Source organism: Salinivibrio sp. SS3 (assembly GCF_001722105.1).
GTDB lineage: Bacteria > Pseudomonadota > Gammaproteobacteria > Enterobacterales > Vibrionaceae > Salinivibrio > Salinivibrio kushneri.
Genome location: NZ_MEBQ01000043.1, coordinates 1 through 230,686 on the forward strand (window position 1 = coordinate 1; position 230,686 = coordinate 230,686).

The following is a 230,686-nucleotide window of genomic DNA, read 5'->3' on the forward strand; positions in this document are numbered from 1 at the left end:
GAACCATAAGTGCCGGATGCTGGTGATTCCGCAAGCGTTGGGCTATCGTCGCCATCAACATCACTGATCGCAATGGTGCCGGTGGCAGTCACCGCGGCATCGCCCACATCACCCTCGGTGACCGAGCCAACAAATTCACCGGTGACTTCAGGGGCATCCTCGCTACCGGTAATGGTGATCACGATATCTTGCGGAGTGCCGTCAGAGGCATTGAGAGTAATGGTATCGGTGACCTGGTCGCCGGCATCTAAATCCTGCACGCTGGCTTGATCAAGGGTGTAAGTCCAGTTGCCATCGACCAGCTCTAGCGAGCCATAGGTACCAGTCTCTGTAGTATCGGCAAAGCTCGGTGCATCGTCACCGTCGATATCACTGATCGTAATCGACCCAGTGGCAGTCACAGGCGCATCGCCCACATCACCCTCGGTCATTGAACCAACAAATTCACCGGTGACTTCAGGGGCATCCTCGCTACCGGTAATGGTGATCTCGATATCTTGTTGCGTGTTATCGCTCGCGGTGAGGGTAATGGTATCCGTCACCTGATCGCCTGCGTCTAAATCCTGCACGCTGGCTTGATCAAGGGTGTAAGTCCAGTTGCCATTGACCAGCTCTAGCGAGCCATAGGTGCCCGCTTCGGTGGTATCCGCAAAGCTCGGTGCATCGTCGCTATCGACATCACTGATTGCAATCGTACCACTTGCAGTGACGGCGGCATCGCCCACGTCACCTTCGGTCACTGAGCCAACGAACTCACCGGTGACTTCAGGGGCATCCTCACTACCAGTAATGGTGATCTCGATATCTTGTTGGGTGTTATCGCTCGCCGTCAGGGTGATAGTATCCGTGACCTGATCGCCGGCATCTAAATTCTGCACCGCAGACTGATCGAGCGTGTATGTCCAATCGCCGTTCACCAGCTCGAGCGAGCCATAACTACCCGTTTCTGTGGTATTGGCGAAGGTTGGATTATCGTCGCCATCCACATCACTGATCGTAATTGACCCAGTGGCAGTCACCGCCGCGTCACCTTCATTGCCTTCGGTCACTGAACCGACAAACTCACCGCTGACGTCGGGGTCGTCATCCGTCCCCGTAATGGTGATAACAATATCTTGTTGGGTGTTATCGCTTGCGGTCAGGGTGATAGTATCCGTCACCTGATCGCCGGCATCTAAATCCTGCACGGCAGACTGATCGAGGGTATAGGTCCAATCGCCGTTGACCAGTTCCAACGAGCCATAAGTGCCGGTCTCAGTGGTATCCGAAAAGGTTGGGCTATCGTCGCCATCAACATCACTGATCGTAATTGACCCGGTAGCGGTGGCAGGCGCATCGCCCACGTCACCTTCGGTCACCGAGCCAACAAACTCACCACTGACTACAGGGTCGTCATCCGTCCCGGTAATGGTGATGACAATATCTTGTTGCGTGTTATCGCTCGCCGTCAGGGTAATGGTATCGGTGACCTGATCGCCGGCGTCTAAGCCTTGGATAACGCTACTGTTATTGTCGAGCGTATAAGTCCAGGTACCATTCACCAATGATAACTCACCATACTGACCCGACACATTGCCATCGGAAAAGCTCGGTGCATTGTTGTCATCTGCATCCGAAATACTGAGGGAGCCCGTTGTTGCTAATGTGGTGTCTTCGATGACATTGCCGCGAGTTTGGCCACTAATCACAGGATCATCATTGGTGCCTGTGATCGTTATCGCGATCACTTGGGTGCTGCCGTCTGATGCGGTCACAGTGAAGTTTTCCGAAACGATATCGCCTTCACTAAGAGACTGCACAGCATCGCTATCCGCGGAGTAAGTCCAGTTGCCATTGGTGAAGATGAACTCACCATACTGGCCGGATTGCGTGCTATCGATCCACGTGGGATTATCGTCGGGGTCGGAAATTGACAAGGTCCCGGAAATGGCATCTCTGGCTATCAAACTTCCGTCAGAGCCATCGATTTCACCCTCTGAGAGCGTGCCTGATGTGTCTCCTGTGATGGATGCGGGATCGTCAATACGTTCCACGGCTGAGGTGAAGGTTTGAGAGGTGCTTGTTTCGCCGTCTGAGGCGGTGATGGTGAATGTCAGCAAGGCGATATCCAGTGCATCGTTATTGATTGCATCTACGCCTGCCTGAGTGAGAACGACATTATTGCCCTGCAATTCGACATAGTTTTGGCCGCCATCGGCCAACGACAGAGTGAGGACATCGCCTTCTATGTCATTGGCAGACACGGTGCCGACGGTATCGCCAGCCGCAACTGCTTCCTCGGTGACCGTGGTGGCAGAAAATTGCAGCGTAGGCGCATCGTTGACTGGATTCACGGTAACCGTGATATCAGACGGCGTTTCTGCTTGACCATCAGAAACGATAACCGTGAGGTCAAGGTCGCCATTGAAATTAGGCGGCGGTGTGATGACGATATTACCAGACTCATCTTCATCGATATCGACATCTGGATTGCCACTGGTGATGGAAGCAATGGTGAGGGTGTCACCATCGGGGTCGTTGATTTGCTGTAGTATTTGATTCGGTGTCAGCACTAATGGCTGATCCTCATCGGTACTGAAAGTGAGTGATTCGGCACTCGGTGTTTCATTGGTGGCTGCGGTAGGAAATACAGCGTCAGCACTTGCCAATCTAAGTGCGGTTAGAGCAAAAAGCTGTTCGTCGCTAATGCCAAATCCTGAGCTGGCAAGCCCCTCGGTTTGAAAGCCTGCAACGATCTCGCCAATACGGCCGTTCGCTTCAATAATCGCCATGGCGGTGATCGCAGACCCAGAGGCTGCCGCACCAGCGGCGGTAGCAGCATCTTCAATAGCACTGGGATCGTCACCTTGTTGGATGGTTTCAATGATTTCAAGCACATCCTCAGGTAAATCTTGTGCCAGCGTATCGTCTTCGCCTTCGCCGACAAGCAAGGCGGACAACGCGAGGTTCGCATTGGCACCATTTTCAAGGCGCACTGAAGCTGGCTCGTTGCCGACCGCGGCGAGTAGCTCTCCTGTCGAAACCGTTTGATTAGCCTCTATTTGACGTACTTGGCCATCAGGCTGAACGGCAGCAACCGTTCCTTGTGTCTCGGTGACTTGTGTCTCTGTCGCCATGCTGTCGGCTCCTTCGGTAACTGCATTGTGCCAACGCGTTGTTTTTGAATGATTTACATTCTTTTGTCAACTTGTTAGGTGCAGCTTGGCGCATTATCGATACATATACCCTCTGTAAATATAGTTGATAGTTTGCAGAGAAGTGCAAAATTTGCGGGTTTGGTCATACTCGAGTAGTGCTTAAAAAGCCCTTGTCGAGACAAGGGCTGAGTGGTGTTGGTTAAATAGCGCGCGAACGGGAGTGTATCGCCGCGGAGGGCTGTTAGGTCCCGATTACGCCACCGTCGTCTTTGGTGATCATGATAACCGAAGAGCGAGGAATGCCGTCACCGCCTGCAGGGAAGTGCGCGCCTGGATGTTGCACGCCCACAAACATAGTGCGTGAGTCGGGCGTAAAGGTCAGTCCTGTGATCTCGCATGATGTAGGCCCGGTGAGGAAGCGACGAATTTCCCCCGTTTGCGTGTCGGCACAGAGCATTTGGTTATTGCCCATGCCAGCGAAGTCTCCCTCGTTGGAGTAATCACCGTCGGTTTGAATCCAAAGACGACCGGCACGATCAAAGCCGATACCATCTGGGCTGTTAAACATGTTGTCTTTATTGATGTTATCGGTACCCGCCATCAATCCAGATTGCTTTTCAGGATGGCCGGCCATCACGAAAATGTCCCACTCAAAAGTAGGCTGAGTATGATCGCCTTGGGTCGGTGCCCAGCGAATAATATGGCCATACGGGTTTTTGGTGCGTGGGTTGGCCGCATTTAATGGTTGGCTGTCTTTCACGCCACGGTACTTGTTATTGGTGAGGGTGCAGAAGACATGCTTGTTGTCGGCGTGCACGGCGACCCACTCAGGACGATCCATGGTGGTTGCACCCACTTGCGTCGCGGCTTCGCGGGCAAAAATGAGCACGCTGGCTTGGTCGGGAAAGCCATTTTCTGGGGTCAGGCCATTTTTACCAAAGGTGAGCTCTAACCACTCTCCTTGGCCTTTTAGCTCGTCGTCGCTGCCAGTAAATTTGGCGACATATAAGGTGCCATTTTCGAGCAAATCGCGATTAGCGCTACCTTTACTCGGATCGTATTTTCCTTCAGAGACAAACTTATACAGGTGCTCGCCACGTTCATCATCGCCCATATACACAACGACATGACCATCATCATTGACCGTTAGCGCGGCATTTTCGTGCTTAAATCGACCCAGTGCACTGCGCTTTTTCGGGGTTGAGTTGGGATCCATAGGATCAATTTCTACCACCCAGCCAAAGCGGTGGGGCTCATTGGGATGCTTGGCGACATCAAAGCGCTCGTCGTGTTTATACCAGTCGTATCCCCAATCACTATCGCTGATGCCGTAGCGCTGATAGGTTTTGCCTAAGGTAACGGTTTTTTCGCTGGCAAAATAGCCGTTAAAGTTCTCTTCGCAGGTGAGATAGGTGCCCCAAGGCGTTTCGCCGTTGGCACAATTGTTAAAGGTGCCGAGGATCTTCTCACCCGAGGGGTCAGCCGCGGTTTTAAGCAATGAGTGGCTGGCAGCAGGACCTGTCATTGCCATTTCTGTATACGCGGTAATACGGCGGTTTAAGCGGCCTTGTGGATTCACTACCCAACGACCATCGACTTTTTTGAGCTCAACCAAGGAGACACCGTGCGCTGCTTGTGATTTACGCGCATCATCGGCTGAGATGTTTTCTCCACCGTGCGTAAACAAATACTCATCGTTGATGTACTCGTTATTGACCGCGAGCAAGGCGCGATCATTGGCGAGCGGGAAAAATGTCATGCCATCATTATTGTCGCCAAACTGCTGCGCTTGCGCATCGGCGTTGTTTTGTTGAGAAAACGCAGGGGCATTGGCAAAAATAGGATCTCCCCAAGACACAAGTACATCTGCCTTATAACCCGCAGGGACGCTGACTGTATCAGCGGTTGAGGTGGGGATGGCTTCAAACCCAAGCAGTTCACTTTTGCTCATGCTGCCAGCCACGGCCTTTGCGACAGGGTTAGCGGCAAAAAAAGCGACTGTACTGGCTGCGCCCGCGCCTTGTAAAAAGCGGCGACGACTGACGGCGGCATCAATAAAGCGATTGAATTCGGGTTCTGCGTCCAGCGGACGTTGGTCAATATGCTTGCTCACGACAATTCTTCCTTTCTGTTCGTTATCGTATTTATGATTTAGGTGATAGCGATGCGCTAGAAAGTACATCGCAAAGTCGGTCGAAAGTGTGGCGAGGCAATATGAAAACGCGGTGACTACTGGGTGACAGTCTTGGGACAGTGAAGGAAGCTGGTATCAAGATCACGTATTGGTTGGTACAGACAAATTAGTGTTGGTCAAAGTAATCTTTGCGTCGGATGTATTTATCCATGTAGTGATAAGCGATGGGGCGTGCGAGCCAGCTAAATAAAACCCGCAGCACGCGAATCAGTGACGACGTGTCGGTATAGATTTTGTTTTCATGTAGCCATAGAAGCCGACCGACATGCCAATACAGCAAAGGAATACCGGGTAAGAAGGTAATAATGTCGACATCACAACAGATACGGTAGGTTTTGGTGTGAAAAGGATAGTGCTGCTTAAAGCGCCACATACCGGCAGCGGGTTGACCAAAGGTGACGATGCGTTTAATGGCACTGCTCATTGGTGTTGGAAGCATCGCCGCGGCAAGGACCGCCATCGCGCCGCCTGACGAGTGGCCAATAAAAGAGACTTTTTTGTTGGCCTGGACCAAAGGCGAAAGGGCGGAGCAGAGTTTATCGAGCACCGTATTACCGTCTAAGGAAGCCATATCCGCGGCATGTGCGACATCAGCAAACTGGCTGGTCGTCATTGCTTGGTAACGACGTTTGTGCTGTTGCCATGGCAAACTTTTTTGTGTCAGTAAGTAGTGAAACCCCCAGTGTACGCAACAATAAGCGTTAGCCATGCGAATACGCTTAGGACCACAGGCACAATTTACCAGCCAGTCCCACAAGGTTTGCGAGCCGCGAAATACCACCACCACATCGTCATCATCTCGCCATAGCACGCGAATAATACAGCGCCCCCAGCGATCGTAAATATCACGTCGCCCACTCGGACTGAAGCCGTACTGCGTGTGATTAAAATAGGCAGGATAAGAGGCGCGGCATAAAATGGCATACCGCTCGTATTGATACCGCTTTAGTCGCTTCATGGTGAACCTTGTGTCATCGTCATGGGCCTAGGCTAGCGAATAAACGTGACGAAATAGCGAAAGCAGTGTGTGATTATCAATCAGTCGATAGCTGAGATCTCTGGGCGTGGCCAAGGCATGACTAATAATTAGTAAGAAAAGGCTCGAGATGTGTATCGTAAGTCAGGGCTTGGATTGGCCCTCGGTGCGTGATCAAAAATTCCGCATTGGTGCAATTCCCGACACCGATAATGACTTGTACCAGCAAACGTAAGTCTCTTAACCAACGTTGCGACTGCTCTTGGCTCCAATCGTCACGATACAGGCTCATGTGATAGTCCACCCACCAGTAGGCACCACGAATAAAGGCCTTCATCACTGATTCAGCCGCCAAAATTTGCTCGGCAGTCCCAGAGAAATCAAAATCAGGCGAAATGGGCTTGCCTTGTGTAAAGGCCACATAATTGCGGCAATGACGGAATAATGCGAGCTGAAGCCCTGCAGCGGAGTCGTAGTGGGTAAGCGCCAATGTGGTCACGGGGAGGTGTTTAATTGACCGACGGAATAACGCGGCAGTGCGCTTCCCGGGCATAAGGTGCTCAATCGCATAAAACAAATCTAGACTGATAAGCTGATTACTCAAAGCAACTCTTCTCTAACTGATTCAACCGACTCATCCTGCCTGAAATGGCGCGTCGAGTATACAGTATTACGGACTGAAAGGAAGCAATAAACCTTCATTACTCAAGCCCATAACGCGCTTTCAACTCAGTGACCTTGGCATGATTATCGGCTAAAAATTGGTTAAATTCTTTAATCAGTTTTGGATAGTGAATTGTCGAAAGGTGGTGTGTTCCTTTCACATGTGGGAGGGCATCATCAAATTTGACGGAGCCTTTTTTTAGCCCCATTTGGTCAAGATAAAACTGTGCGACGTCAATATTGGTATAGCCTCCATCAACGCGACCACTGATGACCTTCATTAACAGCGAATCATATTGGTAGCTTTCATCAACACGTATTTTCCCTGCGTTGATGCGAGATTGATAAGGATGAGGTGTGAAGCCAGTAACGGTACCGAGTAAACGGAATTCATTCAAAGGCCGGCCATAATATTGGTCAATGACCATGACGCCATTCGTATAGCTCACCACAGAATCACTGTATGTGACACTGGCTTTCTTTTTAATTTTTTGCCCCCAATCTGGACTGTCGGGATATTTTAGATCAAAGGCGCCTTCAACAAATCGACGATCGAGCCGTCTTAACGGTAGCGCTTTATAAACGAAACGGTAGTGATATTCATTGGCAAACATATCCAAAAGCTCTCGGTTAAAGCCAGAATAGTTGCGATTAGAATAGGCTGAATACGGGTAATACTGTGAAAAACTCTGTACGCCAACCACATACGTGGTCTTAGCGCTCACCGGCCATGTAACCGCTAATGTTAACAGTAACGCCCATAGTCCTTTCATCACTGACTTCACCCCTTACCATTTCTACCTCTCTTCATTGTAGCCATTGCGTTTAAACCTGTCTTTGAACCTTATTCTGTTATTTTACAACACCCACTTTCATGCCTTTTTTCTTCCGACGCCTTGGTGTTGAGGAATTATTCGGTTATCGGTCACATTTTACCCAAAAAAAATTGAATGAACATTCGGTATGTTTTATTTTTTCATCTGAACTTTCACTTTTGATCAAAAAACGATGAACAAAAACGAAATTGCGTCGCGTGCTATGCGCCAACATATTCTTTCGACTACGCTAGAAATCGTTGGAAATGAGGGGCTTGCTGCGTTAACGGCAACAAAATTAGGGAAGAAAGCCGGGATCAGTAAAGGGGCGTTGTATCATCATTTTGACAACCTTGATGCCGTCAAATATGCAGCGGTTGATGAATTAATCTCTATGTTTCTTGCCGTGGCCGAGCCTGCCAATTTTGATGATTTTGAGAGTTATCTCGAAGTGACAGGGGATACCTTGTATCTCACCATGCAATGTGAGCCCTATGCGATGAAAGCGATGTATAGCTTTACCACCCAAGCCTTATTTGATGAACAGTTTAGGGTCGCTATTCAGCGTTTTTCTCAACATGGGTTAACGGAATATACACGCGCAATTGAGTACTTCTATCAGGGAAAAATCCCGCAGCATCAAATTGATACGGCGATTCGTGTCGTGGATGCGTTTTTCCTTGGAGCGGGGTTGCAAAGTTATGTCTTGCAGGGGGACGATCAGTTTCGTCAAAATTGGGCGTTATTTTCGCAAATGTTACTCACGCAACTGGGTGAGCGATAAGGCGCCATGATGACATGGCGCTTAGTCATTGTGCTTAGATTAGCTCTGCGTTGTGGTAGACATTTTGCACGTCGTCGCAGTCGTTAAGCATATCGAGGAACTTTTCAAAACGTTCAACATCGTCGCCGCTGACCTGAGTGTCGATTTGAGGCACAAAGGTGATCTCTTCAAGATCAATCGGCGTGTCGCCAAGAAAGTCACTTAGCGCATTTTTCACTTTGAAAAACTCTGTATGAGGGGCAAAAACGGTAATCACTCCTTCGTCTGCTTCGATGTCTGACACATCCACATCAGCCATCACCAAGGCCTCGAGGGTGCCTTCTTCATCCTCGCCTTTAAACTGGAAAACAGCTTGGTGCTCAAACATATGAGACACCGCACCGGGCGTGCCAATTTTCGCATCGTTTTTCACAAAGCACTGGCGTACGTCCATATAAGTACGGCTGTTATTATCCGTTAAGCAATCCACTATCACCGCGCAGCTACCTGGCCCAAAGCCTTCGTAACGCGCCACTTCATAGTTTTCGCCACCTGTGCCATTGGCTTTATCGAGCGCTTTGTCGATCACGTGGCCAGGCACCTGGTCTTTTTTGGCCTTCTCAATCAAACGACGCAGTGATAGATTGCTCTCAGGATCCGAGCCACCATTTTTAGCACAGACGTAAATCTCTTTACCGTACTTTGAATACACCTTAATTTTCGCGCCCTGGGTTTTCGCCATAGACGCTTTACGAACTTCAAAACTTCGTCCCATTCGGAATCTCTCTTAATAACGCTTACGCAGAAACCGGTTGATTCTATCAAGAGAGTGATCCTTTGTACCAGTCAATGCACTGACCTTGAACAAAGTCAGTGCGATGGGTACTCAGAGAAAATGATGCCGCTCGATTAGGCTTGTTTGCACTGAAATTTTTGCGTGTGGCCTTTTAGTGTATGAGAGAGTTCGCTGAGATTGTGTGTCGCTTGAGTGATTTGATCCATTGCTTGACGGTTTTCACCTGTCATGGTGTTGATCTCTTCCAAGTTTTGGTTAATCTCCGTCGCCACGAGAGATTGCTCCTCTGAGGCACTGGCCATTTGCATCGCCATGTCTGCAATTTCATCCACCGCATTCACCGCTTGCTTGAGCGACGATAAGCTTGTTTCTGCGCGTTCTGAAACATGGTTGGCGGTTGTCGCACTCTCTGAGATAGCTTGTGTTGTGGTGCTGGAGTTATGCTGAAGATTATCAATCATCTGCGTGATCTCACTGGTCGCTTGTTGTGTGCTTTGCGACAGTGTGCGCACTTCGTCGGCGACGACCGCAAAGCCGCGACCTTGTTCGCCCGCGCGTGCCGCTTCAATGGCTGCATTCAATGCTAACAGGTTGGTTTGATCAGCAATTTGGCCAATCGTTTGCAATATGCTGGAGATATCTTCAGCGCTTTGCCCGAGCGCATCTGTTTGCTCTTTGGCGTGATTGAGACGCGTGACAAGATCTTGCATCGCATCGACAGACTCGGTCACTTGTTGGTCACCGTTATGGATAAGTGAACGCGCCTTTTCGGTAGCATCCGCTGTCGAGGCGGAACTGGAGGAAATTTGATTGGCAGTCGCTGTCATTTCTTCCATCGCTGCCGCCACTTGCTCTGTCCGGGCGTTTTGGGCTTCAAAGTTAGTGAGTGTTTGCACGCTCGAGGAGGATAACTGCTCAGCCGCAGCCGCTTGTTGGTTAGTGGCGCCGATAATATCGCACACCATGGTCGTGAGGTTGGTTGCCATCGCACGCATGGAGCGATAAATCCCCGTTGCTTTAGGGCTTGCGTCAAAGCGCACTCTCAGATCACCGTCGGCAATTGTTTGTACTATCTTGGCCATCTCAGCCGGTTCGCCGCCTATTGGGCGGGTAATCGAACGCGTCAATAGAATAGCAGTGACTACGATCGCAGTCACCGCAATCACCAACACGGTGATAATGAGTCCTTGCAGTTCGTTGAGTGCTGCGAACGCCTCTTTAACGTCCATTTCCGCAATGATTGCCCAGCTGAGTCCACTGACCGTCAGCGGGGCGTAGGCAGAGAGAACGGGATTACCGTTGTAATCATTAATGACATCGATACCGGTTTCGCCTTGCATCGCACGCTCAACGGCCAGTGTTTCAACGCTGCCTTGCGCAGGTTGCATAAAGGAGGCGAAAACCGACCGATGCTCGGCATCTAAGAAGGAGTCTGAGCGCATCAAGTTATCTGGTCCGACGAGATAGGTTTCGCCTGTGTTTCCCAGTCCATCTCGCTCTGCCATAATCGCACTGAGCTTATCTATCGGGAATTGATAGGCGAGCACACCAATGACGCTACCGTTGTGATAAATCGGCGATGCCATAAACCCTGCTGGTGCGTTGTTTGAGGCGGTGTAGGGTGAGAAATCAATAATCACGGTATCGCCATCTGCTAACGTTTTCGCTTGACGGAAAGCGTCAGCTAGGCCGGAGGTACTAAACAGACCCGTTGTTAGCGACGTGCCGAAATCAAGCTCTTTAGCGGCGGAGTAAAGGATGTGGCCTTGGTTTGCTTCGATCATAAAGATGTCGTAGTAACCAAACTTTTCTTGAACATCGCGTAAGTAGGGATGGATGGTTTGATGCGCTTGATCGTACTGAGACAATTGGCCACTGGTTTGATATGCGCCTTTTTCTCCCACGGGGTTAGGGTTGTCGATTAAGTAGGCTTTTTGTAGCGCCACCGTTTGTGGCGTTAGATCGTTCACCAGATCCTGTGCGCTGGGTAGTGTCTCTGTGCTGATCTCATCAAGTGGATCAATGAGGTGACGCTGATAATAGCGGGTCAGTTGTGAGCTTGCCTGGGCGGTATGAGAAGGGAGTGTCTCCATGGCATCAATCATGCTGGCCATGGTGTTGGACACGGAAGGGGTTTCAGCGGTGGTAATTATTTGCCCTTCGGCGGTTTGGAAATAGCGTGTGACCGCTGATTTTTTTACCTCTCGCAACGCTTCAAGCTGACTAAACGTTTGATGCTCGAGTGACGACGAGGCGGTATGAAGAGAAAGCAAGCTAATGATCAACGCGGGGAGGCAACCCACACCCAGTAAGCTAACTAGCATTTTATATTTGAGCTTCATGATCTCACCTCAACGTCAAATTGGCTAAAAAATAAGCAGTCCGTTGGGTAAGGATAGAAGCTTTTGGTAAGTGTGTATGGAAATCTAGTCTTTTTGTCTCCTGCTTACAAATAAAAGCCCCGCACTCGGCGAGGCTGGATTAAGGCTACTCTTGGCTTAAATGGCTGGCATAGAGCTTGGGCCTACGGTGTTTCAAGTTCGTCACCGAGCCTCGTTCATGCAGCATTTTGAGCTTGTCCAAATCGACGTCAGCGAAAATCATCATCTCGGTATTAGCGTTCGCTTCCGCAAGTGTTGCATCGTGCGGGAAATAGACATCCGAGGGTGAAAATACCGCAGACTCAGCGTACTGGATGTCGACATTATCTACCCGAGGAAGGTTGCCCACGCTACCGCCAATCGCGACATAGCACTCATTTTCAATCGCGCGAGCTTGGGCACAAAGGCGCACACGTAAATAACCGTTTTTGGTATCGGTCCAAAAGGGCACGAATAGGATCTGTACACCTTGCTCGGCAAGAATACGCCCTAACTCAGGAAACTCGGCGTCATAGCAGGTGAGAATACCCACTCGGCCCGCATCGGTTTCAATGACTTTGACCGTATCCCCGCCATCGATGACCCAGTCACGTTGTTCGTGCGGCGTAATATGGATTTTGTATTGCTCATCAATACTACCGTCGCGATGCATTAAGTAGGAGACGTTATACAGTTTGCCATTTTCCAACACGGGCATACTGCCAGCGATAATATTGATGTTGTAGGTGACGGCCAATTGCGAAAAACGTTGCTTAATTGCTTGGGTAAATTCACTGAGAAAGCGGATCGCCTCGACGGAGCGCTTATCAGGTGCAAGCCCCATTAATGGCGCGCAGAAGAACTCGGGAAATAGCGCGAAATCTGACTGATAGTTGGCTAAGGATGAGACGAAGAATTCGGCCTGATTCAAAAGATCATCCACTGAGAGCACATGACGCATCTGCCATTGCACGACCCCGAGGCGGACGATGGTTTTTTCAATATCATGCACAGAGGATGCGTCTTCTTCATAGAAGAAGTTATCCCACTCCAACAGTGTGGCATAACCTGCAGACTTATCGTCTTCGGGTAAATAGCGATTCATCAAACGCTTAACATCAAAGTCATTAGACAGCTGAAACGAGAGGATAGGATCGTGAACCTCTTTTCTTCTGACTTTATTAATATAATCCGTCACTGAAACATCATTGTGTTTGTGATAACCCGGTATACGACCGCCAGCAAGGATCGCTTTTAAGTTAAGCGCCTGACACAGATCCTTTCTCGCTTCGTAAAGTCGGCGGCCAAGACGATGGCCACGATAATCAGGGTGTACAAACACGTCGAGGCCATACAGTGCATCCCCTTTTGCGTTGTGGAACACCACACCATCATCCGTAATGATGTTGGCATAGGTATGCGGCAGCGAAAAGCGGTTGTAGGATACTTTAAGCGTTAACGCGGCGGCGACGATTTTTCCATTATCTTCAATGCATATCTGGCCATCCGGGAAAGCGGTGACCAGTTGCATGATCGTGCTCTTAGGCCAAGCACCGCCGACATCCGGGAAGACGAGATCCATCAACTCTGCTAAGGGCTGATAGTCGCTGACTTCAATGACACGTAGATTCAGTAGCGTGGCGGTGTTCTCATCCATTACACGTTCTCCTAGTACGGGCTGAACGCCTATTATGACAAAGATTGACGCTCGAGATAACGTTTAGGTAGAGAAGGGCTATCAGTTTCCTGGCTGATGGGCGATTGATTGGATGTTGGTGATATGCTGGACGGCGCATCACCATGTTCAGTTAATGCGAATTCAATGCGGTTTCGCCCACGGGCTTTTGCTTCGTATAAGGCGGTATCCGCGCACTCAAATAACTGATTCATCGCGACATATTGCTTCTGACGCTTGATGCCGACGCCGATACTCACCGTAAACTGGATGTGATGGCCGTATTCGGTCGTCACCTGGCATGCCTCGATTTGGCGTTTCAGTTGTAGCGCAATGTCTTGTACGCGACGCACAGACTGACCACTGAGTAGCAAAATAAATTCTTCGCCCCCCGTTCTGGCGCAAAACGCGCCTTCTTGTTGGGTGATCCTCTCTAAGTGTTGACTGAAAGCGACCAATACTTGGTCGCCAGCAAGATGCCCATAGACGTCATTAATACTTTTGAAGTTATCCAAATCAGCCAGGATAAGGGCATTTGGTTGATTAGAAAGAAGGCGCTGTGCGGATTGCGTCACAAAGGCGCGTCGATTCGGAAGCTGCGTTAAGGTATCACGGAGCGCAAGCTGACAAAGCGTGTGCTCTAGTCGCTCAAAACAAAGGTAAATGAAGGTCATAAACTTGACGAATTCGGCCATTAAGATCAAGTAATACACGGCAATATAGCGTTGAGATAGGCCGGTGTTCTTCATCGGAGTGTCAAAGGCGAAGTAGGCGCGAAGCCCATAAAGTATCAGTAAGAGGAGGAGCACGGACGCATAGAGTTTAAAGCCTATCCGCTTTCTCTCTGGGCTCTCTACAATGAGGATTAAAACCGCAAGGTGCATTGCCACGTAGAACGCACAATACCAAGTAATACGGAGAGCAAGCGGAATATGATTGGCAAGAATGAGTGTATAAACCCCTACACCTAAGAGTGCGGCCAGCGAAGCCGTCCGCCATGACAAGGGTTTGCCCACGAAGGATTTCGTTCCTAACCACACCAGAATATGCGAGCAAATCGCGGCTGTGGTGCCTATCCAAACGAGCCCCGACGTTTCAGTGACATTGCCAATGTTATACACCGACGTGCCCGTCGAGATCAGCAGACAAGCCAGCCCCCACAGCTTGATGTCTTTGTGTTGATTAAATTGCCACCCAATCAACAACACGCCAATGGTGAGTAGCCAGAACACACTGATGTAAGCCAGGGTAAGTGTGGGAAGGTGAAGATTAAACACGTGACCGAATCCATCCGATAAAGGTGAAGGCGTAAAACGCCTTCAACGAGCCAATGTCAGTTATACGACTGACAGAGGCATAATATATCAGACAACTGCCTGAATTTTTATCACTCAACGTCTGGTTCGTTGGTTTTTCACTCAGGTCGTCGGATGGATTACAAGGATTGTTGAGCAAAAAGCCAGGCAGCGAGCGCCGCAAAAACGAGCGCCATTATTTTATGCTGATACATTTGGACGCGGGTATTGGTGAGCATTGCATTGCCAAGCTTGCCGACTATCGCCACTAAAAGCAGATTAAAAACGAGCCCTAATATGTTGAGGAGCAGCCCAAGCGTTAGCAGTTGCGTGCTGGACGAGGCTTGAATTTGCTGCGAAATAAACTGCGGTAAAAACAACACAAAAAACAATAGTGCCTTTGGGTTCAATAGGTTGGTCATCACCGCGCGTTTATAGAGATATTTGCCCATGCCTTGATGATGCGCGAGCTCGGCGCTGTCTGTTGGACAGGCGCGCCACATATCTATACTCATTTTTAGCAAATACGCGGCTCCTACGTACTGCAGAATGGTGAGGGCCGTTGGTGACATCGCAATTATGGCTGACACGCCGGTTGCGGCTAACCCGGTCAGGATCAATCCTGATGTTGCATTACCCAAGCTCGCGGCCATACCAACCCGTCTGCCATAGCTAAGACTGGCGCTCACGATTAGCAACATATCCGGTCCGGGCACCAGCAAAAGTGCGACAACGGCGGTTAAGTAAACGGGGAGCATATTGGGATCGATCATAAAGGCACTACAGCTTTCCAGATAAAGTGCGGAATTTTACCTTTTAACTAGACTTTATCAACACGGATAGGCGATTAGGTTGGTTTTTAATCGTAAATAGGGGTTCTAGGGTAGCCTATAAAACTAAAAAACCCCCTTAGGTAAGGGGGGAGGGTTTCTTGCTTGTCATGTGCACCGAGAGTACTAAGCGGCCCGAATGGTTGGCTTAGGCGTAGGCTCTTCAATAAAACAAGCATGTAGTGCACAAATCGACGCATGGTAGAACTTATCGAGTACTACATATTGCACATCCACATCGCGCATTGATGAGTGCGCCGCCTTAGGGTTTATCTCTGCGTCAAGCAACGCCAGCATACCCTTGCTCATGGTTTGGTTTGAGTCGATGCGGCTACCAATGACAGAAATCAGTGCGACCATTTCACCCGTAATCTTCGCTTTCGGGTAGAGCTTCTCAACACGACTAATCACCTTGTCTTGACTGGCTGTTTTGCCGTCTAAGTAGTAGGTAATTGAGTTGGCATTCATCTCTTTACTGATGAGCTGCACGTTCTCTTCGCGAATGATTTCCATCACGTCATAGCTGACCTGATCAACATGCCCAACCATTGATTGGTCAAAGATATGGAGAGCTAGCACCTTATCTCGACCCGCAATGATCTCGATCTCTTTGTCTTTTGGACGATATTTGTGTGAGATCACCGTACCCGCGTGCTCAGGCTCGAAGGTGTTTTTCACGACCAATTCGATACCCACGGCGCGCATCCCCGAGGCTGCGTTAGGGTGGATGGCTTCCATCCCTAAGTTGGCCAACTGGTCAGCCACATCGTAGTTACTAAGACCCATAGGCTGGACACGTTCTGGACCCACAATGCGAGGGTCGGCGCTGCTTAGATGATATTCTTTGTGGATCACCGCGCTGCTAGCTTTGGTCAACACCGCAATACGGCTGAATGTCATTTCACTGTAACCGCGGTCATAGGTCTTCATCAGACCTTCATCACAATAGACGTAGCCGGTAACGATGGGCAGCTCAGTACTGAAATCAATGTCTTCCATGGCATTGGCAATCACCGTATTGAGGTCGCCTTTGCCTTCATCGGGATTATCCCAGCCAGAGAGGTCAACAAATCGTGAGTTTATCCCCACACTCTCAAGCAGTAGCGTTGAGTTGTGCGCACTGTGTGCCTCACCGATAGAGGAGAGAAACTCGCGAACTTGTGGGAGATAGCTTTCCAGAGAAAACTGCCCATAGTTACAGGTTTCGAGTATACCTTCGATACAGCTATGTGCTTTTTCCATGCGTTGACGGATAAAGTTGTCAGCACGTTCACGGTATACAGGATCGGGGAACATATTGCTATTAATAAGCAGCATACGTTGCTCTAGCTCGTCCATCGCATCACGCCACTTTGGATTATTGGCGGCGAGAAGGCGATAAATGCCGGGCTTGCCCGAACGCTTACATTCTAGCAATGCATCCGTGATGCCAGCGTAAGCAGAAACAACAAAAATGCGGTTGTACGGGTTTGACGGGTACAAAAAGATATTATCCATGACAGCGTCGTAGGCTGACATCGACGTACCGCCGATCTTTTCAACGGTATGATTCATGTGAGCTCCTTGTGGGCTTTTATGAATTAGGGAGTCGATTGGGTTTACAGGGGCAGCATCCGGCTGCCCCGTGACGGTTAATCGACTAATGGATAAACACCGTTTTCATCGTGTGTTTCCTGCCCAGTAATCGGTGGGTTGAACACACAGGCCATGACCATATCAACACCTTTGTTTGCGCGAAGCTGGTGCTCGTCATGTTTGTCTAGGATATACAGTGTGCCAGGTTTAATAGGATAAACCTTACCGTCATCCGTGGTTTCAATTTCACCTTCACCCGACATGCAATACACAGACTCTAAGTGGTTCTGGTAGTGAATGTGCGTGTCAGTATTGGCATAGATGGTGGTAATATGGAAAGAAAATCCCATATTATCATCGCGTAGCAACATGCGTACGCTTTCCCAGTTTTCTGCCACTACGCGGCGCTCGGTTTTCTGGCACTCTTCTAATGTGCGGACAATCATGTTTATTCCTTCAACGTCTCTTCGTTAAACAAGGCTTATTATCTTAGCGATTACGATGCTTTTTTAAGCTTCTCTTTCTTGTACTGCTCGACCGATTTAACGAAGATCTGCAAGCCTTTTTCCATCTCTGCTTCACTGACTGTCAGTGGCGAGAAGAATTTGATCACTTCATCATCTGGACCCGCGGTCTCGATAATCATGCCATTGTCGAAACATAGGCTAGTGATGTCGTCAGAAATGTCACCGTTTTGACAAGCGATACCCTGCATCAAGCCACGTCCTTTGATGGTGTCAAACAGATCACTATGCTCGTGCAACATCTCTTGCAAGACCTTGTTTAGCTGATCCGCACGCGCTTGAATATGCGTTTGGAACTGATCATCACGCCAGTATGTGTCAATCGCTTCCGCTGCAGTTACAAACGCGTGGTTGTTACCACGGAATGTACCGTTGTGTTCACCCGGTGCCCATTGATCCAGCTCAGGTTTTAGTAGCACCACGGCCATTGGTAGACCATAACCACCAATTGATTTGGACAGGGTCACAATATCGGGCTTAATGCCTGATGGCTCAAAGCTGAAGAACGTCCCCGTACGGCCACAACCAGCCTGGATGTCATCGACAATCATCAAGATGTCGTGTGCCTTACAAATATCTTGCAGGCGCTGCAACCACTCATTAGAGGCTGCGTTTAGGCCACCTTCGCCTTGGACGACTTCAAGCAGCACTGCAGCAGGTTTATCACCGCCTGTTAGGCCACTTGATGCGTCATTAAGCATGGTTTCAAACAGGGTTAAACCATCAACGTCTGCATAGCCATCGTACGGAAGACGTGTCACCGCGTTATTGACAGGGATGCCGCCACCACCACGGTGATGATGATTACCCGTCACTGCCAATGCACCATATGTACAGCCGTGGAAGCCGTTGGTGAAAGATACAATATTTGCACGGCCTGTCACTTTACGAGCAAGCTTCATTGCCGCTTCAACAGCGTTAGTGCCTGTTGGGCCAGTAAATTGGAACTTATAGTCCAAATCACGCGGTGCCAAGATGTGTTCTTTAAATACTTCGAGAAAGCGTGCTTTTGCACCTGTGTACATATCCAGGCCGTGTGTAATGCCATCTTTCTCGATGTACTCGATAAGAGCTTTTTTCAACGTTGGGTTGTTATGCCCATAGTTGAGTGAGCCGGCGCCAGCAAGAAAATCGAGGTAGCGCTTGCCGTCGACGCCTGTGATCCAGCAACCCTTAGCGCTTTCAAACACCACCGGGAAGTTGTTGGCGTAACATTGAACATTTGACTCCTGCGATTTAAAGATATCCATAACTCATCCTGTTATTTTTTGAGTGGAATTCGGAAAAGGTATTCGGTGTCGTGTTCACCGTTGAAGTGCTCTTGTTCGTCAAGGAACACAGAGCGCTGACCACCTGTACCGTAGAGGCGGTCTACCTTTTTAAACAGCGCCCAAGATCCGGCGTTGTCTTCAGTGATAGTGGTTTCGATGAAGCGAATATTGCTTGAGACTTTGCGTGCCATCAGCGCTTCGATCATCGATAGGGCAAGCCCTTCTCCACGTGCTTTGGGTGACACGGCAACCTGCCAGACAAAAAAGGTGTCTGGCTGCTCAGGGCGAATGTAGCCCGAGATAAAGCCTTGTACATCACCCTCACGCTCTGCAACGACACAGGTCTCTTTAAAGTGCGTCGCCTGTAAGAAGTTGCAATAAGCGGAATTCACATCCAACGGTGGGCACTGTGTGATTAATCGATAGATATTGCCGCCATCCTTGATAGCTGGCTTACGAAACACAAACTGCGTGTTGGTCTGGGTCTGTTTACGGTCACGTACTTCAGATTCCAGTACTGCCGTGTCTGTCGTTTTTGATCGCCACATAATTGTTTTGTGCTCTAACGAATTCGTTTTATATAATAGGCGATGAATTTGGTTTATCAACCCCAGATTTTAGTGTTGGGTTTATCATCTGTAATTAAATTGATGAAATATATGAATTTATTTATTGTTAAATTTTTTGTGAAGGTAAGTGTTTTGAGAAGTAACATTTACTGGCCTAAAGGTGTGGGCAGGTTCCCACATCCCATATATGTGGCGGAATAGGGGCGATAGGCTAGGAACAGATAGCTTGGATGTATGTCTCGGTGCCAACAGGCAAAGAGCACTGTGGGCACCGAGGTGGGCTAGCGACTTAGTGTGCTAGGGGCCCTGTAGTAAGAAATCACGATATTGGGTATCTTCACGCACCACATGGTGAATCCACCAATAACGTAGAAACTTAAAAAACTCTGAGCGGTATAGCTCTGGGTCGGCTTGGCACTGTAGCAGCACATATTGCGCTTGCCGGGCGAGGCGTTGGTGAATCGCAGCATGCGCTTTGTATTTGGGGTAGGCGCGCGCTTCGAGAATATCTTCCTCGAGCTGAAAGTGCGAGTCAATGTAGTCACGAAAGCGTTGCGCGAGGGCCTCAAAATCCGTCTTAGTCTCGTCCTCATGGTGGTAGGCAATGGCCTCATACGTATCGTTGATGATAGAGAGCAGCTGCTTGTTACTCTCATCCAATGATTGATGTCCCACTGTATACTTTTCTTGCCACCGAATGAATTTCCGATCTTTCGACTCTTCCTTGGGTGGGGCTATGGATGGCTCTTTTGGCGTCAGGTGCGGTTGCGCTTCGTTTTGTGGCTCGGTAATGCCCTTTATTTTTTGTTGTTCTTCTTCGGTAAAGACGATGACTCCATTGTGCTCAAACTCCGTTGATTTGGCAGGATCTGACTGGTACATCTCAAAGTAGAATGTGGGGGGCTTTTTAGCTTTGGTCTGCTTCGATAGCTGCTTGACACGGTTTTCTAGATCTTGTTTTTTCACCGGCTTAACCATAAAAGCATCGACGTCATAGCGAATGCACTCGCTGATCACTGCCTGAGACGCGTTAGCGGTTAAAATGATGATGGGTGTGTCATGACGCAAATGATAGCGACCGCTCCGCATCAGTCGTAACATTTCCAACCCGTCAATGGGATCCATTTGTAAGTCGGTAATGATCAGATTGGGCGCTTCATGGTATGCCTTTGATATCGCTTCGGCGCCATCTTCTGCCGTGATCACCGACTTAATACCCAGTGCTTGGGCCATCAATCCAATGGTGTCACGAATCATTTCATGATCGTCAACAATTAAACACGGAGATAGCATACGTCCTCCTGACAATGTCTATGTTTTCAGCCTAGTGGATGGTGGCAAGAGCGTCTATAGCGCGTGTGAAAGGAATGCGACTTGGATGAGGTTTTGCTTAAAAATGATGGGTAAGAGCAAACAACAAATGATAGCGACAAAAAAGGCGCCCAGTTGGGCGCCTTTCTCTTAAATTTGGTTTGGCTTACAGGCGAACGACGTTCGCAGCCTGTGGGCCTTTCTGACCTTGCTCGATATCGAACTCAACCTGTTGGCCTTCTGCTAGTGTGCGGAAGCCTTCACCAACGATAGCACGGAAGTGAACGAATACGTCTGGACCGTTCTCTTGCTGGATAAAACCGAAACCTTTCTCTTCGTTAAACCACTTAACGGAACCATTAGCTTTGGACATGGTGTCTCCTGAATATATTAACTAGGTGTTGCAGTGACGCGAGTGCCGTTAATCGACTCTATGGGCAAATGTAGCGAATATCTTCAGGACAACTAACTTTCCAGCCTAGCGGTGGGGTGTTTCGATGTATCTATATTCAATTGCTGCATAAATTTCCGATTATCGAAGCTGCTAGGCAGCCTCAACAGGACCACGCGTTATTTGCGCGTCAGTTTACTATTGGTTGCGACTCGGTATGTCTACGACCAACAGTCCGTCAACCAACACGGTTGAACATTATCGAGAATACACCCAAAAGAATGTGAGGTAAATCTATTTTGCGGATGAAAGCGGCAACTTTGTGCCAGCGTATTGTGAAAATGAGAGCAAGGCCAGATAACTGTGATATATCGGCGTATAGTACATCGTAGAAAAGCGATCTAGATTGCGAGGAGTGTCAAATCACTCGTTGGATGATGTCTTTTTATGCTGACAATAACGTATCATGAAAGACGACGAGTAACGCCGCAGACACGTTTGTGCGCGCGTTTGGGTTTGTTTATGCCAGTCATAATTGTGACTCGCAGTGATAGGGTTTCTCCATGGATACGATTTTTTTAGAAACGTCGAGTTTTATTGGCGTCTGGGTCGTGCTGGCGGTCTTAGTGATCGTGGTGCTACGCGGTGCGATTAAGTTTGTGCCACAAAATACGGCGTATGTCGTCGAGCGGTTTGGTAAGTATTACAAGACGATGGAAGCGGGTCTCAATTTCATCGTGCCATTTATCGATCGTATTGGGTATACCAGGACGTTAAAAGAACAAGCGTATGATGTACCCAGTCAATCCGCGATCACGCGCGATAATATTTCGCTGGTTGTTGACGGTGTCTTATACATCAAGGTATTGGATCCGTATAAAGCGTGTTATGGCGTCGACGATTATGTGTATTCCGTGACTCAGCTTGCGCAAACCACCATGCGTAGTGAGGTGGGTAAAATGGAGCTGGATAAAACCTTCGAAGAGCGTGAAAGCCTAAACACCGCGATTGTTTCTGCCATCAATGAGGCCGCTCAGCCCTGGGGCGTTCAGGTGCTGCGTTACGAAATCAAGGATATCGATCCACCTCGCTCTGTTCTCGATGCCATGGAGCGTCAAATGAAGGCTGAGCGAGAAAAGCGTGCGGTGATTCTTGAATCAGAAGGGGCGCGTCAATCGGATATCAACGTTGCTGAAGGTCAAAAGCAGGCCCGAGTCTTAGCGGCGGAAGCGGAAAAGTCAGAGCAAATCTTGCAAGCGGAAGGGGAAGCGCAAGCCATTATTGCGGTTGCCGAAGCGCAAGCCGAAGCACTTGAAATCGTCGGGACACGAGCGATTACAGAGGAAGGCCAAAAAGCCATCCAGTTGGAGCTTGCAGAGAAAGCGATCAAGGCGAAACAGGCGATTGCCAAAGAGTCCTCAGTGGTACTGCTGCCTGACTCCGGGACAGGTGCAGCGAACGTGGTTGCAGAAGCGATGACAATTATTGATACACTCAATAAGAGCAAAGCGTAAAACAGGATGTTTAGTGTGAGTATCTACCTTGCAGAATTAACCGTGATTGTGGGCTTGTTACTGTTAGCCGTTGAAGTCTGGCTACTGGGTTTATCGACCATTGTGTTATTGGCAACCGGTGTTGCTGCTATTTTGGTGGGACTCTTGGCGATGGTCGGCGTTGTGCCAGAAACGGTGACGGCGTTATTTAGCAGCACCGGGATAGGTGCAGGCTTGTTAACTGCCATGCTGTGGCGGCCACTTAAACAGTTACAACGGGGCGGACGACGCCCGGATAATCGCCATAGTGATTTTATCGGATTGACCTTGACGCTCAGTGAGCCGTTGAGCCGAGAGCAAACATCGACGGTAAAATACTCAGGTGTCACTTGGCAACTGCAACTAAGTTCGGCCGCCAGTGATTGCACATTGCTGGCTGGCGATCAGGTCAAAGTGGTGGGCGTTGATGTTGGACGATTTACGGTGGAGCCTGCATTGCCGGAGTGAGAGACACGTTCAGTGCCCGAACACGACCAATCGCCGTTGATGACATGAAAAAGCTCGGTCACAGTGCCGAGCTTTTTATTGCGTATCAGCCTGTGATTTAGGCTTTTTTTAGTTGCTTTTTAAGCTTCTTCAGCTTGTTTTCCTGCTTCGCAACTTTCGCTTTTGTTTTCTTAATTGATTTTTTCAGATCTTTTTTCGACGCTTTCGCCATGATTTCTCTCCTTAATGAGGATTTGCCGAAGCGTTTGCCACTGCAGTACAGCTTCAATGCTGTGGACGGGGCCGGCATGTCCACCCCAGGTGTGATCACGATGATTTATTCGTTTCGTGGTCTTTTAAAAACTGTTTAATAAATCGGCGTATTTCACGTGCTGCGGATGTGTCCAGTTCGTCGCAGGCCTCTAAGAAGGCATCGCGTTGCTCGCTATTGATTCTTACTAGTAACTGGCTGTCTTTCTTTGCTTTTTCTTTTTTTGCCATGCCAATACGCCTATCTTTTAGATATACAATGTATATACGTTTTTATAGTGGTGCCAGGAGAGAATAGCGAAACTGTGATCTACTTAGTACTGTAATCAATATGGATCGCGAATATCAATAGGCTGAATGAGTTAGTGCTGAGCGCTATGACATATAGCCAAATCGATGTCATAAAATCTATTTTTAGCCATCTAAATGTCTTTACTGCCTTTGTGTAAACCCGTAGGCTATAAGTCAGTCAACCTAGGATGAGTGAACGATGGAAAAGAAATACAGTCGTACACAGCTAATACATGCTGGACGCCGTAAAGCCTATACCCTTGGTGGGGTCAACCCAGTCGTACAACGTGCCTCTTCAATTGTTTTCGATACGTTAGCTGAGAAGAAGCACGCGATTGTCAATCGTCACCAACAAACCTTGTTCTATGGTCGACGAGGAACCACCACCCATTTTGCGCTGCAAGATGCCATGACCGAGCTTGAGCAAGGTGCGGGATGCGCACTCTTTCCCTGTGGTGCAGCGGCCATCGCAAACAGTATCCTCGCGTTTGTGAAAACCGGTGACCATATTTTGGTCTCAGGATCGGCGTATGAGCCAACCCAAGATTTTTGCCAGAAAATTCTCGCCGATATGCAGGTGAAGACTGAGTATTTTGATCCTCTCGAGGGCGCGGAGATTGGTCAACGTATCACGCCAAATACACGGGTTGTGTTTCTGGAGTCACCCGGCTCTTACACCATGGAAGTGCACGATACGCCAGCAATCGTTCAAGCGGTAAGAGAAAGAGCGCCAGATGCAATCATCATGATGGATAACACTTGGGCAGCAGGTCGCTTGTATCAACCGTTAGTGCAAGGCGTAGATATTTCGATTCAGTCCGGGACCAAGTATATTATTGGTCATTCGGATAATATGCTAGGTACCGCGGTTGCCAATGCCCGCTGCTGGCCAACCTTGCGTGAGCGTGCCTATTTAATGGGGCAAACGGTCGATCCTGATACTGCTTACCAAGCCGCTCGTGGATTAAGAACGCTCGATGTGCGACTTGCCCAGCATCAGGAAAATGCCTTACAGGTGGCTAATTGGTTGAATGAGCAAACGGAAGTGGCAAGCGTGCTCCATCCTGCATTTGCCGACTGTCCCGGGCACCGCTATTTCGCGCGAGACTTTATAGGCAGTAATGGCCTCTTTTCGTTTGTGTTTGCGCAGCGTTTGTCTGATGCGCAATTAGACGCTTTTTGTGATCATTTGCAGCATTTCAGTATGGCTTATTCATGGGGCGGCTTTGAGTCGTTATTGTTGGCCAATCAGCCAGAGCAACTCAATCGCATCCGCCCTGTGGGTAAGGTGGATTTTTCCGGCACGCTTGTCAGGCTACATATCGGCTTAGAGGACGTTGACGATCTGATTGCCGATCTGGCGGCCGGTTTCGCACGCATTAAGAATGCTTGAGCCAAATCGCCCCTGTGAAAAAGGGGCGTCCTCTATACCCTGTGAAGCGGTTATCAAACCAGGCCGTTAGGTTTGAAATTGGTCAGTTAATTGTGTCAACGCGCTGGATTGATGGCTTAACTGGCCACTGACATCACTGGTAGTATCGATTGCATCGGTGAGTGACTGGCTACCTTGTTTGAGCGCGCGACGCTGCTGGGTGAGGTGAGCAATTTCTTTATGCTGAGAGTCCAGAGCGGCTTCCACTTCCGCACTGAGCTGTTCAAGCCCCTGGAAGGTGGTGTGCATCTCGCCTAAATAGCTCTGCAGTCGGACACTGGCTTGCTGATTGTCAGCACTGGCTGACTGTGTTTCCGTTAGCAGGGTATTGGCGGTATCGACTTGGCCGAGTAAATCATTGATCCAACCTCGAATGTCGCCAGTTGATTGAGCTGTGCGTTGAGACAAACTTCTCACTTCATCAGCAACGACGGCAAAGCCTCTCCCATGCTCACCGGCGCGCGCGGCTTCAATCGCAGCATTGAGGGCGAGCAAGTTGGTTTGTTCTGCAATGCCCTCAATCACATCCATGACGCCGGCGATTTGGTTACTGGTTTGTTTCAGCGTTGCCATGGTACTCGAGACGTTTTCAACCACTTTGACGCTATGGGCAATTGAGGCTTCTGTCGCACTCATTTGTGTTTGAATTTCATCGTTGTCTTGAGAGACTTTGCCGATGTATTCACGGGTATCATGAATGGCGTTGGCAATTTCCGTGGTTGCGCTTTCCATAACGGTCAGCGATTGCGCGACATCGTTAACGTTTTGCCGTGTTTGCTGGTTAATCGTCGCCACTTGCGTACTTTGTTGGTCTAACGTATCCGACTGTTGATCAAGCGCTGATGTTCGCGATTGTATATCGGTAACAAAGTGACTGAACTTATCGAGCAAGTTATTTGATGCGCGAGCGACGGCACTGACTTCATCCTGATACTTATCGAATAAACGCACGGAGAGATCGGAGCGCTTATCGATATCCGTCAGGGACGTAGCAATATGATCCAGACGCACCACCACGGTTTTTCGCAGCCACGTCATCAGTCCCAAGGCCAGCAGTAGTGTGATCCCACAACCGATATAGACAATGTTCGATTGCTGATGCAAAAAAGTAATAAGCGCACTGGCAGAGTTTTTCGCGTTATCTTGACGCTCGGTCAGCTTTTCGTTGATGGCTGCTAACATGGGGTCAACGGCAGGATAGAGATCAAAGTCCACAAGACGCCCTGCATCGTAAAAGCTTTTACTGTCGACCGTTTTAGCAAGCTTGGTGAGGTATTGGTCAAACTTCTTTTTACCTTCTTGCTGTTCGGCACGCCAGTCCGACAAAGACGGATACTGTGATAGCGCTTGCCAGCTCTGTTGATAACGCTGCTGAAGTTTTTCAAACTCAGGGGTGATCTCGTTCCAAAACAAGACTTGTGCTTTGATTTTTTGCGACAGATTGACGAGGTCGCGGTGATCCCGCTCAAGAGCTAAAAGCGCCCATACTTCGGGAAGTTGATGATTCACATATTCGGCTGAGGCATCTGCGGAGCGAGCCGATATCCAAAGTGCGAGACTACCAAGTCCGATGGTCGAGGCGATAAAGAGGGTGAAGGCGATCAATAACCGCTGTCTTACGCTCATGTTACTTCCTGTCAACTGCCTAATCTAATGATGCGCCGCAGATTAAGGAGCCACTGTTTCATTAGAATGACAGGTGTCTCAATAATGTGATTTGGGAGTGAGATCACCGTTCATTTATTTGAACGTGGCGCAGGTGCAGCCCCAGAGGAGGGCTAAAAAAGTGTGCAAAGCAGACGTAACGACAAGAAAAAAGCGCCCGACTGGAGGGGCGCTTTAACAGCGAATGATGGTGTATTGGTTGCTAGCTGGCCTTTTTCGGTGAGTTTTGATCCTCAGATAACGCAGACCCTTTCTGAGCGCTTTCACTGAGAATGTTTGCGACCGTCTGTCTGGATAGATGGCCTATAAGCTCGCCTTGATTATCAAACACGGGGAGCGGCCATTTGGACTCCAATGTATCTGGGATGACGGTTTCCAATAACGAGTCTTGCTCAATGGCCGGTACGTCTTCAAGGAGGCTTGCCTCAATATCACCGCTTGGATCTTTATCACTGAGGGTTTTTTGGCTTAATGTGCCTTGATAGCCATCTTCTGTGATGTAATAGCCATAATTGGCTTTTTGTTGACGCATCTGCTGAATCGCATCGCCAATCGTATTGGCACTGATGCGGCAGATTTGTGGCTGCATCACGGTTTCGACCGTTAATGCGCGAGCACGGTTAACGTCTTTTACGAAGGCTTCGACATAGTCATCGGCCGGTTGGAGCAAGATATCGACCGGCTCACCCACTTGCACGAGCTTACCATCACGTAAAATGGCAATACGGTCGCCCAGCCGCAAGGCTTCATCAAGATCATGGGTGATAAAAATGATGGTCTTGTGCAATTTTTCCTGCAGTTCTATCAGCTGGTCTTGCATCTCACTGCGAATGAGCGGATCAAGCGCGGAAAATGCTTCATCCATCAGCAAAATTTCTGCATCGGTGCAGAGGGCGCGCGCGAGGCCGACACGTTGTTGTTGTCCGCCAGATAATTGTGCCGGATATTGATCGGCGTAGCCGTCAAGACCCACAGTCGACAACCATTGATCCGCTTTTTGATCGCGTTGCGTTTTTCCTTCCCCTTGGATTCGCAAACCAAACCCAACATTTTCTCTTACTGTGCGGTGCGGGAGTAGGCCAAAACGTTGAAACACCATGGACATCTTATGGCGTCGAAACGCCTGCAACTCTTTTTGCGAGTGCTTCATGATATCGGTGCCTTCCACGCGGATTTCACCTTCGGTGGGATCTATCAAACGATTGAAATGACGAATTAAGGTTGACTTGCCGGAGCCCGATAGGCCCATGATCACAAAGACCTCCCCGCGGCGAATAGAGAGGTTGATATCACTGAGGCCAATGGTGTGCCCTGTTTCTTGCAATAAGGCGTCTTTACTTTTTCCTGCTTTGACCGCAGGCATCACCTTTTGCGGGTGGTCGCCAAACACTTTATATAGGCCCTGGATCTCAATTAAGATGTCCTGCACTGGCTTAGTCATGATCGCCTCCTTTGAGATGCTGCTGGGAACGTTTGGCGTAGCTTTGAGACACACGATCGAAAATAATCGCAATCACCACAATGGCGAGACCGTTGAGAAGGCCCAAGGTAAAGTATTGATTGGTAATCGATTTAAGCACAGGTTGTCCAAGGCCTGAAACGCCAATCATGGAGGCAATGACCACCATCGCCAAGGCCATCATAATGGTTTGGTTAATGCCTGCCATGATGGTTGGCATTGCCAGGGGGAGCTGGATCTGGAATAAACGTTGAAAACCATTAGCGCCATAGGCGGTCGCTGCTTCTAGCACATCTTTGTCGACTAACCGAATACCCAGATTGGTCAAACGAATGACTGGCGGGATGGCATAGATAACCACCGCGATAACCCCGGGGATTTTGCCAATACCTAATAGCATTACCACTGGGATTAAGTACACAAACGCAGGCATAGTTTGCATAATATCCAGTAACGGCGTGACCATGGCCTGAGTACGATTGGACTTGGACATCGCAATGCCTATCGGCACACCCACGCCAATCGCGACCAGTGTACACACCAAAATGATACTCATGGTGCTCATGGTGTCCTCCCACATCCCTAAGTAGGCAATCAGGGTGAAAGAAACAACCACAGCTGTCGGGAGCTTCCAAGAGCGACTGGCGAGGTACGCGATACCGGCCAGTACGGCAATCACCAGCCACCAAGGTGTGGCGAGGAGCAAATCTTCGAACCAAACAAGAAAGTGGAGGAGAGGGTCAAAGAAGGCTTCAATACCTTCACCATATTCGCGAGAGAAGTTGCGATATGCGCCGTCGAGTGTTTGTCGAATAGCGAGCAGATCGCGCCTGCTCATTTCTGGCACTTCCGTTAGCCATGAATCAGCCATTGTTATTGTTCCTATACTGCTAAAGGAGAGTCAGCGCAGCGGCAGTACCACGCTGACTGTTGCAAGGTTACAGAGCGTCTTTTACTTTTTCAGCGACGTCACTGGGCACCCATTGTGTCCAAATGTCTTCATGATTAATGAGGAAGTTGGTCATCGCATATTCCCCATCGGCCTGGTTGTCCTCCATCCAGGCGAGTAAACCATTCATTTGGTCATTGGTAAAACCACGTTGTTTTAAATATGTCAGCGCCTCGGGGGCGCGAGTAGCAAAGCGTTCTGTTACTACGGTATCGACGTCAGCCGCCGGATACATGGTCGCTTTCGGATCCATACAATCATTGGCGGTAATACAGTCTTTATAATGCTGTACGTCTGTACCTGTTTCAAAGTCCACCTTGACCATATCATATTTACCCAATACCGCTGTCGGTGCCCAGTAATAACCGAACCACGCTTCTTCGCGTTCGTAAGCTTTGGCGATTGAGCCGGCAAGGCCTGCACCAGAGCCCGGATCGACAATTTCAAAGCCGCTGTCAGCCAGATCTAAAGCCTCAAATTGGTTTTCTGAGGTAATTTGGCAGCTCCAGCCCGCGGGGCAGCCATAAAAAGCAGACTTTGAGGCATCTTCTGGGTGGGGAAATAAATCAGCGTTCGCTTTGATCCCTGAAATAGTCTTCAGTTCAGGATGCTTTTCGACCATATAACGCGGGATCCAAAAGCCTTCTTCGCCGCCTTCAACAAATGCACTACCTGCGTAGCGAACTCGCCCTTCATCGATACCGCGTTGTAGGCCTTCGCGCATCGAGTTACTCCAAAACTCGGGCGCAATGTCGGGTTCACCTTTTTCAATCATCGAGGTGCCCGTTGGCATGGTATCACCAGGCACAAGCTCGGCATCGCAGCCGTAGCCATGCTCTAAAATAAACTGATCAATGTTGGCAATCAGGCTGGCAGAGTTCCAATTCATGTCAGCGATAGTGACTTTGCCACAGGCGTGATCATCTGCGCTGGCCGGTAATGCCGAGAGCGAGAGAATAGCGGCTGAGAGTAATCGTTTGTACATATGCTTCCTTTCCTTTTCAAACATGCGTTCCAAATAATATTAGACCACTAATTAAATTGTTAGGAGGATAATGCGGCACAAGTCTCATTTTTCGTTTTCTTAAATCGATATTTGCGCCTAACGCCCTCCACTACGTGATACAAATCATTAGAGATCTACTGAGTGCTCACTTGATGAGTGACAAAAACGCTTTAAAGTCTGGGCCCCCTGCGTGTTGTTGCCATTCAAACAACAAGGCTTCGACCACGGTGACCCAGGCGCCATGCTGTTGCATCATCGTGATGCCACTTTGGTAGTGAGCAGGCTGACAGGATGACGTCGCATCGGTGACAAGGTGCACATGATAGTGATGGCGAAGTAGATCACAGGCGGTTTGATACACACAAACATGTGTCTCAATGCCACATAAAATCACTTGTTTGCGGTTAAGTGAATTCAGTACCTGCTCAACTTGCGGCTCGGCAAAAGCACTAAATGTATACTTAGCTATCGGCGTGTTGTCTGGCATGAGGTCAGCGAGTGCTGGCGTTGTTGCGCCAAGCTTTTCAGGCAGTTGTTCTACCCAAACGACAGGTATATCGAAGTGTTGGCACCCACGTAATAGTTGAGCCACGTTTTGGTGTAACTCCTCGCTTCCCACTACTTTTTGCGCCAACTTGCCTTGCATATCAATCAACAAAACGACGGCATTTTCGGTGTTAATCATTCTAGTATCCCCCTGTTTTACCGATAAATAAGCATAGCAGCTCTACATGATTACGCTGGCGTTCTTCGCCCACAACCATTTATCTTTTTGTAAAGATACTTGATGCTGATCAATTTTTCGGCTAATCTATCTTCACATAAAGATAAATGGAGACAGGTGATGCATTATTTTATTGCGATTCTCGCCCCCATTTTTTGGGGAAGTACTTATTCGGCAGTTGCATTGTACTTGGGGGATCTTTCCCCTTACTGGATGGCGGTCTGGCGGGCGCTGCCTGCCGGGATCTTAATGCTGTTGATCAGTCGCCGTGGTTTACCCTTGAGTTTGCCGAGAATGCTCGCAGTGAGCTTTTTCAATATTGCTGCTTTCTTTTTACTGTTATTTATCGCGGCATATCGACTACCGGGCGCAGTGGCGGGCACGTTAGGGGCCACCTTACCGCTCGTTCTGATGCTCTTGCAGTGGTTAACGGAGGGAAAACGGCCAGAGCCTAAGCTGCTTAGCTTGGCATTACTTGGGCTTGTCGGGGTGGGATTGTTGCTTAACCCGTCCACAAACATAGACTGGGTAGGGGCGGGCGCCATGCTGTTAGCAACCTTCTTTGTCGCACAGTCAACATTGTGGATGAAGCGATGGGAAGCCAAAGATATCTTTGGTTTGACCGCGTGGCAGTTGGTACTGGGTGGTGCGATGTTAATCCCCTTTGCCTGGATCCTAGCGGGGCCACCACAAGCGCCAACACTGCACGCGGTGCCAGGTTTAATATGGGTGATTGTGCTCAATACGGCTGTCGGTTATTGGGCCTATATCCGCTCTATTACCGTGCTGGGGCCTAATCGCCAATCGATTATCATGTTCCTTAATCCGCTCACGGCCGTGACCCTGGGGGTACTCTGGATTGACGAGACGCTACAACCGCTTCAGTGGTTGGGTATTGCGATGATTCTCGCGTCTCTATTGTGGATGAAATTCTCCGATAAGTTAACGCTATCGCGCAGTGCGAAAACGGCGGCGGCTCCCTCACGATAGTGGGAGAGGGAATCGCACTATTACTAATAGCGATAGTGCACGGTCCAGGACGCGTAACTATAAGTGTTATCGATCGCTTGCTCATAATCCTTGGTATGCAGTACGACGCTGATATCCGTGCCCCAGCGGGGTTGATAAAACGCCACGCCCGCTGCGGCACTGGCTTGCCAGTGGGTCATGTCGATATCTGCATTTTCTGGCGGTTTATCGCCATTGATGGTGATGTCATTGGCACGATAGCGTCCTTGGATAGCGGTATACAAGAAGGCGCCTTTTTCACTGGCTTCAAACAAGCGGCTATCGAGGTGCCGGCCAGGCTCGAAACTAATGCCACCGTAGGTGTTAGCAAGATCCAGCCCCACTCGGTAGCTAAGGCCTGCTGACAACTCACTACGGAAGTTGCCGATATCCGCTCGGCCTGTCACCCCCCATTCTTGATGCTCGCTACGGCGTAAAAGCTGGTGGCGTTCATAGGCAAGCTGCGCTACTGGGGTATTTTCCACTTGATAGTTCCAGCCTTTTGGGTCGGGCGAGTCGATGAGGTCATGAACGTAAGACTGTCCTTCTTCGGTTTGTGAGGCGGGGCCAACCATACCAAGCATCAGTGACCACTTATCGACCCGTTCTGGCGTCTGCTGGTAGAGACCGGGCTCGATAAATATCAACCCTGCATAAGGACGTTCCTCGGGTTGAGGTGTGGTATAGGTAATATCATTGGGCGTCCACATCATTTGCCCAATATCCACACTCCAGCCTTGCCTTGCCGACTCGTTGAGCGGAAGTTGCTCGGCAAACCAACGAATCGGCTTAACCGATTTGGCGCGCAAATCATCAGACCAATCCGCATGCCAGTGGGCATAAACGCCGCTGGTGTATTGGTTGTCGACCCCCAATGGGCTGTCGTTTTCAATCGTTAATCCAAAGCCAGCCGCCAAGGCTGCACTTGGCGCAAGTAGCAAAGTGGGAAACAGTAAAATAGTGCCACTGATCACGCGAGACGGTGTCATTCACATCCTCATTGAGTTGCATCTTCAATGCGAGGCTCTCAGTATGAGTAAAAACGCAGGCTGACACCAGATGAGAAAGGTCAATATCTTGTGAAAGGGTGGTAAGCCGTCAATCAACGATGAAAAGGAACTGTCAACATGTCAGTGTTTGTAACTGCCGAGTGGCTGGCCCAACGCCTTGATACCGTGATCCCTGTCGATGCCAGTTGGTTTATGCCAGATGTATCGAGAGACGGCTTTCAGGAGTGGCAACAACGGCGGATTCCGGGCGCCGTGTATTTCGACTTCGACGGTCGTATTAAGGATTCTGCCTCGAGCTTGCCCCATATGCTGCCTGATGAGGACAGCTTCGCCCAGCAGATGGGCGCACTAGGCATTGCGTCGCAAGATACCTTGGTGGTGTATGATACCCAAGGATTGTTTTCTGCCGCGCGGGCATGGTGGATGTGCAAGGTGATGGGTCATCAAGATGTGTTTATCCTGAATGGTGGCCTACCTGCATGGATGGCCTCAGAGGGGCTGATTGATAACACCCCGCCGCAGCCACGTGTCGAAGCGACCTATCAGACGCAGTTTAAACCCTACCGCTATATGGATGGTGCCACCTTGGCAGACAAACTCGCGGTGATGAATGTGATTGATGTGCGTCCTGAAACGCGCTTTTGTGGCGATGTCCCTGAACCGAGAGAGGGTGTGCGTAGCGGCCATATGCCAGGCGCAACCAACCTCCCTTTTGTCAGCTTGACTGATCCACGTGGCTTTGTGATCAGTGAGGGTGAAGCGCGATCGACCGTGTTACCTCACCTAAGCGATACGCGGGTCAACGTGGCGAGCTGTGGCTCGGGGGTTACCGCGTGCATCTTGGCCGCTGTCGCTGAGCACTATTTCGCCTACCCTGTGGCGGTTTACGATGGCTCATGGACCGAGTGGGGCGGACACTCACACTGGCCCGTTGTCAAAGCAGGTTAATCCGCAAGCAACGACAAGGAGGTGTGTCACAAGATTGACTTGAGAGTGATCTATGTCACTATCTGACAAGTGTGCTAATGATATATCGATACATTAATTAATATTATTTTACATAGTGGTGTGTTTTTTGTGCGGTTAGTCGGCCGGTTAATGGTAAATAGCGCTTGGCTTGCCATGATTAAATCAACAAGCGCTTCGAGGTTATCAAGCACAAACATACCCCATATAGCGATGAAAATCGGAGTATCACTTGTCTCAAAACCTTGCCACCGTCAGTCAACGAGCTTTGCTACCTGAACGTATAGCCAGCCTCATCAATGCGCTTTCTAGCGGCGTGTACGAACGCGAACATACTATCAAGATGTGTTTGTTGGCCGCGCTTGCCGGTGAAAGTATCTTCTTACTGGGTCCGCCCGGGATTGCGAAAAGTTATATCGCTAAACGATTGATTGAGGCATTTGATAACAGCCAGTTTTTTGAATACTTGATGACTCGATTTTCCACGCCGGAAGAAGTATTTGGCCCGCTCTCGATTCAGGCGCTGAAAGATGAAGGTAAATATGTACGCTTGACCGATGGCTATTTGCCCAATGCCGACGTGGTCTTCTTGGACGAAATATGGAAAGCAGGGCCGGCGATCCTCAACACCTTGCTGACCGTGGTCAACGAACGCACCTTCAAAAATGGCGAGCATGTTTATCCTGTTCCTATGCGTTTATTAGTGACCGCGTCCAACGAATTACCCGAGCCGGACAGTGGGCTCGATGCCTTGTACGATCGCATGTTGCTACGAGTGTTCGTCAATCGGATCCAAGAGAAGAAAAACTTCAAACTGATGCTTACCGAGCCCAGCCAAGATGAGGCAACGGTGGCCGATAAGTTGAAAATTAGCCATCAAGAATATCAGCATTGGCAGACCATTATTCCCACACTGGATCTGCCCGATGCGATATTCGAAAAACTCTACACCCTAAAACAACGGGTAGAAAATGCCGGCAGTGAGCAATCACAGTTTGATCCAAGTGAGCTTTATGTGTCGGATCGCCGGTGGAAAAAAGCAGTGCGTTTGCTAAAAGCGGCCGCTTTTTTCAATGGTCGTGACGAAGTCGCTCCACTGGACTTATTGTTACTGGAAGACTGTCTATGGCATAGCCCAGAATCGCGCGATGTAGTGCAAACCGTGATGCAGGCATTTGCCAAAGAGGTGCTGTTCGATCAACAAGAAGTACTCGCTTTGATCGATGACGTCAAAGTGGCGTTAGAAGAGATTGAGCAAGATACGGCTGAGGCGCTGACCTATAGACAAGAGACGGCCACCGCTGGACTCACGCGCAAAGCAATGATTGACGTGAGTCAGTCGCCTCGCTTCACGGTCAACCAAAGTCGAGACTTGGTGCGTTTTGTCCTACTTCGGGCCAACCCATCGGTGTCAGAGCAAGAAAAAGGTGACAGTCGCTGGGTGTATCTCGATGCGGCCGACATTGAGAAAAAGTTAAAAACAGGCAGCACAGACTTGTATGGCTATGTGAATAAAAACAATCACCTGTGCCGGCTCACGTTAGAGTGGGATGCGCAGCACGCCTTGGTCATTAAAGATATCGCTAATCGGCCGGTGCCGATGGCCTTGGTGGGGGTTAACGATCCCAGCGAATCGCAGCTAGCAGATTGGAAGCAACAAACCGATCAGGCGCTTGAGCAATTGCAACACGCACAGTTTTTAATTCGTCGCGCGCGCAGTCAACTCAATGCTGGGTTACCGCATTTATTTGCGCAACCGGATCTGCTGGAAATCGCATCAGCGAGTTTGGTGGATGTTGAACATGAGGTTAAAACGCAGATCGATAACCTAGAGCGCCAAGTTAATCGTTTAGCGCGCTTAGGTGAGTTCTTCTCAGGGGCGAGCCATGCTGAGTGCTGAGAGCCTGAACATGGGGTTGATGCTCGCCGAGTCTGGGTTACTGGATGCGGCGATGACAGAGTTGATGTCTCACCCCCAGTTGCTGGTGTTGACGGAACGAAGCCCAGCGATTAAGCGAGCCGTAAAAAAACAGCTTCACCGCTGGCGAGGGCAAACAAAACGCAAGCTGGTGCAGCAAGGGTTGTCAGCTTCCCTGAAGCAAGAAATTCAATACTACGAGCAGGCCACCGAAAAAACCGCACGCGCGTTTGAAAAAGAGATTGATACCTTACTGAGTCAGTTAAAATCGGTCTCTTCGTTCTATCCGCAGGCGGAAAAGCTCGCCGCCCATCAAGCTCAGCACGCCGACCCGATGTTTCAGTCGTACTTTTGCAACAAATGGCATGCGCATTTAAAAGCGGAAATACAAAAAAATCAGTCCGACAGTGTTGAGGCGCAAAAACAAAAGCTACTTGAAGACTTGTATCGGCGAATAGCCACCTATCAGCAAATGGATGGTGTCGATCAGTCAGGCGATATCAGCAAAGTGGGGCGGCTGTGGGATATGGCGGCAAGCTCTCTTTCTCAGCAAGACGTCACCTTGCTTAAACGGTTTATTACGTTTCTAGAGAAAAACCCGGAGCTTCAAGCTATTGCGGAACAACTTGGGCGCATGGCCAATCAGGTGAATCTTTCTGGGCCCAGCCAACAGCCCATTGAAACCCTGAAAACCAAACCAGAGCGCCAGGTGGATGTGCCGGACGATATCACGGGGATTTGTCAAAGTGATCGGGTTGATCGCTTGTTGCCCAATGAAGCGGTGTTACTCGCGGATCCGGCGCTTGAAGTGGTGTTTTACAAGCAACTGGTCGACAAACAGCTCCTTAATTATCAGTTTTCCGGCAAGGCCTATCGTCGTAAAAAAGTCGAGACACAGGCGCCGAGTCAATCTAAGCCGGAACAAAAGAAAGGGCCGTTTATCATTGCCGTGGATGCCTCAGGCTCAATGAGTGGCTTTCCAGAGCAGTGTGCTAAAGCCCTCGCGTACGTGCTGATGCGAATTGCCGCCACCGAACACCGAGACTGCTACGTGATGCTGTTTTCCACTGACCATATTAGCTACGAGTTAACCGGTGAGCGTGGTTTGCAAGAAGCGATGAGCTTTCTCTCCTACCGTTTTCATGGCGGCACAGATATGACGCCAGTCATTGATAAAGCGCTCAATCTGATGGAAAGCGATCGTTATCAAAACGCCGATCTAGTGGTGGTGTCAGATTTTATCGCGCCTAAGCAATCGGATGCGATGATCAGCAAGGTTGAGACACTGAAAGCCAACCACAATCGCTTTCATGCCGTCAGCCTGTCCAAATATGGCAATCCCAGCCTAATGGCTATGTTTGATTATTGCTGGCGGTATCAGCCGTCGTTGGGTGGCAGGTTGCTTAATCAGTGGTGGCCGAGTAAATCACTTACAGCGCAGAAGTAGGTCTGGCACGGGTTTTTAGTCCCAACCAGCGGCCAATGCGCCGACCTAATACTGACAGGCTCAAGCCAGTAACAATCAAGGCCGCCCCAATCCACTCGATCAGCGATAAGGATTCTCCCAACCCGATCGATGCGGCCGCCATACCGACAATCGGGATTAATAGCGCAAACGGGGTAACCGAAGCCGAGGTGTGCTGGTTGAGTAACCACCCCCAGATAGCGAACGCTACCAGTGTAGACAAGTAACCCACATAAGCAATTGATATCCATCCGGATAACGGTGTCGCTTGTAACAGCGCAAGAGGTTGATGACTCTCAAACCAGTACGAAAGGGCAAACAGTGGCAGCGGTGGGATTAAGCTCACCCAAACCATAAAGTGCATCAGGTTGACGCCTGGCATTTGTTTCATCACCATGTTTGCGATGGCCCAGAAAAAGCCAGCGGCAACGATCATCGCCACCCCTGTGAGTGTTGCGCTCCCCGTTGACGTGACGAAGAAGAGCCCAAAGCCGACAAAGGCAACAGCAAGTCCGATGCGTTGCGGCAAGGTAATATGTTCTTTAAGGAGCAGGGCGCTTAATGCAATGGTAAAAATCACTTGTGATTGTAATAGCAACGAGGCGATACCCGCTGAGGCATCGTCCTGCATGGCAATAAACAACAAACTAAATTTAATCACGCCCAGGCTTAGTCCTACCGCGAATAGTTGCCAAAGTTTTACCTTAGGACGCGGAATAAAAAATACCGCCGGCAAGGCGACGATAAAAAATCGTAACCCTGAAAACAAAATGGGTGGGAGGGTTTCCAGCCCAACTTTAATGACGGAAAAGTTGACGCCCCAGATCAGCACCACCAATAAAGCGAGCAGAACGCTTTTAATGTTCATAGCCAGTCCCTTACTAAGATACCGCTACCCTAGCATGGAAGACTGGCTATCACGAAAAATCTGGCAACCAGAATAGAAAATTGGGCGCTTATTCGGGAATAAGCGCCGTCTGTTGTCCTTGAAGTGAAAGGCTGTGTCAGCCGAGCAGCAAGCTGTCGTCGGCAAGGGTTTCGCCACGCACTTTGTTGAACATTTCCAGCAGATGTGGGACATCCATATTCTTGCGTTCATCACCGTGTACGTCGAGGACGATATTGCCTTGGTGTAACATCACGGTGCGATCGCCACAGGCCAAGGCATCTTTCATTGAGTGAGTGACCATCATCGCCGTGAGGTTAAACTCATTGACGATGGTTTTGGTCAAATCAATCACGAACGCCGCCATACGTGGATCCAGGGCGGCAGTATGTTCATCAAGCAGTAAGAGCTTACTGTCTGATAGAGTGGCCATCACCAAACTGACCGCCTGGCGTTGGCCTCCTGAAAGCAGGCCGATGCTGTCACCGAGCCTATCTTCTAGCCCTAACCCCAAAATCGCAATGCGCTCTTGGAATAATTGACGCCGTTTACTGCCCAGCGCACGTGTCCAGCCACGCCCTTTTCCGCGCCGAAAGGCCAGGGCTAAGTTTTCTTCAATGGTTAATGAGGCACAGGTGCCTGCAAGTGGATCTTGAAACACGCGCGCGGCGAGGGTGGCACGTTGGTGAACGGCTTTTTTCGTCACATCGATGTCGTCAATCATAACCTGACCACCAATCATCGGGGTTTCCCCTGTCACTGCCCCCAGCAAGGTCGATTTCCCCGCGCCATTGGAGCCAATGATGGTGACGAACTCTTTTTCAGGAATCGTGAGATTGACGCCTCGTAACGCGCGGTTCTCCAGCACGGTCCCAGGATTAAAGGTGACTTGAATGTTGTTAAGCGTGATCATCCTGACACCTCCGCCTGCTTGGCACGTTTCGACTTTTGATATTGCTGGCGCATTTTGGGTGCAATCAATGCGATGGCAACCAGTACCGCGGTCACCAAGTTGAGATCAGAGGCTTGTAAGCCAAACATGCCACTCGATAAGGCGAATGCGACGGCGAGACGATAGAGGATAGAGCCTAAAATAACCGCGATAACGGCCACCCAGACTCTACGCCCAGGGATCAGCGTTTGTCCCAATATCACCGCGGCGAGCCCTACCACAATGGTGCCGACGCCAGAGGTGACATCAGCAAAGCTATTGGTTTGTGCAAATAACGCCCCGGCAAAGCCGACAAAGGCGTTGGATAACGCCAGGCCAAAGTAGGTATACATCGCGGTACTCCCACCTTGCGCCTTTACCATGCGTGCATTGACGCCAGTGGCGCGTAGCCCAAGGCCGAAATCACTGGCTAATAAGCGGATCACGAGGAGGCCACTAATAATCACCAAGACACCCACCACTAAGGGGCGAAGATACGCTGGAGCAATCCCCAGTGATTCAAATGGTGTGAGGATGGTTTCTTCCCCGAGTAAGGCGATATTGGGGCGCCCCATGATGCGGATGTTGATAGAGAAAGCGGCAATCATGGTCAAAATACTCGAGAGCAAATTGAGGATGCCGCATTTTACGGTCAAAAAGGCGGTGACGAGCCCAGTGATCCCCCCGGCCAAAATAGCCACGGCCGTCGCTAGCCATGGGTTATAGCCGGCAACGATCATGGTTGCTGCAACGGCAGCGCCCATTGGGAAGCTGCCGTCAACGGTCAGATCGGGAAAATCCAAAACACGGAATGTCAGATAGACCCCGAGTGCGACCAAGCCATAGATCAGCCCAACCTCTAAGGTGCCGAAGAACGCAATTGCAGTCATTTACTACTCCAAGACTGATACAAACTAGTCTACGATGCGTGAGGCGCGATCTAAGAGAGACGCAGGCACCTCAAGGCCGAGTTTCTTAGCCGCTGCGCGATTGACAGCAAGGTCTGATCCTTCGGCCACTTTGGCTGGCAATGATGAAATCGGTTTGCCTTCCAGCACTGCGGCAACATAATCTGCGGTTTGTACCCCAACCGAGTAGTAATCAAAGCCTAATGCCGCTACTGCGCCGTTGGGAATATAAGACGTCGAGCCACCGATAACTGGTGTGTCCGCTGCGTTAGCAGCGGCGACTAAGCCATCAATAGCGCTAGCGACTGTGTTGTCTGTTGGGGCATAAATCACATCAGACTGTGTCGCCACGACCTGTGCGGCTGACTGGACGTCAGCACTTTTTAGTGCTGTCCCTTCGATCACTTTAATCCCATGTTGCTCAGCGGCTTCTTTTAGCAGCTCAACTAAGGTGACGGCGTTTGCTTCGCCTGGGTTGTACACCACGCCAATAGAAGAAAGGTTGGGTAAAAGTTCTTTGGCCAGTGCGACATGTTGTGCAACGGGAGAAAGATCAGACAGTCCTGTTACATTGCCGCTAGGGGCATCCATGTTTTTGACCAGCTTTGCGCCGACAGGATCGGTCACGGCGGTGAAAATCACTGGTACATCGCGGGTAGCGGCCGCGAGCGCTTGTGCAGAGGGGGTCGCAATTCCGACAAGGACATCCGGCTGTTCGCCGACATACTGGCGAGCAATTTGTACCGCAATCGCGGGGTTACCTTGCGCCGTTTGATATTTAAAATCGAGATTCTCGCCCTGGGTATAACCTTTGGCAATCAGGCCATCCAATAGACCATTGCGGGCGGCGTCAAGCGCAGGGTGCTCCACAATCTGAGAGACGGCGACACGCGCCGTTTCAGCCAGGGTGGAAGTGGTCGTTCCCACTGACAACGCAGCCGCGCAGACAACGGCCGCGAGTTTAGATGCTTTCATAGTGACTCCCTTCTTTGAACTGTGCATCCCAGCAAGATAGCAATGATGCGTTTGCGATGTTGTGTAAGTGTTATTTTTTGGTTTTTTCAATGAGGATGACTAAAATCATTCACTTTTTGTTTAAATCTAGTCGATTTTTGCCGACTATGACAGCGATTACCAACGAGTAAGTTGATATTATTAATCTTGACAGTAACCCATGTCACCTCTTTTTTACGGTTGAAACGTGCTTAGTAATAGACGTTAACGCCATATTTGTTAATATTATGTTCGTTTTTGTTCTGCGGTGTTCTATCCGTGCAAAATAAATAATTGATACATTGCACGATTGCCACAGAGCACGCTTTTTAAACTGTCTTTTAATGGTGAGAAAGGTGTCACTGCGCCGAGGCGACGCGATGTGTCTCTATGGTGGGTGGTCGGTCAATAAACAGTCGGAAACAGGCTGATTAACACGACGTAATTGTCATATCAGAAGTAAGGAAACAACATTTGGAGGCTCAAGGATGAAGCGTTTGGTTGCGGCGTTGGCGATGGTATCGCCAACGGCTTTTGCCGCTACAACAGGACAAGGGCTGGATTTAACTCAGTCCTGGGTGGGCTATGCGTCTTTGGCAATCTTTGCGGTTGCCTACAGCTTAGTGATGCTAGAGGAAAAGCTTCACTTGCGAAAATCGAAGCCTGTTTTGCTGGCGGCGGGCTTGATTTGGCTGCTCATTGGTTTTGCCTACTCGCAATGGGGCAATATGGCACCGGCGCATGCCGCGCTAGAGCACAATCTGTTGGAGTATGCCGAGCTATTGCTGTTCTTGTTGGTGGCCATGACCTACATCTCGGCGATGGAAGAACGGCGTTTATTCGATGGATTGAAAGCGTGGATTTTGAGTAAAGGCTACGATTTGAGAAGCCTGTTTTGGATTACTGGGATCCTATCGTTCTTTATCTCGCCAGTGGCGGATAACCTTACCACTGCGCTGCTGATGTGTACCATTGTGCTAAAAATTGGCGGTGATAACCCTCGGTTTATTAATCTGGCTTGTATCAACATTGTTGTGGCGGCAAACGCCGGCGGTGCGTTTAGCCCCTTCGGCGATATCACCACCTTGATGGTGTGGCAGGCGGGCAAAGTCACCTTTGCCGAATTCGGCGCTTTGTTTATTCCGTCTGTAGTCAACTACGTGATCCCTGCCTTTATCATGTCGCTCTTTATCCCGCGGACGCAGCCGGATGTGATGCAAGAGCATGTTGAGCTAAAGCGGGGCGCGCGCCGCATCATGGTCTTGTTCTTGCTCACTATCGCCACGGCGGTTGCTTTCCATGGCTTTATCCATTTCCCGCCGGTGATGGGTATGATGATGGGATTGGCTTATCTGCAGTTTTTTGGTTTTTATCTGCGCCGCACCCTGCCACGTTCGTTAGCGCGTAAACGTGCTATCGCTGAGGCGAAGAATGACGAAGCGGCATTACGTCGACTGGGGTCAGTGGTACCCTTTGATGTCTTCCGCCGCATTTCCCACGCTGAGTGGGATACCTTGCTCTTCTTCTACGGGGTCGTGATGTGTGTTGGCGGCCTTAGCTTGATTGGGTACTTATCGTTAGTCTCGAATGTGATGTATCTCGAGTGGAATCCTATTTGGGCGAATACACTGGTAGGGGTTTTATCTGCGGTAGTGGATAACATTCCGGTCATGTTTGCGGTATTAACCATGAGCCCTGAGATGTCCCACGGTAACTGGCTATTGGTGACGTTAACAGCGGGTGTGGGGGGGAGCTTGTTGTCCCTTGGCTCTGCGGCCGGTGTCGCGCTGATGGGGCAAGCCCACGGCAAATACACCTTTTTTGGCCACCTAAAATGGGCACCGGTGATTATGCTCGGTTACTTGGCCTCTATCGGTGTCCACCTGGTACTGAATAGTCATTATTTCCACATGCAATAAAAGCGCTGGAAATATTGAAAAAAAGGCCAGCATCTTTCGATGCTGGCCTTTTTCTTATTGTGATGACTGGGTGTGAACGACAACGTGTGAAAAAACGCCATCACAGGCGGTTAAACTACCATCGTAGGGCAATGTGCCCGCCCCGCCACACGATGGGAGACACTGCCAAGAAACATCCCGTCTTTGTCTGAGTGGGTGCCATGCGCGCCCATCACAATCAAATCAACCTCTTTGTTTTTGGCAAACTTAATAATGGTTTTGGAAGGGCGCCCGCCTTTGACAAACCCGCGTACACTTTCGCCACCGTTCTCTAGCGCATGTTGTTTGGCTTGCTCAACGATGTTGCGCGCGTATTCGCTCAGGGTCTGATCTGGGATTTGCAACCGATCGGGGCGAACCATCGATAGTGACGCCTCAAACAAACTGTGATGTTTAAACACACACAATAAGTAAAGTTCAGCATGAGTGAGTTGTTGCAACTCAATCGCTTTATCTAACGCATTTAACGCAGAATATGAGCCATCGACGGCAACCAATATTCGTTTAAACATCCAATTACTCCTGTTGTTTAGTTACCCAAACGCGATATCACGTAGGAATAACGCAATCTGCGGGAACATCACCAATAGCGCGGCTGATAGAAGCAGCATGGCGATAAATGGCCCCGTTCCTCGGATAACTTCCCAATAGGGTTTTTTGAAAATCGCAATAGCGGTGAAAATATCACAGCCAAACGGAGGCGTTGCTGAGCCGATCGCCACTTGTAAGGTGATCACAATCCCGACGTGCACAGGATCAAGACTAGTGGCTTCTATCGCAGGTGCAAATATAGGCGTGAGCACCAGGATCACCACAATCGGATCAACGAACATACAGGCGACAAAAAAGGCAATGGAAATAGAGGCTAGCACGCCCATCGGACCCATTTCACTTATCCCGACTGCCTCGAGAATAGTTTGCGGGATTTGCGCGAAAGAAATGATCCAAGAAAAACCGTTGCCCACGCCGACCAGAATAAAGACCACAGCCGTAATTAAGCCTGTTGAGCGTGCGATGGTGAACACATCTTTGCTGCTAAGTGAGCGAAAGACACCAAATTCCAAGATCATCGCATAAAGCACACACACCGCGGCCGCTTCTGTGGGACTAAAGACACCGCCATAAATCCCGCCGACGATGATCAGTGGGAACATCAGTGGCCACAAGGCTTTTCGGGTAGCGGTAATCCGCTCACTCCAGCTCGCTTTAGGCTCAGTCGGCACTTTGTGGACAGTGGCGTAATACAAGCAGTAGAGCGAGAAAAAGGTCAGAATCATCAATCCAGGGCCGATCCCAGCGATAAACAGTTCGGCGATAGAGGTTTCTGAGATCACCCCGTAAATGATCATCCCGATGCTGGGAGGAATCAAAAAGGCGATATCACTGGAGTTGATGATTAACGCGAGCGAAAAAGAGTCGCTATAGCCGGCTCGAAGCAGCTTTGGACGCAATGCCGAGCCAACGGCCACCACGGTTGCCTGTGTTGAGCCAGACACGGCACCAAACAGGGTACACGAGGTGGCGGTACTGATCGCCAACCCGCCGCGAATATGACCAATAAAGGTCATGACCATATCAATCAATCGGTTGGCGGATTGCCCCCGCGTCATAATGTCGGCGGCGAGAATAAACATAGGAACAGCAATCAGTGAGGCAGGGCGGATGCCTCCCAGCACTTGCTGAATAAACGTGTCCATTTGACCCACGCCGCCAAACATCATGTAAAAACCGGTTAGCGCGGCAGTAATCAAAGGGACCATCATTGGAAAGCCAAGCACAAGCAAGACAATCATGATGAACATTAACGTCATGGCCATAGTGGTAGGTGCCTATTTAAACTTCACTTTCTGTCTCAGCGTAACCATCGAGGACGCCAGCGGAGAGGTAAACATCGGGCGAGGTGAGATTTTTATAGACAGTCAACCCGTACTGAATGCCGGTGACGATAAAGCCCAGTGGTACCCAGATATAAATCCACCAAATCTCGAAGCCAAGTGCTGGCAAAATACGACCGCGGTCATAAACGGAGACAATGTATTGATAAGAAAAATACGCCAACACCAGCATGATAAGGCCTGTGATCAGCGCGATGCTTGTCATTAAGATTTTTCTGCCTTTGAAAGGCAGGGTGTCATACAGAGCAGACATACGAATGTGGCGACCATGTCTCGCCGCGTAGCCAATCCCTGCAAAGGTGATTAAAACAATTAAAATACGATTGATTTCGCCAGAAAAAAACAAGCCCTGCCCAAAACCAAAGCGTGCAATAACGTTAACACAGGTATTCAGGGCCATTAGGAGCACACCAGCGGCCAACATGAAGGATTCGATTTTACAAATCAGGGTATCCAATTTGCCAAGAAGGCCAGGAAGCTCGGAGTGGTACGTGAGAGAGTCGGAATCGGTCATTACGCATTCCTCAGGTAAAACAGGCACCGTGTGACACGGTGCCTGAGTGATTAGCGACTAGTTAGTAACAGCGTCCAAGTCTTTCTTAAACTGGTTAAGAAGGGCTTTGCCGCTTTCGCCAGTCATTTCGTAGAAGGTTTCCTCTACCTGTGGCGCACGTGCTTTAAACTTCTCGATTTGCGCATCAGTCAAGCGAGTCACAGTGACTTCATCACTCGACGATTTGATTTTCTCGAGTGATTCATCAGCCAAGCCGCGGATGTGTTCAACGGTTTGGTTAAATGCATAGTCAGCGGCATCACGGATCATCGCTTGCTCGTCGGACGACAAGCCGTCAAAGAAGTCCTTATTTGCCATTGAGGCGGTGGTAAACCAGCCGTGGTGCGTAAAGATTAGGTTAGGTGATACTTCATACAAACCGCCTGACTCAATCCAGAAAATTGGGTTTTCTTGACCTTGAATCATATTGGTTTGGAGTGCACCGTATACTTCACCCCATGGCAATGGCGTTGGCGTTGCACCAAAGGCTTCATACGTCGATGAAAGCAGTGGGTTAGTCATGACGCGAATTTTCTTACCTTGAAGATCGGCAGGCTCAGTCACAGGCTCGTCCGCTGTCATCACCATCTCGCCTTCAGGATACATTTTGAGCAGCTCGAGACCTTGCTCTTCATACAACTCTGGGAAGTCTTCATTCACCGCTTTACTCTGACGGAAGAACTCAATCACGGTTTCCATATCCGTCGGCATCAGGTAAGGGATAAAAAAGATTTGTGCTTCTGGGATCAACGAACCGGTAAAGCCAGGTGATTGGTTAACAAACTGAAGGATACCTGCCTGCGTTTGTTCCATGATGTCGTCGGATTCACCGAGTTCACCGAAACGATAAATTTGCAGCGTATGCTCAGAGTTGTCCTCAATATACTCCTTGAACTTGTGTGCATAGACGTCTTGCACGTCACCTTCGTACTCCTCGTGGGCATAACGCCAAGTGTCGGCATTGGCCATGGCTGAGAAGCCTAGTGCGGCGGCAACGCATGAAATTGCAGTCAATTGCTTAAGGTGGCTGTAAATGGACATCATGTCCCTCCGATATGTGGATTAGCTTTCACTCGTGGTTAACGAGAGTGTGATTGAGATCTGTTTCTCATCGAGTGAGGTGGCAGTACGTGCCTGTCTCTCCTATACCCGTAAAAGCATCTGCCGATGTTTTTAAACAAATAGCAGATAATACAGACAGCTTAACCATCAGAGGTGTAAATATTAAAGTCAGATGAATATCAATGTGCCAGCAGTGTGACTTAGATCTCTTTTTGATGCTTTTTGTGATGATAAACGCTGCTTTCTCCAATCTGTTTTTTACATCAAAATGCGATCAAATCAGCGTTTTAAGAGATTTTTTAGCCATGGCGGCGGAAAGAAATTAAACGCACTTGGTTATGACGAAACTGAATAGAGCTGGCAGCGAAAAGGCCGGAAAGGGGGACTTTTATCTATTTTATCCTTCCACCCCTAATGAATTTTCGCCGGCTTTTCGCGCAACGCCTCTCTCGCCTAGACTCACTCCCTCTGCATCGATTGTGGTCGCCTTATTATGGCTGTTATCCAGTAACAGAAATCCGGTATACTGAGCGGCTTTAATTTGACGAGATAGCTCGATGGCCAAGAAAGCAGCAGCCCTTCATATATTGGTGAAGGATAAGTCGCAAGCAACCTCTTTGCTTGATCAGCTTAAAAAAGGGGCAAATTTTCAAACGCTCGCGAAGAAGCACTCGCAATGCCCGTCGGGTAAGCGAGGCGGTGATCTAGGCGAATTTCGCCGCGGTGACATGGCACCGCCTTTCGATAAAGCCGTTTTCAGTGGCGAGTTATTGCGCCCGCTTGGGCCGATAAAAACTAAATTCGGCTGGCATATCATTAAAGTCTTGTATCGCAACTAATCCTATCGCTCACGATCGGTGAATAGCGCAAGCACGCCGAAACTGTCATAAAGATTAATCGCCATAAATTGAAGCCGCGCACATTGATTACCGGTAAACGGCCACGGATAAAGTGGTAAAATCGAAGTGCGCCCTAATTAACGTATCGCTGATGTTTAAACTTGATGCACCGACACTGCTCATTACGCTGACTGCAATCCAATGGCTGCTAGCGGGTTTTTTGTTGGTACAAAATCGTAAAGAACCTGGTATCAATGGGTGGGCGGTGTCCCTGTTTATCCATGGTTTTAGCAACCTATTCTTATTTGCCCGCCCGCACCTTCATCCTTACATCGGGATCGTTTTTTATAATGCTTGCGTGATGGTGGCCTTTTCGTTTAGCCATTGGGCGCTGGGACAAATTTTTGCGCGCGACGTACCGCGTTGGCAGTTGATGCTACCTGTTATTCTGTCCGTGATATTTATGGCATCGCACCTTGATGACATCGGGAGTCGCGTGGTTTACGCGAGCTTGATCGTCAGTATGCAGTTAGGGCTGATGACACGAACCATTGTGAGTAGTACGAACACCGGCGGCCAGCGTTTAAAGCGTTGGCTGATGATGGTGATGGGGGGATTCAGTGCTGCTTATGTTGGCAGAGCGACATTTGCCCATCTCTATCCTGATCTATTTACGCAACTGCTGGGTACCTCGCTAATACAAGCAGGGCTGATTCTATCGGGCATCGCCTATAGCGTGATTAACACCCTGATTATCTTTCTGTATAAGCTGGAGCGCGTGCACGAGAAGCTCCACCGCGAAGCGACTCGAGATAGCTTAACCGGACTGTTTAATCGCCGCGCCTTTTTGGCGAGAGCGAAACGGCGTGTTGAGACCGCCGCTTTTCCAATCAGTGTTTTGATGATTGATTTGGATGACTTTAAAGCCATCAATGACTCATTCGGCCACTCGGTCGGCGACAAAGTACTGATACATTGTGCTGAGACTTTTGAGCAAGTCGTTGATGATAATGGGATTGTCGGACGCTTGGGGGGAGAAGAGTTTGCGGTCGTGGTGCCTTACTGTGATAGTGCTAGTGCGCAACAGTTATCGGCAGAACTGCTCCGCGCGGTTCAAAACAGTGGCTCAGCGCTTGAAATGACCCTCTCTGCCAGCATCGGGATGACCACCACCACCGAAGCGCTCGATATTGATTGCTTGTTAGCCCAAGCTGATGATGCGCTTTATCAGGCTAAGCATGGAGGAAAAAACACGTTCAAAGTGTTCCCCCTACGCTCTATTCCTTAGCCAAAGCGGGTAGCTAACCCACTTGAAGGCCCAACGCTGCTTTCCCCTAACCGCTATGAAGTCCGGTACACTGGGTAACGAGCGTGCCTGTCCCTTAGCTAAACACCCACTACGCCTTACTTATCATCCTTACACAAGCGGACAAAGGAGGAGGGCGGCACGTATATAGCGTTTATAATTTTGGTCATTGAATAAGCCCATCTACAACGGAAACACGGTGATGCGCGAACGCGATAAGGAAGATATGAACGGTTTACAAGACACCCAATCATCAAGAGCCAACGTTATCTTGCATGCTTTTGATTGGAAGTACGCGGATATTGCCCAGCGCGCGGCGGAGATTAGGGCGTTAGGATATGGCTCGGTGCTGGTGTCCCCTCCGATGAAAAGCGAGCAAGATGAACGTTGGTGGCTTAGGTACCAGCCGCAAGATTATCGTGTCATTGAAAATGCGCTCGGAAACACAACGGATTTCAAAGCCATGGTGGCAGCGTTAAATCGTGTTGGTGTGTTTACGTACGTCGATGTGGTTTTCAATCATATGGCCAATGAAGCGCACGCTCGCACTGACTTGAATTATCCCAGCCAAACGGTGATGGCAACCTATCAAGCACATGAAGAGCGCTATCGCGAACTGACATTGTTCGGTGATTTATCTCAGCCACTGTTTACTGAGCAGGACTTCGTTGATGCGTTTGGCATACAAGATTGGAAGGACACCTGGCAAGTACAAAACGGGCGTATTAGCGGTGGGCCCAGCGATCCAGGGTTACCAACACTGCGAGTGTGTGATCATGTGATCGCTCAGCAACGTGCTTACCTTAAGGCGTTGAAAGCAATTGGTGTCAAAGGGTTTCGGATTGATGCGGCTAAGCACATGACCTTAGAACACCTCAAACGCGTGTGGACCGATGATATTACCCATGATGCGCATATTTTTGGTGAAATCATCACCGACGGTGGCGCAAGCAAAGAAGAATATAAACTCTTTCTGGCTCCCTATTTACAAGAAACATGTTTAGGTGCCTACGACTTTCCGCTGTTCTCAACGCTTTATCAGGCGTTTTCCAACCAAGGCAGCCTCAAATCATTGATTGACCCTTATTGCTTCGGCCAAGCCTTATCGAAAGGGCGTGCAATCACGTTTGCCATTACCCATGACATTCCCAACAATGAGGTTTTCTTGGATTTGGTGATGGACGAAGCGAGCGAGTGGCTGGCTTACGCGTATATCTTGGGGCGTGATGGTGGCGTGCCACTGATTTATACCGATCTTGATACCAGTGGTATCAAAGGGGGAGACGGCCAACCACGCTGGCAAAATGCGTGGAAAGATCCAAAGATGGTGCAAATGATCGCCTTCCATAATTTGACCCATAGTGAGCCCATGCGTGTCTTGGAGGCGACCGATGACTGGTTGGTGATTCAACGGGGAGAGGCAGGCATATTGGTGTTAAATAAATCCCTGGAGCCGCAATCACTCTCAGTGACGCTGGAAAATGATTGGCGCGATATGCTAACGGGCGTCACGGTCTCGAGCGAGCAGGGCATTGATGTCGCCGCCCAATCGGCAATGATGCTCGTGCCGGCGTAATGCTGTTGCGAGCGGCCATTCTATTGGCGATAAAGTACTGATTCATTGTGCTGACGTGTTCGAACCAGTGATTGATGGTCAAGGTGTTGTTGGCCCAAGCCGATGATGCGCTTTATCAGGCGAAGCATGATGGAAAAAATACCTTTAAAGTGTACGTCTCGGCACTGGAAAGCGTCCCTCATGACGCAGAGCATATACCTAATATCGCTTGATGTGTGTATCAAGGCTGTATGTATAGGATTGACTTCACCTCCTCGGTTTATTACTCTCCGTCGCTCATGTTGATATTTCGACTCTCTATTATGGCTTATATTCTATTTAAGAACTTCGTAAGAAGGCTGGGCTTCGCGCAAATACACGATGAAGTGTTGCTCGGAGCTTAACATCAAATCTTCATCAGGTATTGTCATACGCCATCCGCGTAGGGCTCTCAGTATCTGATGTAAAGGCGCGATAGAGAGGTAGGCCGGTGATGCTTCATCACCGGCCTTTTTGCATTCTGATCACAGCAGAATGCATTCATTTTAATGATGACGAAAGGCCGGTACTTGTTACCGGCCTTTTTTTATGGAAAAGAAACATGAGTTTATTAGTGATTGAAAACATCTGTTTTCAAATTGAGGAAAAAGTGTTGTACCAAGGTGCGAGCGTGGTGCTACATCATGGTGAACATGTTGGCGTGACGGGTGCGAACGGTGTGGGGAAAAGTACCCTGTTAAAAATGCTGCAAGGGGAACTGCTGCCGGATAGTGGCGAGATTGTTTGGCAACCGAATATCCAAGTCGGTTATTTAGACCAGCATTTAACGATCGACCCAACACTGTCTATCTATGACTTTATGGCGTTGGCATATCGCGATCTTGTGGAGGTTGAGCGAGCGTTAAATGCTATCTACGCATCGATGTCGGTGGACACGTCAGACGCGGTGCTTGCCAAAGCGGCACGACTGCAAAGCCAATTAGAGGCACAAGATTTTTACCGTATCTCTCATCGTATTGAACAGGTAGCGGCTGGGCTGGGGATCGCGCCATTGGGCATGCAAACCGCAATGGGCCAGTTGAGTGGCGGTCAACGGCATAAAGTGATGTTGGCAAAACTACTGCTTGAACAAGCCGAGGTGATGTTACTCGACGAGCCGACGAACTTCCTCGACGCTGAGCACGTTGCTTGGTTGGCGGAGTTTCTGAACCACTATACGGGTACCTTTATGGTGGTGTCACATGATGAGGCTTTCCTTGAGTCGATCACGACAGCGATTGTTGATATCGACCAGAGCAAGATACGCAAATACAAAGGATCGTATCAGCAAGCGATGGCACAAAAAGCGCAGCAAAGTGAAACACAGCACAAGCAATACGTCGCACAGCAGAAAAAAATGGATAAGTTGGCCACGTATATTCGCAAGAACGGCGCAGGTGTGAATGCGCGTATTGCCAAGGGGCGCAAGAAACAGCTTGCGAAAATGGTGCCGATTGAAAAAAAACAGACGCGTGAGTCGATAAGCTTTGCGTTCCAATACAAACCATTAAGGTCGCAACATGTCTTGGCCGCCAAGGGCTTGCAGATTGGCTATCGAACGCCGCTTTTGCCTCCACTGTCACTTCAGATTCAACGGGGCGAAAAAGTCGCGATTATTGGCTTCAATGGCTTGGGCAAATCGACATTGTTAAAAACCTTATTGGGAAAAATCCCTGCACTACGGGGCCACATTGACACGGCAAACGGCATAAAGTGGGGGTATTTTGAGCAAGGCTTACAATGGCGCTATCCGGAAAGCTCTCCGGTTCAGGCCGTGTGTGGGGTGGGCGGCCAGCTCACAGATAAAACCGCGCGCCAGAAACTGGCTGAATTTGGTCTCAGTGGTAAAAAGGCGGTGCGGCCATTGCGTAGACTGAGCGGGGGTGAGCAAACCAAAGTAAAGCTTTGTTGTTTAGCCGTGATGGCAACCAATGTACTGGTGTTAGACGAGCCCACCACACACCTTGATGTCGATGCAAAAATGGCATTGCAACACGCGCTTAAAGCGTATGCAGGCACCGTGATTGTGGTGTCTCATGAGCCACAATTTATCGAGCACTGGCCGGATAAGGTGATCGATATGACCCAGCTTTAGTCCCCTGCCTCGTTAGTAACGGCCACGTCAGTAACGGCGAGGTCGCGTGATGCGGCCTCGCTTATCTTTTTGCTATTTATGGGTAAATTTGTATTTTTTGCCAAAAAAGGCTAAATTTGACGGAGTTGGTGAACAAGGATGAATGATGGTGACAGAAAGCAAGGCACCCATTGCGGTGATCAGTGGCGATCTGGTGGATTCGACTGCCTTAAATCGAGATGAGTATGAGCGAGTACTCGCGCAAATCAAAACCATACAAGCCCATATTTCACAAGCGCATCGCGCTAATCAGCACAGCATTATACGCGGTGATGAGTTTCAATCTGTGATCCATGATGTGGCGAACGCGCTTCATTATGTCGTGATGTATCGTGTTGCCATCAAAGCACTGGGAAAACCGTTTGATTGTCGCATCAGCTTTGCGATTGCTGAGCAAGCGGATTTGCGTGAGGTGGTGTCAGAGTCAATGGGGCAGGCGTTTGTGCTATCTGGTCGTGGCTTAAAAGCAATGAAACACCAGCAGCTGGTCTTTTTCTGCGCCAATACCGATCTTGAAGACAGATTTGCGTTGCTGATCCGTTATCTTGACCGGCAACTCAGCGGTGTGACATCTCGTCAATGCGAAATGATGTTGCCTTTATTACAGCGTGATCAACCACTTGCGTACGGCGAGTTAGCGGCCGCGCTTGGGGTCGCGAATGCAACCGTGAGTAAGTCCCTTAAAGCGGCGGGCTGGGAGCTTATCGAGGTATTGTTGGCCGAGTTTCAGCAAACTGTGGGGGCACACGTATGATGGCCTTCCTTTCTTTGCTGGTTCCCTTGTTACTGACCCACCTTATTTATGATTTCTATCTACAGCCTACGAATTGGTGGACGAAATCGACACCACGCGCGCGAATAATGGATTGGACGGTAGGACCGCTCCTCTACGGTTTATGTTTACTGGTGCCTGCGGTGTTTTGGACTCAAAACATCTCGCCGCTGTTGGGCGTATTGGCGGTTGGCATAATCACCAAGCGCGTAGTGGCCGTGCTTGATGGTCAACTTGTCGCGCAGTCATCACTGGTCCGTTTCACGGTGAGCCAAGGCATACACCTTGTGGTACTAGGGCTAATTGCCCTGAGTTTTGTGGCGCAGCCGCCTTGGGTTGGACTGACCGAGATGCCTCTGTTTAGCGAGGTCGTCGTAATTGGCACGGGCTATTTATTGATCTTAAAGCCGACATCAGTATTGATTGGTCATGTGTTACAGCGCTTTACGGTTACGTTGGACTCACCCTCTGATCATCAACACGATTATCATGGCCTCGTGGCTGCGGGGGCGTTGATTGGCTATTTAGAGCGTATTTTGATCCTGACCTTTACCTTGCTTGGCAGCTATACGGCCGTCGGTTTTGTCCTGGCAGCCAAGTCGATTTTCCGCTTTGGTGAGCTGACGCGTTCTGCCGATCGCAGCCTAACCGAATACGTTTTAATTGGTTCGTTATTGTCGGTAGTGATCACGACATTAGTGGGCGTTGTGATCACACAAAGCCTCACTTTGCTATAATTAGCCTTTTATAGCTAAAAGATAAGAATTAGCTTTTTTAGGCTTAAAACATGGACTGGTATTAAGAAACGATGCGTCAGCCAATCGTTTGACGAACGATAAAAAGAACATTATTGATTGGAACTTGCTTGATGCCCTCAGGTCAGTAAAGAGATACTTGTTTGTTAAATTACTGTTATGGCTAAATAAACCTGAAGGAAAAGTATGTCCCGACACATTTTACTCACCGGAGCACTGGCGGTGTCTTTGCTCTCAGGGTGCAGTTTTCAAGGAGAGTCACACGTGAAAGCTTCCAGCCCAGGCGAACTGAGTGCGCCTGTCGCGAAAAAAATCCCTCATGAAATGACCATTCACGGCGACACGCGCGTAGACAACTATTATTGGATGCGTGACGATGCACGCCAAGATCCCGATGTGATCGCCCATCTTAACCAAGAAAACGCCTATGCCGATCAGGTGCTCGCGCACACTGAGCCAATGCAGGCCAAACTATTCGATGAAATCAAAGGGCGTATCGTCAAAGACGACGCCTCAGTTCCCGTCAAAAAAGGCAGTTATTTCTATTCCAGCGAAGTGGAAGGCGATAATGAGTACCGTACTTACGTGCGTGCGAAAGACTTTGCCGGCACCGACAAAACGGTAATTTTGGATGTCAACGCGCTCGCGAAAGGGCATGAGTTTTACAGCATTGGCCAACTCAGTGTCAGCCCAAACGAAAACCTATTAGCCTATGGGGAAGATACCCTTAGCCGCCGCGTTTACACCATTCAAGTCAAAGACCTCACCACCGGTGAGTACCTCGATGATAAGGTTGAAGGCGCGTCGAGCAGTATTGTGTGGCAGAACGACAACCAAGCCTTTTACTACATCAAAAAAGATCCGCAAACCTTGCTAGGGTTTCAGGTGTATCGCCACCGTTTGGGCACCCCGCAATCCGCTGATGCGTTAATTTACGAAGAAACGGATACCAGCTACTACACCGGCTTGAGTAAAAGCAAAGACGGTGAGCAAATCTTTATTTGGCACTCCAGCACCGAAACCAGCGGTGTATCGCTCGTGGATGCTAATGATCCAAATGCCACCGCTCAAGCGTTTTATCCACGAGAAACCGGCATCGAATACGATGTTGCCAAGCGCGGTGAGTGGTATTACATCTATACCAACTACCAAGCGGTGAACTTCCGCTTAATGAAGGTACATCAAAGCGAGCGTGACGATCGCAGCCAATGGCAAGATGTGATCGCGCCAAATGATAAAGTGCAGCTGGTTGATTTCACCTTGTTCGACAACCACTTGGTCTACGAGCAGCGCGAAAATGGCTTGCCGCGTACTACGGTGCGTAACCTCACCACTGGAGAGGAATATCAGCTCACGTTTAACGATTCGGCCTATGCGTCTTACCTGACCGGCAATGCGGAAATGGACAATACCGCCGTGCGCGTGTATTACACCAGCTTGACCACACCGGGCACTTATTACGAGTTTGACTTGGCGTCGGGCGAGCGTGAAATGCTCAAACAAAACCAAGTGCTGGGCGATTTCAATCCGGACAACTACCAGTCAGAGCGGGTGATGATCACCGCGCGCGATGGTGCGAAAGTCCCTGTGTCTTTGGTGTATCGTAAAGACCGTTTCAAAAAAGACGGCACCAATCCACTCTATCAATACGGCTATGGCTCCTACGGCGCTACCATGGATCCCATGTTCTCCACCACGCGTTTGAGCCTGCTAGATCGCGGTTTTGTCTTTGCGATTGCCCATATCCGTGGCTCTGAAATGCTAGGTCGTCCTTGGTATGACGATGGTAAAAAGCTTACCAAAAAGAATACCTTTAACGACTTTATTGATGTGACCAAAGCGCTGACTGCGCAAGGCTATGGCGATAAAGACAAGGTATTTGCCGTCGGCGGCTCAGCCGGTGGCTTGTTAATGGGGGCGATCATCAACCAAGCGCCAGAGCTGTATTTAGGGGTGGCCGCGCATGTGCCGTTTGTGGATATTGTCACCACCATGTTGGATGAGTCGATTCCGCTGACCACTAACGAGTATGACGAGTGGGGCAACCCCAACGACAAAACTTACTACGAGTACATGCTCAGCTATTCACCGTACGACAACGTCAGCGCGCAAGATTACCCCAACTTGCTGGTCACCACAGGCCTGCATGACTCACAAGTGCAGTACTTTGAGCCAATGAAATGGGTCGCGAAATTGCGAGAGCTGAAAACCGATAACCATACGCTGGTGTTTAAAACCGACATGGAAGCCGGCCACGGCGGCGCATCGGGGCGCTTTAAGCGGATTAAAGAAGATGCATTGGAATATGCCTTCTTCTTTGATTTGCTCGATAAGCAGGATGAACAATAGCTTGCCATAGAGTGTATTGACTTATGGTTGAGGTATGAGCCTCAACCATAATGATTGGCGTGTGGCAGTTTATGATGCAGCTTTGGTTTTTAGTTCCTCTTTCATGAGCCGTACTGCTGGTATTGCACATAATAACGTGACCAGGGTTAAGCCCATCAGTACTGGCTGAAATGAACCCGAGTGTGCGCCCTGCACATACAGTATCGCGACTATCGCCGGTCCGACAGAGGCACCCAGCAAGGTTAGGAGCCGTGATAACGCACTGGCATCCGGGGTTTGTGTTGGCTCCAAGTCATGATAAGCATGCGACATCCCCAACAAGGTCAACAACCCAATCCCGGCCCCACGCAGAACCATGATCAACGCGATGAGGGGATCGCTTCCCTGAATGCCCGGCCATAGAAACGGCACGGTTCCCATAACAGCAAGGCTGCAGCCCAGCAACGCGGTATTCCCGACGCCAAGCCGCTCACACAGGGTTTTTAGGTGGGGACGGGAAACCAACGCCCCAAGGCCATGCGCGCCGACCCACACACTGGCCAGCCATTCACTGTGTCCAAATCCCTGAATAAACATCAGGGGCAGCGCAAATAGCCCACCGTAAAAACTGATACTCGAGAGAAATAGCAAACCCATTGAGGCACTAAAGGATCCCACGCTAAAAACTTTTAACCGGATGAGCGGCTGCTGGCTTCGTTTTCGTGTATGCCGCACAAACAGGAGCAACAAACTGGCACCGATAAAAGATGCTCCTCCAGTTTCAAGCCAATGCCCCCCTCCCTGGTGGCCGAGATCAGACAAAGACGACAGGCTGTACATCAATAAGACCAGTGCCGGCGCGAGTAACATAAATCCAAGTCCGTCGAACCGGTTGTTCGCCTGTGAGGACGCGTCGCTAGGCTGCCGCACTTGCTGAAAGTCATCATTGGTAATCATCACCCAACCCAGCACAATGCCCACCAATCCAATTGGCAGGTTGATATAGAAAATCATTCTCCAGTCGCCAATATGAAGGAGGTACCCCGCCAGAAGCGGCCCGGCGATCGGGGCCAGGACTGTCGGTACCGCCATCGTCGCCATCGCTGTTTTCAGCAATGGTTTACCCACGGTTTGGACCAAAACGGTCTGCATCACGGTCATTAGGATCCCGGCCCCGACTCCCTGTACAGCGCGGCTCACCAGCAGCCAGTTGATTGTTGGCGAGACTGAACACAATCCAGAGCCTACAGTGAAAACCACCAGTCCGGTGATCCAGAATGTTTTCGCCCCCCACTGCCGGGTTGCCCAAGCACATACCGTCACCGTCACGGCAGCAACCAGGGTATACAGCACAGAAACCCACTGTATTTGGGTGACGGACGCTGAGAGGCTGGTGGACAGGTCCGGCAGGGCCACCCCCAGAATCGTGGCATCTATCAGTGGTAAACAAACCCCGAAGATCAAGCTGACGATGACCCAACGCTGCGCTTTGCTGAACATAGTGTTTTCACTATTGTTTGCGTTTTTCATGTTAAGCCTCCATTGCTAACAGTCGTTGTGCTATATCGCCCTGGGCTCGTCTTATGCTCTGAAGTTGAAGTAGATAACTGACTCATGTCTCACTCATATAATTGTTTATAAAAGAAAAGTGTGTTTTGCTTGCATGGTCGGAGCTCGATGACTCTCCATGTCAATATTCTCGAGTTACTATTTATACTAGGAATGGAACTGAGTGAATTTCGTATATATGGCAAAAAGTATCGATAATCAGTCAATCCGCCATGATCCGTCCATGGAGCCCATGACGCATCTGGATTTGAACGAACAAACGCCGATCCGGGCAATCGCCAAACAGGTCGTTGAGCGGGCGGAAGTCGAGCTTCATCACCACCCCTGGGGACAGCTGGTGTTCTCTGATACTGGCGTCGTGCAGGTCAAAACCCCGCAGGTTGCGTACTTGGTGCCGCCGCAACATGCAGTCTGGATCCCCCCTGGTGTTGCCCATGACTCTTCACTACTTGAAAAGGCAGAAATATTCTCGGTCTATATGTTCCAAACTAATTGTTACTTTCACGGCGAAACATGGCGTAAAGAGTGGGGAGTCTGTCGCTGTTTTCAGGTCAGTACTTTGCTCAGTGAATTAGTCAGGCGTATTGCAACTCAGACGACCGAAAAGATCGGAGAGCAGACATACAGTGCAATGTGCACACTCATAAGCTCAGAAGTGAGGCAAGCTAAAAAAGTCGCTCTTGGCCTACCGATGCCAGAAGATAAACGGTTGCGACATTTATGCGACTTATTTCTTCAGTCACCGTTACAAACGACAACACTGTCTGCCCTCGCGGGTCAAGTAGGCGCAAGTGAGAGCACGGTGGCGAGGCTATTTAGACAGGAATTACAAATGACGTTTAGGCAGTGGAAACATCAAGCTCTTTTGTCGAAGGCTATCGATATGGCGGCGATGAGAGTGCCAACGGGTATCATAGCCCAAGAGCTGGGCTATGCGACTCATAGTGCGTTTTCTTATATGGTAACGTCTTTGGTTGGTAAGCCACCTAAAGCATTTTTATATCAAGATAAAAATGACGATAGTACGCCTAAAATGAACAAGTAGCGTGTTTTACCATTCTTTTTACAAGACCTTAGTTAAAGGTGAGGGTCTCGATTTAACATTGTCTCTCCGCATCTTCACGCTTGATCACCTTGTGGCCTTCTTCAGTCACGCCATTTTTCCAATAGCTGCTGATGTAGATAAATTCACGCTCGACGTCATGGTCATTGCGGAAATATTGGCGCATTGCGCGCATGCTTTCAAATTCACAGGCACACCACACGGACACTTGCCCGGCTAACCAAGGCTGTGCTTTTACCGTTTCGGCCAATGTCGGGGTGGTTAGCCAAATAATCTCCATGCCTGCGGGGGCGTCGAGTGGTTGGGCATCTTCCGCGGTATCGAGCTGGATCACCGCATAGCCTTTGGCATCGCGAGGTAGGGTTTTGATCTTGGCTGATAGTGCCGGCAACGCGGTCATGTCGGCAACCATAAAGAACCAATCCGCGTCGCGATTAATCGGCGCAATCGTTCCAGGGCCGGCAATGTTAATGGTATCACCCACTTGGGCATTCAGCGCCCAGCGCGCGGCAAAGCCACAGTCGGTTCGTTCGATTTGGTGGCGAACCATATCCACTTCAATTTGCTGCTGATCAGGCATAAAGCGGCGAATGGTGTAGGTGCGCATCACGGGGCGCTCGCCCTCAGCTACGCTACTGAGATCAGTGCGTCCCGCTTTATCAAACAGTAACTTGATATAGCCGCCTTCACAGTCAGCGGGGAAGTTCGCGAATGCGTCGCTTTGTAAGGTCAAGCGTTGCATATTGGGTGTGACGGTTTGGGTATCGATAACGTGAGTGAGGTGATAGTTTGGCTGTTTCATATTATCTAACTTAAAATCATTATCATTTACAATTAATCATACCATCTGGATGCGGGATGTGTAAGTGCTTTACATTGTTTTACGCTTCCATGCTAGGCAATGCGCCGAGAAGTGAGTAAGATACAGACGCATTATTATTACTAAAAAACAATCACATGGAGCGAAAATGAAGAAAGTCATACTCACGGGCGCGATGGCGGTGCTGCTGTCGTTGAGCGTTTCAGCCTCTGAGCTTAAGCCGATCATGAAAGAAATGAAAATGACCTTCAAAGAAGCCGCCAGTGCACAAAGCATTGAAGCCATGCAAGCACCGGTCGCGAAATTAGAAACCTTGGTCGCGCAAGCCAAAGCCGGCAGCTACCCACCAGAAAAAGCGGATACCTTTATGGAAGGGTTCGATAAACTGGCGGTGACCCTGGATGAGATTGAGACGGCGCTTAGCCAAGGTGACCTCGACCAAGCAAAACAAGGCATGCGCCAAATCGATGCCTTGCGTGAAGAGTACCACGACAAACGCAACCCAAGCATTTGGCAGCGTTTATTCGGTTAATCGCGCAATTAGTGAACGAGACGACAGCGAGGGCATGACGGTGACTCAAAAAACGATTCTGCGCTATCCCTCGCTGTCGGTAGCATCTGCATTTGAGAAAGAGCAGGCGCTGATCCACCGAGTAGAGCAGGGCGAACTCAATGAGGCATTACTGCTTTGGCAGCCAGATGCGCAAACCTTGGTACTGCCAGCGGGGCAAAAATGGCCCCAAACGCCTGAATTACGCCGCGCATTATCGTCGTTAGGTTGGCAAGTGCAAAGCCGACGGACTGGCGGCGCGCCGGTGCCGCAACTGCCCGGCATGATTAACGTGTCTTACCTGACGGTGTGGCCGGCTAACACGCCGTATCATATCCAGACGGCTTACCAGTATTTTTGCACCATTTTACAGTCTTTTTTCCATCAGTTAGGCATTACGACCACGGTGGGTGACACGCCCGGATCGTATTGTGATGGTGACTACAACCTCAATATTGCCGGCAAAAAAGTGGTGGGAACCGCCCAGCGTATTCTTCATTTAGGCGCGGGGGCAGACGCCGGCGAGACCAAACAAACCGTGATGCTGGCGCAAGCGTGCCTGCTGATTGATGCGGATTGTCAGCACATTGTTGCCCCCGTGTCGCTGTGTAATCAGCTTTGTGGTCACGCCGAACGCATTGAGGCCGAGGTGCATACCCCATTATCCGCGCACCTAGGTGAACTGCCGACAACCGAACAGCTATTTCAGTTGCTGACTCAAGCGTTTGTGGCGCGCCCGCCACTGGTAGTGGGCAAGGCTTGAGGCCGACGCTCAATATAGTATGCTTAGCCGCAATCGTGCGTAAAACAAATCCCAAGGAGTGAGGAATGCGCGTCCATCTTGTTATTCACGAGGCGTTTGAAGGCCCTGGTGCTATTTTAGATTGGTGTAATGAGCGTGCTTATCATGTGACCACCAGTCATTTGTATCGGGGCGAGCCATTGCCGGAAAGCGGTGAAGGCATTGATCTGCTGGTGGTACTCGGCGGACCGCAAAGTCCAGATACGCCACAGTCTGAGTGCCCCCATTTTGATAGCCAGCGCGAGCAAGCGCTGATTAAGCAGTGTATCGAGCAAGGTAGTGCGGTATTAGGGATTTGCCTCGGTGCGCAACTGATTGGTGAAGCCTTGGGCGCACCGTATCAGGCAAGTCCTGAACCCGAGATTGGCTACTTCCCCATCCAGTTAAGCGAAGATGGCCACATCGACGAGCACATTCCGCACTTCGCACCGCAAGAAATTGTGGGCCATTGGCACCATGATATGCCGGGGCTGACACCAAATAGTCGTGTACTGGCTAGCAGCGAAGGCTGTCCGCGCCAGATCGTGAAGTACGGACCACGGGTGTATGGCTTTCAATGCCACCTTGAGTTGACGCCTCTGGCGGTTGAAGGCTTATTGCACGCCGCCTATCCAGAGGGTGAGGCCGCTGACAAGCGCTTTATTCAAGACCCTGCCTCCATTCGCGCCTTTGATACGGCACCGATGAATGCGCACTTGTTTGCTTTTCTCGATAGCGTGCTGACTGACAACGATCTCGTCACTGAGTGGCTGTTTTAAGCAATTAGGTTAGGAGCACGGTAGCCGCCACTGTGCTCCACTTACTAAGCGTCATTATTTGAGCTTCATCGTCTGAGCGCCATCTACCTCGTGTTAGTGCAACATGCCTTCACACACGGCGGTGACATCATCATCCAATAAACTCAACTCGATGGCTATCTTCATTGCTGCCACCACATCAGCCACCGGCATGCTCGGGGCGCGGTGCTTGCACGCTTGTGCTGGGCTGTAGGGAATATGAATAAAGCCGGCGCGTACCTCGGAATGATGAGCCAGCGCATGCATCAAGCCATAAAACACCTGGTTACACACAAAGGTGCCCGCGGTGTAAGATACACTGGCGGGATGATGGGCTTCGTTTAACGCGTTAACTAAACGGTTGAGGGGCAAGGTAGAAAAATAGGCATTGGGCCCAGATGACACCACCGGCGTACCATGCGGCTGCTTACCGGCGTTGTCGGGAATGGGCGCGTTCTGATAATTGATCGCCACCTTCTCAAAGCTTATCTCGGCGCGGCCACCGGCTTGGCCAAGGGCGATCACCATCACCGGACTGAGCGATTCTAGCGCGCTGTGTAACGTCGGTAAGCTGTCTTCAAAGGTGCAGGGCAGCCGGACGGCTTTAACGATGCACTCCTCATTGGGCTGCCAGCCTTCTAATGCTTTTGCCACTTGCCAAGACGGGTTATCGCTCTCGCCGCCGAAGGGTTCAAATCCGGTTATCAATATCGTATGCATCCAATGCCTCGCGTAAAAAAGCGGTAGAGCTGTACTCTACCGCAGGTTTTCAAGCCAATCACGCAAAGGTTGGTTTATTCAAACAGATAGAGATAATCCTCATAACCCGCCTCGGCCATTTTATCGACGGGCACAAAGCGCATCGCGGCTGAATTCATGCAATAGCGCAAGCCAGTGGGTGCGGGACCATCCTCAAACACATGGCCAAGGTGCGAATCGGCGACTTTGCTGCGGACCTCGGTGCGCGTGTAGAACAGGGAGTTATCCGGCTTGGTAACCACATACTGCTCATTAATGGGCTGCGTAAAGCTCGGCCAGCCGGTACCGGATTTGTATTTATGGGTGGAGGAGAACAGCGGCTCACCCGAAACGATATCCACATAAATTCCCGCTTGCTTGTTGTCCCAATACGGGTTTTGGAACGCAGGCTCAGTGCCGTCTTCTTGTGTGACCTCGTATTCCATGTCTGACAACATCGTGCGTATTGTTTCATCCGAGGGGCGCGAGTAGCGGGTGTTCGTTGATGTCGTATCCTCCGCTTTTTGCGCATCAATCATCTCACGCAAGGTGACCGGATTGTCTTTGCGATCATCACCAAAAATCTCGTCCAGATACTGGTCACGCCCTGATGCATAGCGGTAGTAGCTATAGCGAATGCTGTGGTTTTTGTAGTAATCCTGATGATAACTTTCTGCTGGCCAGAATTTTTCAAACGGGATCAACTCGGTTTTCAGCGGCTTTTTAAACACGCCTAACGCTTCAATTTCCGCCATAAAATCCGCGGCAATTTGTTTTTGTGTTTCAGAGCGATAAAAGATCGCGGGACGATATTGCGGGCCACGGTCAACGAACGAGCCTTGGTCATCGGTGGGATCGATATGACGGAAAAACTGATCCAGCACCTGTTCATAATTCACGATGTTAGGGTCATAGGTGACATCAATCACCTCAATATGCCCACTGGTGCCGGACGAGACCTCTTTATAGGTGGGGTTTTCAAGCTCACCGCCTGAGTAGCCAGACACCACATCAATTACGCCGTTGAGCTTTTCAAGGTCGGCTTCGGTACACCAAAAGCAGCCGCCAGCAAGGGTCGCCTTTTGATAGCCTTGGGCTGAGGTGGCGGTATCTTTCACCGCCGCATAACTCGCTATCGATAGCAAACTGAATACTGTGAACGCGATGACTCGCCAAATTGACTTACGCTGTTTCATTATTGCCTCGTTATTAGAGTTGGTGAGAATCAAGACCTGCGCGCCAAGCACAAACTTTCATCCTCTCCCACTTTTCTGTTGTTACAGATAACGTAGCGCAGAAAAGCCCTTAGCGATCACCTACCAAAGGAGCTGACCCAACACAGGTGCAAGCAACACAGTGACCATACCGGCAATCATCATTACCACGCTCGACACTACTCCTTCGGCATTACCGATTTGATAGGCTTTAGCGGTGCCCGCTCCGTGTGCCGACGCGCCCAAACTTGCGCCGCGTCCTAAGCGCGAGCGAATCGCAATCACGGTCAGAATACTTTCACCAATCGCCATGCCAATCACCCCAGTGAGAACCACAAATAGCGCGGTGAGGTCGCTTTGCCCGCCAATCGCTTTAGTGGCTTCTACGGCAAAAGGGGTAGTGATTGAGCGCATCGCCAAACTGCGTTGCAGCAGTTCAGACAGCTCAAACACCCGTGCTAGCACCACAGTACTGGTAATCGCGACTAGCACCGATACAGTCACACCTATCGACAGTGACAACCAATGGCGGCGGATGAGCGCGCGGTTATCATACACAGGGATCGCAAACGCCACGGTCGCTGGGCCCAGCAGCCAAAGCAGCCAGTAAGATTGCGCCATGTAGTCTTGATACGGGATCTTAAACCCAACCACCACCGCGACAATCAGCAAGGGCGCGAGTAACAATGGCATCACCAGAATGGAGGGGTGGCGGCGATACAGCCATTTGCTCATGTAATAAAAGCCGAGGGTCATTAAAAAGCAGGTAACGCTTAATAACGAGGCATGAAGCCAAGCAGGTAAAGTAGACATCATGGCTTAGCACTCCGGTTTTAGATCAGGGTGGTGTGTGTGGTGGTGGTTACTGCGGCGGCGCGCCATTTTAACCTCAAAACGATACACCTTATCGACCACCCAAGCGGTTGACGCAATCACCATCGCGGTACTTAAAATCAGTACAACCATGATCTTACCGCCCTCTTGCAGCAATAAATCTTGGTAGTTGACCACCGCCACCACCGCCGGCACAAAAAACAGCAACATCTCCGCTAACAGCCACGCTGCCCCGCGGCGCAACCAATCGGCACGGACAATTTTCAACATTAATGCGCCTAACAACAGCAACATACCGGTGAGGTTGGCCGGTAATGGAATAGCAAAGGTTGTGACCAACCAATCAGACAAGAACCAAATGCCTGCTAAGACAAAGACTTGCAGTAAGGTAAGTAAGGCGTTTTTAATCAATTGCATCGAAGGCGAGCCAAGAATTTGTGAGATGGCTCATAGTTTACGTCTTGGTAGAGAGTGAATAAAGTGACTTTTTTTTATTTAAACTATGCCAAAATGGAATGATTTGTTGAGCGATAAAGCTGCGTTAGCGACGAACCAGTCCCGTGAGGAATCAGTTTTTCGTCATGCATGCCTAGCACTAAAAGTGAAACTATATTTTCATATATTTTCATATATTTTCATAAAAATAATTTATAGTTTCATTTTATGGGAAGTCCGTCATGTTGGCCTCGGCAAAATCGAGTCCTAGCGGATTGTCTTTGATTTCATTGTGATATGAAACTATAATTTCATAAATTTAATATTTATCGAGTTTTAGTATCATTATGATGAAGTATGATAAGGAAGCGCCGCCCAAGCGTGGCGCCACTGTGTTCCCGCGGCAGATGAAAATATTGCATCAATTGGGTGAAAACATCTTATTGGCGATGAAACGTCGAGGGATCAGTCAAGATAGAATGCATCAGCGCACAGGGATCTCGAAACCAACGCTACGAAAAATTACAAAAGGCGATCCGACAGTGTCGTTAGGCCATTATGTTAATGTGCTCGCCGTACTCGGTTTATTAGACGATCTGGGTAAAGTCGCGCTCGATGATGAGCTTGGTAGGAAGCTGCAAGATATCGAGTTGTTAAAAACGAGACGATAGGGCATCAAACGAATGGAAATCTTTGTCTACGCTGATTGGATTGAAACTGAGCCGCCCTTGTTTATTGGGACATTGAGAGCATCGCGAATCCGTGGTAAAGAGCATTTCAGCTTTTGCTATGACAAGACCTGGCTTAAATCTAAGTATGCTTCTCAAATCGACCCTTGCCTTCATTTATATAGTGGCGAGCAGCACGCTGAAGATGACAAAAACTTCAAGGTATTCTTGGATTCTTGCCCTGATCGATGGGGACGCTTGCTGATGCAACGTCGAGAGGCTGTTATAGCCCGCATTGAGGGACGTAGAGCGAACACATTATACGAAACCGACTATCTCCTCGGTGTTCATGACTCTTTTAGAATGGGCGCTTTAAGGTTTTGCACCGAGCATGGTGGCAATTTTCTTGACGACAATGACGATCTGGCGGCTCCAGCTATGACTTCACTCGCGGAGCTAGAATGTGCAGCGCAAGGCATCGAGGACAAACCCGACTTTGATAATCCTGACTACCTCAAGTGGTTAAATATGCTTATCTCGCCAGGCTCATCGTTGGGCGGAGCTAGGCCGAAAGCTTCTGTAAGAGATATCGATGGTACTTTATGGCTGGCAAAGTTTCCAAGTCGGTATGACGATTATGATATTGGCCTGTGGGAATACTTGGTGTACCAAATGGCCTTGGACTCTGGGATCAATATGGCTGAATGTAAAGTGCAGGCCATTGGTTCAGACCACCATATTTTCCTGACTAAGCGATTTGATCGTACCGATGACGGCAGGAGACTGCAATTTACGTCAGCAATGACACAGCTTGAATATTTCGATGGCAATGATGATGGAGCGAGCTACTTAGAGTTAGCGGAATTTCTTATCCAGAACGGCTCTAATACGCGGGCGGACTTGGCACAGCTTTGGAGGCGTATGCTGTTTAATATCATGGTTGCCAATAGTGACGATCACCTACGTAATCATGGCTTTATTTTTGACACGACAGGTTGGCGACTGTCACCCGCCTACGACATCAATTCAACACAACATGCCCACGGTCTGCACTTAAATATTGACGACAAAGATAACGCTTTAGATATTGACCTAGCGTTTGAGGTGGCAGAGTACTTTCAACTCGATGTGAAAACAGCTGACAAGATTTATCATCAAGTCGCCCAAGCCGTGTCGAAATGGGAGCGCTTGGCAAAAGAAGCAGGTATCAAACGCGGTGAGCGAGACTTAATGAGAGACTGCTTCATGCTGCCAAAGGTGTAACCAAGTGACGCATGGTAATAAGTGCCAGTTCCTCTGCTTTTTTCGCCATCAACTATGCCACAATGGCATGGTTAACGACTAGCTTTTAAGGGCCGTTTATGGATATTCGTGCGTTGCGCTATTTTATTGCCTTGGTGGAACAGCAGAGCTTTACTGCCGCATCGGCGTCGTTGCATGTGACGCAACCGACGATCAGTAAAATGGTGCGTAACCTTGAGCAAGATGTGGGTCAGCCGTTGTTGCACCGAGAGGGAAGGCGGTTTTGGTTAACCGATGCTGGTGAGGTGGTGTATCAGCGTGCGCAGAGCATTATTGCTGAGTTCGAGCAGCTAAATACCGAGCTGGACGATCTTAACCAACTGGCGCGCGGCCAGCTTAGATTGGGGATGCCACCGATGATAGGGCCGCTGTATGCCAATGTATTGCGTGAATACCGCCAACGCTACCCGAATGTGGCGCTCAGTATTGTTGAATACGGGGGGCGGCGCACCGAACAAGCGCTTATCAATGGCGAGATTGATGTGGCAATCACCATGCTCACCGACACCCAGCCTGAGTGCTTGCAAAGCTTACCCTTACAAACTCACCCCATTTATGCGGTGCTGCCTAACCAAGCCGCGTGGCGAGCGCAAAAAAGCCTGACATGGCAGGCAGTCAAAGACGAGCCGTTTTATCTGTATAGCGCTGAATTTACTCTAAGCGATCGGATTATTGCCCGTTGTGAAGAGTATGGTTATCAGCCGACCATTGCCGCGCGCAGCAGTCAGTGGGATTTTTTAGCCGCCTTGGTGAAAAGTGGTGCAGGGGTAGCGTTTTTACCCGCGCCCTTATGCCAGCGCCTTAGTGCCAGCTTGGAAGACAGTGAGTTATTGCTGGTGAAACCGATAAGCCCAGCAATTGAATGGCAACTGGGGTTAGTCTGGCACGGTGAGCGCTATGTCTCACGCACCGCCGAGGCTTGGATGCAGTTGTGCCAGTCGACAGAGGTGCATCGATAGACTCAGTGCTTTGAGCTACAACGCCTTGTAGTGCGCAATATGGTGGTGATCTTAAATTCGATGCATAGAGACGGCGTGATGTGGGATGAAAAAACTCGCTAAAAGTTAATGATTGAGGACATAGTTGATTGTTATACAACGCAATTCACACTAAATTGCCAGCTGCACACTTGAATTACATTATCTTATCCCTAACACTGCACACATTAGTTGGGCTGTTCTGTTTATCATTTGTCATTCCTTGCAAGCCAAGCACTAAATGATCTAGTATTCGTTGTAGAATAACATTGTTGAACAGAACATACGGCCTTTGGCGACTCCTCCCACCATACGGGATGTGACGACCCAGAGGCTTTTTCGTTTTATGAGGCTAAGATGTCCCGTCGTACTGTTGCAACTCTTAAATTATGTGCGTACTAAATTTTTACATACAATCTCAGCATGTCTTTGTGTTGAATGCCATTTTCAAAGATTGCTATTAAGCCTTTGATTAAGCTCCCATAAAGCTATCCTGTTTGAATCATATTTCAAAAGATCGCTAGCCTCTTGAAAGTCGCACCAATGAAGTTTTATATGCTCATTTGATAGTTGAGGCTCAGTAGACACCCGAACCGAAAAAGAATATTCAGGCACAACAAACTGATGATTAGTCCAATTCTCATGACCAGCATAGTATACTCTTGGGAGCATACACATTGAGTCTAATTGCTGCCAATCACAGCCAGTTAAACTAGTTTCTTCTTGAAGCTCACGTTTTGCTGCCTCGAGAATGGATTCACTATTTTCACCGCCACCTGAAATAGCTTGCCATACACCATTATCACTTCGTTTTCCGATTAAGTAACGAGGTTTTTCATTGAGTATTTTATACGGAAATACTAATACTTGAAATGGTGCTCTCATTGATCTTTTCTCTAATCGCATAACGCCGGCGTAACGGGCCGATTTGTGGAGCGGCAGCGGAACGAAACGGTCCCGTTGACGCACTGTTAACTTTTTTCTCGGTTTTCCATAAATTCATCTACTTTGAGAATAGCTCTACGTATTGCACGATAATCATCGGGAGGGACCTCAATGTATTCATTTTGTGAATTGTCTTCTAAAGGCAATAGAACTTGAGGAGCTTTTGAGGTATTTAACAGGTTCACGTAACAACCATAGTCAAGTTTGTAAACATCGTATCTTACGCCGGGTTGATCATGAGATGATATTCCTCTTTTGAGAATATGCAAAACGCGAGAATCATACAGTGATTCAATGACTTCGCTATCATCGTCTGTTCTCAGCAAAAATGCCCGTGCTTTACGCTCGCCAATAACCTGATCAATTATCCAGTGCAAAAGGTCCCTTGCTATCTCATTGGAGCTTACAGCCTTCTCTTTATCCCGTTGATACCAATTATTCGCCGCAGTGCGTATATCACTTACAGAGATTGCGTTGTCTACTGCTTTTTGAGCAGCGAGGGAAATAATATTGATCCCATCTCTCGGTACACCCTCGCATGCCCGAACAAACTCCTCTGCAGCGCGCTTTTCGGTGAAAATTTTCCCCATTAGTTTTCTACTTTCTTTTGGAATAGAAGACCCTATTCCAATTTCATGAGCTGCCGCAACAATGTGTTGAGAAAGGAGTTCTTGGAAGAAAATTTGAGATCTGTGAGAATCGTTATCAAAGACCATAAAGTCGTCTAAATTAACATCCGCAGAGGCATCAGCCCCCGTCTCTATACCTGTATAGTCGCCACTTTCCTTGTGGAACATAAAATAAGAGCGATGTTCAATCGCTGCAATCTTGACTGTTACACCTTGAGTCGGAAATAAAGACCTTCTCAACAAATCCGCCAAGTATGGCTGTAAATCAAGAGGAATGCTGCTCCACTCGTCTAGCAAAATCCAAAGCTGCTTTCCATTCAGACACGATATTATTTCTCTAAACGCAGAACTAGTTGCACCAAAATTTACATAAAGTTTTTCTTTGCCGATTCTATTTATTTTTTCTTGCCCACTTTCATTTTCTGATTCTCCACTATAAGCCCCAAGTTTTGTGGAAGGCGCCGTTTTTAAAGCTAGATCAAATCTAGTTTCCGAGTTTTGGCTTCGGGAATGTGATACAGTCTTACTAGTTTCTACGTCACCGACAACTTTTACTTCAGTGATTGCGTCGGCTAATCGATCTAACGCTGGCCCACTACGAGAAAGATCTAACTCTTCCGAACGGTCTACAAAGAACTCATATAATGATGAATGTATTGAAAGCAATGTATCAACAAGGAGTCTTGTAGCTCGTTCCGGCAAAGGAACTGTTGCGTCAGCATATATCCCTGCGCTGGAGCCGATGTTCCTGAGGTCTGTGACAACTACAGCGTCACCTTCTTTCTCTCTAGTATCTGCCAAATAATTCAATACGTGCGTTTTTCCAGTACCTCGCCTCCCATAGAGAATCTGATGATCTATTCCACTAAGGAGAGAAAACAAGGGCCCAACATCCACGAAGGTTTGGATGAGCTTTGGCCTCGCCGATGATTCTGCTCGTTTTGGTAGCCGTAAAATTGCTTTATTTATTGCAGAAGTCATTTATTCCTCTCTCATAAGTTAACGCCTTGCTTAACGGCAGCCGAAGCGAAGTGTAGGCTATCCGGTGGAGACCATGCTTTTTGCGGCCGGAACGAATTACAGCAACTGGTTACCTGTTTGCTGGAAAAAACATTGGGGGCGGTGTCTCGCCCCCTTTGCCCACTACCTAAACCAGCAAGGTGATAGCTATGCGAATAGCCCACTTAACTAGCTCAGGGTGTATTCTGACTGTCAATTCAATCGTCATGAATAGTCCTCAAGAGCAGATCCAACGTATAGATGAGGAACGGTAATTAGCCGCTCTCAGCACCATGACGAACCAAGACGCCTTGCTTGGTCGGTGGATGATAGATGCCACCTAATCAGAGCCACTTTTGCCTACTTTTATACTTGAAGAGTCAGAAATTCGCCTTTCTCTGCTTACATGTAACATTGTATTAGTATGCACGCGAGATTTCCCAAAACTGGTACACGCACTCTTTTTCATCTACTAACTGAAATATCTACAGTCTATCGCCTCTCATACATATCGCTTTTCCGCGAAAGCGCGCATGCCGGCTATCTCTACTCAGGTATTCGCACTATTCCCACGCGTTAAGCTGTAACCGCATGACTTATCGACGCTTTTAATCATCCACTCTGCGAAAGTGTGCATCTGTCACGGATAAACGCGCACGTTTTTCCACGCTACCACCAGTCAGTTGTCGGCACCTAACACGCCATTGAGTTGGTAGATTTGGGATTAGTCTATCAAGGGCTGTTTGGGTTTTCGTGCGCTATTGTCCAAAGTGTTAGGTAAGCCATGTTTGTGAGGTGGGTACAAGAAGTTGGTTAGAACACAAGGAGAGTCGGGTTGGTGGGGCGGTGCGCGATTAGAACGAGGGCTCCGTTTCGCGCACTGCTGAGGTTGGGGTGTTGCTGTGTCCGTCGATAGAGAACGTATAAGTGACTACGGTGGACTAAACACCCAGTGCTGGATTCACATCCATGCTTTTATGCAGGATTCGAACGACTTTAATGTGATGATTACCCTTGGGTTGGTAAAAAACAATATGGCTGCCAAGAGGAAATTTACGATATCCTGATCGGATGTCATCACATGGTTTCCCCATGTCTGGGTTTTCAGCTAATAACCAAAAGGTGTCATCGAACTGTTTTACATATAGATTGCGCTGTCCCTTTCCCCAGCGACTCTGGGTAAACAACGCGATATTCCTCAAGTCCGTTTTGGCGGCGATAGTCAGCGTAAATGGCTTCATTGCGCGTCTTCGGCATCGACTTCTTGGATAAAGCTATCAATGTCATACTCAGCATCGCCACTCTGTTCGCCCTCTACGAGAAGTTGACGCAGTGTATGCAGTTTCGTCTCTTGGTTTTCGAGTAAACGCAGTGCGGCGCGAACGACTTCACTTGTCGAGCTGTAACGCCCCGTTTCGATTTGGCTAGCGATAAAGCCATCGAAGTGTTCACCTAGGGTAATACTTGTATTCTTTGCCATGGTTAGAACTCGTTGATACCAATATATACCTAATTATGGTATTTGGCGTGCGTGAAGGCAAGATGACGGCCATGGGCGATAAAACCTATGCGACGAGCAATGTGCGCGAGCTCTGTCTCGCGCACTGCTGAGGATGCGGTTGTGTCCGTCGATGCCGATTAGTGCGATTGCGCTGAATGGGTGGTGGCAGAGCGCGTTGATTTTGTTGCTTGCTGCGTCGGCTGCGGGCGTTGTTGGTTGCGGTGGATTTGATATTGCTGCCATGCAAAGGTCACTACAAAGCAGCCGGTGAGTAGCAATACAATAGTCGGGCCGGGGGCGCTGTCGAGATAAAACGATAAGGTCACGCCGCCCACGGCGGTGACTAAAGCGATCGCACAGGCAATCCATAACATACGGCTAAATTGCTTGCTGAGCATAAAGGCGGTGACGCCCGGTGCAATTAACATCGCCACCACTAAGATGATCCCCACGGCATGTAACCCCGCGACAATGGTGGCAATCATCACCGAGAGCAGGAGCCAGTGAAGCTTTTGTACGGGGAGCCCGAGCACGCTGGCTTGTGCGGGGTCGAACGATAGCAGCATTAAATCTCGCCCTTTAAGCAACACCAGCGCAAGCACGACTAAGCCGGTAATGGCGGCGGTGAGCAACTGTTGGTGGTTAATCCCCAACAGGTTGCCAAATAGAATATGATCAAGGTGCAAATCAGACGGGAATTGGCCTTGCAAAATCAGCCCCAGCGCGAAAAAGCCAGAAAACACAATCCCCAGTAAGGTGTCTTCTTTCACACGGCTATTTTGTTTGAGCCAATGCACACTGGTGGCGCATGCGGAGCCGGCGGCAAAGGCGCCGACAATCAGCGGCAGGCCAAATAAGTTTGCTAGTACCAATCCCGGCAGCACCGCGTGTGCCACGGCATCGCCAATCAGTGACCAGCCTTTTAACACCAAATAGCAAGAAAGCAGCGCACAAGGCAGCGCCACTAAGACGGCCATGAGCAAAGCATCTTGCATAAAAGTCAGTTGATACGGATTCATTGCAGTGCCTCCTGACGTTTGGCGCGCCGCGCGAGGATCCCGTGTTTGGGGCCAAACACAAAGGCGGCTAAGAAGAGTCCCACTTGGGCCAGCACAATCAGTGCGCCGGCGTTAAGGTTGGCGAAATAGCTGATATACACCCCAAATAGCGAGGTGAGTGTGCCGATGACACCGCTCAGCACCAACACGGGCCCGAAGCGATCGCTCAATAAATAGGCGGTGGCGCCGGGGGCGATCACTAAGCAAATCACCAAAAAGGCACCGACACTTTTAAGTGCCGCCATGGTGCAAGCACTGAGCAGCGCAAAAAACAGCACCTTGAGCCCCACCGCAGGTAAACCAATGCAGCGGGCGTGACTTTCATCAAAAAAGGTCAGCATAAAATCACGCCATTTCACCGCCAGTACGGTGAAGCTGACCAAGGCAATGATCAGCATTTGCGCTGCATCGAGTGGGGCAATGGCGAGCAAGTTGCCCAGCATAATTTGTTGAATATCGACCGCGACGGGCGAAATCGAGACTAAAAAGAGCCCGAAGGCGAAAAAGCTCGAGAAAATTAAACCGATGATCGCATCTTGTTTGATGTGGCTGCGTTGATGCAAAAACAGCATCACGCTCGCGGCCATGCCGCCGGCAGCAAAGGCACCGAGCGAAAAGGGCAAGCCCAGCATATAAGCGCCGGCAACGCCCGGTACAATCGCATGGGAGAGGGCATCGCCCATCAGCGACCAGCCTTTGAGCATCAAAAAGGCTGAGAGCAAGCCGCACACGCCGCCAATCAAGGTGGTGACCAGCAATGCCTTTTGCATGTATTGATAGGCGAGGGGGTCGAGTAAGCTCATTCGCGCCGCTCCTGCGCGCTTTGTTCGCGCTTGCCATATACCACCAAAGGTCGTTCATCGTCGGAAATGACCGACAGTTCGCGCGGATCGGCATCTTGATGGAGCTGATCGCTGGGCATCACATACTGGCGCAGTTTGCCGCCAAAAATGGCACTCAGGTTCTCGGTGGTAAACACATGCTCGGTGTGTCCGCCTGCCACCACTGCGCGATTGACCAACACGGTACGATCGCAAAAGTCGGGCACAGTGCCAAGGTTATGAGTGGCAATTAAAATGGTTTTGCCTTCGTCTTTGAGCTCGAGCAGCAAACGCATAATGGACTCTTCACTGGTAACATCTACGCCAGTAAAAGGCTCATCCAGTAAAATCAGCGGGCTGTGCTGAGCCAGAGCACGGGCGAGAAAAACGCGCTTTTTCTGTCCGCCGGACAGTTCACCAATTTGGCGCTGGCGAAAGGCTGTCATACCAACGCGGGCTAAGGCTTCATCCACCGCTTGATGATCCGCCGCTTTGGGGCGACGCATAAATGACATCTTGCCGTAGCGGCCCATCATCACCACGTCTTCCACTAACACCGGGAACGACCAATCGATTTCTTCCGATTGAGGCACATAAGCGACCAAGCCTGCTTTTTGCGCTTGCTTTATGGGGGTGCCGTTAACCGCAATGCTGCCACTGCCGGGATTCACAAACCCCATGATCGCTTTAAATAAGGTGGATTTGCCGCTGCCATTGGCACCCACCAAGGCAGTGATGGTTTGCGCGGGCAGCGAGAAGCTGGCGTGTTCAAGGGCACATAAGCCGTTTCGATAGACGACACGTACCTCGTTGACATCTAACACACTGGGCGTGCCGTCGGTTAAATCATAGTGCGTCATGGCGCAACCCCGCTAACACGGTTTCTGTGGTAACTGTCAGTAAGGATAGATAGTCAGGCACGGGTCCGTCAGCGGTGCTGAGCGAATCGACATATAAAATGCCGCCATAGTGTGCGTCGGTTTCCGTGGCGACTTGTTTGGCGGGCGCATCAGACACGGTGCTTTCAGAGAAGACAGCACGCACTTGGTGTTCTCGCACGGTATCAATCAGCGCACGAACTTGTTGCGGTGTGCCCTGGCGCTCGGCGTTAATCGGCCATAAATAGGCTTCGTTGAGGTTTAAATCACGTGCCAGATAAGAAAAAGCGCCTTCGCTGCTTACCAGCCAACGCTGTGATTCGGGGACTGCGGATAAGGCATCTTGCGCACGCGCGAACACGGCTTGAATTTGTGCCTTGTAGGCTTTGGCATTGGCTTGATATTGCGTTTGATTGGCAGGATCGTACTTAATCAGGGCTTGCTCGATGTTATCAACGTATCGCATTGCATCAGAGGGCGACATCCACGCGTGGGGGTTGGGTTTGCCACGATACGGGCCCGAGGCAATCACAATTGGCTCCACTCCCTCAGATAAGATCACATTCGGTACCTTGTCGATGTGCTGGAAAAAACGTTCGAACCAGCGCTCTAGGCCTAACCCGTTCCACATCACCACATCCGCACCTTGTGCACGCAGAATATCCCCCGGGGTGGGTTGGTAATTGTGGATCTCAGCGCCGGGTTTAGTGAGCGATACCACCTCGGCATGCTCGCCCGCCACGTTGGCGGCCATATCAGCGAGAATGGTAAAGCTGGTCACCACTTTTAACTTGTCCGCGTGTTTTGATTGGTCGGCGTGCGCCATCGGAGAGAGCAAGAGCGCGACGATAATGATGATGTTCTTCTTCATAAGCCTTTATCTCTTTTACTATGCGTGTGACTACGGCGTGAGGTCGCCAGCCGATCATACATTAAAGATAACGGTTATGATAATCATTCTCAAGTGAGTGTTAATAAAAAAGGCGCGGATAGCGCCCATTCATTGCGGCAATCAATCATTGCCACCGCCCATATGGGGTTGCTGACAGTGAGCATGCACACTCAATCACGAATGGTATCGTGCCTGGCCCACTCCATTATAGTCCAATCTTTTTCTTGCGCATGCAGGCTTAAGTGTGGGTCGGGGTTGACTGCAAATGCGTTATCAACTTGCTCAAGCAAGGGGACATCCCAGTGCGAGTCACTGTAGCCGTAGGTATGGCCGACAGTGTCATGGCGGTCAGATAGCCATGCCTGCATATAGTCATGCTTACCACGAAAATCGCGCACACAATGAGAAATGGAGCCGGTGTACACCCCATTTATGGTTTCCAGCTCAATCGCAATCACGGTATCGAGTTTGAGTAGTTCGCCAATCGGTCTTGCCAGGTGTGCGGCGGTATTAGACACCAGCACACAGTGGTCACCACGGTTACGGTGCCATTCAATCCGCTCTAATGCTTGGGGCACCACGACTGGCGCGACCTGTCTATCGATAAAATCAGTGACCCAGCTCTCGACTGTTTGGGTCGATTGCCCCTTCACTGGCGTGAGCTGAACGTGCATATATTGCTCAAGATTAATCCGCGCTTTTTTGAAATCGAGATAAGCTTGCCGTTCTTGTTCAACCACATTGTGTGGGGCGAGATCGCGCTGGCGAAGATACTCAAGCCACGCTTGCTTGGTGTCAGTGGCGATAAGGGTTTCGTCGAGATCGAAAAATGCGATGTTGATAGGTGCCGTCATAGCTACTTGCTGATTGTTTTTCATGCCGTCCATCCTAGCCAACAACTATGACGATTGGGTTTCACTCTGCAGTGGTATCGTCTGGTAAGATCAGCCGGTATTTTTTCTTCAAATCGTCAAATGTGCCATTTTGTTTGATTATTTCTAATCCGCGATTAAAGGCTTGGATGTATTTGCTGGCGTTGGGGTTGGCTTTGGCGGCAGTGACATGGATGTGCTTTTTTATCATCGGCGTGGGTGAAAAGTGAAAATCATCAGCGTCGAGGTTTAACGGTTTGAGCTCTTGTAGCATCACAAAGCGATTGCCAATCGCAATATCAATACGATCGGCGGCGAGCATTTGTAAGCTCGATCTTAGCGAGGTGGTTTCCACTCGCTGAAAATATTCTGCGTCTAAAAACCATTGATCATAGCCATAGTCACGTATACTGGCGATCCGTTTTCCCGTGAGGCTTTTAGGGCCGCTATAATCAAAAATTGTATCTTTTCGCATCATAATATCGATATTGGTTGCGAAATAGGGATCACTGTAAACGAGATATTCACTGCGTGCGTCGGTGTACCAGGTGGTGGTAATTAAGTCGATGCGTGCGTTTCTGACTTCGTGTAAGCCGCGCGCCCAAGGGAAGAGTAGAAATTCGATATCGTAGCCTTGCGTATGGAGTGCCGCGGTGACAACTTCAACAGAAAAGCCGGGTCTTGCATTATCGCGGGTGACGTAAGGTGGCCAGGCGTCGTTCACTGCGGTAATGATTTTCATCTTGCCATACGCAGAGAGAGTGAAGATACAGAGAGCAAAAACGAGGAAAAAACGCTTAAAAAAGGGGGGCCTCATAGACAGTCATCCTTATCGAACAATGGATATCATCGCCAGACCAAGGCGTCGCTTTTCATGAGTATAGTGAATGTTTTAGTGGTCGATAAAAAACACCCCAGCAGATGCCGGGGCGTTTGTATTCGGATGGTGAGAGACTCGCCGCTTATTGACGGATACCTTCGACGTGAAGCTCCATATCAACATAGGTGGCAGGGCCCATGGTAGGAATCCCGAAGTCTTCTAGCTCCAGGCGGGTGTTACCCATAAAGCCTGCTCGGTAGTTGCCCCAAGGATCCTCACCGTGACCAACCAGCTCTGCGTCGATTTCAATCGGCTTGGTTTGACCATGCAAGGTGAGATCGCCTGCAATGGTCATTGAGCCGTCGCCGTTGTCGGTGACCTTGGTGCTTTCAAAAGATGCTTGGCCATACTCGCCCACATCCAAGAAGTCACCGCTACGAATGTGCTTATCACGTTCGGCGTGGTTAGAATCGACACTGGTGGTATCAATCGTCACCGACACGCTCGATGCGCCAATATTGTCTGGGTCGAATTCAAACTGGCCGTCAAACGTATTAAAACGACCTTTGGTAAAGCTGTAACCCAGGTGTGGCACTTTGAAGTTGACCGAGGCGTGTGCGCCCTTGGTGTCAATCATATAAGTGTCTGCCAGTGCAGGCCCAGATAAGAGTGTCGCGGCGCTCATTCCCATGGCTAACATGAGTTTTTTCATTTCGAGTTTCCTCCGATCATCTTCCGTAACGTGTTGTCTTTATCAATAAAGTGGTGTTTAAGTGCCATGAGTGCATGGCCAGCGGCCAACACAATCAAGGTAATGGCAACGTAATAATGTACATCCCCAGCAATGTCTGACTGATTGGGGAAAAGCTCACCGGCGCTTGGCACGGTAAACCAGGTGAATACATCGATGCCTCGTCCGTCTGATGTTGAGATCAGATAGCCGGAGACAAATAAAATAGCGAGCAACAAATAAATAGTATGATGCCCAGCCGTTGCCGCTTTACGCTCCCACACTTTGCCCTCGACCGTCGGCATGGTATGAGTGGCTTTCCACACCAATCTAACCAGCGTGGTGAGCGCAAGTAACAACCCGATTGATTTATGCCAATGCGGCGCCGTCTGGTACCAACTACTGTAATAACTGAGATCGACCATCCAGAGACCAACAGCGAAAAGGCCGATAATCACAATCGTTGATAGCCAGTGTAGCGTACGCATCACCAGATCGTAGCCCGTTTTCGTTGTCATCGTTGCTGCTCCTATTCACTATGCCAACACAGTATATAGGGTGAATGATAATTCAGAACCGTTTTCCCTTGAACAAGATGTTCGAATAATTCTAACGAACTCTTTGCTGGGTTACGACTCTTCGGCGGTCCAGCTTAAACTGAGTGAAACAGAATCGGCGAACCGGAGTGCGTGGGGTTTATCAATGGTGACTTGCGCATAGCGCACCCAATGGTGATCACGCGCAATGTCTAGTACGCCGGCGACAAGCTTCTCCAGCAATAAAAAACGACCATTTTCGACATAATCGATGATCGCTTTGGTGATCACTTTATAGTTGAGCGCATCATCCACGTTGTCTTCTTCACAGGCTTTGTGGCCGGGATAGTGGATCTCAACATTGATCACTACATCTTGCTTTTTCTCTTGCTCGTCAGGATTAAAACCAATGTAAGTACGCAGGCGCAGGTTGGTTACTTTAATAACAGCGTCGTTCATAATCTTTCCCTGGTCACAAAATTAAATGAGATGGCGTCCGCCATCCAACTTGATAGACTGGCCAGTCATATGCTGACTGGCGAGAATAAATTCGCAGGCGTTCACGACTTCCTGTTCACCCGGTACGGTGCCCAAAATCGATTTACGGCGAGCTTTGTCACGATAGGCGTCATCATCTCCCTCGTTAAACATGATCAACGCAGGTGAAATGCTGTTTACCTTGATATGTGGCGCTAGCTTTTGGGCGAACGAAAGTGTGAGATTTTCTAACGCGGCTTTGCTAGTCGCGTAGGCAGTATGTTTTGCGCTGCCCTTTTGTGCGACATAGTCGGTAAGGTGAATAATATCGCCCTGCTGCATCCAGCGCGACACAGCCATGTCTATGAGATAAGGCGTTTTGGCATGAATTTGCATCATGTTATCGAATAACGTGGCAATATCTTGGCTTTGCGTTTCGCTATCCCACGACGATGCGTTGTGTATCACGGTATCGAAGGTCGGATGCATCGCATCGAGCGACGTGATAAATGCGTAAACGCCCTCATCAGAGGAAAAGTCCGCTTGGAGGCAGTGTGCGCCGCGCGCCCGTAAGTCAGCCACTTGAGGCCGCTCGGTGCGATAAGATAGAGTCACTTGGTGGCCTTGATGAAGAAAGTGGCAGGCCAGTGCATAGCCGATACGCTGCCCGGCGCCGGTGATCAAGAAATGCTTTTTTGTCACGGGGTTTCCTTTCTGTTTATGAGTGTCATCAACAACACGGAGCAACGGGTTTATTACGTTTCAAAAACTTATCGCGATCAAAGATAGCGTGATCTTCCGAGAAACGATAGCCTTTACATGGTTAAGTCGCTGATTTCTTGCCACAAGCAACAAAACGTTGGCGTAAATTTGTATAACAAGGGTGAGGTCAAAGATGGACATTTGCCAATGGGCACAACAAAGCGAGGCTGAGCGTGCGTACCACGATAGCGAGTGGGGCGTGCCAACGTTTGATGATCAAGCGATCTTTGAGTTTATTTGTTTAGAGGGCGCACAAGCAGGACTGAGTTGGCGTCTCATCCTACAAAAGCGTGCGGCTTATCGTGCCGCGTTCTCCGATTTCGACTTCTATCAACTCGCTAACGTGGCCGAGCCGAATATCGCGGCGATCATGGCCAACCACGAGATTGTCCGCAATCGCTTGAAAGTGGCCTCTGTGTTTACCAATGCTAAGGCGGCGGTGACGCTGGTGGAAGAGTATGGATCCTTAGCGAAGGCACTGTGGCAGTTTACCGGCGGTGTACCGATTGTGAATCAGCACCAATCGGATGCCGATGTGGCGACCGCGACCGACGAGTCCCACGCCATGAGCCGCTTTTTGAAAAAGCGCGGGTTTAAATTTGTAGGCGAGACGATTTGCTATTCGCTGATGCAAGCACTTGGTATGGTCAATGATCATGTCGTCACGTGCCCGCGCTATCAACCCTGTTGCGAACTGGCTGACTCGGCAAAAACCTCGCCTCAGAAATAACGGCGGAATTGCCAGAAGCGCGCTTGCCAATAGGGATTATCCAATCGTGACACTGTCACGCCTTTTGATGCGGACGCATGCATAAACCGCTGTCCACCCAGAAATATGCCGACATGACGAAGGCCAGGGCGAATATGAAAAAACACCAGATCGCCTTGGCGTGCAGATTGATAGTCAATGGCATAGCCGGTTTTTGCTTGGCCGTGGGTGGTGCGCGGTAGTGGCGTAGCGAGCGCGTCTTGATAGACGCGTTGCGTATACGCTGAGCAATCGATACCTTGGCGTGAGGTGCCTCCCCACCGATAAGGTGTGCCTTGCCACTGACGATAAAGCTGAGTGAGTACCTGGTCTAGCGCCTGATCGCGAATCGTTTTGTCCGAACTAGGCATATCAGATGTTGTTGCCGCGTCACGCTGCGTCGCACAGCCTGCCAGAAAAACGGTAAAAACAAATATCACTAACCAATGTTTCATACACTGCCCTTAATGCAGTTACGCCCGGCCTCTTTGGCTTTGTACAAGGCTTTATCTGCCAACTGTAATACCTCGTCGGGGGTGTCGGCTTGCGAGGCATCAGCATAGCCAATGCTGACAGTTATATTGACCGGTTTGTTTTGGCTTGCATGTCCGCGCTTTTGCCGGCCTTGTTTGTCATCATGGGGACGAGACGCATCACGTAGAACCAAGGGGTAATTGGCGATATCCTCACGCAGGGCGTCAAGAAACGGTAGGCAGTGTTCGGTGGTTTTTCCTTTAAACAGCAACGTAAATTCTTCGCCGCCGTAACGAAAGGCACTGGCGCCTCCTTCACAATGTGCCATATGTTTGGCGACGAGCTTAAGGACATCATCGCCTGTTTCGTGACCGTATTTATCGTTAAATTTTTTAAAGTGGTCAACGTCGAGCATCGCGAGGGTATATTGGCGGCCCAGATGCTTGAGCTCGTCTTCAAGTGCGCGACGCCCCGCAATTTCGGTAAGCCCATCAATAAAGGCCAGTTGGTGGCTGAGCGATACCTGGTTGGCAATCAATAACACGCCCGCCAACGAAAATATCAGCGAAGAAATGAAAGGCACGTTAAAAAATACGAGGGTTGTGACACCGCATAACACGCTGACAAAAGCAGCATGATCCTCAATGCTATTTTTGCGCAACAGTCGAATGATACTGACACAGACCAAAATAGAAAGCAGCACGATCAGCAGCAGTGGCATGGGGCTGACTGACGTTACTCTGACTAATACCGGGTGTTGATGGAGAGAGATAGACAGCTCACCGAATTGCTGCACGAGAAGCGCACACCAGCCGATTTCCATACCAATGGCGAGGAAAAAGAACAGGCCAAATCGAGAGGTGAGTTTTTGATCGCGCACGATGATCATATACAGCAAGTTAATCGGTAGCGCGACCGTGAGCAGCAAGTACTCCATATAGGTCGTGCCATGATTGAGTGGCGATTGCAGCCGTGTGAGGATCACTGTGTATCCCACTAATAAGATCACCACCATCATACCGACGCGGGCGCTTTTGAATAAGTGGCTTAAAAGGAGCGCGGTGAATAACAGAAAATACGGCGCTGCGTAAATTAAGTTGTAATAGGGAGCTAGCGAGGCAATCAAGGGTTGATAGCTCGCGGCAAGCAGCAGCAGTAAAACAATGGGCGTCCCCATACGGACCACGGATGAACGCAAAAATCCCATGAAACCTCTTATTGGGTTGAGGTAACACCATTAACGTACCACGGATAGCTGCTTAGGGAGTGGCCTGACGCTGAGAATGTGATAACTGTAATGGTCTAGCGAGTCAGTTTATTTTAATGATTAGACTATCATTTTGGGGGCAAAAAGAAAGCCAAGCGATGCTTGGCTTTCTGCGGACATTTTGCACGACGGGCGTGGTTAGAGTGAGAACAGGTCTATTCGCTCTGTGACGCCTCAGGCAGGGTAAATACTTGGGTCGGTTTGGCCACAATCGAGCGTGTTGTCTCTTTAATATCGGCAATTACCACTTCTAGGCTATCACCGAGCTTGAACTCAACGTTACCGTCGATAGTCACTGTGCCCGTCTCTTTATCACAAGCGATACGCGTTTTGTTATCCATAATCAACGACGATGGAATAAAGGCAGGCGCGCCATTTTCCAGCAAGCGTACACGCATTCCGGCTCGGTTGATGTCAAAAATCTCCGCGGTGTAGCGGGTTTGCGCTTCAACTTCTGGCTTGAGCAAGCGGGTATAGAGCCAATCAGCGACATCGCGCTCGGCCATCCGGTGATGCTTACGATGACCGGCAAGCTCTTCACCCACGGTATCGGCCGGGGCATTGGCCTCTGTTTCGCCGCGAATAATCGCTTTGAGCAAACGGTGGTTGATCATATCGCCGTATTTACGAATAGGTGATGTCCACGTGGCGTAGACATCTAGGCCCATCGCGTAGTGTGGTGCTGGCTCATGACCAATTTCGCTGTAGGCTTGGAAACGGCGCAAGCGATTATCGAGATAGGTGGTATCTAGGCTGTTTAACCAGCGACGGAGTGCGCTGAAGCCTTCGACGGTGGCTAGGCTTTCGCTGTCCGCCTCGCCGTCGTGCGCTTTCACCAGCTCGACCACATCGTCGAGCTTTTCACTGTTAAAGCCGGCGTGTGTGTTAAAGATACCAAACCCGAATGCGTCACGAAGCTTGCGGCCTGCGCAGATGTTGGCGCTGATCATCGACTCTTCCACGATCCGATTGGCAATGCGGCGCTGATCGGTGTGGATGGCAATCACATCGTTGTCTTCGCTGAGCTCAAAGCGATAATCAGGACGGTCGGGGAAGGTCACCGCATGCGTCTCACGCCACTCAATGCGAGCAAGTGCAAACTGGTGAAGCTGATGAATTTGGTCGGCGATGGCCGGTGTTTCTGGTTGCCATGCAGCCTGTTCGCCTTGTTCGATATAGTCAGATACCTTGTCGTAGGCCAGCTGGCCATGTGACTGAATCCAAGCCGAGAAGAACTCTGCGTCATCGGCAATGGTACCATCGGCAGCGATATTGAAGGTACAGCAAAGCGCCGGGCGCTTTTCGTTGGCTCGCAGTGAACATAAGTCATCACTCAGATCACGCGGCAGCATTGGTATATTGCGCCCAGGCAAGTAAATCGTGAACCCGCGGTCACGCGCGACTTTATCAAGCGCCTCATCGGCATCAATGTATGCCGTTGGATCAGCAATGGCCACTGTCATGGTAAAGCCATCTTGTGAGTTAGCTTTGACGTACAGGGCGTCATCCATGTCTTTGGTGGATTCACTGTCGATGGTCACAAACGGTAAATCAGTCAGGTCGCGACGTTCGAGTCCTTGCTCCAGCAGTGGCCACTCATCTTTTGGTGCCGGCTCTTGGTTGGGCAAGTTATGTTTTGCCAGCGTGACCCACCAAGGCGCAATTTTATCGTCCGCATCAGTGATTTTTTCACTGACCTGGCACATAAAGTTGTCATCGCCTTTCAGTGGATGGCGGATGAGGGACGCGACGACCCAGTCACCTTCTTTCAAGTTGTCTTGCGACAAGCCACGCTGCGTTTTTGCGCGCAGGGCGTCTTTCATTTGCGGGTGATCGGGGACCACGTTGAGACGATTACGGATCCACTGCACACGGCCAATAAAGCGATCTAAGCTGGCTTCTACCAGCGTATCCGGCTCAGCCACTTCGCGGTCTTTCTCGGTGCGAACAAAGGCTTCAACACGGTCACCGTGGAGCACTTTCTTCATATAAGGAGGCGGAATGAAAAGGCTGGTCTTGTCATCAACTTCGAGGAAGCCGAAGCCTTTTTCGGTGGCTTTTACCTGGCCTTCTTTTTTCGGCAAGGTTTCTTGGATTTGTTGCTTTAGCTGTGCTAGCAGGGGATTGTCTTGAAACATAACTCGGGTCTCGATAAACGGATCGCCACACTATACGGATTCACTGTTTCAAAACCAACCCGTGACACTAAAATCCTGTGACTCGATTTAAACGTATGGAAAGTGCGGAGAATTACCGTGACCTTTGTTGCCTCTATGTACAAATTGCTATAAACCTGCTCACATGCCGCAAATTTTGTGAACTTGTTCAACTTTTTCTGGCTTTTTTAGTGTAAATAGCGCAGAATGCACATCCTTAATGACCGAGGCCCATGGCGCTGGTGACTGACACTGTATGACAGACAGTGTTGCATGGTTGAGCAGAACGCTTGAGGGGCCCCGTTTCGCTACACTCTATAGATTGGGATCCCAATGCAAGAATCTGTAACCAAATTTCGCCAGTTAGATCTGGCCGACACCCTTTTGTCTGCGCTTGACTCAATGGGCTTTGAAACCCCCACACCTATCCAAGCCGCTTCTATCCCTGTACTCCTCGAAGGCCGTGATGCGCTCGGTAAAGCACAAACCGGTACGGGTAAAACCGCTGCATTCTCGCTGCCGCTGTTGAACAAAGTCGACTTAACCCAGCGTAAGCCACAAGCTATCGTTATGGCACCAACGCGTGAGCTTGCCATCCAAGTCGCGGCGGAAATGAAGACGCTGGCACAAAACATCAAAGGCTTAAAAGTCCTTGAGATTTACGGCGGTGCGTCCATTGTTGACCAAATGAAAGCGCTGAAAAGCGGCGCGCACATCGTGGTCGGTACGCCAGGACGTGTGAAAGACTTGATCAACCGCGATCGCTTGAAACTCGACGAAGTGCATACCTTTATCCTCGACGAAGCGGATGAAATGCTCAAGATGGGCTTTGTGGACGATGTTACCTGGATCATGGAGCAAGCGCCGGAGAGTGCTCAGCGCATTCTGTTCTCGGCAACCATGCCGCCTATCGTTAAACAAATCGTTGATCGCTTCTTGCGTGAGCCGGCGCGTATCGACGTCGCGGGTAGCAACCGTACGGTTGAGAAGGTTGAGCAACAGTTCTGGGTGGTTAAAGGTGTTGAAAAAGACGAAGCGATGAGCCGTCTGCTAGAAACGCAAGACACTGATGCATCTATCGTATTTGTGCGCACCCGCCAAGACACCGAGCGTCTTGCTGACTGGTTGTCAGCGCGTGGCTTCAAAGCGGCGGCACTGCACGGGGATATCCCACAGTCACTGCGTGAGCGCACGGTTGATCACTTAAAGCGTGGCGTGATTGATATTTTGGTCGCGACTGACGTCGTGGCACGTGGCCTTGATGTACCGCGCATCACTCACGTATTTAACTATGATATTCCGTTTGATGCGGAGTCTTACATTCACCGTATTGGTCGTACTGGCCGTGCTGGCCGCGCGGGTAAAGCGATTCTGTTGGTGCGTCCGAACCAAATGCGCATGCTGCGCACGGTTGAGCGTGTCACGCAGACCAAGATGGAAGAAATTCAGCTGCCAAACCGCGATAAAGTGGCGGAAGCACGTGTCGCTCAACTAGCCGGCGAGTTAGCTGAAAAGAAAGATGGCGATGCCATGGCACCTTTCGTTGAGCTGATTGAGCAACTGCAAAACGATATCGACGTGGATGCAACCACTTTGGCAGCGATGTTGCTACAACGCCAGCAAGGCAAGCGTCCATTGTTCTACAAGGGCCCAGACCCGATGATTGCGGCGATGGAGCGTGAGAAACAACGCCGCGAACGTCGTCGTGACGATCGTCAAAATGGCACTGACCGTCGTGACACCAACCCAGCTGATTGGGATACGTACCAATTGGACGTGGGTCGTGAGCAAGGTGTTCAGGTTAAAGATATCGTGGGCGCGATTGCTAATGAGCTTGGATTAAACAAGCAAAACATTGGCGCAATCAAGCTGGCCCCGGCACATACGTTTGTACAGCTGCCGAAAACCATGCCGAAAGACGTGTTTGCACAGTTGCAAAAACTGCGCATTCGCCAAAAAGAAACCAACGCACAGCGTGTTGAAGGTCAGATCATGCGCGAGCGTCGTGGTGGTGACCGCAATGGTGGCGGTCGTGGCCGTAATGAGCGTGGCCGTGGCGAACGTCGTTTCAACCGTGACCGCGGCAACGAGCGTCGTGGTGGCCCTGCGCGCGGCGAACGTCGTCAAGCACAGTAAAATTAGGAAGCCGGGCAGTGAAGCCCGGCTTTTTTGTAACGTGTCTGCGATGTAATGCCTTGTATGCAGGGTATTAACGACGTAGATATGAGGTCTTTAATCCACCATGACATTCAGGAATAAGACCGATATAGTTAAACGGTGAGGTGATAAGCGTCACGCCACTGTTTGTCGCTACGCGTGGTGGCGATGGATCGATAAACCACGAGCGTGTTAATGATGAGTTGCCTCTGTCATGATTAACTTTAAAAATACCCTGCGTCTGCTTGGCATGCCTATTTTATGGATGGGTGTTGTCCAATTTTTTTTTGGACTCTTATCGCTTTTTATTTTCCGCGATGGTGTCTCAACTGACTTCTTTTACCCTTCCTTGCTAATGATGATTTCATCATTGGCCATCTCGTGGCTTTTTCGGCAAAGCAAACTCAATCAGGTCACCTTTCGCGATGCGTTACTGTTTTCGACGCTGACCTGGATATTGGTGGGGTTGCTGGGTGGTATTCCGATAGAGTTGGTCACTGGGGTTAACTTTACTGATGCCACGTTTGAGTCGATCAGTGCCTTGAGTACGGCAGGGGCCACCATTTTAAGTGGCTTGGACAATATGCCTGCTTCGTTCTTGCTCTACCGCCAATTTTTGCAATGGATGGGGGGGCTTGGCGTGGTGATCTTCGTGGTCGCGGTATTGCCAATGCTCAACGTGGGTGGCATGCGGCTATTAAAAGCGGAAACGCCCGGGCCAATCAAAGACGAAAAACTCTCCCCCCGAATCTCAAAAACGGCGCACTATTTGTGGGGGGTATATGTGGTGATCACCCTTGTATGTGCGCTGGCCTATTACATGGCTGGCATGAGTGCATATGATGCGATTGCCCATAGCTTTTCTACTGTCTCAACCGGTGGGTTTTCTACCCACGATGCCAGCATGTGGTATTTTCAAAGCCACCTTATTTTAATGATTTCTAATGTGTTTATGCTGCTGGGCGCGATCAATTTTGGTTTGCATTTTCGTATTTTCCGTATCGGTTGGCGCGGTTTAAAACTGTATATCGATGATGAAGAGTCACGGGTATTTTTGATTGTGGTGGCGTGTCTCTCCCTAGTGCTGGGTTTTTACCTTTATGGTGAAGCTCGTTATGAATCGCTCTGGGTATCACTAAGCTTTGCGGCGTTCCATGTGGTCTCTTTTATTACCAGTACCGGGTTTGGGGCCGCGGATCTTAGCTCGTGGCCAGCGGCAACCGCCTTATTTTTGGTGTTTTGTGCCTATCTTGGCGGCTGCTCGGGGTCGACTGCCGGCGGCAACAAAATGATCCGTGATATTGTCACTTTTAAAATCATTCGTCGTCAATTACACCAACTGGTACACCCCTCGGCCGTGATCCCGATTCGTTATCAAGACAAGGTGGTCTCGAACGATGTGACTCAAGCGGTGATGGCATTTATGTCGCTGGCAGCGCTGACTACCGGTGTGTTTACCCTATTAATGATGATGACCGGGCTCGATTTTTGGTCGGCATTTACTGCCGTGGTCGCTTGTATCAATGTGCTTGGGCCAGGTTTTGGTGAAGTAGGCAGTAACTTCCAGCCAGTGACAGATACGGGCATTTGGATCCTAAATATTGCCATGATCCTAGGGCGTTTGGAGTATTTCACCGTATTGGCGCTGTTTATGCCGCACTTTTGGCGTTGGTAACTAGACCAACTGTTCTGTGTATTCGGTGCATATCGAAGCGACAAACTCATCAATATGTGTGTAACGCGTGTACGGATTTAAAAAAACGGCTTTCTCACCGGGAATAAACAGGCATTGACCGTTGGGGTCAAACTCTGTGTGTGCAATGGACTCGACCCAATTGGTTTGTAGCTTTTTGCCTTGTCGGGCAAGAAAATGCTGACGGTGGAATAAGCTATGTTGGGTAATGCTGTCAATGCGCGCCCCGACTTGATGTAAGGTTTGTTCTTGTTGGAACATCGCATTCACATCCAGTGTCGGGGAGGGTTGATAGAGGCGAAACGCGACCGTCGGCCCCAAGTTATCACCAGCGACGACCTTGCAATGGGGGAGTGCGTCTAGGTGTGCTTTTAAATACTCGGCATTTTGCAAGCTATGCGCAATCATGGTTTGATAGCCGCGTTTACCCAGCATATTGAGGGCGCAATAACTGCCATAAGCCCCTGCGGCGCCACGCGAGCATTCTATTGTCGACTGTAGATGGGTTTGTTGTGTTTTGCTGCTTTCAAAATAAGAAAAGTAATGCGGATCTTGCTTGAGATGCTCCATGTCTGTGTGTTGTTTGAACATTACCAGGCTGGCGGTATAGGGCACGAACCCCCACTTTTGAAAGTCGATAGTGATGGAATCGGCAAAGCGTAGCCCGCGGATGCGTGGTATTAATGCTTGAAGTTTGTTCAATGTCGCAGCGTTGATCCCGATGGGGTTGGCGGCGAAATCATAATCATTGAACATCACTAATGGCCAGCCCACTGCCGCATCAACATGGATATGTGGTTTTACGGACGTGTCAAAGCGCTGACAGGCTTGCGTCGTGATTTGATACACGCGCTCAATGTCGTCAATCGCGAAGGTATCTGTGGTACCAAAGGTCAGCAAAATGGTAGGCACCGGTATCTTCTCGGCTAAACAATGGTTGAGCGAGTAGGCAAAATCGTCCAGATCAAGTCGGTTGTTGGCATCCACTTTAATACGCAATACCTGGTTGGGGATATCTATGCCCAGTAAACCGAGGTTAGTCATATTTGAATAGTGGCCGGCGAGTGAGTTAATCATGCGAAAATCTTGTCCTTGCAACCCCCGCTGGCCTGATAGCGGGAACTGCTTTCTCAGTCCCATCAAGTAACCGTACAAATTGCCGAACGTCCCGCCTTGGGTAACAATTCCTGTTGCTTGGTCAGGATCATAGCCAATCAAATTAGCGACTTGGCGCACGAGTGTTTTTTCTAGCTCCACAGACATTCCCGCGTATTCGCTATACACGAGATTGGGGTTCGCCATGGTAGCAAGGAGAGCCCCATGTATCGCCGGATCGCAGGGAGCGGTGATCACGTTTTCCACCGCACGAGGAGATGTCCAATCTTTGGAGTAGGTGGCGGCTTGCCGTGCCAGATGAGGCAGTATCGTGGCGCTAATGTCACTTTGTTCGGGAACATGCGTTTGTTGGCTCAATGGATTCGCCGTGTCGGCCACAACAGGATGCATGCCGCTCTCCAACCAATGAGCCAGCTCTGGCGTCCGATAGACGGGCCAGCGATCAGGGTCACGATCGAAAAAGTGTTGGCGAATGGTTTGGTATTGTTGGGCAAACGTCGTGGTTAACGCGTGTGTTGGAAAAGAACGAGACATAGGTACAACCCTCGCCAATAGGAAGCAGGCAGTCATGTACTGCCTAATCGGGTGAACGTCAGCCATAGTCGGCTTGTGTCGTGCTGAGCCGAGTTTTGCTTGGTACGGGATATGGCGCCGCGGCCTTGCAACGCCAATCCCGCTGAGCTACAGGGCTTTGCTGACTTATTGCAATTTAAAGTTGTGAACCATGCGGTCTAACTCTTCGTTCGAGTGAGTCAGCGACTTGGTGGCCGCGGTGGTTTGATTGCCACTGTCTACCAGCTTATTCACCATATCCCGAATCGACAGCATGTTTTTGCTCAGCTCTTCGGCGACAGAGCTTTGTTGCTCGGTGGCCGTGGCGATTTGGGTGCTCACATCGTCGATTTCGGTGACAGATGAGCTCATGATGGTCAAGCTGTTGGACACTTCTGAGGTTTTGTCTGCCGTGGTCTGACACTGCTCTTTGGTTTTCTCCATGGCTTCGACCACACTCGAGGTGCCATCGAGTAACGCGGTAAGCATTTCGGAAATTTCCGTGGTGCTGCTTTGCGTGCGAGCGGCGAGGGCTCGCACTTCATCGGCAACCACCGCAAAACCTCGGCCTTGCTCGCCAGCGCGCGCCGCTTCAATGGCCGCGTTGAGCGCCAGCAAATTAGTTTGTTCGGAAATTTCGCCAATTACCGTCAGCACGTCACTAATCCGGTTCGCATCTTTGTTCATGCTGGTGATTCGGCCAGACATTTCTTCTACTTCATCAACCAGTGCACTGACCGTGACGACAGCGTTATCAACCACTTTGAGTGACTGGTTGGCCTCTTTACTGGCTGAGGCGGTGATGCTGTTTGACTGAGAAACGTTTTCTGCAATGTTTCGCGCGCTCTCACTCATTTGAGTGATAGCGGTGACCACTTGCTCGGTTTCAGAGGAGTGCGCGTCGAGCACAGATTCGTTTTCGCTGGTCGTTTGGGAAAGCTGACTGATATTGGCGGAGATCGCCTGACTCGACTCGGCGACGCTCAATATCATGCCTTGTAAGTTCTCGACAAAGCGGTTGAAGCCGTCACTGATTTGCGCCAAATCATCATTGCCGTTCACGTCAAGGCGAGCGGTGAGATCCCCTTCGCCGCGCGACAGATCCAATACTGCTTCTTTGAGTTTGAGTAAGGGGCGATACGAAAACTGAATAATCGCATAAATGGCACCCAGACTGGCGATAAGGAGGACAACACCGGTGCCAATCGATTCGAATTGGGCATCGCGAACTCCCGCCAGGGCGGTTTCTTGGTCAACAAAAACCATCAGGGTCCAATACCTGTTTTCGGTTAGGTTGACTCGCTGGAAATAGCCATCAAATTGAATGCCTAAATAGGGGAACGTGAGGTGACCTTGCTCGCTACTGCGGAACATGCTCTCCATTTGTGAAAAGTTAGGACTAATTTGAGAGGGGGTTTTACCGATATCATTGGGGTCATCACTGGCAAAAAACACCGCGTTTTGATCCGTCAATGTCGCGGCCCCACCGGCAAAGCGCATCTCACTGACTTGCGTGATGACATCTTCTAACGGAATATCACCAAGCAGCGCGCCGACAAACTGGCCGTTTTCAAACACTGGTGCCACGGCGCTGATCACTTTTCCACCGGTGACCTTGTCCGTGTAAATGTCAGTCAAGTGAATGGACTGATCGGATTTAACCGTGCGGTACCAGTCTCGGTCTCGGAAGTTATATTCATTGGTGGTCACACCATTACCATTGTGATTAGACATGTACGACGCACCGTTTTCGTAGGTCATGATCACATTGGCAATACCGGCGGTGTCCGCGAGCATACGGACTTGTGCGACATTCTCAGGCTCGGTCAAATTTCTCGAGAAGTGCCCGGCACCTTGCTCTACCGCAGTGAGCTGAGACTGCACCAGCTGCTCTAACGCGGTAACATGATGGTCAAGTTTATTTTGAGTTTGGGTGACCAAGGCACTGACCATTTTGTCACGTAATGACATCGCATTGATCGAACCGAGAACCACCAGAGAGAGCGTGACGAGCAGCCCTACCCCAAAAATGATACGAGATTTAAACCCTAAGGTCATGACAATTACCCCTTACTGAGCACGTGTTTGCCTGTCTAAAAAGTAAGGGTGCTTCCTGTGCTTGGTGTGCGTGTATTGTCCGCTTTTTTATGCGGTTTTTTGTTGCCCAACAAGGAGTCACCCAGCCAACGTTTATTTGAAATTAGTGCTTATATTGCCTTTATGCCAAATAAAAAAAGAAATTTTTGATAAGAATAACAATAGAGGGAGGGGGCGGTTTTTGCTAGTTGATAGATGAAAAGTGTATAACAATTTGGTGCTGTTTTGATGAAGGAATTATTAGGCAATAAAGACAAAGATTCGGGTTTTAAACGCCGTGTAAGAGGCTTACTGATATAAGCGCTTTATTTTCAGCACCTATCAGCAGCGAGTAAGGTAAAACCAAACAGTGGTGAGGGGTTGAGACGTATGAAAGCTTGGCGTAATGATGTCGGCGATAAAAACCGTGTGGCGTACGCTGACTGACAGGTTCCAGCACCGATGCGAAGGTGCTGGTAAAACCTTATTCGGAGGAAGCGGTCTCAGGGATGATAAAGGCGTCAGGTTGTGCACGGTATTTTTCTACACTGGCGAGATACACCTCGCGCTGCCAATCGACTAAGGCGCTGGCCCCCTGCTGGTAAAGGGTTTGTGGCGCTTGGTTATTCACTACCTTCCATACGGCGTAGGCAGCTTGTTTATCGAGTTCAATTTTTTGTTTCTCGTCGGCAGGTAGATTCGCCAAGTTGACGTCCATAGCACATCTCTTATCTGATCAGGGCTTTTGGATCCTAACCGAGCTGCACGATTCCAGCAAGATTTACTCGCCGTTTACCCCGTGCTGACATTGTGGCGTACTGGGTTGCTAGGCTAGTGGCTTTAAAACGATAGCCAGTGGACACCGTGATGACGTTTAATGATCAAGACAGACAGGCTTTGTACGAAACATGGATGTCTTATAAAGCGAAAGCTCGGATTACCCAGATAGAAATGGCAAAAAAGCTTGAGATCAGCCACCTTAGCTTTTCGCGGTGCATTCACGGCGATGCCGTCCTTGACAGCCGGTTTGTGTTTGCGTTTTGCCAGGTGATGGGCGTTGAACCGAACAAGATTCTCCCCAGCTTGCGCGACCGCGAACAGGTCGAGCAAGACGTGCTCGTGACCAGTAAAGTGATCGTCGATGGGGCGATTGAAGCCGTGCATTATGAGGGCAGCACGGTGATTATCGAGTATCGCAAACCGCTTGCCCCTTCAGCCAGTACGGCGCTTGAACGGGTTTCGTGAGCGGCGAGGCGGGTCAGTAGGGCAAGGGTCTGGTCGATTTTCCAGCTCTAACATAATGGTTTCGCGCTCAGTGTCCGTCATTTTTCCCCAGCGAACAATTTCGTCAAGCGTGCGCTTGCAACCGAGGCAAATGTCTTCTTCACGCCGACAGTGACCAATGCAAGGTGTTAACACGCGACCTCCTCAAAACGACCAAACTAGCAGACAGACAGCTGATAGGCTGTCTGTCTGACTCGAACATGACGCGTTAGTATAGCGAGTTTGCTATCGCGTCACCATGCCACGTACCTGCTCGGCCCGTTCATCGTCCGTTGCCTCATCAGGCGCGGGAGTCAGTAATGCTTTTTGACAAGCAGGACGCGCGGCGAGTTTGTCTAGCCACGCTTGTAGCGCGTCTAATCCGCTAACATCGACACCGCTCCATTCATGGATCCTCGCCCATGGCCACGTGGCCATATCAGCGATGGTATAGCTATCTCCTGCCAAGTAAGGGTGCTGTTGCAGTTGCTTATCGACCACTTCAAGGAGGCGGCGGCCTTCTTTTTGATAGCGTTCAATCGCGGCGGGGATCGTCTCTGGGAAATAGCGATAGAAGACATTGGCTTGCCCCATCATTGGCCCCACGCCTCCCATTTGGAACATCAGCCACTGAATCGTCTGTGAGCGCGCCTTGGGATCGCTGGGTAAGAACTGTCCCGTTTTTTCGGCGAGATAAAGTAAAATTGCCCCTGACTCAAAGACAGGAAAGTCGCCATTGGCTCTATCGACAATCGCGGGAATACGACCGTTGGGGTTGATGGCTAAAAAATCGGGCTGTTTTTGCTCATTGGCCATGAGATCAACGCTGTGGAGTTGATAATCCAGCTCCATTTCTTCTAACGCAATCGCCACTTTTTGTCCGTTAGGTGTCGCGGCAGAATAAAATTCAATCATATTGGCTCCTTGCTCGGGGTTGTCACGCGATGAGTGATCCCGTAAAAACCGGTCCCTTATCAATATAGGGCATTGTTAATCAGTATTGGGGCCAATCTGTTTAAGATCAATCAGTGTGTGATTGACTGTGTATTGGGCCATATAAGTGACAGCGTCACGCCATCTCCGTGTGGCCGGTTGGCAGCGACAAGCTCGGCTTGGTGAAAGTCGGCGATTAACCGTGCGATATACAGTCCTAAGCCAAGGTGAGGCTTATCCGCGCTCTGACCATCAGGGCGGACACTGACCATAGAGTTAAAGAGTTGCTCGCGCATATGCTCGGGGAGCAATGGGCCGCGATTACTGACGGTCATCGCGATCTGATGCGCATTTTGTGACAGCGATAAGGCAATGGGGGCGGTGCCGTTATCAAACTCCACGGCATTGGCGATAAGCTTGTCGAGTAATTGCGCGAGATAATCAGGGACACCGCATACCTTTACGGTGTGGTGGGGCAGGCTTAAGGTAAAGGTCTTATCTGGGTAAGCGAATTGGTAGCCTTGGGTACAGCCTTCCAGCAGGGCATTGAGATCCACTGTCTCCTTGTCAGCGTTATCAAAGCTCTGCTCTAGGCGGGTGGCCTCGGTTAACGTCGATAAAATCCCCGCTAGGCGGTGAACCCCATCTTGCGCGCGATTAATGTAGGTTAAATGCTCTGGGTTTTCCTGGGTGTAGGCCATGTTCTCAAGCGAGGATCGCACCACGGCAATCGGCGTGCGTAGCTCGTGGGATAACCGCGAACTCATGGCTTCCAAGTAGTGATTATACCCGGCAATTCGGCTGACCATGTCGGCCATGGTGCGTGACAGCCGGCCAATCTCGTCATGGCTATGCGTGGTGGTTATGGCGCCGGTGACTCGGCCTTGGCTATCGATAGCGTGGTCGGCCTCGTGTTGGAGGCGGCGTAAGCGCTTGGCGATATGGGATCCAAATAACAGCAGCAACAGCACTCCGGTACAAATCACTGCCAGCATGACGGAAAACAGGGTTTCCAATGCTTCATTACGTAAACTGCGAATGCCGTTGGTGGTCTCTTCGACGATCACCGCACCGGCGACACGGTCGTCGAGCCAGATAGGATAGGCGGCCGATAAGATCATCGCTTGGTTATCGTCCGAGCTGCGCCAACCCGCATAAGGCCGTCCTTGCAACGCTTGCTGTGCCTGCACGCCTTGGTAAATAGAGGCTTGCTGCATGGCGTCGATGAAGTGATCGGGTGGCGTTACGAGCAAGCGGTCATACCAGGGGCGCAGTAGTGTGTCGGTTATCCAGGGGATCAACCCCTCTGGTTGGCCTGAAGGCGACTGAGGCTGCCAAACGCCATTGGAGGTTTGAATATCGCCATCTTTGGCGAGCACGCGACTGTGTTTGTCGACGACCCAAACCCGCGAGGCGTCGTTATTCATTCGCTCAATCAGAGACTGGATCGCGGCCGAGGGCATCATAAAGCTGCCCAGAGTGGTGGGAGAGCGCGTTGAAGCACTGCCGATGATGGCGTTAAGAGGCCGCTCGAAACCATTGCCGCGATCATAATAGGCAAGCGCCAGCTGCTGGCCAATCCAATTCGCAGGGAGTTTCACTTCAATGCTGTAACCTTTTTCTGTCGCTTGCCATTGTGCCGCGATGGGCAAGGGCTGAGCGGGGCCTTCCATCGTGGTCTCATCAGCCCGCTCAGGCAGCCCATTGGCGAGATGAGTGATATGGGCATTATCGCTGTTGCGGGCTTGGCTGAGCGCGACGCGATAAAACGCCCCTTGAGGGGATGTGAGCGCGATAATCAAGTGATCTTGGCTGGTTATATCCCCCTTTTTCTGAGCTGGGGTTGGCGTCGTATCGGTGACATTGAGACCGAAATAAACAGAATCGGTATTGCTGCCGGTGAGCACTGATAACGCCAATTGGTCACTGTGGTAGGGGACTTGGTTAAAAATCAGGCCATCACGCTGGTAAAGGCGTTGATGATGGCGATCTGGGTGCCAGTCGCTCAAGTCGCCATCCAACCTGATGGGGTGGTTAAGACGAAAAGCGTGGAGATCCTTTCCTGGTTCCAGCTTTGAGGGCGTTTGCCGATAAGCAAAGAGCGCCGGTCGGTCATTCATCCCCATGGCAAAGGCGCGTGCCGTCCCCATCAAGGTTTGCTCTTGCCCTTGTCGTAGTACGGTTTCCATCTCCCACACATATTGGTACCCCAGATAGGGCAACAGCAGCAAAAAGCTCGATAGCACCACTATTTTGGTACGGATCCCAGCCAGGTGTTGCCATACGCGACGCGCAAGCGGGTGTAACTTCGCGATCATTCGGGGGCCTCATCCCAACGGTAGCCCATGCCATAAACGGTACTGATGCAATCAAACTGCTTATCAACCACCATGAATTTCTTACGAATTCGTTTAATGTGTGAGGTGATAGTGCTGTCATCTACCACAGCATGTGCTTCATCCATGAGCGCTTGACGGCTTTTAACATGCCCGGGTCGTTTGACGAGGGCGTGTACCATCCAAAATTCGGTCACGGTGAGATCAATCAGTTGGTCATGCCAATAGACCCGCATCCGGTCCAGGTCGAGGTCAAGAGGGCCACATTGGAGACGCTTATCCGCTTTAGACGGGCTTTGTGCCAATAAGTCTGAGCGACGGAACAAGGCGGCAATACGTGCCATTAAATGCGGCAAAGACACATCCTTGGTGAGGTAATCATCCGCGCCCATCCGCAACCCAACCACGGTATCAATATCACTGTCGCGCGCGGTGAGGAATATAATCGGCACCGTCGCCGACAAGGCGCGGAGGGATTGGCAAAGGGCAAACCCCCCATCGATTTCATTGCCTAAGCCTATATCAATGATCGCTAGGTCGGGCAATTGCCGCTCAAAGGCCGCCTGCGCGCTGGGCCGGTCTTGGTAGGTATGGACTTGGTAACCTTGGCGGCGAATAACATCGGCGTAGTTTTCTCGGATCGCCGCGTCATCTTCCACTATCGCGATGTGTTTCATAACTCTGTCTTCGTATCTTGCGTTGTGATGACTATACCCAAACTGTGTGCAGAGAAAACCCTCTTCGCGCATGAAACGTCAATTGCCATTTTTTTGCCACTATTGATCGCCAGATTGCCATTTTTACTCCCGCAAAATGCCTTAAGTGCTTGCTGTAATAACGCCATATCAAACAGCACGATTCACCGTAAGCGAGGATAAAATGGATATTAAAAAACAACTGACGCACTCTGTATTTGCCGTTTCAATGTTCGCGGTCGCCACGCCACAAGGGATGGCCGCCAGTGAGGTTGAACGCAATAAACAGCCTGAGTTGATCGGGATGGGAAGCGGTGCCATCGCGGGGGCGGTGGTGGCAGGCCCTGTCGGCGCGGTTGCAGGGGCCATTATTGGCACCGTGATGGGACAAAATGCCAGCTATGAAGATTTGGCCCACGAGCAGGGTGAGACGATTCAAACGATCCGAGACGAGAATCAATCACTGAGTCGGATTAGCCAAAAATACAATGAAGCGCAGCTTGAACTCGCGCGTTTGCGCAGTGCGCAGCATCAGGTGGACGATCTTGCCTTGGCGATGAATATTCAGTTTCGCACCAGCTCAGCGGATATCGAGCCGCACTTTATGATCCAGCTCGACGAGCTAGCCGGGTTTATTCAACAAATGCCAAATGCGCAATGGCAACTCGCAGGCTATGCCGATCCAAGAGGGCGTCAAGGCTATAACCAAGCACTGTCGGAACGCCGCGTGCAGGCAGTCAAAGATTATCTCGTCTCGGTAGGTGTGGATCCGCATCAGCTCAACACGGTGGCATATGGGGACAGTCAGCCACTGGATAATCACGCGGGAAATGAGGGCTTTTTCTTTGACCGCCGTGTGACGGTAAGCCGTATGGCGGATACGCCAACCGCTCAGCGTTAGTCACCCATCTCCGCGCTTTTTACAACATAACGCCTCATCGGTAGATTGAGCCAGCAGTCTGCGGGTGGGGTAACCCAAACAAGGAAGACGATAATGATAAGACAAGCCATTGATAAAGACATCGATGCCATTAGCCAACTCTGCGCACTTTGCCAGTCAGATAACGTAGACAAGCGTCAGATGCATCGCCATATCAAGCACTTACTTAATCAAGACTTGGTGTCAGTCAGCGTGGCCGAGCTTTGCGGCTTGGTGGCGGGTGTGGTGGTCTGTCAGGTGATCCCACAATTAGGTTTATCAGGCCACATGGGGCGCATTAGCACCATTATTGTTGACGAACCATTCCGTGATATGACGTTGGGGCGTCAACTGCTCGTCGCTGCCGAGCAGGCGCTGATAGCAAGAGGGTGTGATCACATTGAAGTGGTTCCAAGTTACCACAAGGAAGATGCGCAGAGTTTTTATATGCATTGTGGTTTTCAGCTGACCCCAGAACGGTTGATTAAACCGCTGGCCGCGTGAGCAGATGCTAAGGCAGGGCGGGATCTGTGCTGCTCAGTTCGCTCGAAACAGCGTCGGGCCACTTGCCTGTTGCTTCCCAAGTCAGCAATGCGCGTTTGGCGGTTAATCCCCCTCCATAGCCGACCAACTGTCCTTGGCGGCCAATAATCCGATGACAAGGGATAATAATAGAAATCGGATTTTTGCCATTGGCACTGCCTACAGCTTGGTTGGCTTTTGGGTTGCCGATCAGATGCGAGATCGCTTGGTAACTGGCCGTTTCACCAAAAGAGATCGATTGCAGTGCCTGCCATACGCGCTGCTGAAAGGCTGTCCCCTGAGGGGCAAGTGGCACCGAGAATAACTGTCGCGTGCCCGCAAAGTACTCATCAAGTTGTTGGCAGGCCAGCTCGAGAATAGCGGTGCTTTCCGGCGAACTGAGGTGATCAGTATGATTCGGTGCGCGGTTAGGGAGGTACAGAGCGGTTAATCCCTGGTTATTGGCTAGCAATGTTAATGGCCCCAGAGGGGAAGAGTAGGTTCTCTTGCTCATGGTACCTCCGTGTTTGGCACGTTATTTCTTGTCTTGATTACTATTTTTTGTCTTTATTACAATAGGCGCAAGCGGTAAGAAAGGCATTTTCCTGAAATTGCTTTAAGCCTAGCTCTTTTAAGTTTACATCGATGGGATGACGTTTTAGCGTTTGTTTCATCACATTGGAGGAGAAGACTTCGGCGTCAACGCCTTCGATCAGTTGCAAAACAGCTTCCATTTTAAAGCCCGCACTACTACCTGCAAATTTGCCTTTGGTCTGGCGCTCACGGATAACGATTTTATCCACTTGATAGTCTTCGATGAGCTTGCTCATGGTGCGATGGAAATGTTGAATACTCTCTTGGGCTTCTGGCGAGGGCAGCGTAATTTTCTTGGCTCGACACTCAGGCACCGAAAACAAATGATTGTCACTATCTAGCAAGACCAGGTTCGCTTCATTCGCTTTTAAATCAACCGCGCAAACTCTCATTTTTCTCTCTCTATCTTAAAGGCATTGTCACTGAGGGAGGGCAGTATACGCAAAAGCCTTCGCCTCGTCACAGGATTAACGAAATGCATCGACATTGATATCAAGCGCTGTCTCGCTGGTGGCGCGGGCGATACGCAAATCATGGCGCTTATCGAGATCAATATACTCGACGTCGCGAAACCGCTGACTCCGAACTGAATAGAACAACTTGACCACAGGGCGGGTCAACTCGTCGAGGTTTTCTTGCCATACCAAGCCGACACGTCCATCCGCCAACTCAACGAGAGAGCCTACAGGGTAAAAGCCAATACACTGAATAAAGGCGCGTAATAAAGTAGGATCCAAATGAAACGGCGTGAGTCCCATCATGATCTTAAAGGCTTCAGAGGGCGACATCGCCCGCTTGTAACAGCGATCAGCCGTCAGTGCGTCATAAATATCAACAATCCCACTCATGCGGCCAATGGTATGTAACGCTTCCCCTTTAAGCCCATTTGGATAACCATTGCCATCCAATTTCTCGTGATGCATCAAGCTTACATCGCGAGCGATTTGTGAGAGGTCAGGGATACTATCCAGTACTGGCTGAGAAAAAACTTGGTGGAGTTTCATGTGGTCGAACTCTTCAGCGGTCAGTTTTCCCGGTTTATTGAGCACGTCATCGGCAACCAGCACTTTACCGATATCGTGCACTAATCCACCGACGGCAAGCTCTTGCAAAGTCGCGTGATCAAACCCCAGATGCCTGCCAAAACTCACCAACAAAAAGGCCACATTGAGCGAGTGCTCCATCAGGTAAGCACTCTTGTCGCGAATACCGCTGATCCAGGCAACCGCGTGCTGACGTTCAAAAATATTATCAACAATGTCACTGCCCAATGCCTCAAGGGGCGCGACATCAATGGGTTTATTGGCATAAATGTCATTTAGCAAGCGACTCAGCTGTTGCTTGGACGAATCGATGAGTGCGCGTGCTTTGTCGATATCTGCACCGGTTGAGGCGTATTTCCCTTGGTAGACGGCACCATTGTACTGGATTTCATTGATATCTAGGATCTGATCAGCATCTACCCAAACATAGCTCACGCCGCTTTGTTTCAGTTTTTGGATGGTCTCGGGACGGCGAACATAGCCAGGCTTAGCCATGCGTGTGCGGGCATGTTCAGTTTCTATTCGCTCAACATACATACCAAGGGTTAGCTGTTGTATGTCAATTTTTTGCAACATCCTAGACTGCCCTTCCTACATCATCATCCCGGTCCGCACACCAAAATCAGTATTACTTAAATCGCTCGCCAAGGATATTTAAATGCGGCGAAAATTAAGTTTTTGTGCGCGCAAGATCATCCGCTCTGTTATGCGCTATGTGTGGTATCCTTGTGCGCCTTTTTTTAATGACGCGAGTAACTATGCAAATCATAGCCAAACATACGGATGAGCGGGTGCTACCGCTGGAAGACAAAGCCATTATCAAGCGAAATGCTGCGCGAGCCATCGCGTTAGATGGTGATGAGATTTTGCTGATGTATACCGCACGCTATGATGATTACTCACTGCCAGGTGGCGGTATGGATGAGGGCGAAACGCCAGAGCAAGCCATGATCCGTGAGTTAGAAGAAGAGACAGGCGCGCAACAGATTCGAGATATTCGCCCGTTTGGCTGTTTTGAAGAATACCGCCCTTGGTATCGTGATGGTGCGGATGTGATGCATATGCTGTCGTATTGTTTTTACTGCCGCGTTGATCGTGATCTCGGCACACCGACCTTTGAGCACTATGAAATCAATAACGGTATGCGGCCCGTGTGGGTGAGCATTGACCATGCAATTGCGCATAACAAAGCAGTGATGGCGAACAGCGAGAAAGCTGGCCAGTCGTTGGTGCGAGAAACCATGTTGCTTGAAATGATTGCTCAGCAGCGTGAGAACACCCAACAAGCCACGGCGTAATCGACAAGGTATGCTTCATGGACAAAGCGCAACTGATTAAACTGGCCAACATGCCCATGCCGTTTGGCAAGTACGCAGGCCGTGTATTGATTGATCTGCCTGAAGAATACTTACTGTGGTTTCAAAACAAAGCCGAGTTTCCGAAAGGCGAGTTAGGAGAGCTGATGAAGCTGTGCCTGGCCCTCAAAGTGGAAGGGCTTGAGGAAGTGGTTCACCCTCTCAAGAATTTTCGTCCCGCCCACTAGCGGTCGATGACCCACAGCCTGTCGTCGCCGTTGATCTTCTGACTGAGTGCATAAAGAAGTTGTGCGCGGGCGTCGTCGCTGGGGGCAATCAGATCATAAATACCACTGACCGTTTGACCGTCTAACACTGTATCGACTCGCATGGCGGCGGCACAGGTTTCCCCGTTTTGAGTGCCGATGCATAGCGTTACCGTGGCGTCGTCAATTTCAACGCCATCTTCAAGCGCAAGCTGAGCAAAGTAGGCGAGCATAGTGGCGCGATCTGATTCTGGCCACTGTTGAGCCTGAAGCTTGGCGTATTGAATCATCAGTGGGTGGTTGTTGACCCAATATAGCGTTAGCGGTTGCTTGTCCGGTACGCTGGGTGGCTCGAAAGGTTGAGGAGGCTGAGCGGCGGCGTGATAGATATCAAAGCCCGTTAGGCTTTCTTTGGTTGGGAATTGCGCTTTTTTTACGTGGCATGCCATCCAGCGTTGTTTAACATCAAAATGGGAAATAATTTCAGACGCGTCCATAAACACCACATGCGATAACAACAATCAACAGGCATCATAACGGAGTGAGCAGAAATAACAATCGCTGCGCGATAGCACGCGACAATAAAGCCTGCCAGAGATCACAGCCCCGATCTGATTGCGTCCAAACTGGGCAGACGGAGCGGCCGTTGTCGCGTAAAATAGGAAGTATCGACAATGACTGATACTGCATTTAGGTTCCCCTTTTATGTCTGGACAGCGGCTACGTGCACAGTTCTCCCGCCTTTATCATCATTTCAATGGTGAAAGCACTGATACAACCTTGCAAGCTGTGGCGGATATTTTGGTCTGTACGCGGCGTAATGCGCGAATGGTGCTCAGCAAGCTAGAAGAGCAAGGGTGGCTGACCTGGCAGCCTTCCGTAGGGCGAGGGAAGCTCTCTCGTTTAGCGTTTTTGCGAAGTGAAATGGCACTGCGAGAAGAGCAGGCAGCACATTGGTTGGCGCAGGGCAAAATGGATCAAGCCTTGGCGTGCCTTGATCATGACTCGACCAAGCTCGCCGCCTTAATTCAAAAACAAATGGGGCCGAGTACGCAAAACGGGCGGCAAATTGTTCGCCTGCCCTATTACCGTCAACTCGAGACGCTGGATCCACGCGAACCTTTGCGTCGTTCAGAGCAGCACTTGGTCGGGCAAATTTTTAATGGCTTGGTGCGTTATCGTGGTAGTGAACGTATCGTAACGCCGGACTTAGCCCACCATTGGGAGGCGTTGTCGCCGACTCATTGGCGGTTTTACTTGCGTCCTGGTGTCCGCTTCCATGATGGTCAGCTAATGCGCGAGAACGATGTGATAGCGAGCCTATCTGCGCTTTCTACGCGGCGTTTTTTTGCTCATCTTTCGCGCGTTGACTCGCCGGGTCCGCGGATGATCGATGTGCACCTTTCGTCCCCCGACCCAAGGTTTGATCATGCGCTTACCTTGCCAGAGGCAGTCATTCGTCCTGCCGATCACCACCAAGCTCAATCCAGTAGTTATCAACCGATTGGGACGGGCCCTTATCGCGTGGCAGAGAAACAGCCACACCGCTTAGTTCTCGAGGCATTTGATGATTATTTTGGTTATCGTGCCCTGACCGATGAGATCCAGATTATGGTGTTTGATGAGGCGGCAATGTGCTATCTCACTCCCAGTACCTCACTGACGCCGGAGCGATTAGCCAGCCATCAAACGACCTTGAGTCAAAAGTTAGAAATGGATCAGGGGGCCGGTTATTTATTGTTGAATTGTCGCGATGGATTAGCAAAGCAACCCGCATGGCGTGAATACCTACATGCCAAGCTCTCATCGCTGCAACTACTTCCACGCTTGGCGCATTGTGGCATGGGTGAATACCGATTGTTCAATGCGTATGGACTGATGCCAGGTTGGATGCATCATGGCCTTTCGTCCATGTCACCGGTCGTGCCGTCGCCAACGTCATTGACCGTGGCGTATTTATCTGATCATCCTCTCTACCCGCTTATCGCCAAGGCAATACACGCGCACTTACTTGAGGATGGTATTCAAGTGAAAACCCTGGCATTGTCACCCACCGACTATTTTAGTGGTCAACATGGCCGCAAAATCGATATCTGGTTAGGGGCGATGAGCTTTGGAGAACGCGGACAGGCAGGGTTATTCAACTGGCTGGGGACGCATGATCTGGTATTGAGTGCCTGCACGGATCCCATGCTCAAAACCATTGAAAGTCACACGCAGCGTTGGCGAGACACGCAAGATGATAGCTGTGCTGAGCACTTAGCCCGTTGTCTGGTTGAGCATCAAATGGTGCCGTTGTTTCATATTTGGATGGGTGTCATGGCAACGCCAGATCTCCAAGATGTGGCATCGAATGCAGTGGGTTGGTTTGATTTTAAATCCGTGTGGCACAAACCGCATTAAAGACTGTTATTGTCCTCTTCAACACCGAGCGGAAACGTGGCGGTGAGTAAAAGGTATTTGTGCAACGGTAAGCCATCTTTTTTGCGAAACAAAGGGTGAAAGATACGATATCGCCCCTCAGTTAACCCTAAGGGTGCGATGGTTTCAGCAAGGCTCGATGTCGCGCTGGTCAGGCGTATTCCTTGCGCGCGATAGGCGTCTGCGTGAATAGGCTGGTGTCCCAACCACCATGAAGGAACGGCCTTACTGGCGTTGGTGCGATCAATCCAGTGATCACTGACCACAATCACGCGTCCAGGCTCAGCCGGGTTGGTGATGCCATGATTCAGTAGCCAAGCAACGTCACGCACCAGGGCATCACGACAAGCGTTATTGCCGCTGAGTAGGCGATGGGCGAGTATGTATATCGCGCTGCCATCAAGTTGTAGTTGATAGACGGTTTGGCTATGTGGGCGGGTATCGTCGAGCAAATGAAACGTTGCGGGCTTGTCGTGTGCATCAAGCACTCGCATGAGTCGGCGTGCGAGTGCTTTGCCCATGTGGGGATCACGCATTCCCCGGTTGTGAACCGTCGGATAGTGATGCTCGCACAATTTGACACAATCTTGCTGAAACTGGCGCAGTGCCAGCGAGACCAGATCATCTAACAAAAACCCGTTACTCCTACCAAAAACGTCTTGAAAGCGGATGCTGCCTTGTCACGCATACTCGCAAAGGCGCACAGACTAAAGTATGCAGTATATCACTTAAATCGCCCAATAAATCAGGGAGAAACGCTACTTTGTGCGCACTTTCTCATCGCGGGGAGGAGCAGAACGGCGATCGGTACCATGTTGTGACCAATCAAGCGGCATGGTTTGTATGTTTTTGTCTACCCGTAATGGCAGATTATTGCCTCCTTCGGTGGGGACGGGGTGATGCGTTGACCCAGTCACCTTGACGATCACCGACTCATTGCCTTGTTTGGAGACACACCTGTGCCTGTTCAATTTGCTATTTCATTTTGGCACTAAAATTGCTTTTGTCTGTGTGCATGTCACAGTAATACAACGGAATACCATGAATTTAAACCTTTGGCTTCGTGCAGCAGTCTGGTTGACGGTTGCCTCATTTCCCGTTTCTTTATACGCGGCTGATGGCCTTGCCGCGGGGGTTTTCCTTGGTTCGCCGATGTCGGGCGTGACCTTGAAACAAAACCAATTTAAAATTCAAGCGGGCATCGACAAGGTGGGCGTTGCCGTCGATGGGACTTGGAATTTGGGTGAATGGCTTGGGCGGATGGAATATGCGCCTATGTATGTCTATGCGGGGGGTCAGTGGGTAGATGATTCAACGCACCAGTGGGGACCACGCGCAGGGCTCGGCGTCACGCTTCCGGTGGGTACGGGGGAGGATGTGGAACTGTTCGCCGAGGCGGGCACCACTTGGTATTGGGAGGAAAAAGGCGATATTGAGTTTGAAGGTGCCGCTGGGGCGCGGATTTATTTCTAGCCGACTCCCGTCTGTGATTAATAAAAAGGTTGCATCGCTGGGGTTAGCCTGTGCGATGCTTTGGGCGTTAGCGGTGCCAACAGCGTTTGCCACCCAGTATCCGTTACCCACCGACGGCAGTCGACTGGTTGGCTATCCAGAGGCGCACATCGTCAAAGAGGGCGAGCACTTAGAAGCCATTGCCAAACACTATGATGTGGGGTTTCTAGCGCTTTTAGCGCTCAACCCAGGAATGGATCCCTACTTGCCTGAGCCCGGCGCTTTGGTGCGCTTACCCAATCAGCTCTTGCTGCCCTCACCGCCTCACTCGGGGATCGTGATTAATCTTGCCGAGTTACGCCTTTACTATTTCCCTGAGCCAGCCGCTAGAGCAGGAGGGGAAACAACAGACGCTCAACGTGCTGTTCATGTATTTCCCATTGGGATTGGTAGAGTGGGGCGCGAAACCCCCACCATGAACACCTATATTAGCCAAAAGCGCGAACATCCGACGTGGACGCCACCTCAGAGTATTCGTGAGGAATATAAAAAACAACGCGGCATCATTTTGCCTGATGTGGTGCCGGCAGGGCCAAACAACCCCTTAGGTGAGCATGCGCTAAGGTTGGGCTTCGGTAACGGTGAGTATTTAATTCATGGCACGAATAAGTCGTTTGGTATTGGGCTGCGAGTCAGCGCGGGCTGTATCCGACTTCGTACTGACGATGTGGCATGGCTGTTTGAGCAAGTGGACGTTCATACTCCCGTGAGGGTGATTAATCAACCCGCGAAGCTAAGCGTTGAGCCTGATGGGCGCGTGATGGTAGAAGCCCATCGTCCTTTGTCAAAAAATGAAAAAGAGACCAAAGCGCGTTTGTCGATTGAGCCTGATCCTCAGGTATTAGCGATTTTGGAGCGATTGGAGCTGTCGACTCAGCGCTACCGCGCCGCTCTAACCGTGCAGGAAGGAACACCGATCGAAGTAGCAGCGTTGACCCCAGCACAGTTGAAAGCCTGGCAGCGTCTCGAGCGTGCGGACCTAGATGTTAAGCCAGTGAGGCGAACGGAGGAGTAAACGTCAGATAACAGCATGAAAACGGCGCATGGCGCTGCGCCGTTTTTGTTTATTCAATGCGTCGTCGGTGCTTAAGTCGATACGCTACTTGGTATACGACTGCGCCATATTATCAATGCGCTTGTTAGCACGTTTGGCTTCGTCATAGGCCATTTGAGAGGTACCTTTGGTATCACTCACGTCGCTTTTCATCATAGAAACGTCGTTAGAGAGCGCATCGACTTTCGCGGATAAATCATCAACACTTTGTTGTAGTGCGGTGTTGCTAGTACAGCCGACGAGCAACACGGTTGAAGCTATTGCTGCTAGCGCCATTGGACGGATTTTCATAGAGAACCTCGCTATTGTTGTTGGAGATAGCAATCACGTCAAAAGGGTCACGCGCAAGCGCGACTACCTTTTACCATAGACGCTGATAGGGGATTTTGCTGCTGAATCCTCAACTTGGCGGCCATACCTTGACACAGTTAACATTTAACGCGCTGTTTGACCCATCCATCGAGACACGTTAAAGACTATTCGTGGTGATGATTTCCTTCATCGCTATGGTGCTGCATACCATCCATGACTGATTTCACTGGGATCTGCTTGGTCAGTGAATGACCGTCTGCGGTGTTTAAGGTCAACGAAATGTGCTCGCCTACTTTGAGTGGCTGGGTAAGATCAAATAGCATCACATGCAGGCCTCCTGGCTTTAATGTGACTTGCTCGCCTTCAGGCACCAGGATTTGCGCAATTTGTCGCATTTCCATCATGCCATCTACCATGGCATGCTCATGCAACTCTACCCGTTTCGCCGCCGGTGTACTTGCACTCACCACCCGTTTTAGCACCTTGCTTTGATTATCGAGCACCATGAAAGCGGCGCTATTTGGTGCGCCAGGTGCAGTGGCACGCGCGTAGGCATCATGAATAAAAAACTCACCATGGGCATGCACCAATGGGGCAACCATAAAAGCGATAGCGGCAATAAAAGATTTGAATGATGTCATTGTTGTTCCTTGTTTTGACCAGTCACCCGTTCAATCGCTGCGATCAGCATCTCAGGGTTTAAGGTGTGAGGGACTTTCTCTACGAGTTCACCGTTCGGTGAGAGAAAATAAAAAAAGGAGCTATGGTCAACGGCATAGTCCATGGCGGAGCCTTCCAGCTCGGTGATGCGATATAAAACTCCGTAGCGCTTTGCCAGCTGGGCGATTTGTGCTTCTGAACCACTGACGCCGGTGATGGCCGGATGGAAAAAATGGGCATACTCCGCGGCTTTTTCGCTGGTATCACGCTTTGGGTCGAGTGTGATAAAGACTGGCGACACCGCGTTTCGTGTCGACTCAGGGAGCGATTTTAACGCAGCAGATAGTACGGCGAGCGAGGTGGGACAAACATCAGGACAATGGGTATAACCGAAGTAAACAATGCGCGGACGTGGGTCATCGGTATTGTAAAGGTTAAACGGTTGCCCTTGTGATTGTAATGCACCCGCTTGTGCCTGCTTTTGTGACGTTTGATAGTGATCAAATAGCGCGCGGGCACCCAAGCCAAAACAAACGGCAATAATGGCGACAAGCCAAGCTTTCTTACTCATAGTCGCTCCATGCTTACTTTAATGGGGAATAGCGTGTTTGCATCATCATTAAGTGTAATGGTTCCCGCCCAGGTCATGCTGTCTTCAGTGCAAACGGGCAGCATCAATTGCCCTTGGTAAGTCAGTTTATCGGTTTGTTTAAGCACCAGCCGATATTCCCCCATATTCATTTCGACGCCTTGGAGCTTCACGAGCAAGGTATCCGTGTTAAGCGCCTGGGGGGCGGTTACCGTGAGGGTATTGGCGTGTAGTGGATGAACCATTGGATTGCCTAAGTGGGCTTGATAACCCTTGTATTGGCACGTTTGCTGATTGAGCGAACAGTAGGCGGCTGGCGCGACGTTTGAACTCGAAGCGGTCGAGAAAAAGCCAGATAGCCAAGAGGGAAGAAAAAAAGCCATCACTGCCAGCATTAAGAGACCGACAGTGATAAACAATGGGCGACTCACGGGTGATTGTGAGGGTGATATATGCATTATTTAGTCCTGCTTAGGCGAGAAACGCTCCAGCAATAATACCAGCACAAAGCCACCTATCATGGCAATGATGGCCAAGCTAACTTGTGCCGGGTGTCCCACGATTGCCTCATAAGCACCGGGCAGAAGGTTATCTTGCATCAGAGGCACTTGCTCACCGGATGAGTTGGTACGCCATGTGAGCGTGTGTTTCCACGGCCAGATTTTACCTAGCGTGCCCAACATCAGGCCGGTCAGAAACGCGAGTGTCAGCGCGTAGTAGCGGCGCAGCAGCCATGACAACAGGTGCGAAAAGGTCAATAAGCCAGTCACCGCGCCCACCGCAAATAATCCCAGTAAGCCAAACTGCGTTTGATGAACCGCATCTAGGATCGGACTGTACATTCCCAGCAACAGCAGAATAAAACTGCCAGAGATCCCTGGCAAAATCATAGCGCAAATCGCGATGGCGCCGGCGAGAAAGACGGTGAGCGGCGAGGCGGTGAGCTGCAACGGGTTCGCAATAGTAATCCAGTAGGCAAACCCGACCCCTAGCAGTGCGGCGAGAACGGTTTTAGGCCTTATTCTGGGGGCGGGCAATTGTTTGGCAATATGCAACGCTGAAGCGATGATCAAGCCAAAGAAAAACGACCACAGTGGGATGGGGTGATGGGTGAGCATCCAGCTTATCCCTTTGGCCAAACTGGCAATACTGGTCAGAATGCCGGCTAAGAGCACACAAAGAAAGGTGCCGTTGATATGGTGCCAGACGGCCTTGAACCCTTCCTTGCGCCAGAGTGTGAAAAGGCGAGGTGTGATACGCCGAATACTCTCAAGTAACTGCGTGTAGATACCAGTAATAAATGCGATGGTGCCGCCAGAGACACCAGGAACCACATCTGCAGCCCCCATCGCCATGCCTTTGAGGTAAGTTGAGACCAGGTTCTTGATCATAATGCTATTCATCGATAAAAAGCTGAAACGCGCATTATACCGAGATAAATGAGCAGCGATAGGTTTCGCTATTTTTCCCTTGCTTAACTGCCCTCTTCATTGAGGTTTTGAAGCGCATCGGCTAATGCGCGAACGCGCTCGTTGGTTTGGTCGACCAGCCGGCGGATCTCTGCTGCAGACTCTCCCGAGCGCTGAGCCAGTTGACGTACTTCATCTGCAACGACGGCAAACCCTCGGCCTGACTCGCCTGCACGTGCAGCCTCAATGGCGGCATTTAACGCGAGAAGGTTGGTTTGATCCGCGAGCCCATTAATAACGCCAATAATCTGCTGAATTTCATTACTGGATGTTTCCACTTTATTCATTTCCTGTTCCGTTACTTCGACGGCTTGGGCCCGATTCGTGACATCGATTCCGTAGGAGACGAGGTATAAAGGATTGCCTTCTGAATCAAAAATCGGGGCAACCACGGTGTCAAAGCGGCGTTCACTGCCATCGGCGGCTTTAAAAGGAAGGACGTCTTTGATCTGAGAGCCCGCAATCACTTTTTGGAAGGTTTGTTCACCCAGCATTATTTTCAGGTTGTTAGTCGCGATCTGGGCGTTGGTCGAGGTATCAGCGTGTAAACGTGTGAGCATATAGGAGTTAAAGGATTCAGGTGTCCCGTCAAGCCGCCATTGCATAATCCCGTTACTAACACTGATGGCTTCGAAGCGTCTTTCTGCTTCCAATGAGCGTTGCTTGGCTTCGGTGATATCGGCTTGAATAGAAATAAAGCTAGATAAGTGCCCGTTGTCATCAAAAATCGGATTGATAGACACAGAAATCCAATAGGCCTCACCCTGTTTGTTATAGTTGAGCAGTTCGTCGTAAAAGGGCTCGCGATTTTTTAGTTTCTGTGAAATTTTTGCGACCGTTTCTGCGTCGGTGCCTGGTCCTTGCAATATGGTGCCTGGCTTTTTACCGCGCATGTCTGACATCGTGTAACCGGTGAGCTTTTCGAACCCTTGGTTTACATAGCGTGTACAGCCGTCGGCATCGGTGATGATGACTGAGTTATCGGTCTCATCCGCTACCATCGACAGCATCTTGAATTCTTCTCGACGCTCTACTTCTTCTGTCACGTCTTTCACAAATGCGGTGTATTGGATTTCGTTGTCGAGTTCTATTTTTGAAATAGAAAAGCTGCCCCAACGGTGCTCACCATTTTTACGCACTACAGGCACTTCTCGCGTTGAACCCACTATTTTATTGATGCCAGTCCGACGGTTTTTATTGACCAGTTCATCGTGCTCATGGCGGTGTTGCTCTGGCACCAGCATCTTGACATTGTTTCCTAACATCTCGTCACGTGTGTATCCCCACAAGCGCTCTGCAGAGCGGTTGGCGAAGGTAACAATGTTGTTACCGTCAATGGTCACCACGGCATCTAATGCTTGGTCGAGCGTTTGATTGACTATTTCTTGGGCTTGTTTTTGAGCCGAAATATCGTGCACAAAGGCGGTATAAGTGGACTTGCCCCGATGTTTAATCTGGTTGAGTGAGATATTAACCCAAACGCGTGAGCCGTCTTTTCGTTCGAGCTGGACGTCGCGAGATGTCCCCACGATACGATCTTGGTTAGTGGTACGATGATGTTCAATGAAGCTATCATGACTGGCGCGAATTTCGCTTGGAACGAGCATTTTCACGTTATTGCCCATTACTTCATTACGTTGATAACCCCACAGTGATTCCGCAGCGTCGTTGAAGTAGATAACTTGATTTTGCTCATCGATAGTGATGATGGCGTGTATCGACTGATCCAGCGTTTTTTTATAGCGCCCGTCAACGACCAAATCTTTTAACATTAACTTATTCCTTGTTGACCGCTCACTTTCATCGTTAGCGGCCGATGAAGTGTGATTTCGGTTCCAATTAAAGATAAATACCGTACCACATCCTGTACTCGGGTGTTGAGTGAACCGATCAGCATTTATACCAATAGCAATACAAAAAATGAGGAAACACTGTCAAAACGTGTTCAAGTACTGATATCGCTATGAATAACGCGAGCGCGGAGCAGAAAACTCGTGTATTTAACGGCTTTTTAAAGGAAGGCTAGGTTGATGATGATGGTGTTAAGCCTGTATGTCCGGGCGGCAAGTGGAGTAGGGGAGCCGCACTCCCCCAAATGATGGTTAAGGCTGATGAGGTTTCTCGAACACGGCGACGGACCAAGCGGGTACAGTGAGTTTGCCGTTGGTTACGTGAGCGGCCTGTTGGTTATACGCGATCGAGCTGTTGCCCGCATTGGCTTGCAAGCTGTGAAGCTGATAGTCGGTGGCGTCGATGTTGGCAAAGTCATTGACGGCCGTGCCCGAGGCATTGATCGCGACGATAATGCCGTCACGCGTTGCATCCTTCGAGCTGTCGTGCAGACTGCCACTGTTATCAAGCTGCATCACAATTAGCCCTGGAATTTGTGAGGCGCCGGTGTTGTGAAAGCTGACACGTTGGTTGATCACGTTGCCTTGTCCCAGATTGAACAGCCCTGACGACGCACGCAGCGCCACCAGCTCATTAAAGTAGCTGTCCATGTTGCTGATTGCCTGTGGCGTTGGTTTGGCCTCGCTGTTGTGGTTGACAATCACGGTTTCAATCATCGGCCAGTTGTAGCCGTCTTTATCTTCACGTGGCAGCCCTTGATCCCACTGCGTGGTTTGTTGGGTAAAGTCGACGCGGTTATACCAATCGCCCGAATCATATGAGTCACGTTGCATCGATTTTGAACGAAGCAGTTCGCTGCCCATGTGGATAAAAGGCACCCCTTGTCCCAACAGAGCGGTTGAGAGTGACACGGCTTGGGCGCGGACGCGTGTTGCGAGCGGCATCGCGTAAGGGAATTTGTATTGATGGTTATCCCACAAGGTTTGGTTGTCGTGCTTGGAGACATAGTTTTGAATCTCCCACGCGTCTTGCGCGTAGCCAGCCGGTTGACCGTTGTAATCAACCTCGTCACCGCGCACGACATCACCATTGGCAATTTGTAACTGAAAATCTTTTAAGTTACCCGCCATACCCAAACGGACTAAATCCGCGTTATGCAGGGCGCTGGCTCTTTCCCCGCTGCTTTGCTGTTGCAGATCATTGGGCGCGACCCATTGACCATTACCAAAGCCTTGGTTTTTACGCAGGTACTCGCCGCCATCGAATGGACCGCCGCCGCGAACCGCATCACGAAGTCGGTCAGAAAACGAGCCAATACCGGTGCCTGCTAGGTTTGCTTGGGTGGCTTGGACAAACTGGCGATCGTTGGCGACTTCACCGAAGTTCCAACCTTCACCATAGAAATACACATCTGGGTTAATGGTGCGGGCAACGGCAAGTGTGCGCTCGATCTGGGCCAGCGGATGATGCCCCATCAAATCCCAACGGAAGGCATCGATTTTGTAGTCTTTCACCCAGGTGGCAATCGAGTCATCGATCAGTTTGGCAAACATACGATGCTCAGGCGCTGTATTCGAGCAGCAAGTAGATTGCTCGACGTCACCAGTGACGGGGTTAAGACGCTGATAATACCAAGGCACGACTTTATCTAACACAGAGTAGGACCCTAAGCCCGCTTGGTGGGTGTGGTTGTAGACCACGTCCATCACCACATTCATGCCGATATTCTGTTTGATGGCCATGATCATTTTACGAAACTCAAGGATACGCGCGGTGCCCTCAGGTTCGGTGGCATAACTGCCTTCGGGTACAGTGTAATGGAAAGGATCGTAACCCCAGTTAAAGCTGTCGTACTGACGCATCGCCGCCATCACCGTTTGCACATAGGGGGTGTTAGCACTGTCTTCGGTGGCTAAATCCGTTAATGCTGCTTGGATGGTTTGATGGTTGTCGCACTCACTGGCCAGTCTGGGCGTCTCTTTCAGTGAAGGTGCTTTGTCACATAGCGTGGAGAAGCGGTCGGTTAAATCGATACGCTGGGCCGCGTCCTCGTTGATGGAGGCGATATCAAACACGGGGAGCAGATGTAAATGGGTGACCCCGGATTGCGCGAGCGCGGTTAAATGCTTGACCGGCTCAGTGGTGTTTTGGGTAAAAGCTAGGTACTTACCGCGCAGGTTTTGGGGTGTAGATTGATCGAGCGCGGAAAAATCACGCACGTGCGCCTCATAAATCACGCTGTTGGTGGGGTTTTGCTGTGAGTGAGGCGTACTCAGCGTATCCCAACCACTGGGTTTAAGCGCAGGCGCATTTAGATCGACCACCTGTGAATAGCTGGAGTTGGTCGACAAGCTATGTGAGTAAGGATCCGTGACTTCGAGACGCTCGATGCGATGTGTTTCAGGGTGATAAACCGACAGTTGATAACGGTAATAGTCGCCATGATTTAGCGCAGTGGTGGCGACATGCCAGCTTCCTGACTCGGTGTCGAAGTCCATTTTGATCGGCGTTTTGCGCTGCTTTGGCCCGTTTTTTTCGCTCGCCGATTGATAGGGCACCAGCGAGACTTGCTGTGCGGTAGGGGCCCAAAGACGAAACTCAGTGTGTCCAGCGTTAGGCGTGGCACCATAAGTGAGTTTTTCCGCGTGTTCGGCATACAAGGCATCGAGCGCGCGGGCCGGTTGAACATCGGTTGCGGTTAATACGGTATCACCGTCTTTGGCGATAGCGAGAAGCTGTCCTTTAAGCCATTGCCTCAGGGCAATATCGGCGCTAGTAAAGTCAAAATCGAACCCTTTGACGTCGTCTTGCAAATGAGGGAACGATAGTTGCCAATGATCGTGCGTGGCAAGGGTGGACTCGACACTCGCAGTGGCGTTTTCCACCTGCTGTGTGTCCGGGTTATAGCGCATGGTGCCATCGGCGGAGTAATACAAGGTGAGCGAGGTAGCGTTGGTTTGATGGGTGAGCAGGGTATCGGCGTCAGCAAATAGCACACTGGCGTCTGTGGTACCGATGTCTCTTGGGGGGAGGTTGGTTTCTTTATCGGTATTACAACCCGTTAACGCCATGATAGTCGCGATGGCAACCGATGCGCCGAGCGGTTGCAAAAAGTGAGTGCGCTTCATTGATTATTCCTCATGTGTCAATACTGAGGCGCAGCATACTGAAGGGCGACACCTACCATGCGTGATCGGGTTAAAACTCAGCGTGTCATGGCAGAAAAGATGATGAAATTCAGTAAAGTATCACGAAAGGTAGGGGGAGAGCGAAAGGCCACTACGCCCCCACGAAAAGTCTGGGGGCGTAGGCATAGCTGACTAGTTACCCATAAGTTGAAGGAGGTTTTCGGCGGTGACGACCGCTTCTTTACGGTTAGCAATATTGAGCTTTTGGTAAAGGTTACGGATATGGGTTTTGATGGTGGTGCCGGCGACATCCAGTTCATGAGCAATTTGCTCGTTACTAAACCCGGAATAAATCAAGCCGAGCACTTGCCATTCGCGTTGCGTCAGTGAGCTGGTTCGCACTAGCTCTGGCACGTTAGGGTGCTTGACCAGTTTTTCGACAAAGGCTTCATCAAAGTGGGTGGAGCGTGAGCGCTGATGGCTGGCGATTTCTTTTAATAGCTGCTGTGCCCGGTGGCGCTCTAATGCGCCGAGCGCATGTTGTTCAATCAACGCGTGCAGCAATGATGAGAGCGCATCACCTTCGATTAAAAAGTTACCCATCATCCCGGTTTGATTGGTTAGGATCAGGGCATCTTGCAAGAGACTTTTGGCGTATTCCGTCTCTTGCACTTTACTGGCGAGCACGGCCTCGACGATGAGATTGCGGTTTTTATCCGTCACTAAGTTGGCCCGGTTCGCTTCGCGGCGCAGAAAATCGACCGCTTGACGTGCTTGATCATACTGACCCAAATGCAGGTGCGCGCGGGCAATGTTTCGCCACTGAAGCTGGCTAAAGTGGTTGCAGGCGGTCGCGGGGCGAACGGCTTGATGTAACCACTCATCCATATTGGTCAGTTCGTTTTTGGCGTGCCAATAGAGCAATAGCGAGAGTGACGCGTTAGCGGTCCAATCAACATGATAAACTGATTCTCGTAGAAGGTGCTCTATGTGCTCAATGCTTTTGGCCGCTTTATCTAACTCACCGCGACTAACAGCCACGCGCGCGAGCATAGAGTAGCTATGCAAATGCTTGCTCGGCGGTTGGTTTTCCAAAACCTGTAGCCCCTTATACGCACAGGCTTCAGCTTCATCCAGACGGTTCCAACACCAGAGTATTTGGGCGCGAAGCCGTAGAGCAAATTCATGTAAAGGAACTTGATGCAATTGCTGATCTTCAATGAGCTGATCGGCGCTGTCGAGCAACTCAAACGCGGCTTGCACATAGCCTTGTGCCAGGAGAATTTCACTTTGCTGTAAAATGGCCCACAGCGCTTGGTGATATACCTGATGCTGGCGCGCTAACTTTTCCGTTTGTTGCATCATGGATAAAGCGCGATCCAGTTCGCCGAGCACATGATTCACCTCGCCAACCACGGAAGTCGCGACAATACGTCCTCGGTAATTGGCGCTATCGAGTTGCTCGAGTGCTTTTTCTGCCAGCTGCATCGCTTGCTCAGGCTCATTCGCATTAATGGCTACTTGGGCAAGCAGGGCATTGGCATTGCCTTGGTAATCAATATCCAGTGGAATGTCGCGGGCTTGATACGCCTTTTCGGCACTGGCCAATAACTCGCCAACTTCGTGATACCTATGTTGGCTTTGTGCTAACCAAGCACGCAGTAAGCTCAAATTGGGGTATTGGTATAAAAGCTCATCACTGAGCTTGATAATCGCGGATTCGAGTGTGGATAGTTCGCCACGATTGAACATACGCCAGCCGTGTTGATTGAGGATATCGGCCAGCAACGCATCGTCTTTGGCATAGCGTGCGTGGCGCAAGGCTTGATGAGGGGACTGCAGCTTTAGCCAAGCCAGTGCCGCGTGTCGATGCAAGGTTTGTTGCTGGTGGGGGATCCTGGCTTGGCGCTCGTGGGCCAAAAACTCCGCGAATAAATGGTGAAACCGGAACCAATTGTTATCCCCCTCCAGCGCATAGATAAACAAACCATAGCGATTCAGTGACTCAAGCATGCCCAGGGCGTCTTCTCGCTCGGTCAAGGCGAAAACCAGTTCATCATTGAACATTTCTAACACTGAGACTTTCATCAGAAACTGACGTGTCTCCGTGTCAAGCAAGTCGAAAACTTCTTCCGCTAGATAGTCCCAAAGATGGGCATGGTTGAATTCTGCACACGAGGCGGCGCTTTGCATTAGCGTGCGTTTTTGGTGCTGCGCTTGAATGGCGATCAGTTGCAGCGCGGATGGCCAACCTTCGACGTAGGTACATAAGGCATTTGCGGTCGATTCATCGACGCCATCGTCGATACGTTGGTTGAAAAACCGGGTTGTCTCTTCGTTATCGAACGCGAGAAGCTCGTTGCCTATCTCGATCATCAGGTCTCGCACGCGTAAGTTCGCGGTGCCCAGTGGTGGGTTAGCGCGTGACGTCACCACTAACGTGAGGTTCTCTGGCATGTGCTTGATGAAAAAGCGCATCGCTTCATGGATTTCTTCGTTATCAACTAGTTGATAGTCGTCCAGCACCAAATAGCTGCTGGCGTGAAACCCGGCCAGTTCGGCAAAAACATCAGACAAGAGCGCACGAAGTGATGAGAATTGGCGTTTTTCCGCCAGTTTTATCGTATTAGCGCAGCCTTCTTGGGTGGCTTGGTGCAACGCTTGTAATAAATAGTTTATGAAGCGAAAGCTGTCGTTATCACTGTCATCAATGCTAAACCAACCGACATTGGGTTGATCGGCGAGCCACTGGGCAGCCATGGTGGTTTTGCCATAACCGGCCGGAGAGCGAAACAGCACCAGCTTATAGTGGGGGGCTTGTTGTAAAATATCGAGCACTCGCGGGCGCAATATCGCGTTATAAAGCCGTCCAGGCCGAGTCAGCTTTGATGGGATCCACATAAGACACTGTCCTTCACTACAAATGCGGTGCGTCATCTTTGGTGCGCACCTCTGTCCTGATTGCAGTGTATGTAACTTCAAAGACACAAACTATGATCTATCCCTGATCTCTTAACGGGTGCCCTAATTTAGTGCAACTACGCCTTATAATTGTGATATATATCACTTAATTGCCTTGTTCTTGGCTTTTTTTATCGTCGGTGTACACATTGATGTTGGTTTGTAAGGGTTTAATTTGCGCTAGCGCACAAAAATCACCAAAGGCTAGACGGTTTTTTTCATCGCCGGCTTAGACAGGCTTTTGTCTCATAGCGTGATGAAGATCACCAGTCAGTGGGCTGTGCTTCATTTTGATGAGAGCCCGCTCACTGTTGATGTGTGACCTGGCTCTCTACGCCCTATGGTCTCCTCCTTTGATGAGAACGACGTGGGAGGATGTTTGCCGTGCTCGGGTTGGGCAGGATGACTAACCATCAAGGTTTCATTCCATTATCGAGAGCAACGACATGACACCAAAACAGCAACATGCGTTTGATAAAAGTGCGTTTAAAATCAGTATGGTTCAACACTTAACCCAGCTAGGTCACGCACCAGATACTGCTCAACTGCGTGACTGGTACCTCGCGCTTGGCCGTGCATTAGCCGAACACACGACGAGTGACTTGGTGGCCACTGAACACGATCAAGCCATTAAACAAGCGAAAAGTGTTAACTATTTATCCCTCGAGTTTTTGATTGGTCGTTTAACCGGGAACAACCTCATTAGCATGGGCTTGTACGATGCTATCGCCGATGCCGTGAGTGAGCTTGGGCTTGGGTTAACGGATTTACTCGAACAAGAGCGTGATCCGTCTCTGGGTAATGGCGGCTTGGGACGTCTGGCGGCCTGTTTTATGGACTCTTTGGCGGCACAGCAGTATCCAGCAGTGGGTTACGGATTACATTATGAATATGGGCTTTTCCGTCAGTCTTTTCATGAAGGGGCGCAGCAAGAGGCACCTGATGCGTGGCGCGAACCGGAAGGCTACCCATGGGAACTGGTACGTCCTGAATTATCCCAAATTATCGGCTTTTATGGCCATGTTGAGGTCGTTGAAGAAGCAGGGCATACCTATCGTCAATGGGTGCCGAGCTTGAAAATCCAGGCAATGCCTTGGGACTTACCCATTGTCGGTTACCAAAGCAACACCGTTTACCCATTGCGTTTGTGGGAAGGTCGAGCACTGACACCGTTCGCGCTTGATGCTTTTAATGCAGGCGACTACACCCATGCGCAGCAAGCTGATATCGATGCGGGTAATTTGACCAAAGTCTTGTACCCGAACGATAACCACGACGCAGGTAAAACGCTGCGCTTGATGCAGCAGTACTTCCACAGTGCCGCCTCGGTCGCAGATATCCTCCGTCGTCACCTAGAGGCTGGTCATGCTCTAGCGGCGTTGCCAGAGTATGAAACCATTCAATTAAACGACACCCACCCCACCATCGCGATTCCTGAGCTGATGCGCGTATTGCTGGATGATTATCGTCTGGGCTGGGATGAGGCGTGGTCAATCGCCAGTCGTACTTTTGCTTACACTAACCACACCTTACTGCCCGAAGCGCTGGAAACCTGGAGTGAGGCGTTGATTGCGCGCTTGCTGCCGCGTCATATGGAGATCATTTTTGAGATTAACCATCGCTTCATGCAAGAGGTAGAAGCGAAGTGGCCCGGCGATGTGGCGAAAAAGCAGGTGTTGTCAGTGATTGACGACAAAGGTGAGCGCATGGTGCGTATGGCGAATCTATGTGTGGTTGGCTCTTATGCGGTAAATGGCGTTGCGGCGTTGCACTCTCAGTTAGTTAAGCGTGATTTATTCCCAGAATTTGATGCGCTATATCCGGGCCGCATTCAAAATGTGACCAATGGCATTACACCGCGTCGCTGGTTGAAGTTCTGTAACCCTGACTTGTCCAACTTGATCAGTGAAAAAATCGGTGAGCAGTGGCCAGCGCAATTAGAGCAACTCGAGCAGATTGCTCAATACGCCGATGATACTGCGTTTCAAAAGATATTCATGGATGTCAAAAAGCGCAACAAGCAGCGTTTGGCGGGATGGGTTAAAGAGCACCTCGATATTACCCTCAATACCGATGCGATTTTTGATGTACAAATTAAGCGTCTGCATGAATATAAGCGTCAGCACTTGAATCTATTGCATGTGATTTCGCTCTATCAGCGTTTGCTTAACGAGCCAGACTTTGACATGGCGCCACGAGTGGTCTTTTTTGCCGCGAAAGCCGCGCCTGGCTATGAATTAGCAAAATCGATCATCTATGCAATTAATAAGGTCGCTGAAACCATTAATAATGATCCACGGGTCGGTGACAAGCTCAAAGTGGTATTTATTCCTGATTATCGTGTCAGTATGGCGGAAATCATTATTCCTGCTGCCGATGTGTCTGAGCAGATTTCTATGGCCGGTAAAGAAGCGTCTGGCACGGGTAACATGAAAATGGCACTCAACGGCGCGCTCACCATTGGCACCATGGATGGCGCGAACGTGGAAATCCGTGAAGAAGTGGGTGACGACAACATCTATATCTTTGGTCTTGATGTCGATGGCGTCACGGCGTTGCGCAAAAAAGGCTATCAGCCTGAAGCGGTCTATCATAGCCAGCCTCTATTGAAGGCCGCCTTGGATAGTCTGTTGGATGAGACGTTTACGCCAGGTCAGCCTGGGGCGTTGCGCCCTGTCTTTGACAGTGTCATGGGTAGCGGCGACCCGTACCTGTGTTTGGCTGACTTTGCCGATTACGTGCGCGCACACAATGACATTGACCGTGATTACCGTGACGCGTCGCAATGGGCACGTAAAGCGATTCTGAACACCGCGCTGGTCGGTAAGTTTAGCTCAGACCGCTCAATTCGCGATTACGTTAATAACATTTGGCAGTTAGAAGCGATTAAGCGCTAATTGCAATATAACGGGTTAACAACCTCATCGGTGGCAAGGAATGAGCCTTGCCACCTAACAATGATGACAACAATATTGCCCAATAAAAGAAGGGGGCAGACCCCTCGGAGAAAGCGATGAAAGAATCTGCATTGAAGACAGTCGCACAAATGGCCAACCTCGCTGATCGCTATATCAGTGCATGGGGCTCAGAAGCGGCTGTGCCGGACAGTACCTTACATGACTTACTAACGTCACTTGGCTATGACACACGAAACGACGAGGCGTTATTGGCGTCGGCGGAGAAAAAACACAAAGCGGATGTGCTCGCCCCCGTGCAGGTGGTGCAGGAGAATGAGCCGGTTGAAATTGCGCTTCATTTAGGTACCAGTGCGCGAGAAAGTGACTTTAGTTGGCGTTTGGAAACCGAACAGGGCGAATGCTTTGAAGGTTACTTACAGTCACAAATCGTTCGCGATGAGCGCAGTAATGGTGGCCCATTGGTGTTTAGCCTGCCTTGCTCCCTACCGTGGGGCTATCACCGCCTTTCCGTGATACGTAAACGGCGCAAAGCCCCGTATCAAATGACACTCATCATGGCGCCCACCCAATGTTATAAGCAGCCAGAATTGGATCAACACAAGAAAATGTGGGGGCCGAGTATTCAGCTCTACACATTACGTACCCCTCATAACTGGGGTATCGGTGATTTTGGCGATCTCAAACAATTGGTCAGTGAGCTTGCCTCGCGCGGCGCTGACTTTGTTGGCCTTAACCCTATTCATGCGTTGTTCCCTGCCAATCCAGAAGCCGCGAGCCCGTATAGTCCGTCATCACGCCGCTGGCTTAATCTTTTGTATATTGATGTGAGCAACGTTCGAGAGTTTTGTTTGAGCGCCCGTGCCCAGCAACTCGTGGGCAGTGCCGAATTCCAGCGTCGCCTGCAAGCAGTACGCGACACGCATTGGGTCGATTATAGTGAAGTCGCCGCCTTAAAGATGGCCGTACTACCGCTTTTATTTCAAGAGTTTAAGCAACGCGAGCTACTGCAACAGACACGACGTGGCCGTGCGTTTTTAGACTTTATCGAACAAGGGGGAGAGAGCTTAAAACAGCAAGCGACGTTTGATGCTTTGCACCAGTATTTACGGGCCGATGATCCTCACGCCTGGGGTTGGCCGGTGTTTCCTGAAAAATATCGCCGTTATGAAAACGCGGCGACGCAAGCATTTATCGAGCAGCATAGCGATGACATTCAACTGTACATGTATCTACAGTGGATTGCCGAAGGTCAAATGGAAGAGGTACAAGCTATTGCAGAAGAGCAGGGGATGTCGCTGGGCTTGTACCGTGATCTCGCTGTTGGGGTGTCAGACGCGGGAAGCGAAACCTGGTCGGATAATTCACCGTTAGTGTTGGATGCTAGCATTGGTGCACCGCCGGATGTGTTGGGACCGCGGGGACAAAACTGGGGCTTGCCGCCATTTGATCCGCAAGCGCTGCAACACACCGGTTACCATGCCTACATCGAATTGCTACGTGCCAACATGCGTCATTGTGGGGCGTTGCGTATCGATCACGTACTGGGCTTGCTGCGCTTATGGTGGATCCCTAAAGGGAAAAATGCTACCGAGGGCGCTTACTTGTACTATCCCGTTAAAGACATGCTCGCGATTTTAGCGCTTGAGTCGCATCGTCATCAGTGCAGTGTGATTGGTGAGGACCTGGGGACGGTACCCGATGAAATTGGCGCGTTACTTGCGGATGCGGGCGTGCATTCCTACAAGGTATTCTTCTTTGAAACCTCAGAAGAGGACGGTGGCTTTATTTCTCCGGCGCATTACACCGAGCAAGCGATGGCGACGCTTTCCACCCATGACATGCCAACCATTCGTGGTTTTTGGCATTGCGACGATTTAAAGCTGGGGCAAGAGTTGGGCCTATACCCAGATGAAGCGCAACTCCAACAACTGTTTGATGATCGCTTAAAAGCCAAACAAGGCATATTAGACAGTGTAAGCTGGCACGGCATGCTACCGGATGGCGTGGGGGCTGATGCGCGCTATGTGCCGATGGATGGCCACTTGTGCCGCGCATTGCAATTGCATGTTGCCGCCGGCCAATCGGCGCTGTTAAGTGTCCAGTTGGAAGATTGGTTGGAAATGGAGAAACCGGTCAACATCCCAGGCACGGTGGATGAATATCCTAACTGGCGACGTAAACTCTCGGTCAGTTTAGAGGCGCTTTTTAGTCGAGACGACCTCAACCAACTTGCCAGAGATTTATCTCGGGTGCGTATGCAAGCGAGCCGCCAAACTGTGTAACCACCATACCATGCTCTAACGCTCTATCCTCAGTGCCAGCCAACACGTACAGGATGGAGCGTTTTTTGTATAAGGAGCCTCCAGTGCCAGATTCTTCCCATTCGATACAGCCCCAATCTATTCAGCCTGATCACTTTGCAATGGATATGGCTGCTTTATATAACCCGAGCGTTGCACATCAGTATATGGGCGCGCATCCGGTGACGTTACCCGTCGCGGGTAAAGCGGTCGAGGGGGTTCGGTTTGTGGTTTTTGCCCCGCATGCACAATCAGTGAGCGTGATGGGTGATTGGAACCATTGGCAAGCCGACGCCGCTTACATGACGCCGATTGAAGATGGCTTTTGGGTCGGGTTTATTGCTCACCTTGGCATGCAGCAGCGTTATAAATACTCCCTAACGGGGCCCGATGGACAGTGCTTACCGCACAAAGCCGACCCTTACGGGGCGTATGCCGAGCAATACCCGTCCTTTGCCTCTCTGACCTATGATCAACATGCTTATCAATGGCACGACCAGCACTGGCAAGCGCGTCCCGTCACCGAAAAACACACGCAAGCGTTATCGTTTTATGAGCTTCACCTTGGCTCCTGGCAGCGAGATGCATCGGGTCAGTGCCTAGGCTATCGTGAGCTTGCTCACCGTCTCGTTCCTTACTTGGTAGAAATGGGTTATACCCATGTGGAGCTAATGCCAGTCAGTGAGCACCCCTTTTATGGTTCCTGGGGGTATCAGCCGGTTGGCTTGTTTGCGCCGACCAGCCGCTATGGCTCGCCAGATGATTTTAAGTATTTTGTCGACCAATGCCATCAAGCGGGTATTGGTGTGATCCTTGACTGGGTGCCTGGACATTTCCCTACCGATGATCACGGTTTAGCTTTTTTCGATGGCACTCCGCTATATCATGACCCCGACCCACGACGTGGCTGGCACAACGACTGGCATTGTCATCTTTACGATATGAGTAAAGAGCATGTACGCCGCTTTTTGGTGAATAACGCCTTGTATTGGCTTGACCAGTTTCACATCGATGGCCTGCGTGTCGATGCCGTCGCGTCGATGCTGTATCTCGATTACTCGCGGGAGCAGGATCAATGGATCCCCAACGTGGATGGCGGCAACGAGAACTATGATGCCATCGCCACCTTAAAGTGGATGAACGAGTCGGTTTATCATTATTTCCCAAATGCGATGACCATTGCCGAGGAATCGACGACATTTCCGGGGGTATCGGCACCTACGTATGCAGGCGGACTTGGGTTTGGGTTCAAATGGAATATGGGCTGGATGCATGACAGCCTCAGTTATATCCGTGAAGAGTCGGTGTATCGAGGCTATCACCACGACACGCTAACATTTCCATTGGTTTATGCGTTTGGCGAGAATTACGTATTGCCACTGTCGCATGATGAAGTGGTGTATGGAAAAGGTTCGTTGATCGGTAAAATGCCCGGTGACGAGTGGCAGCAAACCGCCAACTTACGTGCCTTTCTTGGGTATATGTATGGTCAGCCAGGTAAAAAGCTTAACTTTATGGGGGCGGAGATCGGTCAGACCGCAGAGTGGAACCATGACAGTCAGCTTGAATGGCATTGGCTACAATACGGTCGCCATCAAGGTATCCAAGCGTGGGTGAAAGCGCTGAACCACCTGTATGTCTCAACGCCGGCGCTGCATCGCCTCGACTGCGATCCGGCAGGGTTTGAGTGGCGATTAAAAGACGCTGCCGATCTCAGTGTCATGGCACACGAGCGGCTTGGCGATGACGGCTCGCGGATGCTGGTGGTGAGTAATTTCACCCCGGTACCCCGAGATGGTTTTCAGCTGGGTGTGCCGATGGGTGGTGACTATCAATTGGTATTAAATTCGGATGATGAGGCGTTTTGGGGCAGCGGGTACCCCGTTTACGTAGCGCTTAGCACTGATAAAAGCGCGGCGCACGACCAGCCCCAATCGCTGACACTGAACCTGCCCCCATTAGCCACTGTGTTTTATCGCTGGCAAGGGTGAAAGCAATGACGCCCTTTGGGCGACAAAGTGAAGATTGCGCCAAGTTAATCCTTGGCGTTTTTTCTGTCTGAGCCGATACAGTAAAAAGGCCGCGAATGCGGCCTAGTCGTTGTCTCTTACAAGGTGATATTAGGCGGCATCTTCTTCATCAACGAAGGTGACGCCATTTTCACGATGCAGGCGCTTGCACGCTCGACCGTCACTGTGGAACAGATGGCAGCGGTGAGCGGGAATACCAATCGCGTACTTGTCGCCGGGCTCAATCTCAACGGTATCGAGCTGGCGATAGATCACATCGGCGTCTGCGCTTTCAAGGTTGAGATAAATTTGCGTCTCGTTGCCCAGCTTCTCAACAATGGTCGCTTCCCCTTCAATTTGTGCATCACCGTCTTTGGCGGCCACCAAATGCTCAGGACGAATGCCGAGAGACATGCGATCGCCGCGCGTGACGGTTTTGCCATCGACTGGCATCCAGAAACTGGCCCCTTCACTCAGCTGTACTTTGACACGGTTTGACTCGACATCTTCAATAAAGACACTCATGAAGTTCATTTTGGGCGAGCCGATAAAAGAGGCGACAAAGCGGTTTTGTGGGTAATGGTATAGCTCGAGCGGCTTCCCGACCTGTGCGACTCGGCCTTCATCCAACACCACAATTTTGTCTGCCATGGTCATGGCTTCAATCTGATCGTGGGTGACATAAATCATGGTACAGCCAAGCTGACGTTGTAACTTAGTGATTTGCGCGCGCATCTGCACCCGTAACCCAGCATCGAGGTTGGAAAGTGGCTCATCGAGCAAGAAGACACGAGGCTGAGACACCAGGGTGCGTCCAATCGCAACACGTTGACGTTGCCCGCCAGACAACGACTTAGGTTGTCTGTCGAGTAAGTGACCGAGTTGTAAGATCTCCGCCGCTTGATGCACGCGCTTATCGACTTCCGCTTTGTTCGTTTTTGCTAGTTTCAAGCCAAACGACATGTTGTCGTAGAGGTTTAGGTGGGGATACAACGCGTAAGATTGGAATACCATCCCGACGCCACGCTTAGATGGCTCAATATCATTTACTCGCTGATCATCAATGTAAAGGTCGCCCGATGTAATATCTTCCAACCCGGCAACGCAGCGTAATAGGGTGGATTTGCCGCAGCCAGATGGACCGACAAAGACAACAAATTCGCCATCTTTTATCTCTAGGTCAACGTTTTTTGAAATCATTACATCGTCGTCATACGCTTTACAAACGTTTTTAAACGTGACACTTGCCATGTCGCTCGCCCTCAATCGCTTTTCATTAATTCGGCTCAATACGCATTATAGGTGGCTGTGCTATTCAATATCGGCCATTTTCGAGCGTTATCGTTTTTGTTGAACGCTGTTTGGTTACTGACTAAGCACATTGGATAGATTCCACCCGATGCTTTTTTGATGTCAGGCAGTGTCGCGTATCTTTGCAAATGGCGCATCCTCCCGTGGACAATTATTACGGGGGGAGTAGGCGGGGAGGAGGATAATCTCCTCCCCAAATTGATTTGAGGGTGTACATCACAAAATTATGAGCAAATTAGTTGAAGTTGATCACGTACCGTTTATTTTTGTGAACCGCATCATTAGCGACGAGCGATATGGATCACGAATTCGCTCGCATAGAGGCAGGGCGTAGAGGCCAGGATGATGAGGAATGCGCGGGAATTACCCATGATAGACCGTGAAATACAGCTCATCCTCCATGGAATCGTGCTACACCTCAGTAGAAGAAGGATAGAAAGATGAAAAAATCACTTAGCGCTGTTGCTCTCGGTACCCTGATTGCACTGGGTTCATTTGGCGCCAATGCCAATATCGAAGAAGGCCAACTGACGATTTGGATTAACGGAGACAAAGGTTACAACGGCCTTGCCGAAGTGGGTGATCGCTTTGAACAAGATACGGGCATTCCTGTCACCGTCGTTCACCCTGATGGTCTGCAAGACAAGTTCCCTCAGACTGCTTCAACGGGCGATGGTCCAGACATTGTATTTTGGGCGCACGATCGCTTTGGTGGCTATGCAGAATCAGGCTTGCTGGCAGAGATTCGTCCATCTGAGCGTCTTAAAGACGGCATGGTCGACTTTGCTTGGGATGCGGTGAAATACAAAGGTAAATACGTCGGTTATCCGGTGGCCGTGGAATCGCTTTCTCTCATCTACAACAAGGATTTGGTGCCTAACCCACCAGAAACGTGGCAAGACGTGGTTGAGATGGATGCCAAGCTCAAAGAGCAGGGCAAGTCAGCCATCATGTGGAACCTGAAAGAACCGTACTTCACATGGCCACTGATGGCGGCTGATGGCGGTTATGCATTTAAGCAAACGGCAAACGGCTATGATGTGAAAGACGCGGGTATCAATAACCAAGGTGTACATGACGCACTGCATTTCATGAAGCAGATGGTGAAAGATGGCGTGATTTCATCTGATATGGACTACTCGGTCTCTGAGTCTTCTTTCAACCAAGGTGATACAGCGATGACCATCAACGGCCCTTGGTCGTGGGGCAATATCGAAAAGTCGGGTATCAACTATGGTGTCACCACCTTGCCAACCTTCCAAGGTGAAGCCTCTAAACCCTTTGTTGGCGTGTTAAGTGCCGGTATTAGCACCGCGTCGCCAAACAAAGCGCTGGCGGTCGAGTTTTTGGAAAACTATCTGTTGACTAATGACGGCCTATCAACGGTGAATGCTGATAAACCTCTGGGTGCGGTGGCGTTGAATAGTTATCAGGCGGAACTTGCCAAAGATCCGCGTATTGCGGCAACCATGGAAAACGCCAAACATGGCGAAGTGATGCCAAACATTCCACAAATGAATGGGTTCTGGGCAGCGGCCAAAAACGCCATCATTAATGTGGTCGATGGCCGTCAAAGCGTCGAGGAAGCACTCGACGATGCGGAAACGCAAATGGTCAAATAAGCTCTATCTGCAGGGGGGCTTGCCTCCCTGCATTTTTTAAAAACTATGTGAGTAGCGTTCCTTATGCAGTCAGTCCAAGGTTCCCAAGCTATGACAACGTCAGGCTCTTCTTTGCCCAGTAGTACAAAAGCGTTCATAAAATGGGCGTTATTGGCTACTGTGGCCATTATCAATGGCTATGCCACCGTCTTGATGTATTCGCGTGGTGAAACCGCCTTTGCCCTGTTAACTGTGGTATTAACCGCATTAGCGCTGTACATTTTTGGCAGTAAAAAAACATACGCCCATCGCTATATCTATCCAGGTATCGCGGGGATGATCCTTTTCATTATTTTTCCGTTGGTTTATACCGTTGGGCTGTCATTCACCAACTATAGCGCCAAAAATCAACTCTCTTTCGAGCGTGCCCAGTCCGTATTATTAGAGCGAACCTTTCAAAGTGGCGACAGTTATCCTTTCTCGTTATATCAAACGGATCAAGGCGTTCGCATTGTGGTGGAGGGCGAGAATACACGCTATGCCACCAAGCCATTTGAATTTGCAACCTTGGCTAATGACAGCTTGTCACTTAGCCCGATTGACAGTGTTGAGGGACAAAAAGCGTCACTACGCGACGTGATTCAAAACCGCGACGCGCTTGGGGAGTTAGACCTAGCATTGTCTGGTGACAAAACCATTCGTATGAGTGGTTTGCGGAAGTTCGCCGCCATTCAATCGCTTTATAGCTTGCAGGACGATGGCCGCACGCTGATCAACAATAAAACGGGTGAGACGCTCAAACCTAACGATGAGGTAGGTTACTACCAACCGGTTAATGCCTCCGGTGAATTTGTTGGCGATACTGTTTCACCCGGTTATGTGGTGCAAATTGGCACGGATAACTTTGAGCGCGTATGGACGGATGATGGGATTAAAGAGCCGTTTATTGGCATCTTTATCTGGACGATTGTCTTTTCCGTACTCACCGTGGTATTCACCCTGTTTATTGGCTTGATATTGGCGAGTTTGGTGCAATGGGAAGAGCTGAAAGGTAAGTCGATCTACCGTTTGTTATTGATCCTTCCTTATGCGGTACCCGCCTTTATTTCAATTTTGATTTTCCGAGGCTTGTTTAACCAGAGTTTTGGCGAAATCAATATGGTCTTGGAAGCCCTGTTTGGCATTAGCCCGAATTGGTTCTCCGACCCATTCTTGGCGAGAAGCATGGTGCTCACCGTTAATACCTGGCTGGGTTTCCCTTATATGATGATCCTCTGTATGGGCTTGCTTAAAGCGATTCCTGATGATCTCTACGAGGCATCCGCGATTGACGGCGCGAATTTCATTCAGAACTTCACCCGTATTACGCTGCCGATGATGATTAAACCACTGACTCCTCTGCTGATTGCGGCCTTTGCCTTTAACTTCAATAACTTTGTGATGATTATGTTGTTGACAGAGGGTGGGCCAAACCGTATCGGCACCACGGAGCCGGCTGGTTATACCGATTTGCTGGTTAGCTATACCTATCGCATCGCCTTTGAAGGCAGTGGTGGTCAAGACTTTGGCTTGGCAAGTGCCATCGCCACACTGATCTTCTTGATAGTCGGTGCACTGGCGTTAATCAACCTTCGTATGACGCAGAAAAACGAGCACTGAGGAACCTAAATATGGCAATGGTACAAGGTAAATCCTTAAAATATCGCGTCTGGGCAACCCATATTGGCTTGTGCTTGTTCTTGGCGTTGATCCTATTCCCGCTGTTAATGATTATTGCGATTTCATTCCGCGAAGGGAACTTCGCCACTGGGAGCTTGATCCCGGACAATCCATCACTGGAACACTGGAAATTAGCACTGGGCTTCCCGGTGACTAACTCGGATGGCACGGTCACGCCACCGCCATTTCCCGTTTTATTATGGCTGTGGAATTCGGTAAAAGTGGCCGGGATCACCTCGCTGTTTATCGTGGTGCTGTCTACCACCTCGGCGTACGCCTTTGCCCGTATGCGATTTAAAGGCAAGCAGACCATCTTGAACGCGATGATGATCTTCCAGATGTTCCCAGCGGTGTTGGCATTGGTCGCTATCTACGCCTTGTTTGATAAGTTGGGACAGTACATTCCATTTTTGGGACTCAACACCCACGGTGGCTTGATCTTTGCGTACTTAGGCGGGATTGCATTACACGTTTGGACCATTAAAGGTTACTTCGAGAGCATTGATGGTTCACTGGAAGAAGCCGCTGCACTAGATGGTGCCACCCCGTGGCAGGCGTTTAGGCTGGTGCTGCTTCCGCTCTCCGTGCCTATCTTGGCTGTGGTCTTTATTCTGTCGTTTATCATGGCGGTAGGTGAGGTGCCAGTTGCTTCGATTCTGTTGTCGGATGTTGATTCGTATACCTTGGCGGTCGGCATGCAGCAGTACTTGTATCCGCAAAACTATCTGTGGGGCGACTTTGCGGCGGCAGCCGTACTGTCAGCGGTACCGATTACCGGGGTTTTCTTACTCGCCCAACGTTGGTTAGTGGGTGGTTTGACCGCAGGGGGCGTGAAAGGCTAGGGCGTTACGCCCTTAGGCGAAGCAAGAGCGCGAACGTAAAGGCAGCTAACATTAGCTGCCTTTTTGATGCGGGTAATATTGGGCTACAGCCAGTCACCGTCGATACAGACCAAAAAGCTCTTTGCTGCCAAGCGTTGGCATGACGCTAGTGTGGCGACGGTTGTCTTATCGGTCGCGGTGTCACAGACAATGCACCACTGATGATTTGGTGGAAGCCGTAGGTCGTGCGCGGTGTCGCTGCTGTTGATGGCTATAAGCATTGATTGACCCGCGTCAGGGTGATGCGCGCCGAGCGTGATCTGACAGCTGAGCGCTTGCAGCTTTGACCATTGATGATCGTGAATCGGATCGCCATTCGGGTGCCGCCACGTAATCTGATTGCAATGGCGCTGTGTGCCACTTAACGCATCGATAAAGCGTGGTACGATGGCATTGCGGCGTGCAATCATAGTGGCTAGCCAGTTTGACCAAGTGTGATCCTGCGTTTGCCAGTTTAACCAACTGATAGGGTTATCTTGGCAATAGGCATTGTTATTCCCTTGTTGCGAGTGGCCTAACACATCGGCCATTAGAATGTGTGGCGTCCCCAGCGAGAAGAGGATGCTTGCCATCATATTCCGTTTTTGCCGACTCCTTACCTCAATAATGTCAGGATTTTTTGTCGGCCCCTCGACACCATAATTGGCGGAGCGATTGTCACCATGACCATCCCGGTTATTCTCGCCATTGGCATGGTTATGCCGCTTGGCATAACTGACCACATCCTGCAGGGTAAAACCATCATGGTAGGTTACATAGTTAATCGGCAAATGATCGGGCCAATGCGCTGCGCTGAAAACGTCGCGCGAACCCATCAATCGCGTGGCGAAATCTTGCAGTATGCCTGGATCTCCTCGCCATAAACTGCGCGTGGTATCTCGTATTTTATCGTTACATTCGGCCCAGTTAATCGGAAATTGTCCTAGCTGATACCCATCGGGGCCTATATCCCAGGGTTCCGCAATCAATTTGACCTTAGAAAGGATCGGATCCTGGGCAATGGCGAGGAAAAACGCATTGTGGGGGTTAAAGGTATCGCCATTTCGCCCTAGGGTCGCGGCGAGATCGAACCTAAACCCATCCACGTGATAGTCGGTGACCCACATGCGTAAGGTGTCGAGCACCTGCTTCAGTGCGGCAGGGTGGCGTATATCAAGGGTATTGCCACAGCCGGTATAATTGCGCAGTTGTTGGCCATCATGTAAGTACATGGCATGATCAAACGCTTTATAATGAAGAATCGGCCCACCTTCTCCGCCTTCTGCCGTGTGATTAAATACCACATCCAAAATGACTTCGATATCGTGGCGGTGTAGTTCGCGTATTGCCGTCTTTAGCTCGTTAACCGCACTTTTCTCCGCGTAGCGTGGATCCGGTGCCATCCAAACATATGGGTTGTAGCCCCAGTAGTTGGTTTTTTGCTGGCTGAGTACATGCGGCTCAGGTAAGCAAGACGTAATCGGAAGCAGTTGCAGGCAATTAATCTGATGTTGTTGATAAAACGCCAACATCGTTGGTGAGACTAAACCCAAATAACGTCCTTGCTGCACTGGGGCGACATCTGGATGCTGCTGAGTCAGCCCTTTAACATGGGTTTCGAAAATCACAGTGTCTTGTATGGCGCGCTGAGGCGATGACACGCCTTGCCAATCAAAAGACTCATGATCGACGACTTGGCAGCGCGCCAGCAATGTGCTTTGCGATGGTGAATAAGGAGGCTGATAGCGTAAGGGACCAGTCACCGCTTGCGCATACGGATCGGCCAAGTACCATGTTTGACCATCCTGTAAGACCTCAAAACTGTATTCTTGCCCCGCAACCACATCAGCGACATCTCGTGTCCAGTAGCCACGCTTGTATTCGCGCATGGCGAGCCGCTGAGGCTGGTGCCCTTGATGCCACAACAGTAAATGCACGCAGTCCTGATCGGGTGCATACAGCGTAAACCGACAGCCTGATGGGTGTAGTTGCGCCCCTAATACATAAGGGGATGGGAAGCAAACCGACATAAATAACACCATTAAATGAGATGAATCGCTATTAGAGCGTTTACCTATAAATAATTCAATCTGACGTCACATTTATGATCATTGTCCCTCATGTAATAAAGTTTCACACCTTTAAGAATAAATCTATTAATAGTGATCGTGTCGACATTTTGTAGGCCTGTTTAGCGAAAAATAATTACCAATTACGCCCTCGTTCAGTGACCCAGCTCGACAAGTTTAGATAGTCAGCTCTCACTCCTCCTTTCTCCTCCTCCCCCTGAAATCGCACGGTTGGATGACGCGAATATGACCGCTCAGGGATAGGATAATTCCAGGATAACGAAGAAAGCTAAGCCTTGGACACACTGTCTTTTTCCACTACCCACTGCCGGTGTGAAGAGACACGTAAAAAAGGCGCATTATGGAGTAAGGTATGAGAAAAGTAAGTTTAATTGCGGCGGCTGTCGCAGCTGCTGTCACTGCCACCTCAGCATTTGCTGTAGATTTTAATGGTTATGCTCGTGCGGGTGCTGCGATCGGTGGTGATGGTGCAGGTGATAGTGCTTTTGAAAAGAATAAAGTTGGTCGTTTGGGTAACGAAGACGACAACTATTACGAGTTCGGTTTTTCAGAAGAACTTCAAACGGGTGAGCAATCATGGAAGCTGGAATCGATGATTGCCTCCAGCGATAAAGGCCAAAGTGGTTGGGAAAGTAGCGAAATAAACGTCGCGCAATTTAATGTCCAAGCCAAAGGTGTGATTGCATCCGACCCTGAAGCCGTTATTTGGGCGGGTAAGCGCTATTATCAACGAAAAGATATCCATATTACTGACTTCTATTTCTTGAACACCTCAGGTACCGGTGGTGGTATTGAAAATATTTCACTGGGCGATCAAAAACTTTCTTTAGCGTTTATTCAAGATGGAGAAAATGATCAGTCTTCAGGCTATATTTTTGATGCGCGCTTAGCCAATATCGGCTTGTGGGAAGACGCGAGTTTAGAGCTTGCCACTGCCTATAACTTTGCAACAGAAAAAGATGACCAAACCGAAGCCGCTGATGATGGTATTATGCTTACCGGTATTGTGCATCAAAATATGGACAACGGCTTCAACCAAACAATCTTGCAATATGGCTCTGCAGGATACGGTGATCAGATTGCTGGCTTTGGATCTGGTGCATGGTACAGCCGTGGCTCCGACGATAAAAACGATGCGAAAGGCTACCGTATTATTAACTGGGGTGTGATGAATGTTGGTTCGTCGATGGAACTTGGACATCAGCTTTCTTATCACAACGGGTCGGACTTAACAGATGGTGAGGGTGACTCTGATATGTTCACCGCGGTTGTGCGCCCTGTTTATAAGTGGAACGACACGATGCGCACCATCGGTGAGGTCGGCTTCTTTGATGGAGAAAATCAAGGAACAGACCAAGGAGGTCACAAGTTTACTTTAGCTCAAGCATGGGCAATGGGTGATAGCTTCTGGTCGCGTCCTGAGATTCGCTTCTACGGTACGTATATTACGGATGAAGAAGGAGATACGTTTGGTGACAAAGGTGACTCAGAGTTCGTAACGGGTGTGCAATTGGAAGCTTGGTGGTAAGCCTTTTTTAAACTGTCTTTTTTCATAGCCGACAATTGTCGGCTATTTTTTTAGGTGTTTTATATGAACAAAAAAGTGTTATTTATCTCTGGATTATTACTGCTTAATGGGTGCTCGACGATCGTTGATAACCAATATCAGATTGCACCTACGGGAGAGGCAGTGACGCAGATTGAGAAAGCGAAACAACTACCGCTAGAGATGAATAAAGAGCTCAAAGTAGCGGTCACCACACAAACACAAGTCCTAGATATCCATAGCATTGATAGCCCTGGCGTTATTTTTGAATTACCGATGGTAAAAAATGGATTGGATATCAATATCGAGGCAGAAATAAACGATAGTGTTTTTGTCCCAAGTGCCAAAGTGATTAACCAGTCTGGCGATATTCGCGCGGAGCTTGATGATCGAGGCTTAGTTTATCTAAAGCCCCGTCTAGCCAATGGAAACCGTTTGCAAGGTAATATTAAAGCCCACCCACAAGTAGGTGACAGTGCGCTCTATTTGGTTATTTTTACTGATAAAGATAAACTTGACGAAACGGTGGCGGTCAGCCACCCAGCGAAATTGGACGCAGAGGGAAGAGGGAATTACTTTCCAGAGGTAGGCGATATTCAAGTGCCGCGCGCGTTGACCGGTACGTTTTCCATCGAAGCAACCGCATTGGGCGCACGTACCAGCGATCAGTCTATCGTACTGCCAGCACTCTCCGCCACTGAACGTCCGCAACAAGAAAGCGTGACTTTTTACCACCAGGCTATTCGAACCGCGATTGCAGATAACGATGTCGACAAAGCAATGGGATTACTGCGTGATGCGGAGCAATTGGGTATCACTGACGCTGACCAAGTCTTTCGTGACGCGATGAAAGCACAGTTAGACAAGCAGTAATCTCATCATTTAATCTACATTTTACATCGCGTCTATAACAAGACGTAACCTCAAAAGGGCAACGTTGGTTGCCCTTTTTTAGTATGAGAGAAAAAGCTGGGGACTAAACGGTATACGTATCGACCAGTTGGCGAATCGTTTTGGCCTCGTGGTTAAGGGTCTCGTTTGCGCCCTGCGCTTGCTCACTGAGTGACAAGGTTTGTTCAATACGTTGTGAAAGGGCTTGGATATTTTCGGCCACCTGCTGAGAGACGGCACTTTGCTCCTCCGCCGCGCCTGCGGTTTGATAATTGATATCGCCTAGCTGCTGCACCAAATCAACAATCTCGGTTAAGGTCTCCTGCACGGAAACACTCGCTTGATAACCTTCTGCCGCACCACGCTCACCTTGTTGGATGACGGCTTCAATATCGGTCAGTAGTTGGTTGAAGGTCTCAAGCGTCGAGACGATTTGGTCGACAGATTTTTGTGAATGCTGGGCCAAGGCGCGCACCTCGTCAGCGACCACCGCAAATCCTCGACCAGCTTCACCGGCGCGTGCCGACTCAATCGCGGCATTGAGCGCTAGCAAGTTGGTTTGATCTGAAATGCCGCGAATGTCGTCGAGCAACGCGGCAATATCGCTACCACTGGCTTTGACTTCGCTGACAAAACTGTTGGCTTTTTGCAGATCTGTGTTGGCGGTTTGGTTACGTGCCACATTGTTAGCCACATTCTCCATGCATTGATTTAGCGATGAAACCACTGCGGTGTTTTTCTCTTTGGAGGCTTCAGAGTTGGTTGCCACATCTTTTGAGGTCGCGGTCAGTTGCTCCATTGCCGTCGCGGCTTGGTGTAATGTCTCGGTATTTTCAGACAAAGCTTGGTGGGCATCGGTGATGGCGTTATTGGCGGTCGTTGATGTGTCGGACAAACGTCCACCTGCTTGTTGAATTTGTCCCACCATCGATTGCAGCGCATCCAGCATCTGATTGACTGAGTGTTTAATTCGATCAATCTCGGTTTGACCGTTAACCGATAAGCGTTGAGTTAAGTCACCACCACCTTGGGCTATCGCTTGGATAGACTGTTCTACGCTGGTCAATGGTGCTAATTGGCGTTTGATAACGACTTGAATGATCCCAAAAGCGAGAACAAGGACGAGGCCACTCACCCAATAAATGGTGTTTTGAATATCGCTTTCGGCGTTAGTCATCATCTGATTCAGTTGTGTGACGGGTGCCATCGCGGCTTGCTTGGGGGTCACAATCATCACTGACCACGTCTGAGACATATTGCCAAACTCGATCGGTTGCGACACATAAAAGTGCGAATCGGTTTGTTTGAATTGGTTTGTTGCGCTCTGGCTTAGAAGGTTAGAAAGTGGTTGGTAAGCAGGAGGGGAAAGTCCCGAGACCGCAGCGCCATGTTGAACGTGCTGATCGGTGCTAGCAACGACTCGTCCATCTTGACTGATAACAAATAGTTCCCCGTTATTATCGGCACGTTTGGCTAAGAGTGATTGGATTTGCGAGGTTTTGAGCGTACTTCCCACCATAGCAACCGTTTTATCAAAGCGAAAAACGGGAGTTGTCACGTCGAACACCGTTTGCGTCTTACCATTAATCTGAGTCGTTCTTGGATCAGTAATACAATCTTTTTGGGTGCTCACTGGGCATTGATACCAAGGATTGGTTTCAGAGAAATTTTGTGCAGCGGTAAGGCGCATTTCCCCGTTTTCATCCACTGACACCGACGGCACATAGCGGCCATCCGCTGCACTGGTTGGATCGCCGTAGTAAAAAGCATCGGCGCCTAAGACGTTTTTTTGCCACTCGGTATAGATGTTGTGCCATTCAGGTTGGCGTTTCAAAATCGAATACATGATCCGAGGAATATCATCTCGGTCGAGGATCCGGGCTGACTTATTCTTTTCCGCTTCAGAGGTATAAATCTGGGCGATAGTTCGCACCGTATCGAGCGGAGAAGCAATGTAAGCATGGATCTCCTCGCTAATCGCAGTCGCGCGATTTTGCATCTTGATCACTTGATCACGCTTTACGTTTTCAGTGACCTGGGATGACATGGCCGACTGGCTGCTATTCAGCGTTGATAAAGAAACCGCACTCACTGCCCCAAGACCGATCAGAACGATGGACGAGGCAGCCAAACTTATCCGTTGACTTATAGAAAGGTTACGCAACTTTTTCATAATCACTATCCGCACAAAGAAAACCGCACAAAGAAATATTCTGAGTCGTCGAGTGGCGAGACAATGGCGTCGTGCGAAATGTGATGGCACAACGGGTAGCGCGCCGACGGAGACGATAATTGACACTAGTGTTACTTAAATAAGAAAAGGGCACATCCTCCTTATTTAACGGCATGAGGGAGGAATGCAATCTCTCGCTGACTTGCGAATGTCCTATGATCTGTCTCATATTTTTATGGGAACAGCGGAGAGCAAATAGGGCTGAGATCTCAATTCTTATAACTGAAGCGGGGACTATAAAGCCGTAGTTCACATTTCTTCTATGTGTTGTTTGGGGCGTAGGTAAAAGGCGTAGGTTTAAAAATAGCGATGAGGAAGGCGTGACGTTTTACAGTGTAAACTGTGCGGAGGCGTGATTAACGCGGCGCCGCCAGGACGCCGCGTTGGAGTATCAAGACAGTCCACCTATTTATTTACGGCGGCAGAACTCCGCAATCACAAACAGGGTTTGGCCGTTGACTTTGCCCTGTACATGGGTCGGATCGTCGGTCAAATTGATGCCGCGGATCACGGTGCCTTGTTTGATCACTTGGCTTGAGCCTTTAACGGGCAAATCTTTAATTACGGTCACGTCGTCGCCTTTTTGCAGTGCGACACCGTTAGCGTCCAGCACTTTGACTTCTTCGATATCTTGCCCCGTTTCTGCCCACTTACGGACATCGTCTTCCATGTACATCATGTCGAGATTATCTTGCGCCCAGCTTTCACTAGAAAGACGAGAAAGTTGGCGATAGGCAACCACTTGAACCGCAGGCTCTTGGCTCCACATGCTCTCGCTTAGACAACGCCAGTGGTTCACATCGATATTGTCTGGATGTTGAAGCTGATCGTGACACGTGCCACAAACCAATACGCAACTGTTTGCTGTGGTGTCGGGCGAGTAAGGGACGTCATACACAGATAAGTTGTCTTGGCTGGCGCATAGTTCACATTGGCCGCCACTGCGCGCCTGAAGCGTTTGTTCAATACTCATGTTTTATCTCACAACGGGCAGGAATGTCCCTGCATTAACAATCAGGCAGAGTGTAATCGCTGACATAAATTCTTACAAGTTATAAGGGATTGAATCAGCGAATAGAGTGGCTATATATGTCGAGTAACGCAAAAACAAAAATGCCACGCAAACGCGTGGCATTGTCTCAATGAAGGTCGCGTAACGTTAGGCGTTAGCCGAGTCTTGCTTTACCACTTCATGGTGATCGAAAACATTTTTATCTTGGCCACCGGTTAAACGCGAGGTAAGGGTACCGGCTGTCATTGAGCCGCTCACGTTTATGGCAGTACGACCCATATCAATCAAAGGCTCGATAGAAATGAGCAAGCCGGCAAGCGCAACAGGCATATCCAATGCTGAGAGCACGATCAGTGCCGCAAAGGTGGCGCCACCGCCTACACCGGCAATGCCGAATGAGCTTACGGTGACAATCGCAACCAAGGTGGCGATAAAGCCCGGATCGAGTGGGTTGATACCAATGGTGGGCGCAATCATCACCGCCAGCATGGCAGGATACAGACCGGCACAGCCATTTTGCCCCATGGTGGCACCAAATGAGGCAGAGAAATTGGCGCTGGCCGGGTCGTTACCCAAGTTCTTCATTTGTGAATCGATATTGAGCGGAATCGTGGCCGCGCTTGAGCGAGACGTAAAGGCGAATGTCAGCACCGGGAGCACTTTTTTCAGATATTGAATTGGGCTCATACCAACAAGGCCAATCAATACCAGATGCATCACTAGAATGGCACCTAAGCCCACATAGGAGGCGGCGACAAAATTGGCCAGCTCAAGAATTTCACTGACGTTTGAGCCAGCCACCACTTTGGTCATTAGAGCCAAAATACCATAAGGCGTGAGGCCGATGATCATACGTACGAGCGTGCGCACTAACTCCTGAGCCACATCCATAAAGCGTTCAAAACGCTCGCCAAGTTCAGGCTGAGTGCGTGAAAGCGCTACACCGGCTATACCCACTAGCGCAGAGAAAATCACCACAGCGATGGTCGAGGTAGGACGGCTACCGGCCAAATCCGCAAATGGATTTTGTGGGAAGAAAGAGATAATCATATCAGCCAAAGATAAGTCTTCGACTGAGCCCAAGCGTTGCTCTAGAGCGGCCCCACGTGCCATCTCTCGTGCACCTTGCACGATATCTTGCGCTGATAGCCCAAACAAGTTGCTAACCAGCACACCAATGAGCGCGGAAGTAGCGGTGGTGGCAAGTAAAATGCCGATGTTTAAGCTAGAGATTTTGCCTAGAGAACCTGAGTCTTTCACTTTCAAAATCGCGCCAATAATCGACACGGTGATCAACGGCATGATGATCATTTTGAGTAGGCTGACATAACCGGAGCCGACGATATTGATGTAGTTAATGGTTTCGCGCGTGATAGCGCCGTCAGCACCGTATAACGCTTGCAGCGCAGCACCGAACGCAACCCCCATGCCGAGGCCGGTAAACACGCGTGTGGATAAGGATTTTTGTTGCTTGTGCAATTTGACAAGCATCGCCAGCAGCAGCGCAAAAGCAATCAGGTTTAAAAGGATAACTGTCATAATCGGCGTTCCAACCTAGAGAATTATAATGATTTGAGTGCCTAACCCCGTTTAAACGTATTAAAGAGTTAGTGATTGGTTGGCATCATATGCCGGAAGGTGCATGCAATGAAGACCTATGTCACATTATTACTAGATAAAAAAAGCACTTGTTAAAACTAAAAAGAATATGGAATGTGGTTTCAGCAATTTTTGTCGATAAATTGCGCAACCTCATGAAAATGCGCTTTCTTACACACCTTACGGTGGTGGAGAAGGCAAACAGATCCACATATCGACTGGATAAAAACGAACGTTCGTACTATTAATAGATAGACGGTTGCGGTAAGGTAATAAACGTTGACTGCCAAGGTGTCCTGGCGTAGTCATTTGGTTTTTAGCAATCCGTTTTTGAAGGTTTAATGAGATGGGCGTATCTAGTGAACCGACGTACTCGCTCTCGAAACGTGAGCAAACCAGGTTGCGTATTCTCGAAGCCGCGTTTGAGTCAGCCAGCGTGTATGGATTGGAAAGCTTGACGATTGGTAGCTTGGCGCGCGACGTAAAAATGTCAAAAAGCGGGCTATTTGCCCATTTCAACTCGCGTGAAAACTTACAAATCGCGGTGGTGCATTTTGCCGGTGATCGCTTTGTCGAGCGGGTGATTAGCCCGATTCGTGAAGCTGACCATGCGAGTATTGAGGCCAAATTGCAACATTTGCTGCGTAATTGGATGGGTTGGCATCAGCACTTTCAGGGTCAGTGCTTATTTTTAGATGCGTGGCATGAGCAGCGTGCGAGCAATGATCCCATCCATCAGGCGTTGCAGCATGTTACCCGTCAGTGGCTCGACTACCTAGCCGCACAGTTTGAAAAGGGCAAGCAAGCCGGCGAATTTCGCGCCGACCTTGATACCTGGCAAGCTGTCTATCAGTTGTATGGGCACTATTTGAGTAGCCAGTTATTTCTGCGTTTGTCACTCGAATCGCCGGAAGGGACACGCTTTTGGCATGGTGTCGAGCAGTTGCTCGCGCAAAGCCGCCGCGAATGTTCCCGATAAGAATGAACATTGTGTCGGTATCGAACCAACGATATTTTTCAGCATAAAAACGAACACTCGTTCGATTTTAAGGATTCAATGACCATGAGTAAAAAAGTGTATTTTTCAACGCCGGGCCGCTTTAGCGCCAAACGTTCTCTCGTGGGGGCGGTGAGCCGGTGTCATCACCGCTTGGCACCTCGTCATGCTAAAAAAGTCGCACGAAAACTCTTTCTCACCCCAACACGCAGTCCTATGGTGAACGCAGAGCCTGAAGGCGTGGTGCGCTCTCGAGTGCAAAGCCAAGAAGGAGAGCTACAAATGTATAGCCTTGGCGCTGGGCCAACCTGGTTGCTGACGCATGGTTGGTCGGGATCCGCCAGTCAGTTCTTTCCACTCATGGCACATATCGCGTCACTAGGCTTTCGTACGGTCGCATTTGATCATCCAGCACACGGTCAAAGTGGCGGGGAAGAAAGCCACATTCCCGGCTTTGTGCAGGCGATCAATGATGTATTAGATCAAGTCGATAATGTGTCTGGGGTGATTGCGCATAGTATGGGCGCTGCCGCGGTGTTGGAAAGCGAGCACCCTCAGGTGGATGATTTACCGCTCTTTTTGGTCGCCCCCGTGCTGAATTATCGCGAGAATTTATATGCCACAGTCCGAAAATCGGGGTATTCACTGAAGCTGTTTGATGAAATTGTCCAAGAAGTGGGTGAGCAGCACGGTTATCCCATCGAGACCATTGAGCCGCTAGAAAAATTGTCGCGCCGCCGCCATCCGGTGGTGATTGCCCACGACAAAAATGATCGTTTTGCCTCCTTTGCCGTCACCGAAAAAGCCACTGACTACCCGCATGTGACTGTGCTAGCCACCGAAGGGTTAGGGCATGGGCGTATTCTTACCAGTGACGTCGCCATGCAGGCATTTACCGACTTAGCGGCGAAGATGAACCCCGCGGTACAAAGTGTTGAAGCACAAACTGAGAATAAAAAGGCATCGGTCTAAGCCGATGCCTTTGGAGGGTTCGCCATTACTCGCCGGCGATGGATAAGCGGGCGAAGCGGATGCGTGGCGCGAAGAAGGCGCCATCATAGTTGGGTAACACGGTATTGCCGATAGCATCTATCTCATTGAGCATGGTATAGAAGTTACCGGCCACTGTGATCCCGCGAACCGGACGAACGCGTTTTCCCTCTCGGCAAACAAACCCACTTGCACCGAAAGAGAAATCGCCACTGATGGCATTCGCGCCTGAATGCACACCTTGTAGTGACACCAACTCAAGGTATTCACCGGCATGCACGTCCGCATCACTGTGTTGACCTGCGGCAATCACATCATGACGAGACGTAACATCCAAACCGCCCTTGGGACTGCGGCCCGCGTTCGCCGTATGGGGAACACCAAAATGCTGTGCTGTGGCGCTGTTGTGTAAAAAGCCGACTAAGACGCCGTTTTCAATCAAAGGCGTGTCGGCGGTGGCAAAGCCTTCGCTATCAAAGGCTTTAATACGCATCCCGCCATCAAGTCTTGCCACATCGGTGATGGTGAGCGCCGTATCTGCAACGGACTTGCCGACTTTTTCACGCCACGGGTTAGTCCCGCGCTTAGCGGCATCGCCGGAGAAGCAGCTGCCAAAGGCGCCCAGCAATTCGCTGAGACAATCATGCTCAAAAATCACCGGATACGAACCCGTTTTCACTGGGCCACCCTCGAGCAAGGCGTCAGCGGTTTGGTAGGCCAGTTGGGTCGCATGGGCGAGATCTAGGTCAGCAAAGCGGCGTGATACTGACGCGCCCAGATGCATCGCTTGCTTACCGTCGTGATTGAGCAGTGCTGCGGTGTAGCAACTAAAGCTACGCTCACTGTGATAGCAGCGCGTGCCTAGAGTATTGGCAAGCAACTGATATTGGGTTTGCTCACTGTACCCATTGTAGGGCGCACCCGTTGCGCGGGGTTGACTGACTACATCTTGCTCAAGGGCAAGCGCTAACGCGATCTTGTCTTCAATCGGCGTGTTATCTACTTGCAGTAAGCTAGGATCTTGCTGAACAATGTGCTGCCCCTCAGCGCGAATTTGCTGATCTGGGTCGGCTTTGGTAAAGCTTGCGTTAGTCAGTGCGGCGTTCACCATGCTGGCCAAACTGTCGCTATCTAGCGATTCTGAGTAGCTGGTGGCAACTTGATCCCCTTTGATGACACGTACGCCAATCACTTGACCGGCGGTGACTTTGTGCTCAGAGAGATCGCCTTGGTCGGCTTTGAGTGACAAGCTTTCGCTGGCATTGGCAATCACGTCAGCTTGCGCCTCTTGCTGTTTCACCAAGCTGAGGACCTGATCGACGGCATCGCTTAGGGTTGCTTTAATGGTTGGCTCACTCATGCGTTACCGCCTCCTACTAGAATGTTATCGACTTTCAATGCAGGTTGGCCCACCGTGGTGGGGACGGCGCCGCTCACCGAACCACACATGCCGGCGGCAAGAGCAAGATCTTTGCCGACCATGCTGATTTCTTTAAGCACCTTAGGCCCCGTACTGATTAAGGTGGCAGATTTGAGTGGCGCGGTGATTTGGCCATCTTCTACCAAATAGGCTTCTTGCACCGCAAAGTTAAACTCGCCGGTGCCGGGCTGTACTGAGCCACCCCCCATTTTCTTGGCATAGATGCCACGCTCCATCGAGCCAATCATGGCGTCTAAGCTGTCGTTACCGGGCTCAATAAAGGTGTTTCGCATCCGCGAGGTCGGTGCGAATTTATAAGACTCACGTCGGCCAGAGCCGGTGCGCGCATAACCGGTTTTCAGGCTACCCATGTGATCGACCATAAACGAGGTGAGCTTACCGTCTTTGATCAACTGGGTATGCTGGGTTTCCATGCCTTCATCATCGATGTTGATTGAGCCCCACGCATTCGCCAAGGTGCCATCGTCCACCGCACTCACCACGGGGCTGGCAATCATTTCGCCCATTTGGTCATGGAAGACGGAGGCCTGTTTCGCCACCGAGGTGGTTTCTAACAAGTGGCCACAGGCTTCGTGGAAAATCACGCCACCAAAACCGTTGCCAATCACCACCGGCATTTCGCCTGATGGACAGGCTTGGGCACCAAGCTTAACCAGCGCCTGCCGTGCCACACGCTCGCCCATCTCAACCGGGTCGATATCCTGGTGGAATTCCCAGCCTGTGAGCGCACCGGGAGCATCAAAGCCCGTTGACTGCTCTTCACCGTTCGTGGCGACCGCTGTAGCGGCAATACGCGTGTAGTGACGGGTATCTGTGACATGCAGGCCATGAGAGTTAAAAATCTCGACTTGTTGCTCACGTTGGCCAACACGACCAATAATTTGGGCAATTTTATCGCTCTCGGCACGAATGCGCGTATCTACTTGGCGTAAGAACGCCACTTTATCGGCCACATGTTGATCAGACGATAACGGCTCAGACACGGGGTGCTTGTCATTTAAATGGGATAAATTGAGCGGCCCAGCGGTGGCAATTTGATCGCGCTTGTCGCGCGCGCACAGCAAGCTGGTGACTTTTTTCAATTGTTCTTCATCGCGGCTGTTGGTATAGCCATAAAGCACTTTATGACCGAAGAACAACCGGATACCAATACCAAAATCAATCCCTGAGCTCACTTTATCCACCTCACCAGACAACAGCTCTACGTTGCCTGAGTGATGGCGTTCGACAAAGAGTTCGGCGAAATCCGCGCCTAAAAACAGAGCATGGTCAATCACCGACTTTGCCGTTGATGGATTCAGCATACTTCCTCCTAAGAAGTGTGTTAGCGAACCTCTTATTCTACCAAGCTTTTATTGGTAATGATCACCACTTGCAGTGAGTGCATGATATTTCATCATTTTTTGTGCCATTCACTGAGCTACACATGGACACGTTCCATGCGTGTGACCAAAAGGCGACGCGTGTGGCGCAATCCGTTACACTACGCCGATACAAGTAAGGAGCGGATAGAATCATGAGTCAGATCGCAGCCAACATTATCACTGGGTTTCTTGGCGTGGGGAAAACCACGGCGATTCGTCATTTATTAGCGAATAAACCCGAACATGAACGTTGGGCTATCTTGGTGAACGAATTTGGTGAGGTGGGTGTCGATGGCGCTATCCTCTCTGAACAAGGCGCGCTGGTAAAGGAAGTGCCGGGCGGATGCATGTGTTGTGTGGCTGGCTTACCCATGATGGTGGGGCTAAATACCTTGCTCGCCGAGCAGCCGGATCGGATTTTGATTGAGCCGACGGGACTGGGTCATCCTAAAGACATTATCGGTAAGCTGACTCAGCCGCCTTTCGATACCACCTTGTCGCTGGGCGCGACTATTACTTTGGTGGATCCGCGCTGTATTGATGATGTGCGCTATCGTGAAAATCAAAACTTTCATGATCAAATCGCGCTCGCGGATGTGGTGGTGGCCAACAAGCTTGACCAGTGTAGTGAGGCGCAAATCGCCACCTTTTATGATTATGTCGCCGCGTTTGATGGCGAGAAAAGCTTGGTTACCGGCGTTGAACAGGGCGCGCTCGAGACCGCGTGGCTTGCGTTACCGCGTCACGCTCGTCAAGCGCACTATCATCACCATCACAATGATGCCGAGCCCATGACCACGTTAGCACTGGGTCCGGACGATACCTATACCCGCAAAGAGAACCAAGGGCAGGGCTATGTCAGCTGCGGCTGGTTGTTTGCCGCGCACTGTTGCTTTCCGTTTGATGCTTTATACGGACTATTGAGCAACATCAACGCCCAACGGATTAAAGCAGTGGTCAATACTGACGAGGGTTTTTACGCGTTTAACGTCGCCAATCAGGTGGTTACTGTGACGCCTATGTCGATTGAATACGCCGAGTCGCGCATCGAAGTGATCGATACCGACGCCTTACCGTGGGATGAGCTGGAGTCGATTCTGCTCTCTTTCCTGACCTCGTCCTAATAAAGGATATAAACAGATCTTGCCAGCGGTGCGTCCGTGCCCGCTAAAAAAAAACCGGCCCAAGTGGCCGGTTTGGTGTGTGTCGCGTGCTCGTCGCGTCTAGCTAGCATATTTGGCGGTAAGCACCTGCCAGCTGCGTTTTTGTTGCTGAAAACGCACCTTTAAATCTTGGTATTGCTGGGTTAGCTCGGCGTTTTCGACTTTTTCGCGCAGCTTGTCACGCTCGAGCGCTAACAGCTGTTTTTTCAGTGTGTAGTAGTCCGCCATTTTGGCGACCAAGGCATCATATTCTTGTTGCAAGATTTGCAGACGATGCGACGCGTGTGGCTTGTCACTAAGCTGTTGCGTGATGCGCTGCAATTGCATGGTCGCTCGCGCCTTTTCAATCTTCTCTTCGGGGGTCACGCGCAGCTTTTCCGCGAGACCCAGCCAAGAAGCGGTTTTGATCAGCCATTTGGTAGGATCAAACTGCCACCAGCGAATGCCATTGCGGTAGTCATTCTCAAAGATATGGTGAAAGTTGTGGTAGCCCTCGCCAAAGGTCATCAAGGCGAGCACGCCATTATCCCGCGCGGTGTTCTTATCGGTATAAGGTTGGCTGCCCCACACATGCGCCAACGAGTTAATGAAAAAGGTGGTGTGGTGGCTTAGCACTAATCGAGTAAAGCCGACCAGTAAGATAGCGCCCCAAACATCGCCATGGAGCAAACCAAAGGCGATGGGGAAGCCAAAGTTGGTGGCTAGTGTTAGCGCAAGGTAGTGCTTGTGTTGCCACATCACGATCTTGTCTTTTTGCAGATCGCGGCAGTTGCTGTAATCACCGTAACGGTTGGGGTGGTACTCTCGTAACATCCAACCAAGGTGTGAGAACCAAAAGCCGCGCTTAGCGGAATAGGGATCAACATCGTTGTCATCGACATGGCGGTGGTGAATGCGGTGATCCGACGACCAATGAAGCGCACTGTTTTGCAGTGCAAACGCCCCACCAATGGCGAAGATAAAGCGCAGCACCGGATGGGCTTGATAGGTTTTGTGGGCCCACAACCGGTGATAGCCGGCGGTGATCGACAGGCCACAAAAGCTAAACGCAACAATCAGCGCGGTCATTTGCACCCAATCAAAGCCGTGATGCCACGCCCACAATGGTGTTCCTATCACTGCAATCAAAAACGTGAGGGTAAACACGCTAATGTTTAACCAGATTAAGCGTGGTTTCTGAGGGGGAGAGGTTGAAGCCTTGGTATCCATAACTCGTCATCTTCATTTAAGCGTACACTTGTACGCTAGAATAGATGCGTGCTATCGCTTGGTCAAGCATCCACCGTCGCCTTTGTGGGCAAAAGTGTTTCAGGGTTTGTCCCGGCTTGCCAAGTCAATGGAAGCGCTCTACTTTTTAACATCACCCAAAGGGGTCATGTCTTTAATGGCCGACGCTTCCGAACGGTATAGTTTTCCGCGCTGATGTCGATACCATAATAGATGCCTGAGCACGTATTGATATCTGTGAACGATTAACACAAGGTTAGGAAACGATGATGTCCTATCCGGCTATTCCGCATTTTGTCAAAGCGATGGGCCACCGCGTGGTGAGCTACATCCTGAATGTGACAGAAGCGGAAGGCCGCTTAATTTTGATGCAAAAGCTGGGTTTGAGCCGGATTCAGCGCGACACACTCAATCAATATATTGAGCTTTGTCGCCACTTACGTGTGTCTGCAGTGGAGCAAGGAGAAAGTGAACAGTCCTTCTTCTATCGGTTGCCGCACGTGATGCAAAATGGACGCCACGTCTTTAATGTCTGGCGTGCGCAACAGGGTGGTGAGCTGGCGACGCGAATTAATAGTTCGGACCCTTTAACCAGTGCGTTTTGCCAACTGGCGGGTGAACTTTATCCTTTATTTTTGATTAAAGCTGGACAGCGGCCGCACCTTTTTTACCGAGGGGCTGGTTATCTCACCGCGGCGATTGAGCAATTTCCGGTCAGTAAGCAGGTTCAAAAACGTATGGCTGCTGACCCTGCTCTGTCTCGCTTATTCACAACGTCGGGGAAAGAGCCGCAGCAAACCTGCGGCGACTACAAAGATGCCAGTGGCCACCGCGGCGTGGTTAGTTTGGCCAGTTTACCCGTGTCGATTCTGGTTAATAGCTATGACTTGATGCGCATTCGCGGGGTTGTTAGCCCTGATACGTTCGTGGAAACCGTGCAAGAAATGCTGGAGATGGCACGTAGCTTAGCTGATGGCGAAGTCGCTCATATTCCGATGTTTGTGGGCTTTCGCAATGCGGCACTCACCAATTTGGCTGAATTGGATACGAAATGGGGCAGTGTGCGCCGCTATACCCCTGGGATTGCGGAATATGTTCTACAGGCGGCGCGTCTAATGGCCAAACGTCGCGATAACGGGTTCATGCTCGAGTCGGGTTATGCGTTTGCGATTAACTTTGGTGATTTTCTAGAGGACGATGATTGGCCTGAAGAGGTATTAGATGCCGAGACGGAACAACAAACCACTGAGCTGAATATTGTTTTGTGTATGGCGCTTTGCTATCTCGGGGAGCATAAGGCTTTTGTTGCCCCCGAATGGGTGTGGCGCATCGATCCTTTCTCGCTTGATAATCGGCGCCAAGACTTTGGTTCGGTAGCAGAAACGGACGACCCGGTGGCGATCAGTGAGACAGACTTAGTTGATATTGAACGCTGGAGTATGCTGGTGGATGACACCGACTCGCGTGGTATTCGCTTGGCTATGTCTCGTCTTTATAATGCGGCGAAAAAGCCAGATACACAAGACGCATTGGTGGATGTGATTATTGCGCTGAGAAATATTTTTGCCGCGAGTGAAGATATCACCCCGATAAAAAAGGCCTTGAGCCATATCCTTGCGCCAGGGAGAGACATTACTATGGTCGATAGGTTTGCCGAGGATTGGCAAGCGTTAATCACGGGTGAATTTGACGACTCGCCTGAGATCATCAGCGAAAAAGTGTACCAATGCGTTCAGCTTTGTTTGACATGTTTGCATTATTTTTACTTGCATGCCCCCAACCTGATCAGTCGCTCAGATCGCCTTACTCATTTATGCCAGAGATAAAAGTAGCCTCCTGATATCAAAAGAATCATCGCATTTTGACTGGTTTGCCCTCATTCCTCGCTATCTTGGTTTATGCTTACAGTGTTAACCCAGCCACACTCTCAGCAAAGAAGTCGGAAAGGAGAGGCTTTTGACCACACAAATACTGATCACTGACGATTCTGCGCTTGCGCGCAAGCAGCTAGCGCGAACACTCCCCGATGATTTGGACGCCGATGTACATTTTGCCGAAAATGGTAACGTGGCGTTGGACGTCTTAAGGAGTCAGCCGATCGACATCATGTTTCTTGATTTGACGATGCCGGAACTTGATGGATACCAAACGCTCGAAGCAATGCAAGAAGCCGGGATGACGGTGCCTGTCGTGGTGGTCTCAGGCGACATTCAGCCGCTTGCTCAGCAGCAAGTGCTGGAGCGGGGCGCGAAAGACTTTGTTAAAAAGCCCATCAGTCGTGAGCGCGTCGACGCATTAATCAAAGCGTATTTATCCACTGCCTCTGCGTCAGAGACCAAGCGTTCACACGCGCCAACAGAAAAACTCAGTCGCCGAGATATTTACATGGAAGTGGTGAATATTGCCATGGGGCAGGCAGCAGATAAACTTGCCCGACATTGTGGGGTGTTCGTCCACATGCCGCTGCCACAGGTGAACGTGTTTGAAGTGACTGAGCTGACCATGACTATCCGGCACTTGGCACAATCAAATACTATGAACGGTGTGTGTCAGGGCTTTAGTGGGGAAGGGATCGCTGGCGAAGCACTGATGCTGATCAGTGATTCCAGTATTACCGAGATGGTGAAATTGCTGGACTATCCCGAGGATGGGTCGGTCGACAACGAGCTCGAATTGCTGGTAGATATTAGCAATATTCTGATTAGTGCCTTTTTAAAGGGCTTAGGCGATCAAGGCGCGTTAGAGTTTTCGCAAAGCTATCCGGCGCTCTTGGGTCAGCACGCTGAAGTGGATCAGTTGATAGCGGCGATGAAAGGGTCTTGGAAACGCACAGTAACCATTGAGGTGAGCTATCAGATAGACGGAACAGATATAAAATGCGATTTGTTACTATTGCTACTGGATGAGTCTTTGCCGCTGCTCGATGCGAAGTTGGCCTACCTAATGGATGAGGAGTAATGCGATGAGCACAGAAGATTTTGACCAATTCCATTGGATGCTCGACATGGTACAGCACATCGACATGGGATTGATTGTGTTAGACAGAGACTTCCATATCCAAATGTGGAATGGCTTTATGGTTCACCATAGCGGTAAACACGCCAAAGACGTGCAAAACCGCTCGTTATTCGAGGTGTTTCCGGAGATCAATGAGCCTTGGTTTCGTGCCAAGTCGCAACCCGTGTTCGATCTCCGTTGTCGCAGTTTTATTGTCTGGCAGCAACGCCCGTATTTGTTCCGTTGTCGTCATGTTCGCCCGATCACCGGTCAGCTCCCCTTTATGTATCAAAACGTCACCATGCACCCAATGGCGAATACGCGGGGTGAGGTCAATCACATGTTTATCTCCATCCAGGATGTGACTAATGAGGCGTTGGCGAGCCAAACGCCGCGTGCCACAGCACCATCACAACAAGCCGCGCAAAAATAAGTATCTCAAAATAGTCAACTGTGAGTGTCTAGAGTGATTGTTTCCCGCGGTTGTTACTCGTGGTTGCATGATTATCAGGGTCACAGACGGCATAAGTGCCGCCTTTTAGTGATTTCTTCGCATAATACATGGCGGCATCTGAGCAATTGAGCAGCTGTTCGACCGATTCTCCATGATCTGGATAGCAAGCGATACCGATGCTGGCGGAAAGGTGTGCGTGTTGCTGGTCATCTATTGCAAATGGCTGATTGAGACTCGAGATAATTTTCTCGGCGACGCGTGCTGCGTCTTCTGAGTGGCTGGTATATTCTAAAATCACCGCGAATTCGTCGCCGCCCAGGCGAGCGAGGGTGTCCGAATTACGGATACTCTGTCCCATCCGTTCGGTGGTTTCAATGAGCACACTGTCACCGGCATCATGGCCGTGGGTATCGTTTATTTTCTTAAAGCCATCGAGATCGATAAACAGTAGGGCAAAATGTGCGCCCTGTTGGCGTGCTTGCGTCAGCACAATATCCGCGCGCTGCTTAAACGCAACACGGTTGAGGGCACCTGTCAGGGTGTCGGTATGCGCCATGTGCTCAAATTGCAGATAAAGACGCTTGGTTTCGTTGATATCTTGGTGGGTGCCCGCCATGCGAATCGGGTTGTGGTCGCGATCCCACTCCATGATTTTGCCTTTTGCCAAAATCCAGACCCAAAAACCCTCTTTATGTAGCATACGAAATTCGCACTCATAAAAAGGGTTAGTGTCGCTGAAGGCGGCATCAAGCTCGTTAGACGCGCGCGCGAAGTCGTCGCTATGACAAAGCTTTTCCCAGGTTTCAAAGGAAGCGGGCATTAGCTCGTGCTGTTGATAACCCAAAATTTCTGCCCAGCGCTCGTTAATGACCAGTTCTCCGCTAGGGATATGCCACTCCCAAGTGCCCACATGGGTGCCGCGGATTATTTCATCTAAGCGCTTACGCTCCAATTGCCGCTCATACTCGGTGCGTCGTGACTTAGTGAGCACAAACCACATTGTCGCAAGCCCTGCGCCGAGTACAACGATAATCAAGGATGTAAAAATCAGTTGGTCATTTTTTTGCTTGGCAATTTGCTCGGTCTGTTGTGCCACCATTTGCTCGAGTCGATTTTGATAGTGCCACAATGACTCTTGGGTGGCACGATAATCGCTGATATCGGTGATAATTGAAAAAAGGGTTGGCTCATCGTGGTAGACAATAGGTATCGACGACACCCTCACTGTTTTGGTTGTGCCGTCCGATAGCGTATGACTAAAAATGAAATAGCTTCGATCCTCCAATGCCGCCAGCTTACGTTCTTCAGCGATCGCTTCGGGGGACAGCGCATTAATGCTGGCGATATTCATTTGGCTCAGCGTCTGCTGTGAATACCCGTAAAACTCGCTGGCGGCTGGATTAGCCGCTTTTATCTTCCCCGTATCAGTATCAAGGAGCAGCATGACTAATGCATGCTTCTCAAACAGCTGCTCAAAAAGATCGTTTGTCTCTTGTGCCGTTGCGAAGGCAAACGGCACCTGCAACATCAAAAAAAACAAGATGAAAAGCGGCTTCATCACGCGTGTCGTCACTCGTCCTCTAATAAAACTTAAGCGTAACATATAGGTTAATTTTTTGTGTGACGACGACGGGCTGTTCTCACGCTATGACGCGCAGCCCGCGTTTGTATGCAGGCTTTGTGATGATGTTCACTTTGTTAAGGAAATGTTTGTTTTTATTGCGTTGATGGCGGTCGCTGACAGTTTGCAGTTAAGCGATGAGGGATATTGGGCAATTGGCTGACGCCCGTTTGTAACGCGTTAATACGGGTATCAGTTGATGGGTGGGTTGAGAGCAACTCCGGAGGTGCGCCCTTGGACGCTTTTGCCATATTTTGCCACAGGGCAACGCTCGCACTTGGATCGAACCCTGCTTGGTGCATTAATTGCAGGCCAATTTTATCTGACTCTGATTCTTGAGCGCGGTTATAGGGCAGCAAAATACCGACTTGCACGCCAAGTCCTAAACCTGCCATTGCCATGGCGGCATGAGGGCTATCGGATAGAGACATACCAGTAACCGTTAGCCCCAGTGCGGCAAGTTGAGAGCGAGAAAGACGTTCATTACTGTGGTCGGCTAAAACATGACCAATTTCATGACCGATCACCGCGGCTAATTGATCCGAGGTTTGTGCCACATCGAGCAGTCCGGTGTAAACGCCGATTTTGCCGCCGGGAAGGGCAAAGGCGTTAACTTGATCGCTGTCGAATACCACCACTTCCCATTCCGAGAAGTTGGTTTGCGGTGGTACGACTTTTAAGATGGCGTTGGTGACGCATTGCACGTAGGCGTTGATGGCTTGGTCGTCACTGATAGGTTGCGACTTTTTCATCTCCTCAAACGAACGCTGTCCTAGGTTCGCCATGTCATCACCGGAAAAGAGCAATAACTGGTTTCGTCCTGTTGGTGAGTGAGAGCAAGATGAAAGCACGACCATCAGGCATAGAGATAACATGACGGTTTTGGCAGTGCGTAGCATGATCATTTCCTGTATCGTTTTGCGCCACAGTCGCAGTGATTATTAGCAAAGCTATCAGAGTGCTAATGTACTGGCTTCTTGGCTTAACGTCTACTGATGCGCGCAGGCAGCGTTGGGCGCAGCTTGGTAGTCCGCGTTTCGCGCAGCGATTTCGTTTCCATCGGGACAAATGGCAATGGGTGAAAGTATTGTGAGTATTTGGAAAAAAGACATGTCGTTAGTGGGGTTAAATGCCTCTTCAGCCAATACATTGGTCGCGCATTTGGGTATTGAATACACCGCATTTGACGATAACAGCTTAACGGGCACCATGCCGGTGGCCCCGCACACGCATCAGCCGCTGGGTATGCTCCATGGCGGGGCGTCAGTTGTGCTCGCGGAAACATTAGGCTCCTTGGCGGCGAACATGTGTGTGCCGGAAGGAAAGTACTGCGTCGGGTTGGACATCAATGCGAATCATCTGCGTGCGATGCGAGAAGGCACGGTGACTGGCGTAGCAACCCCTGTGCATCTCGGCGCAACTACGCAGGTGTGGAATATCACCATCCAGGATGAACGAGGCCGAGATGTGTGCGTGAGCCGGCTTACGATGGCGGTGCTTAGCGATAAACGCGCCGATAAGCCTTTGGAGGAGCGCGCTAATGGTGGTTGATATCGAGCAAGGTAAGTTGATCGTGACCGCCCATGAGGTGGTGATCAAATTACCCGCAATGAAATTGAGCATGCAGGTGCAATCCGACTCGCTACAGATTATCGCCGACGCCAATGTGCTGGTGGCCGATGCCGGTGATGTCCGTTGGTCACTGCCGTTAAGTGCACAACATATTGCGTTAATTTCAGATATGACGGGCATCCAACCTCAGTAGTCGCCTCACCAACACGTGCCAGTGGCCGCGACCACTGGCACGGTTTGTTTGATGCTGATTGATGCGCCGTTAGCTGTGCGAGGCGGTCACTTCGTAGCTGGTAAACTTGCGCACGTTGATCACGCCCGTATCAAATATCAGATACTGACCTTTAATGCCTTGCAACACTCCACCCACTTCTGGATTTTTATCAAAATTGTGTGAGTTTATCTTGGTAGGGTGTTCAGTGACAGGGTAACTAAAGCTCAGGGCATCCAGCTCGGCGGGCAGCACGGCATCGCTACCATATTGCAGGCGAATATCAGCGAGATCTGACTCAATGGCTTGGGTCAGACGCGTTGCTTCGGCATGGAGATCAAGCTGAGCATTATCGCCTTTTAAAAGAGCACGCCAATTGGTTTTATCCGCGACATGTTGCGCCATCGCGACTTCAACTAGCCCGGAAATCTGGCGCGTTTTCACCCGAAACAGAGGGAGCGCTTGCGTGGCACCTTGATCATGCCAACGTGTGGGCATTTGGTTGGCGCGGGTAATACCCACTTTCAATCCCGAGGTGTTGGCAAGATAGACAATATGATCGGTCATACAAAATTGCTCGCCCCACTCGGGCTCGCGACAGGTACCTTGTGCATAGTGACAGGTTTCCGGTTTCATAATACACATGTCGCAGCGGGCGAGTTTTTTCATACAGGGGTAGCAGTGACCTTGCGAATAGCTTTTCTTGGTTTTTCGCCCACAGGCATCGCAAAAGATATTGCCAGTGTGGGTCAGGGTTAGTGTTTGTCCAAGGAGAGGGTTGAGATGCAGCTCTTCGTCACCGACACGCAGAAAGTACTGTACCTCTGCGTCGGCTTCTGTGCGCATCTTATCTAAGGTTCCAATCACGACATTGCTCATTCTAGTTTTATTAAGAGCGGCAAGTGTAGCAAATGGGAGAGAGCGGAGTAAGGCAGAGAGGAAAACAGGCAAGCGACAACCTGCCTGTCTCGACAACGGATTAGCCGAGGCGAGCTTCTAGGCTTTTTTGCGTGTCTGTGGTGTGCTCACGATAAAGCGTCACCGAGACCACTAAGAGATCTTTCTTGGTATCTTCGCTAACCTGATCGATCACGAAATAATCCGCTTCTTCTTTTTCCACCCCGCGTTCGGCCAGGCGTAAGACATCTTCTTGAATATTGCCTTGTATCTCTACATTGGCCGTTTCTTCAAAGTCGCCAAAATCGAGTGTGGATTTGGCGATAAGTTCAGGTGCGGCAGAGGCGTGGAATGATAAAAAAGAAAGAAAAAAGAGCGCGATAGAAAGACGTTTTTTCATAGTGCATCAGGTATGTGGGTGAATGTACTAACAACCTACTACGGCGCGAGAGTGTAGTTGTCAGCGTGATGTTAGAAACGCAACATCGATGCCTATCGTGTGGCGTCCTCGATGTCGTCGCTAAATACGTCGTTGTCACTGCGCGCATCTTGGCCGTGAAGCACGCCAATATCACCGAGATAATCGGCTAATAAATCGTCATCGGTCGGGATGACTTGATGTTGTAAGCTATCCATTTTTTCTCCTTGGGTGACTTCAACAGTCCATATGAAGGGAGGCTAACGACCCTTTATGTCATCACCATGACAATGCGCTAGCCTCTCGCAATCTTTTGGGGAGGTCAATCGCTTTTAGCGCTCATTGGCTTTAAACGTCGCCACCACCGGGCAGTGATCGCTAAGTCGATAGTTCATCACCTTGTGATAGGCAAAATGATGCTGAAAGCTGTATTGCCACCGAGAAGCCAGTGATTCAGACACCAAAATATGATCGACCAAACGGCTATACATCACTTGATTCCACGTTTGGGTGCGCCAGTTGTAGCGTCTCGCTTTGCACCGTGCACGCACGCTTTGGGTGACATTAACAATATCGGGTGGGGCGGAGGTATTTTCAAGGAGGGCTTGGCGAAATTGTTGCCAATAGGGATCCTGTTTATCACTGATATAGCGATTGAAGTCGCCAGCAATGAGAATGTTTTTATCACCATGTGCGATGACCCAGTCTGCTAGTGCGCTAAATTGCTTGCGCAGTTTGTTGCAACTTCGTGAGGCTTGGGTTTGTTTGAAACACCCAGATTTAAGGTGTATCGATAGAATATGTATTGGTGCTTGATTAGGCGGCGTAACTACTAAATAGGTGCCATATCGCAGTGATGGGACGCCAAAAAAACCCGGCAGCGCGATTTGACGCAGATCGTTAGGATCCTCCACCTTCCAACCTTTGCGCACGGCAATCCCGGTGAGCTGCTGGCTTTGGGATCGTGCTTTAAGTTCTGCATAGCGGTCGGAAAAATAGACAGTATAGTCCTCCGCGGGAACGACGCGTGCCAGCGCCTCAGGACTATCAACCTCCTGAAAAGCCAACACATCGGGAGCGAGTTGAACAAAGATCGACGACAGCTGTTGATAATCATCTTGATGACGGATGCCTGCCCGCTGATCGTCCTTTAAGGTCAGCCACTCAAAATTCCATGTTGCTACTGTCAGCCCATAGCTAGGGGCTGAAAATATCCCGACAAGGACGAGCAGGCCTAAAACTCGAAGTACGATGGTGGATACCTCATTATTACGCGTTTCTCTGTGATCCTACTGGAAATGTTGGGCATGCACTGGCGCATTGTAGCACTTTGCGGAGAACCTTTGATTTTAACTGATAACTATCATAACGAAGATCAGTGAGATTGCGGCACAGATAGGCATTTAGTTCGCCTAACGAAGGTTATTCGAGACTTCGATGATCTGTGTCAACACAATGAATCCCCTAATTGCTATCTAATGCCACATCTTGTGTTTTTATTTTATTGTATATCCTATATATGGTGTGGAGGGCATATGCCAGCGGTAATTAAACGCGATGGAACGCGCGTCCCATTTGATGCAGTTCGAATCGTCCAGGCGGTGACTTGTGCACGCGAGTCAGCGCAGTCGATGCGTGATGCTGAGCAATGTCAACTGAGCGACGATGAGATCCGACGGTTAGCCGATACGATTGCGACGCAGTTTGCTGGCGATGCCGAAGTGGATATCGATCATATCCAATATGCCGTTGAAGATGTGCTGATGGCTGGGCCGCACAAAGCGGTGGCGCGCGCCTATATTGAGTACCGTCATGATAGAGACATCGCCCGTGAGCGCCGTGGCCGTTTGAATCATGAAGTACAAGGGCTGGTAGGGCAAACTAACACTGAATTGCTGCACGAAAACGCTAACAAAGACAGTAAAGTGATCCCGACGCAACGCGACTTGCTTGCGGGAATTGTGGCCAAACACTACGCCAAACAACATATGCTGCCCAGTGCCGTAGTAAGAGCCCATGAGTCAGGTGAAATTCACTATCACGATTTGGACTATTCGCCTTTCTTCCCGATGTTCAACTGCATGCTCATTGACTTGGCTGGCATGCTGCAAAAAGGCTTTAAGATGGGCAATGCGGAAATTGCGCCGCCCAAATCTATCGCAACCGCCACCGCGGTGACCGCCCAAATCATCGCGCAAGTCGCCAGCCATATATACGGTGGCACCACCATTAACCGCATTGATGAAGTGCTGGCACCCTATGTGGAAGCCAGTTATCAAAAGCACTTACTGGTCGCGCGTGAGTGGGCAATTAAGGAGCCTGAAGCGTATGCACGTGCGCGCGCCGACAAAGAGTGTTTTGATGCCTTTCAATCGTTGGAGTATGAGGTTAACACCTTACATACCGCCAACGGACAGACTCCCTTTGTGACCTTTGGCTTGGGGCTCGGTGAATCCTGGGCGGCGCGTGCGGTGCAACGTGCGATTTTAGCCAATCGCATTGCGGGTCTGGGGGAGAATCGCAAAACAGCGGTATTCCCGAAACTCGTGTTCTGTATCCGAGAGGGCTTAAACCGTCGGGCCGATGATCCCAATTACGATATCAAGCAATTGGCGCTCGAGTGTGCGTCTAAGCGCATGTACCCCGATATTCTTAACTATGACCAAGTGGTATCCGTCACCGGATCCTTTAAAACCCCAATGGGGTGTCGCAGCTTTTTAAGTGCTTATGAACAAGACGGTGCACTGGTGCATGAAGGGAGAAACAATTTAGGCGTTGTGAGTGTAAACCTGCCGCGTTTGGCCATTGAAGCGGAAGGAGATGAGGAAGAGTTCTATGCCCGCCTTGAAGCGACACTAAACCTTGCGCGCCAAGCACTCGATACCCGGATTGCTCGCTTTAAAGGCGTGAAAGCGCGGGTGGCACCGATTTTATATATGGAAGGTGCATGTGGTATCCGCTTGAACCCAGACGATGATGTCAGCGAGATTTTTAAACACGGACGTGCGTCCATTTCGCTCGGTTACATTGGCCTGCACGAGACCATCAATGCGCTGTACGGTAGCGCGCCGCACATCTACGACAGCGTGGTGAAACAAAAGAAAGCCAAGGCGATTGTGGCTTATCTTCACGATGCCACTGAGCGTTGGAAAGCCGAAACAGGCTATGGGTTTAGTTTGTACAGCACCCCAAGTGAAAACTTGTGCAGTCGTTTTTGTCAGCTCGATACCCAGGCGTTTGGCGTGATTGAGGGCGTGACCGATAAAGGCTATTACACCAACAGTTTCCATTTGGATGTGGAAAAGCAGGTGACGCCTTACGATAAAATCGATTTTGAGATGGATTACCCACGCTTAGCCAATGGCGGCTTTATTTGCTACGGGGAATATCCCAACATTCAACACAACTTAGAAGCGTTAGAGAACGTTTGGGACTACAGCTACGATCGCGTGCCTTATTATGGGACCAACACGCCTATAGACGAGTGTTACGAGTGCGGGTTTACCGGTGAATTTGATTGTACGAGCAAAGGCTTTACCTGTCCTGCGTGTGGCAATCACGATCCGGCACGTGTGTCAGTGACACGACGTGTGTGCGGCTATTTAGGCAGCCCTGATACACGACCTTTTAATCCGGGCAAACAACAAGAAGTGATTCGCCGTGTGAAACACATGTAGGGGGAAGACGTGAATTATCACCAATACCTTCCGGTTGATGTGGTTAACGGGCCTGGCACACGTTGTACCTTGTTTGTGTCGGGGTGCGAACATCAATGTCGTGGTTGTTACAACAAAGCCACCTGGCCGCTGAACAGCGGCCATCCTTTCACTGACCTGATGCAAGAGCAGATTGTTCAAGACTTACTCGATTCACGGATCCCGCGCCGAGGATTATCATTAAGTGGCGGTGATCCGCTTCATCCTGCCAATATCGACAGTGTAAAAGAATTGTTACAAGAGGTGGTCAGCCGCGCACCGAGCAAAGACATTTGGCTGTGGACAGGCTATACATTGGCAGAATTGTCATCAAAACAGCGAGATGTTGTCGATCTGGTTGATGTATTAATTGACGGCAAGTTTATCCAAGATGAGGCGGATCCTCATTTGGTGTGGCGGGGAAGTGCCAATCAATGCGTACACTTTCTGTCCGAGCGAGCCCGAAAAGGGTAAGAGAATCATGGTTAAGAGGTTGCCAATTTCCCCGCATGGGGTAGGGTATAGCGTATCTTGAGCATCCAAGCTTAAAAGGACGTAATACTATGTTAGATCTGCTCTCGCCTGCTCAGCAGGATCCGATTCTCTCCTTATCATTGGCGTATCGTGACGATCCGCGCGAGCATAAAATGGACTTGGGCATTGGCGTTTATCGTGACAGTCACGGTCAAACGCCGATCATGCAAGCGGTTAAAGCGGCGCAACAATCACTGGCACAAAGCCAACAAACCAAGGCCTATGTCGGGCTGGCGGGTAATGAAAATTTCAACCAAGCCATGGTTGATCTTCTGCTCAAAGGGACAGATGCCTATGATCGCTGCGCTGCGGTACAAACACCAGGCGCAAGTGGTGCGCTGCGTATGCTGGCCGATTTGATGAACTTGGCTAAGCCGGTGACCACGGTATGGCTGACTGATCCTAGCTATGTGAATCACAAACCTGTCATGGAAGCGGCAGGCCTGACGGTAAAATTCTATCCCTATTTTAATCGCGACACCAAAATGGTGGATACCGATGCCATGCTTAACGCCTTGTCACAGGCCGGTGCGGACGATGTGGTCTTGCTACACGGTTGTTGTCATAACCCCACGGGGGCTGATATCAGCCTGAAAGAATGGGAAGCGATTACCGAGCTTGCAAACCGTAATGGCTTTACACCGTTTGTGGATATTGCCTACCAGGGCTTTGGCGATGGAGTAGAGGAAGATGCGCGTGGTTTGCGTATTCTCGCCGATAACGTTGAGGAAATGTTGATTGCTACCTCGTGCTCTAAGAGCTTTGGCTTGTATCGAGAACGCACTGGCGCGGCGATTGTGGTGGGTAAATCCGCCAAAGAAGCCCAAAACGCCAAAGGGCGTATTTTGCAGCTGGCGCGAAGCACCTACACCATGCCACCCGATCACGGCGCCGCGATTGTTGAAACCATCCTCACCGACGACGCTCTCACCAAACAGTGGCGTGATGAAATTGAGGCAATGAATACTCGGATTAACGCATTGCGTGAAGGGTTGACAGCAGCACTGCGCGACCGCACGGGCGATGGTTATTTTGATTTTATTCAGCACCACCGTGGCATGTTCTCCGTCTTGGGGTTAACAGGAGAGCAAGTCGCTACGTTGCGCGACAAACACGGCGTGTATGCAGTCGGTGATAGCCGGATTAACATTGCCGGCCTAGCAGAACGACACATTGATAGGCTGGCCGATGCGCTGGTGGATGTGACTCGTTAGGTCATTGGTCAGGTAGAAGTATTCTCATAGGCTCGTCATACTTTGGTAAGACGGGCTTTTTTTATAACTGTGCACACATAATGTGATGTTCCCCCACGCTTTTTTTACAACATTAGAGTTTGGTGTCTTATACTCGTGTCCCGAAGCTGGAGACAAATAGGGAATGTTCATGCAGACTACTCGATCACCGTTTGCCACCATACAAGGCCGATACAGTATCGGATTGGTCGTATTTATACTGATTGCGACGATCCTGACGATATTTAGCATTCAGACATGGATTGCTCCAACGCTAAAAAAAGAGGGAGAAGAAAGGCTTAAGCTGAGCCTGAATGAAGTTGGGCGTGATATTACCTTTGCACTGCGTGAGGTCAAAGCGCAGCAACGGGCTATTACGCAACTAATCCCAACGTTAACCAGCGCCCAAATCGATACCCAGTTACCGCACCTGATTGATCAGTACGGCAACCCTTTGGTATTCGGGGGCGGTATATGGCCGCTGCCTAACAAACGTCTCGCAGGCGTTGATCGCGCCTCCACCTTTTATCATCGTGATGAAAGTGGGCAACTGGTTGAGAATACCTACTGGAATAGTGACGAGGCCCCGAATTATTACACCCAACCTTGGCACCGTGCGGGCCAAAATGCCCCTCAGGGAGAATGTGTTTGGGCCAATGCGTACAAAGATGGAGCGAGTGCGCAGCCTCGTACTAACTGCGCCATGGGAATTTATCAACAAGGTGACTTATACGGTGTGGCCACCATTGATGTCACGCTTGGCTTTTTTAATCAATTGGTCGCCGAGAAGCAAAAGGCATTAGATGCCAAGATTGCTATTGTGGAATCTGATGGAAAGATCCTTAGCCAAAGCCGCGGGGGCTTCACGCGTGATGATGTACTTAAATCGGTGTCAGGTTTTAACACGCCTTTTGCCAAAGCCATTGAGACAGCCTTGAATCAACAAACGCAACGTGTGACTTTTCAAGGTAAAAGCCAAGAGCAAACCTTATTGTTGTCGCCAGTCCCTGGTACGCCCTGGACGCTCGTCGTTGCTAAACCAACCTCGGCACTCACGGCGCTGAGCGATAAAATGCTCACTACCCTTGCTTGGATCCAGTTACCCTTGATTGGCCTATTGCTCGTGATCATGCTCATTGCCTTTAAGCGACTTCATAGCCGCTTTGAGACGTTTAAGCACAACGTGGATAGTTTATCTTCAGGCGATGCGGATCTCACACTACGCTTGCCAATTAAAGGTAATGATGAGCTTGATAATATTTCTCACTCAGTGAATGATTTCATCGCGTACTTGCAAGATTTAGTACAGAAAGTGATGAGCGCAAATCAAACCTGCTCCAACTATGTTGAGCAAATTGCTCATGACGCCAGCCAAACACTATCGACGTTAGAGGCTCATGTGCGAGAAACCGAAGGCGTGGCTACCGCGATTAATCAGCTGAGTGCCTCTGCCTCTGATGTGGCGGAAAACGTGAATCAAAGCCATGATGTCACGCGTCAGATGCAATCAGAAGCGCAGCAAGCACGTGAAGAGACACAGGCATCGACACGCAGTGTTATAGCACTCGTCGATAACGTTGAAACCAGTGAGGAAAAAGTCGCGCAAATGCGAGAGCATGCTACCGCGATTGAATCCATTCTCGGTGTGATTGGTGATATTGCTGAACAGACTAACTTGCTTGCCTTGAATGCGGCGATTGAAGCGGCTCGGGCGGGTGAGCAAGGGCGTGGTTTTGCGGTCGTTGCGGATGAGGTAAGAAACTTAGCCTCGCGGACACAACAGAGCACGGGTGAAGTTGATAAGATGTTGGTACAGGTAAGCGAGGCTGTGACACAGGCTAGTCAATCCATGCAAAATACTCGAGAGCAGTGCGTCTCATCCTCAGAGCGGAGCCAACAGGTTGAACAGAGGATCGACACCATGACCCAATCGGTGACGCAGGTTGACGAACTCAGTACGCAAATCGCCACGGCGGCCACCGAGCAAAGCCAAGTCACCGAGGATATCAGCCAAACCATGACGTCTATCCGTGATATCGTTGCCAAACTGCATCAACACGGACAAACCACCGAGCAACGAGCACATGATTTACAGGCCGCAAATACGGCGCTGCAACAACTAGTGGGGCAATTTAAAGTCTAGTATATCTTTGCCAAAGGGGACGAATGCCCCTTTGGCATATGACGTGTTGTCATGTCACGAGTTGTATTAACGTTTGTTTTTGAGGTAACGCTTACGACGGGCCTCTTTTTTAGCGGCTTTTTCTTGTTCTCGGCGGGCGTTGTCTTCTTCAACCTGTACCAGCTCGGTTTCAATCATATCCGGTTTTTCTAAAGTGAGGCCACCTAGCGCACCGGTGCGTAAGTCGTGCAAAAGCACTTCTGAGGCTTTATGGAGGTCAACTCGTCCACCCGCGCGCAAACAACCGCGTTTGGCACCAATCGCTTCCATTAACTCAATGTCTGTTTCGGGTAATGCATCAAGCTGATAGCGTTCTTTAAGCCGCTCGGGATAGGCGCTCGCCAAGTATTCCACGGTATAAAAGGCGACTTCGTCATAATCCATTGCCGTGTCTTTAACGGCGCCGGTTGCCGCGAGACGAAAACCGCTGTGTGGGTTCTCAACCTTTGGCCACAAAATCCCCGGCGTATCAGAGAGCACGACGCCGTTTTGCAGGTTGATCCGCTGTTGTTGGCGCGTCACCGCCGGTTGGTTGCCGGTTTTTGCGATCACTCGGCCAGCAAGACTGTTAATGATGGTGGACTTGCCGACGTTGGGGATCCCCATGATCATTGAGCGAATGTTTTTCCCCATGGTTTCCCGATGCGGTGCCAGTGCGCGGCAGCGATCCATAATCTGGTTCACTTCATGCGGGTGCGAGGTAGTAATTGCCATCGCTGACACACCCTGTTCTTGCTCTAGGTGCGCCATCCACATTTCGGTCATCGCCGGATCGGCTAGATCGCGTTTATTCAGTACCTTGATCACTGGCTTTTCACCACGAAGCGTGCGGATCAGGGGATTTTCGCTACTAAACGGAATGCGCGCGTCGAGCACCTCGATGATCACGTCGATCTTAGGGACGACCTCTTCGATCTCCTTGCGAGCTTTATGCATATGCCCAGGAAACCACTGGATTTTGTTGTTAACCATGTTTGTACAACCTTGCTGATGCCAGTGCGCCAACACGATACCAGTCAGTGGCGCAAGAATGGCGCGCATCATACCACTTAATCAGAGGGATGAGAAAAGCTGGGGGTTATGGATTATCGATGACAACGCGCGGTATCGAAATAGCCACTCTCACCTAATAGACTACGTACGCAATTTAGATCCTAGTCTAGTTATTCGACATGTTTATACGTTCAGTGTTTACCTGCTGCTATTAAGGGGACATTATAAAAGCTGTCCGATCTTGAGACAGACTCGGTTGAATCAAAGTCGATAAGTTGGTGGGTAAGGGAGTGAAATGGTCGCACCTAAAAGTCTCATTTTTCAGTTACACCAACATTGGGAGGTTACTGAGCAGCTAACGCGGCTTTCGCGAGAGTTTCCAGCTTTTGATCTGAGAGTACTCGAGCAGGTGATCAATCAATACAAAAATAAGCAAACAGACAGCAATACTGTGCTCACTAGCCTTGTTAATGCAGATATATTGCAACCTATCAACCGAAGTAGTGACTATCAGCTAAATACATTAGTCGTGGATTTTGTGAGAGGCTTGACGCAAGAGCATGAGCTTGGCCTATCAGCAGTACTTAGAGCGCGAGTCGACGCGATTAAAGACGCTACCAGCCAGGTGTTAGAAGGACTAGATGGGTCGGACAATGATTTGTTGCGTGCCGGCGCGAACAGACTCTCAGAGCTTGTCAGAAAGATCACCCAACAGCTAATCCAAGACAAACAAGCAATTTTTGAAATTGCAGAATTAGCGAAATCGGCGGATACCAGTATGCCAATTGAACGTCGTTACCGTGAAGTCCTAGAGGTGTACGATCAATATGTTGAGCCGATGAACGAAATGATGGACAGCGGCCTTGGTGGTAGCTTCTATCCTTTGTTGGAAAAAGCAGAAGAAGCGCTGGATGATGCGGTCGATCTACTCTCGATACGTGGCGCTTTATATCAACAAAGGCTGGCAATGCGCCAGATAGCTTATCAAGTTAAAGAGCTTCGTTATCAAGGACGCGTCATTGCTCAACAATGTGCCGACACTTTGCTGCCATTACGAGAGGAAGCAAGACAGCATAACCAGCTTTCAGCGGTGATTAGTAAGCAGCTCAGTCAAGTTCGTAAAAAGGGATTAGCGCGAGGGCTCAACGCCAAGGGACTACCTTTGTGGACAAGTAGCCGCGTCACCAAAATTCAATTGGGCAATGAGGTGCGCGAGTTGATGGCTGAATTTATGAATTTTGAGCCTATTGCTGTTGTTTTCCCTGATGAAGAGGATGGACCGACGAGTTCAACAGTCAGCTGGGTGGATGAAGCGCGGTTGAGAGAACAGTTGAGCGATTCGTTGCCGGTTGACAATCTTATGATATGGCTGAGGGAGCACTATCCGCATTTACCGGACGCAGCGTTATTAAGACTTTACCATGAACTTGTACAAGATCCTCAATGGGAAAGCACGTTAGGGCCACACTCGGATACTACAGCGTTAAACACCGTCGCCGTTACTTATTACCCTCATAAAATCAGAGCATTAACTGATCCAACTCCTGCAAAGGGTATAGATCATGCAAAATAGTAAAATCGATTTAAATGAACTGGCACATTTGACCGAGTTATTTCACCTTTTTAGTTCTGGACGACACCTTAACCGCTCGGCGGATGCCGCGCTATGGCATGAGCTTGAATTGCAAGCAGAACAGTATCAGTATCTATTTGCAAACCTAGGTTTTGAGTTGCGCATTGATGGACGCGGCTTTGCTTGGTTTCATGATAAAGAAGGTAATCAGAACATCAATAAACAATCACGTCAGTTAGCATTATTGCTGATGGTGCTATTTGATCACCAAGCGGATAGCGGTCGCTCCCTTGGCCAGTTTTACCAATGGACAATTGATAATCCTTTACTTGATGACATTTACGAAAAGCATCAAGGACTTTTGGATGCAGAAGAGCTAGACCGAGATGCACTCGCAAAGATACTCGACAACGCTGTGCGAAAAGGTTTTGCCGTTCAAGAGAACAATCACTGGCGTTTGCTGCCGTCGGTATATCGCTACCTTGATCACTTCCAAGCAATTACAGAGCACGCATCTGAGAATGATATAGCGGCTACGGCTTATGAGGAAGATGAATCATGTTAAGTTATGGTTTTCAACGTGTAGCGTTAATCGGCAGTGCGGGATACCAGCGTGCTGAACTTCCTCTCGACGATTCTGTGTCATTAATCGCACCCAATAACCATGGCAAAACAAGCCTTATCAATGCGCTTCAATTTCTACTTATCATCGATCAGAGAAAAATGGATTTTGGCTCGCACACGCGAGATCAAACGCGTCGTTTTTACTTCCCAAATAATAGCGCCTACATCTTGCTAGAAGTAATTCTACCGCAAACGGGCACAGTAGTATTTGGGTGTGTCGGTAAAGGGGTGGGCCATGACTATGAGTACTTTGCCTACACGGGAGAGTTGAATTTAGACGATTATCGTTTAGATGATGGTAATATCGTCAGCCAACCAAAGCTTGTCAGTCACTTAGCAAAAAAGAAATACAGCGTCTCTCGATATAACGAGAGGGACTTCCGTCACTTGATTTATGGCGGTGCAAAAAGTAAGAAGACGAGCGATATTGATTTTACCGTATTCAAGCTTGAGCACATTAGCGATGCCCGTTCCTTTCAGCAGGTACTCACCAAGACGTTGCGACTCGACAAACTAAACTCTAGTGATGTGAAAAAATATTTGTTAACGATATTTAGTCGAGAGTTACCCAACGCCAGCATTGATTTTAAGCAGGAATGGGAAAAAGCGTTTCAAGACATTAATCTAGAGCGCGAGCAGTACCTAGCCGCTTTCAATAATCGAGAGACGATTCAACAACTCGAGCAAAAGTTTGAGCGAACCTTATCTTTACGAGGAAAGATCACCGTATGCCAACCGAAAGTGGATGAGTTGCTAAAAGACTGGCATGGTCACGTTCAAACGACGAGGGAACGGCTAGTTAAGCAAAAGGCTAAGCTTGAACAAGCCTCGCGCGAACTTCGAGACTATGATATCGCTCTAGCTGGAGAACGCCAGGACTTAGCCAATAAACTGGCAGAGCTAGATCGTACGGAGCAGCATTATCAAGAGCTTAAAGCGCGCTTTGCCCTGATTCCGAATCAAGAGTTCCTAGAGAGTCAGTTACGATCCGCCGAGAAAGAGTATGAAGCGCAGGCCACATTATGTGTTCAGTCCCAGCGCTCCTCTTCCGAGATGCTTAGCAAACAATTGCAAGAAAAAGAACAGCAGCGCCAGCGGTTGCAGTCTCAACAGCGAACCTTAAATGACAATTTATACCTTCACCTTTCTGAGACGCTCAATACACACGAGTTAGATAATCTAAACAAGGTGCTCAGCCAACAAGTCCTGCAACTGCCCCCTTCGCAGTACTCGCTTAATGCTGAGCAGTTGCGAAGCGTTTTTAATTGCGAGTCCTCACAGCAATGCTTGCTCCCCGGCTTAACATTGTCGGTTCATGAGCTATTGCCTCAGCATGTGCAAAAAACAGAATCAGAGATTTTGGAGGAAATTGGTAGCATTAATGAGCAGATAAACGAGCTCAAAGAACTACTTCAAGCAAGTAGAGAGCAAGAGGCGGCTGAGAGGAAAAAGGCCGAATTAAATAGTGCCGTTAGGCAGTGTGAACAAGAGCTAAAAGAATTCCAACAGTTACAAGAGTTAACACACAATCAAGCACAGCGAATCGAGCAAAGACAGGCTGTTGAGAAACAGCGAGTAGCGATTAACGATGCGCTTAACAACTCAGGAGAAAAGCAAGCCGATCTTTCAAGGCAATTAAGTGAGGTAGCGGATAAGCTTAATAAGCTGGCTTCAGACGAGAGCAGTGTTGAAAAACTAAAGAAACAAAGAATAGATGACCAAGCGCTATTTAGCGGACTTTCTGACCAGCCACATTCGCCCTGGATAGCGGGGGATGATTGGTCTTTGGCGTCACTTCCGGATCGTCTTCAGGACTACATTGAAGATTGCAAAGCCCTTGATCAGCTATCAAAAGAATTGCGCCAAATGAAAAATGAATTGGGTCAAAAAGGGCTGACTAAGTTTCAGATGGCGCAAACACAAGATGAAGAATTAGAGGGTATTATTCAATTCAATCATTGTTTGGACGATGAGAAAAAAGCACTGGAAAGGCGGGCACGATCGGCCGTCGTCAACGTCACTGCCAGTTTAAGAGAGCTGCGCAGTGGTTTATATGCATTGCAAAGTAAGATGAAGGAATTCAACCGCCTGATCAGCCAAAGGCAGCTGTCAGATCTTAAAATTTTCAAAATTGAGCCAGTCGAACAAAGTCTGCTTGTTGATGCGATGAATGTGCTGATCCAACAAGCAGAGCAAACTGAAAGTGGTCAAAGTTTTGAGCTATTTGATCAGGGCAGTATCCTCGATGATGCTGATTTAGAGCGCGCGAAGAGCCTGCTGATTGATGAGGGCAATGCTCGCCAAGGTTTAAGAGTAGCAGACTTATTCCGGCTTGAATTTGTTGTTGCCAAGCACGACCAGCAGCAAGAGTCATTTGAAGAAATTGATAGTGCCGCCTCTAACGGAACCGTATTGATGGCGAAGCTTGTGACGGGTCTGGCGATGTTGTACCTCATGCAAGATAAACGCCACCAAATGAAAGCAGTCTGTTATTTGGATGAAGCGTCAGCTTTGGATACCCAGAACCAAACGAGCTTGATAGAGATTGCGGATCAATTCGGTTTTGCCTTGATATTTGCCTCACCAGCCCCCTTAACCACCGCGCGTTATTGTGTGCCAATTCACCAAGCCAATGGCAAAAATCATATTAGTCGAAATAGCTGGCAGATTTTCGAACCACTAGAGAGTCAAGAGCTGCCCCAATCATATGCAGAGCCATCGCTATGAGCCAGGCGTTGGTGAAAGCACTCTCGCGACTCGTTGAGGTTTACCCTGATTCCGTTGCCGGGAGTAGAATGACACCGTCTCAAAAGAAGCAGCTTGAAGCGTTCAATCACAAAACGCGGTGTGTGCAAATTACGCCTAAAGGCCGTGGTGTTGTTTATCGAATTCAAGACATGGATGTAGCCGCCGTTGAACTTGAACGATTAGCCCCCGAACAACATGTATCTTCCAGTGTACCGCAACGAACGGTAAACATAGCCTCGACACGCAGCAGCAAACAAGGATACACAGCTCTCGATGTCAGTTACGTGCTGGCTAAAACGGTTGCGAACCCTTTGTGGGAGGTTTCCGGAGTACCAACCGAGCACTTAAATGCAGCCACAGAAGCGTTTGGTGTATTCTCGCTTGAAGTTGGCGGAGAGCGAAATAGCCATCTTCACACAGAACATTCCATTTGGCTGGTGGAGAACCAAGCGCTATTTGACAGACTAGATTGGTTGCCCAATAACGACCCTACTACCGTTATTTGGTACCGCGGACAGCTACACAACAAACTGATTGATTGGTTATCGGTGCCTGAAAGGGCACCGATAGTCTACTTTTTTGCTGACTATGATGGAGTTGGGCTGAATAACTACCGCCGCCTCAAAGAGAAGCTTACAGAAAGAGCAGAGTTTTGGATGATGCCGAATTGGAAGGCGTTTTTGTTACGTTATGGACAAAACCAGCTTTGGGTTGACACCGCCCGGGACTTTGTCTCTTTCGAGCGCAACAGCCAAAAGCTTTTAGCACAGTCATCAGAGTTACGAGAGTTGGTGACGGAAATGCAGAAGCATGGCTTAGCTTTGGAGCAAGAGGTGATTTGGTTGAATGACTAATATCTGTGATTTCATCTTATATTTACAGGTATACATTAGTGGATTGGTGACAGGGCGAGATCGCGAACGTTTTTTGACCAAAAAAGGATCGGTTTGACGATCACCTCTGGCTGTGATCATATAGGCCGATTCTAAAATAGTTCGGGATAGATACCGTGGATATCGATACATTTAAAGACTATTTCAGCGCCGTTGATGATCATCGCCAGAGTGCCAAGATAACCTACCCGCTATTCGACCTGCTTTTTGCTTCATTGTGCGCGGTGATTGCGGGGTCGAAAGGATGGTACGAGATTCGAGAATACATCCTAGGGCACCATGAGTGGTTTAAGTGTAACGGTATGTTTAAAGACGGTATTCCTGCCGATGATACTATCGCTCGCGTCATCTCTTCGATTGAACCGAGTGCCTTTCAAGCCTGCTTTATCGATTGGATGAAAGCTGTCCATCAAATGACGGATGGTCAGGTGGTCGCAATCGACGGTAAAACGCTGAAAGGCTCTTACAACCGTGAAGATAGAAGTAGTACGATCCACATGGTCAGTGCGTATGCCAGCGAAAACCACCTGGTGCTTGGGCAGCTCAAGACTGAAGAAAAAAGCAATGAAATCAATGCGATTCCCGAGTTAATTCGCCTACTCGATTTACGCGGTGCGCTGGTCACTATCGATGCCATGGCCTGCCAAACGACGATTGCCAAGACGATTCTTGAGCAGGGTGGCGATTACTTATTAGCGGTGAAACAAAACCAGGGCAAGCTAGCGAACGCGATCACCGAGGCATTCAGTGAGCAACGTCGAACCTTCAATGACGATGTCGAGTTTGAATATGGTCACGGTCGTATTGAATCACGTCAGTGCTATGTGCTTGATAAAGCGTGTTTATCAGGCGACTTTACCCGTTGGCCATCACTGCAAAGCCTTGTCATGGTTGAGTCTTTGCGTGTTGAAAAAGGGCGTCCGATGTCGCTGGAGTATCGTTACTATATCAGCTCAAAATCACTGACTGCCGATGAGGCAAGCCGTGCTATCCGCTCGCATTGGGGCATTGAAGCCATGCACTGGGTCTTGGATGTCAATATGGGTGAAGACGCCTGCCAAATTTATAAAGACAATGGGGCCGCGAACCTTGCCTGTCTGCGACATATGGCCTCAAACATGGTGCGGGCTGAGCCGACCAAGATAAGCTTGGTGGTCAAACAGAAGCGCTGTCTCATGAATCCCAGCTTCTTAGAAAAGGTTTTAGCCGCAGGCATACCGGCGATGGTTGAAAAATGAACACTCTTGCGCTCGCCCTGGTTAGATATCAATGCTTTAAATGAACTATTATAACTAAACAATTGTTTTTAAAGGATTTTTTTGGAATTTAGCATTGACAGGTTCGATATCGTTGACGTAACCTTTTGGTATAGTTCTTCGTCAGTCCCACTTAGGGCAGTTGATTACGATGTCGAATGCTACAACCTTTCCAACCACGATTGAATACATGTATGAAGGTACATACTTCTTCAATAAGGTTGGGCTGTGGTTCGTGGAGCAGTTTACAGTTTGCAAAAAGGAAGATTGAAAAATGGATACTACCCTGAGGTATGAATTTAAGTTTATCGCTGATGACTTGAACTTGATTGCCCGCGATGATGAGTTGACTAAACTGAAACAGCTATTAGTTGAGCTATCTCTAGAAGCAGATAGCAGTGCTAGGGGGCGTTGTTTCCTAAATCATTGAACTTATCATCCGAGCCGCGATCAGATCATCAACGCCTCAAACAGGTCACCGATGATGAGCAAAGCCAAGTACAAAATCAGCAATTGGAAGCAATACAATCAAGCATTGATTAACCGTGGTTCGATTACCTTTTGGGTTGATGACGCCGCTATCCAGACTTGGCAATGCAAAGAGCATCATGGTAAACGAGGCAGAGGCTTTACGTTTACCGATGGTGCCATTGAAACAGCGCTGATGGTTAAAGGTATTTTCAAGCTCCCTCTTCGCGCCCTTCAAGGCTTTCTCGACTCGATATTTAATTTGATGGACGTACCGCTCAAATCGCCGTCATACAGTTGTATCAGTAAACGGGCGAAGACGGTTGAGGTTAACTACCGATTACCCAGTCGTGGGCCCGTTGCTCACGTCGTCATTGATGCCACCGGTTTAAAAGTGTTCGGCGAAGGAGAGTGGAAAATGCGCAAGCATGGCAAGGAAAAACGCCGTGTTTGGCGCAAGCTGCATCTCGCGATTGACGACAGTACACACGAAGTGATTTCTGCCGTCGTTAGCTTAGCGTCTGTCGGCGACAATGAAGCGCTACCGACGCTGCTCAACCCGTTACGCCGAAACATCGCCCAAGTCAGTGCTGATGGCGCCTATGATACAAAAGCCTGCCATCAAGTGCTCAGGAGAAAAGGCATCAAACCGACCATTCCACCGCGCAGCAATGCGGGCTATTGGGAGGACGGCCACCCTCGCAATGCAGCCGTCAGCGCCTTGAAATCGGGTAACTTGGAAGACTGGAAACAAGAAGAGGGTTATCACCAACGCTCTCTGTCAGAAACAGGTATGTCCCGATACAAAACGTTACTTAGCCCTAAGCTGACTCTGCGTAATTACAATGCACAAGTTGGCGAAGCATTAGCCAACGTGAAAGTGATGAACAAAGTCATAAGACTCGGTATGCCTGTTAGCTATCGAGTTGATTGATGAGAGCAATCCTATTGGGATCAGTGCGTTAGGTGAATGATTTGATCAACAACGCCGTGCTAGGGCTTCAAGGACAGGTCAATTCAGAGGTGCTGCATATTGCACAGATGCTAATGATTTGCCTTTTTACGAAGTGTTTTATGACACACCATATCCACATCTTGGTTGCTTTCAAACTTTCTACGATTGGATAGTTTCAGAAACAGATCCCAACAAGATCAATTATAAGCTAAGTACACCAGAGCTAGTACTACCGTGTATTTTACCTTTGCCAGCTAATGATATGATTAGTAAAGAATTAGTTTGGGAATTATACGGTACTGTCGCCAAAAGTCTTTGCGATCAAGTAATACGTATGGAGAATTTAGATATTCACCCTGCAATTCAAAATAAAGGTATTTTTAAACTATTAGTGGAAAAATTATTAGATAGTTATTCATACGTACTAATAACCGCTGTAATCAATAAAAAATGGGCTGAAAGTCTTAAATCCAAAGCATTAGAAACATATGAGGAAATTCGAGGAGACTGTTTCCTGTTAGACAAGTCTTTCTTGGATTGAGCGTGATTCTATGGGCATTGAGATTTACGCATTCAACGAGGGTGTTCATAGTTCTGTGTCACCCAACGTTTAAAGATCTACGTAGTCGTCGAGCCGTCCTTTGAAGTGGATGCTTAGTTGGGACAATGTCAGGTTCCAATTCTGCACCGTATGCGTCCACTTCTCTGACGCCTTCAACATACCTGCATACAGCAACTTGAGCAATGCGTTCTCGTTGGCAAAGCCACCCTTGGTCTTCGTCAGTTTGCGGAATTGGCGATGAACAGCCTCAACGGCATTGGTCGTGTAAATCGCTTTGCGTACCTGTTCTGGGTACTTGAAGTACACCGATAGATTTTCCCATTTGCTGCGCCACGACTTTATGACCAGTGGATATTGAGCACCCCATTTGCTTTCCAGTTCATCTAACGCTTGCTCTGCGGCGTTTTGGGTCGTCGCTCGGTAAACGCACTTCAGATCGGACATAAAGGCTTTCTGATTCTTGCTGGCCACGTACTTCACGCTGTTGCGTATCTGATGGATGATGCAGAGCTGAACTTCCGTCTTGGGATAGACAGTTTCAATGGCTTCAGGGAAGCCCTTTAATCCATCGACCGAGGCAATAAGGATGTCTTTGACGCCACGGTTTTGTAGGTCTGTCAGTACATTTAACCAGTAACGGGCACCTTCACTTTCTGAGAGATAAAGGCCAAGTAATTCCTTTTTGCCCTCGATATTCAGCCCTAAGATTGTGTACAGAGCTTTAGAGACGAAGCGGCCATTTTCTTTGATTTTGTAATGGATAGCATCTAACCAGACGAAGGGGTAAACCGCCTCCAATTCGCGCTCTTGCCAGGCGCGTAGCTCGGGCACCAAACGGTCTGTAATGGCGTTTATCGTGCCATTGGACACCTCAGTCCCATACATCTCAAGAAGGTACTCACGAATGCTTTTGTAGCTATTCTCAAGTGCAAATAATGAGATGATATTACGCTCCATCTCATCGGTTAGCCGAGTCTGATTCTTCTTAACGGTCTGCGGCTCGAAAGATCCGTTGCGATCACGGGGCGTGTCTAGTTCGAACGAGCCTGAAGCGGTTTTGATGGTTTTCTGAGAGACACCGTTTTTGCGGTTAGGCTGACCCTCTTTGGTCAGGTGCTCATCCATCTCAGCGGCCAAAGCAGCTTCGGTGATCTGTTTGATCAACGGCGTTAGCAGTCCATCTTTTCCGTTGAGATCTTGTCCAGATTGCAGTGCCTTAGCAAAAGCTTGAATATCAATTTCGTATTTGTCGGACATTGATGTATCACTCCCTGTTGAGGGTTAACTATAGGAGTGACACAGATTTTTGAACACTAATAGCGAGAATAAAAATAATACGCCCACTTATGTCATAAACTATACTTTGAACTGGCTAACTACTGAAGACAAATTCTCCGAAAGTTTTGTAAGCTCTTTGCTTGAGCTACTTGTTCTTTGAGAACTTCCACTCGTTTCTTGTGACAAATGAACTATATTCGTAATATTCATAGATATTTCTTCTGAAACCGAAGATTGCTCTTCAGTTGCTGTAGCAATCTGAACCATCATATCGTCTACTTTTTTAACTTCGACTACAATGTCGCTAAGTGATTCAACAACATCAGAAACAGCACCCTTCGTTATTTCTATGTGTTCCAAGTTTTCATTCATAGAATCTACGGCTGCTTTGGCTCCTTTTTGTAGACTAGCTATCATCCTTGATATTTCGTTTGTACTTTCCTCAGTGCGATTAGCTAATGCTCGAACTTCATCAGCCACAACGGCGAAGCCTCTTCCTGTTTCACCTGCTCTAGCTGCCTCAATTGCCGCATTTAAGGCTAATAGATTAGTTTGTTCGGCAATACTATGTATTACGTCTAACACTGTACTAATATCATTACAATCCTTATCAAGTTCACTTATCACTTTAGATGAACGGTTAATGTTATCGTAGAGGCTTTCGACAGCACTCCCAGTGTTAAGTGCACTTTCCTTCCCTAACTCAGTCGACCTAAATGTTTCCTTAGTAGATAGGGATACTCTATTAGAGTTGCTTGCAACTTCTTGAACACTGCTACTCATTTCATTAATAGCTGATGCAATTTGATCTGTTTCGTGGCATTGTTTATCAATAGATATATTATTCTTATCAGTAGCTATAGCTAAATTTTCTGCAGCTAGAGAAACAGAAGATGTAGAATCTCTTACTTCTTTTACAATCCATTGTATTTTCCCAACAAAATAGTTAAAGTTCCGACCCAGCTCTGAGATTTCATTATTACCATTTTCTGGTAATCGCAGAGTTAGGTTACCGTCTCCGCTACCAATCTCTCTCATTGCTGTGACAGCGTTTTTTAAAGGGATAGTGATTGATCTACCAATTAAAATAGTGACTATAGACAACACCACGATCATTCCCGCTCCATAAGAACCAACTTCTATAAAGCTATCTATAACTATTTCATCTAAGTCCTTATCTACGTAAATACCACTACCAACAACCCACTCCCAAGGCTCGAAATACCCCGTATATGCAAGCTTTCTTAGTTGCGGTCCATCCTCGGATCTTTTCCACCAGTAGCGAGTAATTGCCTTTCCTTCAGATACTGTTTCGTCAATAAAGCTTTTTACAAAACTATTACCCTTCACATCCTCAATATCTATCCCCTCCTTACCTTCTATATGAGGGTGAGTGACAAAAAGCCCCTGAGCATCGTTTATCCAAACATAATTATCTCTATCGTAACGAATATTTCCAATAGCTTCCTTGGCGAGGGTTTTTGCTTCTTTCTCAGATATCAATCCATTTAAATGCTTCTCATGATACCCCCTAATCTGACTATGTGCAGATTCGATAAGGTGGCGAATTTCCGTTATCTTCATTTTTTCTAGGTCATCGCGCATATCCCCTAAGGCTATCCCCAAAGTCACAAATATAACAACTAGCGCACCGATATTCAGGCACCAAATTCTAGTTTTTATATTTATCTTATCAAAAAAACATTTTAAACTCCTAATTTTTACACTACCCATAAAAACTCTCCGCCAAACCCTTTATTAAAAAACTAGTTATTTTTTCATGATGAATAAAATGCTTCATCTTCCTAATCAAATCACCTCCTGCAGCCAGCCTAAAAACCCGTCTTCTATGTTTCACTCTATTTTTATAGAGCACTAAGCTAGTTATAAAAACAACAATGTTTTTTAAAAAACCTCACCACTAGAAAACAACCAGGAACAAAAAAAACTGCCATAGGAAGGATTAAACATTTAACTTATCTAGTTTTTGTTAATAACATTTGACCCCGACGTTTCATTGTTTCGGAGTATATCACCTAAAGATTCCAATGCTAGTGAAAGATCTTTAATGCTACTGAAAGATTTTTCGGAAGTATACGCTATAGAATTCGACTTCTGATGCAATTCACTCAACTCACCATTCACTTCTTTGGTCACTTCACTTTGCTGTTTGGCTGCATTTAATATAATAGAACTATACTCCAAAATCTCCTCAGAAGATTTTGATATTTTATCAACATCTTCTCCCACTAAGTTTATAATCTCCAGACACTCATTCGCTTTCTTTCTTTCCTTCTCTGATAAATGAGATATTTTATAAGATTCACTTTGAACATCACTAACCATAGCTTTTATGTTTATTGTTGACCGTTGAGCTTGTTCCGCAAGTGTTCTTACTTCGCCAGCTACAACAGCAAAGCCTTTACCTTTATCGCCTGCTCTAGCCGCCTCAATCGCTGCATTGAGTGCCAGTAACTTAGTTTTTTCTGATATTTCATCTATCGTTGTTATGATGTTGCTTATACTTTCAGACTTAAGATTCAGTTCTTTCACCGCAGATAAGACAACATCTGAGTGCTCAGCCATTTCAGTTATAACTTCGATCGCCTGTTGAACTCTCTTGAAGCTCATACTGATCATTTTTACATCATTTTGAATATAATCTTTATACTTTAGTGCGACGCCCTCCATTTCTCTACCAGATGCAGACATCTCCTCCATAGCAGTAGCTACTGCTTGTAATGACTTATTCTGATAATTGACTTGATTTTTAGAATGCTCTGAGTCTGATGCAAGATCTGATGCTGACTTGTGGAGTGTATCTGAACTAGTTTTTACAGTATGAATTAATTGGGAAATAGTATCCATAGCACGATCAAGAGCTGAACCTATACTTCCAAACTCATCTCGTCCTTCTCTTAACCCCAGCCTAGATGTTAGATCACCAGCTGCTATTTTATTTGTTGCTTGATACATAACCCACAAAGCACCTCCTAAAAAAGTTGAAATCCAATACAAAAGCAATGCTATTGCTAAAAGAGGGCTTAGATATATTAATAGAGTTTTTCTTGAACTTTTTTCATAGTTACGCATCTTCCCACTTATGTCCTTCTCAAAAGAAGCTACGCTCCCATTTCGGGTTTTAATAGAAATACGTAAGACACCAGATTCTATTGAATTTGATAGGTTCGTTGACCCTATTTTAACACCCTTATCTTTTAGAAAAACTTTCTTTTCCTCACTACTCATCACTCCCATATCGATCACATCAACAATCGATTTCAACTCTTGCCGATTTCTCTCTATTAAGTTCATCCTCTCACTTTTTATAGAAGAATAGTAGCTATCGAAAGAAATGAAACCCCATGGAATAGCAACACAAATAAAAACAATCCAAAACTTATCATTGATAGATGTTTTTATGAAAATCTTATCGATATGTCTGAATTTTACTTCTTTCACAGAAAACCTCTTTAAGACGTCACTAAATAATTACGCTTCACAATATAGACTTGAAAGCCAAAACCATTAAAAATGGAATACTATTTCGGCTGTTTTGGTTCACTCCACTGTGAAAGTCTAGTAAGTTAACCGAGCCTGGTGAAAACATCACTCCAATAGCATATAAAAATATCAAACATGCTCATCTCTACTTCTAATTATTCAACGTTAAATAAAGTTACTTGAATTTTTATTAGAATAGTAGCTTGGCAACCATAAATATAATTAAATCATACCTAATCTATGATGATAAAATTAGCTCTTTAATAATTCCCACCCATTAAAAAACTACACCCGCATCAAAAACATGATGTCATCAATATCATGTGTTGATATCTTTTTTATTCCCTTCAAATGAGCATACCGCATCAACCTTTTAAGATTGAAACAACTACCTATCTGACATCGCAAGCACTCAAATGGAATAGCACAGTGAATACAGATATCGTTATTAACGACGTCAATCACTTCGCTGTATATAAAATCCTCAAGCGATTGAGAACTATGGGCAATAAAAGTAATACAATTATAGTTTTCCATAAGAACCCTTTAAAACCCATACGAGGGTCAAAATCTATTTTACCGCTTATTCATTCTTCAGCCCAAGTCTTACTCTATTTTCACTATAGATGAGTGAAATAAGCATACCTTCGCAAAGCACTACAGGAATCCAAATCAATAGCTCAAAAAAAACAAGAAGCAGAGGTTCGTGAAACATATTAAATACAGGCGAGATCGCGAACGTTTTTAACCACTACAAGTCTAAGATACTGACTTATCAAGTCGCCTTAGAAGGTTGGTTAAAAACATTATGCTAATCACACTCCAAAATAGCTTTACCCATCAAAGATCCATTTTCCATTGCTTCATGTGCTTTATATGCTTCTTTAAGAGAAAACCGGGCTGAAACTCTAGGTTCAATTTTTCCTTCGTCTAATAACCTTATCAAATAAGAAAGTGTCAATCTATACCATTTGTTATTCCTCTTTACTTCAGCTGGAAGCGCACAAATCCGAACACGTTTCCCATCCGGAATGATATTGAGCATACCAACATTTGTTACACCGAGTATCATTGGAATATAGCCACCAAAACTTTTTCCAGCAAAGCCATAACTTACTACCGTCCCTCCCTTTTTTACGAGACTATATGTCTTTCTCAAGTTAGCCCCCCCTATTGGGTCAAATGCAGCGTCAATACCTTCAGGGTATAGATCAGACATTACTTTTTTAAAATCCATTGATTTGTAGTCAATAGGGATTGCACCAATGCTCTCTACAAATTCATGCTTTTCAATAGATGCAGTTCCATAAACTTTGATATCAGAAAGACGCGCAAGTTGTATTAGAGCAGAGCCGACCCCTCCAGCAGCTGAGTGGACTAATATAGTCTGCCCTGCCTTTATATTGGCTTTCTCATACAAAATACTATAAGCCGTTAGATAATTAAGTACTAGACTACATACATGAGCAGGATCTAAATGCTCTGGGAAAGGTACTAAATATTTTTTAGGAATGCATAAATATCTAGAATAGCAACCGAGCTCAGGACTAAGACCTACGACTCTGTCACCCAAGTTTAAGCCTGATGCCGATTCACCCAATCTTTCGATAGTGCCTGCAAAGTCATATCCAGGTGTGAGCGGTGGTTTTGGTGCGAGCGGATAGCCTCCTCTTTGTGCCATAACATCAGAGTATCCAACACCAGCGGCATGAATTTTTACAAGAACCTCATCAGCAGCGATTTCGGGCAATGGTTCATAGATAGGCTTGAGAACGCTAGGTTCTCCATGCTCATATATGGTAATTTTTAAGTTTTCATTCATAGTAATTCCTCTCGACTATCGAATGTCTCTACGACATATGTTTACATGTCCCATACTAAATACTATTCTATTCAGATAGATCATGAAGATCGTTTATTATTTAGTGGGTATGCGTGTATGAATAACGACTGGGATGCATGGAAATTATTTTTAGTTTTAGCTGAATGTGGAAGTTTAAATGTAGCGTCACAGAGATTAGGTTGCTCTCAACCAACTCTTAGTAGACGTTTATCACTTTTAGAAGATAGAGTGGGAAAGAACCTATTTGATCGCAGCACACAAGGTTTGTCACTCACCGAATTCGGAAGCAACTTACTGGAAGAGTGTGAAAACATGGCGGATTGTGCCGATAGGATACAGAGGATAGTTCATGGACAGGATATCAGTCTTTCAGGGACTGTGAAACTTTCTGTAAATGAAATGATCGCACAGTATTATCTTCCTCCAATAGTGCCAACCTTTATGGAGACATATCCGGATCTACAGCTCAAGACTATTGTCACAAATACTGCAACTAATCTAGATAAAAGGGATGCTGACGTTGCAATAAGAATGTTTCGACCTCATCAACCCAATTTGGTCACAAGACACTTAGCTAATTTAGAGCTTGGAGCATATGCTAGCTCAGCGTACATTGACAATTATGGAGAGCCTAAAAAACTTCAAGACTTCAAAGAAAGAAGGATTTTAGGTTTCGACAAAGATAAACAGCTAGAAGAAGATTCTTTAGCCTTGGGTTGGCCAATTAAAAATAGAGAGCTTTCGTTCCGAACTGATAACATGCCATTTATGGTAGAAGTCGCTGTAAACGGTGGAGGAATAATTTTTACCCATTCAATTGTTGCGAGAAAAAGAAATTTAAAAAGGCTTAAATTTGAATTAGAAATACCACCCATACCTTTATATTTAACATGCCACCGTGATGTTCGTCAAAATAGAAAAATAAAAGCTCTTATGAAATTTATTTCTGAACAGTTTGAAGATTTGAGTACCTAGGAGAGGCAGAGTGAGATAGCGAACGTTTTTAATCAAAATGAGATCTTTTTGACGATCACCTTTGGCTGTGATCATATAGGCCGATTCTAAAATATTTCGGGATAGATACCGTGGATATCGATACATTTAAAGACTACTTCAGCGCCGTTGATGATCATCGCCAGAGTGCCAAGATAACCTACCCGCTATTCGACCTTTTTTTTGCTTCATTGTGCGCGGTGATCGCGGGGTCGAAAGGATGGTACGAGATTCGAGAATACATCCTAGGGCACCATGAGTGGTTTAAGCGTAACGGTATGTTTGAATACGGTATTCCTGCCGACGATACCATCGCTCGTGCCATCTCTGCGATTGAACCGAGTGCCTTTCAAGCCTGCTTTATCGATTGGATGAAAGCTGTCCATCAAATGACGGATGGTCAGGTGGTCGCAATCGACGGTAAAACGCTGAAAGGCTCTTACAACCGTGAAGATAGAAGTAGTACGATCCACATGGTCAGTGCGTATGCCAGTGAAAATCATCTGGTGCTTGGCCAGTTCAAGACAGAAGAAAAAAGCAATAAAATCAGTGCGATTCCCGAGTTAATTCGCCTACTCGATTTACGTGGTACGCTAGTCACCATCGATGCCATGGCCTGCCAAACGACGATTTTTGAGCAGGGTGGCGATTACTTATTAGCGGTGAAACAAAACCAGGGCAAGCTAGCGAACGCGATCACCGAGGCATTCAGTGAGCAACGTCGAACCTTCAATGACGATGTCGAGTTTGAATATGGTCACGGTCGTATTGAATCACGTCAGTGCTATGTGCTTGATAAAGCGTGTTTATCAGGCGACTTTACCCGTTGGCCATCACTGCAAAGCCTTGTCATGGTTGAGTCTTTGCGTGTTGAAAAAGGGCGTCCGATGTCGCTGGAGTATCGTTACTATATCAGCTCAAAATCACTGACTGCCGATGAGGCAAGCCGTGCTATCCGCTCGCATTGGGGCATTAAAGCTATGCACTGGGTGTTAGATGTCAATATGGGTGAAGACGCCTGCCAGATTTATAAAGACAATGGCGCAGAGAACGTAGCCTGTCTGCGACACATGGCCTCAAACATGGTGGGGGCTGAGCCGACCAAGATCAGCTTGGTGGCCAAACAGAAGCGCTGTCTCATGAATCCCAGCTTCTTAGAAAAGGTTTTAGCCGCAGGCATACCGGCAATGGTTGAAAAATAAACACTCATGCGCTCGCCCTGGGATTGGTGATAATTCAAAATGAATTCTCGTGAACAGCTAAATTAAGAGTGATTAAAAGGGAAGATGACTTCCCTTATATTGTAATTACATTTCAGATTGTCTGCTTTTACTTAGTCCAACACATGTAGATTACGATATTCGTCATAAGCGTACTGATCGGTCATGCCGCTAATATAGTCTTGGATGAGGCGGACTCGAAAATAAAACTCCCAAACATCGTCATCAAAGTTATAGGGTAAGTACGTAAGGTCAGACGGTTTATTTTTTTCTTGCTCTAACCTTTGCATAGCGATTTCGTATGCTCGAAGGTGCTTGTTCGGTAGTTTTTTGTAGAGTCTTCTCTCGTATAGAGGGGCTTCTTTAATGTTGGTAAAAGTCTCTTTTCTTAATAGTAATAATGGCTTATACGCTTCAAGTAACCCCGTAATGATTCTATATCCTTGTAGCTCACTTTTTTCTACTTCTGGATCGCAGAAAGCATAGTTCATAGCAACATTCTTAAGAGCTTTCACTAATGCATGATTATCACTATGATCTTCAATTAGCGCTCTATTGAAGTTCCCGTGAAATACCTTCTCTATGTTATCTATAAACTGTTTGCATGCATGTTTTGGTAGGCGTTTGTTTATTTCCACGCGAAGAGTAATGAAGAAGTGGCTGTTCGCACAGTTATCGGATTTTGAAGCGCTTTCACTGGCGACATCAACGATCTTTTTCATCTCTTCACTGTTTTGCAAATCGTACTCTTTTACAAGAGATTGGTATTCGTCGTTTAAAACTTCTTTGAGTTGATCTACTGTGATAATGCCTTTTTCAACAGCATCCTCAATGTCTGCAATGCCGTAGGAAATATCATCCGCAGCTTCCATTATGTATGAAAATGGAGAGCGGCAATGAGAGTCCATTGACAGCACCGTTTTTAGTGACTCTATGTAGCGGTGTTCACTTAAGTAATAACCCACTTTTTTCATCAAATAGTCATAGTCATGTAATTCCGAGTTGCTCTTTGTTTTAGGCGATGGTTGATCCCCACGGCGAGTATACTTGAACACACCAGATACTTGCGAATAGGTTAGATTGAGCTCGAGTAGAGTGTGAACTAGGCGGATAGCCTGTGCGTTACCTTCGAAATTGGTAAGATCTTGTTGGATTGGCTTTGGCAAGTCGATTGTGGGCTCACCGTTCTTATCCATTACAAGAGATAGTAAATTTCTAGAAAACCAATCGTTTATAGCTTGCTCTCCAAAATGTCCGAAAGGTGGATTGCCAATGTCATGCATTAAACATGACATTTCGACTATCGACTCAAATTGACGTTCTAATCCGGTTAGCTCGTATTCTTGTTTAGATTCTTCAGAGAGCTCTTTAAAGATTAATTGAGTGATGTATCGACCAACTTGTTGAACTTCGAGAGAATGAGTGAGACGGCTGCGAACTGCAGCATTACGTTCGAGGGGAAAGACTTGAGTTTTTTGTTGAAGCCTTCTGATTGCAGCTGAGTTGAGGATCCTACCTCGATCACTTTCGAAGCTTTCTTGTGCTGCAATTTTGCTGGATTCAGTCAGTGGACGAGGTTTAATGGCTTTTCCGCTATGATATACCCTTGTTCCTCGAACTTTTTCTTTGAAGTTGATAGCCATAATAGTTCCTCTTTGTTTAACGCGCTGAAGAAACTATACCTAAGATTCTAGTCGGCTCATATTAGATTGGATAAATAATGTGATTAGGGATTTAGTCATTGTGAAGAACATTGACTAGGGGAGGATGACCAAAAAGCTGGTTTTTAGCTGTATTTAGTGAGATGTTCCGGTATTTATCTATTGACTTTATTGTTAACATTAATCAAGGGGTTGCTTTTTTGGCAAGTTATAGGGTTTTAATATACTTGGTTCGAGAACAACTGGATTTTGTTGTTAACCATGTTTGTACAACCTTGCTGATGCCAGTGCGCCAACACGATACCAGTCAGTGGCGCAAGAATGGCGCGCATCATACCACTTAATCAGAGGGATGAGAAAAGCTGGGGCAGGTGTGAATAACTAGGTATCTTTCTTTCTCGGGCTTAATTGCTTATCACACCATTTTTCAATAGAGGGTGCGGATAAGGTGAACAGGCCAATTATCATGGCGATGGCGCAGATTACATAGATAGCTGTCATTGCAACCCTCCTTATTGGTTAATTTTAGTATACTCCTTGTTTCGCCTTTCCTCGGCCTCAGGTGCCGAGGATTGCCGTATTTTTAAGATGAATTGGTATCTGTATCAAACTGCTTGATCAGGACCGAGGTGTCGCAACGGCCATAGCCGCGCGCTTGTAACTTGTTGTACTGTTGATCCACCTGCTCGGTTAAAGGAAGGTTCACGCCTAATTTGGCGGCTTCTTCTAAACAAAAGCCTAAATCTTTACGCATCCAATCAATCGCAAAGCCAAAATCAAAACTGTCTTCCGCCATGGTCAAAGCACGGTTTTCCATCTGCCAAGAGCCTGCGGCTCCATGCTTAATGGCATTGAGCATCTTTTCGATATCGAGATCAGCGGATTGCGCGAAGGTGAGTGCTTCGGATAAGCCTTGTAAGACGCCGGCAATACATATTTGGTTGGCCATTTTACAGCGCTGGCCACTGCCATGCGGGCCAATATGTTGGATGGCACTGGCATAGACGTTTATGACGGGTTCAACCTCACTGAACACAGTCGGGCTGCCACCGACCATAATGGTGAGTGCGCCTTTTTCCGCGCCAGCTTGGCCGCCTGAGACGGGGGCATCGAGAAAGCTTAGCCCTTGACGCTCGCATACTTGTGCCAACTCAAGGGCAAGCTCAGCAGAGGTGGTGGTGTGATCGACCAGCGTACTGCCTTTTTTCATATTGGCTAACACACCAATGTCGCCATACACCACACTGCGTACGTCATCATCGTTTCCCACGCACATAAAGACGATATCAGCATCAGCCACAGCTTCGGCGGGCGTCATTCCATATGTGCCTGAATAGGTGTCGCACCAAGCTTCGGCTTTATGCGTGGTGCGGTTATAGACGCGAGTTGGGTAGCCGTGGTGTTGAAGGTGCCCGGCCATTGGAAAGCCCATCACGCCTAGGCCAATAAAGGCTACCTTGGTATTGTTGAGTTGCATGGTTATCTTGCTTCCTTGTCGTTAATTTGGGGTTAATTTATCAGAAACTTAACCTTTGTTGTATTTGTCGATGATAAGCTTGTATCATCTTCTTTTGTGTTGTGGCACGGATAATTATGACAGCACGACAACCTTTCTCGTTAACGATCGCGCATATTAACGACACCCACTCTCACTTTGAGTCCACCCCTGTCTCACTGAACCTGGACGACAAGGCGACACCAGTTTATGCCAATAGCGGCGGGTTCGCACGCATTGCATCTGCGGTATCACATTTTCGCGAGCAGGCTAAGCAGGATGATCATGCCTTCCTTTTTTTACATGCTGGGGATTGCTTTCAAGGGACTCTGTATTACTCCTTATTCAAAGGTAAAGCGAATGCAGATTTGCTGAATCGACTCGGCATTGATGCGATGGCGATTGGTAATCACGAGCTTGACCAAGGGAATGGCCCCGTGGCCGACTTTCTTGATGATATTCAATTCCCTTTACTTGCGGGGAATTGGCATGTGGCGGATGAGTCAAAAGACAAGGATAAGCGTGTCAGTGACAAACCCGCTTTATTGCCATATATCGCTCCGGAGGAGCGCGCGAGTACACTCATCAAAACCTATGCCGGGCACAAAGTGGGCATCTTCAGTTTAGCGGTTGAGCAAATGGCGGCACTGGCTCACCCTGATCACGATACTCCTTTTTTGCCGGCAACACGCATCGCCGAAAACACCGTGGCTTTTTTGCGCCAACAAGGCGTGAATACCATTATTTTATTGAGCCACTTGGGTTATGACAAAGACAAGGAACTAGCGGCTGCGGTTAATGGGATTGATGTGATTGTGGGTGGTCATACCCATGTGCTACAGGGAGACTTTCAAAACCTTGGTTTGGCGCAAGAAGATCCCTATGGCTATAAAGTCAAGGATACTTGGATTGTGCAAGCAGGTTGCCATGCACAAGCCATTGGCCGATTTACGTTATCTATCGATGAAAACGGTCGACCAGCTGCCTTTGATGGCCAGAACTACTTGTTGCTCGGTCGCAGCCTCGCGATGGATGCCTCGCGGGAGCAGCAATTGACCGAAGGCTCGTATCAAGCAGTGAGAGCCTATCTCAACCGACAAGACAATGTATTGATTTTACCCAGTGATCTCGCGTTGAAGCAGTATATACAGCGGACCTACCGTCCCCATGTGGCGCAACTAGAAAGTGACATTGTCACACATGTGCCGCAACGACTCCGTCATGTGCGTGTGCCTGACAGCGAGGGGGGCAGTGAAGTGGCCCCATTGGTGACAGAAAGCTTTCTGTGGGCCGCGCGTGAGCAAGGGATTGAAGCCGATTTTGCTATTCACAATGCGGGTGGTGTGAGAGTCAGTTTAAACGCCGGGCCGCTCTCTGCTGCTTTAATTGCAGGCGCGTTGTTACCGTTTGCTATCGACGTGATCGCCTACCAGGTAACCGGCGCACAGATCCGTCGTGCGATTGAAGGCGCGATCAACAATGCGACAGATAATGGCGTAACGGGCCTCGGGTCGGGCAGCTTTCCGTATTGCGCCGATATACGCTATCGCTACGAAGCCTGGCAGCCGATGGGGGCGCGGGTAACACAACTCGAGATAAAGCGCGGTAATCACTGGATAGCCATCGATGATCAGCGACAATACACGGGTGTGTCGTCATCTTATACTGCCCAAGGTAAAGAAGGATACGATGCCATTCAAACCGGCCACCGCCGCTCGATTGGTTTATCCATGGCGGAGTGCTTTATTGACTATGCGCGTCAACAGCCAGTGTTGGCACTGCCTACTGAGCCTTTAGTGTGTTACCTCCGAACGTCTAATGAGAGAAAAACCTGCTGGGGGGAATAACTTGGCCTGCCCCTTGCTTATTGATAGTCAGCTTGGTGTTGACGGCAGACAATTGCCGTTTAAGTTTTTGACAAAATTGTCGATACATAAAGTGAACCTGAATTGATCGACACACTATCGAAAGGTGAGGGGTTATGGAAAAACGTGACTGGTTTGATATCGGCTTGATCAGTTTTTGGTTGGTGGCTTGGGCATCGATTGTTTACTTTGTGCCAGTCATTTAACTTATTTACTGATCCGCGGATTGCGGGGGAACCTGTTTGCGTCGGGTTCCCCAGCGCACTAACAACGGCTGTAAATAGATTGGCAGCTGTATGGCGCCGATTAATGGTAGAAATGCCGGCCCCAGCGCGGCACCAGCAACGGTGTACGTTAGCAATACATTCCGATTGACCGCTGACACCGCGGCGATCATGCTCGCTTCTCGCCCCTGATGTCGATATAGCCCATACGCAATGATGAAAAAAAGTATGCAAATTGCAACTGAAATGGCTAAAAGCTCCAACGCGTAGCCTGAATCCTTTTGCCACATTGCCCCGAACGGCCCTACTAGCCCTAATGGAAAACTGAACACCAGCACAATGGTAAACTGTGCCAGTTTGCTGTGAATGCGTTTGAGTTTTTCGGGTTTGATCAGCGCGTGAAAAAGCGCGGCAAACAGCATGGGACCAAAAATAAAGATCACCAATCGCACCGCATAGCTTTTTAGATCCAATGAAAAATCATCACCTGACAGCACCGTGAGATTGATGAATAAGACGACGGGCATGAGCAATGTTGACGCGATGGTGTAGGCCATGGCGATGAGCGCGTCCATTCCCAAAGAACGAATGATGGCAGGCGTTGCAAACAAAGACCCAGTGGCGCAAATGCCACTGATTGCAAGTAACAAAGGGGTAGACGCGCCGAGTAGCCACGCGAGAGAACAAGTGAGTACGGTGAGTAGCACTGAGTGAACTAATGCGTACACCCAGACCTGCCACCGGGCTAACGCTTTCACTAATAGACCTTGATGAATGCCAAGCAGGGTAAACAGCATCAAGGCGAATAGCACATAAGGTAAAAACGGAAATAAGGCTAACGAGACGCTCGGAAAGGCAAAGCCAATCAATGCGGCAATAAAAAGACACAACGCTGAATGTTTGGCGAGAAACGCGAGCATGGTCAACACCTTGGTCACATGTGTAATCACGATGTTATCAGGTTTACACAACTAATCGAGTGAAAAATAGTCTTTTTCAATGATTAATACACTGTGTCGTATAAAAAGTCAGACAGGATGAGGGCGCGAGCGGTGAATTCAAACAGACAAACTGAACTCATTGAAGGCTTGTCCGTCAGGTAAGTGATTCGCTTATTTTACTGCAACTTAACATAATGAATACGTGCAAACCGGCAAGTATGTTAGATTAGAAAAACTAATCCATTGGTTTAATTTTCATCAGTTTAAATCTCGGGGTAGCACCTTATAATTTGCGCCGAGTGATTAAGACAACAAAGCGAGGATCTGATGACGACTGCAACGGTTAATATGCCCCGTTCTCGTCGATCTTACGCGGTAACAATCAAAGGACTGATCGCTCACGCCATGGATGTGCTGTTTACTCGCAGCACGCACGCTCCTGCTTATGATGCCAGTCGTTTACCGGCACATTTGCAGCGTGATATTGGTATAAACCGATAAGACGACTTAAAACGGATAGAACGCGAAACGCCACATCATCGAGATGTGGCGTTTTTTTTATGGTTTAATCGTCTCCGAGCGTTTACGAACAATGAGTGGCTTACCAAGCCGACGAATGCGATTAATTGAGGAGTACAAAAGATGGGATGGTTCTCTGCACTGTTTTCCAAGGGAAGCGAAAAACAATCACAGGCGTCAGTCACCCCGACGGAATACCAAGGGTATTTAATTTATCCTGAATCGACCGCCGAAAACGGCCAATATCGTGTCAGTGGCCGCATTTGCAAATCACTTGATGACAAGATACTCACCCATAGATTTATTCGCTCAGATTTGCTGGGAAGTCAGGAAGATGCCAACAGCTTGATGGTCACAAAAGCAAAAATGATGATTGATCAAAACGGTGATCGACTATTTGATTGAGGGGCGTCAACGAATCGCGCGATAGCAAAAATAATGCATAACTATGAGCAATTAATTCGGATAAAGTGTAGCCCAGATCACATTTATGCCCCAATGGCGATCCCCGCCCTGTGGTGATTAAGGAATAAACTCGTTAAGTTAACACTGTTGCGTTGCTAAGCACGAAGCACTGATAACAGACCGCAACAGCGTGATAAGCGAATAAAACCGCTTGGAATGCTTATTTTTATCAGTGAACCTATTTCAGGCCGCGGTTTTCGCGCCTGTGATAACCAAAAAAATTTCTTATAAGCCAACATTCAGGGAATAGCTATGCAGATTGGTGTTCCAAAAGAGAGGCTCGTTAATGAAACGAGGGTAGCTGCGACACCTAAGTCGGTTGAGCAGCTTATCAAGCTCGGTTTTGACGTCGTAGTAGAGAAGGGAGCAGGCGAACAAGCAAGCTTTGAAGACACTGCGTACGAACAAGCTGGTGCGAGCATTGTTGATACAGACGCTGCCTGGCAGTCTGACATCATCTTTAAAGTTAATGCACCAGGCGTAATTGAAGAGACTGGCCAAGATGAAGTGGCGTTGCTGCAGGCAGGCACCACCTTGGTTAGCTTTATTTGGCCCGCTCAAAACGAAGAATTACTCGAACGTTTGTCAGCGCAGAACGTGAACGTGATGGCCATGGATGCGGTCCCACGTATTTCGCGTGCGCAGTCATTGGATGCGTTAAGCTCGATGGCAAACATCGCCGGTTACCGTGCAGTGGTTGAAGCGGCGCATGAATTTGGTCGCTTCTTTACCGGACAAATCACGGCAGCGGGTAAAGTACCGCCTGCGAAAGTCTTTGTTGCGGGGGCTGGCGTTGCCGGGCTGGCGGCGATTGGCGCAGCGGGTAGCTTGGGGGCGATTGTCCGTGCTTTTGATGTTCGTCCTGAAGTGAAAGAACAAGTCGAGAGCATGGGCGCGGAGTTTTTAGAAGTCGACTTCAAACAAGACAACTCAGGCAGTGGCGATGGTTATGCCAAAGAAATGTCTGACGAGTTTAATCAGGCGGCGGAAAAGCTTTATGCGCAGCAAGCAGAAGATGTCGACATTATCGTCACAACCGCACTGATCCCCGGTAAGCCAGCGCCGACGCTGATCACCAAAGAGATGGTTGACAGCATGAAGCCGGGCAGCGTGATTGTTGATTTGGCCGCAGCCAATGGTGGCAACTGTGAGTACACGGAAAAAGATCAAGTGATCACCACGCCCAATGGCGTAAAAGTGATCGGTTACACCGATATGGTCGGCCGTTTGCCCACCCAATCGTCACAGCTTTATGCGACTAACTTAGTCAACCTCACCAAACTGCTTTGCAAAGAGAAAGACGGCAACATCCAGATTGATTTTGATGATGTGGTCGTGCGTGGCGTGACCGTAATCAAAGAAGGCGAGATCACCTGGCCGGCGCCACCGATTCAAGTCTCCGCGCAACCTAAAGCAGAGCCCAAAGCTGAACCTGCTCCTAAGCCGGCACCCAAAAAAACCTCTCGGGCGACCAAGTATGGTCTAATGGCCGCCGCCGCAGGGGCGTTCGGATGGATTGCCAATTATGCCCCTAGTGAATTTCTCTCTCACTTTACCGTTTTCGTACTGGCCTGTGTGGTGGGCTACTACGTGGTATGGAATGTGACTCACGCGCTGCATACCCCGCTGATGTCTGTGACCAATGCGATCTCTGGCATCATCATCGTTGGGGCGTTATTGCAAGTAGGACAAGGCATTGGCTTTGTAACCTTCCTTGCTTTCATTGCCGTGTTGATCGCCAGCATCAATATATTTGGCGGCTTTACTGTTACAAAGCGCATGCTTGAAATGTTCCGTAAAGGGTAAGGAGAAAGAATGTCTGAAGGATTGGTACAAGCGGCGTATATTGTCGCTGCGCTTTGTTTTATTCTCAGTTTGGCTGGGCTATCAAAGCAAGAGTCAGCGCGCGCAGGCAACTATTACGGGATTACCGGGATGGCGATCGCTCTGGTTGCCACTATTTGGGGGCCGGAAGTGCAAGGTGTGGGCTGGATTATTCTGGCCATGGTCATTGGTGGCGCGATCGGTATTTATTACGCCAAGCGCGTAGAAATGACGGAAATGCCGGAGCTAGTGGCGATGCTACACAGCTTCGTGGGTCTGGCTGCGGTATTGGTGGGCTTTAATACCTACATCGATCACCCGCCGCTGACGGGCGCGATGCTTAACATCCACTTGGTTGAGATTTTCCTCGGTGTCTTTATCGGTGCAATTACTTTCACCGGCTCGATTGTCGCCTTTGGTAAACTTCGTGGCGTGATTTCCTCCAAGGCGCTGATGTTGCCACATCGCCACAAGCTTAACCTGGCCGCTGTGGTTGTGTCGTTCTTGTTGCTAATCAGCTTTGTCAACGCTGAAGGCTCAACAGCGGCACTGCTGATTGTGACCGTCATTGCGCTAGCATTTGGTTATCACTTGGTGGCTTCGATCGGTGGCGCAGACATGCCCGTGGTGGTGTCGATGCTCAATTCCTACTCAGGATGGGCAGCGGCGGCGGCTGGCTTTATGCTGGCAAATGATCTCTTGATTGTGACAGGCGCGCTAGTGGGCTCATCGGGGGCGATTCTGTCTTACATTATGTGTAAAGCGATGAACCGTTCTTTCATTAGTGTCATCGCCGGTGGCTTTGGCTCTGATGGCGCTGCGTCTTCGGGTGATGACGAAGTCGGTGAGTATCGAGAAAGTACAGCCGAAGAAGTCGCCGAAATGCTGAAAGAGTCAAACAGCGTGGTCATCGCCCCAGGTTATGGCATGGCAGTCGCGCAAGCCCAATATCCTGTTTACGAGGTGACAGAAAAACTCCGTAGCATGGGCGTCGAGGTGCGCTTTGCCATTCACCCTGTTGCGGGTCGTTTGCCCGGTCACATGAACGTATTGTTGGCTGAGGCCAAAGTGCCGTATGACATCGTGTTGGAAATGGATGAAATCAATGATGATTTCCCTGACACAGATACCGTTTTGGTCATTGGTGCCAACGATACGGTGAACCCTGCGGCGACGGACGACCCATCGAGCCCGATTGCGGGCATGCCGGTTCTTGAGGTTTGGAACGCCAAAAATGTGGTGGTGTTTAAGCGCTCAATGAATACAGGTTATGCCGGGGTGCAAAATCCGCTGTTCTTTAAAGACAACAGCAGCATGTTGTTCGGTGACGCGAAACAAAGTGTAGAAGCGATTTTTAAAGCGCTATAATTAGCCTTAATGCTTGATACTCTGTCAAAAAGAGCCAGTTCCGACTGGCTCTTTTTTTTGGCGTGTCTTGATTAAGCGAGGAATGATGGAACTTACACGGTACTGACATTTTGATAAAAATTGATGATAAGCTTGCGATCATGCGAATTCTGCTGCTACTCACTCTCACATTGGCTGGCTGGCCAACCTTGGCCGCGAGCACGTTCTCAGAGCAGATGACTGCCTTTCGTGCGCAGTTATTACTTGCCGATCCTGTCGCTCGCTACAACCTGATCGGCATTAACCGTGCTTTCCCCCGTGTGTTGCTCAGCCCAAAGAGTTTGCTGCCGCAGAGTGCTCAATACCCGTTAAAAGACATTCGCCGCCTCTATCAAGCCGCACAAAAATGCCAAGGGCCGTGGCCTGTTAATCCGCAAGTGACCGAACCGTTGGTGTTTACGCGCGCGATGTGTAATCACACCCAGCTTCCTGTGGCGTGGTTCTCGCGGTCTGGCTTTATTCATCCCGGTGGGGGGAGTTACGCGGCAAAATATGCTGAGCAGTTTCCCGAGCGGCGTAGCGAATTAATGCGCTTCTTTCATATTCAAGAGCGACCTCAAGCAGAACCCGATAGCTTGTTGGGGCGATTGCAGCGGATGGAGTCTCATGCCGTTGATGCCTTAAATAGCGGCGCTAAATCGTTAATCAGTCAGGATGAGATGTGGGTGCGCGTTGGCAGTTATTATCATTTATACCAAGCCTCGCAATGGCAGCCATTACTGGCCGAGTTTGATTTAAGGATCACCCCTCGAGGAGAGCAAGACTTCTGTTTGGCGCGGGTGGGCAACATTTGTTGGAACGAAGAAAAAGCGCCCAGTTATTGGCCCTACTTGGTTGGAACATTAATTATTATCAACCTCGTTGCACTGGGCGGTTGGGCGTTTAACCGCTGGACAGTGCAGCGCCGGTTGATGCAAGAGCGTATGCTGGTGTTGCAAATCCTCACTCATGAGCTTCGTACCCCGATTGCGAGCCTATCCATGACAGTGGAGGGTTTTCGGCGCAAATTTGATAGTCTACCCGATGATTTTTATGAGGAGTTCCGCCGGCTTTGCGAGGATTCGCGACGTCTAAAACAATTGGCGGAGGCAAGTAAAGATTATTTACAATCCAACCAGAAGCCTCTCAGTAAAGAGACAATTCCGTCTGTTGAAGAGTGGTTGGGTTATATTTGCGACGAACACCAAGTTACGTTACACGTAAGCCAAGATGGGGCGGTGCGAGCGAATGTTTATTGGTTAACAACATCATTGAACAATTTGATTGCTAATGCGGTCAAATATGGCGTAGCACCTGTCGATGTTCATGCTCACGTGTCTGAGGATCGTTTTACGATCGCGATACGCGATCAAGGGGAACTGACGGCCAAGGACTGGAAACATATACGTAAACCGTTTGTCAGCCAAAGTGGACTTGGACTGGGGCTGACGATTGTAGAATCCATGATTGAGCGAATGGGGGGAAAGTTAATTTTATCTGGCCCACCCACCACATTTACTTTGGAGATTCATTGTGACGCAAGCGACGTTACTTCTGGTTGAAGATGATGCCAACCTGGCTGACGGGTTATTGGCAAGCTTGGAACAAGCAGGCTACCGCTGCTTATATGCAGAGAACGCGACAAAAGTGGCCGAATTATGGCGCGATGCTGATCTCGTGATCCTCGATCGTCAATTGCCAGAAGGGGATTCAATTGAGTGGCTAGCGGATTGGAATAAGCTTAAAACTATTCCTGTGATTTTACTGACAGCCATGGTCTCGGTGCGCGATCGTGTTGGCGGGTTGGACTCGGGGGCCACTGATTATATCACCAAACCTTTTGCCGAAGCAGAGCTGCTCGCGCGAGTGCGTGTGCACCTTCGTCATCCTGTGGGGGAGGTAGAAGTCTCAAGCAATGACATCGTTATCAATGATGTGCGTATCGATACCGCGAGTCGAGCCGTCTTTTGTGGTGACGAAGAGATGACCTTGACGCGCACTGAGTTCGATCTTTTGCACTTTCTGGCTAAAAATGCCGGACGCGTATTCACGCGTGATGAACTATTGGATCAAGTGTGGGGCTATAACCATTACCCGACGACTCGTACCGTCGATACACACATATTACAGCTGCGCCAGAAGCTACCCTCGGTCAATATCGAAACCTTGCGTGGCGTTGGCTACCGTATGAAAGCATGATGAAAAAATGCGCTCTCTTTGGTCTATTCGCAACAACACTGGGTGCTGGTGGCACGCAGGCAGCATGGTTTGACGGCAATGATGCATTAACCAGTGCCCATCAGCGCCTGTTAGAGGGGAAAACCGCGGCGAGTGTCGAATCGATGATTGAGGCTTGGCAACAGCCTAGCCTTTCAGCGTCGCGTCAGAATCACCTGGCTAAGCTATTGGCACTGGCCATTACCGAAGATTGTGGTCGCAGCTTGAGCCGTCAGACATTGCCAGATTGGTTAAGCAACGTGTCCATTCGTCGAGAAACGGTGCAGACCACCAGTCGCGTTTACTATCGCGTCCAAGTCGCGGGAGAGTCGCAGCTTGGCGTTGACGCCTTTACGATGAAAAAATGGCCCGACGAAACCGTCATCAGTGACGATTTATCGGCAGAGCAGCAACACCGCTGGCGCCTTGTGAAAGATGGGCTATCAGAGCCAGTTTCTGAAGGGCTCTATCAGTTAACCGCTCAGTCAGTGGCTGGAGAGACATGGTCTAGCTGGTTATTGTTGACACAGCCTCAGCCGCGTCAAACGCTAAGTTGGAAAGACACTCGTAGCTGGCACATTGCGCCTTTTGATGATTTTAACTCAACCTGTCAGCGTCCTTTCTTGACGCTGAACCTTTATCCGCAAAACCAAACTGACGGTGCACCGATTTGGTCGGCAGAGAAGCACAAACGACTGCCGACTCAGTTACCTATGCTGGATGTCCCCAATGGCCAGTATTGGTTCAGTGTTGCCTTGATTGAGCGGCGCTGGCAGGGAGCGCTGTCAATTGAAGAAGTGCAACGCATCGGGCGTGCGGTTGATTTGCCGGACTTGGAGCCAGGGGCCCTTGAGGCGATTGCGCCTGAGACTGATAATCCGTAAAGCGACGTTTAGGCGTGTGGGATTTTGATAAAGCTCACAGGTTTGAGTGAGGGCTCTCCACCCATTCGTTTTTGCCTCTATCCTTGCTGTTAGTTGCGAAACAAACAATATAGAGGCTGCTCAATGACTTTTAAAACAAAAGCACTTGTTCTAGCGTTAGCCACTTGCTCTGCCAGTGTGATGGCCGCGACCAATCCAACCGATGCGCGTGGCAATGCCATGGGCGGAGTGGGTGTGGCATCGGGGGATTATCTCTCTGCTGGCTTTCATAACCCGGCTCTGGCGGCGCTCGATCCAGAGAGCGCGTTTGGTGTCCTCGTGCCTTATCTCGGCGCTGAGGTGCGTGATCCCGATGAACTCGTCGATGGACTCGATGATGTGGCAGACGCCTTTGATACTAACGATGCCAATCAAATTGAACAATCATTACGAGCGGTGCAAGGTGATAAAGCGTATCTGGATGCCGGTTTAGGCGCGGCAGTAGGGATTCCCACAGGCTCTGTCTCTGCCACTCTTTATACATCGGGGCTAATTGAAGGCGCGGTGTTACCCGATATCGACACCAGTGACTTTGGCCTCACCTCCAACCCCAATTCAAATGCGACGATCATTGCCGCCGGTATTGGTGAATTAGGGGTAGCACTGGCGACCAACCTTGATATTGCCGGCCAGCGCGTCGCGGTGGGTGTGACGCCAAAACTGCAACGGATCACTACTTATAATTACGGCGTCGCGGTCGACGATTACGATACAGATGATTGGGATGACAGCCGCTACCGTGAAGAGGACAACACGTTTAACCTTGATCTTGGCGCTGTTTGGCAATCGGGCCCTTATCGGGTGGGGCTTGCCGGTAAGAATTTGGTTAGCCAAGATGTCGATACTGTGACTAGCGCGAGAACAGGCCACAGTTTCACCTATGAACTTGAGCCGCAAGTCACGCTGGGTTCAGCGTTTGTATCTGACTTTGTCACCCTCGCGGCGGATTTGGATTTGAACAAGAAAAAGGGCTTTAAAGGTACCCTGAATGTGGACGATGACACCCAGTTTTTCCGAGTTGGGGCAGAATTTGATGCCTTTGGCCATGCGCAGTTACGTACTGGTTACCGTGCAGACCTTGAAGATAACGTCGATAATGCGTTTACGCTCGGCTTAGGCTTATCTCCCTTTGGTGTCGCTAACTTCGATATTGCTGCCAGCATTATCGATAGCAACAGCTATGGGGGATCGGCACAGCTGGCGTTTACGTTCTAACGCTGCATTTGGGATGACAAATGAAAAGGCAGGCCCTAAAATGGCCTGCCTTTTTTGATCACGATTGACTACCAAGAGAGCCCCACCTATGTTTGATGGCGTCACGTTAAACCATGAACAACAGCAAGAAGCGGCAGAGCGCATTCATGCGCTGATGGCAGAAGGGATGAGCAGTGGCGAAGCGATTATGCAGGTTGCCAATGAAATACGTTCGCAAGCCGCTCAAGCCTCTTCGTCTGAAGAGTGAGACAAGTTACAAACAAATCGTCTTTTTATTTACAATTCCGCCAATCCCTGATTTATTTAAAGGAGAGCAGTAAAAGGAGTGTCGGATGAGCAATCGGCTTGAAAAGGCGCGCGAGTGGGCAAGGGTGCGGCACGCACTGCAACGCTATGGAGCCCAGCCTTATCGTTGTCACCTTGATCATGTTGAACGTATTGCCGCGCCCTTTGGGGAGCAAGCACGCATTGTGGCGCAATTGCATGACATTCTGGAAGATACCGCCACACGTGTTGACGAAATCTCAGCACTTTTCGGCCCAACCGTTGCTAGAGCTGTGATGCTGGTGACGGATCCCCGACGGCCCAGTCGGGAAGAGAGAAAGCGCGCCTTAAACCAACGTTTGATTGCACTCGATCCGAGCGATGAAGCCGCGTGGTTAGCATTAGTGGTAAAAACGTGTGACCGTTTAGCCAATGTGATTGCCAGTAGTGAGCATAGCCCACCGCGTTTTTTACAATATCAACGTGAGCATGGAGGCTTCCGGGTCGCCGTATATCGACGAGGGTTATGTGATCACCTTTGGCGTGAGTTAGATGGCCTGATTGATGCCGGCCAACAAGCAGACCGGCACCCAGATCATCAACTGCACGCATCCATCTCTTGACTCAGGCTAAGCCAGACACGCTTTTCTTTTAACGCCTCAGTTCATCAATCAGTTATCGAGATCATAAATTGTCGGAATCGGTTGACGTTTGTGCTGTGTGGCTTGGTAAACCTGAATAATCTTCTCTTTAACCGCGTCTTCAACCGGCTTACCCTCAAGAAAATCATCGATTTGCTCATAGGTCAGCTGCAGCGCTTCTTCATCCGCTTTTTGCGGTGATAAGTCTTCCAAGTCAGCGGTGGGCGTTTTATTTACCAAGACGTCTGGTGCCCCCAATGTGGCGGCGAGTTGACGCACTTGTCGTTTGCTTAGACCAAAGAGCGGCGCAAGATCACACGCACCATCGCCGAACTTAGTATAGAACCCCGTGATGTTCTCGGCAGAATGGTCAGTCCCGATGACGAGCCCTTGTGTTAATCCTGCTATTTCGTATTGCGCCATCATTCTTGCGCGTGCTTTGACATTGCCTTTGGCAAAATCAACCCGGCTGTCACTATCGGGGCGTAAGCCTACGGCAGACACGGCATCTAAAACTGATTGGTGGTTACCATCGACCCCCGGCTTAACGTTGACCGTGACGGTTTTGCTCGGCTTGATAAAAGACAGGGCGAGTTGCGCTTCGTCTTCGTCTTTTTGTTCGCCATAGGGCAATCTGACCGCAATGAATTGATAGTGATCCTTGTTTGCTTCTTGGTTAAGCGCTTCAATCGCTAACTGTGCCAGTCGTCCACATGTCGACGAATCGACACCACCACTGATACCTAACACGAGGCTACGTGTCCCGGAACGTTGCAACATAGTTTTGATAAAGGCGATGCGACGACGGATCTCCGTTTCTGGGTCGATATTGGATTGGACGCGCATTTCTTCGCGGATCTGGTGTTCCATCTTAGGTTCCTCTCAATCACTCTGGCATACAATGTCAATGAAGACTCTACTGTGAGTTATTGTGCATGATCTCTGTTGGCTTGGGTATAGCGCAAGTGAATCTCCTCACCCTGATGGTGATAGGTTAGGCTTTTGGTCAAATTCATGGCATCATCTCGCATAATCCCTAAACACGAGAATGACTTGGTGAAGAGCGTATAATGACAGAGCAAATAGCCGTATTTGGCAGCGCATTCAATCCACCCACTCAAGGTCACGCGTCTGTTCTGGCGCAATTGTGTCATTTTGACAAGGTGCTGCTCGTGCCGAGTTATAGACATGCATGGGGAAAAATGATGGCACCTTACGAGACACGATGCGGGTGGGTACAGGCATTGATTCAAGATTTGCGCTTACCGAATCTACACTTGTGTCAGCGAGAGGCATCGTTAGGGCGAGAAGGTGACGCTGTCACAACACACATGCTGCTTTCTGCGTTACAGGACGATTATCCTGACGCGGCACTCACGTTCGTTGTTGGTCCTGATAACTTGCTCAAATTTGACCAGTTTGCCGATAGCGCGCAAATACTCTCGCGCTGGTCAGTATTGGGGATGCCTGAGAAGGTGGTAGTGCGCAGTACACATATTCGTGAACGACTCGCACAAGGCTTACCGGTGGGTGATCTCACCACCCCGACGATCGCAGCACAGCTGAGCGAAGCCGTATTTTGTCGCTAGCGGCCTATCGGTGCGTTTTTAACAGTGCTCGCGTTTAGCTTTCAAACACACAGGCATAGCGAGTGCACAGGGTGTCAGCGTCGGCCGTGGAGACTCCAGCTGACTCAGCCGCGCGCTCCCATGTTTTACCAGACTTCATCGCTGCTCTTAGCTGTCGAACGGTAAAATACTCTTGCAGTTGTGCAATGGTCAGCTGAGTGAGCGCTTGTAATTGGTAGTGTTGCGCTGTGCTCACCGGCGGCTGGCCTGTTTGGGCAAATGCCGTACAATCTGCCAGCGCTTGGGTGGGTGCATCAAGTTGCTGGGTCGGCGCGAGGTGCGTGATTTGGTCAAGTATCACGGCTTGAATGTGATGCGATTGCGCTGCCGTCAACACGGATGCTGTTGGCGTGCCAAGCTCCATTAAGCTAGCGGCCAGTAGTGGGGACAACACAACATGTCCCACACTCTCAGGGAGGGGATGTTGTGTGCGTGGCGATACGGCCAATTGGTGTAAACGGGTATTGGGCGTGATGGTCAATGCATGAAGGCACTCAAAAGGTAGCCAGAACCCCTGACCGGTATAGACAGGGATATCTGTTTTTCCTAAGCGAACAAGCACCAAACCGTCCTCAACATAAAGCAGGTTCGCTGTGTAGCGGCGCTTTCGAGGGGTGAATATCAATGAGGGTGTGTGATAAAGAGTGTATTCGCTCGTGGTCTTCATAACAGTGTCTCGATGTAATAAGGCGGCAATGGTGAGCACTTTTGCTGTTGAGGTCAAGTCAATGACGGTAAAGGGAACTCTTAACCAGGCTGAAGGTCTGACCTCCAACCTGTGTAAAATTTCGGTGGGTTCACTTTGAATCCTTTGTTGACTGCGTAGAATGGCGCGGTTTTTACTCGATATAATGGAAGAAAGTGCAGACAGTTAACGATCCTTATCAAGAGATTCGTCCTTATCATGACGACGAAGTTCCCAGTGCAATTCAGCGACTCATCCAAGATGACGAGTTTATCAATGCGATTCTATCTTATCGCTATCCGCATGCGTCTGGTCCGCTTGGTTGGCTTTTAAAGCCTGCTCTTAAATTGTATCTAACTAAAAAGTGGAGCAATATTAAAACAGTGCAGGATGTCCAACTGCATGTCGCCAGCTATATGCGCAAGATGATTAAAACAACCTGTGATAAAGTCACGGTCTCTGGTGTAGAAAAACTGGATCCGAATAAAGCCTACCTATTTGTCTCCAACCACAGAGACATTGCGATGGACCCTGCGCTAGTAAACTGGTGCTTGCACCAACAGGGGCTCGATACAGTGAGAATCGCTATCGGTGATAACCTGTTACGTAAACCGTGTGCGACTGAGCTGATGAAGCTTAACAAAAGCTTTATTGTCAAACGCTCAGCCAAAGCACCACGTGAAATGATGAAGTCATTATCACAGTTATCGGGTTATTTGCGCTTATCCCTCGATGAGGGTCAGTCGATCTGGATTGCTCAGCGAGAGGGGCGAGCCAAGACGGGCCAAGATGTCACGGATCCGGCAATCTTAAAAATGTTCTTCATGGAAGGGCGAAAACGCAAGCAAGACTTTGACAGCTATATGGAAGCGCTTAATGTGGTGCCTGTCGCCATCTCCTACCAAAACGATCCATGCGATCTGGACAAAGCAACTGAATTAGACGCGGTCAACCGCCTTGGCGCCTACGAAAAAAGCGAGTTTGAAGACATTCAAACCATCGTGAAAGGGATTGTCGGTGACAAACGGCATGTGCACGTGGCCTTTGGTGAGCCTGTGACCCTGTCACAAGACACACCCGAGTCAATGGCCGCAAAAATTGATGCGCAAATCCACCAGTTATACCGTTTATACCCGGCTAATTATATTGCCGCTGGGGTAGAACATGACAGTGTCACGCCAGCTGAGCAGCGCCTCTATGAGCAGAAGCTTGCCCAGGCCCCCGAAGCGGCGCGTGACTATTTGCGTGAAATGTACGCTAACCCTGTGCTCAATCAGTGTGCAACAAGCTCAGACAATATCAATCAGGACAGTCCTCTCGCAGCAGAAAATAATAAGTGACAGCGTCATTTATGGTGGCGATCCCAAATCGGCGGATCGCCGACTTCTTGCAGCATAAAATCGACAAACTCTCTCACTTTGGGCGCAAGGTGTTTGCGTCTTGGATACACAATGTATATCGGCAGCTCAAGGCAAGGTTGCCATTCAGGCAATAGCTCAATGAGTTCACCTTTTTCTATTTCTTCGTTAATAAGGTAAGTAGCCAAATAGGCAATGCCGAGTCCCGCTTTAACCGCCTCGAGTACCGCGGGTGCGTTATTAATTGTGTACTGGCCACTGACATGCACCACTTGCTCCATGCCTGCTTTCATAAACGGCCATTTATCATAACGGCGCTCACGGCTTTGATAGGTGATGCAATCGTGCTGCCGCAAATCAACCAGTTGTTTTGGGATGCCTCTCGCTTCTAGATAACCGGGTGCCGCGACCAGTTTAAATTGGCAATCAGCCAGCTTCCGCGCCACCATGCCTTCTGGAGGATGTTCATGAATCGCGACCCAGCAATCGTAGCCTTCCTCGACGAGGTTAGGGCGGTGATCAAAAAGATTAATGTTGAGGTTAAGCGCTGGGTAAGTTTGGCGGAATTTAGCGAAATGACGCGTCATTAAGGTATTGCCAAACGACTGTGCGACGCCAATCTTAAGTTTGCCTGTCACTTCATTGCGATAGCCTGCCACCATCGCTTCCGCTTCGTCCAAGGTAGCGATCAACTGGCTGCCATACTCCGCATATCTGCTACCGACTTCGGTAAGGGAAACAGAGCGGGTGTTGCGCTGCACCAACTGCACACCTAAGCGATCTTCTAAATAGCGAACCTGTTTGCTGACCTGAGACTTCGAAATTCCCAGCCTGTCTGCTGCGCGAGTAAAGTGCTGCTCTTGTGCAACAGCGGCTAGCACAACGATTTGTTGAAGGTAATCGAGCATTCTACGCACATCCATTTCATCAATAGCGTGAGACTACCACATAACGTCGGTGGTCAGGAATGTGTGTGACAATGTCACTCATGCGTATTCATCAAAGATAAACGGTTTATACCATGTCGAGTGTATTTTATTAAATGCGTGCACATTGTGACATCGATGCGTCAATGATGGCACGTCTTTTCTACCCCTATGAACGATACATGAGCCTATCACTGTTATTTTTACGACAAACCTATAAAACTATAAACCAATGTTTTAAAAATAAAAATAATGATTGTTTCTCTCAGTAAACATGAAGAGTGCTGAGTTGTAAGTGCTTACTCCTATTTGTGTTGTAAAGTTACACAGCGATTCTGTTCAGCGCTGCCTCGCCTTTATTTATTAATTTAATCGATTCATAAAATCAAAATGGTCTGTTTTTGTTCATTGTTCTGTTTGCGTACACTCGTGGTAGGAGGTAAACAATGATTGAGTTAATCAAGCAGTTTTTTTTGTTGGGTTGTATGTCCTTTGGGGGGCCTGCCGCCCATGTGGGTTATTTTGAGCGGGTTTTCGTCAAAAATAAGCGCTGGCTCAGTGAAGAGACATTTGCATCGGGCTTGGCAATGAGTCAGTTCTTACCTGGCCCGGGGAGTAGTCAGTTAGGCATGTATATTGGCTATCAGCGTGCAGGATACTTGGGGGCGTTCGGCGCGTTTGTGGCGTTTACTCTCCCTTCCTTTGCCTTATTGACGGCGGCGGCGGTATTAAACAGTAGTGGACAAGCGTCAGACTGGGTATCGACGATCATCAGTGCGGCAAAGTTACTGGCGGTGTTGGTCGTGATTGATGCCACGGTGTCGATGGGTAAAAAATTTATCGCCTCGTGGTCGAGTGCTGTTGTCGCGGTAATAACGACACTTTGGTTGTTACTGACGCCTTCAGGCGTGTTGTACCAAATTTTGCCTATTTTGATTGCTGGCATGGTTGGCGCGATAGGGTTTGCAAAACCGCAACAGAGCCACACTGCCGTATCTATTGCGTGGCGTCGTAGTGCCAGTATTATTGGCCTGTTTTTATTATTGCTAACGGTGCCTTGGCTGTTTAACCAGACACTTTGGGTACAAGTGTTTAATCTTTTCTATCAGGCAGGGAGCTTTGTGTTTGGTGGTGGCCATGTCGTGCTGCCTTTGCTCGAGCCTATAGTGAGTGACGTTGTCACAGACTCTGCGTTGATTGAAGGGTACGCGGCAGCACAGCTTGTGCCTGGCCCTATGTTTACGATGGCGAGCTACCTTGGCGCCAGTATTGATGGCTTGTCACCGCTTTGGGGCAGTATTATTGCCACTATCGCAATTTTCTTGCCTGGCGCATTGCTGATGTTTGGTGTTTTACCTATCTGGGAGGCGGTGAAGACACAGCCACGCCTAGCCGGCGCTATCAGCCTCATTAATGCCAGTGTCGTGGGGTTGCTCGCCGCCGCGCTGTATCAACCAGTGTGGGTGTCTGCTTATACACAACCGCTTGATTTGTTGCCGATAGCGCTAGGTTTGATTGCGCTCATCAGGTGGCGTGTTTCTGTGTTTTGGTTGCTCCTGTTGATGATGGTCTATCAGTTTACCATCGCCTAAAGCGACTCTATTTTATAGCCCAGCCATATCCTGGGCTATTTTTCGTACTATAATGCACTATAACTTTAAATAGTTGAATGAAAAATACTAGTCACACCGATGATGTGACTAGGCTAGGTTTAATCTTTTAAAGGTAGTTAGTCTTGGAACTGCCAAGGCTGGCGAGTGCCTGTATCGGAGGCTGTTTGTGCCAACTCAATAGCATAGATAACTTTGCTTGCGGAGATGGGGCAAACAGGCGAGGGTTGATCATTGGTAATTGCCTGAGCTAGCCCGTCAAATAGGCGGTGGTATTGGCCATCTTCAAGCGTAAGCGGGTCAGGTGTGACGCTGTCACCTACTTCGAGCATCCCTTGATACGCTTGTTCACCAAAACCAGAGACAGTCACCATCAAGCCAGCGCGTAGTTGCTCTTCTTGAATATCCAGCCCTACGGTACTGAAGGTTGCCTTTTCACCATGAACAACAAAACGCTCTGTGGTGCCAGATCGATAGGGACTTGAGGAAAGAATTACCTCTTTGTCTGGGTAGTGCAGAGTCACCTGAAAGTAGTCAGTCGTTTCACTGCCGGGGCGGAGTGCGCGGCAACTGGCGGAAACCGCATTCGGCTCCCCTAATAAGTGCAGTGCTTGGTCAATTAAATGTGAACCCAAATCATACAAGATACCGGCACCTTCACCTGGTAGCTCACGCCAGCGTTGGCGGACTTCTGGGCGGTAGCGATTAAAGCTAGAGTGCATGACTTTGATGTCGCCAAGCTCACCTGCGAGATGTAAGCCTTTTAGGGTGATAAAATCCCCATCCCAACGTCGATTGTGGTAAGGACACAACACTAAGCCTTTTTGCCTGGCCAGCTCTGCTAACTCGAGACCATCACGGCTATTGGTGACAAAAGGCTTTTCCACTAAGACATGACAACCGGCTTCTAATGCTTGTTTAACATGTTGGTAGTGGAGATGGTTGGGTGTGGTGATCACCACCAAATCCGGGGTTTGTTGGGTGAGTAAGGTGCTGAGATCATCAAAGCAGGCCGCTTTAGGTAACCGCTGTGCAACCTGCTCGGGTTTACTGGATACAACAGCTGAAATCGCAAACTCAGAGATTGCACTCAAAAAAGGAACGTGAAATGTATTAGCAGAAAAGCCAAAACCCACCAAAGCTGTTTTTATCATAAAGCTCACTCGCATTGACGACGTATTATCAGCACTTTATCGGACATCGTTATACCAATCAATCCAAGCGAGGTGAGGTGTGGCAGCGCGCCGCTGTTTAATGTATCAAGACATACTATACGATGACATCAAGCGTGGTCTGTTAGGGCGTTGATTCGGGTGCGAGGTTTGGTCAACCCAAGACGAAAAAATGTCGCGAGCTGTGTAAGGCCTTATGTCTCATTGTGGACAAAATTAAACATTAGGTCCATAATGAGAGTGTGCAAAGATGAAATGGTGAATGATATGACAGCAGCAAAAGCACTAAAAGCGGCAGACAAGAAGAGAATGGCTCAGGTCGGCTTCAAGGCTGCTGTAAACATAATGGAAGGATGGGGATGCACCGGCGCAGACATGCAACGAATTCTTCGCATACCAAGGTCTACGTTCCAAAAGTACAAGGCTAACCCAGACACGATATCTATGGATGATGATCAGCTTGAGCGTTTAAGCTACATCGCAAACATCCACGGTAGTCTTCGAATTATCTTCGATAACCAAGAGAACGTTCAGGGATTCATGTCTATGGAGAACAAAAACGCTTACTTCGAAGGGCGGACTCCTTTATCTATTATGAGTAGCGGCAAATTTGCTGATCTCTACGAAGTGTTTTGTCGTGTTGACGCTTTACGTTCAGGTCAGTGGGGATAAAATGCTGAATGCTCGAGAAAATCAAGCGGTAGGATATAGGCTCATTCCGTCTAAGTACCCGACGATTGACTTGTTTGATGATGTCCTCAACCCTGAGGACTTTGAGGTGATGTATCAACTGCAAGCATTGACGAATCCACGTATTCGCGATGAAGTGGGCGATGTTTCCCTGATTAAGCCGGAAGAAATCCCGTACCACTGTGAGCGTGGGCGTAGCTACGCTGTCGCTGCCTTTACTCACATTAATCGTGATGGTTCGCGTTTTGCTGATGGCAGCTTTGGAATGCTGTATATCGGCGACACCGAACAAACCGCTCTAAAGGAAGTCATGTATCACCAGCGCAAGTATTGGACTGATGTTAATGGGCTTCATTATGATCGCTTGGTGTTTAGGGCGCTTCGTTTCACATTTGATGACGATAAAGTGATTGATGTGCGCGATAAGCCAATGACAGATCCAATCTACGACCTTATTGATTACTCCGCGGCACAGGCGCTTGGTCGTCAGGTTCGGCAAGATGATACATTAACAGGGATCCTCTACAACTCAGTGCGAAATGAAGGGAAGGTTTGTTGGGCGATGTCTACGCCACAAGTGGTTAGCGACGTCATCCAATGCTTCCATGCAGAAATGATTTGGAACGGGAAAGACATTAGTCAGGTTGAGAAGATTTACGCAATGGACTGAGTGTTACGGCTGTATGTTAACAAACCAACCCATAGTGCGCATTATCTATGTTATGTTAAATATATTTTGTCAATAAAAACAGTGAATTATATATGAATTTTCGTGTATTTATCATTAACTAATCGCTTAGTAACAAGTAAAAACCTCTTGATTCTCGGCTTTGAGCGCCAAACAGCTCAAAAAGGCCTAAATCATCACTTTTTAGTTTTTTAATGATTTTTGAGAGATAGATCACAATTAAAAAGCGATTACAGCGGATCAAGTTTTCAGAGCAGTTAGCCGCGTGCGGTTATCTTAACCGCCAACTTACTGATCTGTTGAAGTATCATTTTGATGACATGGAAGAAGCTGCGGACTACTTGGGGTGTTCTGTTCCTACCCTATACCGCTATACAAAAAGCAATCGCAGGCCGGTTGCTCAGGCTCGATTACTACTCATTTTACATCGTGGCTTTTTACCCACGGATAAGTCGTGGTCGGGTTTTCGTGTTAAGGGAGAGCGACTTATCATCCCTACCGGACGAGAGTTTACAACCCACGAGTTAACCATTCCTAAGATGATAGAAAGCGATGATAGTTATAGATTATTGATGAGAAATAAAAAGCGATTAAATACTAACAAGTAAAAATTCGAGGCTCCCGTTAACGAGAGCCTAATATACTTTTTCAAAGAGAAAACCGAAATTACAGCCTAAATCGGTTTCTAATTCCCAAACCAATTAGAAATAAGGATCCGTAACATAAGATAGAGTAAATGATACTTACGAAGTTATTGGTTTTCCCTTGAAATAAAGGTGAAATATAGTCGACAGTGTCCTTTGCTCCACTAACAAAAGGCACTGCTTTAGATATTGAAAGCAATGCTGCGTTATCTATATTTTCTAAGTTAAAACTGGTTAAATAAAAAGAGTGTATTAATATCAAAAAAGATAGGATAGTAACCGGTTTTATAATGCTTTGTCCATAATCTGACACGGTGTCATAAGTAGCGTCTAATAATCCCGATAGTATTTTTTTGTCTTGCCACCTCCTTGCTTGCATTTCCATTTGAAAAAGTTTAAGAGAAAGCTTGTGATCCTTGTTTGATTCTGAAACCTCTTTCAATCGGCAGAGTCTCTCACCATCGCTTCGGTTCTTGGCTACTGAGAATAGAAACTTTTTTTCTCTCTCTAATTTTAGGTTCTCATGATTGAAAACGAAGTTCCCTTCAATCTTTGAACCTACAAAATCGGGAACCAATCCTAAGTTGTCTGGCGATGTTATCTCTAATCCTTTCTCGATAAATGCATGCCGGAAAGATAATTGTTTTAGTGGCTCCTCGACACTGATGTCTGAGAGACTTACATGTTGGCTAGAGGTTGAAGCTTTAAAGTTAAGAGAAGACGCGCTCATCTTTGCTCCATCAAAAGCTATTGAGCTCAAGCTTGCATGCTCAAGTGTCACCTCGGAGTTTTTTATGGTGGAATCTCTTAAGTCAATAAAGCATTTTGATAAGTCTACTCCCCATAGAAATAGAGTAGATGAGTCTAGTTTTGACTTGGAAAAATCCAAATGAGACACTTCAACAGATGCGTCTAAAAATATTATTTGTCCACATGAATTTAAAAATGAAAACTCCATTTTTTCTGTTCTTATTCTTGACATTAAAAATATTAAAATCCCGTCTGTTTGGCAACGAAAAAAAGATATTTTTTTGCAGTGTAACTTTGACGAGTAAAAATTGATGATCTTGTCAGAAAAGTTAGCTCCAGAAAAATCCAGCTCACCTTGTGGAAACGTTAAGTGTTTAAAGTCAATCTCTTTTTCTTCCAGAGTGGAGAAGTCGAAGTTTCTGAAGCTTATACTTGCTCGACGATTTTTAAGAACCCAGTTGTTCCAAGCGCTCTTTCCTTGCCTTAATAAACTAAGAGCATCTTCAGCGTGAAGAATAGTCATGTACACTCACTTGCTTTACAGGATTTTCGTACAAGATACTACCTCATCAACAGTTTACAACTAGCGTGTACTACTTTTTACTCTGCAACTTGGCTGATTTTCGCCCTACTTAGCGACGTGTATTTATGCTTATCTATCGTTCACCATAAACGATATTTACCATAAAATAGCTAATCACCACTTTCTTTAACCCACTCAGTTCAAATGCTCCGCTTGACCTGAGATGCTTCAAGCGCGCGGTGATGAGCCAGACGGAACGGCTTTACGGGTTATACCAAGCTATTTTGGCAAACACTGGGGCTTCACTTACCTTGGCGGGTGGCGCTAGTAAGGTGATGGCGGCAGCCGTTCAAAGTCATCAATCACTTTAACCATGTTGGGTGGCGTATCACGCCATCGCCAAAATACGATGTTTTTCATCTCTCGGGTGGCGCCACGCGCAAAACTGGGCACAATAATGGCGTTGACCTTTGCACTGATGAGCTGTTTCGATAAGTGCCAACTATCGGGGGTTTGGTTCTGGGTCACTTGATCTAACCAGGCACAGCTGAGTGTTGAGGGCTTGATGCCACAGTTTAGCAGCACTGTTTCATCGGTCAGGTCGAGTACATTGTCACAGTCGACATCATACTGACATATTGTCAAAGGCTGCGCTTTAAAACGAAATCCCTGTTGAGCCTCGACCCATGCACCCGATTGAGACAATGAGGTATATAGCGCGGCAACGCTTTTGGGGTTAAAGCGCCCACCATTGCGTCTTGCTCCTTCCCCACTGTTAGGCGCGTATGACCAGCGAGGGTTATGGCCACGAAATACCGCACCTTCAAAGCGGAATAGGTATTCCTGCAGCCTTTCTTTATGCATAACCGCCTTCGCTCGTATGATTAAGGTAGGCTCTCAGTGCGTCCATTCGATCGTGTTTAACCAGTTGTTCTGCGGTTAATCCGCCAAACTCTGACAGCCCCTCGCTCCGATACCATGCGTAGGCATGAAATTCATTTCCCGTCCACGGCAGGATGCGGTTGATCACTTCTGTGCAGTTACGCAGTTGTTGCTGTGCCTTGATCGTTGAATATCGTTCTGTGCGGCTTAACGTGGAATAAGGCAATCCAGACAACGACGCAATTTCTTTCAAGTTGGTATGAAAGAACGCGGCCATTTTGCTTGGTTCAACGATACCTTCTGCGTTCATGACTGCATCTAAAATAGATCGGTTCATTGCGCTCACCATGTCAACAATATTTGACTTATATACATCCAATATGATTGTCGTTATAGTGATTGTCAAGGCGTTCGCTCACGGTGCCTGACGCTCCAATCACGGATCGTATTGGGCGTTAGGTATTGAAAAGTCATCTTATCAGCGAATTCCATCTGTTAACCTTTTTAGTCTGCAGAAGGTTTGCTAAAGTCTCGCTAGTTCTCAACTGATTCGTTACATAAGGATAACCATGAAAGCGCACATTTGGGCTTGTTTGCTCGTGGCGTTAGCAAGCTTCAGTGCTAGTGCTGAAGATGAAAACGATGTCAAGCATATCAAAGCGGCGAAAGAGCCGACTTCGTATGCTGAGCAAAGTATTTACGATAAACCCCTGATGGAAAGGTACGTTTTGGATGAAATCCGAAACTTAAGAACCGATTTCCAGGCGCTAGAAAAGCGAATGGTGACCGAGATTACCGATCGTGAGCTGGACGTAGCGGATAAATCACTGAACTATGCCAATGTAACAGTGACCTACTTCTTTTATCTGATTGCCGGTGCGGCATCATTGATTGCGTTGGTGGGTTGGCAGTCTTTGCGCGATATAAAAACCAATACTAAAGAACTGGCGGATCAACAGTTATCTGAAATTGCAGAGCAATATGAACGCAAGTTCCAAGCTTTGGAACGCGACTTGAAGCGTAAAACGCGCATTATTGCTGAAAATAACAAAGAGATTGAACGCATTAACGAGATCCATAACTTATGGTTGCGTGCGCAACATTCGCAGACGCCAGAGCAGCGGATGGAAATTTATAATGAAATCCTCAAAATCCGCCCTGGTGACCTTGAAGCGCTCACCCATAAGGCGGATGCTGCGATGGAAATGGGCGAATACCATTGGGCGCTGAGTATCAGTAACCGCGTGCTCGAGGTGGATGAGCGTAATGCCAACGCCCTCTTCCAACGCGCATGTGCTTATACGAGGTTGGGGGCTGAAGATCAGGCTGTCTCTGACTTAGAGCTGGCGGTTGCAGAGAGTGCGTCACTGCGCGAAGCCGCTCGTGAAGAAGCAGACTTCGAATCTCTACACGGTAATGAGCGCTTCGATGCCTTGATTGACGCAGACGGTCATACCTAATAACTGCGCTGAACACAAAAAAGGCAGCCCACGCTGCCTTTTTTGTTTCTATTATGATGTTTTTAGATCTTAGCCACCCGCCAGCTTCACTATATGGCCTTTCTTTTCTAGGTGTGCCTTGAGGGCATCGCGTTTGTCCCCTTGGATCTCAATAACGCCATCTTTGACTGCGCCACCACAGCCACACACTTTTTTAAGCTCAGCGGCGAGCAGTTTCAGCGCGCCATCATCAAGATCCAACCCTGTTACCAAGCTGACGCCTTTACCTTTGCGCCCTTTGGTTTGTCGCTGAATACGAACGATGCCATCACCTTTAGGGCGGCTTGGCTTTTCTGGCTCGGCTTTAATTCTGCCAGTTTCTGTCGAGTAAACTAAATGATTATTATCAGACATAATTCTGTATCGTTGAAGCGTTTGGGCACACTATATCAAAGCTGAATCCACATAGCAGCCGATGACAGGGAGAGCCACTCAGTGGCTTTCCCTCCTAAGCGCGGAGTTGCTCTGCATTTTTGTCAATAAAGTGTTTGAGTGCGGGCAGCGAGCCTTTCATCAAGTTACCGCGTACAATCATGTACCAGCCCTTTTCATCTTTTTCTGGGTCGTCGTTCATGATACGAAAACCTTTATATTCTTCCACCTGCTTTTTTGACGATACGTCATCCTCTTCATCGTCAAAATCAGCGGGCTCCACGAATGTGTTTGTGTCAGCCCACCACTCGATTGACTTTTTTACATTCTGCAAACTGCCAGAGATCGATTTACCTGCGACTCTAGCCCGGTAAACCTCCGTGGTCTCATTACCACCTTCTGTCTTTTCAATCGTATAACCACGATGAAAAAGGCGTCGAGTCATGGTTATCTCCTTTCGCGAACAATAATCCGATACACATACATGGCGTACGAACATCTTTCATTTTTAGACTATTATCACGCGTTGTTCGAGAAATTTCACCCGCACAAGCGGCTGTTAGACTAAGGAGTAGGCGAATTGAGATATATTTCAAACATTCTTCACTAAAGTCTGATACATTGGGGTTATTAACAACAAGTTATAGTGCGTTATGAAAAGACTATCGCCTTTAGACACAAATGATATTGAAGAAAGTCAAGCTCGCTTTAATACAGGCACATTGAGCATTGAAGAATGGTCTTCTGTCACGCAAGACGTCTATAGTCAAAACTCGCTGTTGAGTTATCGTAATGACTGGCGCGTTTTCGTTGCCTTCTGCCAAGAACAGAATGTGACGCCACTTCCTTGTGCTGTCACCACGCTGCGCCGTTTTGCTGAAATAACAGCCAGTCGGCGTAAGATTTCAGCCGTGCGTAGGATGGTTATTACCGTCGGCTTGGTGCACAAGCTTCACCAATTTAAAGATCCCAGTAAGCACCGGGAAGTAAAGTACGCAATGGCGCGCCTACTCCACGCGAAGTTACCAGAAAGCCGAGAGGCCACTCCCTTTCAATCTCATCATCTAGCGGCGTTAAACCAACAGCTTGCCAGTTCAAAGCGCTTAAAAGACATACGTGATCGTTTAGTTTGGTCGCTCTCATACGAAGGATTATTAAAGCGCAGCGAGCTAGCCGCCCTGTCGGTAGATGACCTGATCACGGTCGAGGCGCAAGCATTTATTATGGTGAGAGACCAGCGCGTCCCACTGTCTGAATCCGTCGCTAGGTTATTGATGGACTGGTTAGACAAAACAGGTATCCGCCAAGGCCCCCTACTTCGGCGAATCAACAAGCATGGTCAGTTGGGAGAAGCGCCGCTTGACCCATCATCGATTTATCGTGTCTTTCGACGAGCTAGTGCGCTGTTGGATGAGTCCGTCACCTTTTCCGGCCAGTCACCCAGAGTGGGGGCAAGTCGGTCGCTCGCGAAAAAAGGCATGACGATAAAACAAATCCAACATATGGGACGTTGGAAAAGCCCCGCCATGCCGGCGCAATATGTCGGTAATACGGAGGCCAGCGAACAAGCCAAGTCGCGTTACCGACGAAAAAGACTTACCGATTAATCAATTGACACGTCGACCCGTGGCCGTGCTAATACAGGATGCCAAGTATTCATGGAATGCTAAGCCATGGTGCTCCATCAGTTTGGGGAACATAGAAATAGGCGTCATGCCAGGAAACGTATTAATTTCATTGACTAAGATTTCGTTGTCTTCGGTTAAGAAGAAATCGATACGCGACATGTCTTTTAAACGCAGTTGCTTGAATGCCTGATGGGCGTAGGCACGGATTGCTGCCACTTGTGCTTCAGTCAGGTTTTCAGCCTCTATATAGGTATTACTGTGGCTCCCTTCGCTGTACTTTTCTTCGTAGGTGTAAAAGCTCCCTTCGGGACACCGGATTTCCCCGGGGCGTGTCACGATAATTTCATCGCCCACTTGAAACGCTGCCACCTCTAATTCACGCGGCTTGATCGCTTTTTCGATCAATACTTGATCCGAGAAGGTGAATGCGTCGGCAATCCGCGCTTGTAGCTGCGCGGCATCTGTTACGTGGTAACATCCTACACTCGACCCTTGGCTGGCCGCTTTCACAAACACCGCCTGATGGTCCGCTAGAAACGCGGAGGCGCGTGCTTGGCTCTGCTCGCCTTGATCGGTGATAAACACATAGGGGGTGTTGGGGATACCAAGTGCATCAAACCATAGCTTTGACGTTATTTTATTAAAACAGATCTGGCTACCTTCCGCGTCACACCCTAAGTATGGCAGGCCAGTGATCGTCAGTAATGACTGAATATCGCCGGTTTCGCCTGGGAAGCCATGAAGGCAAGGTACAACATAGTGAATTTGCGTGAGTTCCACTTTACTGCACAGGTTGCCATCAGTATCAAGATGACAGCGCATACCGTCATCCAGGTGCCACCCGTCTTGGGTCATTTCAACTTTATGCACCTTAACGCGGGGTAACTTAGCTAATTGTGATTCAATATATCGGGCAGATACGAGGGAAATATCATGTTCTGCCCCGCCGCCACCGCATAACAAAAGCAGGTTGAGTTTGGTCATTTTCTTCTCTCATCACGCGTCTAGACGCGCTGTTCGGACATTAACGCCATAGTAGACAAATGCGGATTCGCTTTCATCTCTCAGGGGTGTTTTTATTCGTTCATTAGAGCCCATTTGCTGGAGGTTTGTTCAATCTGTGCCGCTAGCGCGTCACCGGCAATACAGGGATAAACGCCACGCAACAAAAAAGCTGGCATTCGCCAGCTTTTCAATCACACAAACCCGCGAATTAATTCACACGGATCATCTCAGGTGTTGAAGACCGTTTTATTTTACTGATATCGCGTACAAAAGGACCATATTCCTGAATGGTTTGTGGTAGTGCCTTAATCGCTCGTTTCGCGGCATCACGGCTTGGATATTCACCGTATAACAAGGTGTACCATGGCAAACCATCTACCATTTTTTTGTTGCTCCACAATGGCTGGTCGCTCGGAAGCCGTTTGGCATAATCACTGAACCCTCTATCATGGCTAAGGGCAACGACTTGGATGGTATACCCAGCGCTTTGCGTCGCGGATTTCACCGCTTGCTTTTTCGGTGCTGTCTTCGGCTCAGGCTTGGCCGTGTTCATCATCGGCTCGGCGTCTGCCGTTTGCGCGCTATCTTCCGTTTGCACGGTATCGCGCTTGTCGGTTGATTCAATTGTCTGACTGTAAATTTCAGTGGTAACGCCACCGCCACTGCATCCGGTCAGCAGCATGACGATAGCCAGTAAGGCCAATTTTTTCATTGTGATTCTGTCAGTTATCCAAGTTTGTTTCATTGTGCCCCCGACCTAGGAGCCATTCAACCAAAAGTTATCCTCTTGCAAGAGGTTTCCGGCTACAGCTCACAGATAGTCACGTTAAACGTCGCTTTTAGTCTATCTCACTGTTCATTTTCTGCCATGCCGAGATCACATTGCGCTAAAAAAAACCGTTGAATTCAAGCGCAAACCGATAAACTGGCCAATAAACACGCTTGCACCTCTGAGCACCACAAGCAAGCACACGTCAACCAACGGAGGGCACCATGGCCGGTATCGATCAACTCCTCAAGCCAAAGTCCATCGCTGTAGTGGGCGCGTCTGATCACAGTGGTCGTGCTGGCTATGTCGTCACGCGCAATTTGCAGTCCGGCGGCTTCCAAGGCCCTATCATGCCCGTGACGCCCAAGTACCAAGCGGTTGCCGGTATATTAGCCTACAAAACCGTGGCAGAACTTCCCTTGGTGCCTGATTTAGCCATCCTCTGTACGCGTGGCGAAATCACCCCTCCTCTTATTGAGCAGCTTGGCGAACGGGGGGTAAAGCTGGTGATTGTGCTGGCAGCGGGCATGCGGGGACAATTAAATGCAGAAGCGATCAGTCAATACGACGCCATGCAACAGATCGCGGCAAAATATACCATGCGCGTCCTCGGCCCTAATAGCCTTGGCATGATCTTACCTTGGCTCAATCTCAATGCGTCATTTGCGCCGGTCCCTGCCAATAAGGGCAATATTGCCTTTGTCTCCCAATCTGCAGCGGTATGCACCACTATCTTAGATTGGGCACGCAACAAACGTATTGGCTTTTCCACCTTTATCTCACTCGGTGAAGCAAGCGATATCGATTTTCCAGAGTTACTCGATTTTCTTTGTCGTGACAGCAAAACCGACGCCATTTTGCTGTATGTCGACTCAATACGCGACGCGCGCCAATTTATATCAGCTGCCCGCGCCGCTGCCCGTAATCGGCGGATCCTGGTACTTAAAAGCGGCCGCACACGAGGTGGCTCGGTGGCGCTCGAGCAGCTCAGTCATACCAATATTGGTTTAGATGCCGCCTACGATGCGGCGATTCGCCGCTCAGGTATGCTTCGCGTTAACAATACGCACGAGCTGTTTGCGGCGGTGGAAACCCTTGCTCACTCGGTGCCACTCCGTGGTGAACGCCTTGCAATTATTACCAATGGGGGCGGGCCGGCGGTGATGGCCGTCGATACGCTGATGGATGCTGGCGGCAAGTTAGCGACGCTGAGCGAACAAACGCTCGACGCCTTGCATCAGGTCCTTCCCAAAAGCTGGTCGCAAACCAACCCCATTGACATAGTGGGGGACGCCGATACGCAACGGTATCAAGCGGTGATTGACATTGTATTAAACAGTGACGATGCCGATGCCGTGCTTATCATGCATTCTCCCTCGGTCACCGCGCCGGGCTTGAGCACCGCCAAGGCCATTATCCATTCACTCAAAGAAAACCCTCGCGCGCGCCGATTTAATATTCTGACCAACTGGCAAGGCGAAGGCGATGATGCCACGGTCGCGCGTCTCGCTTTTACCCATGCCGGTTTTCCGACCTATCGTACGCCCGAAAGCGCCGTCACCGCCTATATGCATCTCGTGGAGTATCGGCGCAACCAAAAGCAATTAATGGAAACGCCCACCTCGACGGGGAATATGGACTACGACTTGCCCGCCGCTCGCGCGTTTATCGATCAAGCAGAAGATATTGAGCACCTGACCTTAACCACCCACGAAGTCCGCCCCTTACTCGAAGCCTATGGCATGCAAGTAATAGCAACCTGGTTAGCTAATGATTCGGTCGAAGCCGCGCAAATTGCTGAACAGGTTGGCTACCCGGTCGCGGTAAAACTGCGCTCACAAGATATCCGACACAAATCGGATGTACAGGGCGTCATGCTCAATCTACGCACTGGCGCTGAAGTCGCGAATGCCGCCCAAGCCATTGTGGATCGTGTCACGGTTACCTTTCCAGACGCGCGTATTGAAGGCCTGTTAGTCCAATCCATGGCTCATCGCGCTGGCGCGCAAGAATTGCGGGTGACCATCAGCAATGATCCCGTATTCGGCACTATCATTCTGCTGGGTGAAGGGGGCTCGGATTGGGATGTGACCAAGGATGCCGCGGTTGCGATCCCACCATTAAACATGGCATTGGCACGTTACCTGGTCATTGGCGCGATAAAGAGCGGCAAAATCAAACAACGTGGTTTTCCGGTCTCTATTGATATTCCCCGCTTATGCCGTTTTTTAGTGACCCTGTCACAGATGATCATTGATTGCCCAGAGATTGATGAACTCGATATTCACCCTTTATTGGTGTCTGGCAATGAGCTGACTATTCTCGATGCCTCCCTACGGTTGCGTGATTACGCAGGCAGTCAACAAAAGCGGTTAGCGATACGCCCCTATCCGAAAGAGCTTGAGCAGTCTATCCAGCTCAAAAATGGGCAGACCATTCTGCTTCGTCCTATTCTTCCCGAGGATGAACCGACGCATAAAGCCTTCGTAGAAAAAGTCTCTGAAGAAGATTTGTATCGTCGCTTTTTTTCCGACGTCGGCGAACTCAACCATGAAGCGCTGGCAAATCTGACCCAAATTGATTATGACCGTGAAATGGCACTCGTGGCTACTTACCATCTTGCGTCTGGCGAAGAAGAGATTTGGGGGGTAGCACGCTTGCTGGCAGATCCACAAAACACCGACGCTGAGTTTGCCGTGCTCGTGCGTTCCGATCTGAAAGGGATAGGTTTAGGTCGCGTGCTTATGCAAGCCATCATCGATTACGGTCGCCAAGCGGGATTATCGCGGATCACCGGGATGACGATGCCCAATAACCGAGGGATGATAACCTTGGCACAAAAATGTGGTTTTAGTATTGATGTGCAAATGGAAGATGGTATTGTCGATATGCAGCTGTCTTTGCACCCGCATCCGCCAGTTAACGACTAAAAACGTCTAAACGGACTTGGGCTGAATTCATCGACCGGACGAGCGCGGCTAAAAACGAGCAAGCGAAACGCTGTTTTACCTACTTGTGACCAATGGGAATATCTCCTGCTTGCAGGTAGGGCGCTAAGAGCTTGGGAAGCTGGCGTACTAACCATGATTTAGCATTACCCATCCGATTACGTTTCCAGGCCACCCCAAGCGTTAGCTCGAATGGCTCTCCGCCTTTCAAGCGTTTTAAACGGCCCGCATTGAGATCATCTTGTATCCAAAACCAAGGCAGCGTCCCGATCCCTTGTCCGTTTAAGATCGCCGCGTATTTATCGTGCATTGAACTGACGGTGAGCCGCGGCTGGTCTTCTAACACATTGAATGTTTTAGGTTGCATACCACGCGCAGTATCCGCCACCGCCACCCCGCGATATTTGGCACGCACATCAGGCTCAACGGGACGCGCCTCTTTGTGAATGGGATGGTCGGGCGCGGCTACCCAATAGGCGCTCATCTCGCCCAAAGGCTGCACCTTTATGCCCTGCGGCACCGTGTCGGGAATGGGTGCCACCAACACATCAGCGCGGTCTTGGGCCAGCGCTTCCCAGCATCCTGCCAAGATTTGCTCGGTCAACTTAAGGCGCGTATTGCTTTTCTTCGCCAGGCGCTCGATCAGAGGAAAGAAGAAGTGGCTTTTAAACAGCCCATCATAGGCCAAGCAAATCTCCAACTCCCATCCGTGTGCCAAGGAGGCCGCATCGGCGACCATCTCATCGGCGGCATTCAATAACATCCGCCCACGTTCAACCAATAAATACCCCGCATCGGTAAATGTGGCGCGATGTCCGGAGCGATCAAAAATCACCAAACCCAGCTCGTCTTCTAGTTTTTGAACCTGGTAGCTTAACGATGACGGCGCACGATTCAATGATTCAGCGGCGGCAGCAAAACTGCCTTTTCTCTCAATGGCATCCAGCACTTGTAGGGCTTCAAACGATAGCATGACTGTCTCTTGATGATCGCCCAATCGGGCTGCGTTGTTAACTCTAAACACTATATCAGGGTTTCGCTCACCACCCTATTGTAAATATGCCCGAGTCCCCACTTGGTTAAGTGCAATAAATCAGGCATATAGCACAAAACCACAAAGGACTGGGTTTCCTTTTTCAAGAAGGTGTCATACTGTAAAACAGAGGTGACAATGAGACTAGACCGAATTGAAATAGCAGGCTTTCGTGGTATCAACCGCCTGTCACTGCAAGTAGATGAACTGACCGTTTTAATCGGTGAAAATGCATGGGGTAAATCTTCTCTACTCGATGCGTTAGAAATTGCCCTCCACCCCAGTGGCGATAAACCACAATTCAAACGCTCGGACTTTCATGTCGACCATGTTCTGGGGGTCTTGCCTGAACAACAGTTTCAAATCATTCTCCGTTGGCAAGAGAGCTTTCCCGGTGAGCATAAAGCGCGTCGCTATCGCCGTTTTAAACCCGTTTGGAATGGAACCAACGCGGGTTGCCGAACCCTTGATTATTGCTTGAGCGCCACCATCCAAGAAAGCAAGGTCTCGGTACGAAGAGCGTTTTTATCCTCACAAGGCGATATGATTGAGCACGAAAACAGTGACGCACTCGCCAGCCACCTGATGCAAATCCATCCTGTCGTTCGTGTGCGTGACGCAAGGCGCATGCGCGTATCAGGACAAGCGGTGACCAAAGATAACACCCGTCTTGAGCAGCGGTTAGACAACACTTATCGCCGCCTGTTGATGATGCCTGGCCATGTGAATAAAGGCGAGATAAAGAGCGGCCTGCATGCCATGCGTCAATTGCTCGATCACTATTTTGCCGCCTACGAGCATGACCGCGATCCTTATCCCATTCATGCCCCGGGCGCATTGGCCATCACGCATAACCAAATGCACCCGCTCGAAGCGGTGGCCGCAAACACCTCTAATCAAAGCCGGCTCGTGCTCATGGGCCTATTAAGTGCGTTTGTCCGAGCACGCGGGCCTAAACAGCTCAAACGCAATGCGCGGCCAGTGATGCTATTTGAAGATCCAGAGGGGCGACTTCATCCAACCTTACTGAACCAAGCGTGGCGCTTGATTCAGTTGATGCCGATGCAAAAGCTGCTTACTACCAACAGTGGTGACTTGCTCGCGGGTGTACAACTAGACCATATTCGCCGTCTCGTGCGACACCCCACCGAAACTCATAGCCACCAAGTACCGTCTCACCTTCTCAGCCAAGACGAGCGTCGCCGCGTCACCTTCCATGTTCGTTTTCACCGACCCAGTGCACTGTTTGCACGCTGTTGGCTATTGGTGGAGGGTGAAACAGAAATTTGGCTGTTTAACGAGCTGGCGCGATTGCAAGGTTATGACTTAGCGGCAGAAGGGGTACACCTTATCGAGTTTGCCCAAAGCGGTTTGCGGCCGTTGATTAAGGCCGCCAAGGCCTTGGGCATTGAATGGCATTTAGTGGCAGATGGCGATATGGCTGGTAAGAAGTACGCTGCGACGGCGCGCGGGCAAATAGAGCATCAACCAGAGGGCGCGCGTTTAACCGTGCTGCCTGACCGCGACATTGAACACTACCTATATAATAACGGCTATGAGCCTTTGTTTCGCGATATGGCCGGCGTCACGGCACAGCAGCCTCATATGAACGACAAACGCATCATCGCCAAAGCGTTAAAACGCTATGCCAAGCCCGACGCCGCGCTGGCCATTATCGCTTATACCGAGAACGAGTTAAAAGCCCCGATCCCCAAGCTGTTGCGCTGGGTTATCCAACGCGCAATCGGTCTAGCCAGGGGGGTTGGTTAACGCCTCTGACGCGTCCTGTTCGCGCACTATGGCTCTACCCGCTCAAAGAAAAGCGTGACTTTGCCGACTTCTATCCCCCATTTACGCATCGAAGTGACGTTAAAGAGGCGATCTTGGTCTTGGCGAAACATCCAATCGTCAAAGTGGAGTTGGTATTCGCTGTCGCCAACTGGCACCACTAAGTCGTACCGCCAATTAAGCGCATTGCCCGCCACCACCCCTTTTGCCGTCCCGACGATGTCGCCAGCCGTCCCTGTATAAGTCCCGTCAGGGTGACGTTTAATCGTCCAAACTCGGGTTTGCGTTTCGCCATCGGCATACACAAAGGATTCGTCCAGTGTCAGTGTGTCTCCCTCTACCACACCTTCGATATCAACAACGAAGCGTCGGGTTTGCTCACCGGTAAAATCTTGCACCATACCCCAGGCTTTTGTTTGTCCTTCAAAGTACTCAAATAAATTAAAGTCCGGCTTTTGACCTTGGTAATCTTCAATATCGGCAGAGCACGCCACCACCAGCATGGCACTCACCAATACCGTTAGGATCTTGCCTATCGTCTGCGTCATTTTTCTCATGGCGTTTCTCCTAATAATGCTCGACGATGATCTGGATAATCCGTGTCTTCCGATAACCAGATCGCGAGAAATGCATCCGCCAGCTCGGTGTCATCCACTGTCAATGTCGTTTGCCAGCTTTCTCCTTTTGGCTGGGCGTAAAATATCCCTTTTTGTGCGTGGCGCACGAATGCCAAGCGATCGCCTTCTTCAATATCCCCCCACGCTTTGTCTAGCGCTTTTTCCCAACGCGCTCGTTGTGTTTCCGTAAAGCCCAAGTGTTCCCACTGATCCTTGGTTGCTTTCATCAGTCGTTGATCACTGATGTCACGCGCGTAGGTAATCACTAGCGCGTGGGGTGCTTGCGCTTGATAACGCCCGGTCGGTGAGCGCAGTGATGACTGATAGATGGTCCACCAGCCCCAAGTTAACGTCGCTTCGCCAACTTGTGGCCAGCTTTGCCATGTCATTGACGACGACGTCGTCCCGACCGCATAGCCAGGCATTGCGAGCGCGAGCATTAAAATAAGGTGTTTTATCCGCCTATTCATGGCTCTCTCCTTGTCGCGATAGAACGGGCACGCAACTGATGTTGCAGCCATTGCATCAGGTTAATCAGGAAGATGCTGTAGACTAACCAGACCCCTATCAGTACCGCGCCAGTGACCCATAGTGACTGTGGGAAGCTTAAAACCCCTAAACGCTCTCCTGCCCAGTAACTGCTCGCGCCACCCAAACTGCCCAGCGCCGCCATAAACCAAAATGCACGTGCAAGGATCAGGTCACGCATTAACCAGACAAAACTGCAAAATCCTAGCCACAGTAATAGTAGCCACAGCGGCATCACAACGTACTCAGTATCAACCGCTAACCACTGTGTGTGGAGTAATAGGCTATCACCGATCAACCCAACAGGCGTGAGTACGGCCATTGCCCACATCACGCTGCGGTCATAAAGGATCGCGCCCAGCAACATCGCGACCATTAACCACTGAAAGCTCGGCGGACCGAGCGCCGCCGAAAACCAGTAAACATTGAACAATAAAGAAATAACGACAAAGCGCACGAATTATGCCTCTCGCCAAGCGGGGCGACTTAGGAGTAGCTGTACCGCACTGATCGTGCGCTCCTTAAAACCGCCCTCACAATAACAAAAGTAATAGCGCCACAAACGCGCAAACCGATCGTCATAACCGTAGTCGCGCAGTGCGTCTGTCTGCTGATTGAAGCGTGTGTGCCAATCCGCCAAGGTTTGTGCGTAATCCAAGCCGATGTCTTTTAAGTCTCTGATCACAAAATCAGTTTGAGCGGTGAGGTGAGACAACAACACACTCACTGAAGGTAAGAATCCTCCGGGGAAAATATGCTTTTGGATAAAGTCGACGTTCCGGCTGTAATGTTCGTAACGCTGATCAGCAATGGTGATCGCTTGGATAGCCATCAAACCATCAGGCTTAAGCAAGGCCTGACATTGACGCACAAAAGTGTCCAAGTACTCTTTCCCCACCGCTTCAATCATTTCAATCGAGACCAGTTTGTCGTATTCACCGGTCAGATCGCGGTAGTCTTGTTGTAGCAGCGTGATCTTATCTTCCAGCCCTTCTCGCTCGACACAGGCTTTCGCCCACGCATATTGCTCTTGTGAAATAGTGGTGGTCGTCACGCGGCAGCCGTAATGTTTAGCCGCGTAGATCGCCATGCCTCCCCAGCCGGTGCCAATCTCGAGCAAATGATCATTTGCAGTCAGCGCAAGCTGTCGGCAGAGTCGGTCCATCTTCTCAACTTGGGCTTGTTCCAGCGTCATTTCTTTGTCTTTGTAAATAGCACTGGAATACAGCATTTGCTCATCAAGAAAATGGCGGTACAAGTCGTTGCCGAGGTCATAATGTGCTGCGATGTTGCGGCGCGCGGTCTCTTTTTCATTACGATTGCGCCAGTGAGCAAGCTTGTTACCCAACCCCACCAACCAGCCAGTGTGCTTTTCAATTTTGTCGATAGCAGGCAGGTTGCGAGCAAATACGCGAATGACGTCAGTTAAGTTTGGCGATTCCCACCAGCCATCGATGTAAGCCTCGGCCGCCGCAATGCTGCCGCCGGTTAAAATCCGGGTGTAAAAACGTGGGTCGTGTACCAGCACGGATGCATGTAATTGTGCCTGAGGATCACCACACTGTAAGGTCTGGCCCTGCTCATCGACCAGAGAAATACACGCCTCATCAACATGTGCTAGCAAGGTGTAAACCAACTGCTTGGCGTAGTGCTCTTTACGTGTCAGTGTGCGTTGACTCTGAGGGACGTCCGTTGCAGACATAATTACTCCTTCTTCGCACTCGGGTGCGGATAAAACGGTGCGCCCTTTATCCATAGTTTGAGCGCTTGCCAATAAATACCAATGACAACTTTTACTGTTTCCATCGGCGTCCGGATCAATAACTTATTCAGTGTTTTTGATGTAAACGGACGTCGCTGCAGTCCCAGTGTGGCGTCGAATTCTTTCTGTTGTCGGTGAGCCTCGAGGTGCAAGTGAACCCGCTTACCTAAGGGGCGCAGACGCCAGTGATAACGCTGCTTAATAGGATTAAACGGAGAGACATGAAACGCTTTGTCATGTTCATACCGTTGACCCGCAGGCACGGCATAATAATGCCGCTCTCCCCACGGGGTATTACTTACCTCGGCTAATAAATAACGCCAGTTATGCGCTTGGTCATAGAGGTAATAAAAGTTGGCCGGACTAAAATACACGCCCAAATAACGTAGCTGGCACAACGCATACACTTTCCCCTCAATGCGCTCGCCTGTCAGTTCTTGAATCTTATCGATGCATGCTGCTTTGGTATCCGCTTGTCCATTCAAATAATCGCGGTGATCAAAGGCGGCTACCCCCCACTTGCCCAAGCGAAACCCTTTGACCTGCGATGCCAGCAAACTAAGCTCATCCAGATCAATCACAGGCATAAACACCGGGTAATTGAACGTGTGTTTTATTGGGCTAAAACGCCGATGCCGCACGTGTCCGACATACAAACCGCTATTTAGTGCTGAAACCGACTCACTCACGAATTGATCCCCTCCACCACATCAAGCGCACTCCGCACACCATCCTCGTGAAAGCCGTTATACCAGTAGGCGCCACAGAACCAGCTACGTTGCTGGCCATTCACTCGATGGCGCTGTTGCTGTGCAGCAACACTGTCGGTATTAAATACGGGGTGAGCATAGACAAATTGCTTGAGAATTTTACTCGGCTCAATCCTGTCGGTTTGATTTAGCGTCACGCAGAATGTCTCAGGCGCCTGAATTGACTGCAATATATTCATATTGTAGGTCAAAGCCGCCGGATCTGTGTCTATTTTATCTGACAACGGCAAATGATAGTTCCAACTCGCCCAGGCGCCTTGACGCTTGGGCAACAGCGATGTATCGGTATGAAGCACAACCTCATTGTCTTGATAGGGAATCGCCCCGAGCACCTGTTGCTCCGCTTCACTAGGATCGGACAGCATGGCCAAGGCTTGGTCACTGTGACAGGCAAAAATCACCTGCTCAAACGCCTGTTCACCGGCCTCAGTGGTCACCCATACCGCATCAGGGGTACGGCGAACCTGTGTCACCGGTGAATTCAGGTGGATCTTATCCTCAAAGGCAGGCGTGAGCTTTTTAACATACTCACGAGAGCCACCGGGGATCACATACCATTGCGGCCGATTCGCGATATCCAATAAGCCATGGTTTTGGAAAAAACGTAGAAAGAACGCCAAGGGGAAACCACGCATATCCGACAAGGTGGATGACCAAATCGCCGCGCCCATGGGGAGAATATAGTTTTGACAAAAATAATCGCTGAACCCATGTTGATTGAGAAAATCACCCAAGGTGTTGAGTGCGCCTTGCCGCTCAGCCTCACCCGTGGCATGTGCGTCGCGCGCAAGGCGATTAAATCGCATAATCTCGGCCAAAAAGCGGTAGAAACGCACATTGATAACATTACGCTTCTGCGCAAATAACGAGGAAAGGCTGTGCCCGTTATACTCCAGTCCATTCGCATCATTGCGGACACTAAAGCTCATCTGAGAAGGTTGGCGATCCACTCCAATTTCATTGAGTAAACGTTCATAGTTCGGGTAGGTGCGATCGTTAAAAACGATAAAGCCGGTATCAATCGCGTACTGTCCACTGGCGACCTCGACATCGACTGTCGCCGTGTGGCCCCCCAGATAATCATTCGCTTCAAACAAGGTGATATCATGCTGTTTATTGAGATAATGAGCACAGGTTAAACCGGCAATGCCTGAGCCGATGATGGCAATTTTCATGCTTTAGTTCCTTGTCATACGTCGTGCGAGGGCTCGCTGCCAGGACATGGGCAGTAGCGCGAGAAACTTGAGAATAAAGGTAAATTTCCGCGGAAAATGTATTTCCGTTTTTCCTTTTGCCAATCCTTTTTGAATGGCTTCAGAGGCTTGCTCCACCGTGATGCGCATCGGCATCGCAAAGTCGTTTTGGTCTGTCAGTGGCGTCTTTACAAATCCCGGTGAGATAAGTGACAGCGTCACCCCTTGCTGTGCCAAATCGACCGATAAGGTGTTGGCAATGTAGCTAATCGCCGCCTTTGATCCGCCGTATGCTTCCGCACGTGGCAGCGGCATATAACTGGCCGAGGAGCCGACAATGGCAAGATGCGTGCTGTGAGTGAACCGAGCCTGTAGCGCTTCAATACAATGGAGAACACCGAAGACATTGATCTCAAACACACGCTTAAACAGTGCCACATCGACTTTGCCATGGTCGATATATTCACACGTCCCGGCATTTAAAATAATTAAATCAGGAAAGACGCTTAGGTTACCCAGCGCTTGATGCGTTTGTTCGCTATCCGTAGCATCAAACGCCAATGCGTCTAATGATGCGTGATCGCGAGCCATGGTGTTGAGCTTGTCTTGGTTCCGTCCACAAGCTGTCACCTGCCAGCCTTGACGTGCATAGTCTCTTGCCAATTGCTCACCAATTCCCGACGTCGCGCCGGTGATTAATACGTGTTTCATTGTCCTAGCCTCGTTTTGATATGTTTGAGCAAGCGACCTATCACAGGCAGCGCTTCGTACAGCATTTCACCTAAGTCGAAGTAATCTCGATGCCGAATGATTTTGCCGTCACAAAAACTTAAGTGAGAGCAGCCCTGGACTTGTCGCGTTTTTCCCCCATCCAGCTTGGGGTGCGATAACATCATGGTCCAGGTCACAAAGGCATCATCTCCGTCTACCGCGGTCGTGTGTATATGAAATTGACAATCAGTCACGTTTTCGTACAGCAGCGAAAAATACTGGATAAATGCCTCTAAGCCAGTTATCTCGTGCGCCGGGTCGACAAACACAATCTTGGGGTGATAAATCGTCGCCAGTGATGACAAGTTATCTTTATTGAGCGCTTGATAGGTCGTCACAAATTGCGACACACCGACATGGGTTGGCGAGCGAGTCATGGTGTTTGCTCCTGAGGCTGATTCTTCGCCGCTTCAAATATGGCTAGCGCCTTTTTACGCTGAGTGGCGTGATCCACCACCGGACGCGGATAATCAAGGGACTGGGCATACTTATCCGCCCACTGCCAGGGGTTGTGAATATGCTTGCCTGGCACCTCTTTAAGCGCCGGTAACCAGCGACGAATAAAGCGCCCATCGCTATCAAATCGCTCTCCCTGTGTGGTCGGATTAAAGATCCGAAAGTAAGGTTGAGCATCGGTCCCCACCGACGCAGACCATTGCCAGCCCCCGTTGTTCGAGGCAAAATCGCCATCAATCAGTTTGGACATGAAGTAATCTTCTCCCCAGCGCCAATCGATAAGCAGATCTTTGGTCAAAAAGCTCGCCACAATCATTCTCAACCGGTTATGCATCCAACCCGTTTGATTAAGCTGGTGCATGGCCGCATCCACAATGGGGAAGCCCGTTTTTCCCGTCTTCCAAGCCTCAAACAATGTCGGGTCGTTATCCCATACCACGGATTCGCCCCAGGCTAAAAAGCTGTACTTTTTGCTGATTGCTGGGTTTTGTGCGCTCACTTCCTGATAAAAATCACGCCAAATAAGCTCCGACAGCCAGGTGGCAGCCCCTGTATCGGGCTCGCGCCAATCGGCTTGCTCTTCTTGTAAACGCGCCAAGCATTGACGCGGGGATAATGCGCCAATGGCCAAATAAGGAGAGAGCTGACTGGTGGCATCAACCGCCGGAAAGTCACGCTGTCGTTTATAATCCGCCACTTGCTCGCGGCAATAACGACGCATGTGCGCGAGGATCCCTTTCTCATCGGACGCCCAGTCCGAGATATCCTCCATCGGATAATCAAAATGAATCGGTTGAAGCTGTGAAAAGATCGCGTCAACGGCTGAGTCTGTCTCGCGCTTGGATGGTTTTTGGCACGGTGAAACATCCATGCCGTCTAGGGCTCGTAAGCAGGCTTTTTTGAAGGGAGTAAACACCTTATACGGTTCACCTTTTCCCGATTTTATGGTGCCCGGGGCAAATAAATTGCGGTCATCATAGGCATACCATGCGATGCCTTTGTCCGCTAACGCCGCACGCACCTGTTCATCACGCTTGCTTTCATTAAGCTCGTACTCCTTGTTGGCAAACACCGCTGTTGCGCCAATGCGGTGCGCATAGTCGGCCACTTTTTCTGCCGATTGAGGAAAATCAGCCGCACGCTCCACCACTAAAGGAATATTTTGCGCGCTAAGCTCCTCACGTAACGCGTCTAGCCGCGCCTTAATAAGGCCCGCTTGCTTGGGCGAAAGATGGTGCGATGCCCACTGTTCCGGTGTCTCAATAAAAATCCCCACCACGGGCTCGGACGCGTCGCTGGCTGCGCTCAACGCACGATTATCCAGTCCGCGTAAATCGCGCCGAAACCAGACTAGATGCATAACGTTTTGTTCTCCTTAAGTTCTTCCAACTCGTCACCGTGTACGGAGCAGATAAAAGCTTGGCTCACCACCTCAATATCATCTTGAGCAAGGCAATGGCGTACCTGATTGAGTTGGGCACGATCGAGCCGACGATTTGCCATCAAGGCCAATGTTCTCGCCCCCTGCTCCCGCATCACCTCAACCAACATATTCAACTGTTGATGCGGGCTTGACAGAATAGTGACACTGTAACCCTTCTCGTTGAGTGCCATGGCCATCAGCACACGTTGGTATTCACTGGTCACGGTTAAGGAGACAAGCCAGCATCGAGATGGTGCATGCCGTTTTGCATTCGCCGCCAGCGCTGTTCGGCATCGATCGATCACGGCGCTTTGCCACAGGTCGCGCTGTAACAAACGTACCGCTTCCTCGTCGTCACCTAACCATTGGTCGACTGGGGTAAAGGCATGCTCGACTAACCAATAGAAGGGATACTCTTTTAAAAGCGTGTCCAGAACGTTCCCTAGCCGTTTAACCGAGAATGTGTGAATACAGTCAATCAGTTCACGTGCCACGCTGTCATCGCCCGTGTCTGCCGACGCGGGACTGTGAGCCAGAAGTGGCTTGACCTTGCTGATCGGTACGCCTTTATCTAACCATTGAAGAATATGAGCGATAGTCTCTACATCTTCTTGGCTATAAAGCCGATGTCCCTTGGCCGTCCGCTCAGGCGCAAGCAATCCATAACGTCGCTGCCAAGCACGCAGCGTGACAGGGTTAACCCCGGTTTGATCCGCGACCTGACTGATGGTCAGAGCGTGAGTCGTGTTAAAGGCCATAGCGAAGCCTCAGCGCATCAGGATAAGGCTTGAGATAGGCTTGGTTAGCTAAGTACGCATCAGGGTGATTATGGAGGTGATGCGAAATCAACGTCAGCGGTGCCAGTAAAGGCATGGTGCCCTGACGATACGCATGAATAAGGTTCGCTAACTCAGCTTTCTGGCTTTTATCAAGGTTGTTTTTAAAATAGCCTTGCAGGTGCATCAGCACGTTGGTGTGTTTTTTACGCGTCGCACGAATGGCGATGGCTTGCATAAACGCGGTGCGGTACTGTTCAAAAAAACGATCAAGGTCATAATGGCCGATGTTGGCCATAAATCGCCCAAGCTCACGGTACTTTTCAGGTGAGTGCGCCATCAGCACCAACTTATAGCGTGAGTGGAAATCGACAAGGGCTTTCTTGGTCACCCCTTGCTCGACACTCTGGTAAAGATCATCAAGCGCAAATAGTCGAAAAACAAAGTTCTCTTTGAGGATAGGATCGTTAAGCCGGCCGTCTTCTTCAACAGGTAGCCATGGCATACGCGCCATCAGTGCCTGAGTGTAAAGCCCTACCCCGGAAATATCGGAGGCGTAACCATTCTCGCGGTAGACTTTCACCCGCTCCATGCCACAAGTCGGTGACTTAGCACAAACAATGTAGCCACGCAGTGATTGATGAGCGAGCTCCTCCGCTTTTTGCTCACTGAACGCCGTCATTTTTTCGGTGTAATCTTTTTGCTGATCTTTGGTTTCCACCAACCTCACTGACAAATCGCCTTTGTCGACTAACCGAATAGCGGGGCGCGGTACAGGGAGTCCGATCCCGACTTCAGGGCATACTGGCACAAAGTCTACATAGGGTGCCAACTCTTTGCTGACAAAGGGACTCCGCTTATGACCACTGTCGAATCGTACTTTTTCGCCAATAACACAGGCGCTAACACCGACGGGGAATGACATAACTGACCTCTACACTAGCCGCGCCGTATTGGCTACGGAGTTGTACATTTATAATATGTTGTACAACTAAGAGTAGAGGATGGATCAAAATTGTACAAAAAAAATTTTTTGTACAATTTCATATTCGGTCGCGTTTAGGTCAGTGGCTGGATTAATCAGCCCATTCTGTCGGCGCCACGCTACCGGGCAATGTCTCAGTATTGATACGCGCAATCCCCATTCTTCGAACTACACTGGCAAAATCTGGTTATAACCTTAAGCCTTATGCGCAGGCCCTATGCCTTTATCGACATTCAACGGTCACAACGAGGACCCGATCACACTCGCTAGACGGTCGGCACAACCCCGTGGACGTGCGATGATTTTCATCGCGCTCGTCTGTTTTGCTGTGCTCGTTGCGACGTTTTTGTTGTATCAGGCTGCCCAATCACAACAAGCACAACGGATTGAAAAACTTCTCAATGTGGAAGTTCAAGCTTTGTCTCGTGCCGTCGAACGTGACATTGATACGCAACTCACGCGGCTAAGTGCATTAGCCAGCAATATCGAGTTAGATGTGCCCTCGACCTTCTCGACATGGCAAGCCTTAGTGCAACAAACCCAACAAGACAGTGCCTATATTTCATCATTATTTTGGGCGGACAGCCGACGAGTAATAAGTTGGCAAACACACGCGGATACCAGCCAGGATCAACCGCGTTTTTCATTTGACGTAGTGGGTGAACCAGAGGGCCAGCTTAAGACAGACCAGCCCGATCTTACCCAATGGCGAATTGCTTATCCGATTTATAGCCGTGACCGTGCTGAGCCAAGCTACTATCTTGGTGCAATCATTAATCTTGACGCGCTTATTAACGAGGTTGCGTCCGACTATCTTAACCAACATCAACACCTCACCATCACCCGTTGGGCAAACGACACCGTGTTGCGCGGTGACACTATCTCCCCGTTTGCCGCGGTTGGTTCGGCACCTTTGAGATTGACGAGCACGCAATCGGCGATGCAGCTCACGCTTTGGCAAGAGCCAGGCGCCAGTCAGTTTATTTCATTACCCATCATGATTTACATCGCCGGCATGCTTGTGGCGCTTTTATTGGGCATCACCTTGTATTTGGCTGAGGTGAATTTGATGTCTCGCCGGGCGGCACAGACCACGATTGATTATTTAAAAAATGAAATTGAGCAACGCAAAGACGTCGAGCAGCAACTACATTTTATCGCAAACCACGACGCCTTGACGTACCTTCCCAATCGTCATGCCCTCACTCGCTATATTCAGCAGCGAGTACATGAATCCAGCAC

General features: G+C 49.2%; 206 protein-coding genes (1 of these 206 cut by a window edge). 86 read left to right on the forward strand and 120 right to left on the reverse strand.

The window, feature by feature from the left end; translation table 11 throughout:
- From BGL48_RS11865 to BGL48_RS11885, 5 genes are all read right to left on the reverse strand, one after another.
- The coding region (locus BGL48_RS11865; protein ID WP_176719668.1) for a VCBS domain-containing protein at nt 1-3,116 on the reverse strand (3,116 nt) is incomplete at its 3' end.
- A 262-nt stretch (nt 3,117-3,378) separates the two neighbouring features.
- On the reverse strand, nt 3,379-5,250 hold the full coding sequence (locus BGL48_RS11870) for a PhoX family protein (RefSeq protein ID WP_069362837.1): 1,872 nt from the start codon (nt 5,248-5,250) through the stop codon (nt 3,379-3,381).
- Nucleotides 5,251-5,437: 187 nt separating this feature from the next.
- Nucleotides 5,438-6,289 (reverse strand): lipase family protein, encoded by an 852-nt coding sequence (locus BGL48_RS11875; RefSeq protein ID WP_069362838.1) that lies wholly within the window; start codon nt 6,287-6,289, stop codon nt 5,438-5,440.
- Between the two features lie 121 nt (nt 6,290-6,410).
- Nucleotides 6,411-6,911: a hypothetical protein gene (locus tag BGL48_RS11880; protein WP_069362839.1), complete on the reverse strand. Its 501-nt coding sequence runs from the start codon at nt 6,909-6,911 to the stop codon at nt 6,411-6,413.
- A 97-nt stretch (nt 6,912-7,008) separates the two neighbouring features.
- Nucleotides 7,009-7,743 carry a transporter substrate-binding domain-containing protein gene (locus BGL48_RS11885; protein WP_069362840.1) on the reverse strand — a complete coding sequence of 245 codons (735 nt, stop codon included), beginning with the start codon at nt 7,741-7,743 and terminating at the stop codon, nt 7,009-7,011.
- A gap of 235 nt (nt 7,744-7,978) precedes the next feature.
- Between BGL48_RS11885 and BGL48_RS11890 the strand changes: the two genes are divergently transcribed.
- On the forward strand, nt 7,979-8,569 hold the full coding sequence (locus BGL48_RS11890; protein WP_069362841.1) for a TetR/AcrR family transcriptional regulator: 591 nt from the start codon (nt 7,979-7,981) through the stop codon (nt 8,567-8,569).
- Between the two features lie 34 nt (nt 8,570-8,603).
- Here BGL48_RS11890 and BGL48_RS11895 read toward each other — a convergent pair whose 3' ends face one another.
- From BGL48_RS11895 to cspE, 11 genes are all read right to left on the reverse strand, one after another.
- On the reverse strand, nt 8,604-9,323 hold the full coding sequence (locus BGL48_RS11895) for a YebC/PmpR family DNA-binding transcriptional regulator (RefSeq protein ID WP_069362842.1): 720 nt from the start codon (nt 9,321-9,323) through the stop codon (nt 8,604-8,606).
- A gap of 134 nt (nt 9,324-9,457) precedes the next feature.
- Entirely contained in the window at nt 9,458-11,686 is a 2,229-nt protein-coding gene (locus tag BGL48_RS11900) for a methyl-accepting chemotaxis protein (protein WP_069362843.1), read from the reverse strand.
- Nucleotides 11,687-11,831: 145 nt separating this feature from the next.
- On the reverse strand, nt 11,832-13,361 hold the full coding sequence (locus tag BGL48_RS11905) for a bifunctional GNAT family N-acetyltransferase/carbon-nitrogen hydrolase family protein (RefSeq protein ID WP_069362844.1): 1,530 nt from the start codon (nt 13,359-13,361) through the stop codon (nt 11,832-11,834).
- A 32-nt stretch (nt 13,362-13,393) separates the two neighbouring features.
- Complete coding sequence (locus BGL48_RS11910) at nt 13,394-14,656, reverse strand: GGDEF domain-containing protein (protein ID WP_069362845.1); 1,263 nt, start codon at nt 14,654-14,656, stop codon at nt 13,394-13,396.
- Between the two features lie 158 nt (nt 14,657-14,814).
- Nucleotides 14,815-15,447, reverse strand: coding sequence for a LysE family translocator (locus BGL48_RS11915; protein WP_069362846.1), 633 nt, complete (start codon nt 15,445-15,447; stop codon nt 14,815-14,817).
- A 183-nt stretch (nt 15,448-15,630) separates the two neighbouring features.
- Complete coding sequence (locus BGL48_RS11920; protein WP_069362847.1) at nt 15,631-17,058, reverse strand: aspartate kinase; 1,428 nt, start codon at nt 17,056-17,058, stop codon at nt 15,631-15,633.
- Between the two features lie 77 nt (nt 17,059-17,135).
- The gene (locus tag BGL48_RS11925) at nt 17,136-17,525 is read right to left on the reverse strand and encodes an ectoine synthase (RefSeq protein ID WP_046075984.1); all 390 of its coding nucleotides are present in this window, start codon (nt 17,523-17,525) and stop codon (nt 17,136-17,138) included.
- Between the two features lie 50 nt (nt 17,526-17,575).
- Nucleotides 17,576-18,853 carry a diaminobutyrate--2-oxoglutarate transaminase gene (gene ectB, locus BGL48_RS11930; protein WP_069362848.1) on the reverse strand — a complete coding sequence of 426 codons (1,278 nt, stop codon included), beginning with the start codon at nt 18,851-18,853 and terminating at the stop codon, nt 17,576-17,578.
- An 11-nt stretch (nt 18,854-18,864) separates the two neighbouring features.
- The gene (ectA, locus tag BGL48_RS11935) at nt 18,865-19,422 is read right to left on the reverse strand and encodes a diaminobutyrate acetyltransferase (RefSeq protein WP_077459636.1); all 558 of its coding nucleotides are present in this window, start codon (nt 19,420-19,422) and stop codon (nt 18,865-18,867) included.
- A 318-nt stretch (nt 19,423-19,740) separates the two neighbouring features.
- The gene (locus tag BGL48_RS11940; RefSeq protein WP_069362849.1) at nt 19,741-20,736 is read right to left on the reverse strand and encodes a bacteriohemerythrin; all 996 of its coding nucleotides are present in this window, start codon (nt 20,734-20,736) and stop codon (nt 19,741-19,743) included.
- A 184-nt stretch (nt 20,737-20,920) separates the two neighbouring features.
- Complete coding sequence (gene cspE, locus BGL48_RS11945) at nt 20,921-21,127, reverse strand: transcription antiterminator/RNA stability regulator CspE (RefSeq protein WP_025744354.1); 207 nt, start codon at nt 21,125-21,127, stop codon at nt 20,921-20,923.
- 581 nt (nt 21,128-21,708) lie between these two features.
- Between cspE and BGL48_RS11950 the strand changes: the two genes are divergently transcribed.
- Nucleotides 21,709-22,659 (forward strand): slipin family protein, encoded by a 951-nt coding sequence (locus tag BGL48_RS11950; protein ID WP_046075979.1) that lies wholly within the window; start codon nt 21,709-21,711, stop codon nt 22,657-22,659.
- A 15-nt stretch (nt 22,660-22,674) separates the two neighbouring features.
- Entirely contained in the window at nt 22,675-23,145 is a 471-nt protein-coding gene (locus BGL48_RS11955; protein WP_369801971.1) for an NfeD family protein, read from the forward strand.
- A gap of 97 nt (nt 23,146-23,242) precedes the next feature.
- Here the strand turns inward: BGL48_RS11955 and BGL48_RS16155 are convergent, their stop codons facing one another.
- The gene (locus tag BGL48_RS16155) at nt 23,243-23,455 is read right to left on the reverse strand and encodes a hypothetical protein (protein ID WP_131828056.1); all 213 of its coding nucleotides are present in this window, start codon (nt 23,453-23,455) and stop codon (nt 23,243-23,245) included.
- Nucleotides 23,452-23,625 carry a hypothetical protein gene (locus BGL48_RS16285; protein WP_167483336.1) on the reverse strand — a complete coding sequence of 58 codons (174 nt, stop codon included), beginning with the start codon at nt 23,623-23,625 and terminating at the stop codon, nt 23,452-23,454. The genes BGL48_RS16155 and BGL48_RS16285 overlap by 4 nt, the downstream gene beginning before the upstream one ends.
- 259 nt (nt 23,626-23,884) lie before the next feature.
- Between BGL48_RS16285 and metC the strand changes: the two genes are divergently transcribed.
- Nucleotides 23,885-25,078: a cystathionine beta-lyase gene (gene metC, locus BGL48_RS11960; RefSeq protein ID WP_069362851.1), complete on the forward strand. Its 1,194-nt coding sequence runs from the start codon at nt 23,885-23,887 to the stop codon at nt 25,076-25,078.
- 66 nt (nt 25,079-25,144) lie between these two features.
- Here metC and BGL48_RS11965 read toward each other — a convergent pair whose 3' ends face one another.
- The 5 genes from BGL48_RS11965 to BGL48_RS11985 all read right to left on the reverse strand — a co-directional run bounded on the left by BGL48_RS11965 (nt 25,145) and on the right by BGL48_RS11985 (nt 30,881).
- Nucleotides 25,145-26,743, reverse strand: a complete 1,599-nt coding sequence (locus tag BGL48_RS11965) for a methyl-accepting chemotaxis protein (protein WP_069362852.1) — start codon at nt 26,741-26,743, stop codon at nt 25,145-25,147.
- 241 nt (nt 26,744-26,984) lie between these two features.
- Nucleotides 26,985-28,223 (reverse strand): quaternary amine ABC transporter ATP-binding protein, encoded by a 1,239-nt coding sequence (locus tag BGL48_RS11970; protein WP_069362853.1) that lies wholly within the window; start codon nt 28,221-28,223, stop codon nt 26,985-26,987.
- Nucleotides 28,216-29,112 carry an ABC transporter permease gene (locus tag BGL48_RS11975; RefSeq protein WP_069362854.1) on the reverse strand — a complete coding sequence of 299 codons (897 nt, stop codon included), beginning with the start codon at nt 29,110-29,112 and terminating at the stop codon, nt 28,216-28,218. The genes BGL48_RS11970 and BGL48_RS11975 overlap by 8 nt, the downstream gene beginning before the upstream one ends.
- A 67-nt stretch (nt 29,113-29,179) precedes the next feature.
- Nucleotides 29,180-30,175 carry an ABC transporter substrate-binding protein gene (locus BGL48_RS11980; protein WP_069362855.1) on the reverse strand — a complete coding sequence of 332 codons (996 nt, stop codon included), beginning with the start codon at nt 30,173-30,175 and terminating at the stop codon, nt 29,180-29,182.
- A gap of 166 nt (nt 30,176-30,341) precedes the next feature.
- Nucleotides 30,342-30,881, reverse strand: coding sequence for an isochorismatase family protein (locus BGL48_RS11985; RefSeq protein WP_069362856.1), 540 nt, complete (start codon nt 30,879-30,881; stop codon nt 30,342-30,344).
- A gap of 159 nt (nt 30,882-31,040) precedes the next feature.
- Here BGL48_RS11985 and BGL48_RS11990 point away from each other — a divergent pair, with 159 nt between their 5' ends.
- Nucleotides 31,041-31,910, forward strand: a complete 870-nt coding sequence (locus BGL48_RS11990) for a DMT family transporter (RefSeq protein ID WP_069362857.1) — start codon at nt 31,041-31,043, stop codon at nt 31,908-31,910.
- A 23-nt stretch (nt 31,911-31,933) separates the two neighbouring features.
- Here the strand turns inward: BGL48_RS11990 and BGL48_RS11995 are convergent, their stop codons facing one another.
- Nucleotides 31,934-32,917 carry a lipid A deacylase LpxR family protein gene (locus BGL48_RS11995; RefSeq protein WP_077599697.1) on the reverse strand — a complete coding sequence of 328 codons (984 nt, stop codon included), beginning with the start codon at nt 32,915-32,917 and terminating at the stop codon, nt 31,934-31,936.
- Between the two features lie 138 nt (nt 32,918-33,055).
- Between BGL48_RS11995 and BGL48_RS12000 the strand changes: the two genes are divergently transcribed.
- From BGL48_RS12000 to viaA, 3 genes are all read left to right on the forward strand, one after another.
- A complete protein-coding gene (locus BGL48_RS12000; protein ID WP_069362858.1) occupies nt 33,056-33,886 on the forward strand; it encodes a sulfurtransferase in 831 nt (276 codons plus the stop codon).
- Between the two features lie 250 nt (nt 33,887-34,136).
- Entirely contained in the window at nt 34,137-35,804 is a 1,668-nt protein-coding gene (locus tag BGL48_RS12005; RefSeq protein WP_069362859.1) for an AAA family ATPase, read from the forward strand.
- Nucleotides 35,791-37,269 carry an ATPase RavA stimulator ViaA gene (gene viaA / locus BGL48_RS12010; protein WP_069362860.1) on the forward strand — a complete coding sequence of 493 codons (1,479 nt, stop codon included), beginning with the start codon at nt 35,791-35,793 and terminating at the stop codon, nt 37,267-37,269. The genes BGL48_RS12005 and viaA overlap by 14 nt, the downstream gene beginning before the upstream one ends.
- On the opposite strand, the gene BGL48_RS12015 is transcribed toward viaA, so the two are convergent.
- The 4 genes from BGL48_RS12015 to BGL48_RS12030 all read right to left on the reverse strand — a co-directional run bounded on the left by BGL48_RS12015 (nt 37,253) and on the right by BGL48_RS12030 (nt 40,987).
- Nucleotides 37,253-38,155: an EamA family transporter gene (locus BGL48_RS12015; protein ID WP_069362861.1), complete on the reverse strand. Its 903-nt coding sequence runs from the start codon at nt 38,153-38,155 to the stop codon at nt 37,253-37,255. The two genes, viaA and BGL48_RS12015, sit on opposite strands and share 17 nt — an antisense overlap.
- A gap of 136 nt (nt 38,156-38,291) precedes the next feature.
- Nucleotides 38,292-39,086 (reverse strand): ABC transporter ATP-binding protein, encoded by a 795-nt coding sequence (locus tag BGL48_RS12020; protein WP_069362862.1) that lies wholly within the window; start codon nt 39,084-39,086, stop codon nt 38,292-38,294.
- Complete coding sequence (locus tag BGL48_RS12025) at nt 39,083-39,994, reverse strand: ABC transporter permease (protein ID WP_069362863.1); 912 nt, start codon at nt 39,992-39,994, stop codon at nt 39,083-39,085. The genes BGL48_RS12020 and BGL48_RS12025 overlap by 4 nt, the downstream gene beginning before the upstream one ends.
- Nucleotides 39,995-40,018: 24 nt before the next feature.
- The gene (locus BGL48_RS12030; RefSeq protein ID WP_069362864.1) at nt 40,019-40,987 is read right to left on the reverse strand and encodes an ABC transporter substrate-binding protein; all 969 of its coding nucleotides are present in this window, start codon (nt 40,985-40,987) and stop codon (nt 40,019-40,021) included.
- A gap of 506 nt (nt 40,988-41,493) precedes the next feature.
- Between BGL48_RS12030 and nhaD the strand changes: the two genes are divergently transcribed.
- Nucleotides 41,494-42,924, forward strand: a complete 1,431-nt coding sequence (nhaD, locus tag BGL48_RS12035; RefSeq protein ID WP_069362865.1) for a sodium:proton antiporter NhaD — start codon at nt 41,494-41,496, stop codon at nt 42,922-42,924.
- A gap of 110 nt (nt 42,925-43,034) precedes the next feature.
- Here the strand turns inward: nhaD and BGL48_RS12040 are convergent, their stop codons facing one another.
- Genes BGL48_RS12040 through dctP form a run of 4 tightly spaced genes read right to left on the reverse strand, consistent with a single transcriptional unit; the run spans nt 43,035 to nt 46,455 of the window.
- A complete protein-coding gene (locus BGL48_RS12040) occupies nt 43,035-43,475 on the reverse strand; it encodes a universal stress protein (RefSeq protein WP_069362866.1) in 441 nt (146 codons plus the stop codon).
- A gap of 21 nt (nt 43,476-43,496) precedes the next feature.
- Nucleotides 43,497-44,780 (reverse strand): TRAP transporter large permease, encoded by a 1,284-nt coding sequence (locus tag BGL48_RS12045; RefSeq protein ID WP_069362867.1) that lies wholly within the window; start codon nt 44,778-44,780, stop codon nt 43,497-43,499.
- A gap of 16 nt (nt 44,781-44,796) precedes the next feature.
- Nucleotides 44,797-45,372, reverse strand: a complete 576-nt coding sequence (locus BGL48_RS12050) for a TRAP transporter small permease (RefSeq protein WP_069362868.1) — start codon at nt 45,370-45,372, stop codon at nt 44,797-44,799.
- Nucleotides 45,373-45,429: 57 nt separating this feature from the next.
- The gene (gene dctP, locus BGL48_RS12055) at nt 45,430-46,455 is read right to left on the reverse strand and encodes a TRAP transporter substrate-binding protein DctP (protein WP_198533047.1); all 1,026 of its coding nucleotides are present in this window, start codon (nt 46,453-46,455) and stop codon (nt 45,430-45,432) included.
- A 575-nt stretch (nt 46,456-47,030) separates the two neighbouring features.
- Between dctP and ppiC the strand changes: the two genes are divergently transcribed.
- The 8 genes from ppiC (at nt 47,031) to BGL48_RS12090 (ending at nt 56,222) form a co-directional block, all read left to right on the forward strand.
- Nucleotides 47,031-47,312 carry a peptidylprolyl isomerase PpiC gene (gene ppiC, locus BGL48_RS12060; RefSeq protein WP_069362870.1) on the forward strand — a complete coding sequence of 94 codons (282 nt, stop codon included), beginning with the start codon at nt 47,031-47,033 and terminating at the stop codon, nt 47,310-47,312.
- Nucleotides 47,313-47,463: 151 nt separating this feature from the next.
- On the forward strand, nt 47,464-48,600 hold the full coding sequence (locus BGL48_RS12065; RefSeq protein ID WP_077599692.1) for a GGDEF domain-containing protein: 1,137 nt from the start codon (nt 47,464-47,466) through the stop codon (nt 48,598-48,600).
- Between the two features lie 244 nt (nt 48,601-48,844).
- Nucleotides 48,845-50,194 carry an alpha-amylase family protein gene (locus BGL48_RS12070; RefSeq protein WP_083238611.1) on the forward strand — a complete coding sequence of 450 codons (1,350 nt, stop codon included), beginning with the start codon at nt 48,845-48,847 and terminating at the stop codon, nt 50,192-50,194.
- Nucleotides 50,195-50,268: 74 nt separating this feature from the next.
- Nucleotides 50,269-50,406 (forward strand): hypothetical protein, encoded by a 138-nt coding sequence (locus BGL48_RS16290; RefSeq protein ID WP_158014724.1) that lies wholly within the window; start codon nt 50,269-50,271, stop codon nt 50,404-50,406.
- 368 nt (nt 50,407-50,774) lie between these two features.
- The gene (locus BGL48_RS12075; RefSeq protein WP_069362872.1) at nt 50,775-52,307 is read left to right on the forward strand and encodes an ABC-F family ATP-binding cassette domain-containing protein; all 1,533 of its coding nucleotides are present in this window, start codon (nt 50,775-50,777) and stop codon (nt 52,305-52,307) included.
- Between the two features lie 142 nt (nt 52,308-52,449).
- Nucleotides 52,450-53,100, forward strand: coding sequence for a hypothetical protein (locus tag BGL48_RS12080; protein ID WP_255377409.1), 651 nt, complete (start codon nt 52,450-52,452; stop codon nt 53,098-53,100).
- Nucleotides 53,100-53,855: a DUF3307 domain-containing protein gene (locus tag BGL48_RS12085; RefSeq protein ID WP_241824184.1), complete on the forward strand. Its 756-nt coding sequence runs from the start codon at nt 53,100-53,102 to the stop codon at nt 53,853-53,855. Before BGL48_RS12080 ends, BGL48_RS12085 begins: the two co-directional genes overlap by 1 nt.
- A 204-nt stretch (nt 53,856-54,059) precedes the next feature.
- Nucleotides 54,060-56,222, forward strand: coding sequence for a S9 family peptidase (locus BGL48_RS12090; protein ID WP_083238592.1), 2,163 nt, complete (start codon nt 54,060-54,062; stop codon nt 56,220-56,222).
- A gap of 69 nt (nt 56,223-56,291) precedes the next feature.
- Here BGL48_RS12090 and BGL48_RS12095 read toward each other — a convergent pair whose 3' ends face one another.
- Complete coding sequence (locus tag BGL48_RS12095; RefSeq protein ID WP_069362875.1) at nt 56,292-57,731, reverse strand: MFS transporter; 1,440 nt, start codon at nt 57,729-57,731, stop codon at nt 56,292-56,294.
- Between the two features lie 217 nt (nt 57,732-57,948).
- Between BGL48_RS12095 and BGL48_RS12100 the strand changes: the two genes are divergently transcribed.
- A complete protein-coding gene (locus BGL48_RS12100; RefSeq protein WP_069362876.1) occupies nt 57,949-58,815 on the forward strand; it encodes an AraC family transcriptional regulator in 867 nt (288 codons plus the stop codon).
- A 52-nt stretch (nt 58,816-58,867) separates the two neighbouring features.
- Here BGL48_RS12100 and BGL48_RS12105 read toward each other — a convergent pair whose 3' ends face one another.
- Nucleotides 58,868-59,635 (reverse strand): siderophore-interacting protein, encoded by a 768-nt coding sequence (locus BGL48_RS12105; RefSeq protein WP_069362877.1) that lies wholly within the window; start codon nt 59,633-59,635, stop codon nt 58,868-58,870.
- Between the two features lie 166 nt (nt 59,636-59,801).
- Between BGL48_RS12105 and BGL48_RS12110 the strand changes: the two genes are divergently transcribed.
- The 3 genes from BGL48_RS12110 (at nt 59,802) to BGL48_RS12120 (ending at nt 61,763) form a co-directional block, all read left to right on the forward strand.
- Nucleotides 59,802-60,185: a cytochrome b562 gene (locus BGL48_RS12110; RefSeq protein WP_069362878.1), complete on the forward strand. Its 384-nt coding sequence runs from the start codon at nt 59,802-59,804 to the stop codon at nt 60,183-60,185.
- Nucleotides 60,186-60,219: 34 nt separating this feature from the next.
- Entirely contained in the window at nt 60,220-60,966 is a 747-nt protein-coding gene (locus BGL48_RS12115; RefSeq protein WP_069362879.1) for a lipoate--protein ligase family protein, read from the forward strand.
- 65 nt (nt 60,967-61,031) lie between these two features.
- Nucleotides 61,032-61,763 (forward strand): glutamine amidotransferase-related protein, encoded by a 732-nt coding sequence (locus tag BGL48_RS12120; RefSeq protein WP_069362880.1) that lies wholly within the window; start codon nt 61,032-61,034, stop codon nt 61,761-61,763.
- A gap of 93 nt (nt 61,764-61,856) precedes the next feature.
- Here BGL48_RS12120 and pcp read toward each other — a convergent pair whose 3' ends face one another.
- From pcp to BGL48_RS12140, 4 genes are all read right to left on the reverse strand, one after another.
- Nucleotides 61,857-62,501 carry a pyroglutamyl-peptidase I gene (gene pcp / locus BGL48_RS12125; RefSeq protein WP_069362881.1) on the reverse strand — a complete coding sequence of 215 codons (645 nt, stop codon included), beginning with the start codon at nt 62,499-62,501 and terminating at the stop codon, nt 61,857-61,859.
- A gap of 74 nt (nt 62,502-62,575) precedes the next feature.
- Nucleotides 62,576-63,715 carry a peptide-methionine (R)-S-oxide reductase MsrB gene (gene msrB, locus BGL48_RS12130; protein ID WP_069362882.1) on the reverse strand — a complete coding sequence of 380 codons (1,140 nt, stop codon included), beginning with the start codon at nt 63,713-63,715 and terminating at the stop codon, nt 62,576-62,578.
- A gap of 120 nt (nt 63,716-63,835) precedes the next feature.
- Nucleotides 63,836-64,546 (reverse strand): LrgB family protein, encoded by a 711-nt coding sequence (locus tag BGL48_RS12135; protein ID WP_069363145.1) that lies wholly within the window; start codon nt 64,544-64,546, stop codon nt 63,836-63,838.
- A gap of 6 nt (nt 64,547-64,552) precedes the next feature.
- Nucleotides 64,553-64,984: a CidA/LrgA family protein gene (locus BGL48_RS12140; RefSeq protein WP_046075946.1), complete on the reverse strand. Its 432-nt coding sequence runs from the start codon at nt 64,982-64,984 to the stop codon at nt 64,553-64,555.
- A gap of 425 nt (nt 64,985-65,409) precedes the next feature.
- On the opposite strand from BGL48_RS12140, the gene BGL48_RS12145 reads away from it, so the two are divergent.
- The 3 genes from BGL48_RS12145 (at nt 65,410) to BGL48_RS12155 (ending at nt 67,931) form a co-directional block, all read left to right on the forward strand.
- Nucleotides 65,410-65,673 (forward strand): helix-turn-helix domain-containing protein, encoded by a 264-nt coding sequence (locus BGL48_RS12145; RefSeq protein ID WP_051503382.1) that lies wholly within the window; start codon nt 65,410-65,412, stop codon nt 65,671-65,673.
- 12 nt (nt 65,674-65,685) lie between these two features.
- Entirely contained in the window at nt 65,686-66,933 is a 1,248-nt protein-coding gene (locus BGL48_RS12150) for a type II toxin-antitoxin system HipA family toxin (protein ID WP_069362883.1), read from the forward strand.
- 98 nt (nt 66,934-67,031) lie between these two features.
- Nucleotides 67,032-67,931: a LysR family transcriptional regulator gene (locus tag BGL48_RS12155; protein WP_069362884.1), complete on the forward strand. Its 900-nt coding sequence runs from the start codon at nt 67,032-67,034 to the stop codon at nt 67,929-67,931.
- A gap of 465 nt (nt 67,932-68,396) precedes the next feature.
- On the opposite strand, the gene BGL48_RS12160 is transcribed toward BGL48_RS12155, so the two are convergent.
- The 14 genes from BGL48_RS12160 to folM form a co-directional block, all read right to left on the reverse strand.
- Nucleotides 68,397-68,834, reverse strand: a complete 438-nt coding sequence (locus BGL48_RS12160) for an NUDIX hydrolase (protein WP_069362885.1) — start codon at nt 68,832-68,834, stop codon at nt 68,397-68,399.
- Between the two features lie 86 nt (nt 68,835-68,920).
- Nucleotides 68,921-70,504 (reverse strand): hypothetical protein, encoded by a 1,584-nt coding sequence (locus BGL48_RS12165; protein ID WP_069362886.1) that lies wholly within the window; start codon nt 70,502-70,504, stop codon nt 68,921-68,923.
- A 959-nt stretch (nt 70,505-71,463) separates the two neighbouring features.
- The gene (locus BGL48_RS12170) at nt 71,464-71,763 is read right to left on the reverse strand and encodes a type II toxin-antitoxin system RelE/ParE family toxin (protein ID WP_069362887.1); all 300 of its coding nucleotides are present in this window, start codon (nt 71,761-71,763) and stop codon (nt 71,464-71,466) included.
- Nucleotides 71,760-72,002, reverse strand: coding sequence for a type II toxin-antitoxin system ParD family antitoxin (locus BGL48_RS12175; protein ID WP_069362888.1), 243 nt, complete (start codon nt 72,000-72,002; stop codon nt 71,760-71,762). The genes BGL48_RS12170 and BGL48_RS12175 overlap by 4 nt, the downstream gene beginning before the upstream one ends.
- A gap of 158 nt (nt 72,003-72,160) precedes the next feature.
- Nucleotides 72,161-73,042, reverse strand: coding sequence for a metal ABC transporter permease (locus tag BGL48_RS12180; RefSeq protein ID WP_069362889.1), 882 nt, complete (start codon nt 73,040-73,042; stop codon nt 72,161-72,163).
- Complete coding sequence (locus BGL48_RS12185) at nt 73,039-73,884, reverse strand: metal ABC transporter permease (RefSeq protein ID WP_069362890.1); 846 nt, start codon at nt 73,882-73,884, stop codon at nt 73,039-73,041. The genes BGL48_RS12180 and BGL48_RS12185 overlap by 4 nt, the downstream gene beginning before the upstream one ends.
- The gene (locus BGL48_RS12190; RefSeq protein WP_069362891.1) at nt 73,881-74,762 is read right to left on the reverse strand and encodes an ATP-binding cassette domain-containing protein; all 882 of its coding nucleotides are present in this window, start codon (nt 74,760-74,762) and stop codon (nt 73,881-73,883) included. The genes BGL48_RS12185 and BGL48_RS12190 overlap by 4 nt, the downstream gene beginning before the upstream one ends.
- Nucleotides 74,749-75,651, reverse strand: coding sequence for a metal ABC transporter substrate-binding protein (locus tag BGL48_RS12195; protein ID WP_069362892.1), 903 nt, complete (start codon nt 75,649-75,651; stop codon nt 74,749-74,751). The genes BGL48_RS12190 and BGL48_RS12195 overlap by 14 nt, the downstream gene beginning before the upstream one ends.
- Before the next feature lie 191 nt (nt 75,652-75,842).
- Nucleotides 75,843-76,550 carry an HAD family hydrolase gene (locus BGL48_RS12200; protein WP_176719669.1) on the reverse strand — a complete coding sequence of 236 codons (708 nt, stop codon included), beginning with the start codon at nt 76,548-76,550 and terminating at the stop codon, nt 75,843-75,845.
- A gap of 37 nt (nt 76,551-76,587) precedes the next feature.
- Nucleotides 76,588-77,361 (reverse strand): transporter substrate-binding domain-containing protein, encoded by a 774-nt coding sequence (locus tag BGL48_RS12205; RefSeq protein ID WP_083238594.1) that lies wholly within the window; start codon nt 77,359-77,361, stop codon nt 76,588-76,590.
- A 145-nt stretch (nt 77,362-77,506) separates the two neighbouring features.
- On the reverse strand, nt 77,507-78,076 hold the full coding sequence (locus BGL48_RS12210; protein ID WP_069362894.1) for a YceI family protein: 570 nt from the start codon (nt 78,074-78,076) through the stop codon (nt 77,507-77,509).
- The gene (locus BGL48_RS12215; RefSeq protein WP_069362895.1) at nt 78,073-78,612 is read right to left on the reverse strand and encodes a cytochrome b; all 540 of its coding nucleotides are present in this window, start codon (nt 78,610-78,612) and stop codon (nt 78,073-78,075) included. The genes BGL48_RS12210 and BGL48_RS12215 overlap by 4 nt, the downstream gene beginning before the upstream one ends.
- A 111-nt stretch (nt 78,613-78,723) precedes the next feature.
- Entirely contained in the window at nt 78,724-79,089 is a 366-nt protein-coding gene (gene folX / locus BGL48_RS12220) for a dihydroneopterin triphosphate 2'-epimerase (protein WP_069362896.1), read from the reverse strand.
- A gap of 21 nt (nt 79,090-79,110) precedes the next feature.
- Nucleotides 79,111-79,809 (reverse strand): dihydromonapterin reductase, encoded by a 699-nt coding sequence (folM, locus tag BGL48_RS12225; RefSeq protein WP_069362897.1) that lies wholly within the window; start codon nt 79,807-79,809, stop codon nt 79,111-79,113.
- Between the two features lie 193 nt (nt 79,810-80,002).
- Here folM and BGL48_RS12230 point away from each other — a divergent pair, with 193 nt between their 5' ends.
- Nucleotides 80,003-80,599 (forward strand): DNA-3-methyladenine glycosylase I, encoded by a 597-nt coding sequence (locus tag BGL48_RS12230; protein ID WP_069362898.1) that lies wholly within the window; start codon nt 80,003-80,005, stop codon nt 80,597-80,599.
- On the opposite strand, the gene BGL48_RS12235 is transcribed toward BGL48_RS12230, so the two are convergent.
- The 3 genes from BGL48_RS12235 to BGL48_RS12245 form a co-directional block, all read right to left on the reverse strand.
- The gene (locus BGL48_RS12235; RefSeq protein ID WP_069362899.1) at nt 80,590-81,072 is read right to left on the reverse strand and encodes a C40 family peptidase; all 483 of its coding nucleotides are present in this window, start codon (nt 81,070-81,072) and stop codon (nt 80,590-80,592) included. The genes BGL48_RS12230 and BGL48_RS12235 overlap by 10 nt on opposite strands.
- A complete protein-coding gene (locus BGL48_RS12240; RefSeq protein WP_069362900.1) occupies nt 81,069-82,298 on the reverse strand; it encodes a GGDEF domain-containing protein in 1,230 nt (409 codons plus the stop codon). Before BGL48_RS12240 ends, BGL48_RS12235 begins: the two co-directional genes overlap by 4 nt.
- A gap of 215 nt (nt 82,299-82,513) precedes the next feature.
- A complete protein-coding gene (locus BGL48_RS12245) occupies nt 82,514-84,496 on the reverse strand; it encodes an exoribonuclease II (RefSeq protein ID WP_069362901.1) in 1,983 nt (660 codons plus the stop codon).
- A gap of 351 nt (nt 84,497-84,847) precedes the next feature.
- On the opposite strand from BGL48_RS12245, the gene BGL48_RS12250 reads away from it, so the two are divergent.
- Nucleotides 84,848-86,650, forward strand: a complete 1,803-nt coding sequence (locus BGL48_RS12250; protein ID WP_069362902.1) for a DEAD/DEAH box helicase — start codon at nt 84,848-84,850, stop codon at nt 86,648-86,650.
- A gap of 235 nt (nt 86,651-86,885) precedes the next feature.
- Nucleotides 86,886-88,346, forward strand: a complete 1,461-nt coding sequence (locus BGL48_RS12255; protein ID WP_069362903.1) for a TrkH family potassium uptake protein — start codon at nt 86,886-86,888, stop codon at nt 88,344-88,346.
- Here BGL48_RS12255 and BGL48_RS12260 read toward each other — a convergent pair whose 3' ends face one another.
- The 3 genes from BGL48_RS12260 to BGL48_RS12270 all read right to left on the reverse strand — a co-directional run bounded on the left by BGL48_RS12260 (nt 88,347) and on the right by BGL48_RS12270 (nt 92,826).
- A complete protein-coding gene (locus BGL48_RS12260) occupies nt 88,347-90,014 on the reverse strand; it encodes a pyridoxal phosphate-dependent decarboxylase family protein (protein WP_069362904.1) in 1,668 nt (555 codons plus the stop codon). It abuts the gene before it with no gap.
- A 165-nt stretch (nt 90,015-90,179) separates the two neighbouring features.
- Nucleotides 90,180-92,090: a methyl-accepting chemotaxis protein gene (locus tag BGL48_RS12265; protein WP_069362905.1), complete on the reverse strand. Its 1,911-nt coding sequence runs from the start codon at nt 92,088-92,090 to the stop codon at nt 90,180-90,182.
- 502 nt (nt 92,091-92,592) lie between these two features.
- Nucleotides 92,593-92,826, reverse strand: a complete 234-nt coding sequence (locus tag BGL48_RS12270) for a DUF3283 family protein (RefSeq protein WP_069362906.1) — start codon at nt 92,824-92,826, stop codon at nt 92,593-92,595.
- A 149-nt stretch (nt 92,827-92,975) separates the two neighbouring features.
- Here BGL48_RS12270 and BGL48_RS12275 point away from each other — a divergent pair, with 149 nt between their 5' ends.
- Nucleotides 92,976-93,353: a hypothetical protein gene (locus BGL48_RS12275; RefSeq protein ID WP_069363147.1), complete on the forward strand. Its 378-nt coding sequence runs from the start codon at nt 92,976-92,978 to the stop codon at nt 93,351-93,353.
- Here the strand turns inward: BGL48_RS12275 and BGL48_RS16630 are convergent.
- The 4 genes from BGL48_RS16630 to pdsR form a co-directional block, all read right to left on the reverse strand.
- Entirely contained in the window at nt 93,321-93,527 is a 207-nt protein-coding gene (locus BGL48_RS16630) for a DUF1289 domain-containing protein (RefSeq protein ID WP_077457855.1), read from the reverse strand. The two genes, BGL48_RS12275 and BGL48_RS16630, sit on opposite strands and share 33 nt — an antisense overlap.
- A 90-nt stretch (nt 93,528-93,617) precedes the next feature.
- A complete protein-coding gene (locus tag BGL48_RS12280) occupies nt 93,618-94,286 on the reverse strand; it encodes a glutathione S-transferase family protein (RefSeq protein ID WP_069362907.1) in 669 nt (222 codons plus the stop codon).
- A 110-nt stretch (nt 94,287-94,396) separates the two neighbouring features.
- Complete coding sequence (gene pdsS / locus BGL48_RS12285; RefSeq protein WP_069362908.1) at nt 94,397-96,622, reverse strand: proteobacterial dedicated sortase system histidine kinase; 2,226 nt, start codon at nt 96,620-96,622, stop codon at nt 94,397-94,399.
- The gene (pdsR, locus tag BGL48_RS12290; RefSeq protein WP_069362909.1) at nt 96,619-97,317 is read right to left on the reverse strand and encodes a proteobacterial dedicated sortase system response regulator; all 699 of its coding nucleotides are present in this window, start codon (nt 97,315-97,317) and stop codon (nt 96,619-96,621) included. The genes pdsS and pdsR overlap by 4 nt, the downstream gene beginning before the upstream one ends.
- Nucleotides 97,318-97,519: 202 nt before the next feature.
- On the opposite strand from pdsR, the gene pdsO reads away from it, so the two are divergent.
- On the forward strand, nt 97,520-98,236 hold the full coding sequence (pdsO, locus tag BGL48_RS12295; RefSeq protein ID WP_069362910.1) for a sortase-associated OmpA-like protein PdsO: 717 nt from the start codon (nt 97,520-97,522) through the stop codon (nt 98,234-98,236).
- Between the two features lie 93 nt (nt 98,237-98,329).
- Entirely contained in the window at nt 98,330-98,758 is a 429-nt protein-coding gene (locus tag BGL48_RS12300; protein WP_069362911.1) for a GNAT family N-acetyltransferase, read from the forward strand.
- Between the two features lie 7 nt (nt 98,759-98,765).
- Here the strand turns inward: BGL48_RS12300 and BGL48_RS12305 are convergent, their stop codons facing one another.
- From BGL48_RS12305 to BGL48_RS12315, 3 genes are all read right to left on the reverse strand, one after another.
- Entirely contained in the window at nt 98,766-99,290 is a 525-nt protein-coding gene (locus tag BGL48_RS12305) for a methylated-DNA--[protein]-cysteine S-methyltransferase (RefSeq protein WP_069362912.1), read from the reverse strand.
- 40 nt (nt 99,291-99,330) lie between these two features.
- Complete coding sequence (locus BGL48_RS12310) at nt 99,331-99,762, reverse strand: DUF3010 family protein (RefSeq protein WP_069362913.1); 432 nt, start codon at nt 99,760-99,762, stop codon at nt 99,331-99,333.
- Between the two features lie 75 nt (nt 99,763-99,837).
- Nucleotides 99,838-100,989 carry an HD-GYP domain-containing protein gene (locus BGL48_RS12315; protein ID WP_069362914.1) on the reverse strand — a complete coding sequence of 384 codons (1,152 nt, stop codon included), beginning with the start codon at nt 100,987-100,989 and terminating at the stop codon, nt 99,838-99,840.
- A 182-nt stretch (nt 100,990-101,171) separates the two neighbouring features.
- On the opposite strand from BGL48_RS12315, the gene BGL48_RS12320 reads away from it, so the two are divergent.
- Nucleotides 101,172-101,711, forward strand: a complete 540-nt coding sequence (locus tag BGL48_RS12320; protein ID WP_069362915.1) for an NUDIX hydrolase — start codon at nt 101,172-101,174, stop codon at nt 101,709-101,711.
- 17 nt (nt 101,712-101,728) lie between these two features.
- Nucleotides 101,729-101,956, forward strand: coding sequence for a DUF3820 family protein (locus BGL48_RS12325; protein WP_069362916.1), 228 nt, complete (start codon nt 101,729-101,731; stop codon nt 101,954-101,956).
- On the opposite strand, the gene BGL48_RS12330 is transcribed toward BGL48_RS12325, so the two are convergent.
- Nucleotides 101,953-102,471: a hypothetical protein gene (locus BGL48_RS12330; RefSeq protein ID WP_141698096.1), complete on the reverse strand. Its 519-nt coding sequence runs from the start codon at nt 102,469-102,471 to the stop codon at nt 101,953-101,955. The two genes, BGL48_RS12325 and BGL48_RS12330, sit on opposite strands and share 4 nt — an antisense overlap.
- Before the next feature lie 208 nt (nt 102,472-102,679).
- Here BGL48_RS12330 and BGL48_RS12335 point away from each other — a divergent pair, with 208 nt between their 5' ends.
- Nucleotides 102,680-104,377 (forward strand): SgrR family transcriptional regulator, encoded by a 1,698-nt coding sequence (locus BGL48_RS12335; protein ID WP_069362918.1) that lies wholly within the window; start codon nt 102,680-102,682, stop codon nt 104,375-104,377.
- Here BGL48_RS12335 and BGL48_RS12340 read toward each other — a convergent pair.
- Nucleotides 104,374-105,027, reverse strand: a complete 654-nt coding sequence (locus BGL48_RS12340) for a hypothetical protein (RefSeq protein WP_069362919.1) — start codon at nt 105,025-105,027, stop codon at nt 104,374-104,376. The two genes, BGL48_RS12335 and BGL48_RS12340, sit on opposite strands and share 4 nt — an antisense overlap.
- A 409-nt stretch (nt 105,028-105,436) precedes the next feature.
- Between BGL48_RS12340 and BGL48_RS12345 the strand changes: the two genes are divergently transcribed.
- Both BGL48_RS12345 and BGL48_RS12350 read left to right on the forward strand, forming a co-directional pair.
- On the forward strand, nt 105,437-105,868 hold the full coding sequence (locus BGL48_RS12345; protein WP_069362920.1) for a hypothetical protein: 432 nt from the start codon (nt 105,437-105,439) through the stop codon (nt 105,866-105,868).
- Nucleotides 105,869-105,923: 55 nt separating this feature from the next.
- Nucleotides 105,924-106,922 carry a L,D-transpeptidase family protein gene (locus tag BGL48_RS12350; RefSeq protein WP_083238614.1) on the forward strand — a complete coding sequence of 333 codons (999 nt, stop codon included), beginning with the start codon at nt 105,924-105,926 and terminating at the stop codon, nt 106,920-106,922.
- An 84-nt stretch (nt 106,923-107,006) separates the two neighbouring features.
- Here the strand turns inward: BGL48_RS12350 and BGL48_RS12355 are convergent, their stop codons facing one another.
- The 8 genes from BGL48_RS12355 to malT form a co-directional block, all read right to left on the reverse strand.
- Nucleotides 107,007-107,252, reverse strand: a complete 246-nt coding sequence (locus tag BGL48_RS12355; RefSeq protein ID WP_069362922.1) for an LPP leucine zipper domain-containing protein — start codon at nt 107,250-107,252, stop codon at nt 107,007-107,009.
- Between the two features lie 185 nt (nt 107,253-107,437).
- The gene (locus tag BGL48_RS12360) at nt 107,438-107,914 is read right to left on the reverse strand and encodes a copper chaperone PCu(A)C (RefSeq protein ID WP_069362923.1); all 477 of its coding nucleotides are present in this window, start codon (nt 107,912-107,914) and stop codon (nt 107,438-107,440) included.
- On the reverse strand, nt 107,911-108,504 hold the full coding sequence (locus BGL48_RS12365; RefSeq protein ID WP_069362924.1) for an SCO family protein: 594 nt from the start codon (nt 108,502-108,504) through the stop codon (nt 107,911-107,913). The genes BGL48_RS12360 and BGL48_RS12365 overlap by 4 nt, the downstream gene beginning before the upstream one ends.
- Nucleotides 108,501-108,980: a hypothetical protein gene (locus tag BGL48_RS12370; RefSeq protein WP_083238595.1), complete on the reverse strand. Its 480-nt coding sequence runs from the start codon at nt 108,978-108,980 to the stop codon at nt 108,501-108,503. Before BGL48_RS12370 ends, BGL48_RS12365 begins: the two co-directional genes overlap by 4 nt.
- 3 nt (nt 108,981-108,983) lie before the next feature.
- Nucleotides 108,984-109,913, reverse strand: coding sequence for a DUF368 domain-containing protein (locus BGL48_RS12375; RefSeq protein WP_069363149.1), 930 nt, complete (start codon nt 109,911-109,913; stop codon nt 108,984-108,986).
- A gap of 83 nt (nt 109,914-109,996) precedes the next feature.
- Entirely contained in the window at nt 109,997-111,763 is a 1,767-nt protein-coding gene (locus BGL48_RS16570) for a PAS domain S-box protein (RefSeq protein ID WP_069362925.1), read from the reverse strand.
- Between the two features lie 330 nt (nt 111,764-112,093).
- Nucleotides 112,094-114,970 carry a pullulanase-type alpha-1,6-glucosidase gene (gene pulA / locus BGL48_RS12385; RefSeq protein WP_083238596.1) on the reverse strand — a complete coding sequence of 959 codons (2,877 nt, stop codon included), beginning with the start codon at nt 114,968-114,970 and terminating at the stop codon, nt 112,094-112,096.
- A 192-nt stretch (nt 114,971-115,162) separates the two neighbouring features.
- Nucleotides 115,163-117,871, reverse strand: a complete 2,709-nt coding sequence (malT, locus tag BGL48_RS12390) for an HTH-type transcriptional regulator MalT (protein ID WP_069362926.1) — start codon at nt 117,869-117,871, stop codon at nt 115,163-115,165.
- Between the two features lie 506 nt (nt 117,872-118,377).
- Between malT and BGL48_RS12395 the strand changes: the two genes are divergently transcribed.
- From BGL48_RS12395 to glgB, 3 genes are all read left to right on the forward strand, one after another.
- Entirely contained in the window at nt 118,378-120,828 is a 2,451-nt protein-coding gene (locus BGL48_RS12395; RefSeq protein WP_069362927.1) for a glycogen/starch/alpha-glucan phosphorylase, read from the forward strand.
- A gap of 116 nt (nt 120,829-120,944) precedes the next feature.
- On the forward strand, nt 120,945-123,131 hold the full coding sequence (gene malQ, locus BGL48_RS12400; RefSeq protein ID WP_069362928.1) for a 4-alpha-glucanotransferase: 2,187 nt from the start codon (nt 120,945-120,947) through the stop codon (nt 123,129-123,131).
- A gap of 140 nt (nt 123,132-123,271) precedes the next feature.
- On the forward strand, nt 123,272-125,140 hold the full coding sequence (glgB, locus tag BGL48_RS12405) for a 1,4-alpha-glucan branching protein GlgB (RefSeq protein WP_255377417.1): 1,869 nt from the start codon (nt 123,272-123,274) through the stop codon (nt 125,138-125,140).
- Nucleotides 125,141-125,269: 129 nt separating this feature from the next.
- On the opposite strand, the gene malK is transcribed toward glgB, so the two are convergent.
- Nucleotides 125,270-126,409, reverse strand: a complete 1,140-nt coding sequence (gene malK / locus BGL48_RS12410; RefSeq protein WP_069362929.1) for a maltose/maltodextrin ABC transporter ATP-binding protein MalK — start codon at nt 126,407-126,409, stop codon at nt 125,270-125,272.
- Nucleotides 126,410-126,909: 500 nt separating this feature from the next.
- Here malK and malE point away from each other — a divergent pair, with 500 nt between their 5' ends.
- The 3 genes from malE to malG all read left to right on the forward strand — a co-directional run bounded on the left by malE (nt 126,910) and on the right by malG (nt 130,631).
- Nucleotides 126,910-128,091: a maltose/maltodextrin ABC transporter substrate-binding protein MalE gene (malE, locus tag BGL48_RS12415; protein WP_069362930.1), complete on the forward strand. Its 1,182-nt coding sequence runs from the start codon at nt 126,910-126,912 to the stop codon at nt 128,089-128,091.
- 63 nt (nt 128,092-128,154) lie between these two features.
- Complete coding sequence (malF, locus tag BGL48_RS12420) at nt 128,155-129,729, forward strand: maltose ABC transporter permease MalF (RefSeq protein ID WP_069362931.1); 1,575 nt, start codon at nt 128,155-128,157, stop codon at nt 129,727-129,729.
- Between the two features lie 11 nt (nt 129,730-129,740).
- A complete protein-coding gene (gene malG / locus BGL48_RS12425) occupies nt 129,741-130,631 on the forward strand; it encodes a maltose ABC transporter permease MalG (protein WP_069362932.1) in 891 nt (296 codons plus the stop codon).
- Between the two features lie 83 nt (nt 130,632-130,714).
- Here the strand turns inward: malG and BGL48_RS12430 are convergent, their stop codons facing one another.
- Nucleotides 130,715-132,679: a glycogen debranching protein gene (locus BGL48_RS12430; RefSeq protein WP_069362933.1), complete on the reverse strand. Its 1,965-nt coding sequence runs from the start codon at nt 132,677-132,679 to the stop codon at nt 130,715-130,717.
- Nucleotides 132,680-133,091: 412 nt separating this feature from the next.
- Here BGL48_RS12430 and lamB point away from each other — a divergent pair, with 412 nt between their 5' ends.
- Nucleotides 133,092-134,267, forward strand: coding sequence for a maltoporin LamB (gene lamB / locus BGL48_RS12435; RefSeq protein WP_069362934.1), 1,176 nt, complete (start codon nt 133,092-133,094; stop codon nt 134,265-134,267).
- A 63-nt stretch (nt 134,268-134,330) separates the two neighbouring features.
- Nucleotides 134,331-135,158, forward strand: a complete 828-nt coding sequence (locus tag BGL48_RS12440; RefSeq protein ID WP_069362935.1) for a MalM family protein — start codon at nt 134,331-134,333, stop codon at nt 135,156-135,158.
- Between the two features lie 103 nt (nt 135,159-135,261).
- Here BGL48_RS12440 and BGL48_RS12445 read toward each other — a convergent pair whose 3' ends face one another.
- The 3 genes from BGL48_RS12445 to BGL48_RS12455 all read right to left on the reverse strand — a co-directional run bounded on the left by BGL48_RS12445 (nt 135,262) and on the right by BGL48_RS12455 (nt 139,960).
- Complete coding sequence (locus BGL48_RS12445) at nt 135,262-137,349, reverse strand: methyl-accepting chemotaxis protein (RefSeq protein ID WP_083238598.1); 2,088 nt, start codon at nt 137,347-137,349, stop codon at nt 135,262-135,264.
- 469 nt (nt 137,350-137,818) lie between these two features.
- Complete coding sequence (locus BGL48_RS12450) at nt 137,819-138,382, reverse strand: PhnA domain-containing protein (protein ID WP_069362937.1); 564 nt, start codon at nt 138,380-138,382, stop codon at nt 137,819-137,821.
- A 186-nt stretch (nt 138,383-138,568) separates the two neighbouring features.
- Nucleotides 138,569-139,960, reverse strand: coding sequence for an L-cystine transporter (locus BGL48_RS12455; protein WP_069362938.1), 1,392 nt, complete (start codon nt 139,958-139,960; stop codon nt 138,569-138,571).
- Nucleotides 139,961-140,366: 406 nt separating this feature from the next.
- On the opposite strand from BGL48_RS12455, the gene BGL48_RS12460 reads away from it, so the two are divergent.
- On the forward strand, nt 140,367-140,999 hold the full coding sequence (locus BGL48_RS12460) for a TetR/AcrR family transcriptional regulator (RefSeq protein WP_069362939.1): 633 nt from the start codon (nt 140,367-140,369) through the stop codon (nt 140,997-140,999).
- Nucleotides 141,000-141,083: 84 nt separating this feature from the next.
- Nucleotides 141,084-141,989 carry an alpha/beta hydrolase gene (locus BGL48_RS12465; RefSeq protein ID WP_069363150.1) on the forward strand — a complete coding sequence of 302 codons (906 nt, stop codon included), beginning with the start codon at nt 141,084-141,086 and terminating at the stop codon, nt 141,987-141,989.
- Between the two features lie 25 nt (nt 141,990-142,014).
- Here the strand turns inward: BGL48_RS12465 and BGL48_RS12470 are convergent, their stop codons facing one another.
- Nucleotides 142,015-143,367, reverse strand: a complete 1,353-nt coding sequence (locus tag BGL48_RS12470; protein ID WP_069362940.1) for a TldD/PmbA family protein — start codon at nt 143,365-143,367, stop codon at nt 142,015-142,017.
- A complete protein-coding gene (locus BGL48_RS12475; protein WP_069362941.1) occupies nt 143,364-144,752 on the reverse strand; it encodes a TldD/PmbA family protein in 1,389 nt (462 codons plus the stop codon). The genes BGL48_RS12470 and BGL48_RS12475 overlap by 4 nt, the downstream gene beginning before the upstream one ends.
- A 212-nt stretch (nt 144,753-144,964) precedes the next feature.
- Here BGL48_RS12475 and BGL48_RS12480 point away from each other — a divergent pair, with 212 nt between their 5' ends.
- Entirely contained in the window at nt 144,965-145,936 is a 972-nt protein-coding gene (locus BGL48_RS12480; protein ID WP_069362942.1) for a CobW family GTP-binding protein, read from the forward strand.
- A gap of 99 nt (nt 145,937-146,035) precedes the next feature.
- Here the strand turns inward: BGL48_RS12480 and BGL48_RS12485 are convergent, their stop codons facing one another.
- Nucleotides 146,036-147,184, reverse strand: a complete 1,149-nt coding sequence (locus BGL48_RS12485; RefSeq protein WP_069362943.1) for an acyl-CoA desaturase — start codon at nt 147,182-147,184, stop codon at nt 146,036-146,038.
- A 284-nt stretch (nt 147,185-147,468) separates the two neighbouring features.
- Between BGL48_RS12485 and BGL48_RS12490 the strand changes: the two genes are divergently transcribed.
- The 3 genes from BGL48_RS12490 to BGL48_RS12500 all read left to right on the forward strand — a co-directional run bounded on the left by BGL48_RS12490 (nt 147,469) and on the right by BGL48_RS12500 (nt 150,632).
- The gene (locus tag BGL48_RS12490; protein WP_069362944.1) at nt 147,469-149,028 is read left to right on the forward strand and encodes a hypothetical protein; all 1,560 of its coding nucleotides are present in this window, start codon (nt 147,469-147,471) and stop codon (nt 149,026-149,028) included.
- A 130-nt stretch (nt 149,029-149,158) separates the two neighbouring features.
- Entirely contained in the window at nt 149,159-150,160 is a 1,002-nt protein-coding gene (locus BGL48_RS12495) for a response regulator (protein WP_069362945.1), read from the forward strand.
- Nucleotides 150,161-150,164: 4 nt separating this feature from the next.
- The gene (locus BGL48_RS12500) at nt 150,165-150,632 is read left to right on the forward strand and encodes a PAS domain-containing protein (protein ID WP_069362946.1); all 468 of its coding nucleotides are present in this window, start codon (nt 150,165-150,167) and stop codon (nt 150,630-150,632) included.
- 28 nt (nt 150,633-150,660) lie between these two features.
- Here the strand turns inward: BGL48_RS12500 and BGL48_RS12505 are convergent, their stop codons facing one another.
- Together BGL48_RS12505 and BGL48_RS12510 are read right to left on the reverse strand one after the other, a co-directional pair.
- On the reverse strand, nt 150,661-152,226 hold the full coding sequence (locus BGL48_RS12505; RefSeq protein ID WP_176719670.1) for a sensor domain-containing diguanylate cyclase: 1,566 nt from the start codon (nt 152,224-152,226) through the stop codon (nt 150,661-150,663).
- Between the two features lie 143 nt (nt 152,227-152,369).
- On the reverse strand, nt 152,370-153,173 hold the full coding sequence (locus BGL48_RS12510; protein ID WP_069363151.1) for a M48 family metallopeptidase: 804 nt from the start codon (nt 153,171-153,173) through the stop codon (nt 152,370-152,372).
- A 190-nt stretch (nt 153,174-153,363) separates the two neighbouring features.
- Here BGL48_RS12510 and BGL48_RS12515 point away from each other — a divergent pair, with 190 nt between their 5' ends.
- Both BGL48_RS12515 and BGL48_RS12520 read left to right on the forward strand, forming a co-directional pair.
- Nucleotides 153,364-153,825, forward strand: a complete 462-nt coding sequence (locus BGL48_RS12515) for a hotdog fold thioesterase (protein WP_069363152.1) — start codon at nt 153,364-153,366, stop codon at nt 153,823-153,825.
- Complete coding sequence (locus BGL48_RS12520; protein ID WP_069362948.1) at nt 153,815-154,039, forward strand: DUF3389 family protein; 225 nt, start codon at nt 153,815-153,817, stop codon at nt 154,037-154,039. Before BGL48_RS12515 ends, BGL48_RS12520 begins: the two co-directional genes overlap by 11 nt.
- Nucleotides 154,040-154,108: 69 nt before the next feature.
- On the opposite strand, the gene BGL48_RS12525 is transcribed toward BGL48_RS12520, so the two are convergent.
- From BGL48_RS12525 to BGL48_RS12535, 4 genes are all read right to left on the reverse strand, one after another.
- Nucleotides 154,109-154,936, reverse strand: a complete 828-nt coding sequence (locus BGL48_RS12525) for a DUF2797 domain-containing protein (protein ID WP_069362949.1) — start codon at nt 154,934-154,936, stop codon at nt 154,109-154,111.
- 100 nt (nt 154,937-155,036) lie between these two features.
- Complete coding sequence (locus tag BGL48_RS12530; protein WP_069362950.1) at nt 155,037-155,354, reverse strand: hypothetical protein; 318 nt, start codon at nt 155,352-155,354, stop codon at nt 155,037-155,039.
- Between the two features lie 92 nt (nt 155,355-155,446).
- Nucleotides 155,447-155,590: a hypothetical protein gene (locus BGL48_RS16295; RefSeq protein WP_155522534.1), complete on the reverse strand. Its 144-nt coding sequence runs from the start codon at nt 155,588-155,590 to the stop codon at nt 155,447-155,449.
- Between the two features lie 114 nt (nt 155,591-155,704).
- The gene (locus tag BGL48_RS12535; protein ID WP_077523149.1) at nt 155,705-156,625 is read right to left on the reverse strand and encodes an endonuclease/exonuclease/phosphatase family protein; all 921 of its coding nucleotides are present in this window, start codon (nt 156,623-156,625) and stop codon (nt 155,705-155,707) included.
- A gap of 282 nt (nt 156,626-156,907) precedes the next feature.
- Here BGL48_RS12535 and nrdD point away from each other — a divergent pair, with 282 nt between their 5' ends.
- The 4 genes from nrdD to BGL48_RS12555 all read left to right on the forward strand — a co-directional run bounded on the left by nrdD (nt 156,908) and on the right by BGL48_RS12555 (nt 162,976).
- Nucleotides 156,908-159,049, forward strand: coding sequence for an anaerobic ribonucleoside-triphosphate reductase (gene nrdD, locus BGL48_RS12540; RefSeq protein ID WP_069362952.1), 2,142 nt, complete (start codon nt 156,908-156,910; stop codon nt 159,047-159,049).
- A gap of 9 nt (nt 159,050-159,058) precedes the next feature.
- The gene (gene nrdG, locus BGL48_RS12545) at nt 159,059-159,541 is read left to right on the forward strand and encodes an anaerobic ribonucleoside-triphosphate reductase-activating protein (protein ID WP_069362953.1); all 483 of its coding nucleotides are present in this window, start codon (nt 159,059-159,061) and stop codon (nt 159,539-159,541) included.
- A gap of 89 nt (nt 159,542-159,630) precedes the next feature.
- Nucleotides 159,631-160,815 (forward strand): aromatic amino acid transaminase, encoded by a 1,185-nt coding sequence (locus BGL48_RS12550; protein WP_069362954.1) that lies wholly within the window; start codon nt 159,631-159,633, stop codon nt 160,813-160,815.
- 169 nt (nt 160,816-160,984) lie between these two features.
- Nucleotides 160,985-162,976, forward strand: coding sequence for a methyl-accepting chemotaxis protein (locus BGL48_RS12555; RefSeq protein ID WP_069362955.1), 1,992 nt, complete (start codon nt 160,985-160,987; stop codon nt 162,974-162,976).
- Nucleotides 162,977-163,042: 66 nt separating this feature from the next.
- On the opposite strand, the gene ylqF is transcribed toward BGL48_RS12555, so the two are convergent.
- A complete protein-coding gene (ylqF, locus tag BGL48_RS12560) occupies nt 163,043-163,987 on the reverse strand; it encodes a ribosome biogenesis GTPase YlqF (protein ID WP_069363153.1) in 945 nt (314 codons plus the stop codon).
- A 316-nt stretch (nt 163,988-164,303) separates the two neighbouring features.
- Here ylqF and BGL48_RS12565 point away from each other — a divergent pair, with 316 nt between their 5' ends.
- From BGL48_RS12565 to BGL48_RS12595, 7 genes are all read left to right on the forward strand, one after another.
- Complete coding sequence (locus BGL48_RS12565) at nt 164,304-165,581, forward strand: hypothetical protein (protein WP_069362956.1); 1,278 nt, start codon at nt 164,304-164,306, stop codon at nt 165,579-165,581.
- Complete coding sequence (locus tag BGL48_RS12570) at nt 165,571-166,146, forward strand: condensin complex protein MksE (protein ID WP_069362957.1); 576 nt, start codon at nt 165,571-165,573, stop codon at nt 166,144-166,146. Before BGL48_RS12565 ends, BGL48_RS12570 begins: the two co-directional genes overlap by 11 nt.
- Nucleotides 166,140-168,932, forward strand: a complete 2,793-nt coding sequence (locus BGL48_RS12575) for a hypothetical protein (RefSeq protein ID WP_069362958.1) — start codon at nt 166,140-166,142, stop codon at nt 168,930-168,932. The genes BGL48_RS12570 and BGL48_RS12575 overlap by 7 nt, the downstream gene beginning before the upstream one ends.
- A gap of 68 nt (nt 168,933-169,000) precedes the next feature.
- A complete protein-coding gene (locus tag BGL48_RS12580; protein WP_255377411.1) occupies nt 169,001-169,807 on the forward strand; it encodes a DUF7281 domain-containing protein in 807 nt (268 codons plus the stop codon).
- Between the two features lie 155 nt (nt 169,808-169,962).
- Nucleotides 169,963-171,084 (forward strand): ISAs1 family transposase, encoded by a 1,122-nt coding sequence (locus BGL48_RS12585; RefSeq protein WP_069362960.1) that lies wholly within the window; start codon nt 169,963-169,965, stop codon nt 171,082-171,084.
- A gap of 502 nt (nt 171,085-171,586) precedes the next feature.
- Nucleotides 171,587-172,504 (forward strand): IS5 family transposase, encoded by a 918-nt coding sequence (locus tag BGL48_RS12590; RefSeq protein WP_069363154.1) that lies wholly within the window; start codon nt 171,587-171,589, stop codon nt 172,502-172,504.
- Nucleotides 172,505-172,787: 283 nt separating this feature from the next.
- Entirely contained in the window at nt 172,788-173,066 is a 279-nt protein-coding gene (locus tag BGL48_RS12595; protein ID WP_069362961.1) for a hypothetical protein, read from the forward strand.
- Nucleotides 173,067-173,135: 69 nt separating this feature from the next.
- Here BGL48_RS12595 and BGL48_RS12600 read toward each other — a convergent pair whose 3' ends face one another.
- The 4 genes from BGL48_RS12600 to BGL48_RS12615 form a co-directional block, all read right to left on the reverse strand.
- Nucleotides 173,136-174,344 (reverse strand): IS256 family transposase, encoded by a 1,209-nt coding sequence (locus BGL48_RS12600; protein WP_069362962.1) that lies wholly within the window; start codon nt 174,342-174,344, stop codon nt 173,136-173,138.
- Between the two features lie 99 nt (nt 174,345-174,443).
- Nucleotides 174,444-176,099 (reverse strand): methyl-accepting chemotaxis protein, encoded by a 1,656-nt coding sequence (locus BGL48_RS12605; RefSeq protein ID WP_069362963.1) that lies wholly within the window; start codon nt 176,097-176,099, stop codon nt 174,444-174,446.
- A 246-nt stretch (nt 176,100-176,345) separates the two neighbouring features.
- On the reverse strand, nt 176,346-177,827 hold the full coding sequence (locus tag BGL48_RS12610; protein ID WP_069362964.1) for a methyl-accepting chemotaxis protein: 1,482 nt from the start codon (nt 177,825-177,827) through the stop codon (nt 176,346-176,348).
- Between the two features lie 853 nt (nt 177,828-178,680).
- Nucleotides 178,681-179,691: a medium chain dehydrogenase/reductase family protein gene (locus tag BGL48_RS12615; RefSeq protein ID WP_069362965.1), complete on the reverse strand. Its 1,011-nt coding sequence runs from the start codon at nt 179,689-179,691 to the stop codon at nt 178,681-178,683.
- A gap of 117 nt (nt 179,692-179,808) precedes the next feature.
- Between BGL48_RS12615 and BGL48_RS12620 the strand changes: the two genes are divergently transcribed.
- Complete coding sequence (locus BGL48_RS12620) at nt 179,809-180,687, forward strand: LysR family transcriptional regulator (protein WP_069362966.1); 879 nt, start codon at nt 179,809-179,811, stop codon at nt 180,685-180,687.
- A 110-nt stretch (nt 180,688-180,797) separates the two neighbouring features.
- Nucleotides 180,798-181,907, forward strand: coding sequence for an ISAs1 family transposase (locus BGL48_RS12625; RefSeq protein WP_069362967.1), 1,110 nt, complete (start codon nt 180,798-180,800; stop codon nt 181,905-181,907).
- 131 nt (nt 181,908-182,038) lie between these two features.
- Here the strand turns inward: BGL48_RS12625 and dgt are convergent, their stop codons facing one another.
- Nucleotides 182,039-183,568 carry a dGTPase gene (gene dgt / locus BGL48_RS12630; RefSeq protein ID WP_083238600.1) on the reverse strand — a complete coding sequence of 510 codons (1,530 nt, stop codon included), beginning with the start codon at nt 183,566-183,568 and terminating at the stop codon, nt 182,039-182,041.
- A 601-nt stretch (nt 183,569-184,169) separates the two neighbouring features.
- On the reverse strand, nt 184,170-185,063 hold the full coding sequence (locus BGL48_RS12635; protein WP_069362968.1) for an NAD(P)-dependent oxidoreductase: 894 nt from the start codon (nt 185,061-185,063) through the stop codon (nt 184,170-184,172).
- A 116-nt stretch (nt 185,064-185,179) separates the two neighbouring features.
- Between BGL48_RS12635 and BGL48_RS12640 the strand changes: the two genes are divergently transcribed.
- Nucleotides 185,180-186,928 carry a bifunctional metallophosphatase/5'-nucleotidase gene (locus BGL48_RS12640; protein WP_069362969.1) on the forward strand — a complete coding sequence of 583 codons (1,749 nt, stop codon included), beginning with the start codon at nt 185,180-185,182 and terminating at the stop codon, nt 186,926-186,928.
- Between the two features lie 229 nt (nt 186,929-187,157).
- On the opposite strand, the gene BGL48_RS12645 is transcribed toward BGL48_RS12640, so the two are convergent.
- Complete coding sequence (locus tag BGL48_RS12645; protein WP_176719671.1) at nt 187,158-188,090, reverse strand: hypothetical protein; 933 nt, start codon at nt 188,088-188,090, stop codon at nt 187,158-187,160.
- Between the two features lie 348 nt (nt 188,091-188,438).
- Between BGL48_RS12645 and BGL48_RS16300 the strand changes: the two genes are divergently transcribed.
- From BGL48_RS16300 to BGL48_RS12685, 10 genes are all read left to right on the forward strand, one after another.
- Nucleotides 188,439-188,612, forward strand: a complete 174-nt coding sequence (locus tag BGL48_RS16300; protein ID WP_167369488.1) for a hypothetical protein — start codon at nt 188,439-188,441, stop codon at nt 188,610-188,612.
- Between the two features lie 141 nt (nt 188,613-188,753).
- Nucleotides 188,754-189,035 carry an HlyU family transcriptional regulator gene (locus BGL48_RS12650; protein ID WP_069362970.1) on the forward strand — a complete coding sequence of 94 codons (282 nt, stop codon included), beginning with the start codon at nt 188,754-188,756 and terminating at the stop codon, nt 189,033-189,035.
- A 312-nt stretch (nt 189,036-189,347) separates the two neighbouring features.
- Nucleotides 189,348-190,901: a Re/Si-specific NAD(P)(+) transhydrogenase subunit alpha gene (locus BGL48_RS12655; RefSeq protein ID WP_069362971.1), complete on the forward strand. Its 1,554-nt coding sequence runs from the start codon at nt 189,348-189,350 to the stop codon at nt 190,899-190,901.
- Nucleotides 190,902-190,910: 9 nt separating this feature from the next.
- Nucleotides 190,911-192,287: a Re/Si-specific NAD(P)(+) transhydrogenase subunit beta gene (gene pntB / locus BGL48_RS12660; RefSeq protein WP_069362972.1), complete on the forward strand. Its 1,377-nt coding sequence runs from the start codon at nt 190,911-190,913 to the stop codon at nt 192,285-192,287.
- Between the two features lie 140 nt (nt 192,288-192,427).
- Nucleotides 192,428-193,867 (forward strand): DUF3404 domain-containing protein, encoded by a 1,440-nt coding sequence (locus BGL48_RS12665; RefSeq protein WP_069363157.1) that lies wholly within the window; start codon nt 192,428-192,430, stop codon nt 193,865-193,867.
- A complete protein-coding gene (locus BGL48_RS12670; RefSeq protein ID WP_069362973.1) occupies nt 193,839-194,504 on the forward strand; it encodes a response regulator transcription factor in 666 nt (221 codons plus the stop codon). Before BGL48_RS12665 ends, BGL48_RS12670 begins: the two co-directional genes overlap by 29 nt.
- Nucleotides 194,504-195,406 carry a DUF2861 family protein gene (locus BGL48_RS12675; protein WP_241827423.1) on the forward strand — a complete coding sequence of 301 codons (903 nt, stop codon included), beginning with the start codon at nt 194,504-194,506 and terminating at the stop codon, nt 195,404-195,406. The genes BGL48_RS12670 and BGL48_RS12675 overlap by 1 nt, the downstream gene beginning before the upstream one ends.
- Nucleotides 195,407-195,529: 123 nt before the next feature.
- Nucleotides 195,530-196,660, forward strand: coding sequence for a conjugal transfer protein TraF (gene traF / locus BGL48_RS12680; RefSeq protein WP_069362975.1), 1,131 nt, complete (start codon nt 195,530-195,532; stop codon nt 196,658-196,660).
- A gap of 88 nt (nt 196,661-196,748) precedes the next feature.
- Nucleotides 196,749-196,907: a YoaH family protein gene (locus BGL48_RS16050; RefSeq protein WP_077487001.1), complete on the forward strand. Its 159-nt coding sequence runs from the start codon at nt 196,749-196,751 to the stop codon at nt 196,905-196,907.
- A gap of 85 nt (nt 196,908-196,992) precedes the next feature.
- A complete protein-coding gene (locus tag BGL48_RS12685; protein WP_069362976.1) occupies nt 196,993-197,547 on the forward strand; it encodes an HD domain-containing protein in 555 nt (184 codons plus the stop codon).
- Nucleotides 197,548-197,595: 48 nt separating this feature from the next.
- Here the strand turns inward: BGL48_RS12685 and nadE are convergent, their stop codons facing one another.
- On the reverse strand, nt 197,596-198,435 hold the full coding sequence (gene nadE / locus BGL48_RS12690; protein WP_069362977.1) for an ammonia-dependent NAD(+) synthetase: 840 nt from the start codon (nt 198,433-198,435) through the stop codon (nt 197,596-197,598).
- A 200-nt stretch (nt 198,436-198,635) separates the two neighbouring features.
- On the opposite strand from nadE, the gene BGL48_RS12695 reads away from it, so the two are divergent.
- Complete coding sequence (locus tag BGL48_RS12695; protein WP_069362978.1) at nt 198,636-199,154, forward strand: nicotinate-nicotinamide nucleotide adenylyltransferase; 519 nt, start codon at nt 198,636-198,638, stop codon at nt 199,152-199,154.
- Between the two features lie 34 nt (nt 199,155-199,188).
- Here the strand turns inward: BGL48_RS12695 and BGL48_RS12700 are convergent, their stop codons facing one another.
- Nucleotides 199,189-199,860, reverse strand: a complete 672-nt coding sequence (locus BGL48_RS12700) for a hypothetical protein (protein ID WP_069362979.1) — start codon at nt 199,858-199,860, stop codon at nt 199,189-199,191.
- 194 nt (nt 199,861-200,054) lie between these two features.
- Between BGL48_RS12700 and BGL48_RS12705 the strand changes: the two genes are divergently transcribed.
- Nucleotides 200,055-201,218 (forward strand): lysophospholipid acyltransferase family protein, encoded by a 1,164-nt coding sequence (locus tag BGL48_RS12705; RefSeq protein WP_069362980.1) that lies wholly within the window; start codon nt 200,055-200,057, stop codon nt 201,216-201,218.
- Between the two features lie 5 nt (nt 201,219-201,223).
- Here BGL48_RS12705 and BGL48_RS12710 read toward each other — a convergent pair whose 3' ends face one another.
- Nucleotides 201,224-202,144: a LysR family transcriptional regulator gene (locus tag BGL48_RS12710; RefSeq protein ID WP_069362981.1), complete on the reverse strand. Its 921-nt coding sequence runs from the start codon at nt 202,142-202,144 to the stop codon at nt 201,224-201,226.
- Between the two features lie 464 nt (nt 202,145-202,608).
- Here BGL48_RS12710 and chrA point away from each other — a divergent pair, with 464 nt between their 5' ends.
- Entirely contained in the window at nt 202,609-203,754 is a 1,146-nt protein-coding gene (gene chrA / locus BGL48_RS12715) for a chromate efflux transporter (protein WP_069362982.1), read from the forward strand.
- Nucleotides 203,755-203,891: 137 nt separating this feature from the next.
- Here chrA and BGL48_RS12720 read toward each other — a convergent pair whose 3' ends face one another.
- Nucleotides 203,892-204,926 (reverse strand): Gfo/Idh/MocA family oxidoreductase, encoded by a 1,035-nt coding sequence (locus BGL48_RS12720; protein ID WP_069362983.1) that lies wholly within the window; start codon nt 204,924-204,926, stop codon nt 203,892-203,894.
- Nucleotides 204,927-205,211: 285 nt separating this feature from the next.
- Here BGL48_RS12720 and BGL48_RS12725 point away from each other — a divergent pair, with 285 nt between their 5' ends.
- The 3 genes from BGL48_RS12725 to BGL48_RS16635 all read left to right on the forward strand — a co-directional run bounded on the left by BGL48_RS12725 (nt 205,212) and on the right by BGL48_RS16635 (nt 206,930).
- A complete protein-coding gene (locus tag BGL48_RS12725; protein WP_069363158.1) occupies nt 205,212-205,616 on the forward strand; it encodes an MbcA/ParS/Xre antitoxin family protein in 405 nt (134 codons plus the stop codon).
- Nucleotide 205,617: 1 nt separating this feature from the next.
- Nucleotides 205,618-206,304 carry an RES family NAD+ phosphorylase gene (locus tag BGL48_RS12730; protein WP_069362984.1) on the forward strand — a complete coding sequence of 229 codons (687 nt, stop codon included), beginning with the start codon at nt 205,618-205,620 and terminating at the stop codon, nt 206,302-206,304.
- A gap of 338 nt (nt 206,305-206,642) precedes the next feature.
- Entirely contained in the window at nt 206,643-206,930 is a 288-nt protein-coding gene (locus BGL48_RS16635) for a DUF3653 domain-containing protein (RefSeq protein WP_083238601.1), read from the forward strand.
- Between the two features lie 58 nt (nt 206,931-206,988).
- Here BGL48_RS16635 and BGL48_RS12735 read toward each other — a convergent pair whose 3' ends face one another.
- The 3 genes from BGL48_RS12735 to BGL48_RS12745 all read right to left on the reverse strand — a co-directional run bounded on the left by BGL48_RS12735 (nt 206,989) and on the right by BGL48_RS12745 (nt 209,458).
- Nucleotides 206,989-208,239 (reverse strand): hypothetical protein, encoded by a 1,251-nt coding sequence (locus BGL48_RS12735; protein ID WP_069362985.1) that lies wholly within the window; start codon nt 208,237-208,239, stop codon nt 206,989-206,991.
- Nucleotides 208,240-208,563: 324 nt separating this feature from the next.
- Nucleotides 208,564-209,103, reverse strand: a complete 540-nt coding sequence (locus BGL48_RS12740) for an RES family NAD+ phosphorylase (protein WP_069362986.1) — start codon at nt 209,101-209,103, stop codon at nt 208,564-208,566.
- Nucleotides 209,096-209,458 (reverse strand): hypothetical protein, encoded by a 363-nt coding sequence (locus BGL48_RS12745; RefSeq protein WP_069362987.1) that lies wholly within the window; start codon nt 209,456-209,458, stop codon nt 209,096-209,098. The genes BGL48_RS12740 and BGL48_RS12745 overlap by 8 nt, the downstream gene beginning before the upstream one ends.
- Nucleotides 209,459-209,690: 232 nt before the next feature.
- Between BGL48_RS12745 and BGL48_RS12750 the strand changes: the two genes are divergently transcribed.
- Nucleotides 209,691-210,581, forward strand: coding sequence for a TPR end-of-group domain-containing protein (locus BGL48_RS12750; RefSeq protein WP_077458301.1), 891 nt, complete (start codon nt 209,691-209,693; stop codon nt 210,579-210,581).
- 69 nt (nt 210,582-210,650) lie between these two features.
- On the opposite strand, the gene yciH is transcribed toward BGL48_RS12750, so the two are convergent.
- Together yciH and BGL48_RS12760 are read right to left on the reverse strand one after the other, a co-directional pair.
- Nucleotides 210,651-210,974, reverse strand: a complete 324-nt coding sequence (gene yciH / locus BGL48_RS12755; RefSeq protein WP_069362988.1) for a stress response translation initiation inhibitor YciH — start codon at nt 210,972-210,974, stop codon at nt 210,651-210,653.
- A gap of 94 nt (nt 210,975-211,068) precedes the next feature.
- On the reverse strand, nt 211,069-211,437 hold the full coding sequence (locus tag BGL48_RS12760) for a DUF3319 domain-containing protein (protein ID WP_069362989.1): 369 nt from the start codon (nt 211,435-211,437) through the stop codon (nt 211,069-211,071).
- 208 nt (nt 211,438-211,645) lie between these two features.
- Here BGL48_RS12760 and BGL48_RS12765 point away from each other — a divergent pair, with 208 nt between their 5' ends.
- Entirely contained in the window at nt 211,646-212,599 is a 954-nt protein-coding gene (locus BGL48_RS12765; protein WP_069362990.1) for a tyrosine-type recombinase/integrase, read from the forward strand.
- Here BGL48_RS12765 and BGL48_RS12770 read toward each other — a convergent pair whose 3' ends face one another.
- On the reverse strand, nt 212,600-213,604 hold the full coding sequence (locus BGL48_RS12770; protein ID WP_069362991.1) for a D-alanine--D-alanine ligase: 1,005 nt from the start codon (nt 213,602-213,604) through the stop codon (nt 212,600-212,602). It abuts the gene before it with no gap.
- Between the two features lie 229 nt (nt 213,605-213,833).
- On the reverse strand, nt 213,834-214,337 hold the full coding sequence (locus BGL48_RS12775; RefSeq protein WP_069362992.1) for an SPOR domain-containing protein: 504 nt from the start codon (nt 214,335-214,337) through the stop codon (nt 213,834-213,836).
- Between the two features lie 281 nt (nt 214,338-214,618).
- On the opposite strand from BGL48_RS12775, the gene BGL48_RS12780 reads away from it, so the two are divergent.
- Entirely contained in the window at nt 214,619-217,324 is a 2,706-nt protein-coding gene (locus tag BGL48_RS12780; RefSeq protein ID WP_069362993.1) for a bifunctional acetate--CoA ligase family protein/GNAT family N-acetyltransferase, read from the forward strand.
- A gap of 79 nt (nt 217,325-217,403) precedes the next feature.
- Here BGL48_RS12780 and BGL48_RS12785 read toward each other — a convergent pair whose 3' ends face one another.
- Nucleotides 217,404-218,315, reverse strand: coding sequence for a LysR family transcriptional regulator (locus BGL48_RS12785; protein ID WP_069362994.1), 912 nt, complete (start codon nt 218,313-218,315; stop codon nt 217,404-217,406).
- Between the two features lie 198 nt (nt 218,316-218,513).
- Here BGL48_RS12785 and BGL48_RS12790 point away from each other — a divergent pair, with 198 nt between their 5' ends.
- On the forward strand, nt 218,514-220,145 hold the full coding sequence (locus BGL48_RS12790) for a DUF2813 domain-containing protein (RefSeq protein ID WP_069362995.1): 1,632 nt from the start codon (nt 218,514-218,516) through the stop codon (nt 220,143-220,145).
- Nucleotides 220,146-220,171: 26 nt separating this feature from the next.
- Here the strand turns inward: BGL48_RS12790 and BGL48_RS12795 are convergent, their stop codons facing one another.
- The 11 genes from BGL48_RS12795 to BGL48_RS12845 are packed head-to-tail and all read right to left on the reverse strand — an operon-like array spanning nt 220,172 to nt 229,384.
- Nucleotides 220,172-220,711 (reverse strand): DUF3833 domain-containing protein, encoded by a 540-nt coding sequence (locus BGL48_RS12795; RefSeq protein WP_106406599.1) that lies wholly within the window; start codon nt 220,709-220,711, stop codon nt 220,172-220,174.
- Between the two features lie 5 nt (nt 220,712-220,716).
- Nucleotides 220,717-221,250, reverse strand: coding sequence for a hypothetical protein (locus BGL48_RS12800; protein ID WP_077659235.1), 534 nt, complete (start codon nt 221,248-221,250; stop codon nt 220,717-220,719).
- Nucleotides 221,247-221,765, reverse strand: a complete 519-nt coding sequence (locus tag BGL48_RS12805) for a DUF2878 family protein (protein ID WP_069362996.1) — start codon at nt 221,763-221,765, stop codon at nt 221,247-221,249. Before BGL48_RS12805 ends, BGL48_RS12800 begins: the two co-directional genes overlap by 4 nt.
- Before the next feature lie 3 nt (nt 221,766-221,768).
- Nucleotides 221,769-223,010 (reverse strand): SAM-dependent methyltransferase, encoded by a 1,242-nt coding sequence (locus BGL48_RS12810; protein WP_069362997.1) that lies wholly within the window; start codon nt 223,008-223,010, stop codon nt 221,769-221,771.
- Nucleotides 223,011-223,012: 2 nt separating this feature from the next.
- Nucleotides 223,013-223,759: a DUF1365 domain-containing protein gene (locus tag BGL48_RS12815; RefSeq protein ID WP_069362998.1), complete on the reverse strand. Its 747-nt coding sequence runs from the start codon at nt 223,757-223,759 to the stop codon at nt 223,013-223,015.
- A complete protein-coding gene (locus BGL48_RS12820) occupies nt 223,756-225,015 on the reverse strand; it encodes an NAD(P)/FAD-dependent oxidoreductase (protein WP_069362999.1) in 1,260 nt (419 codons plus the stop codon). Before BGL48_RS12820 ends, BGL48_RS12815 begins: the two co-directional genes overlap by 4 nt.
- 3 nt (nt 225,016-225,018) lie before the next feature.
- Nucleotides 225,019-225,744, reverse strand: coding sequence for an SDR family NAD(P)-dependent oxidoreductase (locus BGL48_RS12825; protein WP_069363000.1), 726 nt, complete (start codon nt 225,742-225,744; stop codon nt 225,019-225,021).
- The gene (locus BGL48_RS12830; protein ID WP_069363001.1) at nt 225,741-226,181 is read right to left on the reverse strand and encodes a nuclear transport factor 2 family protein; all 441 of its coding nucleotides are present in this window, start codon (nt 226,179-226,181) and stop codon (nt 225,741-225,743) included. Before BGL48_RS12830 ends, BGL48_RS12825 begins: the two co-directional genes overlap by 4 nt.
- On the reverse strand, nt 226,178-227,620 hold the full coding sequence (phrB, locus tag BGL48_RS12835; RefSeq protein ID WP_069363002.1) for a deoxyribodipyrimidine photo-lyase: 1,443 nt from the start codon (nt 227,618-227,620) through the stop codon (nt 226,178-226,180). The genes BGL48_RS12830 and phrB overlap by 4 nt, the downstream gene beginning before the upstream one ends.
- Nucleotides 227,611-228,441 (reverse strand): MerR family transcriptional regulator, encoded by an 831-nt coding sequence (locus BGL48_RS12840; protein WP_069363003.1) that lies wholly within the window; start codon nt 228,439-228,441, stop codon nt 227,611-227,613. The genes phrB and BGL48_RS12840 overlap by 10 nt, the downstream gene beginning before the upstream one ends.
- Nucleotides 228,431-229,384: a YbgA family protein gene (locus BGL48_RS12845; protein WP_069363004.1), complete on the reverse strand. Its 954-nt coding sequence runs from the start codon at nt 229,382-229,384 to the stop codon at nt 228,431-228,433. The genes BGL48_RS12840 and BGL48_RS12845 overlap by 11 nt, the downstream gene beginning before the upstream one ends.
- Nucleotides 229,385-229,742: 358 nt before the next feature.
- Here BGL48_RS12845 and BGL48_RS12850 point away from each other — a divergent pair, with 358 nt between their 5' ends.
- A protein-coding gene (locus tag BGL48_RS12850) for a putative bifunctional diguanylate cyclase/phosphodiesterase (RefSeq protein ID WP_069363005.1) crosses the window boundary here: on the forward strand, nt 229,743-230,686 show its beginning. Its footprint extends 1,219 nt past the window's final position; 944 of the gene's 2,163 nt are visible here — the first part of the coding sequence; its start codon is at nt 229,743-229,745; the stop codon falls past the right edge of the window.

Excerpts from the sequence above, each read along its gene's own strand:
- BGL48_RS12490 (WP_069362944.1), top strand. The coding sequence starts at position 147,469 with ATGATGTCCTATCCGGCTATTCCGCATTTTGTCAAAGCGATGGGCCAC.
- BGL48_RS16570 (WP_069362925.1), bottom strand. The coding sequence starts at position 111,763 with ATGTTAAAAGATTTGGTCGTTGACGGGCGCTATAAAAAAACGCTGGAT.
- BGL48_RS12710 (WP_069362981.1), bottom strand. The coding sequence starts at position 202,144 with ATGCTCGATTACCTTCAACAAATCGTTGTGCTAGCCGCTGTTGCACAA.
- BGL48_RS11995 (WP_077599697.1), bottom strand. The coding sequence starts at position 32,917 with ATGACACCGTCTCGCGTGATCAGTGGCACTATTTTACTGTTTCCCACT.
- BGL48_RS12135 (WP_069363145.1), bottom strand. The coding sequence starts at position 64,546 with ATGTCTACTTTACCTGCTTGGCTTCATGCCTCGTTATTAAGCGTTACC.
- BGL48_RS12305 (WP_069362912.1), bottom strand. The coding sequence starts at position 99,290 with ATGAGCAAGAGAACCTACTCTTCCCCTCTGGGGCCATTAACATTGCTA.
- BGL48_RS12555 (WP_069362955.1), top strand. The coding sequence starts at position 160,985 with ATGCAGACTACTCGATCACCGTTTGCCACCATACAAGGCCGATACAGT.
- BGL48_RS12255 (WP_069362903.1), top strand. The coding sequence starts at position 86,886 with ATGATTAACTTTAAAAATACCCTGCGTCTGCTTGGCATGCCTATTTTA.
- BGL48_RS11875 (WP_069362838.1), bottom strand. The coding sequence starts at position 6,289 with ATGAAGCGACTAAAGCGGTATCAATACGAGCGGTATGCCATTTTATGC.
- BGL48_RS16300 (WP_167369488.1), top strand. The coding sequence starts at position 188,439 with ATGACGACTGCAACGGTTAATATGCCCCGTTCTCGTCGATCTTACGCG.
- BGL48_RS12215 (WP_069362895.1), bottom strand. The coding sequence starts at position 78,612 with ATGACAACGAAAACGGGCTACGATCTGGTGATGCGTACGCTACACTGG.
- BGL48_RS12375 (WP_069363149.1), bottom strand. The coding sequence starts at position 109,913 with ATGATCAAGAACCTGGTCTCAACTTACCTCAAAGGCATGGCGATGGGG.
- BGL48_RS11965 (WP_069362852.1), bottom strand. The coding sequence starts at position 26,743 with ATGAGCGTAAGACAGCGGTTATTGATCGCCTTCACCCTCTTTATCGCC.
- viaA (WP_069362860.1), top strand. The coding sequence starts at position 35,791 with ATGCTGAGTGCTGAGAGCCTGAACATGGGGTTGATGCTCGCCGAGTCT.
- BGL48_RS12605 (WP_069362963.1), bottom strand. The coding sequence starts at position 176,099 with ATGGGTAGTGTAAAAATTAGGAGTTTAAAATGTTTTTTTGATAAGATA.
- dctP (WP_198533047.1), bottom strand. The coding sequence starts at position 46,455 with ATGATGTCCATTTACAGCCACCTTAAGCAATTGACTGCAATTTCATGC.
- BGL48_RS12575 (WP_069362958.1), top strand. The coding sequence starts at position 166,140 with ATGTTAAGTTATGGTTTTCAACGTGTAGCGTTAATCGGCAGTGCGGGA.
- BGL48_RS12000 (WP_069362858.1), top strand. The coding sequence starts at position 33,056 with ATGTCAGTGTTTGTAACTGCCGAGTGGCTGGCCCAACGCCTTGATACC.
- pcp (WP_069362881.1), bottom strand. The coding sequence starts at position 62,501 with ATGCATACGATATTGATAACCGGATTTGAACCCTTCGGCGGCGAGAGC.
- BGL48_RS12195 (WP_069362892.1), bottom strand. The coding sequence starts at position 75,651 with ATGAAGAAGAACATCATCATTATCGTCGCGCTCTTGCTCTCTCCGATG.
- BGL48_RS12265 (WP_069362905.1), bottom strand. The coding sequence starts at position 92,090 with ATGACCTTAGGGTTTAAATCTCGTATCATTTTTGGGGTAGGGCTGCTC.
- BGL48_RS12020 (WP_069362862.1), bottom strand. The coding sequence starts at position 39,086 with ATGATCACGCTTAACAACATTCAAGTCACCTTTAATCCTGGGACCGTG.
- BGL48_RS12760 (WP_069362989.1), bottom strand. The coding sequence starts at position 211,437 with ATGACTCGACGCCTTTTTCATCGTGGTTATACGATTGAAAAGACAGAA.
- BGL48_RS12230 (WP_069362898.1), top strand. The coding sequence starts at position 80,003 with ATGGACATTTGCCAATGGGCACAACAAAGCGAGGCTGAGCGTGCGTAC.
- BGL48_RS12260 (WP_069362904.1), bottom strand. The coding sequence starts at position 90,014 with ATGTCTCGTTCTTTTCCAACACACGCGTTAACCACGACGTTTGCCCAA.
- BGL48_RS12785 (WP_069362994.1), bottom strand. The coding sequence starts at position 218,315 with ATGCTATCGTTTGAAGCCCTACAAGTGCTGGATGCCATTGAGAGAAAA.
- yciH (WP_069362988.1), bottom strand. The coding sequence starts at position 210,974 with ATGTCTGATAATAATCATTTAGTTTACTCGACAGAAACTGGCAGAATT.
- BGL48_RS12050 (WP_069362868.1), bottom strand. The coding sequence starts at position 45,372 with ATGACCGATTCCGACTCTCTCACGTACCACTCCGAGCTTCCTGGCCTT.
- BGL48_RS11950 (WP_046075979.1), top strand. The coding sequence starts at position 21,709 with ATGGATACGATTTTTTTAGAAACGTCGAGTTTTATTGGCGTCTGGGTC.
- BGL48_RS11980 (WP_069362855.1), bottom strand. The coding sequence starts at position 30,175 with ATGTACAAACGATTACTCTCAGCCGCTATTCTCTCGCTCTCGGCATTA.
- BGL48_RS12360 (WP_069362923.1), bottom strand. The coding sequence starts at position 107,914 with ATGACATCATTCAAATCTTTTATTGCCGCTATCGCTTTTATGGTTGCC.
- BGL48_RS12350 (WP_083238614.1), top strand. The coding sequence starts at position 105,924 with ATGCTTTGGGCGTTAGCGGTGCCAACAGCGTTTGCCACCCAGTATCCG.
- BGL48_RS12210 (WP_069362894.1), bottom strand. The coding sequence starts at position 78,076 with ATGAAAAAACTCATGTTAGCCATGGGAATGAGCGCCGCGACACTCTTA.
- BGL48_RS12765 (WP_069362990.1), top strand. The coding sequence starts at position 211,646 with ATGAAAAGACTATCGCCTTTAGACACAAATGATATTGAAGAAAGTCAA.
- BGL48_RS12825 (WP_069363000.1), bottom strand. The coding sequence starts at position 225,744 with ATGAAACACGTATTAATCACCGGCGCGACGTCGGGAATTGGTGAGCAA.
- BGL48_RS12105 (WP_069362877.1), bottom strand. The coding sequence starts at position 59,635 with ATGAAACAGCCAAACTATCACCTCACTCACGTTATCGATACCCAAACC.
- BGL48_RS12240 (WP_069362900.1), bottom strand. The coding sequence starts at position 82,298 with ATGGGATTTTTGCGTTCATCCGTGGTCCGTATGGGGACGCCCATTGTT.
- nhaD (WP_069362865.1), top strand. The coding sequence starts at position 41,494 with ATGAAGCGTTTGGTTGCGGCGTTGGCGATGGTATCGCCAACGGCTTTT.
- ectB (WP_069362848.1), bottom strand. The coding sequence starts at position 18,853 with ATGGATATCTTTAAATCGCAGGAGTCAAATGTTCAATGTTACGCCAAC.
- BGL48_RS12115 (WP_069362879.1), top strand. The coding sequence starts at position 60,220 with ATGACGGTGACTCAAAAAACGATTCTGCGCTATCCCTCGCTGTCGGTA.
- malK (WP_069362929.1), bottom strand. The coding sequence starts at position 126,409 with ATGGCAAGTGTCACGTTTAAAAACGTTTGTAAAGCGTATGACGACGAT.
- traF (WP_069362975.1), top strand. The coding sequence starts at position 195,530 with ATGACTTTTAAAACAAAAGCACTTGTTCTAGCGTTAGCCACTTGCTCT.
- BGL48_RS12235 (WP_069362899.1), bottom strand. The coding sequence starts at position 81,072 with ATGAAACATTGGTTAGTGATATTTGTTTTTACCGTTTTTCTGGCAGGC.
- BGL48_RS11990 (WP_069362857.1), top strand. The coding sequence starts at position 31,041 with ATGCATTATTTTATTGCGATTCTCGCCCCCATTTTTTGGGGAAGTACT.
- BGL48_RS12740 (WP_069362986.1), bottom strand. The coding sequence starts at position 209,103 with ATGCATAAAGAAAGGCTGCAGGAATACCTATTCCGCTTTGAAGGTGCG.
- BGL48_RS12775 (WP_069362992.1), bottom strand. The coding sequence starts at position 214,337 with ATGAAAAAATTGGCCTTACTGGCTATCGTCATGCTGCTGACCGGATGC.
- BGL48_RS12175 (WP_069362888.1), bottom strand. The coding sequence starts at position 72,002 with ATGGCAAAGAATACAAGTATTACCCTAGGTGAACACTTCGATGGCTTT.
- BGL48_RS12510 (WP_069363151.1), bottom strand. The coding sequence starts at position 153,173 with ATGCTACGCACTGCCAAAACCGTCATGTTATCTCTATGCCTGATGGTC.
- BGL48_RS12665 (WP_069363157.1), top strand. The coding sequence starts at position 192,428 with ATGCGAATTCTGCTGCTACTCACTCTCACATTGGCTGGCTGGCCAACC.
- ylqF (WP_069363153.1), bottom strand. The coding sequence starts at position 163,987 with ATGGTTAACAACAAAATCCAGTGGTTTCCTGGGCATATGCATAAAGCT.
- BGL48_RS12250 (WP_069362902.1), top strand. The coding sequence starts at position 84,848 with ATGCAAGAATCTGTAACCAAATTTCGCCAGTTAGATCTGGCCGACACC.
- BGL48_RS12330 (WP_141698096.1), bottom strand. The coding sequence starts at position 102,471 with ATGGACGCGTCTGAAATTATTTCCCATTTTGATGTTAAACAACGCTGG.
- BGL48_RS12820 (WP_069362999.1), bottom strand. The coding sequence starts at position 225,015 with ATGAAAATTGCCATCATCGGCTCAGGCATTGCCGGTTTAACCTGTGCT.
- BGL48_RS12780 (WP_069362993.1), top strand. The coding sequence starts at position 214,619 with ATGGCCGGTATCGATCAACTCCTCAAGCCAAAGTCCATCGCTGTAGTG.
- BGL48_RS12470 (WP_069362940.1), bottom strand. The coding sequence starts at position 143,367 with ATGAGTGAGCCAACCATTAAAGCAACCCTAAGCGATGCCGTCGATCAG.
- BGL48_RS12145 (WP_051503382.1), top strand. The coding sequence starts at position 65,410 with ATGAAAATATTGCATCAATTGGGTGAAAACATCTTATTGGCGATGAAA.
- BGL48_RS12840 (WP_069363003.1), bottom strand. The coding sequence starts at position 228,441 with ATGGCCTTTAACACGACTCACGCTCTGACCATCAGTCAGGTCGCGGAT.
- folX (WP_069362896.1), bottom strand. The coding sequence starts at position 79,089 with ATGAACGACGCTGTTATTAAAGTAACCAACCTGCGCCTGCGTACTTAC.
- BGL48_RS12440 (WP_069362935.1), top strand. The coding sequence starts at position 134,331 with ATGAACAAAAAAGTGTTATTTATCTCTGGATTATTACTGCTTAATGGG.
- BGL48_RS12700 (WP_069362979.1), bottom strand. The coding sequence starts at position 199,860 with ATGAAGACCACGAGCGAATACACTCTTTATCACACACCCTCATTGATA.
- BGL48_RS12530 (WP_069362950.1), bottom strand. The coding sequence starts at position 155,354 with ATGAAAAAACGTCTTTCTATCGCGCTCTTTTTTCTTTCTTTTTTATCA.
- BGL48_RS12075 (WP_069362872.1), top strand. The coding sequence starts at position 50,775 with ATGAGTTTATTAGTGATTGAAAACATCTGTTTTCAAATTGAGGAAAAA.
- BGL48_RS12275 (WP_069363147.1), top strand. The coding sequence starts at position 92,976 with ATGACGTTTAATGATCAAGACAGACAGGCTTTGTACGAAACATGGATG.
- chrA (WP_069362982.1), top strand. The coding sequence starts at position 202,609 with ATGATTGAGTTAATCAAGCAGTTTTTTTTGTTGGGTTGTATGTCCTTT.
- malQ (WP_069362928.1), top strand. The coding sequence starts at position 120,945 with ATGAAAGAATCTGCATTGAAGACAGTCGCACAAATGGCCAACCTCGCT.
- BGL48_RS11920 (WP_069362847.1), bottom strand. The coding sequence starts at position 17,058 with ATGAATCATACCGTTGAAAAGATCGGCGGTACGTCGATGTCAGCCTAC.
- glgB (WP_255377417.1), top strand. The coding sequence starts at position 123,272 with ATGGATATGGCTGCTTTATATAACCCGAGCGTTGCACATCAGTATATG.
- BGL48_RS12465 (WP_069363150.1), top strand. The coding sequence starts at position 141,084 with ATGAGTAAAAAAGTGTATTTTTCAACGCCGGGCCGCTTTAGCGCCAAA.
- BGL48_RS12600 (WP_069362962.1), bottom strand. The coding sequence starts at position 174,344 with ATGTCCGACAAATACGAAATTGATATTCAAGCTTTTGCTAAGGCACTG.
- BGL48_RS12620 (WP_069362966.1), top strand. The coding sequence starts at position 179,809 with ATGAATAACGACTGGGATGCATGGAAATTATTTTTAGTTTTAGCTGAA.
- BGL48_RS11885 (WP_069362840.1), bottom strand. The coding sequence starts at position 7,743 with ATGAAAGGACTATGGGCGTTACTGTTAACATTAGCGGTTACATGGCCG.
- BGL48_RS11895 (WP_069362842.1), bottom strand. The coding sequence starts at position 9,323 with ATGGGACGAAGTTTTGAAGTTCGTAAAGCGTCTATGGCGAAAACCCAG.
- BGL48_RS12615 (WP_069362965.1), bottom strand. The coding sequence starts at position 179,691 with ATGAATGAAAACTTAAAAATTACCATATATGAGCATGGAGAACCTAGC.
- BGL48_RS12650 (WP_069362970.1), top strand. The coding sequence starts at position 188,754 with ATGGGATGGTTCTCTGCACTGTTTTCCAAGGGAAGCGAAAAACAATCA.
- BGL48_RS12830 (WP_069363001.1), bottom strand. The coding sequence starts at position 226,181 with ATGACTCGCTCGCCAACCCATGTCGGTGTGTCGCAATTTGTGACGACC.
- BGL48_RS12520 (WP_069362948.1), top strand. The coding sequence starts at position 153,815 with ATGGTGGTTGATATCGAGCAAGGTAAGTTGATCGTGACCGCCCATGAG.
- cspE (WP_025744354.1), bottom strand. The coding sequence starts at position 21,127 with ATGTCCAAAGCTAATGGTTCCGTTAAGTGGTTTAACGAAGAGAAAGGT.
- BGL48_RS12165 (WP_069362886.1), bottom strand. The coding sequence starts at position 70,504 with ATGACTTCTGCAATAAATAAAGCAATTTTACGGCTACCAAAACGAGCA.
- BGL48_RS12015 (WP_069362861.1), bottom strand. The coding sequence starts at position 38,155 with ATGAACATTAAAAGCGTTCTGCTCGCTTTATTGGTGGTGCTGATCTGG.
- BGL48_RS12355 (WP_069362922.1), bottom strand. The coding sequence starts at position 107,252 with ATGAAAATCCGTCCAATGGCGCTAGCAGCAATAGCTTCAACCGTGTTG.
- BGL48_RS12245 (WP_069362901.1), bottom strand. The coding sequence starts at position 84,496 with ATGTTTCAAGACAATCCCCTGCTAGCACAGCTAAAGCAACAAATCCAA.
- pdsO (WP_069362910.1), top strand. The coding sequence starts at position 97,520 with ATGGATATTAAAAAACAACTGACGCACTCTGTATTTGCCGTTTCAATG.
- BGL48_RS12170 (WP_069362887.1), bottom strand. The coding sequence starts at position 71,763 with ATGAAGCCATTTACGCTGACTATCGCCGCCAAAACGGACTTGAGGAAT.
- BGL48_RS12325 (WP_069362916.1), top strand. The coding sequence starts at position 101,729 with ATGGACAAAGCGCAACTGATTAAACTGGCCAACATGCCCATGCCGTTT.
- BGL48_RS12450 (WP_069362937.1), bottom strand. The coding sequence starts at position 138,382 with ATGAGTATTGAACAAACGCTTCAGGCGCGCAGTGGCGGCCAATGTGAA.
- BGL48_RS12270 (WP_069362906.1), bottom strand. The coding sequence starts at position 92,826 with ATGGACGTCAACTTGGCGAATCTACCTGCCGACGAGAAACAAAAAATT.
- BGL48_RS12335 (WP_069362918.1), top strand. The coding sequence starts at position 102,680 with ATGTCTGGACAGCGGCTACGTGCACAGTTCTCCCGCCTTTATCATCAT.
- malE (WP_069362930.1), top strand. The coding sequence starts at position 126,910 with ATGAAAAAATCACTTAGCGCTGTTGCTCTCGGTACCCTGATTGCACTG.
- BGL48_RS12100 (WP_069362876.1), top strand. The coding sequence starts at position 57,949 with ATGGCAAAAAGTATCGATAATCAGTCAATCCGCCATGATCCGTCCATG.
- pntB (WP_069362972.1), top strand. The coding sequence starts at position 190,911 with ATGTCTGAAGGATTGGTACAAGCGGCGTATATTGTCGCTGCGCTTTGT.
- BGL48_RS11890 (WP_069362841.1), top strand. The coding sequence starts at position 7,979 with ATGAACAAAAACGAAATTGCGTCGCGTGCTATGCGCCAACATATTCTT.
- BGL48_RS12345 (WP_069362920.1), top strand. The coding sequence starts at position 105,437 with ATGAATTTAAACCTTTGGCTTCGTGCAGCAGTCTGGTTGACGGTTGCC.
- BGL48_RS12095 (WP_069362875.1), bottom strand. The coding sequence starts at position 57,731 with ATGAAAAACGCAAACAATAGTGAAAACACTATGTTCAGCAAAGCGCAG.
- BGL48_RS12185 (WP_069362890.1), bottom strand. The coding sequence starts at position 73,884 with ATGAGCTTACTCGACCCCCTCGCCTATCAATACATGCAAAAGGCATTG.
- BGL48_RS12030 (WP_069362864.1), bottom strand. The coding sequence starts at position 40,987 with ATGAAAGCATCTAAACTCGCGGCCGTTGTCTGCGCGGCTGCGTTGTCA.
- BGL48_RS12550 (WP_069362954.1), top strand. The coding sequence starts at position 159,631 with ATGTTAGATCTGCTCTCGCCTGCTCAGCAGGATCCGATTCTCTCCTTA.
- BGL48_RS12485 (WP_069362943.1), bottom strand. The coding sequence starts at position 147,184 with ATGGATACCAAGGCTTCAACCTCTCCCCCTCAGAAACCACGCTTAATC.
- BGL48_RS12500 (WP_069362946.1), top strand. The coding sequence starts at position 150,165 with ATGAGCACAGAAGATTTTGACCAATTCCATTGGATGCTCGACATGGTA.
- BGL48_RS12810 (WP_069362997.1), bottom strand. The coding sequence starts at position 223,010 with ATGTCTGCAACGGACGTCCCTCAGAGTCAACGCACACTGACACGTAAA.
- BGL48_RS12045 (WP_069362867.1), bottom strand. The coding sequence starts at position 44,780 with ATGGCCATGACGTTAATGTTCATCATGATTGTCTTGCTTGTGCTTGGC.
- BGL48_RS12460 (WP_069362939.1), top strand. The coding sequence starts at position 140,367 with ATGGGCGTATCTAGTGAACCGACGTACTCGCTCTCGAAACGTGAGCAA.
- BGL48_RS12580 (WP_255377411.1), top strand. The coding sequence starts at position 169,001 with ATGACACCGTCTCAAAAGAAGCAGCTTGAAGCGTTCAATCACAAAACG.
- malG (WP_069362932.1), top strand. The coding sequence starts at position 129,741 with ATGGCAATGGTACAAGGTAAATCCTTAAAATATCGCGTCTGGGCAACC.
- BGL48_RS12155 (WP_069362884.1), top strand. The coding sequence starts at position 67,032 with ATGGATATTCGTGCGTTGCGCTATTTTATTGCCTTGGTGGAACAGCAG.
- BGL48_RS12645 (WP_176719671.1), bottom strand. The coding sequence starts at position 188,090 with ATGCTCGCGTTTCTCGCCAAACATTCAGCGTTGTGTCTTTTTATTGCC.
- BGL48_RS12695 (WP_069362978.1), top strand. The coding sequence starts at position 198,636 with ATGACAGAGCAAATAGCCGTATTTGGCAGCGCATTCAATCCACCCACT.
- BGL48_RS12080 (WP_255377409.1), top strand. The coding sequence starts at position 52,450 with ATGATGGTGACAGAAAGCAAGGCACCCATTGCGGTGATCAGTGGCGAT.
- BGL48_RS11900 (WP_069362843.1), bottom strand. The coding sequence starts at position 11,686 with ATGAAGCTCAAATATAAAATGCTAGTTAGCTTACTGGGTGTGGGTTGC.
- BGL48_RS12025 (WP_069362863.1), bottom strand. The coding sequence starts at position 39,994 with ATGACTGCAATTGCGTTCTTCGGCACCTTAGAGGTTGGGCTGATCTAT.
- BGL48_RS12430 (WP_069362933.1), bottom strand. The coding sequence starts at position 132,679 with ATGTCGGTTTGCTTCCCATCCCCTTATGTATTAGGGGCGCAACTACAC.
- BGL48_RS12565 (WP_069362956.1), top strand. The coding sequence starts at position 164,304 with ATGGTCGCACCTAAAAGTCTCATTTTTCAGTTACACCAACATTGGGAG.
- pulA (WP_083238596.1), bottom strand. The coding sequence starts at position 114,970 with ATGAAGCGCACTCACTTTTTGCAACCGCTCGGCGCATCGGTTGCCATC.
- BGL48_RS12730 (WP_069362984.1), top strand. The coding sequence starts at position 205,618 with ATGCTGAATGCTCGAGAAAATCAAGCGGTAGGATATAGGCTCATTCCG.
- ectA (WP_077459636.1), bottom strand. The coding sequence starts at position 19,422 with ATGTGGCGATCAAAAACGACAGACACGGCAGTACTGGAATCTGAAGTA.
- BGL48_RS16635 (WP_083238601.1), top strand. The coding sequence starts at position 206,643 with ATGGAAGAAGCTGCGGACTACTTGGGGTGTTCTGTTCCTACCCTATAC.
- BGL48_RS12090 (WP_083238592.1), top strand. The coding sequence starts at position 54,060 with ATGTCCCGACACATTTTACTCACCGGAGCACTGGCGGTGTCTTTGCTC.
- BGL48_RS12040 (WP_069362866.1), bottom strand. The coding sequence starts at position 43,475 with ATGTTTAAACGAATATTGGTTGCCGTCGATGGCTCATATTCTGCGTTA.
- BGL48_RS12720 (WP_069362983.1), bottom strand. The coding sequence starts at position 204,926 with ATGATAAAAACAGCTTTGGTGGGTTTTGGCTTTTCTGCTAATACATTT.
- BGL48_RS12085 (WP_241824184.1), top strand. The coding sequence starts at position 53,100 with ATGGCCTTCCTTTCTTTGCTGGTTCCCTTGTTACTGACCCACCTTATT.
- BGL48_RS12475 (WP_069362941.1), bottom strand. The coding sequence starts at position 144,752 with ATGCTGAATCCATCAACGGCAAAGTCGGTGATTGACCATGCTCTGTTT.
- lamB (WP_069362934.1), top strand. The coding sequence starts at position 133,092 with ATGAGAAAAGTAAGTTTAATTGCGGCGGCTGTCGCAGCTGCTGTCACT.
- BGL48_RS12525 (WP_069362949.1), bottom strand. The coding sequence starts at position 154,936 with ATGAGCAATGTCGTGATTGGAACCTTAGATAAGATGCGCACAGAAGCC.
- malT (WP_069362926.1), bottom strand. The coding sequence starts at position 117,871 with ATGTGGATCCCATCAAAGCTGACTCGGCCTGGACGGCTTTATAACGCG.
- BGL48_RS12070 (WP_083238611.1), top strand. The coding sequence starts at position 48,845 with ATGAACGGTTTACAAGACACCCAATCATCAAGAGCCAACGTTATCTTG.
- BGL48_RS12735 (WP_069362985.1), bottom strand. The coding sequence starts at position 208,239 with ATGACTATTCTTCACGCTGAAGATGCTCTTAGTTTATTAAGGCAAGGA.
- BGL48_RS11925 (WP_046075984.1), bottom strand. The coding sequence starts at position 17,525 with ATGATTGTCCGCACATTAGAAGAGTGCCAGAAAACCGAGCGCCGCGTA.
- BGL48_RS12110 (WP_069362878.1), top strand. The coding sequence starts at position 59,802 with ATGAAGAAAGTCATACTCACGGGCGCGATGGCGGTGCTGCTGTCGTTG.
- BGL48_RS12795 (WP_106406599.1), bottom strand. The coding sequence starts at position 220,711 with ATGACGCAGACGATAGGCAAGATCCTAACGGTATTGGTGAGTGCCATG.
- BGL48_RS12655 (WP_069362971.1), top strand. The coding sequence starts at position 189,348 with ATGCAGATTGGTGTTCCAAAAGAGAGGCTCGTTAATGAAACGAGGGTA.
- BGL48_RS12395 (WP_069362927.1), top strand. The coding sequence starts at position 118,378 with ATGACACCAAAACAGCAACATGCGTTTGATAAAAGTGCGTTTAAAATC.
- BGL48_RS12745 (WP_069362987.1), bottom strand. The coding sequence starts at position 209,458 with ATGAACCGATCTATTTTAGATGCAGTCATGAACGCAGAAGGTATCGTT.
- BGL48_RS12310 (WP_069362913.1), bottom strand. The coding sequence starts at position 99,762 with ATGAGAGTTTGCGCGGTTGATTTAAAAGCGAATGAAGCGAACCTGGTC.
- BGL48_RS12120 (WP_069362880.1), top strand. The coding sequence starts at position 61,032 with ATGCGCGTCCATCTTGTTATTCACGAGGCGTTTGAAGGCCCTGGTGCT.
- BGL48_RS12675 (WP_241827423.1), top strand. The coding sequence starts at position 194,504 with ATGAAAAAATGCGCTCTCTTTGGTCTATTCGCAACAACACTGGGTGCT.
- BGL48_RS12800 (WP_077659235.1), bottom strand. The coding sequence starts at position 221,250 with ATGAATAGGCGGATAAAACACCTTATTTTAATGCTCGCGCTCGCAATG.
- dgt (WP_083238600.1), bottom strand. The coding sequence starts at position 183,568 with ATGGCTATCAACTTCAAAGAAAAAGTTCGAGGAACAAGGGTATATCAT.
- BGL48_RS12635 (WP_069362968.1), bottom strand. The coding sequence starts at position 185,063 with ATGCAACTCAACAATACCAAGGTAGCCTTTATTGGCCTAGGCGTGATG.
- BGL48_RS12725 (WP_069363158.1), top strand. The coding sequence starts at position 205,212 with ATGACAGCAGCAAAAGCACTAAAAGCGGCAGACAAGAAGAGAATGGCT.
- BGL48_RS12370 (WP_083238595.1), bottom strand. The coding sequence starts at position 108,980 with ATGCATATATCACCCTCACAATCACCCGTGAGTCGCCCATTGTTTATC.
- BGL48_RS12750 (WP_077458301.1), top strand. The coding sequence starts at position 209,691 with ATGAAAGCGCACATTTGGGCTTGTTTGCTCGTGGCGTTAGCAAGCTTC.
- BGL48_RS12320 (WP_069362915.1), top strand. The coding sequence starts at position 101,172 with ATGCAAATCATAGCCAAACATACGGATGAGCGGGTGCTACCGCTGGAA.
- BGL48_RS12200 (WP_176719669.1), bottom strand. The coding sequence starts at position 76,550 with ATGAAAAACAATCAGCAAGTAGCTATGACGGCACCTATCAACATCGCA.
- BGL48_RS12570 (WP_069362957.1), top strand. The coding sequence starts at position 165,571 with ATGCAAAATAGTAAAATCGATTTAAATGAACTGGCACATTTGACCGAG.
- BGL48_RS12790 (WP_069362995.1), top strand. The coding sequence starts at position 218,514 with ATGAGACTAGACCGAATTGAAATAGCAGGCTTTCGTGGTATCAACCGC.
- ppiC (WP_069362870.1), top strand. The coding sequence starts at position 47,031 with ATGGCCAAGAAAGCAGCAGCCCTTCATATATTGGTGAAGGATAAGTCG.
- BGL48_RS12590 (WP_069363154.1), top strand. The coding sequence starts at position 171,587 with ATGAGCAAAGCCAAGTACAAAATCAGCAATTGGAAGCAATACAATCAA.
- BGL48_RS11985 (WP_069362856.1), bottom strand. The coding sequence starts at position 30,881 with ATGATTAACACCGAAAATGCCGTCGTTTTGTTGATTGATATGCAAGGC.
- BGL48_RS11940 (WP_069362849.1), bottom strand. The coding sequence starts at position 20,736 with ATGCTATCTCCGTGTTTAATTGTTGACGATCATGAAATGATTCGTGAC.
- BGL48_RS12315 (WP_069362914.1), bottom strand. The coding sequence starts at position 100,989 with ATGTTGCAAAAAATTGACATACAACAGCTAACCCTTGGTATGTATGTT.
- BGL48_RS16050 (WP_077487001.1), top strand. The coding sequence starts at position 196,749 with ATGTTTGATGGCGTCACGTTAAACCATGAACAACAGCAAGAAGCGGCA.
- BGL48_RS11915 (WP_069362846.1), bottom strand. The coding sequence starts at position 15,447 with ATGATCGATCCCAATATGCTCCCCGTTTACTTAACCGCCGTTGTCGCA.
- msrB (WP_069362882.1), bottom strand. The coding sequence starts at position 63,715 with ATGAAACAGCGTAAGTCAATTTGGCGAGTCATCGCGTTCACAGTATTC.
- BGL48_RS12160 (WP_069362885.1), bottom strand. The coding sequence starts at position 68,834 with ATGAGAGCACCATTTCAAGTATTAGTATTTCCGTATAAAATACTCAAT.
- BGL48_RS12205 (WP_083238594.1), bottom strand. The coding sequence starts at position 77,361 with ATGAGGCCCCCCTTTTTTAAGCGTTTTTTCCTCGTTTTTGCTCTCTGT.
- BGL48_RS12455 (WP_069362938.1), bottom strand. The coding sequence starts at position 139,960 with ATGACAGTTATCCTTTTAAACCTGATTGCTTTTGCGCTGCTGCTGGCG.
- BGL48_RS12150 (WP_069362883.1), top strand. The coding sequence starts at position 65,686 with ATGGAAATCTTTGTCTACGCTGATTGGATTGAAACTGAGCCGCCCTTG.
- BGL48_RS12065 (WP_077599692.1), top strand. The coding sequence starts at position 47,464 with ATGTTTAAACTTGATGCACCGACACTGCTCATTACGCTGACTGCAATC.
- BGL48_RS11905 (WP_069362844.1), bottom strand. The coding sequence starts at position 13,361 with ATGGATGAGAACACCGCCACGCTACTGAATCTACGTGTCATTGAAGTC.
- phrB (WP_069363002.1), bottom strand. The coding sequence starts at position 227,620 with ATGCATCTAGTCTGGTTTCGGCGCGATTTACGCGGACTGGATAATCGT.
- nadE (WP_069362977.1), bottom strand. The coding sequence starts at position 198,435 with ATGGAACACCAGATCCGCGAAGAAATGCGCGTCCAATCCAATATCGAC.
- BGL48_RS12365 (WP_069362924.1), bottom strand. The coding sequence starts at position 108,504 with ATGAGTAAGAAAGCTTGGCTTGTCGCCATTATTGCCGTTTGTTTTGGC.
- BGL48_RS12845 (WP_069363004.1), bottom strand. The coding sequence starts at position 229,384 with ATGTCATTCCCCGTCGGTGTTAGCGCCTGTGTTATTGGCGAAAAAGTA.
- BGL48_RS12190 (WP_069362891.1), bottom strand. The coding sequence starts at position 74,762 with ATGACGCACTATGATTTAACCGACGGCACGCCCAGTGTGTTAGATGTC.
- BGL48_RS11975 (WP_069362854.1), bottom strand. The coding sequence starts at position 29,112 with ATGGCTGATTCATGGCTAACGGAAGTGCCAGAAATGAGCAGGCGCGAT.
- BGL48_RS12300 (WP_069362911.1), top strand. The coding sequence starts at position 98,330 with ATGATAAGACAAGCCATTGATAAAGACATCGATGCCATTAGCCAACTC.
- malF (WP_069362931.1), top strand. The coding sequence starts at position 128,155 with ATGCAGTCAGTCCAAGGTTCCCAAGCTATGACAACGTCAGGCTCTTCT.
- pdsR (WP_069362909.1), bottom strand. The coding sequence starts at position 97,317 with ATGAAACACATCGCGATAGTGGAAGATGACGCGGCGATCCGAGAAAAC.
- BGL48_RS12685 (WP_069362976.1), top strand. The coding sequence starts at position 196,993 with ATGAGCAATCGGCTTGAAAAGGCGCGCGAGTGGGCAAGGGTGCGGCAC.
- BGL48_RS16285 (WP_167483336.1), bottom strand. The coding sequence starts at position 23,625 with ATGGCAAAAAAAGAAAAAGCAAAGAAAGACAGCCAGTTACTAGTAAGA.
- BGL48_RS12770 (WP_069362991.1), bottom strand. The coding sequence starts at position 213,604 with ATGACCAAACTCAACCTGCTTTTGTTATGCGGTGGCGGCGGGGCAGAA.
- BGL48_RS12445 (WP_083238598.1), bottom strand. The coding sequence starts at position 137,349 with ATGAAAAAGTTGCGTAACCTTTCTATAAGTCAACGGATAAGTTTGGCT.
- metC (WP_069362851.1), top strand. The coding sequence starts at position 23,885 with ATGGAAAAGAAATACAGTCGTACACAGCTAATACATGCTGGACGCCGT.
- BGL48_RS11970 (WP_069362853.1), bottom strand. The coding sequence starts at position 28,223 with ATGACTAAGCCAGTGCAGGACATCTTAATTGAGATCCAGGGCCTATAT.
- pdsS (WP_069362908.1), bottom strand. The coding sequence starts at position 96,622 with ATGATCGCGAAGTTACACCCGCTTGCGCGTCGCGTATGGCAACACCTG.
- BGL48_RS16290 (WP_158014724.1), top strand. The coding sequence starts at position 50,269 with ATGGTCAAGGTGTTGTTGGCCCAAGCCGATGATGCGCTTTATCAGGCG.
- BGL48_RS12140 (WP_046075946.1), bottom strand. The coding sequence starts at position 64,984 with ATGCAATTGATTAAAAACGCCTTACTTACCTTACTGCAAGTCTTTGTC.
- BGL48_RS12180 (WP_069362889.1), bottom strand. The coding sequence starts at position 73,042 with ATGAATCCGTATCAACTGACTTTTATGCAAGATGCTTTGCTCATGGCC.
- BGL48_RS12480 (WP_069362942.1), top strand. The coding sequence starts at position 144,965 with ATGAGTCAGATCGCAGCCAACATTATCACTGGGTTTCTTGGCGTGGGG.
- BGL48_RS12280 (WP_069362907.1), bottom strand. The coding sequence starts at position 94,286 with ATGATTGAATTTTATTCTGCCGCGACACCTAACGGACAAAAAGTGGCG.
- nrdD (WP_069362952.1), top strand. The coding sequence starts at position 156,908 with ATGCCAGCGGTAATTAAACGCGATGGAACGCGCGTCCCATTTGATGCA.
- BGL48_RS16295 (WP_155522534.1), bottom strand. The coding sequence starts at position 155,590 with ATGGATAGCTTACAACATCAAGTCATCCCGACCGATGACGATTTATTA.
- BGL48_RS12640 (WP_069362969.1), top strand. The coding sequence starts at position 185,180 with ATGACAGCACGACAACCTTTCTCGTTAACGATCGCGCATATTAACGAC.
- BGL48_RS12595 (WP_069362961.1), top strand. The coding sequence starts at position 172,788 with ATGATTAGTAAAGAATTAGTTTGGGAATTATACGGTACTGTCGCCAAA.